At 62.8% G+C, this 222,679-nt stretch carries 196 protein-coding genes, 3 tRNA genes and 1 pseudogene (1 of these 200 only partly in view); 108 read left to right on the forward strand and 92 right to left on the reverse strand.

What is annotated here, in order from left to right; translation table 11 throughout:
• The 3 genes in view from EQG66_RS04690 to EQG66_RS04700 are tightly spaced (at most 13 nt apart) and all read right to left on the reverse strand, a layout consistent with a single transcriptional unit that may run on beyond the window.
• Positions 1–584, reverse strand: the 5' portion of a protein-coding gene (locus EQG66_RS04690) for a sulfotransferase (RefSeq protein WP_129403382.1). The gene continues 439 nt to the left of window position 1, outside the view; 584 of the gene's 1,023 nt are visible here — the first part of the coding sequence; it begins with the start codon at positions 582–584; the stop codon falls past the left edge of the window.
• Complete coding sequence (locus tag EQG66_RS04695; RefSeq protein WP_129403383.1) at positions 577–957, reverse strand: hypothetical protein; 381 nt, start codon at positions 955–957, stop codon at positions 577–579. The genes EQG66_RS04690 and EQG66_RS04695 overlap by 8 nt, the downstream gene beginning before the upstream one ends.
• Positions 958–970: 13 nt before the next feature.
• Positions 971–1,189 (reverse strand): hypothetical protein, encoded by a 219-nt coding sequence (locus tag EQG66_RS04700; protein WP_129403384.1) that lies wholly within the window; start codon positions 1,187–1,189, stop codon positions 971–973.
• A 215-nt stretch (positions 1,190–1,404) separates the two neighbouring features.
• Between EQG66_RS04700 and EQG66_RS04705 the strand changes: the two genes are divergently transcribed.
• Positions 1,405–3,441 (forward strand): putative bifunctional diguanylate cyclase/phosphodiesterase, encoded by a 2,037-nt coding sequence (locus EQG66_RS04705; RefSeq protein ID WP_245987867.1) that lies wholly within the window; start codon positions 1,405–1,407, stop codon positions 3,439–3,441.
• A gap of 17 nt (positions 3,442–3,458) precedes the next feature.
• Here the strand turns inward: EQG66_RS04705 and EQG66_RS04710 are convergent, their stop codons facing one another.
• On the reverse strand, positions 3,459–4,424 hold the full coding sequence (locus EQG66_RS04710; RefSeq protein WP_129403386.1) for a crotonase/enoyl-CoA hydratase family protein: 966 nt from the start codon (positions 4,422–4,424) through the stop codon (positions 3,459–3,461).
• 265 nt (positions 4,425–4,689) lie between these two features.
• Here EQG66_RS04710 and EQG66_RS04715 point away from each other — a divergent pair, with 265 nt between their 5' ends.
• Entirely contained in the window at positions 4,690–4,869 is a 180-nt protein-coding gene (locus tag EQG66_RS04715) for a hypothetical protein (RefSeq protein WP_129403387.1), read from the forward strand.
• 46 nt (positions 4,870–4,915) lie between these two features.
• Entirely contained in the window at positions 4,916–6,052 is a 1,137-nt protein-coding gene (gene tgt, locus EQG66_RS04720; RefSeq protein ID WP_129403388.1) for a tRNA guanosine(34) transglycosylase Tgt, read from the forward strand.
• Between the two features lie 10 nt (positions 6,053–6,062).
• Here tgt and EQG66_RS04725 read toward each other — a convergent pair whose 3' ends face one another.
• Together EQG66_RS04725 and EQG66_RS04730 are read right to left on the reverse strand one after the other, a co-directional pair.
• Positions 6,063–6,884, reverse strand: coding sequence for a sensor histidine kinase (locus EQG66_RS04725; protein WP_164975584.1), 822 nt, complete (start codon positions 6,882–6,884; stop codon positions 6,063–6,065).
• 59 nt (positions 6,885–6,943) lie between these two features.
• On the reverse strand, positions 6,944–7,162 hold the full coding sequence (locus EQG66_RS04730) for a NepR family anti-sigma factor (protein WP_129403390.1): 219 nt from the start codon (positions 7,160–7,162) through the stop codon (positions 6,944–6,946).
• A gap of 216 nt (positions 7,163–7,378) precedes the next feature.
• Between EQG66_RS04730 and EQG66_RS04735 the strand changes: the two genes are divergently transcribed.
• From EQG66_RS04735 to EQG66_RS04775, 9 genes are all read left to right on the forward strand, one after another.
• Positions 7,379–8,176 carry a response regulator gene (locus EQG66_RS04735; RefSeq protein ID WP_129403391.1) on the forward strand — a complete coding sequence of 266 codons (798 nt, stop codon included), beginning with the start codon at positions 7,379–7,381 and terminating at the stop codon, positions 8,174–8,176.
• A gap of 92 nt (positions 8,177–8,268) precedes the next feature.
• Positions 8,269–8,883 (forward strand): sigma-70 family RNA polymerase sigma factor, encoded by a 615-nt coding sequence (locus tag EQG66_RS04740; protein ID WP_129403392.1) that lies wholly within the window; start codon positions 8,269–8,271, stop codon positions 8,881–8,883.
• 418 nt (positions 8,884–9,301) lie between these two features.
• A complete protein-coding gene (locus EQG66_RS04745) occupies positions 9,302–12,010 on the forward strand; it encodes a bifunctional [glutamine synthetase] adenylyltransferase/[glutamine synthetase]-adenylyl-L-tyrosine phosphorylase (RefSeq protein ID WP_129403393.1) in 2,709 nt (902 codons plus the stop codon).
• Positions 12,011–12,012: 2 nt separating this feature from the next.
• Positions 12,013–12,477: a thioredoxin-dependent thiol peroxidase gene (gene bcp, locus EQG66_RS04750; protein ID WP_129403610.1), complete on the forward strand. Its 465-nt coding sequence runs from the start codon at positions 12,013–12,015 to the stop codon at positions 12,475–12,477.
• Positions 12,470–13,279 (forward strand): ferritin-like domain-containing protein, encoded by an 810-nt coding sequence (locus EQG66_RS04755; RefSeq protein WP_129403394.1) that lies wholly within the window; start codon positions 12,470–12,472, stop codon positions 13,277–13,279. The genes bcp and EQG66_RS04755 overlap by 8 nt, the downstream gene beginning before the upstream one ends.
• A gap of 163 nt (positions 13,280–13,442) precedes the next feature.
• The gene (locus EQG66_RS04760; protein WP_129403611.1) at positions 13,443–14,123 is read left to right on the forward strand and encodes a M23 family metallopeptidase; all 681 of its coding nucleotides are present in this window, start codon (positions 13,443–13,445) and stop codon (positions 14,121–14,123) included.
• Between the two features lie 64 nt (positions 14,124–14,187).
• A complete protein-coding gene (erpA, locus tag EQG66_RS04765) occupies positions 14,188–14,514 on the forward strand; it encodes an iron-sulfur cluster insertion protein ErpA (RefSeq protein ID WP_129403612.1) in 327 nt (108 codons plus the stop codon).
• 21 nt (positions 14,515–14,535) lie between these two features.
• Positions 14,536–15,309 (forward strand): exodeoxyribonuclease III, encoded by a 774-nt coding sequence (xth, locus tag EQG66_RS04770; protein ID WP_129403395.1) that lies wholly within the window; start codon positions 14,536–14,538, stop codon positions 15,307–15,309.
• A gap of 78 nt (positions 15,310–15,387) precedes the next feature.
• Positions 15,388–16,743: an arylsulfotransferase family protein gene (locus tag EQG66_RS04775; protein ID WP_129403396.1), complete on the forward strand. Its 1,356-nt coding sequence runs from the start codon at positions 15,388–15,390 to the stop codon at positions 16,741–16,743.
• Between the two features lie 7 nt (positions 16,744–16,750).
• Here EQG66_RS04775 and EQG66_RS04780 read toward each other — a convergent pair whose 3' ends face one another.
• The 13 genes from EQG66_RS04780 to flgB all read right to left on the reverse strand — a co-directional run bounded on the left by EQG66_RS04780 (position 16,751) and on the right by flgB (position 27,135).
• Positions 16,751–17,827, reverse strand: coding sequence for a flagellar motor protein MotB (locus EQG66_RS04780; protein WP_129403397.1), 1,077 nt, complete (start codon positions 17,825–17,827; stop codon positions 16,751–16,753).
• A 3-nt stretch (positions 17,828–17,830) separates the two neighbouring features.
• Positions 17,831–18,694, reverse strand: coding sequence for a flagellar motor stator protein MotA (gene motA / locus EQG66_RS04785; protein ID WP_129403398.1), 864 nt, complete (start codon positions 18,692–18,694; stop codon positions 17,831–17,833).
• Between the two features lie 186 nt (positions 18,695–18,880).
• On the reverse strand, positions 18,881–19,726 hold the full coding sequence (locus tag EQG66_RS04790; protein ID WP_129403399.1) for a flagellin N-terminal helical domain-containing protein: 846 nt from the start codon (positions 19,724–19,726) through the stop codon (positions 18,881–18,883).
• Positions 19,727–19,745: 19 nt separating this feature from the next.
• Positions 19,746–21,083, reverse strand: a complete 1,338-nt coding sequence (gene flgK, locus EQG66_RS04795) for a flagellar hook-associated protein FlgK (RefSeq protein ID WP_129403400.1) — start codon at positions 21,081–21,083, stop codon at positions 19,746–19,748.
• Positions 21,080–21,439 (reverse strand): rod-binding protein, encoded by a 360-nt coding sequence (locus tag EQG66_RS04800; RefSeq protein WP_129403613.1) that lies wholly within the window; start codon positions 21,437–21,439, stop codon positions 21,080–21,082. Before EQG66_RS04800 ends, flgK begins: the two co-directional genes overlap by 4 nt.
• Complete coding sequence (locus EQG66_RS04805) at positions 21,439–22,545, reverse strand: flagellar basal body P-ring protein FlgI (protein ID WP_245987869.1); 1,107 nt, start codon at positions 22,543–22,545, stop codon at positions 21,439–21,441. The genes EQG66_RS04800 and EQG66_RS04805 overlap by 1 nt, the downstream gene beginning before the upstream one ends.
• A 14-nt stretch (positions 22,546–22,559) precedes the next feature.
• Entirely contained in the window at positions 22,560–23,228 is a 669-nt protein-coding gene (locus EQG66_RS04810) for a flagellar basal body L-ring protein FlgH (protein ID WP_164975585.1), read from the reverse strand.
• Positions 23,229–23,242: 14 nt separating this feature from the next.
• Complete coding sequence (flgG, locus tag EQG66_RS04815) at positions 23,243–24,031, reverse strand: flagellar basal-body rod protein FlgG (protein WP_129403402.1); 789 nt, start codon at positions 24,029–24,031, stop codon at positions 23,243–23,245.
• Positions 24,032–24,058: 27 nt separating this feature from the next.
• On the reverse strand, positions 24,059–24,805 hold the full coding sequence (locus EQG66_RS04820; RefSeq protein ID WP_129403403.1) for a flagellar basal body rod protein FlgF: 747 nt from the start codon (positions 24,803–24,805) through the stop codon (positions 24,059–24,061).
• A gap of 31 nt (positions 24,806–24,836) precedes the next feature.
• On the reverse strand, positions 24,837–25,667 hold the full coding sequence (locus EQG66_RS04825) for a flagellar hook-basal body complex protein (RefSeq protein ID WP_129403404.1): 831 nt from the start codon (positions 25,665–25,667) through the stop codon (positions 24,837–24,839).
• Positions 25,668–25,700: 33 nt separating this feature from the next.
• Complete coding sequence (locus EQG66_RS04830; protein ID WP_129403405.1) at positions 25,701–26,372, reverse strand: flagellar hook assembly protein FlgD; 672 nt, start codon at positions 26,370–26,372, stop codon at positions 25,701–25,703.
• Positions 26,369–26,761, reverse strand: coding sequence for a flagellar basal body rod protein FlgC (flgC, locus tag EQG66_RS04835; RefSeq protein WP_129403615.1), 393 nt, complete (start codon positions 26,759–26,761; stop codon positions 26,369–26,371). Before flgC ends, EQG66_RS04830 begins: the two co-directional genes overlap by 4 nt.
• A 17-nt stretch (positions 26,762–26,778) precedes the next feature.
• Positions 26,779–27,135: a flagellar basal body rod protein FlgB gene (gene flgB, locus EQG66_RS04840; protein WP_129403406.1), complete on the reverse strand. Its 357-nt coding sequence runs from the start codon at positions 27,133–27,135 to the stop codon at positions 26,779–26,781.
• Positions 27,136–27,413: 278 nt separating this feature from the next.
• On the opposite strand from flgB, the gene EQG66_RS04845 reads away from it, so the two are divergent.
• The 10 genes from EQG66_RS04845 (at position 27,414) to EQG66_RS04890 (ending at position 34,657) form a co-directional block, all read left to right on the forward strand.
• Positions 27,414–28,082, forward strand: a complete 669-nt coding sequence (locus tag EQG66_RS04845; protein WP_129403407.1) for a motility protein A — start codon at positions 27,414–27,416, stop codon at positions 28,080–28,082.
• Complete coding sequence (locus EQG66_RS04850; RefSeq protein ID WP_129403408.1) at positions 28,079–28,555, forward strand: flagellar motor protein MotB; 477 nt, start codon at positions 28,079–28,081, stop codon at positions 28,553–28,555. The genes EQG66_RS04845 and EQG66_RS04850 overlap by 4 nt, the downstream gene beginning before the upstream one ends.
• Before the next feature lie 63 nt (positions 28,556–28,618).
• Positions 28,619–29,146, forward strand: coding sequence for a flagella basal body P-ring formation protein FlgA (locus EQG66_RS04855; RefSeq protein WP_425470218.1), 528 nt, complete (start codon positions 28,619–28,621; stop codon positions 29,144–29,146).
• Between the two features lie 72 nt (positions 29,147–29,218).
• Positions 29,219–29,497 carry a flagellar biosynthesis anti-sigma factor FlgM gene (gene flgM, locus EQG66_RS04860; RefSeq protein ID WP_129403409.1) on the forward strand — a complete coding sequence of 93 codons (279 nt, stop codon included), beginning with the start codon at positions 29,219–29,221 and terminating at the stop codon, positions 29,495–29,497.
• Complete coding sequence (locus EQG66_RS04865) at positions 29,497–29,805, forward strand: hypothetical protein (protein WP_129403410.1); 309 nt, start codon at positions 29,497–29,499, stop codon at positions 29,803–29,805. The genes flgM and EQG66_RS04865 overlap by 1 nt, the downstream gene beginning before the upstream one ends.
• A 123-nt stretch (positions 29,806–29,928) precedes the next feature.
• Entirely contained in the window at positions 29,929–30,798 is an 870-nt protein-coding gene (locus EQG66_RS04870; protein ID WP_129403411.1) for a lytic transglycosylase domain-containing protein, read from the forward strand.
• A 22-nt stretch (positions 30,799–30,820) separates the two neighbouring features.
• Complete coding sequence (flhA, locus tag EQG66_RS04875) at positions 30,821–32,950, forward strand: flagellar biosynthesis protein FlhA (RefSeq protein ID WP_129403412.1); 2,130 nt, start codon at positions 30,821–30,823, stop codon at positions 32,948–32,950.
• Between the two features lie 49 nt (positions 32,951–32,999).
• Positions 33,000–33,740: a sigma-70 family RNA polymerase sigma factor gene (locus tag EQG66_RS04880; RefSeq protein WP_129403413.1), complete on the forward strand. Its 741-nt coding sequence runs from the start codon at positions 33,000–33,002 to the stop codon at positions 33,738–33,740.
• 17 nt (positions 33,741–33,757) lie between these two features.
• On the forward strand, positions 33,758–34,447 hold the full coding sequence (locus tag EQG66_RS04885; protein ID WP_245987873.1) for a L,D-transpeptidase family protein: 690 nt from the start codon (positions 33,758–33,760) through the stop codon (positions 34,445–34,447).
• Between the two features lie 133 nt (positions 34,448–34,580).
• Positions 34,581–34,657, forward strand: a tRNA-Pro gene (locus EQG66_RS04890).
• A gap of 27 nt (positions 34,658–34,684) precedes the next feature.
• Here the strand turns inward: EQG66_RS04890 and EQG66_RS04895 are convergent.
• Complete coding sequence (locus EQG66_RS04895) at positions 34,685–35,779, reverse strand: glycosyltransferase (protein WP_129403414.1); 1,095 nt, start codon at positions 35,777–35,779, stop codon at positions 34,685–34,687.
• A 65-nt stretch (positions 35,780–35,844) separates the two neighbouring features.
• Between EQG66_RS04895 and EQG66_RS04900 the strand changes: the two genes are divergently transcribed.
• The 3 genes from EQG66_RS04900 (at position 35,845) to EQG66_RS04910 (ending at position 38,918) form a co-directional block, all read left to right on the forward strand.
• Positions 35,845–36,996, forward strand: coding sequence for a sugar-transfer associated ATP-grasp domain-containing protein (locus EQG66_RS04900; protein WP_129403415.1), 1,152 nt, complete (start codon positions 35,845–35,847; stop codon positions 36,994–36,996).
• 178 nt (positions 36,997–37,174) lie between these two features.
• On the forward strand, positions 37,175–38,140 hold the full coding sequence (locus tag EQG66_RS04905; protein WP_245987876.1) for a D-alanine--D-alanine ligase family protein: 966 nt from the start codon (positions 37,175–37,177) through the stop codon (positions 38,138–38,140).
• The gene (locus tag EQG66_RS04910; RefSeq protein WP_245987878.1) at positions 38,130–38,918 is read left to right on the forward strand and encodes an NTP transferase domain-containing protein; all 789 of its coding nucleotides are present in this window, start codon (positions 38,130–38,132) and stop codon (positions 38,916–38,918) included. Before EQG66_RS04905 ends, EQG66_RS04910 begins: the two co-directional genes overlap by 11 nt.
• Before the next feature lie 51 nt (positions 38,919–38,969).
• On the opposite strand, the gene EQG66_RS04915 is transcribed toward EQG66_RS04910, so the two are convergent.
• From EQG66_RS04915 to EQG66_RS04925, 3 genes are all read right to left on the reverse strand, one after another.
• Positions 38,970–39,605, reverse strand: a complete 636-nt coding sequence (locus tag EQG66_RS04915; RefSeq protein ID WP_129403418.1) for a hypothetical protein — start codon at positions 39,603–39,605, stop codon at positions 38,970–38,972.
• Between the two features lie 250 nt (positions 39,606–39,855).
• Complete coding sequence (locus EQG66_RS04920) at positions 39,856–41,634, reverse strand: methyl-accepting chemotaxis protein (protein ID WP_129403419.1); 1,779 nt, start codon at positions 41,632–41,634, stop codon at positions 39,856–39,858.
• Between the two features lie 187 nt (positions 41,635–41,821).
• Positions 41,822–42,688: a class I mannose-6-phosphate isomerase gene (locus EQG66_RS04925; RefSeq protein ID WP_129403420.1), complete on the reverse strand. Its 867-nt coding sequence runs from the start codon at positions 42,686–42,688 to the stop codon at positions 41,822–41,824.
• A gap of 362 nt (positions 42,689–43,050) precedes the next feature.
• Between EQG66_RS04925 and EQG66_RS15275 the strand changes: the two genes are divergently transcribed.
• Genes EQG66_RS15275 through EQG66_RS04935 form a run of 3 tightly spaced genes read left to right on the forward strand, consistent with a single transcriptional unit; the run spans position 43,051 to position 44,538 of the window.
• Positions 43,051–43,224, forward strand: a complete 174-nt coding sequence (locus EQG66_RS15275) for a hypothetical protein (RefSeq protein ID WP_164975586.1) — start codon at positions 43,051–43,053, stop codon at positions 43,222–43,224.
• Between the two features lie 59 nt (positions 43,225–43,283).
• On the forward strand, positions 43,284–43,628 hold the full coding sequence (locus EQG66_RS04930) for a PqqD family protein (RefSeq protein WP_220428636.1): 345 nt from the start codon (positions 43,284–43,286) through the stop codon (positions 43,626–43,628).
• Positions 43,618–44,538, forward strand: a complete 921-nt coding sequence (locus tag EQG66_RS04935) for a phosphoenolpyruvate carboxykinase (ATP) (RefSeq protein WP_129403422.1) — start codon at positions 43,618–43,620, stop codon at positions 44,536–44,538. Before EQG66_RS04930 ends, EQG66_RS04935 begins: the two co-directional genes overlap by 11 nt.
• Here EQG66_RS04935 and EQG66_RS04940 read toward each other — a convergent pair.
• Positions 44,529–45,206 (reverse strand): polysaccharide biosynthesis/export family protein, encoded by a 678-nt coding sequence (locus EQG66_RS04940; RefSeq protein WP_129403423.1) that lies wholly within the window; start codon positions 45,204–45,206, stop codon positions 44,529–44,531. The genes EQG66_RS04935 and EQG66_RS04940 overlap by 10 nt on opposite strands.
• 176 nt (positions 45,207–45,382) lie before the next feature.
• On the opposite strand from EQG66_RS04940, the gene EQG66_RS04945 reads away from it, so the two are divergent.
• On the forward strand, positions 45,383–46,045 hold the full coding sequence (locus EQG66_RS04945; RefSeq protein WP_129403424.1) for a cell wall hydrolase: 663 nt from the start codon (positions 45,383–45,385) through the stop codon (positions 46,043–46,045).
• A gap of 181 nt (positions 46,046–46,226) precedes the next feature.
• A complete protein-coding gene (locus EQG66_RS04950) occupies positions 46,227–48,218 on the forward strand; it encodes a calcium-binding protein (protein WP_129403425.1) in 1,992 nt (663 codons plus the stop codon).
• Between the two features lie 34 nt (positions 48,219–48,252).
• Here EQG66_RS04950 and EQG66_RS04955 read toward each other — a convergent pair whose 3' ends face one another.
• The 11 genes from EQG66_RS04955 to EQG66_RS05000 are packed head-to-tail and all read right to left on the reverse strand — an operon-like array spanning position 48,253 to position 58,223.
• Complete coding sequence (locus EQG66_RS04955; RefSeq protein ID WP_129403426.1) at positions 48,253–49,056, reverse strand: type II secretion system protein GspK; 804 nt, start codon at positions 49,054–49,056, stop codon at positions 48,253–48,255.
• Between the two features lie 47 nt (positions 49,057–49,103).
• A complete protein-coding gene (gene gspD / locus EQG66_RS04960) occupies positions 49,104–51,140 on the reverse strand; it encodes a type II secretion system secretin GspD (protein ID WP_164975587.1) in 2,037 nt (678 codons plus the stop codon).
• A gap of 7 nt (positions 51,141–51,147) precedes the next feature.
• Positions 51,148–51,684, reverse strand: a complete 537-nt coding sequence (locus tag EQG66_RS15280) for a hypothetical protein (protein ID WP_164975588.1) — start codon at positions 51,682–51,684, stop codon at positions 51,148–51,150.
• Complete coding sequence (gene gspM, locus EQG66_RS04965) at positions 51,647–52,195, reverse strand: type II secretion system protein GspM (protein WP_129403428.1); 549 nt, start codon at positions 52,193–52,195, stop codon at positions 51,647–51,649. The genes EQG66_RS15280 and gspM overlap by 38 nt, the downstream gene beginning before the upstream one ends.
• The gene (locus EQG66_RS04970; RefSeq protein WP_129403429.1) at positions 52,192–53,217 is read right to left on the reverse strand and encodes a hypothetical protein; all 1,026 of its coding nucleotides are present in this window, start codon (positions 53,215–53,217) and stop codon (positions 52,192–52,194) included. Before EQG66_RS04970 ends, gspM begins: the two co-directional genes overlap by 4 nt.
• A complete protein-coding gene (locus EQG66_RS04975) occupies positions 53,214–53,894 on the reverse strand; it encodes a prepilin-type N-terminal cleavage/methylation domain-containing protein (RefSeq protein ID WP_129403430.1) in 681 nt (226 codons plus the stop codon). Before EQG66_RS04975 ends, EQG66_RS04970 begins: the two co-directional genes overlap by 4 nt.
• Positions 53,891–54,283, reverse strand: a complete 393-nt coding sequence (locus EQG66_RS04980; protein WP_129403431.1) for a hypothetical protein — start codon at positions 54,281–54,283, stop codon at positions 53,891–53,893. The genes EQG66_RS04975 and EQG66_RS04980 overlap by 4 nt, the downstream gene beginning before the upstream one ends.
• Positions 54,280–54,849: a pilus assembly FimT family protein gene (locus tag EQG66_RS04985; protein ID WP_129403432.1), complete on the reverse strand. Its 570-nt coding sequence runs from the start codon at positions 54,847–54,849 to the stop codon at positions 54,280–54,282. Before EQG66_RS04985 ends, EQG66_RS04980 begins: the two co-directional genes overlap by 4 nt.
• Entirely contained in the window at positions 54,833–55,267 is a 435-nt protein-coding gene (gene gspG, locus EQG66_RS04990) for a type II secretion system major pseudopilin GspG (RefSeq protein WP_181951779.1), read from the reverse strand. The genes EQG66_RS04985 and gspG overlap by 17 nt, the downstream gene beginning before the upstream one ends.
• A complete protein-coding gene (locus EQG66_RS04995; protein ID WP_129403433.1) occupies positions 55,264–56,478 on the reverse strand; it encodes a type II secretion system F family protein in 1,215 nt (404 codons plus the stop codon). Before EQG66_RS04995 ends, gspG begins: the two co-directional genes overlap by 4 nt.
• Before the next feature lie 5 nt (positions 56,479–56,483).
• The gene (locus EQG66_RS05000; protein ID WP_129403434.1) at positions 56,484–58,223 is read right to left on the reverse strand and encodes a GspE/PulE family protein; all 1,740 of its coding nucleotides are present in this window, start codon (positions 58,221–58,223) and stop codon (positions 56,484–56,486) included.
• Between the two features lie 299 nt (positions 58,224–58,522).
• On the opposite strand from EQG66_RS05000, the gene EQG66_RS05005 reads away from it, so the two are divergent.
• Positions 58,523–60,382 carry a substrate-binding domain-containing protein gene (locus EQG66_RS05005; RefSeq protein WP_164975589.1) on the forward strand — a complete coding sequence of 620 codons (1,860 nt, stop codon included), beginning with the start codon at positions 58,523–58,525 and terminating at the stop codon, positions 60,380–60,382.
• A gap of 64 nt (positions 60,383–60,446) precedes the next feature.
• Here EQG66_RS05005 and EQG66_RS05010 read toward each other — a convergent pair whose 3' ends face one another.
• The 8 genes from EQG66_RS05010 to EQG66_RS05045 form a co-directional block, all read right to left on the reverse strand.
• Positions 60,447–60,995, reverse strand: a complete 549-nt coding sequence (locus EQG66_RS05010; RefSeq protein ID WP_245987880.1) for a retropepsin-like aspartic protease family protein — start codon at positions 60,993–60,995, stop codon at positions 60,447–60,449.
• A 107-nt stretch (positions 60,996–61,102) separates the two neighbouring features.
• Positions 61,103–74,194, reverse strand: a complete 13,092-nt coding sequence (locus EQG66_RS05015) for a filamentous haemagglutinin family protein (protein ID WP_129403437.1) — start codon at positions 74,192–74,194, stop codon at positions 61,103–61,105.
• Positions 74,195–74,375: 181 nt separating this feature from the next.
• Positions 74,376–76,259: a putative porin gene (locus tag EQG66_RS05020; RefSeq protein ID WP_164975590.1), complete on the reverse strand. Its 1,884-nt coding sequence runs from the start codon at positions 76,257–76,259 to the stop codon at positions 74,376–74,378.
• Positions 76,260–76,301: 42 nt separating this feature from the next.
• Entirely contained in the window at positions 76,302–76,994 is a 693-nt protein-coding gene (locus EQG66_RS05025) for a hypothetical protein (protein WP_129403439.1), read from the reverse strand.
• A 19-nt stretch (positions 76,995–77,013) separates the two neighbouring features.
• A complete protein-coding gene (locus EQG66_RS05030) occupies positions 77,014–77,421 on the reverse strand; it encodes an ExbD/TolR family protein (protein WP_129403440.1) in 408 nt (135 codons plus the stop codon).
• A gap of 12 nt (positions 77,422–77,433) precedes the next feature.
• Positions 77,434–79,209, reverse strand: coding sequence for a DUF2341 domain-containing protein (locus EQG66_RS05035; protein WP_164975591.1), 1,776 nt, complete (start codon positions 79,207–79,209; stop codon positions 77,434–77,436).
• Positions 79,210–79,244: 35 nt separating this feature from the next.
• A complete protein-coding gene (locus EQG66_RS05040) occupies positions 79,245–80,945 on the reverse strand; it encodes a ShlB/FhaC/HecB family hemolysin secretion/activation protein (protein ID WP_129403442.1) in 1,701 nt (566 codons plus the stop codon).
• Positions 80,946–81,074: 129 nt separating this feature from the next.
• Complete coding sequence (locus EQG66_RS05045; protein ID WP_164975592.1) at positions 81,075–82,229, reverse strand: IS66 family transposase; 1,155 nt, start codon at positions 82,227–82,229, stop codon at positions 81,075–81,077.
• A gap of 424 nt (positions 82,230–82,653) precedes the next feature.
• Here EQG66_RS05045 and EQG66_RS05050 point away from each other — a divergent pair, with 424 nt between their 5' ends.
• From EQG66_RS05050 to EQG66_RS05060, 3 genes are read left to right on the forward strand one after another with little or no spacing between them, the layout of a single operon-like run.
• Positions 82,654–83,733: an acyltransferase family protein gene (locus EQG66_RS05050; protein WP_129403444.1), complete on the forward strand. Its 1,080-nt coding sequence runs from the start codon at positions 82,654–82,656 to the stop codon at positions 83,731–83,733.
• Entirely contained in the window at positions 83,733–84,827 is a 1,095-nt protein-coding gene (locus EQG66_RS05055) for a glycosyltransferase family 4 protein (RefSeq protein ID WP_220428637.1), read from the forward strand. Before EQG66_RS05050 ends, EQG66_RS05055 begins: the two co-directional genes overlap by 1 nt.
• Entirely contained in the window at positions 84,820–85,791 is a 972-nt protein-coding gene (locus EQG66_RS05060) for a hypothetical protein (protein ID WP_129403446.1), read from the forward strand. The genes EQG66_RS05055 and EQG66_RS05060 overlap by 8 nt, the downstream gene beginning before the upstream one ends.
• Here the strand turns inward: EQG66_RS05060 and EQG66_RS05065 are convergent.
• Positions 85,689–86,510 carry a sulfotransferase family 2 domain-containing protein gene (locus tag EQG66_RS05065; RefSeq protein WP_164975593.1) on the reverse strand — a complete coding sequence of 274 codons (822 nt, stop codon included), beginning with the start codon at positions 86,508–86,510 and terminating at the stop codon, positions 85,689–85,691. The two genes, EQG66_RS05060 and EQG66_RS05065, sit on opposite strands and share 103 nt — an antisense overlap.
• Before the next feature lie 106 nt (positions 86,511–86,616).
• On the opposite strand from EQG66_RS05065, the gene EQG66_RS05070 reads away from it, so the two are divergent.
• Genes EQG66_RS05070 through EQG66_RS05080 form a run of 3 tightly spaced genes read left to right on the forward strand, consistent with a single transcriptional unit; the run spans position 86,617 to position 90,728 of the window.
• Entirely contained in the window at positions 86,617–87,852 is a 1,236-nt protein-coding gene (locus tag EQG66_RS05070) for an acyltransferase family protein (protein WP_164975594.1), read from the forward strand.
• Complete coding sequence (locus tag EQG66_RS05075; protein ID WP_129403449.1) at positions 87,849–89,054, forward strand: glycosyltransferase family 4 protein; 1,206 nt, start codon at positions 87,849–87,851, stop codon at positions 89,052–89,054. The genes EQG66_RS05070 and EQG66_RS05075 overlap by 4 nt, the downstream gene beginning before the upstream one ends.
• A 3-nt stretch (positions 89,055–89,057) precedes the next feature.
• The gene (locus tag EQG66_RS05080; RefSeq protein WP_129403450.1) at positions 89,058–90,728 is read left to right on the forward strand and encodes a glycoside hydrolase 5 family protein; all 1,671 of its coding nucleotides are present in this window, start codon (positions 89,058–89,060) and stop codon (positions 90,726–90,728) included.
• Here EQG66_RS05080 and EQG66_RS05085 read toward each other — a convergent pair.
• Positions 90,713–92,188, reverse strand: coding sequence for an oligosaccharide flippase family protein (locus tag EQG66_RS05085; RefSeq protein WP_129403451.1), 1,476 nt, complete (start codon positions 92,186–92,188; stop codon positions 90,713–90,715). The two genes, EQG66_RS05080 and EQG66_RS05085, sit on opposite strands and share 16 nt — an antisense overlap.
• Positions 92,185–92,880 (reverse strand): sulfotransferase family 2 domain-containing protein, encoded by a 696-nt coding sequence (locus tag EQG66_RS05090; RefSeq protein ID WP_129403452.1) that lies wholly within the window; start codon positions 92,878–92,880, stop codon positions 92,185–92,187. The genes EQG66_RS05085 and EQG66_RS05090 overlap by 4 nt, the downstream gene beginning before the upstream one ends.
• Before the next feature lie 92 nt (positions 92,881–92,972).
• Here EQG66_RS05090 and EQG66_RS05095 point away from each other — a divergent pair, with 92 nt between their 5' ends.
• The gene (locus tag EQG66_RS05095) at positions 92,973–93,854 is read left to right on the forward strand and encodes a DUF707 domain-containing protein (RefSeq protein ID WP_129403453.1); all 882 of its coding nucleotides are present in this window, start codon (positions 92,973–92,975) and stop codon (positions 93,852–93,854) included.
• Here EQG66_RS05095 and EQG66_RS05100 read toward each other — a convergent pair.
• The 6 genes from EQG66_RS05100 to EQG66_RS05125 are packed head-to-tail and all read right to left on the reverse strand — an operon-like array spanning position 93,849 to position 101,702.
• Positions 93,849–94,772 (reverse strand): glycosyltransferase family 2 protein, encoded by a 924-nt coding sequence (locus EQG66_RS05100; RefSeq protein ID WP_129403454.1) that lies wholly within the window; start codon positions 94,770–94,772, stop codon positions 93,849–93,851. The two genes, EQG66_RS05095 and EQG66_RS05100, sit on opposite strands and share 6 nt — an antisense overlap.
• Positions 94,750–95,526: a sulfotransferase family 2 domain-containing protein gene (locus EQG66_RS05105; RefSeq protein WP_129403455.1), complete on the reverse strand. Its 777-nt coding sequence runs from the start codon at positions 95,524–95,526 to the stop codon at positions 94,750–94,752. Before EQG66_RS05105 ends, EQG66_RS05100 begins: the two co-directional genes overlap by 23 nt.
• Entirely contained in the window at positions 95,523–96,968 is a 1,446-nt protein-coding gene (locus EQG66_RS05110) for a hypothetical protein (RefSeq protein ID WP_129403456.1), read from the reverse strand. The genes EQG66_RS05105 and EQG66_RS05110 overlap by 4 nt, the downstream gene beginning before the upstream one ends.
• Positions 96,969–96,991: 23 nt before the next feature.
• Positions 96,992–98,215 carry a glycosyltransferase gene (locus EQG66_RS05115; RefSeq protein ID WP_129403457.1) on the reverse strand — a complete coding sequence of 408 codons (1,224 nt, stop codon included), beginning with the start codon at positions 98,213–98,215 and terminating at the stop codon, positions 96,992–96,994.
• Entirely contained in the window at positions 98,208–100,445 is a 2,238-nt protein-coding gene (locus tag EQG66_RS05120) for a GumC family protein (protein WP_129403458.1), read from the reverse strand. Before EQG66_RS05120 ends, EQG66_RS05115 begins: the two co-directional genes overlap by 8 nt.
• 33 nt (positions 100,446–100,478) lie before the next feature.
• Positions 100,479–101,702, reverse strand: coding sequence for an outer membrane beta-barrel protein (locus EQG66_RS05125; RefSeq protein WP_220428638.1), 1,224 nt, complete (start codon positions 101,700–101,702; stop codon positions 100,479–100,481).
• 145 nt (positions 101,703–101,847) lie between these two features.
• Here EQG66_RS05125 and EQG66_RS05130 point away from each other — a divergent pair, with 145 nt between their 5' ends.
• The 5 genes from EQG66_RS05130 to EQG66_RS05150 all read left to right on the forward strand — a co-directional run bounded on the left by EQG66_RS05130 (position 101,848) and on the right by EQG66_RS05150 (position 107,671).
• Positions 101,848–103,041 (forward strand): nucleotidyltransferase domain-containing protein, encoded by a 1,194-nt coding sequence (locus tag EQG66_RS05130; RefSeq protein ID WP_129403460.1) that lies wholly within the window; start codon positions 101,848–101,850, stop codon positions 103,039–103,041.
• Complete coding sequence (locus tag EQG66_RS05135) at positions 103,034–103,795, forward strand: prepilin peptidase (protein WP_129403461.1); 762 nt, start codon at positions 103,034–103,036, stop codon at positions 103,793–103,795. Before EQG66_RS05130 ends, EQG66_RS05135 begins: the two co-directional genes overlap by 8 nt.
• Positions 103,796–103,860: 65 nt before the next feature.
• Positions 103,861–105,606 carry an alkaline phosphatase family protein gene (locus EQG66_RS05140; RefSeq protein WP_129403462.1) on the forward strand — a complete coding sequence of 582 codons (1,746 nt, stop codon included), beginning with the start codon at positions 103,861–103,863 and terminating at the stop codon, positions 105,604–105,606.
• 161 nt (positions 105,607–105,767) lie between these two features.
• The gene (locus EQG66_RS05145; protein WP_245987882.1) at positions 105,768–106,589 is read left to right on the forward strand and encodes a UDP-2,3-diacylglucosamine diphosphatase; all 822 of its coding nucleotides are present in this window, start codon (positions 105,768–105,770) and stop codon (positions 106,587–106,589) included.
• The gene (locus EQG66_RS05150) at positions 106,586–107,671 is read left to right on the forward strand and encodes a glycosyltransferase family 4 protein (protein ID WP_129403463.1); all 1,086 of its coding nucleotides are present in this window, start codon (positions 106,586–106,588) and stop codon (positions 107,669–107,671) included. The genes EQG66_RS05145 and EQG66_RS05150 overlap by 4 nt, the downstream gene beginning before the upstream one ends.
• Here the strand turns inward: EQG66_RS05150 and EQG66_RS05155 are convergent.
• The 3 genes from EQG66_RS05155 to EQG66_RS05165 all read right to left on the reverse strand — a co-directional run bounded on the left by EQG66_RS05155 (position 107,638) and on the right by EQG66_RS05165 (position 113,230).
• Positions 107,638–108,297 (reverse strand): class I SAM-dependent methyltransferase, encoded by a 660-nt coding sequence (locus EQG66_RS05155; RefSeq protein WP_129403464.1) that lies wholly within the window; start codon positions 108,295–108,297, stop codon positions 107,638–107,640. The two genes, EQG66_RS05150 and EQG66_RS05155, sit on opposite strands and share 34 nt — an antisense overlap.
• 1 nt (position 108,298) lies before the next feature.
• A complete protein-coding gene (locus EQG66_RS05160; RefSeq protein ID WP_129403465.1) occupies positions 108,299–109,510 on the reverse strand; it encodes a BtaA family protein in 1,212 nt (403 codons plus the stop codon).
• Positions 109,511–109,642: 132 nt separating this feature from the next.
• Positions 109,643–113,230 (reverse strand): SdiA-regulated domain-containing protein, encoded by a 3,588-nt coding sequence (locus EQG66_RS05165; protein ID WP_129403466.1) that lies wholly within the window; start codon positions 113,228–113,230, stop codon positions 109,643–109,645.
• A 414-nt stretch (positions 113,231–113,644) separates the two neighbouring features.
• Here EQG66_RS05165 and EQG66_RS05170 point away from each other — a divergent pair, with 414 nt between their 5' ends.
• The 3 genes and pseudogenes from EQG66_RS05170 (at position 113,645) to EQG66_RS15530 (ending at position 116,511) form a co-directional block, all read left to right on the forward strand.
• The gene (locus tag EQG66_RS05170) at positions 113,645–114,676 is read left to right on the forward strand and encodes a calcium-binding protein (protein ID WP_164975596.1); all 1,032 of its coding nucleotides are present in this window, start codon (positions 113,645–113,647) and stop codon (positions 114,674–114,676) included.
• A gap of 291 nt (positions 114,677–114,967) precedes the next feature.
• Positions 114,968–116,087, forward strand: a pseudogene (locus tag EQG66_RS05175) (IS3 family transposase).
• Positions 116,074–116,511, forward strand: a complete 438-nt coding sequence (locus EQG66_RS15530; RefSeq protein WP_342775116.1) for a tyrosine-type recombinase/integrase — start codon at positions 116,074–116,076, stop codon at positions 116,509–116,511. Before EQG66_RS05175 ends, EQG66_RS15530 begins: the two are co-directional and overlap by 14 nt.
• Before the next feature lie 18 nt (positions 116,512–116,529).
• On the opposite strand, the gene EQG66_RS05185 is transcribed toward EQG66_RS15530, so the two are convergent.
• Positions 116,530–116,605: transfer RNA gene (locus EQG66_RS05185), tRNA-Thr, on the reverse strand.
• A gap of 231 nt (positions 116,606–116,836) precedes the next feature.
• Between EQG66_RS05185 and ahpC the strand changes: the two genes are divergently transcribed.
• Positions 116,837–117,400, forward strand: a complete 564-nt coding sequence (gene ahpC / locus EQG66_RS05190) for an alkyl hydroperoxide reductase subunit C (RefSeq protein ID WP_129403469.1) — start codon at positions 116,837–116,839, stop codon at positions 117,398–117,400.
• A 135-nt stretch (positions 117,401–117,535) separates the two neighbouring features.
• Positions 117,536–119,140, forward strand: a complete 1,605-nt coding sequence (gene ahpF, locus EQG66_RS05195; protein WP_129403470.1) for an alkyl hydroperoxide reductase subunit F — start codon at positions 117,536–117,538, stop codon at positions 119,138–119,140.
• On the opposite strand, the gene EQG66_RS05200 is transcribed toward ahpF, so the two are convergent.
• Genes EQG66_RS05200 through EQG66_RS05210 form a run of 3 tightly spaced genes read right to left on the reverse strand, consistent with a single transcriptional unit; the run spans position 119,083 to position 123,108 of the window.
• Entirely contained in the window at positions 119,083–120,396 is a 1,314-nt protein-coding gene (locus EQG66_RS05200; protein ID WP_129403471.1) for a capsule biosynthesis protein, read from the reverse strand. The two genes, ahpF and EQG66_RS05200, sit on opposite strands and share 58 nt — an antisense overlap.
• A complete protein-coding gene (locus EQG66_RS05205) occupies positions 120,393–122,063 on the reverse strand; it encodes a capsular polysaccharide export protein, LipB/KpsS family (RefSeq protein WP_129403472.1) in 1,671 nt (556 codons plus the stop codon). Before EQG66_RS05205 ends, EQG66_RS05200 begins: the two co-directional genes overlap by 4 nt.
• Positions 122,056–123,108, reverse strand: coding sequence for a phytanoyl-CoA dioxygenase family protein (locus EQG66_RS05210; RefSeq protein ID WP_181951780.1), 1,053 nt, complete (start codon positions 123,106–123,108; stop codon positions 122,056–122,058). The genes EQG66_RS05205 and EQG66_RS05210 overlap by 8 nt, the downstream gene beginning before the upstream one ends.
• 67 nt (positions 123,109–123,175) lie before the next feature.
• Here EQG66_RS05210 and EQG66_RS05215 point away from each other — a divergent pair, with 67 nt between their 5' ends.
• From EQG66_RS05215 to rfbB, 11 genes are all read left to right on the forward strand, one after another.
• Positions 123,176–124,564 (forward strand): exopolysaccharide biosynthesis polyprenyl glycosylphosphotransferase, encoded by a 1,389-nt coding sequence (locus EQG66_RS05215; RefSeq protein ID WP_129403473.1) that lies wholly within the window; start codon positions 123,176–123,178, stop codon positions 124,562–124,564.
• A gap of 70 nt (positions 124,565–124,634) precedes the next feature.
• The gene (locus tag EQG66_RS05220) at positions 124,635–125,384 is read left to right on the forward strand and encodes a class I SAM-dependent methyltransferase (RefSeq protein ID WP_129403474.1); all 750 of its coding nucleotides are present in this window, start codon (positions 124,635–124,637) and stop codon (positions 125,382–125,384) included.
• A gap of 16 nt (positions 125,385–125,400) precedes the next feature.
• Positions 125,401–126,723, forward strand: a complete 1,323-nt coding sequence (locus tag EQG66_RS05225; protein ID WP_129403475.1) for a hypothetical protein — start codon at positions 125,401–125,403, stop codon at positions 126,721–126,723.
• A gap of 10 nt (positions 126,724–126,733) precedes the next feature.
• Positions 126,734–127,894 (forward strand): glycosyltransferase family 4 protein, encoded by a 1,161-nt coding sequence (locus tag EQG66_RS05230; protein WP_129403476.1) that lies wholly within the window; start codon positions 126,734–126,736, stop codon positions 127,892–127,894.
• A complete protein-coding gene (locus EQG66_RS05235) occupies positions 127,891–128,658 on the forward strand; it encodes an FkbM family methyltransferase (RefSeq protein ID WP_129403477.1) in 768 nt (255 codons plus the stop codon). The genes EQG66_RS05230 and EQG66_RS05235 overlap by 4 nt, the downstream gene beginning before the upstream one ends.
• Positions 128,655–130,340 (forward strand): MFS transporter, encoded by a 1,686-nt coding sequence (locus EQG66_RS05240; protein ID WP_129403478.1) that lies wholly within the window; start codon positions 128,655–128,657, stop codon positions 130,338–130,340. The genes EQG66_RS05235 and EQG66_RS05240 overlap by 4 nt, the downstream gene beginning before the upstream one ends.
• A gap of 95 nt (positions 130,341–130,435) precedes the next feature.
• A complete protein-coding gene (locus tag EQG66_RS05245) occupies positions 130,436–132,175 on the forward strand; it encodes a type I secretion system permease/ATPase (RefSeq protein WP_129403479.1) in 1,740 nt (579 codons plus the stop codon).
• Between the two features lie 110 nt (positions 132,176–132,285).
• The gene (gene rfbA, locus EQG66_RS05250) at positions 132,286–133,170 is read left to right on the forward strand and encodes a glucose-1-phosphate thymidylyltransferase RfbA (RefSeq protein WP_129403480.1); all 885 of its coding nucleotides are present in this window, start codon (positions 132,286–132,288) and stop codon (positions 133,168–133,170) included.
• The gene (gene rfbC, locus EQG66_RS05255) at positions 133,161–133,706 is read left to right on the forward strand and encodes a dTDP-4-dehydrorhamnose 3,5-epimerase (protein ID WP_129403481.1); all 546 of its coding nucleotides are present in this window, start codon (positions 133,161–133,163) and stop codon (positions 133,704–133,706) included. Before rfbA ends, rfbC begins: the two co-directional genes overlap by 10 nt.
• A 10-nt stretch (positions 133,707–133,716) precedes the next feature.
• On the forward strand, positions 133,717–134,574 hold the full coding sequence (rfbD, locus tag EQG66_RS05260; RefSeq protein ID WP_129403482.1) for a dTDP-4-dehydrorhamnose reductase: 858 nt from the start codon (positions 133,717–133,719) through the stop codon (positions 134,572–134,574).
• Positions 134,567–135,622: a dTDP-glucose 4,6-dehydratase gene (gene rfbB, locus EQG66_RS05265; RefSeq protein WP_129403483.1), complete on the forward strand. Its 1,056-nt coding sequence runs from the start codon at positions 134,567–134,569 to the stop codon at positions 135,620–135,622. The genes rfbD and rfbB overlap by 8 nt, the downstream gene beginning before the upstream one ends.
• A gap of 15 nt (positions 135,623–135,637) precedes the next feature.
• On the opposite strand, the gene EQG66_RS05270 is transcribed toward rfbB, so the two are convergent.
• Positions 135,638–136,954 (reverse strand): lipopolysaccharide biosynthesis protein, encoded by a 1,317-nt coding sequence (locus tag EQG66_RS05270; RefSeq protein WP_129403484.1) that lies wholly within the window; start codon positions 136,952–136,954, stop codon positions 135,638–135,640.
• Positions 136,955–137,147: 193 nt separating this feature from the next.
• On the opposite strand from EQG66_RS05270, the gene EQG66_RS05275 reads away from it, so the two are divergent.
• The 5 genes from EQG66_RS05275 to EQG66_RS05295 all read left to right on the forward strand — a co-directional run bounded on the left by EQG66_RS05275 (position 137,148) and on the right by EQG66_RS05295 (position 141,376).
• On the forward strand, positions 137,148–137,387 hold the full coding sequence (locus EQG66_RS05275; RefSeq protein ID WP_129403485.1) for an XrtV sorting system accessory protein: 240 nt from the start codon (positions 137,148–137,150) through the stop codon (positions 137,385–137,387).
• Positions 137,388–137,491: 104 nt separating this feature from the next.
• The gene (locus EQG66_RS05280; protein WP_129403486.1) at positions 137,492–138,898 is read left to right on the forward strand and encodes an ATP-binding protein; all 1,407 of its coding nucleotides are present in this window, start codon (positions 137,492–137,494) and stop codon (positions 138,896–138,898) included.
• Positions 138,899–138,918: 20 nt separating this feature from the next.
• Positions 138,919–139,560, forward strand: coding sequence for a CatB-related O-acetyltransferase (locus EQG66_RS15700; RefSeq protein ID WP_281273904.1), 642 nt, complete (start codon positions 138,919–138,921; stop codon positions 139,558–139,560).
• Positions 139,557–140,447, forward strand: a complete 891-nt coding sequence (locus tag EQG66_RS05290; RefSeq protein ID WP_129403488.1) for a glycosyltransferase family 2 protein — start codon at positions 139,557–139,559, stop codon at positions 140,445–140,447. Before EQG66_RS15700 ends, EQG66_RS05290 begins: the two co-directional genes overlap by 4 nt.
• Positions 140,444–141,376, forward strand: a complete 933-nt coding sequence (locus EQG66_RS05295; protein WP_129403490.1) for a glycosyltransferase family 2 protein — start codon at positions 140,444–140,446, stop codon at positions 141,374–141,376. The genes EQG66_RS05290 and EQG66_RS05295 overlap by 4 nt, the downstream gene beginning before the upstream one ends.
• A 157-nt stretch (positions 141,377–141,533) precedes the next feature.
• Here EQG66_RS05295 and epsI read toward each other — a convergent pair whose 3' ends face one another.
• The 7 genes from epsI to EQG66_RS05330 all read right to left on the reverse strand — a co-directional run bounded on the left by epsI (position 141,534) and on the right by EQG66_RS05330 (position 148,464).
• Positions 141,534–142,241 carry an exosortase-associated protein EpsI, V-type gene (gene epsI / locus EQG66_RS05300; protein ID WP_129403492.1) on the reverse strand — a complete coding sequence of 236 codons (708 nt, stop codon included), beginning with the start codon at positions 142,239–142,241 and terminating at the stop codon, positions 141,534–141,536.
• A complete protein-coding gene (gene xrtV, locus EQG66_RS05305; RefSeq protein ID WP_129403493.1) occupies positions 142,238–143,134 on the reverse strand; it encodes an exosortase V in 897 nt (298 codons plus the stop codon). The genes epsI and xrtV overlap by 4 nt, the downstream gene beginning before the upstream one ends.
• A 44-nt stretch (positions 143,135–143,178) precedes the next feature.
• Positions 143,179–143,985 carry a CpsD/CapB family tyrosine-protein kinase gene (locus tag EQG66_RS05310; protein WP_129403495.1) on the reverse strand — a complete coding sequence of 269 codons (807 nt, stop codon included), beginning with the start codon at positions 143,983–143,985 and terminating at the stop codon, positions 143,179–143,181.
• Positions 143,982–145,313 (reverse strand): Wzz/FepE/Etk N-terminal domain-containing protein, encoded by a 1,332-nt coding sequence (locus tag EQG66_RS05315; RefSeq protein ID WP_129403497.1) that lies wholly within the window; start codon positions 145,311–145,313, stop codon positions 143,982–143,984. The genes EQG66_RS05310 and EQG66_RS05315 overlap by 4 nt, the downstream gene beginning before the upstream one ends.
• A gap of 15 nt (positions 145,314–145,328) precedes the next feature.
• The gene (locus EQG66_RS05320) at positions 145,329–146,174 is read right to left on the reverse strand and encodes an SLBB domain-containing protein (RefSeq protein WP_129403498.1); all 846 of its coding nucleotides are present in this window, start codon (positions 146,172–146,174) and stop codon (positions 145,329–145,331) included.
• A gap of 70 nt (positions 146,175–146,244) precedes the next feature.
• Positions 146,245–147,483 carry an outer membrane beta-barrel protein gene (locus tag EQG66_RS05325; RefSeq protein ID WP_129403500.1) on the reverse strand — a complete coding sequence of 413 codons (1,239 nt, stop codon included), beginning with the start codon at positions 147,481–147,483 and terminating at the stop codon, positions 146,245–146,247.
• 138 nt (positions 147,484–147,621) lie between these two features.
• Positions 147,622–148,464: an EpsD family peptidyl-prolyl cis-trans isomerase gene (locus tag EQG66_RS05330; RefSeq protein WP_129403502.1), complete on the reverse strand. Its 843-nt coding sequence runs from the start codon at positions 148,462–148,464 to the stop codon at positions 147,622–147,624.
• A 143-nt stretch (positions 148,465–148,607) separates the two neighbouring features.
• On the opposite strand from EQG66_RS05330, the gene welK reads away from it, so the two are divergent.
• On the forward strand, positions 148,608–149,645 hold the full coding sequence (welK, locus tag EQG66_RS05335; RefSeq protein WP_129403504.1) for a beta-1,4-glucuronosyltransferase WelK: 1,038 nt from the start codon (positions 148,608–148,610) through the stop codon (positions 149,643–149,645).
• 99 nt (positions 149,646–149,744) lie between these two features.
• Here welK and EQG66_RS05340 read toward each other — a convergent pair whose 3' ends face one another.
• From EQG66_RS05340 to EQG66_RS05355, 4 genes are all read right to left on the reverse strand, one after another.
• Complete coding sequence (locus EQG66_RS05340) at positions 149,745–151,133, reverse strand: exopolysaccharide biosynthesis polyprenyl glycosylphosphotransferase (RefSeq protein WP_245987883.1); 1,389 nt, start codon at positions 151,131–151,133, stop codon at positions 149,745–149,747.
• A 368-nt stretch (positions 151,134–151,501) separates the two neighbouring features.
• Positions 151,502–151,780 (reverse strand): hypothetical protein, encoded by a 279-nt coding sequence (locus EQG66_RS05345; protein WP_129403505.1) that lies wholly within the window; start codon positions 151,778–151,780, stop codon positions 151,502–151,504.
• 273 nt (positions 151,781–152,053) lie between these two features.
• Positions 152,054–153,703, reverse strand: coding sequence for a hypothetical protein (locus EQG66_RS05350; RefSeq protein WP_129403506.1), 1,650 nt, complete (start codon positions 153,701–153,703; stop codon positions 152,054–152,056).
• Positions 153,703–153,972 (reverse strand): spike base protein, RCAP_Rcc01079 family, encoded by a 270-nt coding sequence (locus tag EQG66_RS05355; RefSeq protein ID WP_181951781.1) that lies wholly within the window; start codon positions 153,970–153,972, stop codon positions 153,703–153,705. The genes EQG66_RS05350 and EQG66_RS05355 overlap by 1 nt, the downstream gene beginning before the upstream one ends.
• 254 nt (positions 153,973–154,226) lie before the next feature.
• On the opposite strand from EQG66_RS05355, the gene EQG66_RS05360 reads away from it, so the two are divergent.
• A complete protein-coding gene (locus EQG66_RS05360) occupies positions 154,227–155,111 on the forward strand; it encodes a hypothetical protein (RefSeq protein ID WP_129403507.1) in 885 nt (294 codons plus the stop codon).
• Positions 155,112–155,209: 98 nt separating this feature from the next.
• Complete coding sequence (locus EQG66_RS05365; RefSeq protein WP_129403508.1) at positions 155,210–155,749, forward strand: retropepsin-like aspartic protease family protein; 540 nt, start codon at positions 155,210–155,212, stop codon at positions 155,747–155,749.
• On the opposite strand, the gene EQG66_RS15545 is transcribed toward EQG66_RS05365, so the two are convergent.
• Both EQG66_RS15545 and EQG66_RS05375 read right to left on the reverse strand, forming a co-directional pair.
• The gene (locus EQG66_RS15545) at positions 155,739–156,371 is read right to left on the reverse strand and encodes a PEPxxWA-CTERM sorting domain-containing protein (protein ID WP_245987884.1); all 633 of its coding nucleotides are present in this window, start codon (positions 156,369–156,371) and stop codon (positions 155,739–155,741) included. The two genes, EQG66_RS05365 and EQG66_RS15545, sit on opposite strands and share 11 nt — an antisense overlap.
• Positions 156,372–156,506: 135 nt before the next feature.
• On the reverse strand, positions 156,507–157,949 hold the full coding sequence (locus EQG66_RS05375) for a TolC family outer membrane protein (RefSeq protein ID WP_129403510.1): 1,443 nt from the start codon (positions 157,947–157,949) through the stop codon (positions 156,507–156,509).
• 225 nt (positions 157,950–158,174) lie between these two features.
• Between EQG66_RS05375 and efp the strand changes: the two genes are divergently transcribed.
• The 27 genes from efp to EQG66_RS05510 all read left to right on the forward strand — a co-directional run bounded on the left by efp (position 158,175) and on the right by EQG66_RS05510 (position 184,294).
• Positions 158,175–158,741, forward strand: coding sequence for an elongation factor P (gene efp / locus EQG66_RS05380; RefSeq protein WP_129403512.1), 567 nt, complete (start codon positions 158,175–158,177; stop codon positions 158,739–158,741).
• A 271-nt stretch (positions 158,742–159,012) separates the two neighbouring features.
• A complete protein-coding gene (locus EQG66_RS05385) occupies positions 159,013–159,825 on the forward strand; it encodes an inositol monophosphatase family protein (RefSeq protein WP_129403514.1) in 813 nt (270 codons plus the stop codon).
• Between the two features lie 136 nt (positions 159,826–159,961).
• Positions 159,962–160,918: a sulfate adenylyltransferase subunit CysD gene (cysD, locus tag EQG66_RS05390; protein ID WP_129403515.1), complete on the forward strand. Its 957-nt coding sequence runs from the start codon at positions 159,962–159,964 to the stop codon at positions 160,916–160,918.
• A 133-nt stretch (positions 160,919–161,051) separates the two neighbouring features.
• Positions 161,052–162,959 carry a sulfate adenylyltransferase subunit CysN gene (gene cysN / locus EQG66_RS05395; RefSeq protein WP_425470222.1) on the forward strand — a complete coding sequence of 636 codons (1,908 nt, stop codon included), beginning with the start codon at positions 161,052–161,054 and terminating at the stop codon, positions 162,957–162,959.
• Positions 162,956–163,690, forward strand: coding sequence for a 3'(2'),5'-bisphosphate nucleotidase CysQ (locus EQG66_RS05400; protein WP_425470223.1), 735 nt, complete (start codon positions 162,956–162,958; stop codon positions 163,688–163,690). The genes cysN and EQG66_RS05400 overlap by 4 nt, the downstream gene beginning before the upstream one ends.
• Positions 163,690–164,472 carry a sulfite exporter TauE/SafE family protein gene (locus tag EQG66_RS05405; protein WP_129403519.1) on the forward strand — a complete coding sequence of 261 codons (783 nt, stop codon included), beginning with the start codon at positions 163,690–163,692 and terminating at the stop codon, positions 164,470–164,472. Before EQG66_RS05400 ends, EQG66_RS05405 begins: the two co-directional genes overlap by 1 nt.
• Positions 164,473–164,593: 121 nt before the next feature.
• The gene (locus tag EQG66_RS05410) at positions 164,594–164,968 is read left to right on the forward strand and encodes an NADH-quinone oxidoreductase subunit A (RefSeq protein WP_129403521.1); all 375 of its coding nucleotides are present in this window, start codon (positions 164,594–164,596) and stop codon (positions 164,966–164,968) included.
• A complete protein-coding gene (locus EQG66_RS05415; RefSeq protein ID WP_129403523.1) occupies positions 164,959–165,513 on the forward strand; it encodes a NuoB/complex I 20 kDa subunit family protein in 555 nt (184 codons plus the stop codon). Before EQG66_RS05410 ends, EQG66_RS05415 begins: the two co-directional genes overlap by 10 nt.
• Positions 165,510–166,400 (forward strand): NADH-quinone oxidoreductase subunit C, encoded by an 891-nt coding sequence (locus tag EQG66_RS05420; RefSeq protein ID WP_129403525.1) that lies wholly within the window; start codon positions 165,510–165,512, stop codon positions 166,398–166,400. The genes EQG66_RS05415 and EQG66_RS05420 overlap by 4 nt, the downstream gene beginning before the upstream one ends.
• Positions 166,397–167,641, forward strand: coding sequence for an NADH-quinone oxidoreductase subunit D (locus EQG66_RS05425; RefSeq protein ID WP_245987885.1), 1,245 nt, complete (start codon positions 166,397–166,399; stop codon positions 167,639–167,641). Before EQG66_RS05420 ends, EQG66_RS05425 begins: the two co-directional genes overlap by 4 nt.
• 14 nt (positions 167,642–167,655) lie before the next feature.
• Entirely contained in the window at positions 167,656–168,027 is a 372-nt protein-coding gene (locus EQG66_RS05430) for a hypothetical protein (protein ID WP_129403526.1), read from the forward strand.
• A 49-nt stretch (positions 168,028–168,076) separates the two neighbouring features.
• Entirely contained in the window at positions 168,077–168,400 is a 324-nt protein-coding gene (locus EQG66_RS05435) for a nuclear transport factor 2 family protein (protein WP_129403625.1), read from the forward strand.
• 107 nt (positions 168,401–168,507) lie between these two features.
• Complete coding sequence (gene nuoE / locus EQG66_RS05440) at positions 168,508–169,173, forward strand: NADH-quinone oxidoreductase subunit NuoE (RefSeq protein ID WP_129403528.1); 666 nt, start codon at positions 168,508–168,510, stop codon at positions 169,171–169,173.
• A 106-nt stretch (positions 169,174–169,279) separates the two neighbouring features.
• Positions 169,280–170,626 (forward strand): NADH-quinone oxidoreductase subunit NuoF, encoded by a 1,347-nt coding sequence (gene nuoF / locus EQG66_RS05445; RefSeq protein WP_129403529.1) that lies wholly within the window; start codon positions 169,280–169,282, stop codon positions 170,624–170,626.
• The gene (gene nuoG, locus EQG66_RS05450; protein ID WP_129403531.1) at positions 170,626–172,632 is read left to right on the forward strand and encodes an NADH-quinone oxidoreductase subunit NuoG; all 2,007 of its coding nucleotides are present in this window, start codon (positions 170,626–170,628) and stop codon (positions 172,630–172,632) included. The genes nuoF and nuoG overlap by 1 nt, the downstream gene beginning before the upstream one ends.
• A gap of 130 nt (positions 172,633–172,762) precedes the next feature.
• A complete protein-coding gene (gene nuoH / locus EQG66_RS05455) occupies positions 172,763–173,806 on the forward strand; it encodes an NADH-quinone oxidoreductase subunit NuoH (RefSeq protein ID WP_129403532.1) in 1,044 nt (347 codons plus the stop codon).
• An 8-nt stretch (positions 173,807–173,814) separates the two neighbouring features.
• Entirely contained in the window at positions 173,815–174,291 is a 477-nt protein-coding gene (locus EQG66_RS05460) for a hypothetical protein (RefSeq protein WP_129403534.1), read from the forward strand.
• Positions 174,288–174,776, forward strand: a complete 489-nt coding sequence (gene nuoI, locus EQG66_RS05465; protein WP_129403535.1) for an NADH-quinone oxidoreductase subunit NuoI — start codon at positions 174,288–174,290, stop codon at positions 174,774–174,776. Before EQG66_RS05460 ends, nuoI begins: the two co-directional genes overlap by 4 nt.
• A gap of 27 nt (positions 174,777–174,803) precedes the next feature.
• Positions 174,804–175,415 carry an NADH-quinone oxidoreductase subunit J gene (locus tag EQG66_RS05470; protein ID WP_129403537.1) on the forward strand — a complete coding sequence of 204 codons (612 nt, stop codon included), beginning with the start codon at positions 174,804–174,806 and terminating at the stop codon, positions 175,413–175,415.
• Positions 175,412–175,717 (forward strand): NADH-quinone oxidoreductase subunit NuoK, encoded by a 306-nt coding sequence (nuoK, locus tag EQG66_RS05475; protein ID WP_129403539.1) that lies wholly within the window; start codon positions 175,412–175,414, stop codon positions 175,715–175,717. Before EQG66_RS05470 ends, nuoK begins: the two co-directional genes overlap by 4 nt.
• A gap of 4 nt (positions 175,718–175,721) precedes the next feature.
• Complete coding sequence (gene nuoL / locus EQG66_RS05480) at positions 175,722–177,779, forward strand: NADH-quinone oxidoreductase subunit L (RefSeq protein WP_181951782.1); 2,058 nt, start codon at positions 175,722–175,724, stop codon at positions 177,777–177,779.
• Positions 177,776–179,359 carry an NADH-quinone oxidoreductase subunit M gene (locus EQG66_RS05485; RefSeq protein ID WP_129403540.1) on the forward strand — a complete coding sequence of 528 codons (1,584 nt, stop codon included), beginning with the start codon at positions 177,776–177,778 and terminating at the stop codon, positions 179,357–179,359. The genes nuoL and EQG66_RS05485 overlap by 4 nt, the downstream gene beginning before the upstream one ends.
• Positions 179,359–180,810, forward strand: coding sequence for an NADH-quinone oxidoreductase subunit NuoN (nuoN, locus tag EQG66_RS05490; RefSeq protein ID WP_129403542.1), 1,452 nt, complete (start codon positions 179,359–179,361; stop codon positions 180,808–180,810). Before EQG66_RS05485 ends, nuoN begins: the two co-directional genes overlap by 1 nt.
• Before the next feature lie 5 nt (positions 180,811–180,815).
• A complete protein-coding gene (locus tag EQG66_RS05495; RefSeq protein ID WP_129403543.1) occupies positions 180,816–181,535 on the forward strand; it encodes a biotin--[acetyl-CoA-carboxylase] ligase in 720 nt (239 codons plus the stop codon).
• 23 nt (positions 181,536–181,558) lie between these two features.
• The gene (locus tag EQG66_RS05500; RefSeq protein ID WP_129403545.1) at positions 181,559–182,356 is read left to right on the forward strand and encodes a type III pantothenate kinase; all 798 of its coding nucleotides are present in this window, start codon (positions 181,559–181,561) and stop codon (positions 182,354–182,356) included.
• Positions 182,356–183,996, forward strand: a complete 1,641-nt coding sequence (locus EQG66_RS05505; protein ID WP_129403547.1) for a ribonuclease J — start codon at positions 182,356–182,358, stop codon at positions 183,994–183,996. The genes EQG66_RS05500 and EQG66_RS05505 overlap by 1 nt, the downstream gene beginning before the upstream one ends.
• Before the next feature lie 25 nt (positions 183,997–184,021).
• On the forward strand, positions 184,022–184,294 hold the full coding sequence (locus EQG66_RS05510) for a DUF1467 family protein (RefSeq protein ID WP_129403549.1): 273 nt from the start codon (positions 184,022–184,024) through the stop codon (positions 184,292–184,294).
• Positions 184,295–184,307: 13 nt separating this feature from the next.
• Here EQG66_RS05510 and EQG66_RS05515 read toward each other — a convergent pair whose 3' ends face one another.
• Positions 184,308–186,593 (reverse strand): coiled-coil domain-containing protein, encoded by a 2,286-nt coding sequence (locus EQG66_RS05515; RefSeq protein WP_129403551.1) that lies wholly within the window; start codon positions 186,591–186,593, stop codon positions 184,308–184,310.
• A gap of 127 nt (positions 186,594–186,720) precedes the next feature.
• On the opposite strand from EQG66_RS05515, the gene EQG66_RS05520 reads away from it, so the two are divergent.
• The 4 genes from EQG66_RS05520 to EQG66_RS05535 all read left to right on the forward strand — a co-directional run bounded on the left by EQG66_RS05520 (position 186,721) and on the right by EQG66_RS05535 (position 190,775).
• A complete protein-coding gene (locus EQG66_RS05520) occupies positions 186,721–186,996 on the forward strand; it encodes an Hpt domain-containing protein (protein ID WP_425470220.1) in 276 nt (91 codons plus the stop codon).
• A 113-nt stretch (positions 186,997–187,109) separates the two neighbouring features.
• A complete protein-coding gene (locus EQG66_RS05525; protein ID WP_129403554.1) occupies positions 187,110–188,288 on the forward strand; it encodes a hypothetical protein in 1,179 nt (392 codons plus the stop codon).
• Between the two features lie 47 nt (positions 188,289–188,335).
• Positions 188,336–189,400 (forward strand): hypothetical protein, encoded by a 1,065-nt coding sequence (locus tag EQG66_RS05530; protein WP_129403555.1) that lies wholly within the window; start codon positions 188,336–188,338, stop codon positions 189,398–189,400.
• A 1-nt stretch (position 189,401) separates the two neighbouring features.
• On the forward strand, positions 189,402–190,775 hold the full coding sequence (locus tag EQG66_RS05535; RefSeq protein ID WP_129403557.1) for a sensor histidine kinase: 1,374 nt from the start codon (positions 189,402–189,404) through the stop codon (positions 190,773–190,775).
• Positions 190,776–190,826: 51 nt separating this feature from the next.
• Here EQG66_RS05535 and EQG66_RS05540 read toward each other — a convergent pair whose 3' ends face one another.
• Together EQG66_RS05540 and gltX are read right to left on the reverse strand one after the other, a co-directional pair.
• Positions 190,827–192,113: a citrate synthase gene (locus tag EQG66_RS05540; RefSeq protein ID WP_129403559.1), complete on the reverse strand. Its 1,287-nt coding sequence runs from the start codon at positions 192,111–192,113 to the stop codon at positions 190,827–190,829.
• A gap of 17 nt (positions 192,114–192,130) precedes the next feature.
• A complete protein-coding gene (gene gltX, locus EQG66_RS05545) occupies positions 192,131–193,567 on the reverse strand; it encodes a glutamate--tRNA ligase (protein WP_129403561.1) in 1,437 nt (478 codons plus the stop codon).
• A gap of 89 nt (positions 193,568–193,656) precedes the next feature.
• On the opposite strand from gltX, the gene EQG66_RS05550 reads away from it, so the two are divergent.
• The gene (locus tag EQG66_RS05550) at positions 193,657–195,855 is read left to right on the forward strand and encodes a ComEC/Rec2 family competence protein (protein ID WP_129403563.1); all 2,199 of its coding nucleotides are present in this window, start codon (positions 193,657–193,659) and stop codon (positions 195,853–195,855) included.
• Positions 195,856–195,870: 15 nt separating this feature from the next.
• Here the strand turns inward: EQG66_RS05550 and lexA are convergent, their stop codons facing one another.
• The 9 genes from lexA to EQG66_RS05595 all read right to left on the reverse strand — a co-directional run bounded on the left by lexA (position 195,871) and on the right by EQG66_RS05595 (position 204,777).
• A complete protein-coding gene (lexA, locus tag EQG66_RS05555) occupies positions 195,871–196,551 on the reverse strand; it encodes a transcriptional repressor LexA (RefSeq protein ID WP_129403565.1) in 681 nt (226 codons plus the stop codon).
• A 66-nt stretch (positions 196,552–196,617) separates the two neighbouring features.
• Positions 196,618–197,799: a molybdopterin molybdotransferase MoeA gene (locus EQG66_RS05560; protein WP_129403566.1), complete on the reverse strand. Its 1,182-nt coding sequence runs from the start codon at positions 197,797–197,799 to the stop codon at positions 196,618–196,620.
• Positions 197,796–198,278 carry a cyclic pyranopterin monophosphate synthase MoaC gene (gene moaC, locus EQG66_RS05565; RefSeq protein ID WP_129403568.1) on the reverse strand — a complete coding sequence of 161 codons (483 nt, stop codon included), beginning with the start codon at positions 198,276–198,278 and terminating at the stop codon, positions 197,796–197,798. The genes EQG66_RS05560 and moaC overlap by 4 nt, the downstream gene beginning before the upstream one ends.
• Positions 198,275–199,069 carry an indole-3-glycerol phosphate synthase TrpC gene (trpC, locus tag EQG66_RS05570; RefSeq protein ID WP_129403569.1) on the reverse strand — a complete coding sequence of 265 codons (795 nt, stop codon included), beginning with the start codon at positions 199,067–199,069 and terminating at the stop codon, positions 198,275–198,277. Before trpC ends, moaC begins: the two co-directional genes overlap by 4 nt.
• Positions 199,066–200,061 (reverse strand): anthranilate phosphoribosyltransferase, encoded by a 996-nt coding sequence (gene trpD / locus EQG66_RS05575; RefSeq protein ID WP_181951786.1) that lies wholly within the window; start codon positions 200,059–200,061, stop codon positions 199,066–199,068. The genes trpC and trpD overlap by 4 nt, the downstream gene beginning before the upstream one ends.
• On the reverse strand, positions 200,058–200,642 hold the full coding sequence (locus tag EQG66_RS05580) for an anthranilate synthase component II (protein ID WP_129403571.1): 585 nt from the start codon (positions 200,640–200,642) through the stop codon (positions 200,058–200,060). Before EQG66_RS05580 ends, trpD begins: the two co-directional genes overlap by 4 nt.
• Positions 200,639–201,313, reverse strand: coding sequence for a hypothetical protein (locus tag EQG66_RS05585; protein ID WP_129403572.1), 675 nt, complete (start codon positions 201,311–201,313; stop codon positions 200,639–200,641). Before EQG66_RS05585 ends, EQG66_RS05580 begins: the two co-directional genes overlap by 4 nt.
• Positions 201,303–202,820, reverse strand: a complete 1,518-nt coding sequence (gene trpE, locus EQG66_RS05590) for an anthranilate synthase component I (RefSeq protein WP_129403628.1) — start codon at positions 202,818–202,820, stop codon at positions 201,303–201,305. The genes EQG66_RS05585 and trpE overlap by 11 nt, the downstream gene beginning before the upstream one ends.
• A gap of 7 nt (positions 202,821–202,827) precedes the next feature.
• A complete protein-coding gene (locus tag EQG66_RS05595; RefSeq protein ID WP_129403574.1) occupies positions 202,828–204,777 on the reverse strand; it encodes a peptidyl-prolyl cis-trans isomerase in 1,950 nt (649 codons plus the stop codon).
• A gap of 165 nt (positions 204,778–204,942) precedes the next feature.
• Here EQG66_RS05595 and tpiA point away from each other — a divergent pair, with 165 nt between their 5' ends.
• The 4 genes from tpiA (at position 204,943) to EQG66_RS05615 (ending at position 210,100) form a co-directional block, all read left to right on the forward strand.
• A complete protein-coding gene (gene tpiA, locus EQG66_RS05600) occupies positions 204,943–205,686 on the forward strand; it encodes a triose-phosphate isomerase (RefSeq protein ID WP_129403575.1) in 744 nt (247 codons plus the stop codon).
• 147 nt (positions 205,687–205,833) lie between these two features.
• Positions 205,834–207,906 (forward strand): TonB-dependent receptor, encoded by a 2,073-nt coding sequence (locus tag EQG66_RS05605; protein ID WP_245987886.1) that lies wholly within the window; start codon positions 205,834–205,836, stop codon positions 207,904–207,906.
• Positions 207,907–207,991: 85 nt separating this feature from the next.
• Positions 207,992–208,372: a preprotein translocase subunit SecG gene (secG, locus tag EQG66_RS05610; protein WP_129403577.1), complete on the forward strand. Its 381-nt coding sequence runs from the start codon at positions 207,992–207,994 to the stop codon at positions 208,370–208,372.
• A gap of 93 nt (positions 208,373–208,465) precedes the next feature.
• The gene (locus EQG66_RS05615) at positions 208,466–210,100 is read left to right on the forward strand and encodes a CTP synthase (protein WP_129403578.1); all 1,635 of its coding nucleotides are present in this window, start codon (positions 208,466–208,468) and stop codon (positions 210,098–210,100) included.
• Positions 210,101–210,204: 104 nt separating this feature from the next.
• Here the strand turns inward: EQG66_RS05615 and EQG66_RS05620 are convergent, their stop codons facing one another.
• The 4 genes from EQG66_RS05620 to EQG66_RS05635 all read right to left on the reverse strand — a co-directional run bounded on the left by EQG66_RS05620 (position 210,205) and on the right by EQG66_RS05635 (position 213,766).
• Entirely contained in the window at positions 210,205–210,669 is a 465-nt protein-coding gene (locus tag EQG66_RS05620) for an Hsp20 family protein (protein WP_129403580.1), read from the reverse strand.
• Positions 210,670–210,803: 134 nt separating this feature from the next.
• On the reverse strand, positions 210,804–212,033 hold the full coding sequence (locus EQG66_RS05625; protein WP_129403582.1) for an FAD-dependent monooxygenase: 1,230 nt from the start codon (positions 212,031–212,033) through the stop codon (positions 210,804–210,806).
• Positions 212,034–212,038: 5 nt separating this feature from the next.
• Positions 212,039–213,481: a metalloprotease TldD gene (gene tldD / locus EQG66_RS05630; RefSeq protein WP_129403584.1), complete on the reverse strand. Its 1,443-nt coding sequence runs from the start codon at positions 213,479–213,481 to the stop codon at positions 212,039–212,041.
• Positions 213,482–213,580: 99 nt separating this feature from the next.
• The gene (locus EQG66_RS05635) at positions 213,581–213,766 is read right to left on the reverse strand and encodes a zinc-finger domain-containing protein (protein ID WP_129403586.1); all 186 of its coding nucleotides are present in this window, start codon (positions 213,764–213,766) and stop codon (positions 213,581–213,583) included.
• A gap of 79 nt (positions 213,767–213,845) precedes the next feature.
• On the opposite strand from EQG66_RS05635, the gene EQG66_RS05640 reads away from it, so the two are divergent.
• Entirely contained in the window at positions 213,846–214,778 is a 933-nt protein-coding gene (locus EQG66_RS05640; RefSeq protein ID WP_129403630.1) for an ABC transporter ATP-binding protein, read from the forward strand.
• Positions 214,779–214,781: 3 nt separating this feature from the next.
• Entirely contained in the window at positions 214,782–216,386 is a 1,605-nt protein-coding gene (gene nadB, locus EQG66_RS05645; protein WP_129403587.1) for an L-aspartate oxidase, read from the forward strand.
• Positions 216,387–216,492: 106 nt separating this feature from the next.
• Here the strand turns inward: nadB and EQG66_RS05650 are convergent, their stop codons facing one another.
• Positions 216,493–218,673, reverse strand: coding sequence for a TonB-dependent receptor domain-containing protein (locus EQG66_RS05650; RefSeq protein WP_425470221.1), 2,181 nt, complete (start codon positions 218,671–218,673; stop codon positions 216,493–216,495).
• 137 nt (positions 218,674–218,810) lie between these two features.
• The gene (locus tag EQG66_RS05655; RefSeq protein WP_164975597.1) at positions 218,811–219,944 is read right to left on the reverse strand and encodes a LysR family transcriptional regulator; all 1,134 of its coding nucleotides are present in this window, start codon (positions 219,942–219,944) and stop codon (positions 218,811–218,813) included.
• A 151-nt stretch (positions 219,945–220,095) separates the two neighbouring features.
• Here EQG66_RS05655 and EQG66_RS05660 point away from each other — a divergent pair.
• Positions 220,096–220,169: transfer RNA gene (locus EQG66_RS05660), tRNA-Gly, on the forward strand.
• A gap of 221 nt (positions 220,170–220,390) precedes the next feature.
• Here the strand turns inward: EQG66_RS05660 and EQG66_RS05665 are convergent.
• Complete coding sequence (locus EQG66_RS05665) at positions 220,391–221,068, reverse strand: beta/alpha barrel domain-containing protein (RefSeq protein WP_245987887.1); 678 nt, start codon at positions 221,066–221,068, stop codon at positions 220,391–220,393.
• 58 nt (positions 221,069–221,126) lie between these two features.
• On the opposite strand from EQG66_RS05665, the gene EQG66_RS05670 reads away from it, so the two are divergent.
• Positions 221,127–221,480 carry a TonB-dependent receptor gene (locus tag EQG66_RS05670; protein ID WP_281273911.1) on the forward strand — a complete coding sequence of 118 codons (354 nt, stop codon included), beginning with the start codon at positions 221,127–221,129 and terminating at the stop codon, positions 221,478–221,480.
• Entirely contained in the window at positions 221,480–222,076 is a 597-nt protein-coding gene (locus tag EQG66_RS05675; protein ID WP_129403594.1) for an NADPH-dependent FMN reductase, read from the forward strand. Before EQG66_RS05670 ends, EQG66_RS05675 begins: the two co-directional genes overlap by 1 nt.
• Positions 222,077–222,679: the final 603 nt, after the last annotated feature.

A 222,679-nucleotide genomic window follows, 5' to 3' on the forward strand; every position in this document is an offset into this window, starting at 1 on the left:
GGATCGCGCACCGGCACGATGAAAGTCGAGTCCGGCATTGCTTTGGCCAGCGCGGGCAGGCGCAGGATCATGTTGTTGTTCTTTGAGAGATAGCGCGTCTTGCCGGTGCGCAGCAGCACAAGGCGGATGAGATCGCAATAGCCGGCGATCTGCTCCCTGTCGGGCTTGTGCGGCGTCAGCCGATCCTTGCGGATATAATCCTTGCCCGCGAACACGCGCCAATAGACCTCGTCCAGCGCCTCCGGGCTGTGCTGATCGACCGCGATGCCGTCGCCATGCGCGCGCTCTTTCTTCTCGCCAGCCTGCGCGCCGCGCGCCGAGACTTTCTTCCACAGATTGGGAGCCAGCACGAACGGCATGTCTGCATAGGTGAGCGAACCGAACGCGCCGGAGCCGTGGATCTCGCGCATCAGGATGGTCGTACCCGCCCGTGCGAGGCCGCAAACGAAGACATGGCGGCCCTCATCGGGCGGGGCAGCCTTGAGGAACATGCCTTTTTCTATGTCGTGGATCATCTCCCCGCGCATGGCGGAGCCGAGCGCCAGATGATGCAGCAGCTTTTCCAGCGCGCTGTAATCAGCCACGCAGCACCTTGATGCGCAGCACGATATAGGCAATCGACACCGCGCAGAGCAGGGCAATTGCGGCGGGCTGCATCAGCAGCTCCAGCCAGCGCGCCTCGCCACCGGGCGCGGCAAGGCCGATCAGCCCGACAGGCGCCATCGCGCAACACAGCAGCAGGAAAAACAGCACGGAACAGCGCGCCATGCGCACCGAGTAGACCGGGAGGATCCGTTCTTTCCAGTGATCCGAAATGCGTTTGCTGGCGATGGTGGCGGCGGATTTGCGCGCAACCTCACCCAGGCCGTGCGCCTGACGCAGCACCGGCAGCCGCAGCAGCAGCTCGCTGGCGAGGATGGCCGCCAGGCTGAGCAACAGGATTTCTGGCACGCTCATCGGGGAAATGGCCTTATTCGCCTGCCGCGCCGTCGTCGTTGCCCTTCTTGCGCCGCTTCATCATGCGCTTGATCGGATACCAGAGGATTGCGAACAGGCCGAGGAAGATCGAGCCGATCACGCCCAGCACCGCGCCGATTGCGCCCGCGCCCACGCCGGGGCCGATATAGGCCAATGCAGGATTGGGCAGCAGAAGCACAGCAAATGCCGCGCTGAGGGCTATTGCGGGCATTCGGTTCATCATGTCGTGACGCATCATATTTCCCCGGAAATCAGCTTCACCCTGCCTTATGCGGCATGGCGCGGCGGTTGTCACGGCTATCAACCATGAATTTGTTGCAGAAGCGAAGGCGATATGCGTCTGTCATGATTGTGCCATTGTGGGACGATTGCCGATATGCGGTTAACGATTTGTCAATTCCGCGGCGGCATAGCGAAGGCTGGGACGTGGAGAAGCCTTTGCGCAGACTGGGCACACAATTGCTGACTCTCCTCGCGCGGGCGAGGGCGAACGAGGCCGATATCAGGCGGCCGCTCGTGGAGAGCCTGTATGCCTCGCCGACATCGCTTGGCATCGGCGCGCTCTCTGGTTTCCTCCTCAGCATCGCGATAGCGCACATCTCGCATGATCCGGTGATGACCGGATGCGCCGTGATTATCTCCTTGATCGCGGTAGCGCGCAGTATTTCGGCCATTTTCTATTACCGCAAGCTCAAGAGCGGCGTGGCGCGGGCCTACCGGCGCTGGGAGCTGGCCTATGAACTGGGCGCCTGGAGCTATGCGGCTATGCTGGGTGTACTGGCGCTGGTGACTTTGGTGCGCACCGACGATTCGGCGATCCATATGCTCTCGGTGTCATTGGCGACCGGCTATGGCGCGGGGATCGCCGGGCGCAACGCCGGCCGGGTCAAGATTGCGCTGGGGCAGACGAGCCTCGCTCTGCTACCCACGGTCGTGGGGCTGTGGTTGAGCGGCGATTTCGGGTATCGTACGCTCGCGATTGTGCTGTTCGTCATGATATTCGCTATGCGCGACATTACGCGCACGACGCACCGCATCGTGGTGGAGGCACTGCGCGGCAAGCAGGAAAAATCCTTGCTCGCCGCCAAGTTTGAGCGGCTGGCGCGCTATGACAGCCTTACCGGCCTTGAAAACCGTATGGCGATGCAGATGCGCCTGCGCGACCTGTTTGCTCAGAATCGCCGCAGCCATGATGCACTCTCGATCCTGTGGATGGACCTCGACAAGTTCAAAGAGGTGAACGATTCGCTGGGTCATCAGGTGGGCGATGGCCTGTTGCGTGCCGTGGCGGAGCGGCTCACCCAGGCATTGGGCGAGCGTGGCCACATAGCGCGCTTTGGCGGCGATGAGTTCGTTATCCTCTGCCCCGGCGCCAATCGTACCGAGGCGCAGGAGCTGGCCGCCGACATGCTCGATGCACTGCACAAAGGCCTGCGCGTGGGCGAGCATTTCCTCGTCAATACCGCCTCTATCGGCATCGCGGTCGGCCCGCAGGACGGGCGAGACGCCGAGGAGCTGATGCAGCATGCAGATCTCGCGCTTTATGAGGCCAAGAACAAGGGCCGTAACCGTGTGGTCAGCTTTGCGTGGTCGATGAAGGAGCGGTTCCACCGCATCCACGAAATCGAGACAGGTCTGCGCCGTGCGGTCGCGAATGACGAACTGGTGCTGAAATTTCAGCCGATCTTCGAGGTGAAAAGCGGACGGATCGTGATCTGTGAGGCGCTCTTGCGCTGGAACCACCCGACACTGGGCCAGATTTCACCCGTCGAATTCATTCCACTGGCGGAGAGCACAGGGACAATCGAGGAAATCACCCACTGGACCATTGATCGTGCTTGTGAGGCAGCGGCCCATTGGCCGGAGGACGTGCGCCTCGCGATCAATATCTCGCTCGCTGTGCTGAATTCCGGCGCACTGCCAACCGCGGTGATCGAGGCGCTGGTCAAGACTGGCCTTTCCGCGCGCAGGCTGGAGCTGGAGATGACGGAGTCCGTCTTTCTTGATGACGACAGCCACACCCAGCATATGTTGAAGGCGCTGCAACAGATAGGCTTGCGCATGGTGCTCGATGATTTCGGCACCGGCTATTCGTCGCTGAGCTATCTGCGGTCCTATCGCTTCGACAGCATCAAGATCGATCGCAGTTTTATGACCGGCATCGCCACCAGCCGCGAGGATCAGGCGATCGTGCGCGCGGTGACGCTGATGGCAGAGGCGCTGGACATGGAGATTGTGGCCGAGGGGATCGAGACGCACGAGCAGCTCGATTATGCGCGCGATGCAGGCATCCACAATGTGCAGGGCTTCCTGATGAGCGAACCGCAATCGGTGGCCGTGATGACCGATATGGTGCTGCGCAATGTGACTATCCCGGCCGCCATCGCCGCCAAATCTGCGCGCAACGGCCGCGTCAGAGCAGCGGTGACGTCCTCCAAAGAACGCCGCCGCGCGAACGGATAAATATTCGTCTGGGTTCGTTAGCGCCGGTGCAGCCGTGTCTGTGCGTTTGCCAGCCGTCGCATCATCTTGAGGTCACGCTCGGTCAGTTTCATCGCGGTATCGACCCAGCCATCGACAATGTCTCGCAGCTCCGCCAGTTCCAGCGGCATCACGCGCCGCCCGGCGCGGAAGACCCCAAGCTGCCCGGCATGCCGATCCCGGTTGGTGGCGATATATTCGCGCGCGACCTCCTCGCCTTTGCCGGGGTCTGCCAACACCGAGATGATCCCCATCTCGTGCATTTCCTCTGCGGTATAGACCTTGCCAGAGAGGATCATACGTTCTGCCACGGCATGGCCAAGCCTGCGCGCGAGGATAGAATAGGCGCCCATGCCGGGAAACAGGCCAAACAGCACTTCGGGCAGGCCGAAGCGCGCCTGTCGCTCGGCAATGATGACATCGAAGCACATCAGCGCCTCGAACCCGCCGCCTAGTGCATCGCCCTGCGCCAGCCCGATGTTGATCACCGGCATGTCGTTGCAGTGCCATACGCGGTCAACGATATCGACGCACAGATGGCTATATTGCCTCAAAGTCTCCCGATCCTGATTTTCAATGCAGCGCGCGAACATCTCCAGATCGCCGCCGAGGTTGAAGACGCCGGGAAAGCGCGAACCGAGCACCATATAACGCAGCGCATCCGGCTCGGCGGCGAAGACCTTCTTCGCCTCCATCTGCCATGTCATCGTATCGCGCAGCAGGCCGAGATTATAGTTAGGCCGGTCAAGCGGGGTGATGAACGCCCAGAGCGTGTTCAGCTCCGGCTCCCATTGCACATCTATCTGGCCGAGGTCGAACAGCTTGGACTGGCCGGGGAGGTCAAAGGCGAGAGCCGTCGCCTCCGCTTGATCAACCGGACTAGCCGCGCTGTCAGGCGAGGCTAAAGCCGGTGCAAAAGCCACCTCAGTCGCTGAAACAGAATCATCGGCAACCGCGATGTCCATAGGGCCTATCCGTATTTCGTCCATGCTTCCCCTCGTGAACGGTGCGATCTGTCCTGCTGGGAACGGAACATGGGATCGATGACAGCGCAACGACGGGACTCGGTGAATCATGCCGCGTTAACCATTTCGGAGTATCGATGTGGCATAAATACTACGGCAAATTCCGGTGTTTGTTAACTTTTATGGTAAATTTATCACAGCATCGCGGATGCATACCGGGCTGCGGCTGAACTTTTTACTAACCATATATCCCTAGGCTGTGGGCATGATTCGCAGACAACGAGACAAGACCCGAATGACCCTGATCCTCCACACGCAGGAGGGGCTGGGATGGCCTTTACGCCTGTCCACGGACTGCGTTCAGTTTATCGGGCGCTATCGCCGGGTAGAGAATTTCGGCCCGGCTTCGGGGCTGCTGCATTTCCTGCCGGGGCATATCGCCTGACATAATCGATGCTGACATTAGGCGCGCCAGACCCTAAAGCGCGCGGATGAACCAGCCGCCCCGCTTCCAGTTTCAACTTCACGCCACCGATGGCAAAGCGCGCACCGGCGTGATCCACATGATGCGCGGAGAGATTAGGACGCCCGCGTTCATGCCGGTCGGCACTGCTGCCACCGTGAAGGCAATGCGCGCAGAGGAAGTCCGCTCGGCGGGCGCGGATATCATCCTCGGCAACACCTATCATCTGATGCTGCGCCCCGGCGCGGAGCGGGTAGCGCGGCTGGGCGGGCTGCACCGTTTCATGGGGTGGCACCGCCCGATCCTGACCGATAGCGGCGGCTATCAGGTGATGAGCCTGTCCGACCTGACCAAGATGAGCGAAGAAGGCGTCGCCTTCGCCAGCCATATCGACGGCTCTCGCCACATGCTCAGCCCGGAACGCTCGATGGAGATCCAGCGGCTGCTGGGGTCTGACATAGTGATGGCGTTCGATGAATGTACGAAGAACGGCGCGACGCGGGATGAGGCGGCGCTGTCTATGGAGCGATCGATGCGCTGGGCGAAGCGCTCTCGTGCCGGGTTCGATGCAGGCGCAGAGCATGCAGCGCGGGCGGCGCTGTTCGGCATTCAGCAGGGCTCGCTCGATCAAGACTTGCGCGCCATTTCCGCACAAAAGCTGATCGAGATCGGCTTTGATGGCTATGCCGTCGGCGGGCTGGCGGTGGGCGAGGGGCAGGAGGCGATGTTCGCCACGCTCGATTTCGCGCCCGATATGCTGCCTGCCGACAAGCCGCGCTATCTGATGGGCGTGGGCAAGCCGGACGACATTGTCGGCGCTGTGGAACGCGGCATAGATATGTTCGATTGCGTGCTGCCGACCCGCTCTGGCCGCAACGGGCAGGCGTTCACATGGGACGGGCCTCTCAACATCCGCAACGCCCGCTATGCCGAGGACGACGCGCCGCTAGACGCCGACTGCACCTGCCCTGTGTGCGCAACCGCCAGCCGCGCCTATCTCCATCATCTTATCAAATCCAAGGAGATTTTGGGCGCGATGCTGATGACTCAGCATAATATCCATTTTTACCAGCAGCTTATGGCGCAAATCCGAGAGGCTATATCAGAGGGACGCTTCGCTGCTTTCGCGAGCGCCTTCCGCACACGCTATGGCGCGCGGCGCTGAGCAAGCACGGTCAAACTATTACCGGTATGACCACGCCATAGCGCCCAGTTTCCGCATTGTGATTAAGCGAGGTGCGCAGCTGCCGCGCAAGGCCTTCCAGCACGCGGGCGCACAGCTCCGCGCTGCGCAGCGACGCAATACTGCTCGCGCGCAGCAACGGGGACTCCAGAATGAGGCAGGCTTTCCCAGGCTGATCGTCCATGAATTTCAGGCTGATATGCAGCATCCCCGCCATATCCTGCGAAATGGCGAGGTCTGCCAGTTCCGCCGTCATGAATGCCACCGGCGCCGCGACATCCAGATGAAGGCATATATCGTCGCACTCCACATTGATATCGAGCGCGCGCGCGTTCTGGATCTGCGCCGATGTTCTGAGGCTGGCGACGATTTCATTGATGACGGCGCGGGCGCTGACGCCTTTCTGCTCCTCCAACTCCGCATAATGGTTGCGCTGGACGACCGCGAGCGCATCGACCCGCCGCTGGATCGAAAGATAGGCCGAAGCCGTGCCGGGGTCTTCCGTCGCGCGCCAATGCAGGCTGATGAGGCTGGAGATGATTTGCAGGTTGTTCTTGACCCTGTGGTGCACCTCGCGCGTCAGCCGGGTCTGATCGGCGAGGGCGCGCTGCATTTCCTGTTCGTGCCGGGCGACATCGCGGCTGAGGGCGTGAAAGGCTTCGCTCAGTTCCGCGATTTCCTGCGCCGCGCTCATCGTTGTTGCAGGCGGACTCAGGATTTTTCCGGGCCGGTATGTTGCCACTTCGCGCCGCAGCGCCACCAACGGGCGCACAAGCAGCCTGCGCGCGATATGCCAGCCAATTATCGCTGCCAATGCCACAGCCGCTATCGAAAACAGGGGCATAAGCACGGTGTTATAGTCCAAGGTGGCCGTCAGCTAAGCCGTTTGAGAAGATCGAGCATTTCATCGGGCACACGCTCCTCCACCGTCTGCTGGTAGATGGTGCGCAGCGCATTGCCCAATGTCGCATTTTCGTCAGCAATAGGGGCCAGAGGCGATCCATCAATGCGATCCACTGCCGCTTTTCCGGGTTGGCCGGGGGCCGGGTAATTCAGCTGGCTCGCAATCCGATCCGGCTCAGTATTGGTCATCCGTGCATCCCTTTGCGCCCCTGGTGACGAAATATGCTTCATTATGCAATCACGGCGGTTATGGTTCATAAGCGATTGAAGCCGCCCCGCCAAGCTTGCTGCCATCAACAAATATGATGATCGTCAGGAAACTATTTTGCACTTGGTTGGTTCCATCGTTTTGGGGGCTGGAAAAAATTGTCTATGCCTCTGCGGCGAGAAGGGAGTGCATGCATTATGTCATTGGGCCAACAACTATACCCTCATCTTCCGTTTTTGCGCCGTTATGCGCGCGCATTGACGGGAAGCCAGATGCGGGGAGACGCCTATGTGCGTGCCACGCTGGAGGTGATAGTCGAGGCGCCGGACGAGTTCCCTGCCGATATGGATCCCAGATTGGGACTATATCTTATGTTCAACCGGATCTGGACCTCATCCGATCTGGAAAGCACTGATTTTGGCGGGGCGAACGAGAACGAGCGGCAGGCGCTGGCACGTGCGCGGCTGGCAAGGATGACGCCGTTGCCCAGGCAGGCCCTGTTGCTGACGGCTATGGAAGGTTTCAGTGTGGCCGAAGCCGCTCTGTTGATGGGAGTAACCGCTGCAGAGGCGGAGTCGTTCGTTGGAGAGGCAATGAGCGAAATCGATCGGCAGACCCGCGCAACCGTACTCATTATCGAGGACGAACCGATCATCGCCATGGATATAGAGACGATCGTACGGGATATGGGGCATGATGTGAGCGGTATCGCCGTTACGCGCGATGAAGCGGTGCAGATGGCCGTTGCACAACGGCCCGGCCTTGTGCTGGCCGACATTCAGCTTGCAGATGATTCCAGCGGCATAGATGCGGTGAAGGATATATTGGCCCAGTTTACGGTCCCGGTTATTTTCATCACGGCATTTCCTGAGCGGCTGCTGACGGGTGAACGCCCGGAACCCACATTTCTTATCACCAAGCCATTTCAGCGGCAGACCGTAAAGGCGGCTATCGCGCAGGCGCTGTTTTTTGACGAAGCGACCAGCCCCGCGTGAACAGTGCCGGACGAAGGCATGGTGTTACCGTCCGGCGGCTCCCCATATTATAACCATGCAGGCGGGGCAGTGCAGCGTTGCAAAGGATTGCCATGAGTGACGGTACGAGTCAGTGCGAACAGCCTGAGCAGGCGCTGAACGACGATGCGTTCAAGCGGGAGCTGGCTGGGGTTATCCCGCATCTCCGCGCTTTCGGCAGATCACTCTCCGGCTCGCGCGATCTGGCAGACGATCTTGTGCAGGAAACACTGATGAAGGCATGGGCTGCGCGCAGCCGCTTTCAGGCCGGCACCAATATGCGTGCCTGGACCTTCATCATATTGCGCAACCACTTCCTCTCGCAAAAGCGCCGCGCGCGCTTTACCGGCGAGTGGGACGATCTTGCTGCGGACCGGCTGCTTGCGGCTCCTGCCGGGCAGGACAAGCAGCTTGAGCTGGCGGATATGCAGCGCGCCTTGCTGCAATTGCCCGAAAGCCAGCGTGAAGCCTTGATTCTCGTTGGCGCAGGTGGATTCGCCTATGAGGAAGCAGCCGAAATCTGCGGCGTGGCGGTGGGTACGATCAAGAGCAGAGTGGCGAGGGCGCGCTCGGCAATAGAAAATATTCTGGAGACTGGCGCCCTGCCGCCCCGTGCCGATGGCGTACGCGATGGGGCTGGGCCGCTGGCGGAGATCATGGCGGATGTCGAAAGACTGAGCGGCGGGTAATCGGTGCTGACCCTAGGGCCGATCGACATTCCGATGATGACGTGACGAAAATGGTGGTTTTGCGTGACCCGGAGCGCAGCGTACTACAGGTACGTGAGCACCGGAAGCACGGAAAATCGCCATTTGCAAGCCGTCAGGGCTGAATGTCGATCGGCCCTAATGCTTGCGTCCCAGCTGATTGAGTAGGCTGATCATCTCGGCCGGCAAATCTCGCTCCATTCCCACTGGGTAGGCGCTGACCAATGCACGGCCAATCGCCTCGCGGGTGATCGGCGGATCGCGCCTCCGATGGCCGCTATTATTATTGGGTGGGTGGCGGATAGAATCATTCACACTAGGAAAGACGCTGCGGCTGCGGCATGGTTCCCCCGAAATCGACGAACCGTGAGCGACCGACCCCATGACGACAGCTTCGCCCATGCCATCCAGGCCGGATTGGGCCGCTGCTCTCCGCCGCGCCGGAGACCATTCTCCCTTTCTGGCGCAGCTTATCCGGCGGCATGAAAGCATTGCTTCCCTGTTGATGGATGGCGCGGACGAGCAGGCGCTGGCAGCGGCGTTCGAAGCAGATTCGGGGGCGGATGGCCCGGCGCAGGCGCTGCGATGGCGGCGGGGCGCGCTGGCGCTGGTGACGGGGGTGGCCGATCTTGCCGGGGCGTGGGATCTGGACCGTGTTACGCACACCCTGTCCGATTTCGCGGACAGCGCGGTGAAAGCCGCGCTTCAGGCGGCTTTTGCCGAGCGATATCCCGGCGAGGAGCCGCGCGGCTTTGCCGTCATTGCGCTGGGTAAGCATGGCAGCCGCGAGCTAAACTACAGCTCAGACATCGACCCGATTCTGATCTTTGACCCGGCCACGTTGCCATGCCGCCCCCGCGAGGAGCCGGTCGAATCGGCTGTGCGGCTTGCAAAACGGATGGTCGAGCTGCTCTCCGCGCGCGACGGCGACGGCTATGTCTTCCGCGTCGATCTGCGCCTCCGGCCTTCGCCCGAAGCAACGCCGATCGCACTGCCGGTCGAGGCAGCGATCAGCTATTACGAGAGCATGGCGCTGGGCTGGGAGCAGGCGGCGTTTATCCGTGCGCGGGTGTGCGCGGGTGATCGGGAGTTAGGAGAGTATTTTTTACAAGCAATTCGTCCATTTATCTGGCGACGTTCGCTTGATTTTGGAGCGATCGACGCGATCCTCGACATCAGTCGCCGCATCCGCGATCATTATGCCAGCGGGCAGGCTTTCGGCCCCGGCTATGACCTGAAGCGCGGGCGCGGGGGCATCCGCGAGGTCGAGTTTTTCGCGCAGGTGCATCAGCTTATCCATGGCGGCCGCCAGCCCGCCCTGCGCGCCGGGGCAACACGCGATGCGGTGCGGCTGCTGGGGCAGTGGCGCGTGATAGAGCCGGACGTCGCCACCAGGCTGGACGCTGCCTATGTGTTGCTACGCACGATCGAGCATCGCTTGCAGATGGTGGACGACCGCCAGACGCATGAAGTTCCGGTCCATATGGATGCGCTGAACAATGTGGCGCGGCTGCATGGTCTGAGTGATGGACAGGATTTGCTCGCGCTGTTGCGCCCGCATATCGAGTGGGTAGGGGCCAATTATGACAGGCTCAGTCCGTTTCAGGCCGAGGAACGCCTCTCTCACGATGAGCGCCGCCTGCCGGATCAGATACGCAGCATGGGCTTTGCCGATGTCGTGCCGGTGTTGGACCGGCTGGTGCGCTGGCGCAATGCTTCGGCGCGGGCGCTGCGCAGCGCGGCGGCGATGGAGGCGCTGGAAAAGCTGCTGCCTGATCTGCTGCGTGGCTTCGCCAAGGCGCCGGACCCTGTGCTGGCGCTCACCCGGTTTGAGCAACTTGTCGAGCGGCTGCCGACGGCGATCAACTTTTTCAAGCTGCTGGCCGCTAACAAGCCGATCGTGCAGATGCTCGTCGATGTGCTGAGCTATGCGCCGCCGCTGGCCGAGGCGCTGTCTTACCGGGTTGATCTGCTCGATGGTCTGATCGGTGCTTCGGCGCTGGAGCCGCTGCCCAAGCTGGCCGGGCTGGAAGCGATGCTTGGTTTTGGCGAGCAGGGAGACGATTATCAGATGCTGCTCGACAGGGTGCGGCAGAAGGTAAGCGAACGGCGCTTTGCTCTTGGTGTGCAGGTGATCTGCGGCAAAGGCTCGGTGCTGGAAATCGGCGCAGGCTATGGGCGGCTGGCGGAGGCGGCGGTGCGCGTGCTCACCCGTGCCACGGTGGAGGAGTTTGAGCGCGCCCATGGGCGTGTGCCGGGCGGAGAGCTGGCGATCGTCGCGTTGGGGCGGCTTGGCGGAGGCGTGCTCACCTATGCCTCTGACCTGGATCTGATCTTTCTGTTCACCGGCGAATTCTCTGCTGAATCGGATGGGCCAAGGCCACTGGGCGCGACGCAATATTTCAATCGGCTCGCTCAACGCATCGGTAATGCCCTCAGCGTGCCGACCGCATCCGGCCCGCTCTATGAGATCGACACCCGCTTGCGGCCCTTTGGTGCCCAAGGGCTGTTGGCGGCGAGTGTGGATAGCTTCTCCCGCTACCAGCGCGAGAATGCGTGGGTGTGGGAGCATCTGGCGCTGACACGGGCGCGGCCGATCTTCGGGTCTGATACTGCGACAGAGCAACTACAGAGCGCCATTCGCGATGTGCTGACGATGGAGCGCAAGGAGACGGCGCTGATCCGCGATGCGGTGAAGATGCGCGCGGAGATGGCCAAGCACAAGCCCGCCGCCGGGCCGCTCGATGTCAAGCTGGCGGATGGCGGTCTCGTCGATCTGGAGTTTCTGGTACAGGTGACGCAACTGCGCTACCATTTGGGGCTGTTGCCGGATTTGGGCGCATCGGTGCGGGCGCTGATAGCGGAGGGTGCGCTGCCGTCCACACTGGCCGATGCGCATGATCTGCTCACCCGCTATCTCATCGTCTCGCGTCTTGTTTCGCCAGCTTCCACCGAGCCCCCGGAAGCCGCGCGGGCGCTGGTGGCGCGGCGCTGCGGCGCGCGGAGCTGGGACGATCTGCTTGCGCGGCTGGAGAAGGCGCGGCAAGACGTGGCGCAAAGCTGGGGCGCGATTGTCGCCGCTGCCGCCACGCCCGATGAGGAGACATGACGATGTTGCAAGCTGGAGATATGCTGCCCGATGCCCCGCTGCTGGACGCCGACGGCGCTCCGCTTTCGTTCGCAGCCTTTAAGGGCAAACCGCTGGTGATGTATTTCTATCCCAAGGCGGATACGCCCGGCTGCACCAGTGAGGCGAAGGATTTCACGGCATTGGCTGCCGGGTTCGCTGAGGCAGGCGTGCCAGTCATCGGGATATCGAAAGACAAGCCAGCCAAGCTTGCGAAGTTCCGGGATAAATATGGGCTTTCCGTCACGCTGGCGTCGGATGAGGCTGGCGGCGTATGCGAGGCCTTCGGCACATGGGTCGAGAAATCGATGTATGGCCGCAGCTATATGGGCATCGCCCGCGCGACATTCCTTGTCGGCGCGGATGGCGTGATCCTGCGCGTCTGGCCCGCCGTAAAGGTGAAGAGACATGCCGAGGAGGTGTTGCAGGCGGTGAGGGCGCTTGGCTGAGGATATTGCGCCCCGTTCTGTTGGCGAGGCTTGCCGCGATGTACTGTTGAGCGCCGATCCGTTCGCCAAGCTGATGCGGGCGAGAGCGGTGGCGCGGGATTGGCGGCTGGGGCTGCTGGCGCATCGCTTTGACGCGGAGATGCCCTTACGCCCGGCACGGCCCGCTGCGCCGGAGCTGCTCCCGCCCAGCCAGATGCCCAAGCGCGGCAAGATGGGTTCCGAGCGGTCGCGCATCGCGATGCTCCATGCGCTGGCCCATATCGAGTTCGTGGCCATCGATCTGGCGTTCGATCTTGTCGGACGGTTTGGTAGAGACTTTCCGCCAGAATTCGTAGGCGACTGGCTGAAGGTGGGGGCAGAGGAGGCGATGCACTTCGCGTTGCTTGACCGACGCCTGAAGCAGATGGGCAGCCACTATGGCGCGCTGCCCGCGCATGACGGCCTGTGGGAGGCGGCGGAGGAGACCGCGCATGACGCGCTGGCCCGCCTCGCCATAGTGCCGATGGTGCTGGAGGCCCGTGCGCTCGATATTACGCCGACAACGATCGAGCGGTTCACGCAGGCTGGCGATGGCGTGTCGGCCCGCGCTTTGACGCGAATCATGGCGGACGAGATTCGGCATGTTTCGGCGGGGACGAAGTGGTTCAACCGGGCGACAAAACGACTGGGCGTTGATGCCCCAGAATATTACCAAATGCTTGTAAACCGCCATTTTCGGGGTGCGATCAAACCCCCGTTCAACGACTCAGCGCGTCGACAGGCCGGTTTAACGCGGGATTATTACATCCCTATTGCCTATTAACGCGTCTCTGGCAGACATCGTTCCGGGGGCGGAAACACAACCGCTGCAAAGTTGAAATAAGGCGCCAGGCCAGTAAGTCTGACGGATAAAGGGTCGCATGTCTGAACCAGTTTTGAAGACCATCGTAGAGAAGGCGCCGCCGCTTGGCCGCCTGGCACGATGGATGAAGGCGATGATGGCCCTCATGGCTTTCGGTATCTGCACTGCCGCCATGCCTGCACACGCCGATACCCTGACTGACGCCGACGACGACCCCTACAGCGATACCCTCTCCGCAGCGAACCAGAGCGCAGACGCCACGTTCGCCAATCTTTTCTCAAGCTGGAAGCAGATGGACGACGCCGGGTCGTTCACTCCGCGTTCGGCGGTTTATGTGCCCACGGGTCGCCCAGTTGATGATCTTGCGCTGACCAGCAATTATGGTGTGCGCTCTGATCCGTTCACTGGCCATGCGCGCATGCACAAGGGCATCGACATTCCCGGCCCGGTCGGCACCCCGATCTACGCTACGGCGGACGGCATTGTGAGCCGCTCTGAGTGGATGAACGGCTATGGCAACCTCGTCGAGATTTCGCACGGCAACGATACCGAGACCCGTTACGGCCACCTCTCCAAGTTGCTTGTGCAGCCGAATGAGCGCGTTCGCCGTGGTCAGCTTATCGGCTTGATGGGGTCTACTGGCCGTTCGACCGGCAGCCATCTGCACTATGAAATCCGCGTAGCGGGCGAGGCGATCAACCCGCTGCCGTTCGTGACCGGGTCTGAGCGCGCGCTCGCTGTCAACAGCCGCCCCAGCGTGGCTCTGGGTGGCCCGACACCGCGCGACGAGAAGGCGGTCAAGTAAACCCTTTGCCGCGATTGTGCGCGGCGCACTTGCCCTGCCCGTCACTGCGCCCTATCTTGATGGCATGACCGATATTATCCTGACCCCTTCGGCGGCAAAGCGCGTAGCCTTCATTGCCGAAAAGCAGGCCAAGCCCGCAATATTGCGGCTGGCGGTGGAAGGGGGCGGATGCTCCGGCTTTCAGTATCGCTTCGGTCTTGCGGATGTGGTCGACACCGATGATTGCGCAGTGGAGACAGACGGCGTCACGCTGGTGGTGGATCCGATGAGCCTTGATCTGGTGCGCGGCGCGGCGGTCGATTATGTCGAGGATCTGGGCGGGGCCGCCTTCAAGGTAACGAACCCCAATGCCACGGCAGGCTGCGGCTGCGGCTCAAGCTTTTCCGTTTAGCGCCTCTTTCCTCTAGCCCCTGTGCGCATCGCGACCTTCAACATCAACGGCATCAAGGCCCGGCTACCGCGGCTGATCGAGTGGCTGGAGGAGACGCAGCCTGATGTTGCCTGCCTTCAGGAAATAAAGACATCGGACGAGACCTTCCCCGTGAAGGACATGGAGGCTGCGGGCTATGGCGCAATCTGGCATGGGCAAAAGGGGTTCAACGGCGTGGCTATCCTCGCGCGGGGCGAAACACCGGTAGAGGTGCGGCGCGGGCTCGATGGCGAGGCAGAGGACGAGCACAGCCGCTATATCGAGGCCGATGTGCGGGGTGTGCGCGTCGCGTCGATCTATCTGCCCAACGGCAACCCGGTGCCGGGACCGAAATTTGATTACAAGCTGCGCTGGATGCAGCGTCTGCGCGCCCGCGCTGCAGAGATATGGGCAGAGGAAGTGCCGGCCGTCCTCGCCGGCGATTATAACGTGATTCCCTATGACCGCGATGTTTTCTCCGTGGCGGCAATGGCGGACGATGCACTGATGCAGCCTGAAAGCCGCACGGCCTATCGCGCGTTGACCGGCGATGGCTGGACAGATGCACTGGCCTCGCGTCATCCTGCGGGTGGAGTGTGGACATATTGGGATTATCAGGCCGCCGCATGGCCGCGCAATGCGGGCTTTCGTATCGATCATTTGCTGCTCTCGCCGGTGGCAGCGGACCGGCTTGTCGAAGCGCAAGTGGATAAAGAGACGCGAGGCCGGGAAAAGGCCAGCGATCATGCACCAGTGTGGATCGAACTTGTAAATTAGCGTCTAATAATGGTTATCGGGGATGCTTTGAGCGACGGTATTCGTTAGGGCCACGTGCATCGAGTTCTGGGCATACTGATGGAAAAATTTCTCTTCTCCAAAATCGAGACATGGCTTGTTATCGCGCTGATGCTGGTCGGGGCTGTGTTCAGCATCGGTTTTGGATATCTGGTCCTGGATTCGGGACGAGATCCGGCAAATCATCCCCTTGCCTCCTCAGTTGCGCGCACCATTGCCGAGGTGCCTGATACCCTGCGCAGATTGGTGGGCAAGGATACGGTGCTCCTTACTCAGCCAGACCCAATACTGGACAGCAAGCCAACAGGCTGGAGCTTCCCCGCCGGTCGTTCTTCCGGGCCATCGGGCTATCTGCTCCTCAGCCGCTATGATGGCACCGCGCGGCGCCACGCGATTGAGCTGGTGTCGCTGCCAGACATGAAGATGCAGCATCGCTGGATGCTCGATACCGATACATTGCTGCGCGATGTGCGCCACGTCTCGCGCTTTTCAGACAGCCAGAACTGGAACAGAGCCCATTTCCGCCAGATCCATCCCTGGATGGCCGCCAATGGCGACCTCGTCGTCAAGGATCATTATTCGCCGCTGGAACGGGTGGACGCTTGCGGCAAGCCAAGGTGGCTGATTGATTCGCACATCTTCCATCATTCCACAGAGCGGGATGCTGATGGCAACCTCTGGATCCCCTCGCTGGCGGAGAAACACACTATTGCCAGGGTCAAGGACAGCTTCCGGGAGGACACGATCGCCAAGGTCTCGCCGGAGGGCAAAATCCTCTACACACATTCCGTCCCGCAGATTCTGATGCGCAATGGCTATACCAACTGGTTGTTCGCAACAGAGATGTACAGCGACGATCCGACGCACCTGAACGACATCGAGCCTGTGCTGAGCGATGGGCCACACTGGAAGAAAGGCGATGTGTTTCTGAGCCTGCGCAATATTTCCACCATCATGCTTTATCGCCCGTCTACAGGCCAGATTGTCTGGATGAAGCGTGGGCCGTGGATGTCTCAGCACGATGTCGACATTCTCGACGATCACCGCATCAGCATTTATGACAATCAGGGGCAGGACCGGGGCAAGATGTATTTCGTCGATGGCCATTCCAGCATCAAGGTCTATGATTTCGCCAATGATACTGTGACGACCAGGCACGACGATGTGATGAAAGCGCAGGCGATCCGTACGACCACCGCCGGTCTCTACACCGCGCTGCCTGATGGCCATGCGCTGATCGAGGATGTAACTAACGCGCGCATGCTCCTCGTGCGACCAGATGGCCGGATTGGTGCGGAATATGTGAACCGTGCCGCAGACGGATCAATCTATCATCTGGGCTGGAGCCGGTTCATCTCCAAGGCGGATGGCGACCGTGCGCTTGGGGTATTAGCCAAGGCCAAATGCGCAGCCTGAGCGCGCTCTAATGCGCCTTCTTGGCGCCCTGTTTGCCGGATGAAACCCCGGATGGCGGCGCGTTTATGATGCTCGCGCCGGTCGGCAGGGCGGTGCTGCCCATGTCATATTGCGCGATGTTCTGAGCCGGCAACTTGGCGGGAGCATCGCGGCGCGCGATGGCGGCCTTGCCTTCCGGTGAGGGTTCCTCCGCCTCATCAATGTCCGGCATAACCGCTCCCGCGCTCCATGCGAGGATGACGGACATGCGCCGGTTGCGCGGATCGTAGAGATCGCCGGGGATAAACGGCTCACGGTCTGCCACGCCCTCGATCTTGGCAAAGCGCGCGTTGGGGATGCCAAGATCGGCAAAGGCCTTGCGTGTAGCCTCCGCGCGCGAGGACGATAGCATCCAGTTGTTCATGCTGCGTCCACTGGTATAGGGCAGGCCATCGGTGTGGCCCCGCACGATCACATCGTTGGGCACGCCCGAAATCACCTTGGCGACCTCAGCCACCAGCGCCCGCGCCTGCGGCAGCAGCCGGTCCGTCCCCATGCCGAACATGGCGAAATCCGCCTCGTCGATCAGGTCGATGCGCAAGCCTTCGCGCGTTTCGGTGAAGCGCACGTTCTTGAGCATCTTGCGCAGCGCGGGGTCATTCGCCAGCTTGGCCTCCAGCTTGGCCTTGACCGACTGGAACTGCGCCATGTCCTTGTCGCGCGCCTTCGCGCGATCCTTGGACTTGTCCTGCCCGCGAACCTCTTTGGGGATGGTGATGGAGAGATTGCCCTGCCCGCCGGAGGTGGGATAGTTTTCCTTGCCCTCCATGCTGTCACCGCCGAGCAGACCGTTGGAACCGGCGCTGCCTTCCTTCAGTTCCACCAAAGTGGGGGTGAAATAATCGGCCAGCCCCTTGCGCTGTTTCTCGGTGGTGGCGCCAAGCAGCCACATCAGCAGGAAGAACGCCATCATAGCCGTAACAAAGTCGGCATAGGCCACCTTCCACGCGCCGCCATGATGGCCGCCGTGCCCGTCCACGATGATTTTCTTGACGATGATCGGCCGTGGTTCCGGCTCGTTCACCTGGCGCTTGTTGCCTGCCATTGGTTACTTGCCCCGCATCCCGTCAAACACCTCGGCAAAGGCGGGCTGGTTGGCGTGGGTGAGGCTGGAGCGCGCCGCCTCGATCACCAGCGGCTGGGGATGGCCGTGGAGCGAGGCGACGATGATCTGCTTCACCACATGATAGATGGCGGCATCCGCCTCGATCACCTGGCGGCAGCGGTTGGCGAACGGGCCGACAAGGCCATAGGCCAGCAACACGCCGAGGAAGGTTCCGACCAGCGCCGAGCCGATCATCGCACCGAGGATGGCGGGCGGCTGGTCGATGGAGCCCATGGTCTTGACCACGCCCAACACCGCCGCGACGATGCCCAATGCGGGCAGTGCGTCGGCGAGGCCTTGCAGGTTGTCTGCGGGGCGCACAGCTTCATGGTGGTGGGTCTTGAGGCCGTTATCCATGACCTCCTCAACCGCATGCGGATCGAGCGTGCCCGATGACACGACGACGAGGCGCAGCGTATCGCAGATGAGGTTGGTGAGGCCATGATCCTTCGCCAGCCGCGGATATTCATTGAACACCGACGACGAGTGCGGATCCTCGATATGCGGTTCGAGCGCCACCGGCCCTTCCACGCGCAGCATCTTCATCAGCTTGGAAACGAGGAAGATGCAATCGAGAAAATCCTGCTTCTTGTATTTCGGCCCCTTGAACACAAGGCCAAGGCCGCCGCCCAGAGCCTTGAGATCCGCGCCGCTGTTGCCGATGATAAGCGCGCCGACAGCCGCGCCGCCGATGATCAGCATTTCGTGAGGAAGGGCGTGCAGCACAGGGCCGATATCGCCGCCGGTGATAATGAAGCCGCCGAAAACCATGACGAGCAGAACGACGATGCCGATGATGGCGAACATGCTTTACCCCGTGCAACAAAAAACTTGTGCTGTGTGCGCCCGATAGTGGCGCGTTACACCCTATAGAACGGCGCGTTTCAGATATGGTTTAGCGAGATGGTTATTCCGGCGTTTACCAGCCGGAAATGAAGCGGGCGCGACAGGCATTTCAAGCCCTCGCGCCCGATGCGTGATCGTGAATAGCTGTTAGCTGATGAGATCGAACAGCGACTGGCGGTTGATCCGCGCGAAGGCCGCCTGCGCCGCTTCCAGTGACAAAAGCTGCGCCTGGATGCGGGCAAGCGTGACCGTGAGATCGGTGTCTTCAAGGCCGGAGCGCCGCTCGCGAAGATCGAGCTGGATGCTGGTGTTCTGTTCCTTGGCCGTCTCAAGCCGGTCGCTGCGGATGCCCTGCACAGACTGCTGAAGGATGACATGGTTGAGGCCAGCTTCCAGCGAGACCAGCGAATTGTTGAGCGCGGTCTGGGTGCCAAGGTTCACGGCATCATAGGCTTCGACCAATATATCATCGAGTGTGCGCGCGACACTGTTCACTGTGATGCCGGATTCGATGCTCTGGCGCGTGCCCACTGCCTCCAGCGTCAGCCCGCGCGACACAGGAACCATCGTCGCCGTCGTGTCATCATACACCGGGACGCCCTGATAGTCCTTCTCGTTCAGCATGTCATGGACGCTGGTGCGAATGGCGGAAAGCTCTGCCAGCACAGCCGCCTTGCCCGCCGCATCGAGTGTCGAGGTGGAGGCGCGCACCAGCAGCTCGCGCGCTCGGCTGAACTGCGTGTTCATCTCGCGCAGGTTGGTCTCGGCTTTCTCCGAGCGCGCTTCGGCATAGGAGAGATTATCCGCCCAGGCTGAGTTTTGCGATTGCGCCCGGCCGATGTCCGAAATCTGGACCCATGCCTGCGGATCCTGCGACGGCTGGGTGATCTTCTTGCCGCTCGATACAGCGGCCTGATCTGCCGCTATGCTCTGCGCAAGGCGCTGTTGGCGGCGGATTTCATCGGCCATTGCCTGAGACGTGATCGCTACCATCGTTCAAACCCTTCTATGCTCAGGACAGACGCAAGATCGTGTCGGCTATTTCCTTGGCGACCTGAATGATCTTCGCTGCGGCCTGATAGGCCTGCTGCGTGCGCAGCAGATCGGCTGCCTCACGATCCAGATCGACGCCGCTCACCCGCTCACGCGCGGAGCGGGCATTTTCATCGCGCAGCTCTGCCGCGCCCTGTTCGGCCTGCGCGGTGTTGAGCATGGATGCGTGATTGGCGACCAGCGCGGTCCAGCCCTTTTCCACGCTGCTGTTGCCGCGTGTGGTGGTGATGTTGAGCAGATTGCCATTGAGGCGCCCGTCAGACGATTTCGCCGCGATCTGCGTGATGTTGCCGATAACGACAGCGAGGCTGGCGGCTGTGGTGCCGACCGATACGAGCGCGCCGCCCGCCGCGTTGGCGTCGGTCAGTCCCTGCGCGTGCCAGGCATTCATGTCGGTGGAAAACTGGACCGCAAGCGTATCGAGGCTGTCGAGCCGCTGGCGCGCCAGTGTCGCGCTCACGAAAGCCCCGCCCAATGTGCCGTCTGCCGGAGCCGCTGTGGCCGATCCGTTGACGCGGAAAGCCAGCGTGCCATTGGCGTTTTGCAGCGTATCGAAGCTGCCTGCCGTGTTGCCCTGCAGGATCGTGGTGCCGTTATAGCTCAGGATCGCGTCTTCATTGGGGCCAAACGTGATGCTCACATTCAGCCGCTGCGTTATTTTGGTCAGCTCCGCATCGCGATTATCCAGCAGCTGTGCATAGTTGGCGGTGCCGGGTTGCGAGCGCAGCAGGTCTTCGTTGATCTTCGTTAGCGCGGTGAGGCTGTCGTTGACGATGGTCGTGTCATTCTGCGCGGTGGCGAAGGTGCCCTGAAGCACGGTATTAAACCCGTCCGAGCTTCTGTGAAACGCATTCACCACCTGCTCCACCGAGTAGAGGAAGTTTGTGCGCAGCGCTGTATCGCTGGGGCTGGCGGCGAGCTTGTCGATCGCGGCATACATGGTGTTCAATGTGCCGCCCACGCCGAGCGCATCGTCGCCGATGGCGGTCTCCATGTCCGAAAGCCAGCGCACCCGCGAATTGGCATAGCCCAGTGCGGTGCCGGTCTGGCGCGCGGCGGCATCGAGATAGATGTCGTTGGCGCGCTCGACACTGACCACTTCGGATCCGCCGAAGCTGGCGCGCGGCACATAGAGCGGCTCGCTCGACGCGGCCACGGACGATTCCTGAAGGAGCACCGTGCGGCGGTTGTAGTTCTGGGTGTTCGCATTGGCGATATTGTCTGAAATCGCGCCCATCTGCGCGCGCATGCTGCGCAGGCCGGATGAGCCAATGGCGAAAAGGTCAGACGAACTCATGGCGTGCTATCCTTTTCGACCGGGGTTGCAGCGCCGAGGGCGATGGTCGGCTTTGCCGTGAGGGCGGGGTCGCTCACCCGCGCGCCGAACTGGCGGATCAGCATCTCGGCTATGCCGAACTTGCCGGTGTTCGCCATGTTTTCCGCCGTCTTGGCGTCGGCCATGTCGCGGAACTGTTCAGTCGCGCTGTTATCGAAGATGCCCTCGCTGATGCTGGACGCGCGCATCGCGCCGATCATCTGCCTGAGGAAGATCGACTCGAACGCCTTGGCCGCCTTCTCCAGCGCCGGGTCGCGCGCGGGGGCGGCCTTGGGCGCTGCGTTGAGCGCAATTCCTGTAGTCGTGCCGATATCCATCATATCACCACCAGTTCCGCCTTCATCGCGCCTGCCTGCTTCAGGGCTTCGAGAATGGCGACCATGTCTGCGGGCGAAGCGCCGATGGCGTTCAACCCTTTCACTATATCGGCAAGATTGGCTCCACCTTTAAAATCTATTACCGGGCGCTTCTCTTCCTCGACCTTGATCGAGCTGGATGGCTCCACCGCGGTCTCGCCCTTGGAGAAGGGCGCGGGCTGCACGATGCGCGGCGCTTCCTGCACGCTTACCGTCAGCTTGCCGTGCGCGATGGCAGCGGGCGCGATGCGGACCGCGCCGTTGATGACGACGGTGCCGGTGCGGGCGTTGACAATCACCTTGGCGGGGGCGTCGGCAGGCTTGACGACGATATTTTCGATGAGGCCCATCATCATGATGCGGCTCTCGGCGCCGGGATCGGCGTCGATCTCGATAGTTACGGCGTCCATCGCGCGGGCGCGCTTGTCGCCAAAGGCGAGGTTGACGGCGTCCGCCACGCGGAGCGCAGTGGTGAGGTCAGCCTCGGCGAGGTTGAAGTTGAGCTTGGGCGCGGTGTCAAACCCGGTTGCCACGGCCTGTTCCACGGTCGCACCGCCGGGGATGCGCCCGGCAGAGGGGATGTTGACCGAAAGCTGGCTGCCATCAGACCCGGAGACACCGAGCCCGCCGACTTCGAGGTTGCCCTGCGCCATCGCGTAGATCTGGCCGTCCGCGCCGCGCAGCGGCATCATGACAAGCGTGCCGCCGCGCAGCGATTTCGCCTTGCCGAGCGCCGAAACGGTGATGTCCAGCCGCTGGCCGGGCTTGGCGAAGGCGGGCAGTTCCGCCGTCACCATCACCGCCGCCGCGTTCTTGAGCGAGGGGTTGACGCCCGGAGGCAGGGTGAGGCCAAAGCGCGAGATCACGCCCTTCATGCCCTGCGAGGAATATTCCAGGCTGTCGTCACCCGTGCCAGCCAGGCCGACGACGATGCCATAGCCGGTGAGCTGGTTGGGGCGGATGCCGTGGAACGTGCCCAGATCCTTGATGCGCTCAGCCTGAGCGGGCGCGCTGAACAGCACCGCCATCATCAGAACCGGGAGCAGGGCGAGACGGAAAATCGTCATGAGTTTGGTGTCCATCAGAAGGGGCTAAGCATGCTGAAGAAGCGCTGGAGCCAGCCCTGCCGGCTGGCGCGGGCGATTTCGCCCTTGCCGGTGTAGGTGATCTTTGCGTCCGCCACGCGGGTGGAGAGTATCTTGTTGTCAGGCGTGATATCCGCCTGGCGCACCAGCCCGGCGATCTGGATGAACTCATCACCCCGGTTCAATGTCAGCGCCTTTTGCCCGCGCACCAGCATGGTGCCGTTGGGAAAGAGCTTTGCCACGGTCACCGTGATCTCGCCATTGAGGCTGTTAGACTGGCTGGCTGCGCCGGTGCCCTTGAAGGTCTGGGTGCCGCTCGATGCGATGTCTGTCGCGCTGATAATACCCGACAGCGGGCCGGTGCTGGGCGGCGTCAGGCCAATGCTGCCATCGCGCCCCATATTGGCGGCGTTGCTTTTGGAAGCCTGTGTGCTCTCGACCAGCTGAATGGTGATGATGTCGCCGACCATGGCCGCACGCGCGCCGCTGGTGAGCGGGGCATAGCCGTTCGCCGCCTGAAAGATGCCGCCATTGGGGGCAACGCCTTCTGGCGCGGGCTGTGAATAGGTGGGCGTATAGTCGACCGGTTCTTTCTTCTTGCCGGCGAGCGCGGGCGAGGAGATCAAAACGGCAGAGCTGAACAGCAATAGTGCGGAACGACGCATAATCCGGGTTATCCTCACAGCTGCTGGTTCACATATTGCAGCATTTCGTCGGTCGATTTGATCATCTTGCTGTTGACCTCATAGGCGCGCTGCGTTTCGATCATGTCGACCAGCTCCTCGACGATATTGACGTTGGAGCCTTCGAGGCTGCCCTGCTTGATCGTGCCACGGCCATCGAGGCCAGCCGCGCCGACCTGAGGCGCGCCACTTGCCGCCGTTTCCAGCAGCACATTGCCACCGACCGATTGCAGGCCGGCTGAGTTGGCGAAGCTCGCGAGTTCGATCTGGCCCAGTTCCGTCGGCGCGCTCTGGCCCGCGAGAACGGCTGAGACGGTGCCGTCGTTGCCGATGGAGATCGAAATCACGCCATCCGGCACCTGAATCTGGGGGATGAGCGGCAGGCCGTCAGAGCTGACCAGCGTGCCTTCAGCCGTGCGGTTGAAGCTGCCGTCGCGGGTATAGCCGATCGCGCCATCCGGGCGCTGAACCTGAAAATAGCCGCCGCCCTCAATCGCGAGATCAAGCGCACCGCCGGTATTTTGCAGCGTGCCCTGCGTATCGATCCGGCTCGTGCCCGCAAGCGAGACGCCGGTGCCAAGCGAGAGGCCGGTGGCAAACTTGTTCTGGCTGTCAGATGCTGAACCGGCGGCGATCAGCTGCTGATAGGCCAGCGCCTCAAAATTCGCGCGGTCTTTCTTGAAGCCGGTGGTGTTCACGTTCGCGAGGTTGTTCGCGATAACCTGCATCTTGGTGTTCTGCGCATCAAGCCCTGTGCGGGCGACGTGGAGAGCGGCGTTGGTCATGAGTTAAATGTCCCTAGAATAAATTGTTCAGGCGCCGGGCAACTTCATCAAGCTGGCGCCGCCGTCGTCGATCTGCCGGGCGGTGTCGATCAGCTTCACCTGGGTTTCCCAGGCGCGGCTGGCCTCGATCATCTGCACCAGCATTTCGGTGGCGTTGACATTCGATCCTTCGAGCGAGCCTCCGGTCACGCGGCCGAGCGGATCATCAGGCAGCACACCGCCGTTCACTTCGCGAAAGAGGCCATCCAGCCCCTTGGCGATCTGTGATCCCTTGGGGTTGGCGAGCTTCAGCCGGTCGATCTGCTGCGGCGATTTCGGGTCACCCCCCTGCGGAACGATCGAGATGCTGCCATCCTTGGCGATGACGATGCTGTCAAAAGGCGGCAGGGTGATGGGGCCGCTATTGCCGATCACGGGGAGTCCATCCCCCGTGGTCAGCAGGCCGCTGTCAGACAGGATCAGGTCGCCGCGCCGGGTGTAAGCCTCGCTGCCGTCGGTTGCCTGCACCGCGAGGAACGCCTCGCCGTTGATCGCGACGTCCATCGGATTGCCGGTCGAGACGACCGAGCCTTCCTTCATGTCTGCGCCCAACACCTGTTCGCCGGATTGCGCGCGGGTTCTGAAGGTTTGTCCATCGATCCAGACGGTGGAGGCATTGGCGATTTCCGCGCGAAAGCCGGTGGTGTTGGCATTGGCGAGGTTGTTCGCGATCGTGCTCTGGCGCGAGAGCGCCGCGCGCATCGCCGTCAATGCCGTGTTGACCATCCTGTCCATGGGCTAGACCCTCAGTTCCCTAAGCTATCGATTAGCTGCGCAGGTTGACGATGGCGTTCGAGATGGTCGACGCAGTTTCGATCGCCTTGGCGTTCGCCTGGAAGTTGCGCTGGGCCGCAATGAGCGCCACCAGCTCTTCCGTAAGGTCAACGTTGGAGCGTTCGAGCGCACCAGAGCGGATCGCGCCGTAAAGACCGGCGTTCGCGGTGCCATACACCGGAGCGCCGGATTGCAGCGTCGCTTCCCAGTGCGCGTCACCCTTCTGGCGCAGGCCTTCGTTCGAGGGGAAAGCGGCCATCGCGACCTGACCCAGAACCTGAGTGGTGGAATCAGCGAAGGTGGCTGTCACCGTGCCGTCCACCGTCACACCGACGGAGGAGAGCTGGATCGTCGGGAAACCGGGCTTGGTCAGCGGAATCTGAAGATCGGTCTGTGCCGCCGTGTTGATTGCAGGCGGGACAGCCGCAGCGTTCCACGGGAACACCTGCAACCGGCCGCCAACCGTATCGACCACATAGCGGTTGTCGTCGAGCTTGAACGCGCCGTTGCGGGTGTAGCTCACCTGCAGGGTCGGCGGAGGAGTCTTTACGGTGAAGAACGCTTCACCCGTGATCGCAAGGTCGAGCGTCTTGTCGGTCGTTTCGACAGTGCCCTGCGTAAACTGCTGCTGGATGCCGGTGATGCGCGTGCCTTGCCCTGCCACCTGCGTGGTCGTCTGCATCGGCGCGGCGGCGAAAATGTCACCGAAGTTGGTGCGGCTCTTCTTGAACGCGGTCGAGTTCACGTTGGCGACGTTGTTTGAAACGGTCGCGAGATCAGACTGCGCTGCCTTGAGGCCGGTGAGGGAGGTATAAAAGGACATGGACTAGGCTCCTTGGTTGAAACGGGTGAGAAATCAGGTGAGTTTGAGCGCTTCTGCAGGCGAGAAGCTGCCCAGAGGCGTGATGAGTTTGGCCTGGCTGCCATCGGCGGGCGATTGCACCGCCGCGATGCTGGCCCAGGTGGCGACCGCTGTCGGGCTGGCGCCGCGCACCTTCACCTGCAGCGGCTGACCCGCGACATAGTTGCCGGCGTCGTCGCGGCCATTCCAGTAGAAGCTCGTATCTCCCGCCGGGCGCGCGCCGAGATCAATGGTCTTTACCGTAGCGCCGGTGCCATCGATCAGATCGACGCTCAGCGCGTTCGCATCGGCATCGATGGTGAGCTGACCGGCATAATTGCCCTGCGCATCCGGCGCGGCGATGTTGCTCTTCACCAGCATCGAGCGACCGATCCAGCTGGCGGCATCATTGATGCGGCTGCCAGAGAGCGAGTCGGAAATGGCCTTCAGCGAATTGTTCATTTCCGCGATGCCGCTGGTGTTGCTGATCGTCGCCATCTGCGCGACGAGATCGGCATTATCCATCGGGTTGAACGGATCCTGAGACTTCAGCTGCGCGGTGAGCAGCGTGAGGAAATCGGTCTGCGCCATGCTCTTTTGCGTGACGCCGGTGGAGGCCTGATTCAGGCTTTCGGCGCTGCCCACATAGGTGGTGGTGCCGTTGATATTAGTGGCGGTTACGGTCATTTGCCCATCCTAACTGTGTCAAGCATGAGGGATTTTGCGGTCTGCAAGACCTGCACATTGTTCTGATACATGCGGGAGGCTTCGAGCATGTCGACCAGTTCGGTGCTGCTGTCGACGGCGGCTTCCCAGACATTGCCGTCCTTGTCCGCAAGCGGATGGTTGGGGTCATGCCGTCTTACCGGCTTGGCGTCGGTCGTCACCACGCTCTCGACCTTGACGGTGGAGATGCCGGGGCTTTCCGTGACCGTGCGGAAGATCGGGCGGATCGCGCGATAAGCCTGTTTCTCGCTGCCGGTGACGGCGCCAGCATTGGCCATGTTGGAAGCGGTGGCGTTTAGCCGCACCAGCTGGGCAGACATGGCGCGGCCGGCAATATCGAAGACGTTCATGGGCATGTCAGCCATGGTCATTCTCCTTTCAGGGCGCGGGTGATGGTGTTGAGGCGACCCTCCAGAAAGGAGAGGGTGGTCTGATATTTGACCGCATTTTCGGCGAAGAGCGTCTGCTCTGTGTTGAGTTCCACCGTGTTGCCATCGAGTGCGGGTTGCAGCGGGATGCGATATCCCATCGCGGCGGTCGCGGCTTGGGACGCGCTTTCGCCCTTGTCTGTGGCGTCGCGCAGCGCGGCCTCGAAATCAATGTCCCGCGCCTTGTATCCCGGCGTGGAAGCATTGGCGATGTTGGAGGCGAGCAGGCTCAGGCGTTGCGAGCGTAGCTCCAGCGCCTTGCCGTGCAGGCCAAACAGTGCATCTTCCAGTCCCATTTTTCCGATCAACCCTCTAAACTTCGCTCCGAACCCGCCGTTCTACCCCTATGGATTGCCGGGCAGGTTCATCCGTCATGATAAAAGCAAGGCCCGTGCCAATTTGTCGTAAATGGCGAATTTACGTGGGTTTTGGGGTTAGCCGGGTTTGCGGGGGCGGTTGCTCCGGCAAGCGCGGCATCATTTTGCCTCAGGGCGGCAAATTTTTGCCGCTCGTTAAGCATAACCCTACGCGCTTTGGTAAATTGTGCCCGGTATGATGCGCGCAAAGAGGCCGAATGATGCAACTGCTGACACATCTTCTCAATCCAATCACGCTGGGCATCATGCTGCTTGGCTGCGCACTCATCGCGCTGATGCAAAACGGGGCGAAGGCCTTTGCGCACAGCTTTATGGCGCTGCCCGCACTGTGGCGCGCAGACCCGGAGCGGGACATGCTGCTTGCCCGCGCTACGATGACGCGCGTGGATCATGTGGCGCAGCTGCGCGGCCTGCAGTGCACAGACCGTGTGCGCGCGGCCAACCCGTTCCTTGCCCTCGCCATTCGCAAGCTCGCCGATACCGAGACGGTGGACCGGTTCGAGATGTGGGCGGAGCAGGCATTGGCCGACCGGCGCTCACGCCACGAAGCCGTGCATAAATTCTGGCTTTCTGTGGCGGATGTCGCCCCCGCGCTTGGCATGGCGGGCACTGTCATCGGCCTCGTTGGCATGTTTGCCGGGATGGACGATCCTGCGAAGATCGGCCCGGCAATGGCGCTGGCGCTGCTCACGACGCTCTATGGTGTGGTGCTGGCGAACCTGGTTGCGGCACCGGTCGCGACCCGTCTCTCAGACCTCTCTGAGCGAGAGCTGGCGTGGCAGACCGAGCTGTGCCAGCGGATGCTGCGGGTAGCCCGGCGCGAGACGGCTCCCGTGCGCCGCGCCTCGATCCGCGAGGTTGCATGAAGGCGCGGGCTATCGCCGCTGGCCGCCGGAACCGCTGGGCGCTGAGCTTTGCCGATCTGGCGTTGCTGCTGCTCGGTTTTTTCGTGCTACTGCAGGCGAGCAATGGCCGCCAGCGCGAGGTGGTGAGCGGCGTGGCGCAGGAGTTTGGTGCCCCGGCGGCGCAGATGGACCGCCTTGCCGCGCGTAGCCTGTTTCAGCCCGGTGAGGCATTGCTTACCCCGGCGGGGGAGCAGGCGGTGGCGGCGCTGGCGGAGCGTTACCGGACCAACCACAGCATCATAGAAATCCGCTCTATCGGGCTGGATTCAGACACAAATAGGTTTGACAGCTGGGATCTGGCGGCGGCACGCCTCGGCGCGACAGCGCGTGCGCTGGCGGCGCATGGCATCGCGCGCGACCGCATCGTCATTCGCGGGCTGGATCAGCAGTCCGAAAGCCGCACCGGCCAGCAGATCCTCATCCGCGCCAAATAAAGACGCCAATCTGGCACGAAGCTTGCTTAAATCCAGACAGAGTTTCTGTCAGGAGAGTTCAGCGTGCGCAGCACCCATGCCAAAACGATTGCCATCCTTGCCGCCGGAGGCCTCGCCGCCGCCGCAGCCTATGCCCAGCCGTTCGAGAATCTCGACCGGCTGGACAGCATCGTGGCGATGACGGTCGGCGCGAACATCGGCGCGCCCGGTGGCGCGATCTCTCCGGTAGACCGCAGGCTGAAGCTCGCCGCCTGTCCGCAGGTGCCGGATGTTACCGGCCCGGTGTTTGGCGCGGCGATGGTGGAGTGCAAGCCGCTGGGCTGGCGCATCCGCGTGCCGCTCAATCAGGCACAGCCGCAAGCCGCGCAGGGGCGCCCCGCCGCCATGCAAAAGCAAGTCGTCGTTAAACGGGGCGACCCGGTGCAGCTTGTCGCCGGTGGCAGCGCCTTCATGGTAACGCGCATGATGATCGCGGATGAGGATGGCGCGGCGGGAGACATGATCCGTGTGCGCGAGGACAAAAAGTCTGATCCCGTGATGGCGCGGGTGCAGGAAACGGGCATCGTTCGCGCGCCGGATCGCTTTCAGTAAAAACGCCTTTGCGGATTTAAAGATTTCTGAAACTTGTCGTATCTAAGATCGCAAGTCGGAAAGGACAGTGAAGTGATCAAATCTGTTGGCCCCTCCTTTGGAACGCCTGTCGCTCTCGGCTCCGTGCGCGAGAACGGCAAGAGCAAGGCCGCCGAGAAGATCGGCCATGGCAATGCCGTGGCCGCTGTCGCGTCCAGCAACGCCACCCCGATCCGCAACATGGCCGCCGAAGGCGCGCCGGTTGATTTCGACAAGGTGCTGGCGATCAAGGAAGCCATTGCCGCGGGCAACTATCCTGTAAACGCTGCGAAAATCGCCGAGCGCATGATCGCTCTCGATCTGGGCGAATAATGGCGAGCGGCATAGCCTCTCTCGACAAGCTTTACGAAGCGTTCGGAGAGCTGCGCCGCGCGCTGGACACCTATGACGCCAGCACGATCAATGCCGCTGCCGCCGTGGTGAAGGCAGCGACAGATGAAGTGCGCGCGCAGGGTGCGTGGCAGATGGACCCGGCCCTAAAGGCAAAAATCGAGGCACTCAAGCCCCTGATCGAATCGGCGCGGGTGCGCGCCAATCTTGCGTCAGACACTGTGCGCCAGCGCATTTCGCTGCTCGCGCAGACTGGCGCAGAGAACGCTACACTCACCTACAATCGCTAACTAGCGGATAAGTGCATGCCCTGCGCACGTTTATCAACGCGCGTTAACCATATCTTTGGCATCTCGGCTGTTTAATGGCCCTGCTCGCGGTCGGGACCCCCGCGGGCACGGGGACTGTTATTCATGGCAAATTTTGCCAATATCGGAATCGACGGGGCAGGCTCTACCAGGAGCCGCGTCACCAATGCGATTGCCCTCGCGAGCCAGCGGACGGGCGTGGATTTCGGCTATCTGCTCGGCCAGGCGAAGATGGAGAGCAGCCTTAATCCCACGGCGAAGGCGGGCACGTCGTCCGCGACTGGCCTCTATCAGTTTATCGACCAGAGCTGGCTCGGCGTCATCAACCAGCACGGCCACCAATATGGCCTCGGCTGGGCGGCGAACGCCATCGGTCAAAGCTCAAGCGGCCAATATTATGTCGCCGATCCAGAGCTGCGTCAGCAAATCCTCGATCTGCGCAACCACCCCGAAACCGCATCGGTGATGGCCGCGCAACATGCGGCGGACAACAAGGCGGCGCTGGAGGCGAGGCTGGGGCGCGAGGCGCAGCCGGTGGACCTTTATCTGGCGCATTTCCTCGGCGTGGGCGGCGCGGGCAAGTTTCTTGAGGTGCATGATCGCAATCCTTCGGCATCGGGAGCGGCGCTGTTTCCATCTGCCGCGCGGGCGAACCGTGGCATTTTCTATGACAAGGCGGGCAATGCGCGCAGCCTGGCCGATATTCGCGCCAGCTTTGCCGCGCGCCTCAACCGGGGCGCGGATGGCGCGCTGGATGCGGGCAACACGGTCGCGCCGTCAGACTGGCTTGCCGTGCGCGCGCGCAATGCCGACCTAGCGGACGCTTCCGCCGCGCTGGAGGATGAAAACCCCTCTGACTTTGCGCGCGAACAGACCCAGCGCCTGCAAAATTCCATCTCGGCGGAAGATCTGATCCGCCCACAGCCGCAGACCGCGCGGCTCGCCTATCTCATGCTTGCCACCCTTGGCCGATAACGACAAAAGGTAATTTCTGCTCATGACACGCAGCGAAGTGAACGGCAAAGTGTGGATACAGGCGGCGCGGGGGGCGGTGTTACCCGTCGCTACGCTGCTGCTGGTGATGTTCATGGTGGTGCCGGTGCCGGCCTTCATTCTCGACATCGGTTTCATCGGCAACATCATGATCTCGCTGGCGGTGCTGATGGTGGCGCTCAATGCAGCCAAACCGCTCGATTTCTCCAGCTTCCCCACGGTGCTGCTGTTCGCCACCTTGATGCGGCTTGCCCTGAACGTTGCCTCAACCCGCGTGGTGCTGGTCGATGGGCATACGGGCGCGGACGCGGCGGGCCTCGTGATCGAGGCATTCGGCCACTTCCTCATCGGCGGCGATTATGTCGTCGGCCTGTTCGTCTTCTCGATCCTGATGATCATCAACCTCGTCGTCATCACCAAGGGCGCGGGCCGCGTGTCCGAGGTGTCTGCCCGCTTCACGCTGGATGCGTTGCCGGGCAAGCAGATGGCCATCGATGCGGATTTGAACGCCGGGCTGCTCACCCCCGATGAAGCCAAGGCCCGCCGGGTCGAGGTTTCCACCGAGGCGGACTTTTATGGCTCGATGGACGGTGCCAGCAAGTTCGTGAAGGGCGACGCGATTGCCGGTGTGCTGATCCTCGTCATCAACATCGTCGGCGGCATGATATTGGGCATGGTGAGCCATGGGCTGTCCCTCTCCGAAGCGGCGCAGACCTATATCATCCTCGCCATCGGCGACGCGCTGGTGGCGCAGATCCCGGCGCTGTTGCTCTCGATAGCGGCGGCGAGCATCGTCACCCGTGTCGCGAGCGAGCATGATCTTTCGGGCCAGATCGCCAGCCAGTTCGGCAGCGCGCGGGCATGGACTCCGGTCGCCGCGATCCTCGGCATCCTTGGCCTGTTGCCCGGCATGCCGCATATGATGATCCTCTCCGCTGCGGCGGGTGCGGGCTATGTCGCGTGGCGCCTCAGCAAAAAGGCGCAGGAAGTCGCCTCCGCTCCGCTTCCGCCCGCCGAGCCGGAAAACCCCGCCAATATAGAGTGGGATGATGTCTCCGAAGGCGCGGTGCTGGGTCTTGAGATCGGTTATGGCCTGATCGGGCTGGTTGACGACCGCAAGGGCGCCCCCTTGATGGGCCGCATCACCGGCATCCGCAAGCAGCTGTCGAAAGAGCTGGGCTTTGTGATCCCGATGGTGCGGGTGAAAGACAATCTGGCCTTGGAGCCTAACAGCTATCGCATCAGCATCGGCGGCGTGATCGTGGGCGAGGATGAAATCTGGCCCGAAGACCTGCTCGCGCTTGATAGCGGTGCACTCGAAGCGACCGTGCAGGGCAAGCCCGCGAAAGACCCGACCTTCGGCCTCGATGCCGTGTGGATCAGCCCGGAGCAGCGCAGCGAGGCGGTGGTGGCGGGCTATACCGTGGTCGACCCCTCGACCGTGGTGGCGACCCATATGAACCAGCTCATCGCGATGAACGCGGCAGAGATGTTCGGCATGGACGAGGCGCGCAAGCTTCTGGATGCGCTGAAGGAAAACGCGCCGCAACTGGTCGATGGCCTTACGCCCGCGCTGCTCAACCTCGCGCAGGTGGCGGCTCTGTGCCGCGCGCTGCTGGGCGAGGGCATCCCCTTGAAGGACTTCCGCCGCATCTGCGAGGCAATGGTCGCGGCCTACCGGCCCGATATGACCCACGAGCAACTGGTGGAGGCGGTGCGCCAGCGCATCGGCTCGCTCATCATCCAGACGCTGGTGCCGGTGAAGATGCCGCTGCCGGTCATCACGCTCGATGGCGAGCTGGAGGGCTTGCTGGCGCAGGCGATGCGGGTGGCGGGCGATGCCAAGCATCCGATCGAACCCGCCTTGAGCGAGCGAATCACCGATGCCGTGATCCACGCCGCGCGGCCTTTGATGGCCGAGGCGCGCAATTTCGCCATCGTCACCTCGCCGGTGGCGCGCGCGGCGCTGGCCCGGCTGTTCAAGCCGCATCTGCCGGAAACGCCCGTGCTGTCCTTCCTCGAAATCCCGGACGGCAAGCCGGTCGAGGTGTTTGCGGTGGTGGGCGGCGCAGAGCGGCCCCGGCATGATCCGGTGCCCGGCGCGCCAGGAATATTGCGTGAAAGGATTGCATAACCAATTGCGGTTACAAGGGATTACGGGAACGCGGGGGCAATAGCCACTTATGTATGTGAACAGGATCGGAGCGGATGGAGAGGCGCTGACCTATGGCCGAAAGGCCGGGGTCCAAAGCCCTGAGCGGCTGGCGCGCCAGTATATGCCGCTCGTCCGCAAGATCGCGTGGCATGTGCACGGCCGGGTTTCCAACGCTATCGAAATCGAGGATTTGCTCCAGATCGGCATGGTTGCGCTGGTAGAGGCGGCCAATGGATATGAGGATCGCGGCTTCGGCTTTGCGACCTATGCCCAGATGCGCATCCGTGGCGCGATGATCGATCATCTGCGCCGCCACGCCACGCTCTGCCGCTCTGGCATGGCGAAGCGCAAGGAGCTGGCCAGTGTGCGGGCGCGGCTGGAGCAAAAGCTGGGCCGGGTGCCGCTGGAGGCGGAGATGTCTGCCGAGATGGGGCTTGCGCCATCTGAATATCGCGAGCTGGCCGACGCCGCCGAGTTCGTTCAGGAACACAGCATTGACGAGGTCTATTCCGATCAGTCGATGTGGTTCGCGGATGTTGAAGACCGCGCCGACGATGTGATGGAGCGCGAATCGCTGAAAAAAGCGCTGGGCCTGTGCATCGGCAAGCTGCCAGAGCGCGAGGCGATGGTGCTGCAGCTCTATTTCGTCGAGGAAATGAACCTTGAGGAAATCGGCGCGACGCTGGACATCGGCGCGGCGCGGGTGTGCCAGATCAAGAAGGCAGCGCTGGACAAGCTGCGCGCCTTGCTGAAAGATTGGGTTTCCTGACCTGATCGGGAATACCTATGCCCAAACGCACCGTCTCGAAAACCACTGCGCGCAGGATATTCATCGGCACGATGGCCGGTGCGATGCTGCTTGTGGTTGTTGTTGCGGGCAAAGGGCTGTTTCGCGGAGGGGGAGGGGCCGAGCCTGCGCCTGCGCCTGTGGCCAAGCCTGCTGTGGCTGCTCCAGCGCCCAAAGCGCCAGCGCCCGAACCCGCAAAACCGGCCACCGCAAAGGCTCCTGCCGCCCCGCAGTCACCCTTCACCGTCAAGCGCGTGCTCGATATCAAAGGCCCGCTCGATCATGGCGACTGGGTGTGGGACGATGCCGGGGTGCCGCCCGGCCCGATCGTCGTCACGGTCGATATGGTGGCGCAGACGCTCTCCGTCTTTCGCGGCGGGTATGAGATCGGCGTTGCCGTCATCCTCTATGGCGCGACGGACAAGCCCACGCCTGTCGGCACCTATCCGATCATGGAGAAGGACATCGATCATGTCTCCAACCTCTATGACAACGCGCCAATGCCCTATGGCCTGCGCCTGACCAACGATGGCGTGTTCATTCACGCCAGCAACGTCAAATGGGGCAGCGCGACGCATGGCTGCATCGGCATACCCAAGCCCTTCGCCAAAAAGCTGTTCGCCGCCGTGAGGGTAGGCGATCCGGTCGTGATCACCAACGGCAAGAAGATGGATCTGAGCCACCTCTGAGCGGCAGGATGAGCGCCGGGCCTCCCGTCCGTCCCGGTTTTGTTTGACAGCGCAGGGTGTGTGGTGACATAGGCGCGCTCTCGGCGGCGCGCCCCGCGCATCGCCGACATTGCTGCGATTGACCACACGCAGACGGGGAGTAGCGCAGTCTGGTAGCGCATCTGCTTTGGGAGCAGAGGGTCGCAGGTTCGAATCCTGTCTCCCCGACCATATTTGCCGCCATCCTGTTCGGCTATCTCAGGGATCTACGCCCTCGATCAGAGTGCGGTAGCGATCCCATGGGGGCGGATAGTGCTCTGCGCGCGCGCCGGGCTTTACAGCATCACCGGAGAGCTGGAGTGCAATCGCGGCGGCCAGCGCGCTGGCGCTCTCTCCATCGAACACCAGCCCATAGCGCCCATGCTCCAGAACTTCCGCTGCGTCTCCTGCAAGGCGCGAGGCGATCACCGGCGTGCCGACTGCCATCGCCTCAAGCAAGGCGACCGACGATCCTTCCCAGCGCGAAGGCAGAGCAAAAGCAGCCGCGCGGGATAGCCAGCTGAACACATTATCCGTTTCACCGGCGAGCAGGAAGGAACCGGCGAGGCCGTTGTCTGTCGCGCGCTGTTGCAGGCTCGCCTGTTCCTCGGCCGATCCATTGCCGAGTATCACCAGCCGCAGATTTCTCTCCCGCCGCAGAAGGCCTGCCGCCTCAATGAGCAGGCCAAAATTCTTCTGCGGGCGCAGGCGGCCTATGCCGAGCACCACGGGAATGGTGTCCTCAAGCCAGGGGTGCGGGGCGGGAGCGCGCGCCATTTCCTGCGCTGATGCGCTATCCACGCCGCTCGCCATCTGGATGGCAACGCCGCGATGCAGCGCATCGGCAAAGAGCGGGTTGGCAGAAAGCGCAGCACCGACCAGCGGCATGCAGTCGGCATCGGCGATCAGGCGGCGCATCCATATCGTCCGCATTCGTCCGCGCAGCCCGTCCGCGCGCTTTATCTCGTTGCTGATGCGATAGACCTTGCGCACATGCGGCAGACCGCGGCTGGCCCAATAGGGCGTGGCATGGCCCATATTGCCCATGGAAACAATCACACACTTTCCCTGCGCCTTGAGCCAGCGCCTGAGCGCGGGGGCGGCGCGCAGCCGGCTAGGCGCGCGGGGCGTGCCTGTGTGCAAGACATGCACGGCATAGCCGCCGCTGCGCGCCTCCTCCTCCAGAAAGCCGCCGCCATAGCCCGCTACCAGCGTAACCTCGTGGCTTTGCGCGCAGTGCCCCGCCAGCATCAGGCTGTCCTTCACAACGCCGCTGGTGCGGAAATCATGCACATAGATGATGATCTTGGCCATGCAGGCGCTATGGGACGTTAAAATGTCATATTAGCGACAGAAATGTGGACCGCTAAAGGGGTGCCATGGCTGGATATGACAGACGCTATTACTGGAAAAAGGCATGGTCCCTTTTTCCGGGTATTATTTCGCCTGCGAGCGCCCCTTTCCTGCGCGCTCATTATGCGGCGCGGGCGCACAGGCGCGGAGTGGCGAGGGCAATTGCCGATGCCTTCATCGCGCTGGCGTTTCACGCATGGATACCCGTGAGGGCGGCGCAGGTCCGCAAACGGCATGGGCTGGACAGGGGCTGGAGCAAGCGCGCCCGCGCCATCGCCCATGCCCGATTTGTCGATCCCAATGATATTGCGCTCTTTCGGATCGAACGCGCGGAGGAGATGGATGGATATATCCGCCGCTTTGAAGATGCGGGGATCAACAAGCTGCTGAACCCTGCGGGCTGGCAGCCGGCATGTGTCCTTGCAGACAAGCTTCGCTTTGCGGAGCGGTGCGCAGAAACGGGGCTTCCCCATGCCGCAACGATTGCACAGATGGATGCGACCGGAGTGATGGTATGCGCCGCGCCCGGCGGCCGGGAGCTTGTCCTGAAGCCAGCAGACGGCGAGGGCGGCGACGGGGTGCGCATGCTGGGCGCAGTGGCGGACGAGGCATCGCTGAGGCGGATACTTTCGGCGGTACAGCCGGGCAAAGGGCAAAAGCTGGTGGTTCAGCCGCGCTTGTCCTGCCACAGCTCGCTTGACGGCCTTGCGCTGTCTGCCCTGCCGACGGCCCGCATCGTGACGATGATCAACGAGCAGGGCGTGGCTGAGCCGGTGAGTGCAACCTTTCGGTGTCCATCAGACCCTGCCGCCAGTGTCGACAATATGAAGGCAGGCGGATTGATCGCACCGATTGACCTCGGCACGGGCACGCTGGGCCTTGCCTCCAGGGGGTATGGCGGGGGCGATTATCTGGTCCATCCCGTCACGCAGGCGCCGATAGCCGGGCATGTTCTCGTCCATTGGGAAGAGGCGCTGGCGCTGGTTGGGCGCGCCCATCTGCTGGGGTTTGCGGAATACAGGCTTATCGGCTGGGATATGGCGCTGACACCAGACGGGCCCGTGTTGCTGGAAGGCAACGGCAAGCCGGGCGTGCTGATGCCACAGCGCGCGGCGCGGCGCGGCCTGGGCGAGGGGCGCTATGGAGAGCTGCTTGCCTGGCACCTCGCACGGCTGTGATCCAAAGCCCATATGTCACTTAGGTATAACCGATCCGTCACCTCTCTGTCACAGAGACTGACTAATTTCAGTCGAACAACCAGCGCCTATGGCAGGCGCGAAATGTTCGGGAAATTTTATGGTCAGCCATTGCGCGCCGCGCACTCTGCCGCACTCTGCAAAGCAGAATTTGAAGATCATGCTGGTTGCCAAGCATGTCTACTGGAAAGGCGGGTTGCACCCCGAAGACGGTACACACGCCACCTATCATCTGGAAATGCGCAGATGTCTGGAGCGGATGAACGTCAATCTCCGTCTGGCAGACAGCTATACCGCGTTGTTCGAAAATACGGATGCCGATTTCGTTTTCCCCCTGCTCAACCGGGGCGGATTCCTGAACTCTGAGATGCTCCTGCCGTTGCTGTGCGAGCGGATGGGCATTGCCTATCTTGGTGCCAGCCCCATTGTCAGGGGTCTGTCGGACGACAAGCATCTTTCCAAACTGGTGGCTGTTCACCACGGGTTGCCGACCGCGCGCTGGGCCATCTTCCGCAAGGGTGCGCCGATGGACCGCGCGATGCTGCCTGTCGCCGGGCGCTATGTCGTCAAGCCCAATGCGTCCTCGGCGAGTTGGGGGATCACTTCGGCATATGGTTGGGACGAGGTTCGGGACGCGGTTGTTGCGCTTCATGCCGAGGGGCATGACGCCATTGTGGAGCCGTTTATACCCGGCCATGATGTGGAAGTTCCGGTTGTCACGATAGACGGGAAGCCATTCATTCTGCCGGTGCAGATCGTCGAACAGGAAGACCCCGGTTATTTGCGCACATATGCGGAAAAGCGCAATCTTGTCTCCAATCAGGCCTATGAGATCAGGCCGCTGGCGGATGCACAGATTAACGCCGAGGCGTTGCGCCAGACCCGCCTCATCATGGCCGACTTCACGCCTTTTGACTATGGCCGGTTCGAGTTCCGGCTGGACGCAGCCACCGGCGAGCTGCGCTTCATGGAGGTGAACCTCAACTGCAATCTCTGGTCCCGCAAAACCATAGCCATCGCCGCCAGCCAGATCGGCTGGAGCCATGACCAGTTGATCGAGACCATCCTTGCCGAAAGCCTCTGCCGTCAGGGGCTGATGGAAGGAGCCTATACCCTTGCCGCTTGAGGTGGGTTTCTGCGCCGTAATCCTGGCGGCGCAAAGGGCGGGAACTGTAGATCCTCTGGCGCAGGGGGCTGGCCTCTCCCACAAATGCGTGGTGCCGATCGGCGGCGCGCCGATGATTGCGCATGTGGCGCGCGCTCTGGCCTCCACACCCGGCATTGCCCGGCTGCGCATCGTGGTGGAACCAGACATGCACGGCCCGCTTGCCGAGATATTGGCAGGCCTGTCTACCGCGGTTGAATATGTGACGGCTGCCGATAATCTGGCGGACAGCGTGTTTGCAGCCGCGCAGGGGGTTACAGGCCCGATCATCGTCACCACGGCGGACAATGTGCTGCTCAGCCCTGCGGCGGTTTTCCAGATGGTCGAGGCGGTTCAGCGCGGAGATGACGTGGCCATCGCGATGGCGACAGAACAGTCTGTGAAGGCCGCGCATCCCGATGGGCAGCGGCGCTTTTACCGGTTTCGGGATGATGCCTATTCCAACTGCAACCTTTATGCGTTTGCAGGCAGCGATGCGTTGCGCGCGGCAGAAAGTTTTCGTTCGGGCGGGCAGTTTGCCAAGAAAAAGAGCCGGCTTATCGGGGCTGTCGGGCTGGTGAATGTGGCGTTGATGGCGCTGGGGCGGCTCAGCCTTGCGGATGCGCTTGCCCGGCTGGGCAGGCGCTTTGGGCTGCGAATCGTTCCGGTCGTCCTTGCCGATGGACGCCACGCGATCGATGTGGATAACGAGCGCACCTATCGAGTGGCCGCAACTCTGATGGAAAAGCGGGCGGACTGATTCAGGTTTAACGCAGCCGCTCTGGTTCAGATCACGGCTGGGTGATGCCAGTCAGGCAGCGGCCCAAAATACCCGCCGAACCAGTTTGCTAAGTCTCTGGCGCTGATATTCTGCCCGATATAGCAGGTTGGACAGCCGTTTGGCGGGGCGCATATACGCCACCAGCTGCTCATGAACCTTGCGTTCTTCATCCGTCAATTGCGCAAGGAAATCGCGCATCTGCAAGCGGGATTCGGGCACGGAATAGCCACGGGAAATCCAGTGCCGCACCATCGCGCTTTCATCCGCAATGGCCACCAGACCGCTTGCATAGGCTGCGCAGACAAACATCCAGTCGATACCCAGGCCGAAAAGATTGCGGCTATACTCCGCCCGGCGCATGCGCGGCAGCAGCCTTGGCGAAAGAGCGAAGACCAGCCCGTCTGTCTGCGCCACGCGATGATAGGGGCCGCCCGGCAGGCGGCCCATGCCAGTCCGTTGCAGGCGCCAGGGTGTGCCGGTCGTGCGCGGGGTCCATACGCCGATATTGCCGACAGTCTCGAAAGCGGCGCGGCAGCGCATCACCAGCGCGCGCCAGTCAGCACATTCGCAATCTGCGTGGATCACGAGCATCAGCGAAGAGTCGTCGCACTCCTTGAGGCATGCCTGAAACTTGTCTGCCCAGAACAGGGTGTCACTCCGCCTCACAAGTGTGCCCCATTCGGCGTCAGGCTGATCATCTTCAGGGTCTGAATACACGATCGAGAGGCGTTCCACTGCGCCAGACAGGGCGCAGGCAATGGCGGAGGCTTTCCGATGCTTTCCCTTCCAGGATATGACAAAAGCGTGGATGTTCATAAACAGGGGCTGGTCTGGCCTTGGCAGTGCTGACGTCGGGTCGCTTGTTCACCCGCAATATGACACTGCCGTGACTTGGCCGGATGCCCCGATAACCGCCTTATGCTGCGTGCAAGGCACAGTCCGGCGTTGCATGATCGGGCGCGGCATCCTCGCTCTCTACTGGTCTCATTTCAAATCGCGCCACCATTTCGCGCAGCTTGTCCGCCTCGACCTTGAGGGCGCGGGCAGTGGCGGTACATTCTTCGCCCATGGATGCGTTTTGCTGCGTCATGCGGTCGATGGACCGGATCGCTTCGTCGACATGCCGGACCCCGCTTTCCTGATCCGCTGCCGCGCCCACAATGCCCTCGATCAGCCCTGATACATGGCCGACGCGCTCGACTATCGCCTGAAAGGCATCTCCGCACTGACGGACCAGCGCCACGCCGCCGCCGATATGCTCGCTGCTCTCGCCGATCAGCTCCTTGATTTCACGCGCAGCATCTGCGCAGCGTTGAGCCAGCGCGCGGACCTCAGTGGCAACCACAGCAAAGCCCTTGCCCGCATCCCCCGCACGCGCCGCCTCAATGCCGGCATTCAGAGCCAGCAGGTTGGTCTGATAGGCGATGCCATCAATCACATTCGTGATCCGGGTTATGGAGGCGGCGCTTCGCTCGATCTCGCCCATGGCGGTGATAGCCTCGCTCACCACATGTTCGTTGGTATCCGCCTGCTGCTGAACCTCGTCGACGATGCTGGATACATGGCGTGAGGATATCACCGCCTGCTGCGCCCGCTCTGCAAGTTGCCGGGTGGTGGCGGAAATGGTTTGCAGATTCTCTGCCTGCATCTCGGTGCGCTGGGTAAGGTCGTGGGTGGCGGTGCCGATTTCATTCGCGCTGGCGTTGAGTGCCTGTGTAGCGACATGAACATGACTTATGGCGCTTTCAACGGATTCCACAGCGCTGTGATAATCCTCTCTCAGCGCTTCATAGTCGTGCGGGAAATCATCCGGGATGCGGTATCCCAGTTTGCCCTGGCGAAGCCGGTCCAGCCCGGCGCCCAGCTCTGCGACCACTTTCTGCTGTATTTCCATGGCTGCGCGCGCCTCTGTTTCGGCCTTGGTGCGCACATAGCCGACAATACCACCCAGCGCGCGATTGATCGCGCCTATCTCGTCGCGCCGCCCGGCGGATATGTCATCGAACCGCATGTCACCGGTCGCCATCCTGTCCATCTGCTGTGAAAGATTGACGATAGGGCGCAACACGCGCCAGCGCACGATGCCACAAAAGGCCAGCACCAGCACAAAAAGGCTCACCACCAACATACCAAGCACCACCATCGTCGCGCGGAGGCGTTGCGCGGCATTCTCTCTCAACCGCTCCTGATAGTCTGTAGCGAGCGTCACGGTGTTGATTACGGCCTGGCGGTGCTCATCAAATGCGGTGGTCAGGTGCCAGAAGGCGCGGTCGGTGGCTTCGCGGTCGCCGGAGCGGACGGCCGGCAAAAACTTGGTGTCCAGCGCCTCCCAAAACTGCATCGCCGTGTCGTGGGTCGCATGGGTGATGCGCTCATGCAGGACCGGATCGAAAGAATGGGCCTTCCAATAGGCATGGCGGGCGTCATATTCGGCACGCAACTCCTTCAGCCGCTTCTCATGCATGGCCAGACTGGCAGGTTCCTGCACCAGCAGGGCAGCTTCAAGATACGGCTCGATGACGTAAGCGGAGGGTGGAATAATATCGGCAATCAGGTCCGATGCGCTCTGAATATTGGTCTGGATAGGCCCGCCCATCCGAATTTCGTTGATGCGGACCGTCCCCCAGACGATCCCCAGCGCCATCAGCACGATCATGATCAGCGCTGACACTGTAACCAGCTTACGAATTTCCACGCCCGCCCTCGCAATATGACAGTTTTGTTACAGATAATGCAGCATTTTCAGTGCATTACACGGCACATCTCTGCAAAGTCGCATGCGGCATTTGAGTAAAAATTGCCTTAAAGCGCGCAGATAAACGGTCGCGCGTGACTTGTCTGGTTTGATTCTGCGCGCTGCGATTGATCGGGCCTGACCCTGATCACATCACATGCGATGTATAGTCTTCGTTGCGGGGGGCAGGCTGGCCCATGCCGCCGCTGTGCTGAGCGATGAGCGCTATGCAGTCCTGCGGGAAATGAAGGTGCTTGATGTCTGATACAAAAGCACATTCGCCCGATGAGATGACGCCTCCACGCATGCCGAGCGCTTTTGAGACAGGCATCACATAAAATGGAGCGTGCGCAAAGGCTGTTGCAAGCTCACCGGAAGGTGGCCCTGCCAGCCGTGCCAGCGCGAAATGCGGGCCGTATACCAGCATCATTTCACCCGAAGTGCCCATGCGGGCATGGCGCGCGGCATCATAAGGCGTTCGTCTTGCCACTGCGAGTGCGGCATCGAGATGCAGTTCGCGCGGGCGGCCATAGTCATAAAGGCGGTAGGTGATGTCGCTGTTCTGCTGAACCTCGATCAGGCTGACGCCTGCGCCAATGGCGTGGACCGTGTTGGCGGGGATATAAAAGAAATCTCCGGGCTGTACCGTGTGCCACTGCAGCATATGCTCGATCCGCCCATCGAGCGCGGCAGCGCGCAGCATGTCTTCGCTATATTCCCGGTCGAATCCGATGCCAAGGCGCGCGCCCGGCTGTGCGGCAATGACCAGCCAACATTCTTCCTTGCCCTGCCGCCCGATCCCCATTGCTTCGGTCTGGGCGTCCGACGGGTGGACCTGGACCGAGAGCTTCTCGCTGGTGAAGATGTATTTGATCAGAAGGCGGTCCAGCTCTGGCGGCGGAGTGAACCATATCTCGCCGATGCGCTGGCCGCGCGGGGCGACGAAGGGCGCAGGCAGATCATCGCGCCCCCAGGGCTTTTCAACCATATGGATCGGCAAGCGCAGGTGCGTCATATCAGCGTCTTCCATCTCATCACGATCGCAGAACATTGGTCTGAGCTGCGCTGAGGTGATCGCTAACGAAGCATTGCTACAGCATGATTGCCACTATCTGACGGTTCTGGGTCAAGCGCATCTGGGGCGACTGTCGGTGAAATCGCTTCGTCGTGAATCAGGGGTAATGACGCAAAAGAGTCATATTCGATAGATACTGGGAATTCCGTTGAACCATTCTGATCGTCATGCATCAGCCATGCATCGGGATGTATAATCGGGTTGCGAGTTTGAATAGGGTATTGGTGCGCGCATGATGCCTTGAGGCCGAATGTGCATGGCAATACCGCGAAAATTGGCCCGCATTTCTGAAGAGACCGGACATGATCGACTTTAACGTTCAGGATCAGCTTGACTATGTGCCGCCCGCGCTGGTGCGCGTAGCCGCGATTGCAGACATTGTGGCGGAACTGGAAAAGCAGGGCGTGACCCTTGCTCCCAAGGCCTATGAACCGGGTGATCCTCAGGACTGGTCCAACAACCGTCTTGCGTCCTGAGCGCGGCCTCTACGCCAACGGATAGTGGCACCGTCAGGGTTATCCCCAAAGCTATGGAATTGCACGCAGACCCTCCTTACCCAGCCCAAGCCTGTAAGGACGAAAGCCTCTATCGCATCAGCCCGGATGCGGTCGATTGCCCGCTGGGCGATGGCCTTGCGTTGTTTGATCCGCGCGATGGCGCATCCTTCACGCTCAATCGCACGGGCGCTCTCATATGGAACAGTGCGCGTCAGCCCGTCACATTCTCCGCACTTCGGGCAATGTTGAATGTGGCCTGCAAGGGTGCGCCAGACGATATTGACGCAGACCTGCGCGCCATTGTCGATGCGCTGGTGAAAAGCGGGCTGTTCATAGCGGTTGCAGGCGCGGACGCGGAGGCCGACACGGCTCATGCCGCCTGAACAGGCGCTCTACCGCGCGTTCGATCTTGCGATTGCCTCGAAGATCGATCTGCCAGAACTGGATATTCTGTCCGGCGCGGCGGCGGGCGTTGCCCCGGATGTCGTCATCAGCCTGGGTGCTCTCGATAGCCCGATGCCGCCGCCAACCGAGTGGCGGTTGACCCGGTTTGCACCGAGCGAGGCCTATTTCGCGTGGCAGGGCATAGGCAAATTCTCTGTCAGAGGCGGAAACACGATCGCAATCGATCTGCTTCCCGGTGTCGATCACGCGGTACTTCGCCTGTTTCTGCTCGGCCCGGTGATGGCGGCGCTGTTGCATCAGCGGGGCGATCTGGTGCTGCATGGCAGTGCGGTGGAGATCGCGCCTGATCGGGCGGCGCTGTTTGTGGGGGATAATGGCGCGGGCAAGTCTACGCTGGCGGCGGCGTTTCTCAAGGCGGGCTACAGAGTGCTGAGCGATGATGTCATCGCGCTGGATGTTGTGGAGCCGATACGTGTGCGCGCGGCCTTTCCGGCGATGAAGCTCTCGCGTGCGGCGCTGGCTGCGCTGGAGCCGTTGCCGGGCGATGTGCTTGCGCCGGTTCATGCTGAAGCAGCCAAGCTGCGCTTCCGCTTTGCAGACGCAGGGGCCGGACACGCGACGCCTTTGTCACATATCTATGTGATACAGCGCGAGGCGGATGTCAGCATCAGCCCGCTTGATCCGGCAGAGCGGCTGGGGGCGCTGATGCGCTATTCCTATATGCCGAAATTCGGGGTGGAGCCGCTGTCCGGCCCCCGCTCAGCACCTTATTTCCGCCAGTGTGCTGCCGTCGCCAACAATATTCCTGTCAGTCTGCTTTTTGTGCCGCAAGGGTTCGGTGCGTTGTCTCAGGTGGTGGAAGCGGTGCGGGCAGACGTTCAGAAATAACGCTGGCGCACGATCACGGTGTCGCCCGGCTGCACGAGCGCATCATCGCTGATGTGACGGGGTTCGCTGTTCGGGGCGTTGTCAGGCCGCACGTCCATCTTCTTGCGATTGGCGCGATAGCTATAGCCCCCCGCCTGCGCGACAAGGCGGTAAACCGTCATCCCCTCGGCGTAGGGATATTGGCCGGGCTTCTGTACCTCACCCAAGATATAGACCGGGCGATATTCCGCCATATCGACCGTGACATTGGGGTTGAGGAAATATCCGTCAGCCAGGCGCCCTATGAGCAATGTGCTCACCTCGTCCAGCGTGAGGCCGCCCACGGCCACGCGGCCCAGCATGGGCAGGCCTATCTTGCCATCGCCGCCCACAGGATAGTCGCCGGAAAGCTTTTCGTTATTATAGATCGTGACCTTCAGCTTGTCGCCAGTGCCGATGCGATAGACCCGTTGCGCCGGGGCGGCGGGGGCAGGCGTTGCTCCTTCGGGCGCGGACGCTGCAAGCGTCTGGGCTTTTTCCTGCTTTACAGGCTTACTCTTGCCCGCAGGGCCGGGCGCGCGCCATTCGCTGGGGTCTTGCGCATAGGCCGCGTTCGTGCCGTGCCCCAGAGAAGGCACCAGCGACGCCATCATCAGCACAGAGGCAATGGGCAATGAGACGAATTTCATGAGGAGGGCCGCGCTCGCTAGCAGGTGTCCATTGAGCGCTCCCTTAGCAAGTGCAGCGTGAATGGGAAAGGGGCAAGGCGCAGTCCTGACCGATCCGTGCTCTTTTGGAGCATAAGAAAAAAGGCGAGTGAATCGTCAGATTACTGTCACAATAGGGAACGATAGCCCTCATATTTATGAGCGGGCCTGTTTCATCCTCTACGCGGTGTGTCGCCGCTATCGCGCTTGTCTCGTTCGCGTCATCCCATGCCCGCGCGCAAGACCTCTATGCGCCTTCGATACAGGAGGCCGCGCAGGCAGAGCATGAGCGGGAACTGGGCTGTATGGCGCAGGCTATCGTCTATGAAGCGGGGCTGGAGCCACTGGCCGGGCAGCAGGCAGTGGCGCAGGTTATCCTGAACCGGGCGCGTTCGGGCGTCTACCCCAAGACGGTGTGCGGTGTCGTCTATCAGGGATCGACCCGGCGGACCGGCTGCCAGTTCACCTTTACCTGCGATGGATCTCTGGCGAAACGGATGCCGGACCGGATCACCCTTGCCGCGCGCGCAGTGGCCGAAGATGCGTTGCAAGGCCGGCTACCGGACAGGGTGGGTGCGGCAACGCATTATCATGCCAGCTATGTCTCGCCGTATTGGGCGCCCAGCCTGACACGCGTCGGCCGGATCGGCGCACATATTTTCTATAGCTCAGGGGCGCTCAACCGTGCGCCTGGAGCCAGGGATGCCGCAAATGTCGATATGTCCGTGCGCATGACTCCCGCCCCTTCAGCGGATACCAGACCGTTCTCGCCGTGGGGATTGTCGCTATTGCCGAAGGTGGGCGAAAGCAGCCTGAATTAACCCTGTTATAAACGGGCTATGCTTTTCATCTGTGCGTTTTATTTGAAAATCGCGCCGTATTCGTGCTGATTTCATACGGATTACACTGGCGCGTAACAGCCCCGTCACATTGATTCACCATGTTGTGCCGCGTGAATTCTGACGCGCTGTATGGTGCGGCGCATAGCGGGGACTATCCATCATGCCGACTTATACCGGAACTTCGGGCGCAGACACATTTGCCGCCCCAGACAATCAGGATTGGATCATTGCGGGCCTTGGCGGCGCAGACGTGCTGTCCGGCGCGGGCGGCAATGACAGCATTTCCGGCGATGCGGGCAATGATACGCTCTCCGGCGGCGACGGCAACGACAGCTTCCTCATCGGCACGGGCCATGGCTTTGACAGCATTGACGGCGGCATCGGATACGACGCGATCAAGGCGCTGACCGACAATGTGACGATCGGCATCAAGATGCTGTCCGGCATCGAGGAAATTTCGGCCAACGGCTATGTCGGCGTCACTATTTCGGGCGATTCGAGCGACAATGTCTTCGATTTCACGAATGTCGTGCTGACCGGCATCGGGCAGATTCTCGGCGGCGGCGGCAACGACACCATCATCGGCAATGCGCTTGTCGCCAATGTCATCAACGGCGGCACTGGCAATGACATCATGGTCGGCGGCGCGGCGGACGATATCTTCTACGTCAGCAAAAATGCCGGGTTCGACAGCTTCGATGGCGGCCTTGGCAACGACATGATCGTCGCCGCAGAAGAAGGGGCCAGGATCAGCTTCGGCGCGATCACCAATGTCGAGACGATTTCGGGCGCGGCATTTTTCAACACCCAGATCATCGGGACTGCGGCCAATGATGTGATGGATTTCAGCACGATCACGCTTCAGAACATCGCCAATATCGATGGTGGAGACGGCAACGACACGATGATCGGCAGCGCCGGAGATAATATCCTGTCCGGTGGCGATGGTGACGATATCATCGATGGCGGCGCGGGCAATGACACGCTGGCCGGCGGCAAGGGCCGCGATGTCCTGAATGGCGGCGCAGGCGACGACAGCTTCATGATCAGCGGTGGCCCCGATATCTATAAGGGCGGCGCCGGTTATGATGCGCTCTACGCCGCGCAGAACGGCGCCAATCTTCAGCTCGATACGGGTTTGCTGAGCGGTATCGAAGAAATCTCGGCCAATGGCTTTGTCGGCATGACGATCAGCGCTGCCAACGCGGCTGGCAGCACGATCGACCTGCGCCGCATTTTCATCACCGATGACGATATTGCCTCGATCAATGGCGGCAACGGCGCCGACACCATTTTCGGTTCCAAGACCTACGATTATATCTTTGCCGGGCTGGGCGACGATACCGTCAACGGTTTTCTGGGCGATGACGAAATACACGGCGGTGGCGGTCATGACACGATCATGGGCGGCAATGGCTATGACGTGATCTTCGGCGATGCGGGCAACGACATACTGAACGGCGGCGCGCAGGATGACATTCTATGGGGTGGCTCTGGCGATGATATGTTCATTGCAGGCGCGAACAGCGGCTTTGATGAATATCATGGCGAGAACGGCATCGACACGCTGGTTGCCGAGGCCGGGCAGAAGCTCATCCGCGCGACCAAGATCGACGGCATCGAAACCATCTCGTGGGATGGCTCCAGGCTGGTCACGATCCAGGGTGGCTTTGGTGACGAGTTCTTCGATTTCGCTACGGTAACGCTGGTCGGCGTAAGCGCGATCAAAGGCGGCTTCGGCAACGACATCATTCATGGTTCGTCGCTGGGGGATGTCATCAACGGCGAAGTCGGCGTGGATACGCTCTCCGGCGGCCTGGGTGACGACACCATCACCGGCGACGCCGATTTCGATTTCCTGACCGGCGGGCTGGGCAACGATATCTTCCGCGATACCGCCGTCGGCCTCAACGGTGACACCATCACCGATTTCACGGCGGGCGATGCCATCCAGATCATCAACGCCAAGGATTTCACCAAGGTGGTGCTGAGCTATACCGACGATGGCAGCGGCCTTGCCGGTACGCTGCACGTCGATGGCGTGGGCGGCCTTGCTGGCGGCGGCATCGATATCCACCTCATCGGCGCGTATGCCAACGCCACCTTCCAGGTGACGAGCGATGGCGCCAACGGTGCGCTGATCCTGATCTGATTTGCTACCCGCACTGAGGGAGGCTTTGCTTCCCTCAGTAGCGCTCTTTCAGCGCATAAGGGCTGGCCGCACGGCCGGTCAGTATCACGATCTGGCGCAGCCTTGCGCGCGCCGTCTGCCCCAGCCGCGCCTCCACCTCTATCGTCAGCGGACGCCCGACCAGCGCGCCCTGCTGCCCGATCTCCAGCGCGGTGCGCTGCCCGGCCAGTTCGCGCTGGCGATTGAGCAGGTCAATCGCTCCGCCTTCCTCCCCCTCGATCACGCGGATCGCCATCAGCGAGGCGTGGGCAGGCTCGAAGCTGCCGACGCCATAATGCACGGTCGCCACGCTTTCCAGCCTGTCGGCCAGCGCCTTGCCGACCCCGCGGATCAGCGCGACTTCGGCGACCGAGCGCAGCCCGCCGTCGCGCGGGTGGATGCGCATGGGCGCGTAATAGGCCCGTTCCGCGCCATTGGGGCGGGGGTCTTCATCCTCGTCAATCCAGTCGAGGAACGAATCGGTCGCGACGTCGAGCCGTTCGCCCGTCAGGCCCAGTTCGGCGAACATGCGCTGCGCCTGTCGGCGCTCCAGCGCGTTGAGGGGGATTTTGCCGCGCTCGTCCTGGATCGCAATGGCGAGCGCCGCATCACCAAAGCGCAGCCGCCGCACTCGCCCGTCAATCGGCACCGCGCCGCCCGGCCCGCCATTCACCAGATCCCGCAGCGCGATCGCCAGACCGGCTTCGGCCGCCGCGCCTGCCCGCGCCCGGTCCGCTTCGGCCGAAGCAGCAACGATCGTGCCGCGGCTCCCCTCTATCACCATCAGCGCGATCAGCGCGAAGACGAGGATGCTTGCCACCGCCGCGACCAGCGCATAGCCCGCCTCGTCCGCTCGCGGCTGCCCGATCAGGGGATTATGCCTTTGCTGCGGAATGGCTCCAGCGTACGCAGCTTGGCGCGCAGTTCCTCGGTCACGGCGCGTCCGTCATCCAGAGTGCGCAGTACATGCGGCTTCAGGATGATGAGCAGTTCGGTGCGGTTGTCGATATTGTTATGGCTGCCGAACAACGCGCCAAGAACCGGGATGCGCGATACGACCGGCAAGCCATTTTTGCCGAGAGTCTTGGAGTTTCTGAACAGCCCGCCCAGCGCGATCACCTGCCCATCCTGCACGGCAATAGAGGTGGAGATACGCCGGGTGGAGATGGTGGGGGAGTCGATGCCCGAAGTCTGGTTGGTGGCGACATCGCTCACCTCCTGCGCGATATCGAGCAACACCAGCCCGCTGGCGTTGACGCGCGGCGTGACCTTCAGGATGACCCCGGTATCCCGATATTCCACCGAGTTGACGACCGAGCCGTTGTTGGAATTGAGATTGGTGGCGGACTGGGTGGAAATGGGCACCTGATCGCCCACCTGCAGCGCGGCCGTCTGGTTGTTGAGCACCAGCAGCTTGGGCGCAGAGATCACCTTGATGTTGGTGCGCTTTTCCAGTGCGTTCAATGTGGCGCTGATGTCGCTGTTGTTGGAATAGAAATAGGAAAAGCCGGGGAAGGTGCGGGTGAGGGCCGAGGTCGTGCCCTCGCTCAATATCGCCTCGCTATTGCCGGACTGAAAGTTCCACTGCACGCCATATTTGAGGTTGTCGGTCAGGCTCACTTCGGTAATCGCCGCCTCGATCATCACCTGAAACGGCAATATGTCGAGCTTGCGCAGCGCTTCCTCGACCACGGCATAATCGCGCGGGGTGCCATAAACGAGGATGGCGTTGTTGGTTTCGTCGGCGGAGATCGAAATAGCGAGGCCGTTTGCGCCGGATGCCTTTTGGGAGGCGGGCGTCTTGGCCAGAGTGCCTGCGGGTTGCGACGGGCCTGCCGCCGTCGCAGCCGGGTCTGCCGCAAAGGGATCGGCAGGCGGAGCGCTGTCTCCGCTGCCCGATCCGCTGCCAAAGGCGGTGTTCAGCGTCTTCGCCAGATCGCGCGCGCGGCCGTTCTGCACCGGATAGACGAACAGACGGCGCTCGTTGTTCTCGCCCTCGCGGTCGAGGATTTCCACCCACCGCTTCACGTCGTCCAGATATTGCGGCTGGGCACTGATGGCGAGGATGCCATTGAGCTTCTCCATGCCTATGATGCGGACGAGGCCGCGCGTCGGCGCGCTGGGATCGTTGATCAGCTTGTCCAGCTCCGGCGCGATCAGGCGGCTGTCGGTCCTCTGCGGCACATAGAGCGCGAAGCTCATGTTGCGCAGCCAGTTGACATCGAACTGCGCCAATATGTCTCGCACGGCGGTGCGCTGGCCCGTGGTCCCCGCGATCACCAGCATGTTGCGCCCCGGGTCTATCGAGGCAACAGTGCCGGGCAGCAGGGAGTCGAGCAGCCGCTTCAGTTCCTCGGCATTGACGAACTTCAGCGTGATGATTTCCGTGCCATAGCCGGTAGCGCCGGGCGCAATCGTGCCGACAGCGCCCGGCGATGTGGCAGCGGTGATCTGGAAGCCGCGCCCCTGCGGCACCAGCGCGAGGTTGGCGGCCCGCAGCGCGCGCTCGAACACCTCCAGCACCGAAGACCGAGCGACCGCCGACGCTGTAACGACCGAGACAGTCCCGGTGACGGAGGGATCGACCGCATATTCAAGGCGCAGCATGTCACCTAGGATCGCTTTCGCCGCGACGCGCACATCGGCATTGGGAAAGTTGAGCGTGATGTCGCCGCTGCGGGGCGCGATCTGGGCCGATCGCGGCACGACCGGGGCGGCCTGCTGGCCGGGCACGATCGTCGCGCTTGCGCTGGGGCCGTTGAGCAGGCCGTCGGCCTCGTCATGAGACAAGGGCCTGCTTTCAACCGGCGGCAGCGGCTCGATCCGCTTCTCCTGACAGGCGGAGAGCAGCAAGGGCGCACAGAGGCCCGCCAGCAAGAGGTTTTTATGGGTTACGGGATGCATGGCGACCTCATTCTTCTTCGGTTTCTTCGTCTTCATCGCCGCCGGAACTGACAGAGGCGGACGTGGCGCTTCCATAGTCGATGACGCGTTTCTCGCCGCCGCGCACGAAGGTGGCGCCCGTGGCCGAAAGTCCCGCCAGCCGCCAGCCCTGATAGCTTCCGCCCAGGCCCATCGTACGGACGGTCCCATCGGGCAGACGCAGGAACAGCCGTACCGAGCGCCCGCGCGCGATCATGCCGACCGGCACCGCCCCTTCGAGCGGGCCGATGTCGGTGGCGTCGCCTATGACTATAGGCCGAGCCTCCATTGAGCGGGTGGGCGAAAACAGCGGGCGAGCGAGAATGACGGGCGGCGCATCCCGGTGGCGGACAGCCGCTTCGGCCAGAGCGGGCGCGACGCGGCCCACGCCTTCCTCCGGCAGGCTGTCATCGCGCACCAGCACCAGTTGCAGCACAGCCGCCGCCACCAACAGCGCCAGCAGCGCCGCGGGCAGCAATGTGCCATCCTCAGCGCGCGGCGGGGAGAGTGGGAACCGAAGCTTCAAGGCGTATGTCCAAAATATCGAGCCGTCCCGTTTCCATCGCCTTGTCGGCAGAGACGCGGAGCGATTCGGTGATGAGATAGGGCGGGCTGTTGTCGAGTGTGCCAAGCATGGCCTGGAGCTGGGGCAGGGTCATCCGCCCCTGCACCCACGCTCGCGCCGAACCGGCAGGCGAGGGCACGTCCTGCACGGCGCTGACCGAGCCTCCGGCTTGCGCAAACTCCTTGCGCAGCCGCTCGCGCAGCCTGTCTCGCGCCAGATTGGCGTTGGGCGCGGCGAGGAAGAAGCTGTCCTTGAGCGCGCCTTGCGTCTCCGCTCGGCGGCGCTGGGCGGGAATGGCGTTGATGAGGCGGCTGTTGCGCTGATAGGCGGCGCTCAGCGTGTCCCGCTCGGCCGCGCGCTCGGTAAAGCCATTGAGCAACGGCGCGACGACGAGCAGCCAGACCAGCGCCACCGCCAACACGGCAAGAGCGATCGCGATGAGCCTGCGCTCGCGCAGAGACAGCGCCCTCATGGCTTGCCCGCCACAATATCTGCGCTGATGTCGAACGGCTGGCCGATGGGAATATCCGCCTGCACATCCGCCGCTGAGGGGCGCACATTCGTGAAACGCTCGTTCTTGCTCAGCGCCGCAACCACATCGGTCGGCGGGCGCAGATAGCCCGCGATGCGCAGCGCCCGGCCATCCCAGTCATAGCGCTGAACCCACGCGCTGTCCGGCAGGGCGGAGGTGGTTGCGGCGAGATCTCCGAGCGCGTTCTGCTGAGTGCGCCGGGCTATGGTAGTGCGCGCCGCCTGCTCGATGCTGGCGCTGCGCCCGGCTATGGCGCGATAGACCGCAACGGCGGGCGCCTGCGCATCCACCGCCGCTTGCAACCGCGCGACGCTCTGCTGATCCCGCCATACGAGCAGGCCGATGTTGAGCAGGAAGGCGAAGCCCACAAGGCTCCACCACAGCAGCGGCTGCTGGCTCTGCGGCGGCAATATGCCCTCGGCGCGGAGTTGCGGCGCGAAATCGAACGTCGTCTGTTCCGGCGATGGTGGATCGATAAGCGTGATGCGTGCCGGCTCCAGCCCGGCGGCGCGCGCGGCGGAAAGGGCGTGCAAAATCGTCTCGCGATGCAGCGCGGCCACGCGCATGGCGGTCACGCTCGCGCCCGCCTCGCGCCTGCCCGCCTCCGCATCGACGATCAGGCTGGCGTCAGAAAGGGGAAACAGCCGCCCGGCTTCCAGCGCCAGATACTGCCGCATGTCTGCCTTGCTCATTGCGGGCAGATTTACCTCCCGCATCAATGCGAGTGAGGCGGGCAGGGCAAGGTTGGTGGGGCATGGCTGGTCCGTGCTGCCCTGCTTGCCGCGCACGACCTCGATTGTTCCATCGGCCTGATAGCAGGCGAGCGGCCCATCCCCGCGCCGTGCGCGCCGCAACGAGGGCGGAACCATGGCCGAGAGTTCGTCCAGCCACCAGCGCCAGCCCTCGCGCAGCCAGCCCGCCAGCGTCGCCATATCGGCGTTGAGGATGGATGCGGGCTTCATGCGCGGTTGCCGCAGTTCCGGGTCTGGGTTTCCGGGTCGCATGCCAGATCGACCGAGACGGCGGGGCGGATGACAAGATCCGGCCACACGCGCGGATCGCCGGGCGCGAAGCCGACGCGGATGCGCACCAGCTCCGGCGCGGTGGCGTTGTCGTCCCAGAAGCTGCGCCAGCTGCGCAGCGGCCCGGCCTTGCCCGCGCCATAATAGCTGATGGAAAGCGAGGTCGCCCCGCCGATCAGGCGGCTGGCCTTCCACCCGGTCACGCCATAAGAGCGCAGGTCAAAGCTGTCAGTCAGCTCTGGCGCGCGGAACAGGATGAGATCGCCTGTCGCGCTCAGCACCAGCCGGTATTTCTGCACGCCGCTGGTCGGGTCTCCCGCAGGCGGCACGGCGAAGAAATCGAACCTGCCTTCGGTCCCGCCCACGTCCATCATCGGATCGCTGCTATCCAGGCGCCGTACGGGGCGCAGGCCTTCGATGCGGTGGCGCAGGATCGTTTGCGCGGCGCTGATCTCGCTGGCGGCGCCGTCTGCCTGCTCGGCGCGGCGGGCGAGCGTCCCCGCGCTCACCACGCCACCCAGCAACAGGGTAGCGACCATCGAGAGGATCGCCAGCGACACCAGCAGCTCTATGAGGGTGAAGCCCCGTTCATTGGGAAGTCGAGTGGCGGGCGTCATGACGTCAGCCTCAGCGTCTGGAGGGTGAAGCCGCCAGTGCCTTCATCCTTCGCGCCGACCGTCACCATCACCCGCATCAGGGCGGGATCGTCGTTCGGCCCTGCGCCGTCGCCGCGATAGCGCTCAACCTCGATCCGCCAGCGCAAGCCGCGCTCGCCGCCATCGGTCACGCCCGGCGCCAGTGCGATATCCGCGCCAACCCGCGCCAGCACAGACTGCGCGACGAGCACCGCCTCGCGCTGGCCCTCCAGCCGATTGGCAGCGCGCGCATGGGTCTGCATCGCCTGATAGGTGACGCCCAGCATCGCCATGACGATGGCACAGGCGATCAGCACCTCCAGCAGCGCGACCCCGCGTTCGCCAGCACAGGGCAGGGCGGGGCGGCTCATCGGATCAGCCCGATCAGTCCGGTATCGGTCGATACGCTGATGGTCGCGCGCCTTCCCGATCCCGCTTCGATAAGGATGCGCCCGCCGCTGGAGCTGCCATCGCCGAAGAAGAAGATCTGATCGCTGCCTTCACCAAACCGGACAGAGGGATGCAGCCTTCCCGCTGGGGCGCCGGGCCGGGCATAATCGCCGGTGTCACGCATCACGGCAAAGCGCGCGGGTGCGCCCGTGCGCAGCGCCTGCGCCCGCGCATCTTCCAGTGCGGCCTGCACCGCGACGGCGGAGGACTGCATCCGCCATGCGGACAGCGATTGCTCTATCCTGGGAAATCCGATCCCCGCGACCAGCGCCGACACAGCGACCACGACCAGTGCCTCGATTAGCGTGAAGCCGTGTTCGGCGGAACGCCTCGCAAACGTGAAGCCGTGTTCGGCGGAACGCCTCGCAAACGTGAAGCCGTGTTCGGCGGAACGCCTCGCAAACGTGAAGCCGTGTTCGGCGGAACGCCTCGCAAACGTGAAGCCCAGTTCTCTAAACGGACGCGGCCTATTACCAATTCCCGACATCCCTGGCCTCTCCGGTCCCGCCTTCCGCACCATCTGACCCCAGCGTAAACACATCCACTTCGCTGTGTTTGCCCGGCGTGAGGAAGCGATAGGGCTTGCCCCACGGATCGGTGATGGCGGTCGCATCGGGGAGATAAGGGCCGTTCCAGTTGGGCACGGTGGCCGGCTGCTTCACCAGCGCCTCCAGCCCTTCCTGCGCGGTCGGATAGCGCCCGGCATCGAGGCGGAAAAGCTGGAGCGACGCGGCAATGTTCTTGACCTGCACCTGCGCCGTCCCGCTGCGCGAGGAGCCGAGATATTTGATGACCTGCGGCCCGACGATGGCGGCGAGCAGGCCCATGATGGAGAGGACCACCAGAAGCTCCAGCAGCGTGAACCCGTTTTTCGCCCGTTTCTTGGTATTTTTCACTGTTTTCATTGCCCAACCGCCAAATCGTTAAAGCCCAGAATAGCCGTCATAATTGACGCAATTATTGCAGCGACTGCGCCGCCCAGCCCGATCGTGATCGCAGGGGTCAGGATGGCGACCAGCCGCTCGATCCTCCGCGTTACATCCCGCTCCAGCACATCCGCCAGCCGCTCCAGCATCATGCCGAGCTGCGAGGTTTCCTCGCCGGTGCGGAAGAAGCCGATGGCCATGCGCGGCAGCGCTCCGGTCGCGGCGATGAGCGGTGTGAGCGCGCCGCCCTCACGCACTTGCGCTGCGACATCGGCGATGGATGCGGATATGCTGTGGTTGGAGACAGAGCGACAGGCCATCGCCAGCGCATCGGGCAGCGGCACGCCACCCTCGATCAACCCTCCCAACGTGCGCGCGAGGCGTGACGCCTCGATAGCGCGGACCAGCGGGCCTATCTGCGGCAAGCGCAGCATGAGCCTGTCCCGCGCGATGCGCGCGGCAGGCTGGCGGAGCAACTGGCGAAGGCCGAGCAGGCTCGCTCCGCCCAGCGCCGCTATGATCAGCCCATGCGCGCGCAAGCCTTGGCTGGCGGCCATCAGCGCGCGCGATGACGCGGGCAGCCTCTCCTGCGCGGTGGCGAACAGGCTCTCGAACTGAGGCACGACATAGAGCAGCATGACGAGGATCACCGCGCCGGCCAACAGCATCAGCGCTGCGGGATAGATCATCGCGCCGCCAATCAGCCGTCGCATCTCCTCCTCCTGCGCGAAGATGCGCGCGATGCGGGCCAGCGCATCGCCGAGCTTGCCATTCGCCTCGCCCGCCTCGATCACCGCCTGCGCGCTGGGCGGGAACAGGGCGGGCTGTTCGGTCATGGCCTGAGACAAGGGTGTGCCCTCGCGCACCTGCGCCAGCAGGCGGCGGAAAGCGTCGAGCACGGCTGGCCGTTCGATCGTATCGAGGCCAAGTGCCAGCGCACGATCGAGCGGGATGCCCGCATTCAGCAGTACGCCCAGCTCGCCCAAGGATCGGGCGATGTCTGCCCGCGTGCGCGCATCGGCCTTCATTTTTGGCTTCTGCGCGGTGCTTGGCAGGCTCTCGGTGATCTCTACCGGCACGAGGCCGAGGCTGCGGACGCGCTGCACCGCTTCCGCCTTGTCGCGGGCCTGCACCTCGCCGGTGTTGGCCTGCCCCTGCCGCGTTACGCCCCGATAGGCAAAGCTCGCCATGCGCATCAGCCCTCGTTCGCCACGCGCAACACTTCGGCAAGGCTCGTCTGGCCCGCCGCAGCCTTGGCGATGCCATCGGCGAGCAGGCTGCGCATGCCGGATTGCATCGCCTCTGCGGCGATCTCGCGCCCGTCGGCATTGCGAAGGATCATCCGGCCGATCGTATCCGTCACCACCAGCAGCTCGTGCAGCGCCACACGCCCTTTATAGCCGCTGCCGCCGCAGGCGTCGCACCCGGCCCCACGATAGAGCATGGCTGGCGCAGCTATCCCTTGTTCGTTCGCAAGGTTGACCGCTGCCTCTGTGTCGATAACGGATGGTTCCTTGCATGTGCCGCACAGCCTTCGCACCAGCCGCTGCGCCAGCACGCCGTTCAGCACCGAGCTGAGCAGAAACGGCTCCACACCCATATCGAGCAGACGGCCAACCGCGCCCACCGCCGTGTTGGTGTGCAAGGTAGAGAGAATGACATGGCCGGTGAGCGCCGCCTGCACCGCGATCTGCGCCGTCTCGCCATCGCGGATTTCGCCTACCATCATCACGTCCGGGTCTTGGCGCAGGAACGAGCGCAAGGCGCTGCTGAAGCTGAAGCCGATGCCGGGGTTCACCTGCGTCTGGATCACGCCGGGCAGGCGATATTCGATCGGGTCTTCCACCGTAAGCAGCTTGCGCCCGCGCTCGTTCAACTCGGCCAGCGCGGCATAAAGCGTCGTCGTCTTGCCGCTGCCTGTCGGGCCGGTGACGAGCACGATGCCATGCGGGCGGTGCAGCGCGCGGCGGAATTCCTCGGTCAGCGCCGGGTCAAAGCCAAGCGTGCCAAAATCGAGCGCGAGGTTGGAGCGATCCAACACGCGCAGCACCACGCTCTCGCCATGAATCGAGGGTGCGGTAGCAACGCGCAGGTCTATCTCGTGCCCGCGCACGGCGAGGCGCAGGCGCCCATCCTGCGGCAACCGGCGCTCGGCGATGTTCAGCCCCGCCATCACCTTGATGCGCGAGACAAGCGGCGCGCGCATGGCTGCGGGCAGGGCGGGCCTGTCCTGCAATACGCCATCGAGCCGAAAGCGGATGGCGAGGCGGTCATCGGTCGGTTCGATATGGATGTCTGACGCGCGGGCATCGACGGCCTCGGCGATCAGGCGGTTGACGGCGCGGATAACCGGCGCGTCGCTCACCAGATCCTTCATCCGTTCGAGGTCATCCTCGTCTATGCCGCTTTCGTCGCTGCCAGCGTCGGGTGTAGACCGGCCATAAAGCCGCTCTGTGGCGGCGTCGATGTCGCTGGGCAGGGCGATGACCGCGCGGACAGGCTTGCCGAACACGAAGCGCATGGCTTCGCTTGCGAAGCTGTCGAGCGGGTTGGCGAGCGCGACGGTGAGTGCCTGATCATCCAGCGCGACCGGGACGACGCGCATATCATGCAGAAAATCAGGCGAGAGCGCCCGCCCTGCCACCGGTGTGTCCGGCAGATCGGCGGCGGAGAGCAGCGGCAGCCCGGTGGCGCGGGCAAACATCTGTGCCAGCGCGCTTTCGGATGCCAGGCCCAGGCGGGTGATGACTGCCTCAAGCCGTTCGCCGCTTTCCTGCCCTACCAGCCGGGCGCGGGACAGCGCCTCTTCGCTCAGCACATGCTCGGCGATCAGCAGGTCTTCAAGCGTGAGGTTTTCGAGCGCGCGCGCGCGCGAACCAAGTCCATCTGCGGACAGCGGCGAAACGGGCGCTGTTTCCTTGTTGAATAAGGCCATAACCCACTACCCGCAATGAACAGAGAATCATCGCCCCGCCCTCACCGGGAGCCATGAACGAAACTCGCTATTGACGGTTAGTGTGTCAGTTTTGTGAAATACTTGTTTCATCATTACGTCATAAATATTGAATGCACCATAATGATCCGTGACTGGGATTATTACATCAAACTTTCTTCATGGCATCATTAATCCGTCATGATTCGTGCCTAGTACTTCGCTCGCCAAAGGTTAACGGAACGGATTCGGCAAGGGGGCGGGACGCCAGATTTGCCGGTTTATTCGGTTGGCTATTTGGCATGACAGTCAAAAAATTACGGTATTTCTCAAAGGGCGCTGGTTCACAGGTTTGTTCAAATTCGGTTCGGTATGCCGATGCGGTGTGCCGAAGCGGCTTTGTGCGCCTGCTGATCCGGGTCCGCAACCGGAAGGAACGGGTTATCATGTTCAAGAATATTGCCATGCTCGCGGGTTCGACCGCGATCGCGCTGGTCGGATCGGCCAATGCTTTCGCCGCCGACAACATCATCCCTGCCACTGAAATTCGCGGTAACGGCGCTTCGGGCGTCGCCGTCGTCGTCGCCGAGTCGCTGAACTGCTTCGGCAACCTCACCAACAATCCGATCGGCTTCGGCAACGGCACCACCGGTGCGGTTGCGGATCACCTCTATCAGCCGGTTTCGCCGACCACGGGCAACCCGGTCTATGACTGCGCCGTCAAGTCGGTTCAGGACAATGTCGAGGGTTACTACATCTCGACCGGTTCTTCTGCAGGCAAGAACAACTGGAAGAACTACAACGCCGTAAGCGGTATCACTACCAACCCCTTCGGCACCTGGTCGAACATCCACTACGCCTGGTCGGAATCGCCGATCAACGCGGCTGACCTGACCACCTACAACACGTCTGCCGCCCCCACCACCGGTGCGCCGATCCAGCTTCCGCTGATGGTGTTCTCGGTCGGCTTCAGCTACATGCCGCTCTATGGCAAGGTGATGACCGCCACGGGCCTCAAGGATCTGACGCTCAACCTGAAGTATCCCCGCACCACCACCAACCTCGGTGGCCTGCGCATGAAGAAGACCACCTATTGCGGCATCGTCAACGGCACGATCACCAACTGGAACGACCCGGCGCTGAAGGCTGACAATGGCGGCCAGTCGCTGATGGATGCTGACGACGATCTGAACCGCTGGAACACCACCGGCGTTCCGATCAAGCTGGTTGGCCGTCAGGAAGGTTCGGGCACCACGAACGTGTTCACCCGCGCGATGACCGCACAGTGTGGCGGCAAGTTCACCGCTGGCGGTACGGACCTGCTTCCTGTCGCTGCTCAGGGCACGGCTGTCTATAACAAGACCACCGGTCTGCTCTCCAGCGGTACTGAAACTGCCGGTCTGTTTGGCCTTGCCAACGGCAATGACGGCGTAGCCAATGCCGTTTCGCAGTCGATCCCCGATCCGGTGAACGTCGGCGAATACACCTTTGCCGGCTATCTGGGCTATAACGGCGCTGACTGGCTTGCTCCTACGGTTCTCCCCAATGGCAAGCAGCTCCACTCGGCTCAGCTGCAGCAGGGCACGACGACCGCGTTCAAGTCGCCCGTCGCGACCGACGCAACTGCCGCGTTCAAGGGCATTCTGCCTCCGCAGTCTGACAGCAAGGGCAAGTATCTGCCCAGCGCCACCAGCCTCGGCATGCGTAACGATCCGCTCGCTTGGGTTGTCCCGGCGACGACCGTTTCGGCTGGCAGCCTTGCCAACCCGAACCTTGGTTATCCGATCGTCGGCACCGGCAACGTGCTGATCTACACCTGCTATGCCAACGCCAATGTGCGCAATGCGCTGCAGAACCACCTGTCCATGTATCTTGGCAAGGTCACCATCTCTGATGACCTGACCAAGGTTCCTGCGAAGCTGCTCACCAGCACCGCGAAGGACAGCGCCGGCAACCTGATCGGCCTTCTGCCGAACAACGGCTTTGCGCCGATGCCGGCTCAGTGGGCGACCGCGATCAACGAAACGTTCCTGACCAAGGTAATTACCGGCAACAACCCCGCTGGTCTGAACCTCTGGATCCAGGACAAGCTGCAGAAGAGCTCGAGCTCTTTGCCCGTGGCCAACACCGTTGCCTGCGCGGGCAAGGCCGGCGCGAACTAATAGCCATCACGCTTCAACAAAGCGACCAACTGCGGCCCCGGAGCAATCCGGGGCCGTTTTGTTTTTATTGGAAATGCAGCCTGTCGCCGGAGATGGTGATGCTGTTGAGCTGGGCGAGCCAGTTTTGCCCCAGAAGCGACACCGGCAGATTGCCCTGCACCACGGCGGCGTCGATCGCCTGGGTGTGTTTGGTGCCGACGATCATCTCGTTCAGCGTGACGCGCGCCATGGCCGTGCGGCCGTTCGCGGTTTCGGCACTGCTGCTGTAATGCGTCTCATCTGGCGCGACGCCCGCACGGCGCGCGTCTTCCGGGGTGAGCACCACAATCGTTGCGCCGGTATCGACCAGAAACTTGATTGGCGCGCCATTGACGATCGCCATCACATAGAACAGCCCGTCAGCCGCGCGGCGCACCTCGCTGCCCTGCGGCGTCAGCGGTGGGCCGAAGAGCACAAGTCGCTGTGGCGCGGATGCAGTGGATGCTTCGGCTGTCAATGCTGCGGCTGTGATGGCGCCCTGCTCTGCCGAGACAGGAGCGGGGACAGCGGCAGGCTGGGCGATGGCAGCAGGCTGGGCGATGGCAGCAATTTGTAGCAGGATCGGTAACAGCATCTGCCAAGTCTCCATACATCAATGGAGATTGGTCATGACGCAAGCCGATCACTGTTCGGTCAAGCGACATGGTGAAGCGCGCGTTCACCATGTCGCCCGCGATACAGCTATTGGGCTACTTGGCAGTTCTCGATCGGGTTGCCCTGATCGTCGATGCATGTGTCGTTAAAATTATAGACGCCCAGAACGTCGACCGTGATGCGCGAGCGCTGATCGGCATTGTCGTTCTGGTTGGCGCGGAAGACATTGGCGGTTGCAGATGCCGCGCTGGCGGGCGTGGCGGGCGCGGGGGTGGATGTGAGCGCCGGAACGCCGACCGACGAGCCGCCGACCTTGAAGTTATCCGCATTCGCCACCTTTGCCGCCGCGACGAAGATGTCGCCCGATGCCCGCACGCCTGCGTCACCCGCATCGATCGTGCCGACCGGCGCGACGAGAGTGATGGCGGGAGCGTCGCGTCTGTAGGTCTTGCCGTTCACGACAATCTGGGTTTCGGGCGGCAGTTCTTTGTTCTCTTCAAACAGGCGTTTCAGTTCCGCCTGCGCCGTCACAGCATCTGTGTCATTCAGCACATCGACCAGCACAAACTGCCCGGTTGCGGGGTCCAGCCTGCGGATGCCCGCAAAGCCGGCGATGCCCGCGCCGACCACGCCCGATGCGGTATCGACCTCGAACCCGCCATTCTGGCTGAACCGCAGGACGATCGGCGGCACGTTGGCGGCGTTCTTCGGGCCTTGCCCGGCGTTCAGGTCTCCGTTCGAGGACCAGAGCACGATGTCGCCGCTCTGCTGCGAGAACAGGCGGCTCTGGTTCAGGCGGAAATCGCCATCGGTAAAGCCGTGGATCGCGCCACCGCGCAAGCTCAATACACCCTCATAGCCGATCGGGATGGAAAGGACCGGCAGTGCGCCGCTATTTGACGGACGTCCCTCCGTCAAATCGTCGCCAAAAAGGAGCGGCTCGTAAGCGCGGCCCGCTGCCTGGGCAGAGGTGCGCACCACAGAACCCAGCACCGCATTGCCGCCAGGGCCGAGGATGGTGATGCTGCTGTCTCGCGTTGTCTCGATGGCGGCGAGGCGCAGGTCTAGGTTGCCGGTCGAGACCCTCGCCCCGCCGTTGCTGGCGCCGGAGAGGTCGTTGGCGGTATAGCCGAGCGAGGCCGGGAACAGAGTCTCTACCGCGCGATAGCCGCGTATATACTGCAGATAGCTGTTGCCATCCGGGCGAGAAGGCTCAGCCAGTTCGTTGAAATAGACCTTGTCGAGCAGGAAGCGCCGCTGGACGAGATCGGGCAGGGCGGCGAACGCTGTATAGGCCTGTGCCGCTGTTACGTTGGTGGTGCCGAAAGTGGCAATCAGGGCGTTGGCCTGATTGGCCTGCATCCACTCGATCAGGATCGGCGCATAGATTGGCCGGGTGCGGTCCGGCGTTTTGTTGCCGAACACATCGACATTCTGCTCGAACAGGTCGCCATCCAGCGCCGCCGTGTTGGCCGGGTTTACATAGGTTTCGCGCAGGCCAGCAAAGTTCATGCCCGGCCCTACGCCAAAGAAGGCATAGATATCTGCGCTCTTGGGCGCGAGCCACGGATTATACTCGTTGCCAAGCGCGATGATGCCGCCCGCGTAGCTGGAGGTGCTGGTTAAGTCTACTTTCCGGACGTTCCCGTTATAAGTGGTCGCGGAATTGAGAAAGGGTCCCATATTGCGCCCCGCCTCAAGGAAGAGCGCACCCGGCCCGCCCAGTGTAAAGATATTGCCCTGCACCAGGCTGCGGTCTGGCGCGTATGTCGCCGTGGCGATGGTCCGTGTGGTGGTGGCGGTAATATCGCGCCCGGCGGTAATGCGGGTGATATCTTCGCTGCCGACATTCTGCCCGGTAAAGACCATGTTGATGATGTCGCGGCCAGCGCTGATCCGCCCCTGCTTGGAAAGGAACAGGGTGAGATCGGTCAGGTCGCCACCAACGGCGATGCGCGCGGGTGTCTTGTCATTCGCGTGCGTGATCGCCTGATTATGATAGGCGCGACGATCGGCATCGCTGGTGTTTGGCAGCGTTACCGGGAGTCCGAATCGACGCCCGAATACGATGTCGCCTGCGGTGTCATAACGGTTGGCCGAGAAAATGCCCGGCAACAGCGAGGCGTCGCCGTCATCCAGATTGATCGCGCCCGAGCGCAGCGTGCCTGCTGCCAGCAGCGACAGATTACCGGTTACGCTGGGGTAGAGGAAATTATTGAGCTTGCCGAGGTCAATATCACCGGAGAAACTGGTCACGTCGAGCGTCGACGGTAGAACCTTCAGCAAGTTGGCCGGCGTTTGAGCGATGACTGGACCGCCCCTGATACTAAAATCGCCTGTGGATTGCGCGACGACCGCGCTGTTGCCGGTATAATAGCCCAGCGCGCTTTCTGTGACGCTGGCAGGGCTTCCGGTCGTGATCTCTTTTCTGTTAACCCCTAGCGCCGTGATTTTGCCCAGCGCAATATCTCCGCCCGCCTTCAGCGAAACGACCGCATCGGTCAGGCGGATTTCCGGCAGATTTGCTTCCTGCACATCGCTCAACTTGCCCTGACGGGGCAGCAGGGTCATCAGGCCCGACGAGCCGATGTCTCCGCCCGCCCGGATATTCGCCTCGCCAGTGGAAATATCGAAGCGTCCGCCCGCTACATCATGCCCGACGACGACATCGAGATTGCCGCCGCCAAAGACCATCGAGCCAAAACTGCTGCCGACATCGCCTGTCGCGACAGTGGTGTCGAGCGCGACCGTCAGTTCGCGCGCGTCGCCGCCTGCTTCGACGCCGATGTCGCCGCCGCCCAATGTGCCAAGGCCTGAGGAGAATTGCTGCGCGTTGACGCGGATCGTGGTGGCAAGGCCCGTGCTGCCTATGTCGCCCATGTTGCCGGTGCGCCAGCGCTGGTCGCCAGCGCCGACCATGTCAAGATCGGTGTAGTCGCGGTCGGTCCCGCCTATGCTCTTTTTACCGCCGGTCGCATTGAACGCCTCGCTCCACACATCGCGCCTGCCGAGAACATCGTTGAGCGCGCGCACACCGATAGAGCCGCCGCCACTGGCGAAGACCGGGTTGGTCTGAAGACGGCCAGTATTGTCTGGCACCCACAGGTTTGTGCGCAGGTCCGCCTGTGGCAGATAGGCGGTGGGGTCTATTGTGAGGAACTGGTTGGTGCCCGCCACGCGCGCCGATATGGCCGCAGGGTTCACCACATGCCCTGCCGTATAGATCGCGGTGCCGCCCACTTGCGCGACCAGTCCTGCGCTGGCCGCGCTCTTGCCGCCATTCTGGTTGCGGGTGACAGGGTTTGCGCCGTTGCGCAGGTCTACATCCGCCGCTGCGGCAACGTCTATGCTGCCGGTGCCAGTGCGCACCAGCGACCGGACATGCACGGTATTGGCCTGCGGGTTGAGGCCATTCCCGCGCGGTTGCGGTGACTTATAGCCAAAGCTGCCATCCGCAACGAGCGCGCCAAAGCGTTGCAGGATCGTCTGCCCGCTGCCATCGCTGACGGGTGATTGCAGGAACTGGGCAAACCGCTCGAAGGTGGCGGCAAAGCTGGTCGGCTGGCCACCCCTGCGGGGATAGATGAACTGCACATCGCTGGGGAAGGCGGCGAAGAAGCTGAGCGCCTCTTGCTGGAGGAACGAGACTGCCGACGAAGATGCCGCCCCAAACTGAACATTCACAACCCGGTTCTTGAGGGTTATAGGGTCCACGCCAGACAGGTCTGCAAAGGACTGATACAGATTGTCGCCGAGGAACTGGCCGTTGTTACCAAAGTCGAGTTTTACATCTCCGGTATAGGCCGCTGTGGCTTTGACGGCGCTGAGTGTATAGCTGCTCTCGCCCTCCAGGATCATGTTGCCGCCGGATGCCGCATCGACATGGAGCGGGTTGGCAGACGGGCTGTTGCCCGCGCCGCCGACCAGACGGATACCGAACGAGTCCGCCGCGCTGCCATCCGCCAGCAGCGGGAAGAGCTGCGCACTGCCCAATGGATCGCCCGCGCCCCCCGCTTGCAGGCCCGTGGGCGCCGCCGCGTTCGCCGCCGCGCTATAGGGCGCGTATGACACGGTGAAAACTTCCTCGCCGGGTGAAATCTGCGAGAGGGTGATGTTGATCGCGGTCGATCGGGGTGGCAATGACGGGTTGCGCGCCGTATCCGGCACGAAATCGGCCAGATTGTCACAGCCGCTGATGCCGCACGAAATGTTGATCGAGGGATAATAGCTGCGCTGGCCGCCGCCGAGCTGATAGCTGATGTAATCCGGGTCGGTCTGATCGCTGAAGGCGAAGAAGCCATCGGTGAGGCTGTGCTTGAGGTCAAGATCGCGGCCCGCGCGCAGCGTAAGCATGCCCGCCGCGCCATCCACCCGCCCGCCGACGCGATAGAGCATATCGACATGGTTCTGGAACAGATGCGCCTCGCGCCCTGCCACCACATCATAGCGCGGCTGACCATTGGCATAGGCGCCAAGCCCTGAAAGCTGCATATCGCCATCGGCCAGCGCAGCGGCGACATTGACGGTGCCCGCACCCAGGTTCCAGTTCGAGGCCAGCACTATATCGCCGCTGTAGCTCAGCTCGACGCCCGGCTTCTCATGATAGTTGGCGAGAGTTGTGAGCGATCCGAGATTGCCGCGTGACGCGGAAATATCGAAGGTGCGGATGAAATCGACCATCGTTCCCGCAGTGGTATCCGCGAAGAAGTTCGTTTTACCGGCAACATTCGCGCCGGCATCAATCGTGGCGACATTGTTCGCCACCGTGACGCCGGAAAAGCTGCTGTTGGCCGCTACGGTCGCGAGATCATAGCTGCGATAGCCTTCGACTGTGACAGCGCGGGCGCCGGTTACATTGCCCGCAAAGCCGATGTTGACCGTATCGCCGCCGCTCTGGCTGATAACGGGTGCGCGTAAGAGCAACGCGCCGCCCTTGTCCGCCTCGACATAGGTATAGGCTGTGATCCGGTTCTGGGTTCGCGGGTCGATCTGCTGATGGCCGACAAGGCGGTCATTCAGGCGGCGCGCGCCCATATCGAGCCGCGCGCCGCTCGCCACCGCAATCGCGCCCGTTCCGCTGACGCCCAATGTGATGTCGCCCGCGCTGGCCTGCCGCGTGTCGGTGTCGGCATAGCCGTCGGCATGGGTGTCGAGCACCGCAGTCTGGCCAATGACAACGCCGTCGCGCGCGAAAAGCGCGATGTCGCCGCCGTTGATGCCCGATGTGTCGATGGTGCCGTTGACTGAGGTAAAGCCACCGTCCGCCGTCAGGCTGAGGCTGGCGAGCTTGAGTGATTGGCCTGCGCCGAGGTTGAGGTCTCCCGCACCCGTGCGGATAGCGACATCGCCGGTGAACGCGCTGCCGGAATTGGCGGCGAAGCTCGCGAAGTCGAAGCTGCCAAGCCCATTGTCCAGCGTGAAGCTGGCTCCGGCATCGGGCGCGGTCGCGTCAATTGTGCCGCCGAGCGCGACATTGCCCTGCGCCGCGATCAGCTTGAGCGATCCCGCCTTGCCGGTCGTGCCGCCGATGCTGATGCGGGAGGCGGAACCGAGATCGATGCCGCCGGTCTTGCTGAGCAGCGCAACCGTGCCGCCGCCCGCGGACACCGTGACCTGATCCGCCACTTCGCCGAACTTCTGCGAATAGCCGGGCGTGGCGAGGGTTGTCGTGCCGGTGAGGCCGATGTCGCCTTGCGCCTTGATGTCGATCGTCCCGGCAGTTGCGCGCAGCAACACATTGTCGATAGAGACGGATTTTACCGCGCTCGCCAATGTGCCGAAGGCCAGCCGCGCGCCGGGCGCCAGCGGGGTGGAGGGCGCCGCCGGCGTCGAGCCGGCAGGGGCGCTGATCGTTAGCGTATTGGTCGTCAGCAGCGTCAGGTCGGCCTGAACGCTCTTTTCCGTCGGCATCGCGCCGGTGCCACGATCGACAAGGAACGGCGTGGTGAGGCTGAGCGCCGCGCCGCCGACATCGAGCGCGCCCTTGCCTTCATAATAGGCGCCGGAGCGGGCGGTGATCGAAACGGCGGCGTCATAGCCATAGGTGCGGAAGGTGCCGGAGCCGAAGCGCACCGTGTCTGCCGACATCGCGAGGCTGTTGCCGGAGCCGAGGCAGGCAAGCGGGCCGCTTTGGGTGCAGGAGCCGAGATCTGCGAAGCTGTTGCCGAGCTTCAGCTCGCCTGCGATATTGAGATCGACCGACAGCGGCTGGCTGGGCTGGCCTGCCACCGGGTTAAGCACGCGCAGGCCCGGCGCGTCGATCGCCATGTTGTTGAAGCTGTGCGCCCCCGGCGTAAAGCCGATGACCTTGGGCGAACGCAGCGTGATGCGGTCGATGCTGCTGAACGACTGCTCCAGCTCTGGCGTGATCACGAGGCCGCTGATGCCGAATGTGCGGGACGAAAAGACGATATTGTCGCCGCTGAGGCCCAGATTCTTGACCTGAATATTGGAGGCCGCATCAATGGTGAGGTTGCGGCTCGAATCGAGCGCCAGCGATGTGCCGGAGAGGGTTGCAGTGCCGATCGAGAAGTTCACCGGCTGGGATGTGGCAGACGCGGCCAGCGCGCCGGAGCGGTTGATGAGGCGTTCCGGCCCGTTGGCGAGGCGCAGCACCGCGCCTGCGCCGCTGTTGTCGGCAACGAAATTGCCGCCACCGTCAAGCGTGTAGCTGGCGACATTATAATCGGTCGTGCGTGTGTCGGTCAGCGTGCCGGTTGCGATCAGGCTGGCCCCGTCCGCCACAACGAGGTTGGAGCGCGCGCCATCGACCGCGAGCAATATTTCGGGCGCGGAGAGCGGGTTGGCCGCGTCGTTGGCAATGGTAATGCTCTTCGCCGTTATGCGGATGTCGGTCGATCCATTGGCCAGATCGGTGCGGGTGCCGCCGATCAGCAGGCTGTCGGCATTGAGCTTGGCCAGATCGGCCACGGTCAGTTCGGCTGTGCCTGGTGCCGGGTTGCCGCTCAGGCTGGAGACCACGCTCAGCACATCGCCCAGAATGTCGACCTGGCTGCCGCGTCCGCCGTTGCGTCCCGACGTATCGAACGCGCTGCCGATGCTGAGGGTGGTGAGCGGATCAAGGACGATCCGCGCCGCATCGCGCGCCATGCGGGCGAGCGGGTTGCTCGTGCCGATGCTTGCGTTGCCCGATGTCGTTTCGATACGGGAGTAGGACTTCACCACATCTGGCGTCTGCACGGTGAACGAGCGCCGCTGGGACTCGGCATAGCCGGTGCCGGAGACGCCATAGACACCGCTGACGATGACAGAGCCGTCAAGCAACTGGCCTGACGTTCCGGTATTTGAAGCCGCAGCGCCGACATTCTCGACCAGCCGCATCGCACCGGGCAGCAGCGCATATCGTGCGGGCAGAAGCACATAATCGCCCGCAGCAAGGCCGGGCGCGGCGTCCAGCTTCACCGTCTTGCCGACATCGGTGCCATAGAGCGCGCCATAGTCGCCGGAGTAGAGCGGGTCATAGAGCGCCACGGAGGCTGCGATACTTGCCGGAACGATGGCATAGACCTGCCTTCCATCGGCAAACTGGAAGCCATCGTTGCTGCTGAAGGCGTCGGTATTGAACCGGCTCAGAACGTCGCGGGAGCCGCCCGTGCCGGAGACAAACTCATAGGCATAGGTGTCCCCGCCGCCGCTTGCATCCACGGTCGCGCCGACACCCGTGACGATATTGGCGCCGGACAGCGAAAGCAGTGCCGCCGGTTGCCGGGTAATCGGAGAGAGAAAATTGGGCGAGAAATAATATTCGGTGAGGTCCGTCGTGCTGCCATAGGGGATAGACAAGCCATTGGCGGAGACGGAGGTGATGCTGCCATCCTCCAGCGTCAGATTGCTGGTCGTGACAGTAGCGAAGGCCCCCCCGGTATTGACCAGTGCGCCAGAACGCGAGCCGAGATCCAGCCTGCCAAGCGGCGCGCGCAACACGCCGGCCTGCTCGATATTGGGCGCGAGGATCGAGACATAGCTGCCCGCTGACAAGGGGGCATTGGGCGTGGGCGCGCCGTTGCTCTCGATGCGTATGGTCGCATTGGGCTTCCCGCGCACCGCGCCACCGAGGTTGAGGCCGCCTAGAGAGGCTATGGTGAAGGGCGTTGCCTTGGCAGCGGGATTTTCGATGATCTGCTGCAGGTTGCCGGTGCCGGTCGTCGCATAGACCTGCGCCGCGCGCAGCGTCAGGTCTCCCGCCACGACCAGCCCGCCGGTGAGGGAAGGCGCTACGGTCGAATCGGGGTTGAATGTGCGGTCAACCGGCTGGACACCGATGAGCCGGATGTCGCCCGCCGCATCCAGCGTGGCGTTGTCGAACGAAGCACCGAACGTCACGCCGCCCGCGATGTCTATGCTGTCGCCCTTTAGGAGCAATGTGTCTGAGCCTGCGCCGCTTGTTAGCAGCTCCGGCACGGCGCCAATATTGGAATCGCTGCTCAGCAGGCCGATATGCGGTGCGGTGATGGCCAGATCGCCATGAGAGGCGATTGAAATCGTGTAATTTTCGGTGCCGCTGATGCTCAGATAATCCGGGGACATCAACAGGAACGAGCGTCCGAGGGTGAGGGCGACGTCGCCAGCGGTGTCGAGATTGCCGCGTGCGATGAAGCTGGAGAAGCCCGCCGCCATGATCTGATCGGCGGACAGAGTGTCAGATGCGCCGGCAATATCAGCCTGCGTCAGCGTGGGGTTCAGCCATTCGATCGTGCCGCCCAGCGCCTGCGCTGCGCCGCCACGCGCGGTGATGCGCGCCCCGGTAATCGAGCCGCCGCCGAGCGCGGATATGGTGCCCGCCTTGCTCCATTGTGCGGTCGGCGCATAGGTGGTGGCGCCGACCCTGATATCATAGACATCGCTGGCGCCAGATAGATCAATCGTTGCTCCCGCCAAGGCATCCAGACGCAATGCGCGGCGGGTTCCGGATGGCACATAGATGCCAAGACCCTCGCCAGTTCTATAGGAAATTTCCCCAAAAGCCGGCGTTTCGAAGATTTTGGACTCGGTGGTCAGAGTTCCCAGCGCGCGGATACTGCCGCCATTGATCATGCGACCGGACGCGATCTGAGCGCCCCCAGGCCGCAAGGGCGTGCGCGGATTGCGGACGCTGGTGCCTGAAAGATTGGTGGTGCTGGCGCCAGTGAGCAGGATGCCCTGATCGGCCTCCAGCATGCCGAGATAATAGATCTGGCGGTCTGTCGCGATCCCCGCGACCAGCTCCCGGTTGCTCAGTACCGGGCCGTTGGTGCCGTTGGTAAGGCCGAGCGCGTTGTTGGCAAGCTCATCGAATTTGCCATTGGCATCAGCGGCGCCGAATACAACCGAGAGGCCTGCGCCACGGTCCACCCCGTCCGCATCGGCAACGGCATGCACGGCTATAGCAGGGCGGGTGCCATTATAGCTTGCGGGCAAGATCTGCCGCTGGGTGATGCTGCCGCCTGCAATACGGATGGTGCCATCATTATAGAGCTTTGGCGCGGTGATGCTTGCCTGTGGCGCGCCGATAATGCTGCCGCCGTTCAGCACCTGAAGCTCGGTCAGGCCGCCCAGCACCAGATGCGCGGCAAGATTGTCATAATCGCCCAGTGCGCTGGTCGGCGCGAGTGCGGCTACACGGCTGACATCGGTGCCATTCGCCAGACCGCGCACAATGTCTATCTGGCGCTGGCTGAGGATCGAGGGCAGGATTGCCTGAGTGAGGTTCAGCGTCTCGCCCGCGTTGATCTTGAGCAGTTCGGTAGAGGCGATGGCGGTTTTGCCGATGCGGCCATTGCTGAACACATTGTCGATTATCGTCGTGTTCCAAGCGCTGAGATCCAGCGTGGCAAAGCCGGTCTTTTGCAGGAAATCAAGCGGGATGGCGGTGCCGGTGCCGCCGCTGCTGCCGAAGTTGAGGTCTGGCGTCACCAGCTTGAAGGTGCCACCACCCTTGAAGCCGAAACCGCGGATCGTGCCATCGGCAATGTCCACGCGCGCATTGATGGCGTCCGGCGTTATGGCCGAGCCGAAGCCGTTCTGACTTGACACTGATGTTACATTGAAGGTGGCAATATCGCTAAGGAAGAGATTTCGGCCGGTCTGCTTGCCATCGTTGATGCTGGTTGAATTGAGCTGGAAATAAACCGTCTCGTCTATCAGGCTGACGTTGCCGCCCTTGCCGTTGAGTGCCAGCGTGCCCGTAGATGAGACATAGCCGCCGCCCGACACATCGAGCAGGCTGCCGGAATTAATCAATATGCTGCCGCTGAGATCGACCGCACGGCTCTGGCTGGCATCGGTAAAGGCGGTGACGTGTGGCGCGGCAACGAGCGTGATCGAGCCGCCAGACGTGTAGCCACCGCCCTGAAAATTGCCGTCCGTCGCCAGCAGATCGTTCACCCAGCGGCCACGGGTGGATAGCTCTGCCCCGCTATTGACGCTGATGTCGAACATGCCCGGCGCGTTGAAGGCGGTGATGACGCCGTTCAGCGAGAGATCGTCCTGCGTGTCGAACAGCGAACCGAGCTGGCTGCCGAAGGTGCGCGCGGTGATGGAGCCTCCCGCCGCTGTCAACCTGCCGTTGAAGGTTATGGCGCGTCCGGCGTCTATGTTGACCGCGCCGCCATCGGCCAGTTTCACCGCGCTGCCGCTTGCAAAATCGACCTTGCCGGTCGTCTGCAAACTGAGGCCGGATAGACCGGCGCTGTTGAGGGTGGTCTCGCTGAGATAGGTTGTGCCCACAGGGAGTGCGGTGTTCGCCCCGCCGACGACAATATCCGCGCCCAGCGTCGCAATGTCACCGCCCTGAACCGACTGGATACGCAGCAGTCCGCCCGATGCGAGCTGACGCCCGTTCGCCTGTAGCTTGCGCACATCGCCCTTGAGCTTCGATGCGGCGCTTGCGGCAACACCGTCGAGTATCTGGTGTGCGCCCGCTATCGCTTCGCCATGAATATCGCCATTCAGGCTGACTGTCGGCGCCTTGATCGTCAGCGATCCGGCATCGCGCCCTTCGGCATAGCCCGGCTCGAACCGGGAATCGTTGGAGAATGCGTTGGCAAAAACCCTGGGGTTGGAAAGCTGGGGCAGATTTTCCACGAAGCCGCCCGCCACCGCGACATAGCGATCATTCGGGTCTGCCTGCGCAATATCGACCACGCGCCCGTCCTGCGTCACGAGCTTGCTGGTGCGGATGACGCCATCCTGATAGCGGACCCAGCCGCCCGCGAAATCGATCACGGCGTTGCTGGCGACCGTAACGCCAGAAATCGCGCTTGGAGACGCCGGTTGCGTGCTATTGGAGAGGGTGGCGAGGGTGACATTGCCGCCCTTGGTCATCAGTTCAGAGGCGGTGCCGCCGATCTGCTCGGCGAGGCTGCCCGCCTCCAGCAGCGGAGACCCGATCCACGCCACGCCATCGTCGCGCACGCCGCTGACGCGCGGGTCGACATAGAGCGTCTGGCCGTTCAGCGTAAAGCTGCCGTCGGTCGTCGGCTCACGATAGGTGGGGGTATCGCGCAGCTCGTTGCGCTTGGCCGGTGCGATCTCAAGCTGGTTACGCTCGGCCTTCAGCACCACATCGCTCATGCCGCTCACGTCGATCACCGCTCCTGAAGCGATATCGACCTTCGACGCAGCCAAAAGCCCTTCCTCGACTCTATAGATGCGTCCATCGGCCGTTCCGCCGATATTCACATCGGCGCTGGGTGCCTGAATGGTGGCGTTCTGCCCGATGCTGATGAGCGCGGGCAGCAGGTCTGCCACGGCGCCGGTGCGGCTGATGATCCGCCCCTGATTGACCTGAAAATGATGGCTGCCGATGTCGATCTGGGATGTCTTGAAACTCTTTATCGACTCCGCGCTGAGCGGGATGGTGTCTGGCCCGCCGTCCGGCAGGATCGAGATGGCGGCATCGGCAGCGATGTTCACGGTTCCGCCGAACATGCCGACCTTGCCGTTGCGCGATACGCTGGTGGTGGAGGTGAGGATGCCGCTGAAATTGATCGTGCCGCTCTGGTCTGTGCCGAGCGAGATATAGCCGGTCGGTGCGTCGATCGAGCCGCTGACATCAACGCTGCCGCCGCCGACCGAGGTGAGCACAAGACCGCGCACATAGGGATCTGTACTGCCCGGTGCGCCGGTGGAGCTGTAGGCATCGACCTGATTGCCTGCTTCCAGGCTGATCTGCCCGCCGGGGGCCGTCTTCAGCTCGCCCGCACTCGTCACCTTGGGCGCGGCGAGGATGACGAAACCGCCGGTGGAATTGATCCGCCCTCCTGCCGCGACATCCACCGAGCCATGCGTCTCGCCCGCGATTCCCGCTACGATGCCGCTGACGGCGCCGGTCAGGATGCCATTTTGCAGATAGGCGTTGTTGCGTTCTGCGAGACTGAGCGCGCGTGTGGTGGTGGAGCTGGTCTGGATGGTGGCCGAGCCAAGCTCCAGCGAGCTGGCGACCAGCGCGTTGAGGTTGACCTGCGATGTCGCGCCGAAGAGTACGCCGGAGCGGTTGAGGATATAGACGGTGCCGTCCGCCTTGATCGAGCCGAGAATCTGGCTCGGCGCTGGGCCGCGTGTAGGGTCTAGTAGGCCTGTCGCCGGGTTGATGCCGCCGACAACGCGGTTCACCACCACCCAGTCCTTGTTGCCCTGCTGGTTGAAGGTCAGCGTCGTGTCGCGGCCTACATTGAACGTGTTCCATGAGAGGAGCGCGCGCGATTGCGTCTGGTTGATGGTGACATCGACCAGCGCGCCGTTGATCGTCTCCTTTGGCTGGCTCGCGCCCTCCCACACATTGAGGCCGCTGGCGTCGAGCGAGGAGGAGACGCCGTTCGCTACCGGATCGAGCCCGCCCGCGCCAAGGCCGTTGCGCACGGTCTGGGCGGCAGCGAGAGCAGCGGCGCGCGCGGCGGCATTGGCACTCGCGACGACATTTCCTTGGGCCGTGATGCGCGCGCGATAGGCGGCCTGCCGCTGCTGGATCTGCGCCATGGAGGGGGAGATGACGGGCGTTGTTGCTGTGCTGCGGACGCTGCGAACTACCGCATTACCAACTGACGCTGCCATACTGCGGAGCTGGGCATGGGCGGGAGCAAACGAGAGCATGGACGCCAGCGCCGCCCCGCTCGCGCCGCCAAGCAGCATGGAGCGAAGCAGTGGCCGTGCGCTGTTCCTGGTTCCGGTTGCAACCAGCATATTTCCTCCACTCACTCTTAAAAGAACCAAAAACTGCCAGCCCACCGATTCGGCGGGCGGTTAAGTCTTTATTGACCTTATGTTTCACTTTTACGCCGGGCTTCGCCCGAAAGAGGGTTAAAAAGCCCGGTTTTCTGCGGAATAAGGGTTAACAGCGGCTGCTATCAGCCGTTCAGGTTCGTCAAAACTCTGCGCTGAGATCAACTTGCAACACATCGATGGAGAGCGGCGAGCCGCTCACCTCGTTGGCGCTCATCCAGCGGGTGCCGAGCGCTACGCCTTCCATCACGCCAAAGGTCGCGCCGATGGTGTAGCCCTTGGTGTTGGTGCCGCCCAGATGAAAGTCGCTGTCCGGGAAGGCATCGGGCACGGCGTCTGTCTCCAGATAGCGATAGCCCGCCATCGCGCGCCACTCGCCCCATTTGCGCGGCTTGGCATGGCCGACCACCAGCGAGCCAAGCCAGCCGGTGTTGCCCGAATGAAGGGTTCCGCCACCAGCGCAGGGATTACCGAAATTGGCGGAAGCCGGATCTCCGCTCGCTTCCACATTGGTCAGTGCGCCCCGGAAGTTTATACCATCGCTGCGCAGCAGGCACTCGTCGCTGCGCTTGAAAGCGAGGTTATTGAGATAGTTACCTGATATGGTGGCGCTAATGCTATCGCTAATCGGAACCGTGACCGAGGCGTTGAGATCGAGCACACGATATTTGTATGTCATGCCAAGATACTGGCGCTCTGCCCTAATGCCTATGGTTTCAAGCGCGGATACGGTAAGATCCCTCAGATAAAAGAGGGTGTTGCCCTTGCGCGGGAACAGCGCTCGCGTGGCATCGGTAGAACATTCGGCCGGGTCCGCACCCGCTAAAGGCACAGTAATCCCGCTGAACTCACAGGCCGACGAAAGCCTGCCCTGCAGATTGTGGAAATCATGATAGCCGGCGGCACCTCTGATCTCCACGCCGTTGTTCATTGTATAGCCCGCTTCGATCTGGCCAGAGAACAACCATCTGGATGGTGATATACGCTTTTCGCCGGATAGGTTGAAAACCGGGCTATCCGTAAACTTGTCGAGCGTGGTGCTGGAGCTGGATTCGAGCGGGAACGCGCCGCCACGCACCGCAAGCGTAAGCCCTTTTGGCATGAACCTGTCGGCCTTGACCTCCGCGGCCACACCATCGAAGCGCAGATCATCGTCAAACAAGATTTCGGTAGAGCGGAATGGGTTCTGGAAGCGGCCAAAGCTCAGCTTGATCCAGTCCTTCGGCTTCAGCTCCAGATAGGCCTTGTCCAGCCACAGGTCGCGCTTGGCAAAGCCGCCCGCCAACTTCTGGTTGGTCGAGATCGGGCTATTGTCGTCGCCGGTCGCGATCTGAAAGCCGACCTTGACCGCCGGGCTGATCTCTGCCGTCAGGCCAATCCGCGCTCGCAGGCGCAGTCGGTTGATGCGGTCCCGCGTGGTGTCAAGCAGGGGCAGGTTGTTGAGATCGGTCACGTTGATCGGGCTGGAGGATGCGCCGAGCCGTGCAGCATCAATGACTGTCGTATCATTCAGCCTAGATTGCAGCTCAGACTGAGAGCGCACCCGGATGTCGCCCGAAAGGGTGATGCGGCGGGTCCAGTCCGGCGCGGCGTTGGAGGGCGCGGCCCAGCCTTCGGATTTGGCCTGGCCCATCACTTCCGCCTTCACCTGCTCCGCAATCTGGCGGCGCACGCTCTCAGGCACATAGGGCACGCGGACCACGCCCGGAGGGGCAGGTGGAGCCGGAGGGAGGGGGTTGTCCGCCGTTGCGGTCTGGGCGGTGAGCGGCGGGGGGTTGAGCGCAGCGGCGCGCGCGGCCTCGCTCTGCGCCTGCTCCAGCAGCGCCTGCCCGTTTTGCGGCGTGATCGTGCCCTGTTTCACCAGCAGGCGGATGAGGTTCTCCATCGCGTTGGTGGAGGGCTGGCTCGCGGCGGCTGGCGCTGCATCCTGCGCGAAGGCCGCATTGAAAGGAACGGCGCAGAGCAGCGCGATGGCAGACACGCCCTGAGCGCTCCGCTTTACCCGCCAGTTGAATTGCCGAACCATGATGTCCATTCCTTCCTGATAAATACAGAATTGTTGCATGCTTTATCTCCGTCCCTTGACGGAAATACGCTGTGGGAATTTGAAGCCCGCTGGAGGAGCCGCAGCCACACATTGACTGAGCACTGACGCTATTCGCCCGTCGCGGTCACTGCTGCCGCTGCTGCGGACCAACCTGACGCCGGTCACCTTGCCCGCTGGGTTGGCAGTGATCGCATAGTCGGCCGTGAAAAATTCGCGTGAAAGCCTTCTGTCGTTCTGCACACAGCGTTGCAGGCCGGTGCTGAGTGTGCGGTTGTAATAGGGGTCGGCAACGCTGGTGTTATTATTGGTGCCTTTGCAATTTGGTCCGATGCAAGTGCTGTCTCCACTGATCGGACTATTACTGCTAGGGCCGCTTTGCAGACCCGGTCCCGATGTTTGAGGCGGGCCATCAATTGTAGGTGTCGGGGCCGCCTGCGGCTTGGGCTCTGGCGTGGGCGTGGGCTTGTCCGTCGGTTCCGGCGGCTTTTCCTCTGGCTTGGGTGGCGGCGGTGGGGGAGGGGGCGGCGGAGGAAGCAAAGGCGAGATCACCGGCGTCTCGTTCTTCACCGTCACGCCGTGTACGCCCGTGAGCGCGGTATACAGATACCAGACGAGCCACAGCGCAAGCGCGGCGCCCACCACGATCAACCCGATCTGGACGATCCGGTTGCCGTGTGGCTCCTGAAACTCGCTCTGGTCCGCGATTGTGCTCATGGCTCGGCTTTGGCCCTGCTCAGCTTGCGGTCGGCTTGCCGGTGACGAGGCCAACCTTGTCGAGGTCCAGCCTGCGGCAGAGATCGAGCACTTCCGTAACCTTGCCATATTGCGCGGTGGCGTCGCCCTTCAGCACGATCGGCACATCGGGGTTGGATGCCTTGGCGTTACGAAGGCGGGTTTCCAGGTCCTGGATCGTCACCGGATAGGCATCCATGAAGATCTGGCCCTGATTGTTGACCGTGAGCGCGATCGTCTTGGGCTGGACCAGGCTTTCCGCGCTCGATGCCTTGGGCAGGTTGACCTTGATCCCCTGCACCGATGCCGTCGCCATCAGGATGAAGATGACGAGCAGCACATAGGCAAGATCGAGCATCGGCGTGATGTTGATGTCGTCATAGGCCTTGCGGCCGCCACCTACTTGCATGAGCCTGGCTCCTTATTCCGCAGCAATGGGAAGATGGGGGTGAGGGGGATTGGCCAGCTCGGCCTGCATTTCCGCCAGCCGGGTGATGAGGCGGTCCACAAACACGCGCATCTCGTCAGACAGGGCGGAGAGGCGCGAGTTGATATAGTTGTATCCGAACAGCGAGGGGATTGCCGCCGCCAGACCCGCAATGGTGGCGAGCAGCGCCGCCGCGATGCCGGGCGCGATCGCGTTGACGTTCACCTCGCCTGCCATCGCCACACCGCCAAAGGTGCTCATCACCCCGATGACCGTGCCGAGCAGCCCGATGAACGGCCCGCCCGAAATGGCGATGGTGAGCACCACCATCCACTTGTCGAGCTTCTGGTTTTCCATCACCACTTCGGCATCGACAGCGGCGCGCATGGCCTCCACCGCCTCGCCGGAAAGACCGCCATTGGGGTTTTTCAGACGGCGCACTTCCAGCTCGTCCATGCCGGTTTCATAGAGATGGCCGAGCGGCGATTTCTCGATATAGCTGACCTCCAGCTTGCTGATGCCGCGAATATCCGTAATCGCGACCAGCTCCTCATGCATTTCGCGGAAGCGGCGGAGGAACGCCTTGTTGCCGCGGTCGCAGGCGTTGAGATAGCGGATTTTCATGACCATCACGGCAATCGCGACCGCCAGCAGGATCATACAGATGCCGACGATGAACGCGTCAAGCGTATGAAGCTTGCTGATGATGAAGCCGATGACATTGGCTCCGCCTTCGGCTTTCTCCGCGCTTTCGGAGACGCTGACCGTCTTGTTGGATGGCCCCTCGGCATTTGCCATCGCCATCAGCATGGCGGCGGGCCGCGCGGTCTTGGAGACGCGCAGTTCGTCAATCTCGCCAGTGAAGGGTTGCCCCGCCGCGCCGCCGATCAGCAGCGGTCCGTCAAGCGCAGGCAGCGCGCCGGATGCCGCGCCAGCCTCAACGCCGTTGACATAGAGCTTGATCGTCTGCCCGTCAGCCACAAGGCCAAGATGCGCCCATTCTCCTTGCTTGACAGGTGCGGTTGCCTGCGCGCTCGCGCCGCCGACCGAGGCAAACGGCACGCCATTGTTGATGCCGAACACCAGCGCGCCGCGCGCGAACACTGCCTGCGCGCCGGCAAGCTGCTCTGGCTTTACCCATGCGGTAACGCTCATCGGTGCACCGGCGGGCATGGCGAGCGAGGGCGAGGCCGCAACCTGAATGGCGCCCTGGCCGGGGAAGCGGGCCGCACGGCCGATGATCGCGCCATCGTCAATCCCGGCAGGCGGGTTTTGCGCGATGTTGGCGTTGGCTGTCGAGTCTGCGCTGGGCTGGCCGGGGTTCTCGCCGAAATGATAGACAGCGAGATAATCCGGGTCGAACGTGCCCTTGGCGTCAGAGCCTACGGGTGCGTTTTCGTTGCCGAAATAGAGCCACAGCGCCTTCTTTTCGCCGCCGTTGAGTACGGGAACGGACACCCAGAGATACGCGATGCCGGTCGTCGCGTCATAGCGCTCGATATGGAAGGCCAGCGGCGTCTTGTCGTCCGCGTCGACAATGCGGATATCCGCGCCGTTCTGCATTGCCTCGGTAAAGGTGAAATTGCCGCTGGTGAGCTTGACGAGCAGGACCGTACGCCCGATCTGGCCCGATACGTTCAGCCCGCTGGGGCTGGTATCGACCGTGATCGCCTTGCGATATTTCCAGTCCTTGTTCCACCACGCATAGGCTGGCGTGGAAAGGCAGGCCATCGCGAGCAGCAAGGCCAGAACGGTGCGTAGCGTGCGCATGCTTTTTCTCCCAAGGCCGGAAAACAACTGGCTCATCAGAACTCACCCTTTGCGGTAAATGTGGTGCGGACATCGTTCTTGCGGGTGGCGGAGCCGTTCCACAGCGGCACGCCGACCGAGACTTCGCCCGATATGCGGTTGAACAGCCTGAGGCGCGCGCCGCCGCCCACAGAGAGCAGAGCCTCGTGGCGCGTCACGTCAGGCAGAGGATCGATCAGGCGGATTTGCCCGTTCTCGGCAAAGCCGAACAGGCGCAGTTCATCCACGAACTTGGGCAGATAGGGCGCGAGAGAAGGCGAGTTCAGCTCCAGCGAGAGGGCATAGCCGATATCGCCCACGCTTTCAGCCGAATAATAGCCGCGCACGCTCGACAGGCCGCCGATTGCAAACTGCTCGTTGGTGACAAGGTGCGAATCCGCGATCTGGCCATAGAATTTGAGCGCGGCGACGAAATCCTTCGGCAAGGTGCGCCGGTAATCGACCTCGATATTGCCGCGCACGAAATTCTCGCTGCTGTCGAAATCCTTGTTCTTGAACTGGTCGGTAGGGATGCAGGTGGTGGAGCCGCCCCCGACATCAAAGCAGCGAATGTTCTTGAACACACGGAAGCCCGCCGTCGCCGAGACCGTGACATCGAGCGTACTCTTGTCGCCACCGGATGACAGGCTGTAGGCGGCATAGAGCGGCAGATATTCGATTGGCGTCTTGGCCGCGATCTGGCCCGCCACCCGCGTATCCTGGTCGAAATGCTTGTAGTCGAAGCCCAGCGTCACGCTCTGGAACAATTTGTCGCCGGGCAGGCGATAGATGGCGCGCGTGCCGATCTGATAGCCGTTGCCCAGCACGCTGACGCCGCCCTGCGCCGCGACATTGCTGTTGGATTTGTAGCCATAGAGCAGCAGCGTCCAGCGCGAGCCGAGCAGCGGCGCCGTGTAGGAGCCGGAAAAGACCTCGGACTGTTTGCGGTCTTGCGGGGCGGTGATGTAGGAGCCGCTCACCGTGTGGCCCAGCCCCCACATGTTCGTATAGCGCAGGCTGGCGTTGAGGCGCAGCGGCCGGGTGGACGGGCTGTTGTCGTTGTTCAGCTCGATGCTGCCGTGGAGCGGAAGCGAATCCTCCACATCCAGATCAACGTCGATCGTGCCGGGCGTCGCGCCCGCCTTGAATGACGGGTTGATCGTGCGATCCGGGAACTGGTTTGCGCTCGCCAGCTCGGTCTGAAGCTGCTTGACATTAAGCGGCTTGCCCTCCGCCAGCGAAGGAATCTGCTTGCGCACCAGCGTCATCGAATGATGCTTGGCGCCTGTCACGGCAACCGTGCCGACCGGTGCTTCCGTAACCTGAATTGCGATGATGCCCTGCGCGAACTGTTCTTCGGGTTGCGGCAGCACATCGACCTGCACCGATTCGAAGCCGCGCTCGGCATAGGCATCCTGAAGCGCCTTGCGCGCGGCCTCGACATCGGCCGTGGTGCGATCCGGCCCCAGATGATCGTAGATCACCTGCTCGATAACGGACTGGTCAAGCGACTTGGCGCCCAGCACATCGAAGGCGGCGATGAAGAATGTATCCGGCGCGGCGCGCACCTGAGGCTGAGCCTGAGGCGCGGGCGTGGATTCCTGTGCCTGTACTTTTTGCGCAGCCGAGAAAGCCGCGCAGGCATACATCGCCGCACAGAAAATTTTGGCACGACCTGTAACCGCCGGTCTGCCAGCCTGAACCCGCCCGAAACCCATATGATATAACGACTCCCTGCAGGCGGAGCGCGAGTCACGTCTGCCGCAAAGCAGCAATCGTGAATTTTTGTTTAAGTTTTGCGACGGTGCCTGCGGGCAAATGGTACATTCATGAATAATGCTTTTAATTCATCGTGTTGCGGATGATTTATTGTTGGCGGCAAAGTGCCATGGCAACGCCCATTCCCCGATCTCGCCGCTGTTGCTGCTTTGCAACATCTCTAGCGCGGCCGCGAGATAGCTCCGGCCATCCGCCCCGTTTGCGGCGCAGGTTTCGAGAATCGTGAAAATCGTTGCCGACCAGAGGTGGGCGTTGGGGTGCCACGAGAAAATCCACCGGTCCCGCCACGAAAGCCGTTCCAGCAATTGCTCGACAAACCCGTTTTCCGGCTGGAGCGCGCCATTGTCTAAAAAGAGGGTCAGCATCGGCCATTTATCGAGCGTATCGGCCAAAAACCTGCCCAGAGCGGTGCGGGCCGCGACCGATTGCTGCGCATGGGCCAGGCTCGCTTGCAGGTGCTGGAGTATGGCAACAGACTGCGCCTGACGGACGCGGGCCCGTTCCTGATTGCTGGCCTTCGTCACGTCCCGCTCTATTGCGCGCAAGGCGTCAATGGAGCGCATGATCGTCTCGATTATGGGATGCGGAGCGATCAGCTCGATATCTCTTGCCTGCGCCGCGATCTGCCGCCAGCAGCCCGCACAGACACATGGCCCCGCGCGGCAAATCGTCTCATAACCGGTGCCCGGCGGCGCCATCAATATGCCGTGAAAGCCGGAGAGCTCCTTGCGCGCATATCCGCCCACCCGGTCGGGCGTTACCTGAAACCAGATGGCGCGCGGGGTGATGATTTTGCCGGCCAGCGGCATATCGTCGCCCGTTGCGGCGTATGCCCAGAGCCTCCGTCCGCCGCCGACCTTGGCGGTGATGGACATATTGGCCGCGGCAATGACAGAAAGGCCCAGGCCATAGGCGCGGATCATCTGCGCCAGTGGATACAGACATTCGGCGGCCTTTCGGATCTGCAGCGAGATTTCCTGCCGCCGTGCGCTCTGCCCTGAAGTGGAGGCACTGCGCGCCAGATCATGCAACGAGCGCCCCGCGCCATAGCGTGCGATGATCATGTCCGCGACGGCGGAGGGAGAAATACGGGCTTCGGTGCGGCGGGAAGACGCGGCGCGATCGGCGGCGCTTTGCGCGCCCTCGCTCCCCCCCGCTCCCGCAGAGGGGGGCACGGCGCCGAGAGGCTTCGCTCTGTTTCGATCATGTTCGATAGAATTCATGCGCCCGGATACTGCCGGAGAGAGAGGAGGGGTGTGGGTGCCCATCCGGCCCTCGCCGTGAGATTGCTGGTTGACGCTCTCCTGAATACCGGCGGCGGCAATGTGCCTCGCCAGATCATTGCGGAGTCCCCCGTCAGCGCCCCGTCAGCCGGCCCTCAGGAACGAGAGCGGAAAACGATTCGCCGTTGCACATAATTTTCATAATTTATGCGCTTTTATGACGGAGGCCATAAACAGGCCGATTTTATCGCCCGATATGCCGAAAAACAGACATCCTGCGCCTATGCGGACGGAATGATGCCGCTTTTGTGGCTGCTGCAATATTAGTGTAGCCAAAGGGTGCTGTGCAGGCGCGTCCATCGTGCCGCAGGAGGCCCCAATCATTTCGCTCTCGCACAGCCGGCCCTATCAGCCGAAAGGAGGGATGCCCGCGTCGCGCCCTGCCACGCATGCCGGGGCGGGCAATGCGCGCATCCTCTGGCTCGATGTGGCGAAGGGGCTGGGCATCCTTCTCGTCGTGCTCGGTCACGCGCTGGGCGGCATAATCGACATGCCGGGCCGGACCGTCCCTTCCGCCTTTCGTGACATATTCGTCGGTATATATGTGTTTCATATGCCGGTGTTTTTCATGCTGTCCGGCCTGCTCGTCCGCCCGCGCCTCGCCCGCAGCCGCAAGGGCTTTCTGATCGATCTCGTCATCACGGTCGCCTATCCCTATTTTCTCTGGTCGATCATCCAGTATAGCGCGATCTATGCCGCAGGCTCGCTCGTCAACCGGCCGGTAGAGCGGTTCTGGCCCGCGATCCTCAACCTGCCATGGGCGACGATCTCGCAGTTCTGGTATCTCTATGTGCTGTTTTTCATGCACTTTGTGGCGCTGGTGCTGGTGCCGCGCATTGGCGCGCGCAATTTCTTTCTGGCTGCGGTGGCGGCCAAGCTGCTGATAGCGGCGCTGGCTCAGCCTTATGTGCCGCCAGCGGCGATCAGGCTGCTGATGGTGCACGGGCTTTTCTATGCTGCCGGGGTCTGGGCCGGGGTGGAGGGGCTGGAGCGCATGCGCCAGTGGCTTGGCGCGCGGCGATTGCTTTTGGCGCTGGTGCTGTGTGTGGCGGTTGCGGCGGTGATGCTAGCGGTTTCCCATATCGTTGCGGTGCGAGGGGCGGAGTTTTACCAGCTCAAATCTTATGAAATCAGTGTATTGGCCTGGCGTCTGTCGCTGCTGCCGGCAGCCTGTGCGGCGACGCTCGCCTTCGTCGCGTGTTCGTTCCTTCCTACGGGCGGCATTGCGAACATGCTGGCCTATCTGGGACGCAGGACGATGGCGATCTTTGTGCTGCATGTGTTGTTCATCGCGGGCACACGCATCGTGCTCAGCCGTGTGTTGCCGGGCGCCGATCCACTGTTGCTGCTGGGCATGTGCAGCCTATCGGGGCTGCTCGCGCCGCTGGCGGTCTATGCGGTTGTGCGCCGGTTCAGCACCTCGCGCGCATTTGGGCTGGGATGATGCAAAACGCGCTTCCTCCGCTGGCGATCAACGGCAAGTTCCTCGCCGCACAGCCTACGGGCGTCCACCGTGTCGCGGCGGAGCTGACCCATGCCCTGAGCGCCATCGCGCGCGCGCAGCCCGGCGCGCTCGATCTGCAACTCTGGGTGCCGGCCGATGCGGCGGAGGCGGCGCGCGCGTTCGGTCTGCCGGTGCGGATCATCGCGCCGCTGCGGCATATCCCGTGGGAGCAGCTCTCGATTCCCTTGCGCGATCGCGATCGCCTGCTGCTCAACCTCTGCAATATCGGCCCGGTGTTGCGCGCCAACGCGATCACGATGATCCACGATGCGCAGGTTTATGCCACGCCGGAGTCCTACTCTCGGCCGTTCCGCATGTGGTATAAGGGTATTCAGCCCGTTCTGGGGCGGCATAACCGGGCTATTCTCACCGTTTCAGACCATTCACGCACTGAAATCGCGCATTATGGCGTTTGCGATGCTTCAAAGATCGAAGTGGTGCACAACGGGGTGGATCATATCCTGCGGGTGGAGTCAGAACCGGGCATCATCGCGCGGCTGGGGCTGGAGCCGGGGCGTTATGTGGTCGCGCTGGCTGCAACGCAGGCGCACAAGAATATCGCGCTGCTCGCCCGCGCCTTCGCACGGCAAAGGCTGGCGGGGCTGAAGCTGGTGCTGGTGGGCGGCACCAAGCGCGAGGCTTTTGCGGCGAGCGGCATCATGCTGCCCGCCAATGCGGTGCTGAGCGGGCGCATCAGCGATGGCGAGCTGCGCGCGCTCTATGAGGCGGCGCTGTGCATCGCCTTTCCCTCACGCACGGAGGGCTTTGGACTGCCGCCGCTGGAGGCGATGCTGCTGGGCTGCCCGGCGGTAGTCGCGCCCTGCGGTGCGCTGCCGGAAGTATGCGGCGCGGCGGCGCTTTATGCCGATGTAGATGACGAGGAGGCGTGGGTGACGCAGCTGCGCGCGCTGGCGGATGATCCCGCGCTCCGGGCGCGATATTCCGCGCTGGGGGTGGAGCAGGCGCATTATTTCACCTGGGAGCGGGCGGCACAGCGGCTGCTGGAGATCGTGGCGGAGCGGGCGCATGGCTGATCCCGCGACGCCCGTGCTGTTTGCGGACGCGATGTGGCGATCGGGCAGCACCTATCTTGCCAGCCGCTTTGCGCAGTCTGGGCGCTACCTGCTGTTCTACGAGCCATGCCACGAGGGCGTGGGCCGCAAGCCGACGGCGGCGCGGGACCGGGACCGGAGCCGGACGCGCGATCTGCGCCACCCGGAGCTGGAGGGCGGCTATTTCGGCACCTATGAGCGGCTGGACCCCCTGAGCGGCCAGCCGCTGCGCACCCTGCATGCGCCCGATATGGCGGTGCGCAACGTGTATGACGAAGGCTCTGACGCCGCGGTGGATTTCCTATCCGCCTTGGTCCGCGTGGCGCGGGCGGAGGGGAAGATCGCCTTTTTGGGTTTTTGCCGCTCAGGCACCCAGACCGCGCGGCTTCGCGCGTTACTGGGCGGGCAGGGTTTGCACCTGTGGCGCGATCCGCGCGCGCAGTTCGCGTCCTATGGCTGGCCGGGCAATGATTATTTCATGGCGGGAACCCTGCTCCAGCTCAGCTTTTCGGGGCGCTATGCGGCGCTGGCGGCGGCATTGGCGCCAGAGGCTGCGCGCGCGCTCCGCCTTCGCCTAGCGCGGCTGTTGCCGGATCGGCGTACGCGCGACCGCTATCGGCTGGTCCGCCCGGTCGCGGCGCAGATGACCGCCGAACAGAGCTATGCGCTATTTTATCTCAGCTGGCTGCTCAGCTATCGCTCTGGTGTTGCGGGCCATGCGCTGTCTTTCTCGCTCACCCAGCTCAGCGAGGATGCCGCGATGCGCCAGCGCGTGACGGATGCGTTCGGCATTTCCTTCCCGGACCTTCGACCCACGCCAGACCGCGTGACCGAGGGGATAGACTATGACGCGGTGGAGCAGGACGTTTCGCGCAGGCTCGATGCACTGAGTGGCACGCCTTCGAGTGCATCCGAATATCCACCCCGCGCCTTTAGCGCGGCATAAAGCAGGAAATCCTCGGCATAGAGGCGCTCCAGCCGTTCCCGCTGCCCGCCGGTCAGCGCGCGCCGCTCTCGCTGGGTGCGGTTGGCATGGGGCAGGCCGGGCGCGCCGTGGGCAGCGAGAAATGCGGGCAGGCGTTCGCCCGCTTCCTCCAGCAGCCAAAGATGCCGCACGCGGACGATGCCCGCGCGGTCCGCAACATACCAGCTCTGCGGGCGGGCGAAGGTATCCACCTTCAGCCAGTTGCCGTTCGCGGCTTCGAGGAAATCGAGGAAATCGTCGATGGTGCGCACCTGCCGCATCCGCCGCATCGGCCCCGGCTGTATCCGCACGTCGCGCCCGCCGCCGTTCCTCAGGAAATCATAGCCGGAGAGGAAACGCTCGGTCGGTTCGCGGACTATCGCAAATGTTTCGGCCTGCGCAAGGTGGCGGGGGAAGAACCGCCGGTAGTAGCGCAGGCTGGCATGGCCCGGATCGCTCTTGTAGAGCGCGCGTTTGACTGATGTGCCGCCATTTTTGGGCACATGGATAAACAATAGCGGCGCGGTGGCGATATCGTGCGCAAGGCGGCGGCGGGCCAGCAGCCGCCATAGCCACGCTGGTCCGGGTGCCAAGGCAAGCCGCTCGAAAATATCGGCATATTGATCGACGCCGAACAGGGCAGAGCCTACCCGTTCAATCAGCGGATTATACCGTGCCTTGAGTGCGCTGATTGTCCCCATGAGCAGCGCGCCTAAGCCGTTATTATTGCGTTTATGCGAAACGGGCGCGGGGAAAAAAGTCTGCTCTGCCATTAATCTGCAATCCGATGGTCATATCGCTGCTCGGATGGCACCGGCAACCGCGACTCTGGCACCGATCTGCGTCCATAATCCCAGCCGATCGGGCGAGGTGGATGCGCTGCGTTGTTTTGCGATGCTCGGCGTGATCGCGCAGCATTGCCACATCCTGCCGATGGGGTGGATCGGCGTCTGGCTGTTTTACGTGATTTCGGGCTATGTGGTGACGCTCTCTGTCTTGGGCAGCAGCACATCGGAGCAAAGCGGGCTGGCCGGCTTTGCCAGCTTCATGCGTCGCCGTGCGGTGCGTATCCTGCCGGTCTATTATGGCTATTGCCTCGTCGGCCTGATCGTCGCGGCGTTCGTGGGTGCGCGTCAGGACTGGTTCAGCCTCGCCAGCCTCGCACTGTTTTTCAACAATATCGCGTTGATCGGCGGAGATGGCCGCATAGCGGGCTGGCCGAGCGGGCATTTATGGACGCTCTCGGTCGAGATGCAGTTCTATCTGCTGTATGGGCTGGCGCTGTGCCTGTTGCCACGGCGAACGACACGCGCATTGCTGATCGCGCTGCTCGTGCTATGCCCAATCGGGCGCTTTATGATGGCAGAGACGCTTTCTGGCCACAACTGGCCGCCGCTTGATGCTGCCTTCGCCGTCTATGCCGCGCCGCTGCTGCATTTCGACAGCTTTGCCTTTGGCGGCCTGCTCGCCTTCACGCGGCTGGAGGGCAAGGGGCGGCTGGAGCGGATCGCGCGGCCACTGTTCCTGTGCGGCATGAGCGCGCTGGCGCTATATATGGCGGCCTATTTCGCCGTGAACCATGCCGTGCGCGGAGAACGCGGGCTGGACATCGCCCGCAACGTCATTTCCGGCATCCTGATCGGCGAGCATCGGGAAACCTTCCTCTACACCGCGGTGGCGCTGGCGATGGCCGGGGTGGTCGCGCTGGCGGCGAGCGGCGATAGGCTGGTGTCGCCGCTGCTGAGCCTTGCCCCGCTGCAATGGATCGGCCGGATCAGCTATGGCGGCTATGTCTATCACGCGCTGGCGCTGAAGGCCGTGGCAATGGTGCTGGCGGCGTTCGGTCTGGCCGTGCGCGACGGCAGCACCGCCACGCATATCCTCTTGTTTCTGTTGGGAAGCGCGTTGGCCATCTGTCTCGCCTGGCTCTCGTTCCGGTGGTTTGAAAGGCCGATTGCCCGGTTGTCCATGCGGCATCCAAACACAAATCCAAACACAAAGGCGCAAGGCCGCCTGCACAGGCAAGGTGTGGCGGCGTTATGAACGAAATCAACAAACTTGGCGATGGCGCGATCAGGGCCTTGAGCGACACCGAGACGCGACTGATCGCGATCCCGCCGGAGCTGGAGATGCCGCCTCTGCGCTCGGCGGCGCGGCAGGCGGTGGATGTCGATTTCTCGCTCGCGATCCACAACCGCACCGGCAAATATTTCATCGGCGAGGAGCTGCTCTCGTTCGCGGACCTTCCGCTGGGCAAGACCTATTACTGGTGGCAGGCGGCAGAGCGCCCACTGGAGGGCTTTTATGGCCGGGTGATGGGCCGCCTCCAGCACTGGCAGATCCTCGGCAAGACGGTGGGCGGCCCGCTGGGCTGGCTGCCGCGCAGGATGCCAAAGCGGCCCTTGCTGCATCTCGATCCATTCACGGTGCCGACGACGGTGCTGCGGCCCATTGACGCGGTGCTGATCCATGACCTTGGCCCGCTCACCCACCCTTCGTTGTTCCCGCAGGATGTCTGCGCGATCTATCGGCATATCTATGACGAGATCGCGCGGGTCGGCCCGCATCTCGTGTTTGTGAGCCACACCAGCCGCAAGGAGTTTGAGGCGCTGTATCCCGGCTCCAATCCGCACAGCAGCCGCATCATCCATCCGCCGATCCGCCCCGGCATCGGCGTGGGCGAGGCGACGGCGGTGGAAGGGGTTGAGCCGCCCTTCCTCCTGACTGTCGGCAGCGTGGGCAGCCGCAAGAATCAGGCGCGCTCCATCGCCGCCTATGCGCGCAGCGGCCTTGCTGAGCGGGGTGTGCGTTATGTCATCTGCGGCGGGCGGGAACCGGGCTATGAAGAGGTGGAAGAGATTGCGAAGCGCACGCCGGGTGTTCATCTGCTCTCCTATGTCTCGGACGCGGAACTGCGCTGGCTTTATACACAGGCGAGCGGTTTTGTGTTGATGAGCCTGCTGGAAGGCTTTGGCATGCCAGTGGGCGAGGCGGTGCGGCACAGGCTCATCCCGCTGGTCAGCCGTGGCGGGGTGCTGCGCGAGGTGGCGGGCGAGGGCGCGCTGGAGGCCGACCCGGATGACATTATGGAGATCGCCGCGCGCATGGCGGCGCTGGTCGATATGCAGGCCGATGAACGGCGCGAGCGGCTGGCCAAGCTGGAAGTGACGATAGAGCGGTTCGACATTGCCCATTTCCACAAGGGCTGGAAGGGGCTGTTCCTCGATATGCTGAGCGCGCGCTGAGAGATGAAGCGCCGCGTCGGTCTGCTTTTCTCCGTTCTGCTGCTCTGCCAGCCAGCGTCAGGCGCGATGCGGCTGGGCGTCAACACCCATTTCGATCAGGGCTGGCCGCTGGTATCCTTTGATGACGTGACGACGGCGCGGGCGCACGGCATCCGCGATACGATAAGCTGGGGCAAGGTGGAGCGCACGCCGGGCGTGTATGATTTCACAGGCGCGAACAGTGGCTATGTGGATCACGCCTGCGCAGCCGGTATGCCGGTGCTGCTTACGCTCACGCCGCGCAACAAGGCCTATGACAGAGGCGAGACGGTGTATTCTCCGGAAGCGCGGCGGGCGTTTGCCGCCTTTGCGGAGGCGGTGGCCGCGCGTTTCCCGTGCGTCACCGCGCTGGAGATCGGCAACGAGATCAACGGCCATGCCCTGAAAGGCCGGATGACGGCGCGGATGCCGCAGTCTTATATCGAGATTGTGCGGGCGGTGCATGATGCGGTGAAGCCGAGGCACCCGCGCATCCGCCTGCTCTCCGGCTCCAGCCTGTCGGTGGCGACCGGCTTTTTCGACCGCCTGTTCGGTGCGGGGCTGTTGCCGCTGGTCGATGGTGTAGTCGTGCATCCCTATCTGACAGTGCCTGAGCAACTTCCCGCCCAGCTCGCCCGGCTTCGGCTGGCTATGGCGCGGCATGGGGGCACCAAACCCCTCTGGGCGAGCGAGTTCGGCTATTATTACCCCACACCGGAAGCCGCGCCGCCCCATGCGCTCAAGCTCGTCACCCTGCTCTCCGCCGCCGGGGTGGAGGAAGCGCACTGGTATGCCCTGCGTGACGAACCTTATTACCCCAATATGGGCCTGTTCAAGGGGCGCACCCCCAAGCCCGCGCTCGATATGTTCCGCGCGGTTCAGATGCGGCTCCTGCCCGCCGGTGATGCGTCCCGCATCGATGTGGGTGATCCACTCAGCTTCGTCTATCGCTTTGGCAGCGGGCCTTATGTGGTCTGGGGCGCGGGGCGGGCGATTCGGTGGACCGGGGCAGCGCAGGCGTGGGACGCACAAGGGCAAGCCATTTCCCCGCCGACACAGCTTGGCGATGATCCGGTGATTGTCGACGCGCCCGGCGGATTCACACTCGGTACGGGGCATATCATTGCGGACACGCTCACCGATTTCGCCGGAGCTGGCTGGTCCTATCATGTGAAGCGCGGCAAGGCGATGACAGAGAAGCCGCTCAGTTGGGTGGACTGGAACTGGACATCCTATATCGGCGGGCGCGGCATACAGCATATCCGCGTAACCGGCGCGGTGGTGACGACATCCCGCCCCGCAAAAGGCAATGCCCCAGAGCTGATCGAGCGATATCAGGCGCCTGCCAACCAGCCGGTGTTCCTCTCCGCCTGTTTCGATGCCAAGCCCGCGCGTCAGCAATCGGTGCGCATAGTCGCGCAGGGCAAAGTGCTGTTCAGTGGGCAGATCAATGGGCAGACGAGCACGCCCCAGATTCCCTTGGGGGTTGCGGGAGGAGGAACGGTGGATATCATCTATACCACCGCGCAGGTCGGCGGAGGCGCGCAGCCGATACGACGCCGCATCCGGATCCTGAGTGCCGCGGATAATGCCCCTGCACAGTGCGCACCATCCGGGCTGGATGGCGGCGGAGGGGTGCCTCAGCCCGGCGCCTGATTGGCGGTTTTCGCCCTCAGGCGCATGATCTGTCTTAAGATCGGCGCATGATCCGGCCATAGCCCGATCCGCGCGATCAGCCCAAGCGCCCCGGCATAGCTCGCGCCGCCAACGCCGATCAGCACCAGCAGCCGCACCGGCCCGGCCAGAGCGTCAAGCGGCAACGCGGCGCGCGCCGCCATAATCCCCAGCGCCATCGCCGCCGTCGCCAGCCACGGCACCGCCATAGAGCGCATCAGCGTGCCCACGGCCAGGCCCATATGCCGCCGCATATCCAGCATGTTCAGCGCGCCGATGATCGTGCCGCGCGCCACATGCGCCCACGCAATCGCCACCAGCGAATAGTGCGCCGCCACCAGTGTCAGCCCCGCACCGAGCGCCAGTTGCACCGCGCCCTGCCGCATCACCATGCGGCTCTGGCCCAGCGCGATCATCGCGGGCGCGAAATAATAGTTGATCGGGGCGACGAGCGCGAGCAGGCCGATGATCTCGACAAAGGGCACCGCGCCCAGCCACTGTTTGCCGAAGATGAACGGGATCGCCTCCTCCGCCACCAGGGTCAGGCCGATCAGCGCCGGGCACATCAGCAGCGCGCTCGCCTGCGTGAGGCGCAGGTAGGACCGGCGCATCGCTGGCGGCTCTTGCGCGGTGGTGGATAGCTCCGCATTGGCGACGCTGACCAACGGCATCACCACCAGTTGCCCGATGAACTCGTTGACGCGAAAGGCGACGCGCATCAGGCCCAGCATCACCGGCCCCATGAAGAAGCCGACGAACAGGTCGATCGTGCGTGGCACCGCGATGGGCATCAGCGTGCCCGCCATCACGCTCGCGCCTTCCTTTGCCAGCGCGCCAGACCAGCCCATGCGGCGGCTAAGGCTCGGCCTCCAGTCCACCGCTGTCCAGATCCACAGGCCGGATACGCACGCCTGCACCAGCCTTTGCACCGCCAGCGTGAGCGCGCCATACCCCATATTCGCCATCGCAATCGCCACGCCCGCGCCGATCAGCGTCGCCACCGTGCTGCGATAGGCCAGCAGCTTGAACCGGAACTGGCTGCGCAGCACCGCTTCGGCGGTAGAGCCTGTGGCGGTAAAGAGGAACACCGGCGCGCAGAGATAGATCATCGTCTCCAGCTCTGGCGAAGCGAAATAGGCACCCGCAGGCCGCGCCACCGCCACAAACACCGCGCAGCACACCAGCGCGATAGCGAGCGAGAGCCGGAGCGACTGGTTGCGCGCGGCGTCGGTGCGGTATCGCTCTTGCTGAAGCAGCTCCACCTGCCCCCAGCGGGCGATGCGGGTGCCGAGATCCAGCCCGATGGAGACGGTCGCCATCAAGCCGAAATCGCGCGGGGAAAGGATATGCGCGAGATAGACCAGCAGGAAGAACACGACCACATATTGCCCGCTGTTGCCCGCTATGGCCCAGGCCGAGGAGGAGAGCAGGCGGCGGCTCACCGAAAGCGGTATCCCAGCCGGGCGATGTCGGCGCGATACAGCCTGCCGACGATGGCGACCATCTCCTCGTCATAGAGCGAGCGGAAGTCCGCCTTGTTGACCTTGCGCAGATGCGGCGTTTGCGCGGGCGGAGCGATGCCCAGCCGCGCGCACAGGGTGGCCATCGCCGCGCCTATCTCCTCGAAGCGATAGAGGTCATGGACCAGCTCCGCGCGCTCCTCGCCCAGCCAGAAGCTCTGCGGCCAGAAGAAGCGCTCCGCCATCACGCGGGCGCGGAACAGCGGATCACGCCCCACGCGGCGGGTGAAGGCCGCAAAGTCCTGATCGCCGATGTGCCGCTGCGCCCAATCCTGCTGCATCGGCCAGTCCGTGCCGCTCTTCATGAAATGAAACGAGGAGGCAAACCTGTCCCACGGGTTGCGCACAAAGGCGAAACGGCGGGCGCGCGCGAAAAATTCGGGATAGGCATCGCGATAGACCTGCGCGGGCGCGTGGGTGTCAAACACTGAATCCGCGCCCAGTGCCGCCAGCACGCTGGTGCCCGCCGTCTTGGGGATATGAACGAAAAGCGCATCATGCCGCTCGTTCCACGGCGTGAGGACAGAGCGCCTGCGCAAAGTCTGACGCCACCACGCCAGATGATAAGGGTGAGACAGGCCGAGCAGCTGGAGCGGGAGCTTGGGAACCGGCATCAGGGGGTGGGCCTCATTCTTGCGCGCACTGTCATCGAATTTTCGCCATAAGCGGGCAGGGGCTTGGTTTTGGCAAGGGGTGACAGGCGGGCATGACGCAACCACGCGCACTGCTGATTTCGCGGATCGGGCCGCGCAGCCTGCATACGCACTGGCTGGCGGAACCGCACGCGCCGCGCGGCTTTGATGTCCTGCTTTCGGCCTATGACCCGGCTGTAACAGTGCCGGCGGGAGAGGGGATATTCTTCGAGCATCGCTCCGGCTCCAAGGTCGCGGGCTATGGCGCGCTGTTGCGAGAGCATAGGGCGCTGCTCGCGCAATATGACTATGTCGCGCTGTTCGATGATGATCTGCTGATCGACAGCGCCGACCTTGCCCGCCTGTTCGCCATCGTGCGCGAGCACAAGCTCAAGATCGCGCAGCCCGCGCTCACGCCGCAGAGCTATTTCACCTATGCCGCGCTGTTGCGCCACCCCGGCTTTGTGCTGCGGCATATGAGCTATATCGAGATGATGTGCCCCATCTTCCGGGTGGATATTCTCGATAGCCTGATCCCTCTGTTCGAGCTGGGGCACGAGAGCGGGATAGACATCATCTGGAGCAATCTGGTGTGGGAGCATCCCCACGATCTGGCGGTGATAGACGCCGTGCCGGTGGTGCATACGCAGCGGGTGGGCGGGCGCAAGGCGGACAACGGCTTTGTCGATGGCAGGCGCTATGAGGATGACATCGCGGCGATTCTCGCCCGCTTCGGCGCACAGTGGCTGCCCTGCCTGCCTTATGGCGGTATCAGGGCGGATGGCCGGGCGGTGGAGGGGCGCAGCGCGATGATGCGCGCGGCGCTGGGGCTGGCCCGCGCCGTTCCGCTGCAACGCCCGATGAAGATGCGCGCGCGCAACCTTGCGGTGTACTGGAAGCATATGCTTACCGCCCGCGCCCGCAATATCGCGCTCGATTGGCCGGACGCGTCATAGCTGCACGATCCGCTCCGGCGTGATCCGCCCGCGCGCGAGATCGGCCAGCCCGATCCAGTTGCCGCGCACCCTTCCCCAACGGTCGACCCAGGGTTCGGGTCTGACGATGCGGCACAGATTTGCCGCCACGTTGCGCAGGATGATCCGCGTGGCGTATTTCTTGCGCATCGTGCCCTTGCGGCTGAGGTAGACCGGGTTCACCACCTGCGAATAGCCCACGCGCACGCCCGACGAGCGCCCCGCCTTCACGCCACGATGTACGCCCGCAAAGGCATGGGTGGAGACGATCCGTCCGTGGCGCGCGATCTGGGCGGAAAAGTCTATGTCCTCCTGCCAGCCATAGAGCGGCAGGCGCTCGTCAAAGCGGATCGGCCCGATCGCCTGCCTGCGGAAGGCCATGTTGCAGCCATAAAGGCCATAGCGGTCCTTGCGGGGGGCAAGCTCCGGCGCGGGGCCGCCATCATAGGCGCTGACGATACATTCCGCGAGGCTGGCGGAGATTCCGGGGCCGTGGATACCGTCGGCCAGCAGCCTGCCCGATGCGCCCGCCACATCTGCGTTGGCGGCAAAGAAGGCGCGCACCCGCTCAGCCATATAGCGGGAGGGGACATAGTCATCATCGCAGAACAGCACGATGTCGCAGTCCTCCGGCACATGCGCGATGCCGAGATTGCGCTGGGCGCACGATCCCTTGGGGCCGATGAGTATGGTTACGCCCTCGCCAATGGCTGAGCGGGGCGGCAGATCCGCCTCGCTGGTGACGGAGAGGATGATCTGCTCCGGCGGCTGGCTCTGTTGGCGCAGGGCATGCACCAGCTCGGCCAGCGTATCGGGCCGTCCAAGGCTCGCCACCACCACCGCGAGGCGGAGCGCGTGGGCGGGAGCGGCGGCGGGTTTAACGGGCGAGGCTGGCGGCATGGATCCTGCTATCCTCTGCATAATAGGTTTTCACAAAGCCTTCGACCCGCCCGCCGGGCCGCAGCATCGCGGGCCGCTTCGCGTCCGTATACAGGCCCGCGTTGGTCATTTTGGACCGCAGCCGGTTGCGTGCGGCATAGGGCACCAGCGCGGCATAGGGTTTGCGCAGTGCGCGGATCAGCGGCTTTACCGCGCCAAAGCGGAATTCGGTGGAGCGGTTCTTCTTTTCCTCGGCCACCTGCACGCCCGTCTCCTGCGCGATGTGCGCGACGATGGCGGGCATATGCTCGATCGGGAAGATGCGCTCGACGATCTGCGTGCCGTCCAGAAACAGATAGTCCGCCTGCCGGTTGAAATGAACCAGCTCCAGCCCCAGCCGATCCGGCGCGGCCTCCAGCGCGCGGATCACCTCCGTCGCTTCTTCCTCGATCAGCGCAGGAGTGATCGCCGATTGCGCCAAGCCCTTGAACTCGCGCAGCCGCTGAAACATGGCGGAGACGAACCGCTCTTCGGGCGAACGCACCACCGCGAACGAGCGATAGGCGCGCAGCTTGTCCCACTCGGTTGGAAAGTGCGCCGCCATGTCGCGCAGCACGATATGCGCATAATGGATGCGCCCCAGCGCCTCATGATCGCCGATGCGCGAGAAGGCGCCGCCCGTGCTGTCAATCGCGCGCAACGGCGCCTTTACCGATACGCCTGCGCATTTCGGGATGTGGATGAACACAAGGCGATGATCGTCTGAGATAATCATGACGCGTGGCGCGCTTTCAATTCGGAGAAGGTCAGCGGTCGTGGCCGTTGGGCTGTCCGGCGGGCAGGGGCTGACCCAAATGTGCGCAGCCCCACAGCGAGGCCGGAGAACACTGCCCACATCACCCCCGGATCGGGCGAGGGCGAAGACACGGCGGCGGGCATCAGCATCAACAGCGCGGTCCAGCTTGCCGCCGCGCCCACCGCGCCCCGTCCCTCCACGGATGCGGCATAGGTCGAGGCGCGCAGCGGCATGAACGCGCGCATCAGATGGCTTACGAAACAGACGATGCCGATCACGCCCATAGAGCCGATGATCGAGGTGATGAGGCTGGACGAGCGAAAGCTGCCCGCGCCTACGCCCATTCCCGCCGTCGCCATAAAGGCATCCAGCCCCTGCATCGCCCAATAGAGGCGCTGCATGCCGGAAAAGCTGTCTGTCTTCTCCACCGTCATGATCGACAGGATGCGGCCAAAGCGCTCCAGCGCCTCCGCGTTCAAAGTGATGGCGGTGAGGACTATCAGCACTCCGGCAAACACAACCGCAGCCAGCGCCAGCCCCTTGCGCAGGCTCACGCTGCCGGGCAACAGCGCCATCCGCAGCAGCAGGATGACGCTATATCCGCCCAGTGTGACATAGGCGGTTGAGGAGGTGGAGATCAGCAGCGCCAGCGCGAGCAGCAGCGCGGCAAAGCCGGTCCATCGGCGCTTGATATCGCGCAGCCACAGCTCGGTCATGAAGATCAGCCACGCGCCGCCATAGGCCGCAAAGCCCGATGCCTCCGGCCAGATGCCGTTCATGCGGTTGAGGCCGCCAATGCTCTGGTCAAGCTGGGCATAATTGCCGTTGCGGAAAAACTCGACGAGCGTGTCCAGCGCGGTTCCGGCGACCAGGATGCTGATGAAACCGAGCACGGCATGGGCGATCGCAATCGCGATGCCGGTGCGCACGATCACTGGCGCCGCGCCCGGCCTTGCCGCGCCGATGGTCGCGCCCAGCCCCGCGATCAGCGTGCCCATGAGATAGACCGCCGTGGTGATGTTTTGAGAACTGAAATGCAGCGGCGACGCTTCATACAGCTGCCGCACCGCGCCGGGGCGCAGCGGCGTCACCGCGATGGCGCCCGCAAACAGGCGCGGCATGATGAACGCGGAAATCACGCCATAGAGCGCGAAGACGATCAGAAAGGCATTGGCGCGCAGGGCAGGGCCAAGCCGCTCCATCTGTTGCGGGCCGGGCAGAACCGCGCGCAGGATCAGGAACAGCAGCGCCAGATTGGCGGGCGGGATGGTCGATCCTCCCAATGCTGGCAAGGCAATCGCCGCCGATCCGCCAAACAGCGTTGCGACCATCACGAACGCCAGCATCGCCGCCATGCCGGAGCGCACCAGCAGCAGGCCGCCGATCAGAACGATGATGATGCCAAAAAGCGTCAGACTCATGAGCCGAGCCTGCTCCTGCCGGTTCAGGCGTAGGACAAAGCGGGTTCGTCGACATGCTGCGCTCCGCCGGAAACCGGAAAAGGCAGTTCGTCGGGCATCACCGGCAGCCTGACAGGCAGGTCTGGCCGCAGCTCGGCAACCTTGCTCAGAAAGCCGTGATCGAACACTTCCGGGGCAAAGCGGCGGGCGTTGCGCACCGCGTCCATCGGGTCGAAATGCCGCGCCCAGCGCTGATAGCCCTGCACCGCCTCGATCAGCGATTCGGGCGTCTGCTCGGTGAAATAGAGGCCCGTTTCATCCGGCACCACGGTATCGAGCAGGCCGCCCTTGCCGAAGCCGATCACCGGGCGGCCAGAGGCATTGGCCTCCACCGGCACGATGCCGAAATCCTCCTCTGCGGTGAAGATCAGCGCCTGCGCCTGCGCATAGGCATTGCGCAGCGAGGTGTAATCCAGATGGCGCGCGAAGCGGATATTGGGCATGGCCCGGCGGCGCAATTCGGGCAGCATCTCGCCATCGCCCACCATCAGCAGCGGCAGGCCGAGCCGGTTGAAGGCATCGAGCGCGATGTCCGGGCGCTTGTAGGCGGTCATCTGCCCCACCCAGAGATATTCGCCGCTGACATTGTTCGTCGGGGCATAGCGGTCCACCGGCACCGGGGGATGCAGTACGCTCGATGCCCGGCCCCAGGCGCGCTTTACGCGGGACTGGATGAAGCGCGAATTGGCGAAGACATGGTCGAGCCGCTGGGCGGACGTCATGTCCCAGGTGCGCATGCCGGGGAAGATGGTGGACATGGTGGCGCGGCCAACCATGCCCGCCGTTTCGCGATATTGCTGATAATGATCCCACAGATAGCGCATCGGCGAGTGGCAATAGCAGATGTGGGTGGCGTCTGGCGGGGCCAGCACGCCCTTGGCCGGGCCGCTCTCGCTGCTGATGACGAGATCATAGCCGGAGAGGTCCAGCTCCTCCAGCGCAAACGGCATCAGGGGGAGGTAGGATTTATACCGCTGGATCGCGCGGGGCATCCGCTGGATGAAGGTGGTGCGCACATTGGCGGCGCGGATCACATCCGAAACCGCTTCAGGATCATAGACATGGGTATAGATGTCTGCCTGCGGGAAGAGCTTCAGCAGCCGCTCCAGAACCCGCTCTCCCCCGCGCATCGTGACGAGCCAGTAGTGAATGATCGCGACGCGCGGCTGTCTATCCTTGCGGCCCGGAAAATCTAGGATTCTAGGCATGATAATAATCCTTGTAGGAATGATAGAAAGCCCCGGCGTCCTCTCTGGTGAACTGGCTTTGTTGTTTCATGTTGATGCGGGACAATATGACTGAGGTGACGGCGCGCGCGGCGGGCGGCAGCAGGTCCAGCGCGGTGGCGAGCGCCTTTTCCGACGTGTGGCGCCAGCGCCCGGCGAGCATGACGGCATCGGCCAGCGCGGCGAGCTCCCGCCCTTCCGCCACCGGCAATATCGGCGCGGTATCGAGCAGGATAAGGCCGAAATGCTCGCGCAACTGAACCAGCAGCGCCTGCATCTTGGCGGGGTCGATCTGGGCCTCATCGTCGCCGAACGGCGTGGTGATCGGCAGGATGTGGAACCCGCCCTTATGCTCCTGAAGCGCGGCGGCGATGGTCACTTCGCCCGCCAGCACTTCCTTCAGGCCCGGCTTGTCGCTGCCCGTTTGGGCAAAACTGGTGCTGAACTGGCGGCGGGTGCTGTCACAGTCTATCACGATCACACGGCTGTCTGCGCCAACGGCGGACTGGGCGAGGCAGGCGGTCAGCGTCGTCTTGCCCTCGGCGGGCAGGGCAGAGCTGATCATCACCACCTGTCCCGTTTCATAGGTCTGGCGCAGCTTGGTGAGGATGCCGCGCACCGCTTGTGCCAGCGGAGAGCGCGGGCTGGTGCGCACGGTTTCGAGAGGATCGGTCACTGCCGGGGTGATAGTCGCGAAATCGGGCATGCCGCCAAGATAGGGCACGCCCAGCCGGCGCTTCACATCCTCGCCAGAGGTCAGGCCACTGAACGCCATCTCCGTCGCGATCGCCGCGACAAAGCCCGCGCCCACGCCCAGAAGCAGGCCGAGCGCTAGGAAGTAGGATTTCTTCGGAAAGCTTGGGACACCGGGGATGCGCGCATCCGACACGAGGCGGGACTCTGCGCGCTCTGCCCCGCTCGCCGCCAACGCTTCCTTATAACGGTTGAGATAGCTCTCATAGAGCGCCTGCGAAGTGTCCGCCTTGCGCTGGAGGTCATCGAGCGCCACCATCGCCCGGTTGTTCTGCTCCAGCGTGCCGCGCGCGCCGCCAAGGCTGCCTGAGAGCGAATCGAGCCGCTGGCGCGAGACATGAGCCCGCGCATCGAGGTTGGAGATGGTGCGGTTGATCTCCGACTGGATCTGGGCGTCCACATCCGCCAGCTCACGCAGGGCATCGAGGAAATCGGGATTTTTCGGACCCATGATGCCCGCATATTGCGCCACGCGCGCGCTCAGCTCGGCGCGCTTGACCCGCAGAGACTGGATCACCGGCGAAGACAGCGCCGCGCCGACATCATCACCTGCAGACCCGCCGCGAAGCTGGCTGCGCGCAGTGCTGAGGCTCGCGCTATCTGCCGCGGCTTCTGCGCGGGCGCTCGCCACCTGCTGGTTATAGGCGCTGATCTCCTGCTCGGTCAGGGTTGCGCCGGTGGTGCTGAGCAGGTTGTTATCGATGCGATAGCGCTGAAGCGCATCGAAATCGGCCTGCGCCTGCACCTTCAGCGCCTCGATGCGCTCGCCGAGCAGTTTGACCGCCTGCTGATTGCGCGTCTGCTTCTGGCGGATCTGCTCCTCGGTATAGACATGGGCGAAAGCGTTGGCGATGGCGGTAGCGCGAATGGGGTTGGTGTCGGTATAGCCGACGCTGAACGCATAGGCGCTCGATACCCGCTCTACAGTGAGGCTGGAAGCCAGACGGCTGATGAGGACGGCGCGCAGGCGGGCGCGGTCTTCGGCGCTCAGCGGCCCGACCGTAACTGGCCTGGCAAGCCCGATCGAACGCGCGATGCTGGCGGTGATGCCGCCGGGCGCGATCAGCGCGCGCATATCCGGGTCGTTCTCCAGATGCAGATAATCGACCACCTTGGCGGCAATATCGCGCGAGGTGAGGATCGCGATTTCCGTCTCTACGTCGGAATTGCTTTCCGGAACCTCGGATTTTTCCCTGGTGCTGCTGGGCGTTACGGGAGTGGTGACGCCATTGAGGATGACGACGGCGGTGGCGGTGTAGCGCGGTGGCAGCCAGACGGCGAGCAGCGCCATGATGTCGAAAATGATGATCGCCGTGTAGAAGAAGACGCGCAGCCGCCGCCGGAACATCAGCCACAGGCCTTGCAGATCCAGCCGGTCCGCCACGATATCGGCGCGCGCGCCATAGTGCGCCGCAGCTCTGGCCGCTTCCTCCGTCTGATATGTCTCGGCGTTCGCCACCTGATCCGAAGCCCCTCGTGTCGCCAGAACGGGTCAACGCCGAAAGGTCAGCGACGCCCCCGTCAAGATCGTGCAGAAGGACCGGACCCGGCTGGGGTCGGTCGAGTCCCTGCACTCGTGGCGAGCATAGGCACCGATTGCGACACTACGGTTAAACAGATATTCACCTTTTACTTCCTGCGCATGAATTGCCGAGCGCGTGCCGATTTCGCGGAAGTTCTGGCGCTTTTCGGAAACTTCAGCCTGAATCACGAAGTTGCGCAGCAGTTCATAGCTTGCCTCGGCGCGATAGTTTTGGCTCACGATCACGCCCACGCCCGGATTTCCGCTATTTTCCAGCGTTCTGCGCGCAGACACCGAAAAGGCGAGCAGGGAGGTGGGATACCAGCTTGCTGTGCCGGAATAGGACGGTCCGTTAAAATCCCTCAGTGCAGAGCGGGTATAGATGCGCTGCAGATAGCCCAGCTCGCCCTCGATGCGGATCATGCCCAGATCGATAGCGCCGCTACCCGCGATCGAAAAGCTGGTGCCTGCCCGGTCCGAAATGTGCGAGTCGGTGCGCTGAACCTGCGCGGTGACGCCCAGCGCCGCGACATCGGTCGGCGCATATATGGCGCTGCCCTGAAGCGCCCACCGGTTCGAGTCGCGAAATGCCTGAGTGATGCGCCGTCCATTGCTGTTGACGAGGTCGTTATAGCGCGTGCGCCCATGGCTGAGCGCTATGCCGAGGCGCACGGGCGAAAGATCCTCCGAGACGGCAATCTGATAGCTTGTATCATGATATTGCGAGGGCTTTCCGGTCGAAAGCGGCGCGCCGTTGGCGCCATTGCGCTCTGAATTGAGGCTGGTCGATGCATTGGCCGCAACTATGGTGGTACTGCCCAGTTCCAGACGCCCGCCCGCCCGCAGCACATATTCATCGCTGCGCTGGCGGGGGTGGCTATAGTATCGGGTCAACCCGCCTTTGGCCGAAAAATCGAGGCCGTGGCGTGCCCAGTCGCTCTCCACCGAGAGTGATGGGGAGACGATGACAAAGCCGTCTCCCTCTTTTTCGGTCGCCGTGCCGAACAGATTGTCGTCATAGCCATTGTCGATGCGCATGCTGGCCTTGGCCAGCCACGGGCCGAGGCGGATGCCCATCGGATCGAACTCTGGCTGTGCGCGGTTGCCGGCAACATCGTCCTTGGCAGGCAGCAGCCCGGCTTGCGCTTGTGCCGCCACCGGCCACAGCCCGAATACGAGCACGGCGCAGGTCATAATCCTCAACATCACACCAGACCTTCGCACCCGCAATGGCGCAGGAGCAAAGAGCAGCGCTGTTAAACAAATATGACGGTGCGCAGAAATATTGCCGCATGCGGGGTGATAGGCAGGCAGGCGCGGGGCGGCTATATAGCCTCGCATGAAAGCGACTGTGCCGCATGGGCGAAATAGGCCGAGTCTCCTTGCCCCGGAGGCATCGATCCCGGCCAGCCTCGCGGCGCTGGCGCGGCCCATAGCGCCATGTCTGGTGGGTGCAGAACCGGCAGCTCCTGTGCCTGAGCACGGAGCAGACTGGGGCGCGCTCGTGCGGCTGGCCGAGCGGCATCGTGTGGTCCCTGCGCTGGCGGCAGCGCTGGCCGGGAGCGCCAATGCCCTGCCGGAGCCGCTGGCCGCGCGCCTTTCCGCTCTTGCCCAACAGGCGGCGTTTGAAGAGCTGGCGCTGGCGGCGACCGTGCGCGAGATCGTGGCGCTGATGGAACAGCGCGGCATCGGCTGCATCGTGCTGAAGGGTGTGCCGCTCTCGCTGATGCTCCACGGGCGGCTGGGGATGCGCACCAGCCGTGACATAGACATTCTGGTTGCGCCGCGCGATGCCACGGCCGCGCTCGATATGCTTGAATCTATGGGGTTTTACCGCCGAGGCGGAGAGGGGGCGCTTCCCGCGCTGATGCGGCGGCGCAAGGATGTGGAGCTGTTGCACGATGGGCGTCGGCAGATAGTCGAGCTGCACTGGCGGCTGTTTGACAATGCCTGCCTGTTGCCGCTGCCCGCAAACATGGCGCCGGGGCGGGTCGCGCTGCCCTCTGGCGCGCAGTGCGCGGTGCTGCCAGAGCGGCTCAATCTGCTCTACCTCGCCAATCACGGCGCGCAGCATGGTTGGTCACGGCTCAAATGGCTGGTTGATCTGGCGGCGTTGCTCGCGCCTATGGGGCAGGATGGTATTGCCGCGCTGTATGACGGGATAGGCTGGGCCGAGGGGCGGCGCAGCATGGCGCAGGCGCTGTTGCTGTGCGGCGCGCTCTTCGGCTGGCCGGTGCCTGATGCCGTGTTGCGCGATGCGGGGCGGGACTGGCGCATACGCGCTTTGGTGCGCATCGCCCTGCGCGTATTGGCGGGTGGCGGAGAGCGCGAGATCGAGGATATTGCCTTTGCCACCACGCGCAAGAATATCAGCCATTATCTTATCTCTTCCGCGCCGCGCTATCTCTGGAACGAGCTGATTTTCGATCTGAATGATGTTTCTGGCCTGCCAAAGGGGTCGCGCTGGCGGAAATGGGGCGCGGCGGGGCGCTTGGCGGGGTGGATCGCCTGCGCGGGCAGGGCGCATGGCTGATCTTGCGGCGCGCGCTGCTGTTGGACTGGTGCTGGGCCTTGTGGCGGGCAGCTTCCTCGCCGCCCTCATCCTGCGCTGGCCTGTTGGACGCTCGATCCTACACGGGCGCTCCGCCTGCGATGGCTGTGGGCGGATCCTGCAGCCTTGGGAACTGGTGCCGGTCATCAGCGCAGCGTTTCAACGTGGAAAATGCCGTGGATGCGGCGCCTCCATCGACCCGCTTCACTGGCAGGTGGAACTGGCGTGCGGGGGCATTGCTGTGGCAGCAGCAATGCTCGTGCCGTTCCCGCACGCACTCGGCTGGATGTTCGCGGGCTGGATGTTGCTCGCCCTCGCGGTGCTGGATGCGCGGCATTACTGGCTGCCCGATGCGCTGACGCTGGCGCTTGCGTTTCTGGGGCTGACGATCGGCCCCTGGCTTACCGGCGTGTCATCAGCCGATAGCATCATCGGCGCTCTAGCCGGCTATGGTGCTCTGATGGTGGTGGCGCTGGTCTATCGCGCTCTGCGCGGGCGCGAGGGGCTGGGGCTGGGCGATGCCAAGCTGCTCGGTGCGCTGGGCGCATGGATGGGGTGGCAGGCGCTGCCTCTGTTGCTGTTCGCTGCATCTGCGCTGGCGCTGCTCTGGACGGCCTGGCAGGCTCTCATCCGCCGCCAAAAGCCTCATGCGGCAACAATGCTGCCGCTCGGCACCTTTCTGTGCATCGCCACGCCGCCTGTGATGATAATGCGGCTGGCGGGCTATATCAGCTGAGCGGACACAGGACCGTCATCAAAGGGTTTTAAGGGGCTGCGTCTGTCAGGAAAGAGGATGAAGCGATGATATACAGATCATGCCTTGCAGCGATATCGGTTGTGTGGGCTGGCCTCGCCCCTGCGGCGGCACAGACGGCGCCTGCACCCAAGCTCATCGTTGCGATTTCCGTGGATCAGTTTTCGGCCGATCTTTTTAGCCAGTATCGCGGGCGTTTCGGCGCGGGTCTGAAAAAGCTGATCGACGGCGGCGCGGTATTCCCCAATGGCTATCAAAGCCACGCCGCGACCGAGACCTGCCCCGGCCATGCGACAATCCTGAGCGGCCGCCGCCCCGGTGCGACCGGCATCATCGCCAATAGCTGGTATGGCGCGGACGGCAAGGAAGTCTATTGCGTCTATGATAAGGGCATGGTGGTGCCGGGCAGGCCAGATAAGCCACGTGGCCCGGCCAATCTTAAAACGACCATGCTGGGTGACTGGCTTAAGGTGCGCGATGCCGGTTCGCGCACCGTTTCCGTGTCCGGCAAGGATCGTGCGGCGATTGTGATGGCGGGTCAAAACCCGACAGCAACCTTCTGGTGGGACGATGATCTCGGTTTCAACACAGCTGTAAAGCCGGGCGGTGATGAAGTCGCTGCGTTGGCGCCCGTAGCCGGGTTTAACGCGGCACTGGATAGTGCGTGGACCAAGGCACTTCCTTCATGGAAGCCGCTCGATCCGCGCTGTACTGCGCTCGATGAAAGCCGCACTTATGCGCCGAGCCTGCGGATAGACCACCATGTGCCGCCCGTGCTGACCCGCGATTCCGCCAAGTCCTGGCGCGAGGATAAGGCGTTTCTCGGCTGGCTGCGCGCGTCTCCGTTGCTCGACAAGATCACGCTTGATCTGGCGGGCGATATGCTGGAGCGCTATAAGCTCGGCCAGCTTGAGACGACCGATGTGCTGGCCGTATCGCTGAGCGCAACGGATCATATCGGCCATCGCTATGGCAATCAGGGACCGGAAATGTGCGACCAGATGGCGCATCTGGATCGTGCCCTGGGGGCGTTTCTGGCGCGGATCGACCGGCTCAAAATTCCCTATGCGGTGGTGCTGACCGCCGATCATGGCGCGGTTGACGCGGCAGAGCGCGTTGCTGACAGGGGTGTGCCGACAGGCCGGGTAATGCTCAATCTGCCTGCCGCACTGAACGCCATGCTGCGCAGCCGCCTTAGCCTTGATTTCGATCCTATCCTCGGCGCGGATAAGGGTGCCTATGAAAATCAATCGCTCTATATCGACCGGCGCAAGGCTGACGCGGGGATGGTGCGCAAGATCGTTGCGGAAACCCTGACTCTCCTTGGCACAGAGGGGAACCCCGCACTGCCCTGGAACGGTATGATCGTGGGTGCCTTTCCGCGCGACGAGATTGTGCGGATTGCTGTGCCCGCAGGAAAGCCCGCCGATGAACTGTCCCTTGCGGAACGCTATGCAGAGAGTGTCGATGCAGAGCGCTCGCCAGATATATTCGTTGCGTTTGCGCCTGCCGTGTCGTTCGGTGGCGCGCGCGCGGGCGGGGCGATCGCTGGCCATGGCAGCCCATGGAATCACGACCGCCGCGTACCAATCCTGTTCTGGCGCAGTGGAGGCAAGCCCTTTGAGCAATCGCTGCCGATCCGCACAATCGACATCGCACCTACACTGGCCGCGATCGTGGGGATGAAGACACGCCATGCGGAGGAGCCTGCCACAGGCGCGGCGGACAACCGCCCGGTTGTGGATGGCCAGTGCAGAGATATTGATCCCGGCCCGGCCAATAGCTGCCGCTGAATCCCGTGCCAGCCCGATGTTGCGCTGCAACAAAAGTGTAAGGGCAGTGCCATCACCATGTCATCGGGTTCATCTATAGACGCCTCAAATTTGGGGAAATGATGAAACGATCGAAGGGGGTGGCAGTGGGTTCAGCGCAAGATTTGTCGACACAACTCGCTATGTCAGGGCTTCCAGGCTGGCTTAACATTCCGGAACCCAAGAGCTATCGCCCCAAGCAGCATTACAGGACCATATGGATATCCGATATCCATCTCGGTACCTCTGGTTGCAACGCGACGATGCTGCTCGATTTCCTGCGCTCTGTGGAGTGCAAGGAGCTGTATCTGGTTGGCGACATTGTTGACGGGTGGCGGCTGCGCAAGGGGTGGTATTGGCCCGATGCGCACAACGAGGTGGTGCGGCGCATCCTCAAAATGGCGCATCGTGGCACCAGAGTGATTTATATCACGGGCAATCATGACGAGATGCTGCGCGATTATGCGGGGATGCACTTTGGCGGCATAGATATCGTCAACGAGGCGATCCATGAGACGGCGGATGGCCGCCGCCTGCTCGTCACGCATGGGGATATGTTTGATGGCGTGGTGCTCTATGCCCGCTGGCTCGCTTTTCTGGGGGACCGGGCCTACGAGCTGCTGCTGAAAGCCAATGTCGCCTTCAACTGGGTGCGCAAGCGGATGGGCATGCCCTATTGGTCGCTGTCCGCCTATATGAAAAAGCGGGTCAAGAACGCGGTTCAATATGTCTGCAACTTTGAGGAAGCGGTGGCGCATCAGGCTGCTGCGCAAAATCTCGATGGTGTGGTATGCGGGCATATCCACAGCGCGGAAATCCGCCAGATTGGCGATGTCGTTTATTATAACGATGGCGACTGGGTCGAGAGCTGTACCGCGCTGGTAGAGGCGGCGGATGGCGCGATGTCGATTGTGGACTGGGCGGCATATCTGCGAAGCGAGAAGCGTCAGGCGGTTGCGGCGTGAAGATCGCCATCGCTACGGACGCATGGCACCCGCAGGTGAACGGGGTCGTCCGCACATTGGATATGACGATCCGCCTGCTGGAAGAACGTGGCCACCAGGCCGGGTGCATTACGCCCGATCAGTTTTTGACCCTGCCCATGCCCGGTTACAGCCAGATCAGGCTGGCGGTCGCGCCCCGCATTGGCGCACGGCGCAGGCTGGCGGCGATGGCGCCCGATGTCGTTCATATTGTCACGGAGGGGCCGATCGGCTGGAGCGCACGGAAATGGTGCATTGATCACGACGTGCCGTTCACAACCGCTTTTCACACGCGCTTCCCTGATTATGCGGCGGTGCGTACGGGTCTGTCGGCGGAGTATTTCTGGCCGGTGATGCGGCGCTTTCACAACCGATCCGCCGCTATATTCGTATCGACCGAGCGCCTTCGCAGCGAGCTGGACAGTCGCGCGATATATGGAGGGCGGATCTGGTCGAGGGGTATCGACACCCGGCTGTTCCGGCCGGATGGACCGCGCCATGCCGCCATGGAGCATCTGCCGAAACCAGTTTTGCTCTCCGTCGGGCGGATCGCGGCAGAGAAGAACCTGGAAGCGTTTCTGCGCCTCGATACGCCGGGCACCAAGGTGATCGTCGGTGACGGGCCGACGCTGGCCACTCTGCGCCAGCGATACCCGGATGCGGTCTTTCTTGGCGCGTTAGAAGGGGATGATCTTGCCAGCGCCTATCGCGCGGCGGATGTATTTGTCTTTCCCAGCCTTACCGATACATTCGGCATGGTGATGATCGAGGCGCTGGCCTGCGGAACTCCGGTCGCGGGCTTTCCGGTGGCGGGGCCGCTCGATATTGTCGGAGACGAGGGCAGGGGCGTGGATAACAGCCTCGGCGTTCCTGTCGGTGTGCTGGATGACGATCTGGCCTCTGCCATCAGGCGCGCGGCGTTGCTGCCGGGTCAGGCGGCAGCGGAATATGGCGCGAGCTACGACTGGAACCGATGCACCGATCAGTTTGTCGCCGGGTTAAGCCATGCCTGTATGCGTGCAAAGGCCGTTCAAGGGCGATGCAGGGTGATGAGCCAGGCATAATCCCTGTAGGGCCGCTCGATTTCGATCCGCCAACCGCTCTGATCCGCTATTTCCCGGCATGTGTCGATTAGCCAGACGCGCGGAGTGACGTGGAATTTCTCCAGCCAGCGGTGCAGCAGGTTGCGAAACCAGTGCGGCAAACCAGCCTGCTGGCCGAAATCGACGATATGGATAGACCCGCCGGGTGCGACCAGATTTATCGCCATCTCCAGCGCGCCGCGCCAGTCCGGTATCATGGAGAGGGTGTATGAAAACCAGATGTGGTCGAATTGCGGGTGTCCGAACAGTTTGGCCGGATCGAAGTGGGTCGCATCCCCTTGCGCCAGTCGCACCTGACCCTGCGCCACATAGGCTGCAAGCTTCGCCTCCGCCGAGCGTAGCATTTCGCGTGAGATATCGAGGCCATGCAGGCTTGCCTTTGGGTAGCGGCGGGCGGCGAGCGCCAGATTGCGTCCGGTGCCACAGCCAATCTCCAGCGCAGTTGCATCGGGCGCAAGGTCTAGGCGCTGGATGAGCCGATCTCGGCCCAGCAGATAATATTTGCGGGTGAGGTCATAGATATGCCGTTGCATGCCATAAATGCCATCCATGCGGGCGGCATGATCAGGCTCGGCGCGGCTCGCCATTTCAGCGCAGCGTGTAGAGGTGCACACCGCCATAAATGGCGGAGCGATCGCGCACTGTATACCCTGCCGACTCCTCTGCCCGATAGTCCCACCGATCGAGAAGCGCATCGGGCAGGCGGCCGGGCAGGAGGCTCGGCTCTGCGGCGGTGCGGAACAACACGCGCGCACCGGGGCGGGCGGTGCGGGTGATCTGCGTCCAAAGAGCGGTAAGCTGGGCGTCGGTCATCCAGTCCTGAGCATCGAGGAGCACGTAGCGATCCATGCTGGCGTCGGCCTGCTCAGCCAGCCAGTCGGTCATGTTGGCATGATGGATCGAGGCGCGATCCACTCTTTGCATGACCGTCTCATAATGGTGTTGCTGCAAATAAGGCGGAAGCGGCGCATCTGCCGCCTTGCCATAGCCACGGCCAAAGGCCTGCCATGCGAAATAATTATCCTTGAGATCGTGCCCGCAGGCGAGGTTTTCCAACCGCTTGCGCAACACGGTGGCCATCGTCTCATTGCCGGCAAGGGCATCATATTGGGCTGGCGGAATACCAAGGCCAAAGAGTGAGGCTGGTTGGCTCGTGAGCCAGCGCATGAAGGGCCGGTCGAACACAGGGGCGAGCTTTTCATCGAACAGCGCGCGCTGATGCGCCATGTCTCGCGCTGTCAGCATGGTCGAAAGGTCTACCCGATACATCCGGGCGATCAAATGTGCCGCCCCGATGAAGCCGCCAAGCAGACCCCTGCGATAGGCGCCCTTGCCAAACATCGCCACACGCGGGCGCAGGCTGAGGTCGCGCCCCTCCCAATAGCGGCGGCTGGTATCATCGAGATGAGGGCGGATATGCTGGCGATAGGCCTCGATGTTGGCCGGGCTGTCCGCATCGCCGAAGAAGCGGCGGAAATGCTCGTAATCGGGCAGGTGGCGCACCGCTGTGAACTTGAGCTTGTTGAGCGCCACATGAGCGGTGTTAAGGTCCACCGCGCTGATCTGTCGCGGGTTGGCGGTGAGGTAGCTCAACACATTGCAACCGCCGCTCGCGATTGTCACGACATGGCAATCGGGCGTGATCGCCAGCGCCTCCATGTCTACCACCGGGTCTTCCCATATCTGCGCATAGACGAGGCCACGAAAGGCAAAAGCGAAGGCCCGTTCGAGCAGCCCTTTTCTGCTGATGCCTTCGTGGGAGATTACTGCTGCGTCGATCGCCCGCGATGCTGAGGTCATGACCTTATCCCTTGCCCGTTTAACGGGCCATTAGACAGGGTTCATGACTGTGAGATGACATTTTGCGGGTTCGGGTGGTCAGACGAGATGCGGCCGGTTTTGGGTAAGGACCGGCCGCATGTCATCGTTTTTTTATACCAGTATGAAGTCGTCCGCAGTTATGGCGGCGTGGTTTTCCAGGAAGCCGATGGTAACAGCGCGAGTGCCACCTATGCCGTCCGCATCCCATAGCAGCCGCCCGGTCGCGGAGTTATAGATGAACTCTGCGTGGGTATCTGTCGCGCGGGTGCCATATACCAGCATGGAGCTGTCCAGCGCGCCTGCGGCAAGGCCGAAGTCTGCGGCGTTGAGCTGGATCTTGTCCACGCCTGATACGAAGTCCTGCACTGAGTCCGCGCCGGATAGGGCTGGCAGGCCTAGCAGGAAGCTGTCCGCACCGTCGCCACCGGTCAGATAATCCTTGCCCTGGCCGCCATCGAGAATGTCGTCGCCGAGGCCGCCGTAGAGATAGTCGATGCCGTTTTCGCCGAATAGGCTGTCCGCGCCGTCCCCTCCGGTCAGATTGTCATTGCCGGTGCCGCCGAAGATGAGATCGTCACCCGCGCCGCCATCCAGAGTATCTGACCCATTCTCGCCACTGAGCAGGTCCGTTCCCCGCCCGCCAGACACTATGTCATTGCCGTTGCCAGCGAGAATGGTGTCGTTGCCATCGTCGCCAGACACAGAGTCGTTGCCATTGCCGGCGTTGATGATGTCGTTGCCGGTTGTGCCGTTCAGCGTGTCCGCATTGCGGGTGCCATTAATGGTCAGGCCCGCTTCCGCGATATCCGATACGCTGATGGTGATTGACTGTACCGTAAAGTCACCCAGCGCGTCGGTTACGGTAACGTCAAGCGCATAGACATTGTTCTGATCCGCATCGGCCGGCGTTTCATAGTCTGGCGCGGAGACGAAACTGAGCGCGCCGGTGTTCTGATCGATTGTGAACAGGCTCTGGTCCGCACCGCCACTGATGCTGTATGTCAGTGCGTCATTCTCGGTATCGGTCGCCGCGATGCTGGCCGCCGCGACCGAATTTTCAGTGGCCGCGAATGATGATGGCGAGGTGAAGACCGGCGCGTCGTTGACAGACGTAACCGTGAAGCTCGCTGTGCCAACGTCGCTCAGGAAGGCGTTCCGGCCATAGCTGGTGCCGTTGTCCAGCACGCTGTAATCGAAACTGGCCGCACCGTTAAAGTCGGCATCCGGCGTGAAGATCACATCCGTGCCGACGATGCTTGCCGTGCCGCCCACAACGTTGCTGACGCCAGTGATGGTGAGAGTCTGCCCCGCTTCATTGGCGGGGCCGGCCACATCATTGGCGAGCAGGCTTGCGAAGCTGATCGCGAAGGCCGGGGCGTCTTCGGCAATGTCAGCCAGCACATCGTCCTGCGCGACCGGCGCGTCGTTCACCACAGCGATCTCGCCGGGCGAGCCAGTTTCGGTAGTGTGGTTGACAGCATTGAACGCCGCGTTGGTGCCTGCCACGCTGAGGGTTGAAAGCGTAGCGCCATTCAGGCCCGCCGCGTTGTCGAACGTTGCGAATGAGGGGCCGGCAGGCGAGGCTCCGAAGGCAACGCTGGCGCGCAGCACGTTGGCGCTGTCATAGAGGTTGACCGCGTCTCCGCCGGTGCCGAGGCCGACGCCGCCGCCTGTGTAAGTGCCGATTTGCAGGTTGGCTGGCGCATTGCCGCCGAACCATGTGCTGAGGAACGCTGCCTTGGTTGCGGCAGGATTGGCGGACTCGATGAAGATCACCGATTCACCCGCGCCGATGGTGGTGATGCCATTAAGCGCGACGGCGGCGGCAGGTGAGCCGGAGCTGTCGTCCATCTTCCAGCCGCTGATGTCGATAGCAAACGCGCTGGTGTTGGTCACTTCAAACCAGTCCGCCGCGATGGGGCTGCTGCCGCTGGACCATAGCGCGACTTCCGAGATGATGAGTCTGCCCACGCTGCCCGGTGAACCGATCTCGGCCGCATCGCCGGGTGCAACGAACGCGCCGTTCTGGCCAACGGCGCTCAGCGTCGTCAGAGTGGCGTTATTGAGGCCCGCCGCATTGTTGAACGTAGCGAAGGGCGCCGAAGCGGGTGATGCGCCGAAGCTGACGCTGGCCTTGTTGGTGCCTGTGCTGTCAAACAGGTTGACGCCATCGCCGCCGGTGCTGAGGCCGAGCCCGCTGCCGGAGTAGGAGCCGATCTGGACGTTGGAGGGCTGCACGCCGCCGAACCATGTGGTGATGAAGTTGGCGATCTGCGTTGCGCCACCCTCGATGAATATTGCCGATTGGCCTGCGGCGATGCTGGTGACGCCGTTCAACGCGGCGGAGCTGGCAAATGAGGCAGAGCCATCGTCAACCCGCCATCCGGTGATGTCGAGCGCGCTGGAGCCGCCGTTCGTTACCTCGAACCAGTCTGCGCCGACCGGGCTGTTGCCGCTGGACCACGGCGCGACTTCAGAGATGTAGACCAGCGGCGCGACATTCTCGACCGCGATGTCGTTCACCGACAGCACATAATTGGTGCTGGCGTCCGGCGTTGCGCCGAGGCTGGCGTCATCCACCTCTACGGTGACGGAATAGCTGGTCTTGCTTTCATAATCGAGCACAACGCCCGCCTTGATATAAAGGCCAGTGCTGTCTACCTCGAAAAACGCTGCATCGGCACCACTTACCCCTAGCGCGTTTGTGCCCAGCCCATCGTCGGTCACGAGGACATCGGCCACCTTGATACGCGCCACGGTGCTGGTGTTCTCATCGATCATCGAGAGCGCGTTGCCAAGCGTGATGGCGGTTGGTGCGGCGTTCGGCGTGATGGATGGCGCATAGACCCAGAGCTGCGGATGATCGAAGTCTCCACCGCCATTCTCGCTGACCACATAAAGATAGCCATCGGCATCCATCGTCAGCCCTTCGTGCTGCTGTGAGGCGATATCGAGCGGGTTGCCGGGGTCTGATACGAGAGTGAGCGTGCTGAGGATATTGCCGGCGCGATCCACTTCCAGAATCTGGGCGGATTCCTGGCTGAGAAGCAGGAGGTTGCCTTCCTCGTCCGTGCCCACGGCGGTCGCGATGTTGGACAGGGCATAGACATCGGCCAGATCGAGGACATTGAGGCCGCTGGAGCCAAACAGGTCGATATTGTTGACCGTGCTGGCCGAACCATTGCTGGCAGTACCATTAACGAAGTCGATCGTGGACTGGAACACCGAGATCGGCGTCTTTTCCTTGGCAAAGATATAGCCGCCGGTCAGCGGGTCAAAGCTCAGCCCCTCTATGCCGACGTTGCCTACGTTCGTGCCAAGAGCGACGGTCGGCGCGTTGGCGCGTGTGAGGGTCGTTCCGGCCTGATAGGTCACGAGCACGGCGGTGCGGTCCCGCTCCTCGGTCATCACGAACTGGCCGTTGCCGATATAGGTGAGACCCTCAGGGTCATAGAATTCTGTGCCTTGCGGGCTGCTGCCCTGCGCCAGCGTCATGGTGTCGATCAACTGGCCAGTCTTGCTGATCTGGGTGATCGAGGTGCCGCCATCGCCAACGACAAACAAGCTGTCGGTGTCCCAGTTATAGGTCACGGCGGAAACTTCCTGCGCCAGCAGATTGTTTGTGGGGGCGCTGGTGCGGGTCGGCTCCGGCAGGTCGTAACGGCCTATCCTGACATAGTTCGATAGATCGATATCCATAATAGAATGCTCCCCAAAAATGCCGGACCAGGCTTGTTTCAACTGCGGAAACGACAGGCCGGATCACGCACCGCGCGAATGACGCGCGCATGCGCTGCCCCGTGGCGCCCGCCGCCCCGTTAAGATTCGTTAACTAGGGGTGATTCGTGAAAGCGGGATGACAGCAGGCGCCCCACTGTTTCTGTCCATATTCCGAAGGCGCGGACAACCATTTCTCATGCACAGCCGCATCACGCATGACAGTTGACCTGAAAATAATATTAAGTATAGTTAACATAATAATGAAAAACTGCATCAAAAAATCCCGATTCTATGAATATTTGTTTGTAACATTAATGAAATAAAAATGTAAAATTTAATCGGGCCGTGTTTTTTCGTAACTTAATTCAACATTTTATATGCGGGGATATGATCATGGCAAACCAATATCTTTACGGAGGTTCCGGTTCTGATACGTTAACCACAGGATCGGGCGATGACACCATTTATGGCTATGGCGGTGATGACATCATCAGCACAGGCGGTGGCAACGATATCATCTACGCCGGTGACGGCGCGGATGTCATTAACGCCGGCAGCGGCGATGATGGTATCGAGGGCGGCAATGGCGATGATGTGATCTCTGGCGGCAGCGGCAACGACTATATCGAAGGCGGCGCGGGTAACGACAGCATCAGCGGCGGGACGGGCGTCGACACTATTTATGGCGGCGCCGGCGCGGACGATATCCACGGTGATTCCGGCTTCGACTATATCGAAGGCGGCGGCGGCGACGACACCATTCATGGTGACGAGGGCAACGACCAGATCCTCGGCGGCATCGGCAGCGACTCCCTTTATGGAGACATCGGCAACGACACCATCGAAGGTGGCGCGGGTGACGATTTCATCGACGGTGGCGAGGAAAACGACACGATCAACGGCGGCGACGGTTTTGATTTCATCATGGGTGGCACTGGCAACGATCTGATCCATGGCAATGGTGACGATGACGAGGTGCACGGCGGGACCGGTGACGATATCATATATGGCGATGCGGGTTTCGACATTATCTATGGCGGGTCAGGCTGGGATGTAATTTTCGGCGGCGCGGATGACGACGAGATTTATGGCGATGCAGGCAACGACACGGTCGATGGCGGCGAAGGCAGCAACGTTATCTTCCTTGGCGGTGACGAGGACACCCTGCTGTTCAACTATGCCCAGAATGCAACAGCCTACAACTCTGCTGATGGTGGCACCGGGATCGATACCGTGCGGCTGGAATTCAAGGCAAGCCAGTGGGCGGACAGCGCCATTCAGGCCGATGTCGCGGCGTTCAAGGCTTTCCTGGCTACGCCCGGCGCAGCGGCCGGAGAGACGTTCACCTTCTCGGTAATCGGGCTGGACGCCACGAACTTCGAAAATGTGCGTGTCTTCGTCGATGGCAATGAAGTAGTGATCTGATTGTTGGCGGGGCATGTCCACTGAGCAGAAAGATATCAGTCGACATGCCCGTCACTCCAATTGAGTGTGCCAGCCTATATGCTGGTGGGGTATTCATATAGTCGAAATATAGCTGACTGTGCGGCTCACCTATGGAGTGCGGGAGGGGCTGAACGAGGCCGGCGTGCCTTTGCGATAATGGGAGAATGGCCCGCATTATCTACATCTGCGGTGACCTGCACCCGGAATTTTGGACCGTTTTGGGCTGGAAAATTCCAGTTATGATCGGAGGGCCAGAATACGGAGTATGTGATGAAGAGATCGAATTTCAGCGAAGCGCAGATTGCCTTCGTGCTCAAGCAGGTGGACGATGGAACGTCGGTGGGCGAGGTGTGCCGCAAGGCAGGGATCAGCGAGGCGACGTTCTATAACTGGCGCAAGAAATACGCCGGCCTGATGCCGTCGGAGATGCGGCGGCTGCGGCAGCTTGAAGATGAGAACACGAAGCTCAAACGGCTGGTGGCAGACCTCAGCCTGGACAAGGCGATGTTGCAGGATGTCGTCTCGCGGAGCCGAAGGCGGCCAAGCGAAGTGCGGCCAACGCTCTAAGGCCTGATCGGCGGCGCCAACTGGTCGATGATGTCCGCAGCACATGGCAGGTCAGCATACGCAGGGCTTGCAGCGTGCTTCGGACGGAACGATCCAGCTACCATTATCGTGGCAAGGGCACCGATCAGGCCGACCTCAAGCAACGGATCAAGGAGATCGCGGAGACACGGGTTCGGTAGGGCTATCGCCGTATCCATGTTCTACTTCGACGCGAAGGCTGGGAGATCAACGGCAAGCGGGTTTACCGGCTTTACAAGGAGATGGGTCTGCAACTGCGCAAGAAAGCGCCCAAGCGGCGAGTGAAGGCGAAGTTGAGGGAAGGCCGCTGTGCGGCCTCCCGAGTCAATGATGTATGGGCCATGGACTTCGTCCATGACCAGTTGGCGACAGGGCCGAAGCTGCGTGTTCTTACGGTCGTGGACACGTTCAGTCGGTTCTCTCCGGCGGTCGTTCCCCGGTTCCGCTTCCGCGCCCCAGATGTGATCGAGGTGCTGGAACGAGTCTGCGCCGAGGTCGGCTATCCCGCGTCGATCAGGGCAGCGAATTTATCTCTCGCGAGCTCGATATGTGGGCATACATGAAAGGAGTGACACTCGACTTCTCGCGGCCTGGCAAGCCGACGGACAATGCGTTCATCGAGTCCTTCAACGGCAAGTTCCGTGCGGAATGCTTGAACCAGCACTGGTTCATGAGCTTGGAAGACGCGATCCGAAAATGCGAGGTTTGGCGTAAAGACTACAATGAAGTACGACCGCATAGCGCGATCGGCAACAAACCACCGATATCGCTCATGTTGGCATCAGCGGTACATGGCCCGCCCTGACGTCAGCACGCTGGAAAGTCACCAGCAGGGCGGTCCAAGATCGGGGTGCAGGTCAACCTATTGCTGGCGTCCGCTCGGATCGGCGAACACGAGCACTTGGCGCAAGGCGCTGGAGAAATGCGGTATCACCAATTTTCGCTGGCACGATTTGCGTCACACATGGGCGAGTTGGCTTCGGCAGAATGATGTGCCCACTTGGGTGCTTCAGGAGCTGGGCGGCTGGAAATCGGAAGCTATGGTGCGCCGCTACGCGCACATGTCGGTGAAGCATTTGCAGCCTTATGCTGACCAGCTGATTTTCACGTCACAAGGGGGTGAATCCGCTAAGACGTTGGAAACACTGGACGGCCATGACACAATATCACCCACATCGACGCCCGAACGGGCCTTGAGAGTGGTCGCCCGCGATGGAATAAGATGTTGAAAGTAAAGGGATAAATGATGGTGCCGGCTACAGGATTCGAACCCGTGGCCCCCTGATTACAAATCAGGTGCTCTACCAACTGAGCTAAGCCGGCTTGGGCGCTTCCATGCTTCAAGCGGCGCTCGGCGTCCAGTCAAAAAAGCAGCGTGCGGCAGGGAGGTGTGGTCGTGATTGATCGGATTTATCGATCTGTGATGCGTATAAAAGCAATTTCCCCACTGCCTCGCGGGCTGGTATCACGCTCATCACAAGTTTTGCGCGGAGTCGGTTCTGTTTCATGGCCCGGCGCGCGGGAAATCCAACACGTCAAACTATGGAGACCAAAATGGCCGTTATCGACACCCAGATCAAACCGTTCGCCGCGACTGCCTTCAAATCGGGCAAGTTTGTCGATGTGACGGATGCCGATGTTAAGGGCAAATATGCGATCTTCTTCTTCTATCCGGCCGATTTCACCTTTGTTTGCCCGACCGAGCTGGAGGACCTCGCGGATTTATATGGCGAGTTTCAGGCATTGGGCGCGGAAATCTATGCGGTGTCGACCGACACGCATTTCAGCCACAAGGCATGGCACGATACATCGCCCGCTATCGGCAAGATCGATTATTATATGCTGGGCGACCAGAACCACGTGCTCGCCAACAATTTCGATGTGCTGCGCCCCGGCGTCGGTCTTGCGGATCGTGGCACCTTCGTCGTCGATCCGCAGGGCGTGATCCAGCTCGTGGAGATCACGCCTGAGGGCGTCGGTCGCAACGCGGCAGAGCTGCTGCGCAAGCTGAAGGCGCTGAAATACTGGCAGACGCACCCCGGCGAGGTTTGCCCTGCCAAGTGGGAGGAAGGCGAAAAGACCCTCGCTCCCTCGCTGGATCTTGTTGGCAAGATCTGACGCCATAAAGATAGCGGCTCTGCATTGTTGCGGGGTCGCCACCCTGTCGCCTGCCGTTTCCAGGCTCGCCCCCCACATGAGCGTGGGGCGGCAGGCGATACCGCGCGCTCATGAGGAGCGCACATGGAGGACTTTATGCTCGAACCCGCACTGAAGGATCAGCTCAAGGCCTATCTCGCGAACATCCGCGAGCCGATAGAGCTGGTGGCGTCGCTTGATGACGGCGCGAAATCGCTGGAGCTGGCCGAGTTGCTTGATGAGATCGCCGCGCTTTCTGACAAGGTGAGCGTGAGCCGCGATGGCACGGAAGCGCGCAAGCCGTCCTTCCTCATCCGCCGCGTTGGCACAGACATCGACGTTACCTTCGCGGGCATTCCGCTCGGCCACGAATTTACCTCGCTGGTGCTGGCGCTGTTGCAGGTGGGGGGGCATCCCTCCAAGGCCGCGCCGGAGCTGCTGGATCAGGTGCGTGGGCTTAAGGGTGACTATGCCTTCGAGACCTATTTCTCGCTCTCCTGCCAGAACTGCCCGGATGTGGTGCAAGCGCTGAATCTGATGGCGGTGCTGAACCCGCGCATATCGCACACCGCGATCGATGGCGCGCTGTTTCAGGCCGAGGTCGATGCCCGCAAAGTGATGGCGGTGCCGACCGTGTATCTGAATGGCGAGGTGTTTGCCTCTGGGCGCATGGAGCTGGAGCAGATTGTTGCCAAGCTGGATACCGGCGCGATCGCCAAGGCCGCGGAGAAAATGGCGGCGAAGGAGCCGTTCGATGTCCTCGTGGTGGGCGGCGGGCCGGCGGGCGCGGCGGCGGCCATCTATGCCGCGCGCAAGGGCATCCGTGTCGGTGTCGCGGCAGAACGGTTCGGCGGGCAGGTGCTGGACACGATGGGGATCGAGAATTTCATCTCTGTCCAGCACACCGAAGGCCCGAAAATGGCGGCGGCGCTGGAGGCGCACGTCAAGGATTATGGTGTCGACATCATGAACCTTCAGAAAGCGGCAAAGCTGGTGCCAGCAGCGCAACCGGGCGGCTTGATCGGCGTTGAGCTGGAGAATGGTGCGCAATTGAAGGCCAAGGCCGTCATCCTCTCCACCGGCGCGCGCTGGCGGCAGATGGGCGTTCCGGGTGAAGACGAGTACCGCAATAAGGGCGTTGCCTATTGCCCGCACTGCGACGGCCCTTTGTTCAAGGGCAAGCGCGTTGCTGTGATCGGCGGCGGCAATTCCGGCGTGGAGGCGGCGATTGACCTTGCGGGCATCGTTTCCCATGTCACGCTGATCGAATTCGACGGCCAGTTGCGCGCCGATGCGGTGTTGCAAGCCAAGCTCAACAGCCTTCCAAATACGACGATCATCGTATCTGCGCTTTCGACCGAGGTGATGGGCGATGGCGAGAAGGTGACAGGGCTGCGCTACAAGGACCGCACGACGGAAGACGAGCATCTGATCGAGCTGGAGGGCATCTTCGTCCAGATCGGCCTTGTGCCCAACACCGAATGGCTGAAAGGCGACATTGCCCTGTCCCCGCGCGGCGAAATCGAGGTGGATGCGCGCGGCGCGACATCGCTTCCCGGCGTATTCGCGGCGGGAGACGCCACCACCGCGCCCTACAAGCAGATCGTCATCGCGATGGGCGATGGCGCGACCGCCGCGCTTACCGCGTTCGATTATCTGATACGTCAGGCGCCGGTAGAGGCGGAAACCGGCAGCGCAGTGGAGACTTCTGCGGCGGCCTGAGCGGTGGCAATGCTATGGCCCGGCTCTATCCTCACCGGGATATGGGCCGGGTCATCGAACAGCCGCTCCAGCGCAGACCGGATCAGCGTCGCCACCGCCGATTCGCTCGCAAAGCCGCCGGGGATAAGGCACCGGGCATGCAGCACCCGACGGAAGGCGTCATAAACATCCTGTTCCGGCGGCTGCGGGGCGGGCCAATAATCGTCCAGCTTGCCCTGATGGGTTATGCCGGGAATGTCGTATATCGCGTTGCCCAGCACGAACACCGGAACACCTTGAGACAGGCCCAGTGTGCCCGAAGTGCTGTTGACCGTAACAATCCCGATGCTGTCGCGCGCCATGGCGGTGAGGTCGCCCCCACTTGCGTGGAGCACCCGGTCTTCCATGCCCAGCCAGCGGGCGTGCCGATCGAGAAAGCGGCGCCAGCTTCGGAACTGGCAGTCGAACGGATGTTCCTTGATGACGAGCTTTGTCCCTTCTGGCGCGAAGCGGGCAAAACTCTCCATCACATAGAGAACCGCGTCATACATGCTGGAGAAGGGCGAGTGCGCCCTGATCTGGTAATCGGAATTGAGCTGGAGCGGGAACAGGAAATAGGGGGACTGGCCCACCTGCGCCAGCGCCGCCGCATCGCGCCGGGCATGAAGGCGTTGGCGCACATATTTGAGCGCCCAGCCCGCCGCCTCTGCTATCGGCCAGTCTGGCCGATGCGATCGGTAGAACGGGAACTGCCAGCGGTTGAGGCTTGTGGCCAGATAATAGCGCACGGCATCGCGCATGCGGCGGCGAAAGCTGGCGGTGATTTCTGTGGCAGGCGGAAGCGGCGCAAGCTGTGCCGCCATTTTCAATAAGATATCCGGGTCTCGCGGCAGCGAGGAATGGCCGTTGACGCCATCCGGCTCCATCGTCACCCAATGGGGGCGAATATAGCCTTCCTCGAACACATGGATGTTCACGCCGCGCAGCTTCGCCATACCGTGCGCCGCCATATGCAGCGGACGGCAATCGCCAAACAGCAATATGTCCGTGATGCGGTTGTCGCGCATAAATCCATCGAGATAGCGGTTCCAGCCCGATGGCCCGCCGCGATAGTTGGCGGCCTCGCCCGGCCAGTCGATCTGGTCTCCGCCGTTCATGTTGATGCGATAGACCGGATAGCCCATCTGCTGGATATGCTGCGCCAGTTGCCAGAAAAATGGTCCCTGCGGCCCTTGCAGGAACAGGAATCGGCGCTTGGCGATGCCCACATTCTTCATGAAGCCGCCCTTACCCCTGTAAACCAGCGCCGTAAATTGCCCTGTGCGCGGCGCAGCAGCACAAGGATTGTATTTTTCCGACGTGCGCTGCCTGATTTGAGCCGCTCAATCAGGATTTCCGGCGGGCAGGGCAGGCCGGTGACGGGATCGAGATAGCGCGGATAGAGCAGCAGCGTGGCCGCGACGAGTTCGTCGAGCGTGCGCATGTGCCCGCGCCGCCGCTCTGGCACAGCACCCAGATCGGTCGTCAGCCCCCAGCCTGCATAAAAGGGCACGCCGTGTGTCGTCACATCCTTGCCGCGCAACAGCCCCTCGAACCCGGCGAGCGAGGTGATGACATGCACGCCATCCACCATGTCGAGCAGAGCCGAAATCGGCTGGTCGGCAATGATCGCATCCGCATGGCGCAACGCATCGGCCTCCTTCACGTGGCCCTTGCGATGGCCGGAGAGCACATCGGGATGCGGCTTGTAGAGGATATACGCATCCGGCTCGGCGATGCGCGCGCGGGTGAGAAGATCGAGGTTGCCGCGCACATCTCCGCCTCCTGTCAGCACCGAGCGATCATCCTCTACCTGACCCGTCACCAATATATGCCGCCTTGCGCCGCCGGGCCGGGGCAGGGGAGCGGCCTTCCCCACCTCATATTTGCTGATCCGGCTTTCCACGATGAGAGTGCACATTTGCCGGGCGCGCGCCAGAAGATCGGGCGTGAATTTGCGGTCAATCAACAGATTTTCCAGCCCGCTGGGGCGTGATGGGTCATAATGCACGCCCACAGGATCGACGATGATCGAGAGGGGCGGCACACAGTCTGCCCCCAGGCCGACAGAGCGGATGAACCCGTCCTCGACTTCATGGAGCGGGCGGGAGGAGTGTTCGCAACTGGCGAGGAACGCTTCGGGCACCCGCGCCTTCCACACGGCGATAGCGGAACTGGCGGGCAAGGCTTCCAGCTGATCCTGCTGTGCGGCCAGGAAGGCCGTGTGCGCGCCGCCTCCACCCCAAAGCAACGCATCGACCGTATCCTGCTTCCAATGACCAAAGCCAAAGGCGGCAGCGAGAGGGCGATTGGCATCGATCAGGCGGCGCCATTCCGCGCAGTAGGCGATGATGCGCTCGGCGGGGCAGGGCGCGCGGGTGAAAGGGTCGATCCATGTTCGGTGCGCCAGTTCCCGCGCGGCCATGGCCTCCAGTGCGTGGTCCCCACCGCGCGCCAGCTCTGCAAAACGGCCAGCGGTGCGCGAAAGACCGATCGGCACCGCCATCAGGGCGGCGATGAAAGTGGTTTCGTCGTCGGCATCGGTCCACAGCATCCGCGCGCGCGACAGCATGTGCCATGGGTCGGCTTCGCCCCGAACGACAACAACGCCATCAGGCGGCGGGTTGGCTTCATGCGGATCATCTGTCCAGATAACGACCGGCCGTGCCGCCTGCCCGCGCGCCTCGGCCTGCATCGATCCGTCCCGCGTCCGCACCAGCAGATAGTCGCCTTGCGGAAGGTCAGGCTGCGAGGCCCAATAGGCTCCGCCCACCCGCGCCGCGCGCATCTGTGCAAGCAGGTCAGTCGCGGGCTTGACCTGATGCCCTGTCCGCGCCTCGGTGACGGCGAAGGCCGTTACCCGCGCGCCGGGAAAAGGCGGGATGCGCAACAGTGGCTCAGCCATGCGTTGGCCTGTCATGATCGGCCGTTATCAGCCCCGCAGGCGCCCACGGCTGGCCCACCCAGCGCTTCAAACGATCCCGTAATGCCCATAACGCTATGATGCGCCGCTCGGCCAGCCCCGGCAGGCTCAGTACATCCAGCCCGCACCACGGCAGGAAGGGATTGCGGCGGTTATAGGCCCAGATCTCGATCCGTATCGCCGGGCGGGATGAGCTGCCCCGTGCGTGAAAGCCGCAGGTATCGGCCACCACCAGCGTATTGGCGGGTACGGCAAAGCGGGTCGCGCCCGGCAGGCCCAGCGCGGGCAACTCTTCAGCTTCGATCCGCATAGAGCCGCGCGCTGAGAGAAAATCGACGCCTTCCGGGGCTTTCAAGGCCCGTTCGCGTTCCCATGCCAGCCGCTCTGGCGTCAAATGATGCGAGCCGGGAACATAGGTCAGTGGACCGTCCTCGTCCGCGACGTCAGACAGGAAAAACCATGCCTTCATCGTCGGGTGGAACGTATCAGCATGCAGGTGAAGCTGCGGGTCTGGCGGCGCATCAGCCCGGTGGGTGAGGATGGTCTGGATATAATAGAGCGGCTCAGAATCGAAACTTGCGACATAGCGCATCAGGCTGGCCCAGCGCGGCATGCGGATGAGGCGGGCAAGCACCGGAACATCGCGCAGCATCGCGGCGTCGATGGCGATGCGCCGGGTGATGGCATCGCCCTGCACCATCTCCCGCGCCGGAGAGACGCGCGCCAGCACTGCGTGCTTCAATGCCGCAAAGTCCTCCTCAGGCAGAAAATCGCGCACCAGCACATAGCCTTGCGCCGCGAATTGCGCCCTGTCTTCCGCACTCAGCCGCTTGCCCAGCTTCTCTCGCCTGCATGCCGCCAGCCTGTGTGCCGCGCGCACCCGCCATCCGTGCAGCCCCAGCCGATTGAGCCATTTCGAGCCGATCAGCGGATTGTCGCGAAACGACTTCGCCCCGGTCAGGAGCTGCGCCGCCCACCAGGGAAGCGCCAGCCAGCGCAAAACAGAGCGGCGCAAGGAAATGGACATAAGCTCTCTTTGAGCGGTAACATAGGCTGTGTAAAGACGCGCCATGCAACAGGATTCCGCCCGATCAATGACCAGTAAAGCGCGCTCCGATTCGGCAGCTCTTCCACCCGTCAGCAAGGAGCATGCGCGGCTGCGGCTCTATCTGCTGGGGCTGGTGCTCGATATGTGGGGGATGCTGGGCAGCTTCCTGCTGGCAAACTGGCTGGTGCTGGGGTCTGCAATGGGTGAGCCGGAAAAGCCGCATGGCATACTGATCTTCACGCTATTGGGGCCAATATATGCGCTCCTCGCGATCAACGGCGGCGCTTATGGCATCCGCATGCTTGGCGCGGCGCGGACCAGCGCGGCTCACGCGCTGCTGGCCTTCGTGCAGGCGGCGATGCTGACCCTGCTCATCATCTTCCTCGCCAAGATCGGCGAACAGATATCGCGCCTCACTTTTGTGGTGGGAGGCGGGCTATCGATCATCAGCCTCGTGGCATGCCGCTATGCGATGACGGCGCTGTCTCGGCGGATATTGGGGGCGGTGCCGCGGGTGGAGATGTTCATAGCGGATGGCGTCGAGCTGCCGCATGTGCCGGGGCATATGGCGCTGATCGACGCGCGCAAGCGGGGGCTGGACCCGACCCGTCATGACGCGAAAATGGCGGAAAAGCTGGCCCGCGCTGTTGGCGGCGCGGAGCATGTCGTGGTCGCCTGCCCCAGCGAACGGATCGAGGACTGGAGCATTGCCCTGAAGTCCCTCTCGGCGCGCGGCGAGATATTGGTGCCGGAGATGGCCCGCTTCGCGCCCGCGCGGGTGGGCAGCTTTCAGCATCTCCCCACGCTGATCGTCGCGGGCGGGCCGCTCGATTTCCGGGGGCGGATCATCAAGCGGATTTTCGATTTTGTGGTGTCGCTGGGGGCGATAATCGCCCTTTCGCCCGTGCTGATTGCCACGGCGATTGCGGTGAAACTCACCAGCCCCGGCCCGGTATTGTTCCGGCAGGCGCGATTGGGGCGTGATGCGCGACCGTTTCAGATATTGAAGTTCCGCTCGATGCGGGTGGAGATGTCAGACCATAACGCGAGCCAGCTCACACAGAAAGACGACCCGCGCGTCACCCGCGTGGGCGCCTTCATCCGCCGTACAAGCATCGACGAATTGCCACAGCTTTTCAATGTGTTGAAAGGCGACATGAGCATCGTTGGGCCACGCCCGCATGCGGCGGGGGCCAAGGCGGCGGATTCGCTCTATTGGGAGGTCGATCCGCGCTACTGGGCGCGGCACTGCATCAAGCCGGGTATCACCGGCCTGGCGCAGATCAGAGGGCATCGCGGCACCACAGATGCGCATGAAGACCTGCTGCTGCGCCTGCAATCCGACCTTGAATATGTGACCGACTGGTCTGTCGCGCGTGATATTCGCATCCTGCTGGCGACGGTGGCGGTGCTGGTCCACGACAGAGCATACTGAATTCCCGCACTTGCTATTCGCGCGATCGTCGGCATAGCAGTGTGCCGATGAACAGGCGGACGATTTCCCGATGATTACCGTTCAGCGCGCGATGAAAGCGCTGGTCAAGCATGGCTCTCGCGCATGGCTGGCGGCGCGCACGATGCTGGGCGCGCGCAAGGATCGGCACTGCCCGGCCTGCGGTGCGGATGTGGCGGGGTTCTTCCGCTATGGCGATGAGCGCGCATGGGGCTGCCCGGCGTGCGGCGCATCTCCGCGCGAGCGGCTGGTGCATCATCTTCTCGATACCAGTCGCATTGCCGCGCCCAAGGGCGGCGCGATCCTCCACATGGCGCCCAATGAGGCGAGCCTGGTTGCGCGGCTGCGTGCGAAGGCGGGCGATTATGTGCCCGCTGATCTGTTCCCGGAGATATACAAGGTTGCGGGCGTACAGCGGGTCGATCTGATGGCGATCGGCGAGGTGGGGCGCTTCGATCTGTTCTATGCCAGCCATGTGATGGAGCATGTGCCCGATGACGCGGCAGTCTTGCGCAACATCTTCGCCGCGCTGAAACCGGGTGGAGAGGCGTGGCTGATCGTGCCCCTGTGGGACAAGCCGACCGAGGATGGTTCCTACTCCATGCCTCCGCGTGAGCGGGAGCGGCGTTTTGGGCAGTGGGATCATGTCCGGCAATATGGCCCTGATTTCGCGGATCGCATCCGCGCCGCAGGGTTCGATATAGAGATAATCCGCGCGAGTGATTGTGCTGCGGGTGATGTGCACCGGTTGGCGCTGGGCGAAGTGCTCTATCGTGCGCGCCGACCGTCGGCTGGCGGCTAAGCGGGCGCGCGGGGGGATGGTTCGCACACTCGTCGCGGCGGGGGAGCGGTCCGCAGGGGTGCTGACTCTCGCCAAGCTCACCAGTGTCGCGCTGTCGATGGTCTGGGGCTTTGCCGTCACCTATGTCTTCGTGCGCGTGTTGCCGGGCGATGAGTTTCGCGCGTTCCTGTTGCTGATCGCCTTCAACAATTTCACCATCTCGGCGGAATTCGGCATCACCAATGTCATATATTCACGCCTGCGGCGTTATTGGCTGGGGCGTGGGGAGGATGAGGGCGAGCCAAGCGACTTCCGGCATGAGGAAATCGGCGTGCTGTTCCTGTTCCTTGCCAGTCTGATCGGTATCGGCGGCTGCGTGGTGGCGGGCGCAATGTTGCTGGGGGCGATCCGCACCGCCATGCCGGATGTATTCCTCATATTTTTCTTCGGTTCTGCGCTCAATATATTGTTATTACTTGCAAAACGGGCTCTTGCGGCGGTGGATCGCAATCTTGTCTGGGAGCTGGCCGATATTGCCCGGCGGCTGCTCGGCCTCGGCGCGCTGTTTGCGGTATTGGGCGGGGTGAGCCTCATGGTTTCGGTGTCTGCTTTACTCGCCATCAACGTCGCCGGCGCCGCGCTCGGCATCGCACTCATCCACCGGCGCGCAGGGATGCGGATGGCGGACTGGCTGGCGTGGCGGCGCGGCGGAGGCCATGTGCGGCGCACCTATCTGCGCGATATTGGCGCATCGGCGGCGCTCACGATCAGCGAGGTTGCGGCCTATAACAGCCCCTATTTCCTGATCGCGGCACTGACGCATGACACCCGGCTGCTGTTGCTGTTCGATTTCACCTTCAAGATCATCCGCGCGGTGGGCACAACGATCCGCGCGACGATCGAGGGCGTGCTGCCTGCGCTGACGCGAAGCTGGTTCGTGCATGATACCCAAAGCTTCGGCCGTCGTTTGCGCCGCGCCCTCTGGGTGGCGCTGGGGATAGCGTTGAGCGCCGGTGCGCTGCTGATGGTGGCGGGGCAAAGCGTTTTTGCGCATCTCTATGATGGCAAGGCGGCGCTGACGCTTGCCGAGCTGGCGCTGCTCTCTCTGCTGCTCGTGGCGCTCTCGCTCATGTGCGTTTCGGTCTATGTGCAGGGGGCGCTGGGGCGGTTTGGGCCATTGCTGCGGCAATCTTTGCCGTTTCTGGCCGCTTCGGTGGCGAGTGTGCCGCTGGCGTTGTGGCTGGGTGGAACGCCGCGAGCAGACGATGTGCCGTTTATGAGCCTGTACGCCCTGTGCTTCATCGGCGCGGCAGGTCTGCACATCGTGGCGATGCGGCGGCTGAAGCAGGCGACCCCATGAAAATCGCCTCATGAAAATCGCGATGCTCGATCCTTCGCTGTTCACTGGGCGCTATGACGATGGGCTGTGCGCGGCGCTGGGCGCGCAGGGGCATCGACTGAGCCTGCTCGGCCGCCCGATGCGCACCACCGATGCCATCGCGCCGGAAAACTACACCTATGTGGCGCGCTTCTTCCGCCAGTCCGAGCGGCTGCGTGGCGTTCTTGGTGAGGGCACGGCCTTCCGCGCGCTCAAGGCAGCGGAATATATGGCCTCCGCCACCCTGGGCAGGCTCGCCAATCTGCGTGGTGACGATGTGGTCCATGTACAATGGCTGCCCTTTCCGGCGGCGGACCGGCGGCTGATCGAACGGCTTCGGGCAGGGAAGGGGCGGCCTGCGCTGGTGCACACCGTCCATAACGCCTCGGCCTATCATGGCGATGCGGGTGCACAGGGCCGGGGGTATCGCGGGCTGCTCGATCTGTTTGATGCGCTGATCGTGCATGGCGAGACAACCTACAACGCCATGATCGCCCAAGGGGTCGCGCCAGTCCGTTTGCATATCGTCCCCCACCCGCCGATGGAACTGGCCCATGCCGGGGAGGCGGATCTTGCCGCCGTGCCGCACCCCAAAGCCCCGCGCATCCTGTTTTTCGGCACGATCCGTCCATACAAAGGGTTCGATCTGCTGATTGAGGCGTGTCTCCAGCTCTGGCGGGCGAGGCATGTGTTTGAGCTGGCGGTCGCGGGCAAGCCGTTCATGGATATCGCACCGCTGCTTGGGGCCGTGCGCGATGCCGGGTTTGCCGATCGGCTGGTCCTCGACCTCGGCTTCCTCACCGAGCAACGGCTCGACGCGCATCTGCAACGGGCGGACATCATCGCCTTTCCCTATCGTCATATCGACAGCAGCGGGGCGTTCCTCTCGGCGCTGCATTATGGCAAGGCGATGGTGGCGAGCAGGGTCGGGATGTTCGCCGAACTGGATGAGTCCGCAGTGACGCTGTGCGCGCCGAATGAGGTGGATGCGCTGGCGGAGGCTGTGGGCGCACTGGTGGCGGACGGCGAAGCGCGCGCTACGCTCACCAAGGGCGCGCTGGCTTTGCGGGCGGATATGGGCGACTGGGCGCAGGCGGCGCGGGCCACGCTCGCGGTCTATGAATGGGCAATCGAAACGGTGAGGCAGGGATGAGCGCGGGGCGGATACAGCGGGAACTGGAGCGGCGCTGGCTGGCGATGCGGCTCAGCTTTGCGGGGCGCGTTCATCAATATCCTGAAATCCTTGCCCTTCGCCGCTTTTTCGATGCGTTTGCGATTGACGCGCTGATCGATGTCGGCGCGAACGAGGGGCAATATGCGCTCTCGGCTCGGAAGGACGCGGGCTTTGGCGGGCATATCTTCTCGTTTGAGCCAAACCCCGATGTGTTCGCTATCCTCGCGCGCCACGCCGCCCGCGATCCAAAATGGCATGTGTTCAACATGGCTTTGTCGGATTTTGATGGCACCGCCGAGTTTCACATCATGGCCGCGCATCAGTTCAGTTCCATAGCCAAGCCGGCTGAGCGGCTCGACCCGATCTTCGAGAGTCGCAATCGCGTCGAAAAGACGGTGCCGATGCAGTGCCGCAGGCTCGACGGCATGCTGGACGAATTGCTCAAGCCCCACGGCCTCGTCCGCCCGTTCCTCAAGATGGATACGCAGGGCCATGACCGGGCGGTGTGCGAGGGGGCGGGGAAGCGGCTTGGCGACATGATCGGCCTGCAGAGCGAGCTTGCCGTGCGCCCGCAATATGAGGGCGCGGCGGATTATCGCGCGATGATCGGCTATCTGGAGGAGCGTGGCTTCGTCCCCAATGCCTTCTTCGCTAACAACAAGGGCCACTTCCCGCTGCTGGTTGAGATGGACGGCATTTTCCTGCGCGCCGATCTCGCGGGCGAGGGCGCGACCAGCGCATGACCCGGCCCCGCGTCTCCTGGCTGTTGCTGGTCAGCGCGGTCTGTTACGCGCTGTGGCTGCTCGCGGCATGGGGCGTGGAGGTGGAGTGGCTCAAGGGCCGCACCATCGGGCATGAATTTTTCGAGGCGCAGGATCTGCCCGCTCTCGCCATGGGCAGCGTGGCGTTGGTTCTCGTCGCACTGGCGTTTCGCTGGGTGCCGAAGGGCGGATGGCGCTGGGGAAATGACGGGCGGATCGTCGGAATTCTGATCGCGCTGTTTGCGCTCGCCGCGTGGGCGGGGCGGTATGCGCTATTCGGCAACTACAGCCTCTCGCGCGACGAGGAGGTGGCGGAGTTCGCCGCCAAGGCGATGCATGATGGCTGGCTTGCCCGCCCGATCCCGCCCGAATGGCTGGATTATCGCCGCGCGATCATGCCGGAGTTCTTCTCGCCCTTCGGCGCGGATGCATATTGGAATTCGGCCTATTTGCCTTTGAACTCCGCCTTCCGCGCGCTGTGCGGCTGGCTGGGAGACGCCAATCTTTCCGGACCGCTGTTCCTTGCCCTCGGCCTGTTCGCGCTGCGGCGCGCGGCGCTGCGCATCATGCCGAACCGGCCCGACGCGGCGGCGGTGACGATGCTGATGGCGCTCACCTCAACACAACTGCTCGTCACCGGCATGACGCCCTATGCGATGACCGGACATTTCGCATTGAACATGGTCTGGCTGGCGCTGGTGCTGCGCGGCGACCGGCTGGGGCATATCGGCGCAGGGATCACCGCGCTGTTGCTGGCGGGCCTGCATCAATATCACTACCCGCTCGTGTTCCTGACGCCGTTTCTGCTGTGGTTCGCGCTGTCTCGCCGCTGGGGCGCGCTGCTTTTTCATGGTGCCATCCTCGCGCTGGCAGTGTTCATCTGGGCCAGATTGTGGCCGAACCTGATGATCGATCTCTATGGTCCGGCGGCGGATGTGCGCCCCTCGGCAGGTGTGGCGGACAAGATGCAGAGCCTTGCCGAGCGGCTGGAGAAGTGGCGACCGCTGCTCTATATGAGCCGCTTCTTCGCGTGGAACAACCTGTTGCTGGTGCCGCTTGCGCTCATCGGCCTGTGGCGCATCGGCTGGCGCGCGGCGCTGAGGGGAGAGCGCGTGGCGCTGCCGCTGGGGTTGGGCGCGCTGGGCATGGCTGCGCTCGCGATCGATCCCGGCTATGGCTGGGGCTATCGTTATCTCCACGGTTTCATCGGCAGCTTCGCGTTGCTCGCCGGGCTGGGTTGGGCGAGTTTCAAACGACCGGACAGTCGCGTCCTCGGTGCCTCCGTCCTCGTAGCGCTGCTCGCCGGCAGCTTTCTGATGGCGCGCGCGGAGGATTATGTCGCGCCTTATGCCGAGGTGCACCGCCGCATCATGGAGAGCGGGGCGGACGTGGTGCTGGTCGATCCGCGCGGCGGGCGCTATGTGACGGATGTGGTGCGCGGGCCGGGCAGCGATCCGCTTGGGCATCCGGTGGTAATGCACATCGGCTGGCTGACGCCAAAGCGGCTGGAGGCGCTGTGCGCCCGCTATGATGATGTGGCTATCCTAGACATCTCTGCCTTCGGGCCGCTGGGCGTGGGGATAGTGCCGTGGGGCAGCCGATGGATCGCGGGCCTGCGCGAGCAGATGGAGCGCCAGGACTGTGGCCGTGTCATCGCCCCGTAACACGCTTGTCGTGAGGGGGTTTGCGCCCTAATGCGTGAGGATATGATCTTGCACCACAGTATTGCCCCGGTTTGGCCGCCACGGAGCGTGCGCGCATGAGCGTGGAAGGCTGGGTTCAGGGCGATGCCGCACGGCAGCGGCTCGCACTGGTTATGGCCCATGCCCGCCGCGCGATGATCGCGACAACGGTGCTGAGCGCGGTGCTGAACGTGCTGCTGCTCTCCGGCTCGCTCTATATGATGCTGGTTTACGACATGGTGCTGCCCAGCAACAGCATCCCGACTCTGGTGGGCCTCGCGGTGTTGGTGCTGGTCGCCTATGCGTTTCAGGGGGTGCTGGATTTCATCCGCAGCCGGGTGTTGCTGCATTTCTCGGCCGCGGTGGATGTGGACCTGAGCGAAGATGTCCACAAGCTGATGAGCCTGATGGCGCGCACGCAGACGAGCATGGACAGTCTTCAGCCGATGCGCGACCTCGATCAACTGCGCCAGTTTCTCGCCGGGCCGGGGCCGTCGGCGCTGGTGGATCTGCCGTGGATGCTGTTCTTCATCATCATCCTGTTCCTGCTCCACCCCTATCTCGGCATCACGGTGCTGATCGGCGGCGCTATTCTGGTATTCCTCACCTTTCTGACCGAGCGGCTGACGGCGGAGAAGAACCAGAAGCTGATGCAGCTTGCCGGCAACCGGCAGGTGGTGGCGGATATCACCCGCCGCCATGCCGAAGTGCTGAGCGCGATGGGCATGGAGGGGCGGATCGGCGAGCGCTGGCGCACCACCAGCGGCCAGTTCCTTGCAGCGCAAGAAAAACTGAATGCGATTGCCAATAGTCTCAGTAACCTAACCAAGATTCTTCGTATGGTGTTGCAATCGGGCGTGCTCACGGTGGGCGCGTTGCTGGTGATGAACCAGCAGGCGAGCGGCGGTGTGATCTTCGCCAGCTCTATCCTCGCCTCGCGCGCGTTGGCGCCTGTTGAGGCCGCAATCGCCAACTGGCGCGGGTTCGTCAGCGCGCGGCAGGGCTGGGCGCGTCTCAAGTCGCTGATCCTCGCGATGCCGGAGTTCCCGGCGACTGATATGCTGCCCGCGCCGGAAAAGCTGATGGTTGCCGAGGATGTGACGCTTGGCCCGCCAGGGACGGAGCGGCTGACGGTGCAGGGCGTGAAATTCGGGCTGCGCGCGGGCGAGGCGCTGGCAATATTGGGGCCGAGCGGCTGCGGCAAATCGACCCTCGTGCGCGGGCTGGCGGGAATTTGGCCGCTGGTTTCCGGCGCGGTCCGGCTCGACAATGCCGATATCAAGCAATGGCCACCGGAATCACTGGGGCGGCATATTGGCTATCTGCCGCAGAATGTAGAGCTGATCGGCGGCACCGTGGCGGAAAACATTGCCCGGTTCGATCCCGATGCCCAGTCGGAAGACGTAATAAAGGCGGCGCAGCTTGCCGGTGTGCATGACCTTATTCTGCACCTGCCCGATGGCTATAACACGTCCGTCGGCGCAGATGGGCGCGCGCTCTCTGGAGGCCAGCGGCAGCGCATCGGGCTTGCGCGGGCGCTCTATGGTAACCCGTTTCTTATCATTCTCGATGAACCAAATTCCAATCTCGACAGCCTAGGCGAAGATGCGCTGGCGAGCGCGATTGCCGATGTGCGGGCGCGCGGGGCCATCGTTATTGCGGTGGCGCACCGGCCATCGCTGTTGGCCTCGGTTGATATGGTGTTGTTGATGAAAGAAGGAAAGGCCGTTGCCTTTGGGCCTAGAGACAAGCTGGTCGGCCATCTGCTGCCGGATAAACGGGCGGAGGCTCCTGCGCCCGCGCCTAATGTAGCCTAGAACGCCTTCACCATATGGTAACAAGGCTTGTATGATACAGCAAAATCATTACGCACTCGCAGCACACATGCAATAACACAGGCAGCAAAGCGACGGAGTCCATCGGCATTATGCGCAAGGGAATAATATTGGCGGGCGGATCGGGCACGCGGCTCTATCCGCTGACCAAGGCGGTCTCCAAACAGTTGATGCCGGTCTATGACAAGCCGATGATCTATTATCCGCTATCGGTGCTGATACTGTCGGGCATCCGCGAGATCATGATCATCACCACCCCGCATGATCAGACCGCCTTTCAGGCGCTGCTGGGCGATGGTTCTGACATGGGCCTTGCGCTCACCTATGCGGTGCAGCCCGATCCCGGCGGGCTGGCGCAGGCCTATCATATCGGTGCTGACTTCGTAGGAACCAACCCTTCGACGCTGATATTGGGCGATAACATCTTCTATGGCCATGGCCTGACCGAGCTGCTCGACAATGCCTCGGTGCGAGAGAGCGGCGCGACGGTGTTCGGCTATTATGTCAACGATCCGACCGCCTATGGTGTCGTGTCGTTCGACGAAGCGGGCCGCGCCGAGACGATCGAGGAAAAACCGGCCCAGCCCAAATCCAACTACGCCGTCACCGGGCTTTATTTCTACGATGGCCGCGCCGTAGACTATGCCCACGCGATCAAGCCCTCACCGCGCGGCGAGCTGGAGATTACCGACCTCAACCGTATGTATCTTGAGGCAGGCGAGCTGAATGTCGAGATCATGGGCCGCGGCTATGCGTGGCTCGATACCGGCACGCATGGCTCGCTGATCGACGCCGCCAACTATGTCCGCATCACCGAGGACCGGCAGGGGCTGAAGATCTGCTGCCCCGAAGAGCTGGCGTGGCGCAAGGGCTTTATCGATGATGCCCAGCTGGAGCGCATTGCCGCGCCGCTCGTGAAATCAGGCTATGGCGCCTATCTGCTACACCTGCTCGAAGGGGGCGCGAAGTGGAGCTGATCGAGACGGCCATTCCCGGCGTCCTCATCATCGAGCCCAAGGTCTTCGGCGACGAGCGCGGTTTCTTTATGGAGAGCTGGAACGCTCACGCCTTCAAGGAGGCCGGGCTAAACCTCGATTTCGTGCAGGACAACCACAGCCGCTCGTCGCGCGGCGTGCTGCGCGGCATGCACTATCAGCAGCCGGGGCCGCAGGGCAAGCTGGTGCGGGTAACGGCAGGCGCGGTGTTCGATGCCGTGGTCGATCTGCGCGCATCTTCGCCCACCTTCGGCACATGGGTGGGGGTGGAACTTTCTGCCGCCAACAAGCGCATGCTCTGGGTGCCGCAGGGCATGGCGCATGGCTTCCTCTGCCTCGAAGACGGCACGGATTTCCTTTACAAATGCGTCGGTTATTATGATCCGGCGAACGAGCACAGCCTGCTCTGGAATGACCCTGCGGTCGGCATCGAATGGCCGCTCAATGGCATAGAACCACAGCTTTCCGCCAAGGATATGGCGGGCAAGCCGCTCAGCGCAGCGGTGACGTTTCCATGAGGGGCAGGCCATGAAGGCGCTGATCACCGGCGCGAACGGCCAGCTCGGCTGGTCGCTGCAACAGAGCGCTCCGCAAGGTGCGGAACTGATCTGCACCGATGTCGCGGAGCTGGATATCTGTGACGCTTCCGCCGTCGACGCCTTTGTCGCGCAGCACAAGCCCCACCTCATCCTCAACGCCGCCGCGCACACCGCCGTCGACAAGGCGGAGAGCGAGGAAGAGCTGGCGCTCGGCATCAATGCACAAGCTGTGGGCAACCTCGCTGATGCCGCCCGCGCCCACACTGCCCGTCTCGTCCATGTCTCGACCGACTTCGTGTTCGATGGCGTAAGCGGCGTGCCCTATAAGCCCTCAGACACGCCCGCGCCGGTCAGCGCCTATGGCCGCACCAAGCTGGCGGGCGAGCAGGCAGCGGGGGAGGGGGCACTCATCGTCCGCACCGCATGGGTCTATGCGCCCAAGGGCAACAACTTCGTGCGCACGATGCTCCGCCTGATGGCAGAGCGGGATGAGGTGCGCGTGGTGGCGGACCAGATCGGCACGCCCACCTACGCGCCCGATCTTGCCGCCGCGCTCTGGGCCTTGAGCGCCAAGGGCATCACCGGCATCCATCATTATACCGATAGCGGCGCGGCAAGCTGGTATGATTTTGCCGTGGCGATACAGGAGGAAGGGCTTGCTGCTGGCCTTCTCAGCCGAGCGGTGCCGATCATTCCCATCAACACAAGCGATTATCTCACGCCCGCCACGCGCCCGCATTATTCGGTGCTGGACAAGAGCAGCACCTTCGCGGCGCTGGGTGGCCCGGCCCCCCATTGGCGCGTCAATCTGCGCAAAATGCTACAGGAAATCAAAACACATGGCTGAACTGCTCGTAACCGGCGGCGCCGGGTTCATCGGCGCGAACTTCGTGCATTACTGGCGCGAGCATCACCCGGATGACACCATCACCGTACTCGATGCCCTCACTTATGCGGGCAACCCCGCCAATATCGCGGGCCTCGAAGGCGTGGAGCTGATCGAGGGTGACATCTGCGACACGGCTTTGGTGGAAAAGCTGCTCGCCGAGCGGAATATCCAGACCATCGTGCACTTCGCAGCCGAGAGCCATGTCGACCGCTCGATCACCGGGCCGGATGCGTTCGTCACCACCAACGTGATCGGCACGCACAGCTTGCTCAAGGCCGCGCGCAAGCTGTGGCTGGACAAGGGCACCGGCCAGCCGCACCGCTTCCACCATGTCTCGACGGACGAAGTCTATGGATCGCTCGGCCCCAACGATCCGGCCTTCAGCGAGACGACGCCCTACGCCCCCAACTCGCCCTATTCGGCGTCCAAGGCAGGGTCAGACCATCTCGTGCGCGCCTATCACCACACTTATGGCCTCAATGTGACGACGAGTAACTGCTCGAACAACTATGGCCCTTATCAATTCCCGGAAAAGCTGATCCCGCTGTTCCTTTTGAACTGCCTCTATGGCCGCAATCTGCCGATTTATGGCGATGGCATGAACGTGCGCGACTGGCTGCATGTCGAGGATCACTGCAACGGCATCGAGAAGGTGATCCTCAACGGCAAGCCGGGCGAGACATACAATATCGGCGGTGGGCAGGAGCTGCCCAATCTGCGCGTGATCGAGGAGATTTGCGCCACGGTGGACCGCGCATTCGCTGCCGATCCGTCTCTGGCCGCCCGCTTTCCGCAAGCGCCAGCCGCCCAAGGCAGGCCGTCTGACAGTCTCAAGACGTTTGTAACCGACCGCGCCGGGCATGACCGCCGCTATGCGATAGACGAGACCAAGGCGCGCGGCGAACTGGGTTATGCCCCGCGCCGTACCTTTGCCGAAGGGTTCGCGCAGACTCTGGCGTGGTATCTTGGCAATGAAAGCTGGTGGCGGCCGCTGCTCAAACCCTGAATGGGTGCCGCCGGGTCAGGCTTCGGCTCGTGCCGTCGTCTTGATGCTTCCTGTAAAGACATTGATGCCGGTCAGCCGCCGGACAGACCAGATGCTCACCAGATTGCGCGCGATCACCACCGCCGCGAGGCAGGTCGCGATGCCCAGTAACCCGCCATAGCGCGCGGCGAAGGGGGCGCTCACCAGCAACAGCGCGCTACTGCCGATGGTCTGGATCAGGTTGGTGCGCTCATGCCCTGTCATCGCCAGAATGAGGCCAGACGGGCCGGTCATCGTATAGATCGCCTGGCCGACCACCGCGACGCGCAGCACCGTCTCTGCCGGATGAAACTCAGGCCCGAACAGGCTGAGCACCGGCCCTGCAAACACGAAGATCAGCACTGCTACAGGCAGGCAGAAAAAGGCTGAAAGCCGGGTGGCAGAGCTGGCAAGGCGCGCGAGCTTGGGCATGTCTCCCGCTGCGTGCGCTTCGGCAAACTGGGGCGAGAAGACGCTGAACAGCCCCATGGTGATGATGCTCAACACACCCGCAACCTGTGCCGCCACGCGATACAGCCCGGCCTCATAGACGCCGAGCACGGCGGAGGCGGTGGCAAGGCCATACCAGTCCGCGATATTGAGGAAAATCGCGACGCCCCACAGCGGCATCGCCACTTTGAGAATATCGCGCATCGGCACATGCAGCGTGTTTTTGTCATTGGAGCTAAGCGGCAGACTGGTGAAGAAGGCTGCTATCCCCACCAACATTCCGGTCAGCGCCGTCATCCACAACACCTGTTCCACGCCGGGCGCCATGCCGAGCGCGATATAGAGCAGCACGATCGTCGGGATGATCAGCACCTCGATGCACTGACCCCAGATATAGGCCTTTTGCGAGCGAAGCACCGCGCCCAGCATGCGGGTGAGAGTGCGGGAAATCATGATGACGATCAGCACGATGATGGCGTCCTGCGGCACCTCGCCCTTGAACATCATTTTCATCATCGGCGTGCCGCCCGCCTTCAGCAGCACGACAAGTATGCCGGTGAACATCAGCGACCAGGCGATCACCTTCATCAGGCTACGCCGCTCGATCTTCACATTCTGCGCCACCGCTGCCGAGAATTTGCGCGTTACCGCGAGGTCTATGCCACCCACCGCGACGACCGACATGAACATCGCCGTCTGGGTGATGAGCGCGTAATGGCCGTTTGCCTCCGGGCCGAACAGGCGGCCGATCAGCACCGTCACCAGAAAGCCGGACGCCACGGAGCCGCCCCGAATCGCCAGTGACATGAAGGACTGGAAATGACGTTTCAACAGCGTGCGCGGATCAACAGAGGGGAAAGCCATCTCGTTTCCGTCAATTTCCCTGTCGCACTGCGCCCTGATCGCCAGATTGGCATTTTATTATGAGTTTTTCACCACTACGGTATATTATGGCGAAAGCACAAGTTCATCGGGCAGGTTTCCGACAGGTCACCGTGTTTTTTTTGCGACGAACCGATGCTGGTGGCACTATTTTACATATTGAGGCGATGCGCTGATGGAAACCATTTACGACTGGATGGCGCTGATCGCGTTTGCAGGGCTGATCGTGCTGTTTCTGCAACGCTCCTCGATGGACGAGCCGCCCGATACCGTCTGGCACTATATGCCGCCCGCAATCGGCTGTGCGCTCTCCAACTATCTGGGCAACGAGGGCATGGGCGTTTTAGCGGTGCTGACGCTGGGCGCCGTGGCTGCCTATGTGTGGTTTGTGCTGAAGCCGCGCCTGCCCAGCTAGTTCGCGAAAGTTTACGCTCTTTTTATTGCGCATGCGAAGAGAATATCGGATACACTCCGTAAAGACATTCGTTGTATTTGGCATACACCAAGTCGTCCGATGTCATGAAAGGGTATAGAATGGGCTGGCAGAACTGGTTTTCATTGCGCAAAAAACGCTTTGATGCGCTGGATCAGGACCATGAAGATGTGGTGCCGCGCCTGTCTATCGGCCGCAACCGTGATCGTCAGGATGACAAGCTGCCCAAGTTTCAGGGTACGGCCGGAGACCAGATTCGCAGCACCGGCAAACGCACCGCGCTGGATCGGGTGCGTTTCCACATGCGCAATGCCTTCACGCCGTCGCAGCCGGTGCTCTCGCACCGCATGTTTGCCGGGCGCACAGAGGTATTGAAGACGCTGATCCGCTCGATCGAGGACCAGCGCCTGCATGTGGTACTCTATGGCGACCGTGGCATCGGCAAGACTTCGTTGTTGCACATATTGGCGCAGCTCGCGCGGGATGCGCGCTATATCGTGCGCTATGCCTCCTGCGGCGAGGAAACGCATTTCAGTGATCTGATGCGCTCGATCGCGCGGGATATTCCGCTGCTCTATCATGCGGACTATGCGCCAACCTCGTCCGAGATCGAGAACGGGCGTTCGCTCGGCGATCTGCTGCCTGAGGGAACACTGACGGTGCCGCAGATCAGCGATCTGTTTTCCAAGGTATCCAACACGCGTGTGCTGGTGATCCTCGATGAGTTCGACCGCGCACATTCCATGGCCTTTCGTCGCTCGATAGCAGAGCTGATCAAGAACCTGTCGGATCGGTCCAGCCGCCTTCAGCTCGTTATCGCGGGCGTGGGCGCCAACCTCACGGAGCTGATCGAGCATATTCCCTCGATCCGGCGCAACATTCTGGGCTATCAGGTGCCCAACATGTCGAACGGTGAGATCGAGGAGCTGATCCACAACGGCGAAAAGATCTGCGGCCTTACCTTTGACCGTGAGGCGATCGCGTTCATCAGCGCGGTGGCCTATGGCTCGCCCTATATCGCCAGCCTGCTGAGCCAGCATGCGGGCCTGGCGGCGGTGGACCGCGAGGCGAGCATGGTCGAAAAGCGCGACGTGGCCGATGCCATCAACCACTCTGTCGATGAAATCCGCCATCGCGTCTCCAGCCTCAGCCTGTTTCAGACGGGCCGCGCCAAAGCCGATGGCCATGGCACCAACCTTGGCTTGCTCGCGCGCCTTGCGCTGCATTATGGCGGCCGCCTGATGCCGCACCAGGCCGATGAGGTGATCCGCAAGCCGGGGCAGGGGCTGGCCTATATGCAAAAGATGCAGCAGGACTATGGCTTGCTGGAGCCGTTGGCGGATGACCCGGCGGGTGCCTATCACTTCAAGGAAGAGGGCGTGCCGGTTTATCTCTGGATCGAGCTGGCGCAATCGCACTTCGCAGGCGAAAAGAGCAACACCAAGCTGCTCGATGCGCTGCTCGATAAATATGCGGTGGCACAGAACGCCTGACATAGCGGGGAAATAGGGCCGTGCTGGCTTCGCTTGTCGAAAAGATCAGGATCAAGCTGTGGTCGCGCCGCCAGCATGATAATGTGCCGCTGCGCGCCTATTTCCGCGATCGTTTCCGCATCGATGTCGGGCTATACAGCTATGGCTGTTTCGACCGCTGGCGCATGCCGGGGCCGATCCGTATCGGGCGCTATTGCTCGCTTGCCAACACTGTCCGTTCCGCGCCGATCAACCACCCGTTCGATGCGATGACGACCCACCCGGCGCTGTATGAACGCAAGTTTGGCGTGGTGGACGAGGATATTTTCTACGACGACGTGCTGGTGATCGAGGATGATGTCTGGATCGGCCATAATGTGATGATCCTGCCCGGCTGCAAGCATGTGGGGCGGGGGGCGATCATCGGCGCGGGCGCGGTGGTGACGAAGGATGTGCCTGCCTACGCCATTGTCGCGGGCAACCCCGCCAAGAAGCTGCGGGATCGCTTTACGCCGGACCTCATCGCCGCGCTGGAGGCCAGCCGCTGGTGGGAGCTTGACCCGCCCGCGCTGCGCCAGCTCGTGCGCGCCAATCCCGAACTGGTGTTTCATCCTACTGCCGCGTCGGTGGAGGCATGGGCCAAGGCGGGCAGGCGGCCGGACTGGACGGGCGCGGGGCAATGACATCCGTTCCGCGCATCAGCGTCGTCGTCCCGCATTATAACGATCTTGAGAGGCTGGATCGCTGCCTCGGCGCGCTTTGCGCACAGACGATGCCGCGCGACGCCTATGAGATCATCGTGGCGGACAACAACTCTCCCTGCGGCATCGCGGCAGTGGAGCAGGTGGTGGCAGGGCGTGCGCGGATCGTTACTGCGATGACGCCGGGCGCTGGTCCGGCGCGCAATGCCGGGGCCGAAGCGGCAGGGGGAGAAATCCTCGCCTTTACGGATAGCGACTGCGTGCCTGACGCCGCATGGCTGGAGCGCGGCGTTGCAGCGCTGGGGCGGGGTGGCGATTTCATCGGCGGCGGCATGAAGGTGTTGGTGCCCGGTGGGCGGCCAATGAGCGGCGCGGAGGCCTTTGAAACCGTATTCGCCTTTGACAATGAACGCTATGTCAAGCGGCTGCACTTTACCGTAACCGCCAATCTCTTTTGCCCGCGCGCCCTGTTTTTGAAGGTCGGCCCATTCCGAACAGCGGTGTCCGAAGACAATGAATGGTGCTGGCGCGCACGCGCGATGGGCTTTTCCATCGGCTATGCGGCGGACGCGATCGTCGGCCATCCGGCGCGGGCGGACTGGGCGCAACTGAAGGGCAAATGGCGGCGCATCTGCGCGGAACGCTATGCCTTGAGCCGCGATGGCGGGGCGTCTGCGCTCAAGTGGATCGGCAAAACATGGCTGGAGCTGCCCGCTATCCCGGTTCACGCGCTGCGCATCCTCACAGATCGTCGCGTGCCGAGCGTGGGTGAGCGCTTATCCGCGCTGGGCACGCTCGCGGCTATTCGCCTGTGGCGCTTTGTCGAGGGGCATCGCATCGTGCTGCGCGGGGGCGGCCACGCCGCATGAGCGCCGCGCCGTTTCCGGTCAGCATCTGCATCGTCGCGTTTCACAATGCCGAGGAAATCGCCGGGTGCCTCGCCGCGCTGGGGCAATCGACCTATACCGATTTCGATGTCGTCATCTGCGAAAATGGCGGCGAGCGATCTTTCGCCAGGCTGAAAGCTGCCGTGCCAGAGCGCCTGCCAGGCGGGCAGGCGGTGGAATGTCTGCTCGCGCCCGGTAATCTGGGCTATGCGGGCGGCGTCAACCTCGCGATGCGCGCCCGGCCAGACGCCGCTGCGTGGTGGATCGTCAACCCCGATACCGCGCCGGACGCGGGCGCGCTTGCTGCACTGGTGGAACGGCTGCGGCGCGGCGATTGCCATATGGTGGGCGGCGTGCTGCATGATGCTGATGGCCGGGTGCAGGCTTATGGCGGGCATTGGCGTTATTGGTTCGCACGCGCGGTGTCGATCGGCATGGGCGCGCGGTTGAGCGACCCGGTAGATCCCGCCGCCATCGAGGCGCGAATGAACTATGTGCTGGGCGCATCGATGCTGGTGGACCGGCTCTTCGTTGAGCGCGTCGGCCTGATGCGCGATGAATATTTCCTCTATTGCGAGGAGGTGGAGTGGGGGCTGCGCGCGCGCAAGCTGGGGCTGAAGCTCGGCTTCGCCCCCGATGCGCGGGTGCGCCACGATCAGGGCAGCACCACCGGCTCCGCGGGCGCGATCAAAAGCCGGAAGCGGCTGCCCATCTATATGGACGAGCGCAACAAGCTGCATGTGGTGCGGGATATTTCCGGCTGGCGCCTTCCGGTCGCGGCGATGGCGACGCTTGCTCTGCTGTCTTTGCGCTATGGCGCGCGGGGCGCATGGCGGCAGTGGGGCTATGCGTTGTCCGGCTGGTGGGCGGGCATCAGGGGCGAGCGCGGTGTGCCGCCGATGCTGGGGTAAAAGATCAGCCTAGTGTGGTGGATTTGAAATTCGCTACATGTGTCGGCATGGTTCGGAGCGAATTTCAAATCCATAAACCACACTGGAATCATAAAGTTGCTAGTGATCCTGTTGAATCTGAAGTCCGCTCTGCGCCATCCCGATAATGGGGCGGACTTCAGATTCGGGTCACTAGCGCCTTCGCGCGTTCTGTACCGATGAAGCCGGGGCGGCTATTGGCGGGAACCGCACGAACCAGCGCCGCGAGGAAGGCATTGAGCCGATCATAAGCCGGCGAGGCCTCTGGCCCCATGCGCAAGGTCGAGGCACGAACGAGCACGCCATCACTGATGATGCCATCCATGGCCGTTTCCAGCCGGTTGCGCCTTTGCTCGCCCGCTGTACGGGGCAGGAACTCGCCCAGCCGCGTCCAGTAGACGATATCCTCCATGCGGATGCCCTCGCCAGCGGTGAGGGCCACAGCAGGGATGGATGCGCCCCCGCCCAGCGCAATATCGTCATTGCGGCGAGATCCGATTGCGAGGCCGATGGCAGGATAGCAGCTTTCCGGCCGGTGAAGCTGGAGAATGTCGCTCTGCGCCTGTCCATAAGCGACGAGCAGCATGATCTGTTCGCCGGTCTTGGTGTTGATATAGAGCCGGGTCAGCGTATCGGCATAAAGCTTGTCGGTGAGGCTGCCGGGTATCTCTGGCACCACGATGTCGCCGCCTTCGCCCAGCGTCCACGGCCCGATTGTCTTGGGCACGAGGTTTGTCAGCGGCTGCTGCGGCATCAGGGTGATCTGCGTGCGCGGGCGCAGCGCCTCCGCCACGCCCAGCGCCGCTACGCAGGCGCCACCGATCAGGAAATCCCGCCGCGTGATCATGCGTTGGCCCCCAGCCTTTTGCCCAGCAGACGCTGCAACAGCCAGTCGAGGCCAAACATCGCTGCCAGCGCCACCGTGAACAGCATGATGCCCGTCGTTACATGCAAAAAGCCTTGGGCCACGCCGTCGCCATAATAATGCGTGAGCAATATGAGTGCGATCACCCTCAGGATGTTGACGATAATCGCCACCGGTATGATGAGAGAGACCAGCAACAGCGCATAGCGCCACGAAGCCCTATGCAGCAGATAGATATAGAACAAAGTGATCGCCGTGAGGCCGACGATGCTGTTCATCCCCGCGCAGGCGTCCTCCACCAGCAACTGATAGCTGCCGACGAACAGCGTCACCCCCTCGCGCAGGATCGGGTAGCCCAGCGGCTCCAGCAGGCCGGTTGCCACGGTGGAAACGAGCGTGCGCAGCGGCGCTGTCGCCTGATCGATCAGCCAGCCGGGCGGCGGCACCAGAAAGCCGAGGTAGAAGAACGGGAAGACATTGTGCCTGAGGGCCGGCCAGCCCGCCAGCCGATATGCCAGCCCCAGCACCGCGCCATAGACGCCCAGCGCCTCAAGGCTGATGAAATCATAGGCACGGCCAAAGGCGTATATCGGCAGGGCAAGCGCCAGTATCAGCGCAACGACAGGCCCGCTGGCCGGGGCAAGGCGTGCGCGCATATCGGGCAGGCACTGGGTAATGAGCCACAGGCCGGTCGCGAGCACAATCGGCCCGTGCGCGCCGATTTCCATCGACCACACCTCGCGCCCCAGCCCGCCGAGCGTAGGCACCAGCAGGATAAGGAAGCCCGCCCACAATGGCCAGTGGCGCAGCAGCGCCGCTCGCCACCAGAGGGGTTGGCTGGCTGGCTCCGGTGCGGGGGCTGAAGAGGCGGTCATGGGTTCCCTGCCAGAAATAGCTGCACGACCGCGCTATCGGCTCGTCAGAAGTCGTTGAGGAAGGTGCCGATCACCGTCGCACGATCGGATGTCAGCTCGTCGGCGAGCTGCTTCACATCGCTGACGTAGCTGCTGTCCTTCTTGGCGACCAGCATCGCATAGCGCACGGCCATGGCGATGCGGCGTGCGTCGGCAGAGGTGTGGCCCGGCGGGGTATCGACGATCGTTACATCATAATCGCGCAGGCAGGTGTCGAGCAGCTCGCTCATCGCGCGGCTGGCAAGCAGCTCTTGCGGGTTGGGCGCGATGCCGCCCGAATAGATGAGCGAGAGATTGGGGAAGACATCCGCCTGAATCACGTCGCCAAACTCTACCTCGTTGTCGCCAAGGCACTGGCGCAGGCCCGCAGGCGCCTTGTCTGGCGCGATATAGTCTTCAAGGCCGGGCGAGCGCATGTTGGCATCGATCAGCATCGTGTTGAGACCGGCCATCGCAAACGACATGGCAAGGTTCACGGCCACATAGCTGGTGCCCACGCCCGGCGTTGCGGCACAGATTGCGAGCGAGCGGCGGCCATCGCCGATATGCTTGGCCTTGAGGTGGGTCTGGAGCGAGCCGAAACTTTCCGCCTGAACCGAATTGGGGGCAGAGAGCGCTACAATCTTGCGCGAAAAGCGAAAGCCGCTGCGCCCGATGACGGTCTGGCCGGTCTCATCGATAATCAGCGGACCAGCTTCCGCTGTCTCTGGCGTGGCATCTGTCACGTCAGCGACGGTTTCGGCCTGCTCGCTGAGCTGCTGTTCGACCATGGCTTCACTTTCTTCCCTCTGGGGCATATCCATCTGCGTCATGACGCGGCGCGCCCCAATTGCGGCATGCGTATGCCCAATATCCTCCACAACAGGCCTTCCGGGTCTGCATCTGCCGAATGGCCCATGATGCCGACAACCGGCAGGCCGCTGTTGACCAAATCCTCTGCGCTACGCACACGGCGGTTGAGCAGCTCGATGATGAGCGCGGCCAGCGTGCCGAAAGCAAAGCTGATCGTCAGCGCGCCGCCAAGGATAAGCGGGATGTTCGGGAAATCTGGCGAGCGCGGCACCACGGCGTTGGCAAGCACCTTCACGCCGGATTCGGTGGTTTGCGCCTGCTGCTCAAAGTCTGCCGCCTTCTGAAGCGCCTTGTCATATTGCGAGCGCAGCACCTGCACGTCGGTCGCCATGCGCTTGGCCTCGCTCACCTTGCCGCGCTGGGCGAGCACTTTCTGCGTCTGGGCAGAGAGCATGCTGGAGGCCGAGGGACCACCAGGCGCGCTGCCGGAGCGCGCCATTGCGATTTCGCGGGCAACCGCGGTCTGCGCGGTGGCAAGCTGGCTCCGCAAGGTCTGGAGATCGGGGTGGTTCGGACCCAGAATCTTGGATTGCGAGGCGATCTGGGATTCCAGCGCCGCAACCTGAACAGTGGACGGGGCAATGAAGGCTCCGGCTGCGGCCTGCGCGGCGGGAGCCGCCTGCGCGAGCATCTTGAGCTTCGCCATTTCCGGGTCGCTGGCGTCATCGGCAAGGATGATGCCATTCGCTTTTTCAAATGCCGTCAGGCGCTCGACCGCTTTTTTCAGCTTGGTATATGTGTCGTCCGCCTGCTTGTAATACCAGTTGGCGTTTTTCATCGCATAGTCGCGCTTGGTTGCCAGCACCTGATCGATATAGGCGTCGCGCACCGTATCCGCCATCTTGGCGGCGGTTTCCGGGTTGGATGACGTATAGGAAATAGCGATGAGGCTGGTGCCAGACATCCAGACCACGTTGGTATTGTCCATCACCGGCTGAGCGAGCCAGCGATGGAAATCCCGCTTGTCTCCGGGTTGGCGCCGGGCATAGTTGGCCGCCATGCGGGGCGAGTTCTGCCAGCCCAGCATGTCTACCGCGCGCCCGGCGACCTTATAGTCCTGCATGAGCTGAACCTGCGTTTTCACATAATCGGGTAGCGAGCGCCCCCCGATCGACTGGCCCGTCACCGGATCGGGCTTGAGGAGATCAAGCTCAATCCGGGTTGTAGCCTCGTAACGCGGCCGGGCCAGCATCACCACGATGCTCGCGGCAGCAACGGCTCCCAGCACGCTGAGCAGGATGAGCGCCCGCCTTGCCCATAGGATACGAAAAAACTGCAAGAAGCTCATGTTATGCCCCGGTTTCTAAAAGAAGCGTTCGCCCACGTTAATCACATCGCCATTCTTGATAGGCTCTGATAGCGGGAATTTCTTAATTTCCTTACCATCACGGATGACCTTCACCTTTTTCTCAGACCCCATGGTCGTCAGGCCGCCAGCAGCGGCAATGGCGCGGCGCAAATCCATGCCGGTGTCGATCTTCAGTGTGCCGGGGCGGGCGATCTGCCCATAGATGTAGAAAGTCTCCGCCTTGGGCACAAACAGCTTGTCACCCGGCTTGACGAAGGGGTCCTGATCCAGCGTGCCGGTCGCCAGCTTGCGGATATCCAGCTGGATTTCCTCGCCGGTGGTGCGGCGGAGCATGATGAAGTCCGAGCCGCTGTCGCGCGGGCCGCCCACTAAAGCCAGAATCTCCGACACACGATAGTTGCGGTCCACCGGCACCATGCCGGGCCGCCCCACGTCGCCCAGCACGATCACATAGCGACTGGCATAGTTGACGACAGTGACGTTGACGATCGGGTCCGCATAATAGCCGCCCTTCTTGAGCGAGTTCTTGATGGTTTCGCGGAACTGGAGCACGCTCATGTCCGCCGCCTTCACCGTGCCGAGGAACGGAAGCTGCAGGGTGCCATCCGCCTGAATCTGCACCTGGGTCTTGAACTCGGCACGGCCCAGCACCTCGGCGGTAATCACATCTCCCGTGCCCAGCACATAGGCGTCGTCTGTCGGAACGCTGCTGAACGCCTGCGGTGCGGATGCAACGGGCATCGGCTGTGGGGCGGCAGGCGCGGCCTGCGCGTGGGCGACCATTGTGCTGCCGAACATCATGACCACCAAAAGCGACGCGGCCTTGATGGCATCGTTCATCTTTGACATCATCGAGCGGGTAAGTGACATGGTTCGTTCACCTTCATTCTGTTGGGCAACCTGCCGCATCCTAGAGCGTCAACTCCGCACGCAACGCGACACGGTTGTTCTTATAGTCATAGAATGCCGCATTGGCACTCCGTGCATCATGTCCACCATCCAATATGAACTTAAGCTTAGGAGAGAACATATAGTCGACAGACGCATAGACGCTGTTCTTCTTGTCGTTGGTCAGTACATTGACAGGAGCCAGGCCGGGCGTGAACACGCCGAGCGCACCCTCAAACCGCCGCTTGGTGTGCGAATAGCCGGTGTTGAAGTTGATGCGCGGGCTGACGGCATAGCTGGCGCCAATGCTGTAATCGGTGCTGACATTATAGTTTGAGTCGATCGCCAGCGACGAGGTGATCGATTTGCCCAGTCCTGCCTGAATCTGCATCCGGGGCGTAGCCTTCAACGAGAGGTTCGCGGACCAGTTGACGCCGCTGAACCCGCGCACACCCGGCTGGCGAGACTCCACATCGCTCCAGTTCACCGAGGCGCTGCCCTGAAGCCGCGCGCCGATATTGCGGCTGAAGCTGACGCCGTAAGACCGCTGCCGGTTGCCGTTCTGCTCGCCCGTGGGCAGGAACTGGTTCTTGAAGCGCAGCTCGCGCTGCTGGGCAAAGAGCTGAATGTCGCCGATTGAGGGATGCAGATAGCCCAGCCCCACCTGATAGGTGGTGATGCGCTTGTTGGTCCCCTGGCGCTGGGTGCTGCTGTTGCTGTTGTCCTGATAGGTGATGCCCGCCGTGGGGCGCAGGCCAAAGCTCTTGCCGCATGCAATCGTGCCGCCGACGCTCCATTGGGTTTCGGCGTTGCTTACGGTCTGCAGGTTGCCAAACGCATCGGCGACTTCGCCCAGCTCGCTCTGACGACGGCTGATGGAGCTGTTGAAGCTTGGTGCGCAGGGCGACATGCTGAGCGCGACCGACGCACCAGCCTGAATCCGCTCGCGGTCGAGGCGGGTGTTGTGGCGGTGAAAGTCATAGCCAAGGCTGCTGGAAAGCGAGACGCTGTGGGCGCCGATGGAGCGGCCAAGGCTGAGGTTGAGGTTCGGCGAAAACTTCTGGTCGCTCCTCGACAAGCCGCGCAGAGCTGCCGTCGCCGCTGAGGTGCGGGCGATGTTCGAATCGTGGCGCACTTCGGCCGATGCATTGATGCTCAGGCCGCTGCTGCTGCCGCCTGCTGCGGGAGCCTGTGCATAGGCCATGGCGGGAAGGGCGCTGACAAGGCTCGCTCCCGATAGAATGATGAGTTTGTTACGCACCCTTTTCTCCCCAATTTTCGGGCTGATCGCCTCTCGTTAGACTATTCATCCTGTCGCGCATAGGGCGCACTGTGCAGAAATGGGACAGGGCGCCGTCATGCCTCGCCAGGCAGCAGGGCCGCTTCGGTTCGGTTCCGGTCATTGCGCGGGCGGAGCCTTGGCGCCTATTTTGGCTGCGGGGTCAAAGGTGGCGTTATACTTCACCTTTTGCTTTCCGGCATCCAATATGGCCTGAATCTTGTTGGCAACGATGGCCTCTGACCGCTGGCGCGCAATCTGGTTCATGGCGACGGTCATCGCCGCTTCACCACTGATCGGCTGGATCACCGTCTCGCGCACCCGGTTGATGCGGATGACGCCATTTTCAGGCGAGGCGAACACGGCGTTTTCCGGCAACTTGGCAATCTCCTCAGCCACATCGGCGTTGATGCTGAGCGCGTCTATGCTGCCGACTGCGCGCTGAAACTGCACATTGCGCCGGGCAAGAAGCTGTTCGATCTGCGCCATCGTATCCAGCGGCTCGATCGCCTTGACCAGATCGGGCGTGCTGGTCGGGATGATAATCTGGTCGACGAGGAAAATGCGGCGCTGTTCAAAGCTCGCCGGGTGGTTGGCGATGAACTGCTGCGCTTCCTCGCGCGATGGCTTGGGCGAGGAAGCACGGATCTGGTTGGTCAGCGCATCGACCAGCACCATCTGCCGCGCTTTTTCCTGCATGATCGCAGTCGATGGCAGCTGGTCCACCTTCTCCTCAACCGCTTCATCGGCCAGCAGCTGGCGCACGATGAGCGAGCGCAGCGCCGCCTGCTCCAATTCCTTGCTGGGCGAGGCAGTGCCGGCTTCATGGCGGATGTCGATGATCGTGATCTCCTTGCCGTTGACGGTGGCGGCGACCTGGCCGGTCGGCGCCGCAGCGTCCTTGCCGCCACAGGCGGCCAGCAGGGCAAGGGAGGGAAGAAGGATGACACCCAGGGTTTTCATGATTGCCTCTTTGTTTCTGTCGCGGCAAATAACACTGCCACATTTCCGGCACGAATCGGTGCTGCTATAAATCGTCTCGCTTTTGCGGCAAAGCTCGTAAACCATTGCTTTACGCAGTTCGGGATGAACAAAAAGAGTAAATCATGTCAAACAGCACGGAAATGACTGGAACCGGGCCTCGTTTGTGTCTGGCGGCTTCGGGCGGCGGTCATGTGCGGCAGATACTTGATCTTGAGCCTTTGTGGCGGGACTATCCCCATATATTCGTGACGGAGGATACGGCGCTGGGGCGCTCGATTGCGCAAAATCACCCCGGAGCGTTCGTCTCGCATGTGGCGCTGGGGCAGGCGCGGCTGGGCGCGCCCTTCGCAATGCTGTGGAATGCGGCGCGTAACTGCTTGCAATCGCTGCGGATTGTTGCGACGCACAAGCCCGATGTGGTGATCACCACCGGCGCAGGCTCTATGGTGTTCACGGTGGCGTGGGCGCGGCTGCGCGGCGCCAGGATCGTGCTCATCGACAGCTTCGCCCGGTTCGATCACCCTTCCGCCTTCGCCCGCATCGCGGGGCCGCTGGCGCATGTGCGGATCGCGCAGGCGGAAGCCTCGGCGCGGCACTGGCCGGGCGCGGTGGTGTTCGATCCGTTCCGCATCCTCGATACGCCGCGCCCGCCGAAGAAAAAACTTCTGTTCGCCACCGTCGGCGCGACGCTGAAGTTCCCCCGCCTGGTCGATCTGGTCATCAAGGCGCGCGAAAACGGGCTGCTGGAGGGGTATGAGGTGATCGTGCAGACGGGCGAGGGGGGCATCCCTGCCATTCCGCCGCCGGGCATCCGCTTTCATGAGACTTTGCCGTTCGATAGCGTGAAGCAGATTCTGCGCGATGCGGACTATGTCGTCTGCCACGGCGGCACCGGCTCGCTCATCACCGCGCTGCGCGAGGGATGCCGCCTGATCGCGGTGCCGCGCCGCTTCGCCCTCGCCGAGCATTATGACGATCATCAGGCCGAGATTACCGGCGCCTTCCGGGATCGCGGCTTGCTCGAAACGGCCGATACGGATGCAGAGTTCGCGGCGGCGTTTGCCGCTCTTGCCGCGCGGGAGCCGCGCTGCGCGACGACAAACCCTTCCGCGCTTATCGGCTATCTACGGGAATATCTTGCCGGAGTTGCACCGCGCTAGAGCATCGTGCCAAAAAGTGGGAACCGGTTTTTGGCAAAAAACGATGCGATAACAAAAATTTAGAGCGCGCATCTTGCGTCAGATTTAACGCAGCGCGCTCTAGAACGCGTTGCGGTGGATCATCACCTTCGCCGTATAGAACAAGATCGAAATATCGCGCCACAGCCGCCAGCCATGGACATATTCCAGATCGGCGCTGAGGCGGTTCTCCAGATCCTCGCGCTGCATCGTCGCGCCGCGATAGCCGCGGATCTGCGCGAGGCCGGTGATGCCGGGCTTGAGCGCATGGCGCACCCAATATTGCTCGTCTATCTCCCAGAACAGTTTGTCGCCTGCCAGCGAACCCAGCGCATGCGGGCGCGGGCCGACAAGGCTCATGTCGCCGCGCAGCACGTTGATAAGTTGCGGCAGTTCATCGATGCTGGTGCGGCGAATGAACGCGCCGACGCGGGTGATGCGGTCGTCATCGCGCGCGGCGGAGCGGTTGCCCTCGGCATCGCACATTTCCTCGCGCATGCTGCGGAACTTCAATATGTTGAACAACTGGTTCGAGCGGCCAATGCGCTGCTGGCGGAAGAAGACCGGCCCCTTGCTCTCCAGCTTGATCGCGATGGCGACCACCAGAAACAGCGGCGAGAGCAGGATCAGCGCGGGCACCGTAACGATGAGGTCAAGGATGCGCTTTTTCGCCCGGTTCGCCATGCTCAGCGGCCCGCGAGAAACCACCAGCGTATCATTGCCATGATAAGCGGAGAGGCCGATCGCGCCCAGCGTATTCGATTCGGGCAGCATGATCTCGCCGCGGATATTCGCGCCCTTCAACAGCAGCGACCACGCATATTGCCGGTCTGGCGCGCAGGCGACAACCACCCGGTCAAAGCCATGCAGATAGCTGGCGAGGCGGGAGAGCATGCGCGGGTTTTGCAGATCCGGCTCAATCTGTTCGGCTGCGGCGTTGATGACGTTGCCATTATAAAGGCCGGTATAGGGCAATCCGTCGAGGATCAGCAGATCGTCGGTCAGGCGCTCGCCCGTGCGATTGCGTGTGTAGTAATAAAACGCGATCCGCGCGACGGAGAGGAACAGCCCGCTCACGCATATGCCCGCGGCAAAGGATGCGCGCGAGACGGCATCCTGCGCATGAAAGAAAAAGCCGAACATCAGGATGATGAGCATCGTCATGAACAAAGCGGTGAGCGATCGGCGCAGGCTTTCCGCCAACGATCCGAGCGCGTCTATCGTATAGGCATTGCGGTTGATGGCGAGCAGGCCATAAAGCGGGACCAGCAGATAGCCGATGTTCACGCCTGCGGGAGAAATCCATTGTTCGCCGCGGATCATGCCGATGAGCGAAAAGCCGGTGATCACGGTCGCGCAGTCCAGCAACACCAGCTGAACATAGAGAATAAGTCTGACAGCTTGCTTGGACAGCGCCCTGCGGACATGCGTTCGGGGCATTCTGCCGTTTACGGCCCGGATGTCCGTCACTGATCGCTCCCTGTAACCCCGTTGCATCGGCCGGGTGCCATCCCGGCCTTATAGCCCACCTCCGCTAAGGCGTCTGCTGCAATCGCATCATCGCCCAGCCATGGTTTACAAAAAGTTAATATGCCACGAATAACGCGGCGCAACAAACATTGTTCCAGCCGGGTTGAGAGCGCGACGAGCCGAAAACGCTTCAAAATGGGACTCGCTGGCCCATCTGGGCGCCCGCGACCCGCCTGTCGTGGCGGATGACCCAAAGCACCGCTGCGGCCAAGCTGGCCCGCGCGGATGAATCACCCCTTCAGGATATGCAGCATATTGAGAGGGCGCCAGTCAGCGCCATTCGGGGCAGAGCCTTTCTGCCGTCTCGATCAGAAGATCAGAAAAGCGATCGCCGCAAGCGCCAGGCCCATGGCCGCATAGCCACTCAGCCTCGAAAGGGACGATATGGCGGATTCGAGCATGCTGCCTGCATCCCTGGGGGATTCTTCGGCATTCTGCTGTACCAAACGTGATGCAATCAGGCTTTGCATGGCGGCGACCTCACCTTGTACCGATTCTATCGGACGGGCAGGCTCTAGCGGCGAGGATGTGGGAATTTTTTCCCTTATTTCCCTACCGTGCAACATCTTTGGTTGCGGCAGTCCCATACCATTTCTCCATCCTATGCGTCGTGCCACACGTAGCTGCATTCGATGGAGAACTGTCTAATGGCATAGCTTGAACATAGAGTAAATACGCAGGGTTAACAAAATACTGCAAAGTTATGACTATCCCATGTTGTGGCGCAACAGAATAACTATGGTCTTGAGCGATCTTTCCTATTTTGCCCTCTTTTAATGCCCTTTGTTCATCTGTTGCGCCGCACCAAAGACAGCATCGGCAACTATAGCCGTTTTCGAGTAAAATTTGTAAACGCCACTTTAGGCATAAGGGTCTGCGCCCAGCACCCTGTCTGCTAGGCACTGTGCGATATAGGGGTGACAGGCGCTGGTTTCGTGCGCCTGATCGCTGAAATACAGGCCGCCATTGGTTGTAATGCGTGGGTCGCTCACCGCCAGCGTGGTATCGAGCACCTGGCTTCCCCATGCCCCGCTGATCGGCATGCACAGCGGCACCTCGGCCCGGCGCACCTTGCCCGCATAGGTGTCTCCCGCCGCGCCGAGAAAGTCGTGAAAGAAATTCGCAGACCGGAATCGCGCCCGCATCTGGTCCAGCGAGGCCTGCTTGGTGCCGCTCGATGGCAGCGATATGCTCGCCAGATACTCATAGCCCAGCTTGAGATAGCCACGCGCATCATTGAGCACGAGGTTCTGCAAATTGCTGTAGATCTCGTCCGCGCGCGCGGCGGTGAAGGTGGGTTGCACATAGACCGGGCTGGTCGTCTGCCCGTCGTCATTATACCATGTCTCGATCGCCACCACATTGCGGCCCGGCAGCTCCCAATTGCCGCTGAACAAGGAGCGGTTGAGGAAATCGCGCCGGTCGCGCAGTCCCTTGTCGATGTTGGAGCCAGTCGCGCCCACATCCTTGTCGATCTGCGACCCGCCGATCGCGCTGCGGATCACGCGCCAGCTTGAGGGCAGGCGGCTCGCCAGCTCGACTTGCAAATAGCCATAGGGGCTTTCGCCAAGGCTCACCGCACCCGCATTGGCAAAGCGGCTGTCGCCTTCAAGGATGAACGAGTGTGTGATGCTGGCGATGCCATAGGCCGTCATGATCGCGGCGATATTGGCCTGAATCTCTGCCGCCGTCTGGGCCGATCGCTTGATATGCAACGCATAGAGCAGGAAGCTGCCATAGTTGGTGCCGCCCGGCGCAAAGGCATGGCGGCCGATCTCGCCGCCGCTGGTCACGGTCGCGCCGCCGTTGATCGTGGTGATGCCGGTGCAATATTCATCGTTCATGTGAATTTGCGCGCTGTTGCTCGCGCCGCCACGTATCGCGACCACCTGCAGCCCGGCATGACAGATCATCTTGCGCCTTGACTGCCCGGCCACCCGCTCGGTGCCATAGACGCCCGCATTATCGCACAGATATTTGCCGCCATGCGCGGGGAAGGGCGGATGCGCGTTCGTCGCAATGCCGTTGGCGCTGCCTGCCAGCGTGTTCATGAAGGCGCGCAGCGTATTGGGCGCGGATGCATTGGCGTTGCGGCCCACGGCAAAGACGGACTGCGCATTGGTCGTGTTCGCATCGAAATAGCGGATCACGGCATAGGCGGTGCAGCCGTTCGCGGTGTAGCTTGCCAGCGTATCGGCGATTTCCAGCGCGTTATTGCCCTCAAACAACAGCGCTTTGCGTCCTTGCGCGTCCGTCACCAGCTTGGGCGCGCCGCCTGCGGGGATCGCGCCTGCGGTGATCGGGGTCGCGTTGGCGAGGCCGTTGATGTCGGTCAACAGCGTGACGCGGTTGTTGCCGTCTACGGATGGGGCGAGGATCGATGGCTCATAGCGCACATCGACCGCATTCGGCAGGCTATAGCTGGCGAAGCCGCCTCCGCCCCCACCGCCTGAACCGGACCCGCGCTTGCGTCGCGCGGCCCGGCCAGATCCAAAGCCGACACCCGCCATCAGGCCAGCGCCACGATATCAGCCGCGGTGGTGCCGGTGGCGCGGACATATTGTGCGCGCACGTCGATCACCTGTCCGTTCGCCACATTCTTGAACGTCACGTCCGCCGCGCCGCCGACGCCGCGCAGGATCACGGTGCCGCCGGTGCCGACATAGAGCGCCTTGGGGATCGTGGTCAGCTCGTTGGTGTCGTGCGGCGTTACCGCGAACGGCGCGCGGGAGGGGGCGGCGAGCATGTCGCTGGATGTCTGAAAGCTGTCGATGGCCATAAACGCTCCTTGGAAGGCGAGGGGGGGTGATGGGAGCGGTGGCTAACCGATATGATTGGCTGTAGGACAGAACAATTTTCCAAATAGGTTAAATAGGAGAGTTTACAATGGGCCTTAAGGGCGGAAAAGGGCAGGATTTCCGCTGTACACCGCCATTTCCGATTGCCAAGGGCGGCGGCTTCTGCATCATGGGCGCCAGGGGGGAGATGCATGCGCCGCGCACTCCGTGTCTCCGTGGAAAAAGGGATGGAATGATGTCTGAGTCGCACGAGGAACTGAACCGTCAGAAACGGACGGCGAGCATCGTCTCCGCGCTGTGGCTGACTTTGCTCGGCGGGCTGTTCGTCTGGCAGGCCACGCAATATCGCGGCGTGGTAGAGCTGCTGGCCGAATGGCAGTACCGGGTGCTCGATCAGTATTATCCCGGCATCACGATCGCGCTGCTCTGCCTGTTCTTCAGCTTCCCGCTGCTGGTGATGCTGTTGATCCTCTGGCGCCGCTGGCGCAGGAAAAACGAGGCGGTGGGGGATCCTGTCGCGGTGATGATCGGAGCTTCCCGGCGGCTGCAACGGCTCTGCACCTTCCTGGCGCTGACGGCGGGCGGCGTCGCCGTGGTGGTCTTTCTGCTGGCGCGGATGCTGCCGTCGGAAGGCATGCCGGTCCACCTCATCGATGTGCGCAGTGCGCAGGCCGCCGTCATCCCGGAGGGCAGCGCCAGCGTTGTCGGCCCCGTCGACATGAGCGCACTCGTCCGCTTCGAGGAAAAAGTGCTGCTGTTCCACCGCCGCCTCTATTTTGCGCCGGTGCGCTATCGCCTGCACGGCAAGGCCCTTCCCGCGCGTATATTTGTGCAGGTGGAAGAGCGCGCGGATCTGCCGAAACATTTTCTGCCGGTGATGAGCGGCGTCATCGCACGCGGCGTGCTTCCCGGCGATGTCGATCAGCTCTATCGTAATATCCGCTATCCTGTCGTGGAGCGCCCCTATCTGCTTTATAAGGACAGCGACACACTGCGCTGGCGCTATCATATGCTGTGCGCGCAGATGGGCGTCATTGCCCTGCTGTTCGCGCTTGGCGGATGGCGTGAAGCGCGGCGGCGCAGGCGGGTTGAAAAGCGGGTGGCGGAGATGGCGGGTTAACGCCGCGCCACTCTGCCCCTTCGTATAGTAACGGTTAATTCGGCTTTCAGCCTGTTTTGCAACGCGGCGTTGTCAGGCGCGGTGGCAAGGCATGGGCCATGATAAAGCCGGGATATACTATCATGATGGCGTCGGCCTGCGCGTTCGCGGCCACATTCGGCCTTGGGCTTGGGATGCCCTTGTTTGCCGAGCCTTCCGCCCCGGCGCAGGCAACTGTGATGGCGTCTTACGTAGAGCAGCAACAGGCGCAGCAGAATGGCGATATTGGCCCGGCCGGCAACCCGATCCTCCCCGCCCCGGATGGCCTCTATTATCTCGATGCGCAGTTCGCCGATGGTGGGCGTGCGCGCTTCCTGATCGATACAGGCGCGAGTGTAACGGTGTTGACGGGCGCGGATGCGCGGCGATTGGGTGTTCAGCCGACCGAAGGCGCGGGGGGTGCAAAGCTGCGTACGGCAGGGGGCATGACGACCGCTCGCTCCGCAACCATCGCGCGGATGGATATCGCTGGCCGTCAGCTCCGCAATATCCGGGTGGCGATTATTGACAATGGCCTGCCGGTGTCTCTGCTGGGGCAAAATGCGTTGGCGGAACTGGGGACGATAACCCTCGGCAATGGCCGGATGACTATCGACTGAAATTATGCAGGCTGACTGCGCTTCTGCGGATGCGCAGCGCGGCGCCGACGGCCATGAACCCTACCAAGAGCATTGCCCATGTGGCCGGCTCCGGCACAGGAGTGGCGACAGGGGGCGGAGTGACAATGGGAATAGTGTCATCCTGCGTATTGGGAAGGTTTCTGCCCTGAGGTTGACGGAAGAACGGACTATCCCCTGGCTGCGACGGAGGTGACGCGTCAGGGTTGTAAGCCAGTTGCGGGTCTTGTGTATCCCCCAGAGGCTGAATCTCTATGGGGCCGGGCGCAGGTAATTCTGCGTCAGGGCCGATGAACAGCAACGCCCGTTCCAGAGGCGCAATCCCGCCATCTTCCTCCGGCTCCGGCGCTGGGTCGTCCACTCCGGGATCGAGCCGGGCAAAGAAAGCGGAAGGATCGCGGTCCCGCAGCGAGATGCGCGGATTTTCTGTCAGATCCGTGCCGATGGTCGCGAACACGCCGGGCATCGATATGCCGCTTTGGAACATGGCCCGTTCACTCCGCGAGGAAACGGCAACCAGAGCGACGCCGAGCGCCACAGCGCCAAACATCAACCGCCTGCGCCGCTTTTCCCTGACCAGTAACTGCGCAATACTCTGTTCCATAATGGCACTACCATAGCATTAAAAACACATCTCATGCTACGAGCCAGACAGTTAAAATTGTATAAACGACGCTTTCCTGAGTCTCCTCAGAGGGTTAGCGGAATCGCTGGTTTTGCCGGGCCGGGTTTTCGTTAACTATTTGGCTCCAAACCCGCCCGGAATGATGGTGGAGTCCTGCGTCTTTGTTCCTGCGGTCGATGTCGAAACCTGTGCCGCGGGCTTGCCGAAATCAAAGTCGAACAGCTTGTTGCGCACTGTTTTATAGTAGGCTGTGGCGTCATAGAGCGCGCCGCCATCGAGCGCGAGATCCCGCGCCTCGGCATGGCCCATCGCGGCGATCAGGCTGAACCCCGCCACATAGGCGTTGCGCTGGGCCGAGACATATTGAACCTGCGCGTTCAGCAGGTCGCGCTGGGAGTCCAGAATATCGAGGATGGTGCGGGTGCCCGCCTTGTTCTCGGCCTGCACACCTTCGAGCGAGAGTGAGCCGGAATCCACGGCCTTGCGGGTGGATTCAATCGTCTGGAGCGAGGCCTGCCAGTTGGCATAGGCGGAGCGGGTCTGCGCGATCACGCTGCGTTCTGTCGCCACGGTTTGCTCGATTGCCTGACTCTCGCGTGCCACTGCCTGCCGGGTGGCCGCGCCGGGCCGCCCGCCCTGATAGATCGGGACTGTGAGCTGTACACCGGCTGCGGCGGATTTGCTTACAGGGGTGGGGGCGCCAAAGGTGCGAGAATCCAGAAAATCCGTGTAGCTTCCGCGCACAAAACCGGAGAGGCGCGGCGCGATCTGGCCCTTGGCGGCATTGACCTGATAACGGGCGGCGTTGCGCGTGCTCTTGGCGGCGAGAATATCCGGATTGTCCTTCAGCGCGACTTCAACTGCGGCTTCGGGCGAGGCGGGCAGGCCGGGCAGTTGCGGCGGGGGCTGAAGGTCAACCGGCTCGCTGCCGACCAGCGATATATACCGCTCTTTGGAAGAAATAAGCTGCGCCTGCGCCGACTCAAGGTTGGCGCGGGCCAGCGCGAGGCGCGTGTCAGACTGGGCAACGTCGGTGCGAGTGAGGTCGCCTACTTTGAAGCGGTCGGTGCTCGCCTGCAGGTTTACCTCCAGCGAGCGCACATTCTGGAGGTTGAAGGTTACGACAGCACTGTCTGAAATCACATCGAGATAGGCGGCGACCACTTGAGCGAACACTGACGATTCAGTGGCGCGCAGTTGTTCCTCGCCCGCTTCGACGCCTTCCTTGGCCGCATTGATAGAGTTGCGCACGATCCCGCCCTGATAAACCGGCACGGAAAGCGTGGCCTGACCGCTGGCGCTTTGAATCGGTGTGGAAAGTGGGAAGTCCCGGTGCAACTGCCGTTCATAGGTGCCGTTCACCCCGATATTGGGCCGCCCATCGGCCTTGGCGAGCGGAACGCCTTCGTTGGTCGCGCGGAGCTGGGCGCGGGCGGCGTTCAGCGTCGGATTTGTGCGATAGGCCTGGGCCAGCGCCTCTTGCAACGTGGTTGCCGTGGCGGGCTGGGCCGCGGCTGCCAGGGCCAGGGTGGAAACGGTGGCAGCGGCTCGGCGCATCAACATATGCATGGTCGATCGGTTCCCTTGTGCATCGAATAGAGTGTTGAAGGGGGGATTAGCATTGCATCGGCCATAATCAAACAGCTTTAACAGCGCATAATATCATCAGCGTTATTTGCAGGTTTAGGCTAATCCGCCGTGCCTCTTGCCCTTGGGCTTCCCAGAGGCTACAGCGCCGCCCGGCTCTTTCCCTTTCTCAACACTATACAGGCAGAACACGCTATGGCGAAGATCAGCGGCGTCGAAATCCGTCCCGGCAACAATATCGAGTATGAAGGCGGCCTGTGGCGCGCCGTCAAGATCCAGCACACTCAGCCCGGCAAGGGCGGCGCCTATATGCAGGTGGAGCTGAAAAACCTGATCGACGGGCGCAAGAACAATGTGCGCTTCCGTTCTGCCGAGACGGTGGAGCGTATCCGCCTCGATACCAAGGATTTCCAGTATCTCTACTCCGAGGGCGACATGCTCGTCTTCATGGATACCGAGACCTATGAGCAGATCAACCTGCCGAACGATCTCGTCGGCGATGCCGCCGCCTTCCTTCAGGATGGCATGATGGTTCAGCTTGAGCTGTATGAAGAACGCCCGATCTCGGTCGCGCTGCCGGAAACGGTGGAGGCCGTGGTGGTTGAGGCCGATGCTGTGGTGAAGGGGCAGACAGCGTCCGCATCCTATAAACCAGCGATCCTCGACAATGGCGTGCGCGTCATGGTGCCGCCGCATATTGTCACCGGTACGCGCATCGTCGTTGATGTGTATGAGCGCGAATATGTGAAGCGGGCGGAATAAATATGCGGATGGGCCGCTCTCGGCGCCTTCAAAGTAGGCTGACTAGGTTTGCGGGAATACCGCTTCGAAAGGCGAGTAAACAGAATTTTTTTACAAAGTCAGATATGCGTGAAAAATGGTATCAAGTAGTGCGATACCACCATCTTCGTGGAACAACTGTAAAGTCTCGTTATCAGGGCAATTTGCCTAATTGGCTTCGCGAAGAAATCAATACGCTGGAGCTGGAAACCTGGTTATCGAAATTTCGAAAGTTCTCAAAGGTAACATAGACATGGTATCCCACTCAGGCCTGCTCACCGTAATGGAACGTGCTGCCAGAAAGGCGGCGCCGCGTCTGCGTCGTGATTTTGGCGAGGTCGAGCACTTGCAGGTGTCCCGCAAGGGGCCGGCGGATTTCGTCTCCATGGCGGACAAGCGCTGTGAGCAGACTTTGGTAGAGGAGCTGCAAAAGGCGCGGCCAGACTGGGGCTTCCTGCTGGAAGAAGGCGGCGTGATCGAGGGCGATCCGGGCAAGCCGCGCTGGATCATTGATCCGCTCGATGGCACCACCAACTTCCTCCACGGCATCCCTCATTTCGCGATCTCCATCGCGGTGGAGGAGCCGATGGCCGGGGGCAGGCGTGAAGTGACGACGGGTCTCGTCTATCAGCCAATCACAGACGAGAGCTATTGGTCAGAGAAGAATCGCGGCGCGTGGCGGCATGACCAGCGGCTGCGCGTCTCCGCCCGGCGGGATATGGCCGATGCGGTGATCGCCACCGGTATCCCCTTTTTCGGGCATGGCGATGTGGCGCAGTGGACGCGCATTTTCGGCGCGGTGGCGCCTTCGGTTGCGGGCATCCGGCGCTTCGGCTCGGCCGCGCTCGATCTCGCCCATGTCGCCTCCGGGCGCTATGACGGCTTCTGGGAAAGCGGCCTGCAACCCTGGGATGTGGCGGCGGGGATATTGCTGGTGCGCGAGGCAGGGGGCTTCGTCACCGATTATCGCGGAGGTGATCAAGCGATCGAGCGCAAGGAACTGATCGCCGGCAACGACGCGATCCACTCCAAGCTGCACAAGCTTGTTGCAAGTGCGCTGCGGTAAATCTTTTTGTAATATCGCTCCCCTAGAGGCGATTGGGCAGCTTTGATTTTTCCGGGTTAACAGCCTTGTGTCTGGCCGCAGGGCATATATTTTCTGCATGTCGCAGTGCAAAATCTATGTTGATCCTGAGAACGGAATGGAAAAGGAACAGGCTGCACACACAGCGCAACGGGGCTATCCGGTGATCGACACAAAAACATTGACCCATCTTGAGCGGCTTGAGGCCGAGAGTATCCACATCATGCGCGAGGTGGTGGCCGAGGCTGAGAAGCCTGTCATGCTCTATAGCGTGGGCAAGGACAGCGCGGTGATGCTGCATCTGGCGCGCAAGGCATTTTACCCCAGCCCGCCGCCGTTCCCGCTGCTTCATGTCGATACGACATGGAAGTTCAAGGCGATGTACGAGCTGCGCAACCGCATGGCGCAGGAAAGCGGCATGGAGCTGCTGGTCTATCAGAACCCGGAAGCGGCCGAGCGGGGCATCAACCCGTTCGATCATGGCCCGCTCCACACCGATATGTGGAAGACCGAAGGCCTCAAGCAGGCGCTTGATCTGTATGGCTTCGATGTTGCTTTTGGCGGCGCGCGGCGCGACGAGGAAAAGAGCCGCGCCAAGGAGCGCATCTTCTCCTTCCGCACCGCGACCCATGGCTGGGACCCGAAGAACCAGCGGCCTGAGCTGTGGAACCTCTATAACGCCCGCAAGAAGAAGGGCGAGAGCATCCGTGTCTTCCCGATCTCGAACTGGACCGAGCTGGACATCTGGCAATATATCCATCTGAACGACATCCCCATCGTACCGCTCTATTTCAGCGCCAAGCGCCCGACGGTGGAGCGCGATGGCATGCTGATCATGGTCGATGATGAGCGCTTCCCGCTGAAGCCCGGCGAAACGCCGGTCGAGCGCTCGATCCGCTTCCGCACCCTGGGCTGCTATCCCTTGACCGGTGCGGTCGAGAGCGAGGCGAAGACTTTGCCGGAAGTCATTCAGGAAATGCTCCTCACCACAACGTCAGAGCGGCAAGGCCGAGTCATCGACAAGGATGGCGGCGACGCCAGTATGGAAAAAAAGAAGCAGGAGGGGTACTTCTGATGTGCCGGTCCCGTCTCCCTCATCGTCACCCTGAACTTGTTTCAGGGTCCATCTTTCCCCATGCCCCCGCATCGCCGAAGGCGCGATGGATGCTGAAACAAGTTCAGCATGACGGAGTGAACTGATGTCCGACATGGCAGACCCCATTTACAAGACCGACGCGCTGATCTCTGAGGACATCGACGCTTACCTCAAGACGCACCAGCACAAGAGCCTGCTGCGCTTTATTACCTGCGGCAGCGTGGACGACGGCAAATCGACGCTGATCGGGCGGCTGCTCTATGACAGCAAGATGATCTTCGAGGATCAGCTTGCAGCGCTGGAGGCAGACAGCAAGCGGGTGGGCACGCAGGGGCAGGAGATCGACTTTGCGCTCCTCGTTGATGGCCTCGCCGCCGAGCGTGAGCAGGGCATCACCATCGATGTCGCCTATCGCTTCTTCACCACCGAAAAGCGCAAATTCATCGTCGCGGACACGCCGGGGCATGAGCAATATACGCGCAACATGGTGACAGGCGCGTCGACAGCGGACCTTGCCGTGATCCTGATCGACGCGCGCAAGGGTGTGCTCACGCAGACCCGCCGCCACAGCTTTCTCGCCCACCTTATCGGCATCCGCAACATCGTGCTGGCGGTGAACAAGATGGATCTGGTGGACTATAGCCAGACGGTGTTTGACGATATTGTTGAGGATTATACCGCGTTCGCCACCTCTATTGGCATTGAGAGCTTCACGCCGATGCCGATTTCCGGCTTCAAGGGCGACAATATCACCGCCAACTCGCCTAACACACCGTGGTACACCGGCAAGCCGCTGATCGAGCATCTCGAAACGGTCGAGCTGGATGTTACGGCGGATCAGGGCAAGCCGTTCCGCATGGCTGTGCAGTGGGTCAACCGACCGAACCTCGATTTCCGGGGCTTTTCCGGCCAGATCGCGACCGGCCGCGTTGTGCCGGGCGATGCGATCCGGGTTCTGCCTTCGGGCAAGACGAGCACGGTCTCGCGTATTGTGACATTGGATGGCGATCTGGATCAGGCCGTCGCTGGCCAATCGGTCACGCTCTGTTTTGCGGACGAGATCGATTGCTCGCGCGGCGATGTGATCGCCATTGCCGATACCCCTCCCGAAGCTGCCGACCAGTTTGAGGCAACCTTGGTGTGGATGTCTGACGATGCGCTGCATGTCGGGCGGTCTTATTGGATGAAGCTTGGCACCCAGATGGTCTCCGTCACGGTGCAGGCGCCCAAATATGTCGTCAATGTCAACACGATGGAGCATCTCGCGGCCAAGACGCTGGATCTGAACGCCATTGGCGTCGTGGAGCTGGCCACCGACAAGCCGGTTGTGTTCGAGGCCTATGCGCAGAACCGGACACTGGGCGGGTTCATCCTTGTGGACAAGCTCACCAACAACACGGTTGCGGCGGGCATGCTGCACTTCTCGCTACGGCGGGCGCAGAATGTCCACTGGCAGGCGCTCGACATCAGCCGCGATGCGCATGCCAGCCTCAAGAACCAGAAGCCCGCCGTATTGTGGTTCACCGGCCTTTCGGGCTCCGGCAAATCCACCATCGCCAATCTGGTCGAAAAGAAGCTGCACCGGATGAACCGGCACACCTTCCTTTTGGACGGCGACAATGTGCGCCACGGCCTCAACAAGGATCTGGGCTTTACCGAAGCGGACCGGATCGAGAATATCCGACGTGTCGGCGAGGTGGCGAAGCTGATGGCGGATGCCGGCCTCATCGTCATCACCGCGTTCATCTCCCCCTTCCGCGCGGAGCGGGAGATGGTGCGCGCGATGATCCCGGAAGGCGAGTTCTTCGAGGTCTTCATCGACACGCCGCTCGCCGAGGCCGAGAAGCGCGACGTGAAGGGCCTCTATAAGAAGGCGCGTTCGGGCGATCTCAAGAACTTCACCGGCATAGACAGCCCCTATGAGGCACCGGAAAGCCCCGAAGTGCGGATCGACACCACGGCAATGGACCCCGAAGCCGCCGCTGATGCGATCATCGAGAGGCTGCTGGGGTGGCACTGAGCGACGCGGAACTCGCAGCCCGGCTTGCCGATCATGCAGGCCGCATCCTTCTCGCTGTGCGGGATAGCGGGCTGATCGCGGCAAAGGCGCTGGGCAAGGCAGGCGATCAGACGGCGAACCAGTTCCTTATCGCGGCCATTGCGGAACACCGCCCGGATGACGGCCTGCTTTCGGAAGAGAGCAAGGATACGCCGGAGCGTCTTGGCAAATCCCGTGTCTGGATCATCGATCCGGTCGATGGTACGCGCGAATATGGCGAAGAACGCACCGACTGGGCGGTGCATGTGGCGCTCAGCATAGACGGCAAGCCTGAAATCGGCGCTGTGGCGCTGCCGGGCCTCAATGAAGTGCTGCGCTCCGATCAACCGCGCGCCCTGCCTGCGGCGGGAACGCCTTTGCGCATGGTCGTTTCGCGCACTCGTCCCGCCGCCGAGGCGCTGAGCGTGGCTGAAAAGCTGGGTGCGGAGCTGGTGCCTATGGGCAGTGCGGGCGCGAAAGCGATGGCCGTCATTCGTGGCGAGGCTGACATCTATCTCCATTCCGGCGGTCAGCATGAGTGGGACAGCTGCGCACCTGCCGCCGTCGCACTTGCCCACGGCCTCCATGTCAGCCGTATCGACGGCAGCCCGCTTGTCTATAACCAGCGGGACGTCTACATGCCGGATCTGCTGATCTGCCGCAGGGAACACGCCCGCCCGGTACTTGATCTGCTGATGGATGCGGCTGCCTGATGGATTTTCTGCACCCCCTGTCGGGTTTTCTGGTTGGTACGATGGTTGGCCTCACCGGGGTGGGTGGCGGTTCACTGATGGCGCCGATCATGATCCTGCTGCTTGGCGTGGCACCGACGACTGCGGTGGGGACAGACCTGTGGTTCGCCGCGCTGACCAAGATGGTGGGTGGCGGTGTGCATCACAGCCAGGGCCATGCGGACTGGCAGGTGGTGCGCCGTCTTGCCTATGGCAGCCTTCCGGCTGCGGCGCTGACTCTGTGGTTCCTCTCCGCCAATGGCGGCCATCAGATGAAAAGCGGCCTTGTGGTGCAGATGCTGGGCGCAGTTCTGATCGCCACGGCGGTCGTTACCCTGTTTCAGCGCAAGATTTATACGTCGGCGGTCACGATTGCGCCTGAGCGGATCACTGTCTATCGCAAGTTTTTACCGGTGCTTACGATCCTGTGTGGCGTGATACTGGGCACGATTGTGACGCTCACTTCGGTGGGTGCGGGCGCGCTGGGCGCGACAATGCTGGTAATGCTCTACCCCATCCGCCTGACGATGCAGAAGATCGTGGGCACAGACATCGTCCATGCGGTGCCGCTGACGATGCTGGCGGGTTTGGGCTATTTCTGGATGGGGCTGGTCGATCTGTCCCTGCTCGGATCACTGCTGATGGGTTCGATTCCCGGAATAGTGATCGGATCGCGACTGACGAGCAGGGTGAACCCGGCCTTTCTGCGGATCGCGCTGGCCATTATGCTCGTATTCTCCGGCGCCAAGCTGCTGACGACCTGACATCTTCGATCAGCAAGCATTTTTTGATCCAATTTCATCGCCTGCCCCCCTTGCTTCGCTGTTGCAGCAGGCCTAAAGCCGCGCGATAAGTCTTAGGTTAATTGTGTCGCAGGGGGCGAACTTGGTCGATCTCAGCCAGTATCTGCCGATTCTGATATTTCTTGGTATCGCGCTGCTCCTGTCCAGCGCCTTCGTTTTCCTGCCGATGCTTGTTGGCCGCCTTACCGGGGCGCACAAGCCCAGCGCGGAGAAGCTCTCTGAATATGAGTGCGGGTTCCCGGCGTTCGAGGATCCCCGCAACCAGTTCGATGTGCGCTTTTACCTCGTGGCAATCCTGTTCATCATCTTCGACCTTGAGGCGGCGTTCCTGTTCCCCTGGGCGGTCAGCCTCGATCAGATCGGCTGGACCGGCTGGGCGACGATGATGATCTTCATCTTCGAGCTGGTGCTCGGCCTTGTCTATGCGTGGAAAAAGGGAGCACTCGATTGGGAGTAGAGCTAGAGCGGCCGCATACCGGGCATGCCCCAGCGCCCGGAACGCAGCCTGACCCGCACTTTTTCAATGCGCTCTCCACGGAAGTGCAGGACAAGGGCTTCCTTGTCACCTCGACGGAAGACCTGTTCCAGTGGGCGCGCACCGGCTCGCTATGGTGGATGACCTTTGGTCTTGCCTGCTGCGCGGTCGAGATGATCCACGTCAACATGCCGCGCTATGATCTGGAGCGGTTCGGCGCCGCCCCGCGCGCGTCTCCGCGTCAGTCGGACGTGATGATTGTCGCGGGTACGCTGTGCAACAAGATGGCTCCGGCGCTGCGCAAGGTCTATGACCAGATGTCGGAGCCGAAATACGTCATCTCGATGGGCAGCTGCGCCAATGGCGGTGGCTATTACCACTATAGCTATTCTGTCGTGCGCGGGTGCGACCGCATCGTGCCGGTCGACATCTATGTCCCCGGCTGCCCGCCTACGGCCGAGGCGCTGCTCTACGGCATCATGCAGCTCCAGCGCAAAATCCGCCGCGTAGGGACGATTGAGAGATGAGCAGCGTTCATTCCGCCCCCCGCATTGTGAACGCAGAGACTGCTGCGGGCGAATTGCGCGCGCTGGTGGGCGCCGATCTGCTGGATCTGGTTGAGGCGCATTTCGAGATCACACTGGTGGTCGCGCGGGACAGTATTGTGCGCGTGATGGAAAAGCTGCGCGATAGCGCGCAGTACCAGCAGCTCATGGAAATTGCGGGCGTTGACTATCCGGAGCGGCCAGAGCGGTTCGAGGTGGTGTATCACCTCCTTTCGGTCACGAAGAATCATCGCGTCCGGGTGAAGCTCAGCACCGATGAGGCGACGCCGGTTCCCTCGGTAACGGGCCTGTGGCCGGTTGCGGGCTGGCTGGAGCGCGAAGTGTTCGACATGTATGGCGTCATCTTCTCCGGCAACACGGATCTGCGCCGCATCCTCACCGACTATGGCTTTGCCGGCCATCCGCAGCGCAAGGACTTTCCGCTCACCGGCTTTGTCGAGCTGCGCTATTCCGAGGAAGACAAGCGCGTCGTCTATGAGCCGGTCAAGCTGGCGCAGGATTTCCGCAATTTCGATTTCATGAGCCCGTGGGAAGGCGCGCCATATGTGCTGCCGGGCGATGAGAAGGCACATGCGCAGGCTCCCGGCGCGCCGACGCCGGTGCCCGCCGCTGCGCCGCCCGCGCCCGCCGCAAAGCCCTCTCCGGTGGTCGAGACGAAGAAGACCACGGACAAGCCGGAGGACACCGGCGCTGGCAAGGCGGCCAACGCTGCCGCCACAGAGCAGTCCGCCGCCGTTAAGAAGCCGCGCGCCCCGCGCAAGACCGCCGCGCAAAAGCTAGCCGAGGCCGGTGCCAAGCCCGCACCCAAACCGCGCGCGACACGTAAAAAGAGCGAGGATAAGGCATGAGCGCCGAAACACTCGAACAAGCCGCTTCCGCTTCGGAAAAGCGTCAGGTCGTCGTCGGCGTCGATGAAGACGGCATCCAGAACTATACGATCAACTTCGGGCCTCAGCACCCGGCTGCACACGGCGTGTTGCGCCTAGTCATGGAGCTGGACGGCGAGATCGTCGAACGGTGCGATCCGCATGTCGGCCTGCTCCATCGCGGCACTGAAAAGCTGATCGAATACAAGACCTATATGCAGGCGCTGCCCTATTTCGACCGGCTGGATTACTGCTCGCCGCTCGGCATGGAGCACTCTTACGTGCTGGCGATCGAGAAGCTGCTGAACCTCGAAGTGCCGCTCCGCGCCCAATATCTGCGTGTTTTCTTCGCGGAGCTGACGCGCATCTGCAATCATATGCTGAACCTCGGCAGTCATGTGATGGACGTAGGCGCGATGACGCCCAACCTTTGGCTGTTCGAAATCCGCGAGGATTGCCTTAACTTCTTCGAGCGAGCGTCCGGCGCGCGGATGCACAGCGCCTATTTCCGCCCCGGCGGCGTGCATCAGGATGTGCCGCTGAAGCTCCTCACCGACATCGGCGACTGGCTCGACACGCGCCTGCCACGCCTGTTCGAGGACGCTATCTCATTGGTGGTGGACAACCGCATCTTCAAGCAGCGCAATGTCGACATCGCCGTCGTTAGCAAGGAAGACGCGCTCAAATGGGGTTTCTCAGGCCCGATGATCCGCGGCTCAGGCATTGCGTGGGATATCCGCAAGAGCCAGCCCTACGATGTCTATGACCGGATGGAGTTCGACGTGCCCGTAGGCACCAATTACGACTGCTATGACCGCTTCATGGTTCGCGTCGAGGAGGTCCGCCAGTCCGCGCGTATCATGAAGCAGTGCCTGCAACAAATGCCCGAAGGCCCGATTGCCTCGCTCGACCGCAAGGTCGTACCGCCCAAGCGCGGCGAGATGAAATCGAGCATGGAAGCGCTGATCCACCACTTCAAGCTCTATACCGAGGGCTTCCATGTGCCCGCCGGCGAGGTCTATGTCGCCACCGAAAGCCCCAAGGGCGAGTTCGGCGTCTATCTGGTCAGCGACGGCAGCAACAAGCCCTATCGCTGCAAGATCCGCCCGACGGCCTTCAGCCATTTGCAGGCGATGGACTTCATGATGAAGGGCCACATGCTCGCCGACACCACCGCCGTCTTAGGCGCGATGGACATCGTGTTCGGGGAGTGTGACCGGTGAGGGGTGGGGCATCCATGGTGCTCGCCGCGAGTCTAGGAGCCTGTGGTCAGGCTTCCGTGGGGGGCAACGATAGCAGCACAGAACTGCCAAATACAGCGCTGGCAGTGAATTCTGCCACAAAAAATGTTATTTTGAGTTTTGCCCCGCGCAGTTTTGGTGAGCTTAAGCGCGAAGACTTTGTGCCAAGCGAGCGCCGAGTCATTGGTATGACATCGCCAACTAACCTGCCCAACGGAGCGATCGCAGAAGGCACGCCAATTATGGGCGTTTTAATGAGTAAAGGCGCCGAGCAGTACGAATGTCGTGAGCCAAGTGCGCAATGGCCGCACGGGAATGTATCGGAGGCAGATATGACAAACTGGATGTGTAGTAAGATCCGTGGCTGACATCTCCCTCCTCATCTCATCCTCCGAGCGTCTCGCCATCGCCGAGGCGATGATCACCGCTTATAACGCGCAGGATGTGGACACCTATGTGTCCTACATGACCGACGATGCCTGCGAGGCGAATTATCGCGGCGCTGTGGTGCGCGAGGGCAAGGAAGGCACGCGCTCCGGCCTCGCCGCCGCCTTCGCCAAATGGCCGCAGAACCGCGCGGAAATCCGCGAGCGTCAGGCCATCGGCGATTATGTCCTGTTCCGCGAATATGTGACGCGCGGCCCCGCGACCGATGGCTCCGAGCTGGTCGAGCCGTTCGAGGTCATCGCAATCTATTCCTTTGAAGGTGACAAGGTGGCTAGAGTGGAGTTTTTGCGGTGATGCGCCGGGTCATCCTCCGCGCCGTCATCCCAGCGCAGGCTGGGATCTCAGGCGGCATCGTGCAAACTCATGAGACCCCAGCTTTCGCTGGGGTGACGGGGAAGTAAATGGCTGACGCACCCCAAATTCCTGATGAAGCCGAAGTCCGCGCCCGCTGGGGCGGGTTCGCGTGGACGCCCGAAAACGCGGCACAGGCCGAAAAGGTGATCGAGCGCTACCCCGCCGGGCGGCAGCATTCTGCCATCATGCCGCTGCTCGATCTTGCCCAGCGTCAGGTCGGCGCGGAGACGAATACGCAGGGCTGGCTCCCCGTGCCGGTGATCGAATATGTCGCGGCGCAGCTCGATATGCCCTATATGCGCGCCTACGAGGTCGCGACCTTCTACACCATGTATAACCTCGCGCCGGTCGGCCGCTATCATGTGCAGGTCTGCGGCACGACGCCGTGCATGCTGCGCGGGTCGGACGACGTGTTCGCCGCGTGCAAGGCGAAGGGGCTGCACAAGGGCGGCACCACGGCGGACGGGCTGTTCACATTGAATGAGGTCGAGTGCCTCGGTGCCTGCGCCAATGCGCCGATGGTTCAGATCAACGACGACAATTACGAAGACCTGACCTTCGAAACGATGACCGCGATCCTCGATGACCTTGCGGCGGGCAAGCAGCCGAAGATCGGCCCGCAGATCGACCGGCAGACGAGCTGCCCCGAAGGCGGCCCGACGACGCTGAAGGAAATGGTCAGCGAAAACCATGATTATCGGGGGGCTTGGTGATGGCTTTCTACACTCCCGTCACCCCAGCGAAGGCTGGGGTCTCAGGCGAATGTGCGCAGAGGCATGCGATGCCAGCCTTCGCTGGCATGACGTGTGGAGGCCGCGCATGACTGACGCCACCGCACCCGCCGCGCCGCCCGCCTTCACCGGCCCGCTGGCCGACAAGGACCGCATCTTCACCAACGTCCACGGCTTTCAGGACTGGGGCATAGACGCGGCGATGAAACGCGGCGACTGGGACAATACGAAGGCGCTCCTCGCGCTGGGCCAAGACGCGATCATCGAGATCATGAAGGCATCCGGCCTGCGCGGGCGCGGCGGCGCGGGCTTCCCCACCGGCATGAAGTGGAGCTTCATGCCCAAGGAATCGAAGGACGGCCGCCCCAGCTTCCTCGTCATCAACGCCGACGAGTCTGAGCCGGGCAGCTGCAAGGACCGCGAAATTGTCCGCCATGATCCGCACAAGCTGATCGAGGGCGCTCTGGTCGCTGGCTTCGCGATGCGCGCGCGCGCCGCCTATATCTATATTCGCGGCGAGTTCATCTACGAGGCTAAGGTGCTCTTCGCCGCTGTCGAGCAGGCTTATGCCAAGGGATTCCTCGGCAAGAATGCCTGCGGATCGGGCTATGATTTCGACGTGTTCGTCCATCGCGGGGCGGGGGCGTATATCTGCGGCGAGGAAACCGCGCAGATCGAGAGCATCGAGGGCAAAAAGGGCCAGCCGCGCCTCAAGCCCCCATTCCCGGCGGGCGCGGGGCTTTATGGCTGCCCCACCACGGTCAACAATGTCGAGAGCATCGCGGTCAGCCCCACGATCCTGCGGCGCGGCGCGGCGTGGTTCAGCTCCTTCGGGCGCGAGAATAATCGCGGCACCAAGCTGTTCCAGATTTCCGGCCATGTGAACAAGCCCTGCGTGGTCGAGGAAAGCATGAGCATCCCGTTCCGCGAGCTGATTGACCGGCATTGCGGCGGCATCCGCGGCGGGTGGGACAATCTGCTTGCCGTCATCCCCGGTGGCTCATCAGTGCCGCTGGTCCCCGCCAAAGAGATCATGGAAGCGCCGATGGATTTCGATGGCTTGCGGGCGCTTGGCTCCGGCCTCGGCACGGCGGCGGTGATCGTGATGGACAAGAGCACGGACATCGTGCGCGCGATTTCCCGGCTTTCCTATTTCTACAAGCATGAGAGCTGCGGCCAGTGCACCCCGTGCCGCGAGGGCACCGGCTGGATGTGGCGCGTGATGGAGCGCCTGCGCACTGGCGAGGCGGACATTAGCGAGATCGACATGCTGCAACAGGTCACGAAGCAGGTCGAAGGCCACACGATCTGCGCGCTCGGCGATGCTGCCGCCTGGCCGATCCAGGGCCTCATCCGCCACTTCCGCCCGGAGATCGAGCGGCGGATTGTTGAGCGCGGCGGCAGCGCAGGCCCGATGATGGAGGCAGCGGAATAATGCCTAAACTCACCGTAGATGGCGTAGAGATCGAGGTTCCGCAGGGCGCGACTGTGCTGCAGGCGTGCGAGCTGGCGGGCAAGGAAATCCCGCGTTTCTGCTATCATGAGCGCCTGTCGATCGCCGGCAATTGCCGCATGTGCCTGGTCGAGGTCGCGCCCGGCCCGCCTAAGCCGCAGGCGTCGTGTGCGCTTCCCGCCGCCGAGGGCCAGACCATCCGCACCGACAGCGAGATGGTGAAGAAGGCGCGCGAGGGCGTGATGGAGTTCCTGCTCATCAACCACCCGCTCGATTGCCCGATCTGCGATCAGGGCGGCGAGTGCGACCTGCAGGACCAGTCCGTCGCCTATGGCAAGGGCGCGAGCCGCTTTGCCGAAAACAAGCGCGCCGTGACCGAGAAATATATGGGCCCGCTGGTCAAGACGGCGATGACGCGCTGCATCCAGTGTACGCGCTGCGTCCGCTTTGCCGAGGAAGTCGCGGGTGTGCCGCAAATCGGCGCGATCTATCGCGGCGAGAACATGCAGATCACCACCTATCTTGAGCATGCGGTCAAGAGTGAGCTTTCGGGCAATGTGGTCGATCTCTGCCCGGTCGGCGCGCTCACCGCCAAGCCCTATGCGTTCGAGGCGCGTCCGTGGGAGCTGAAAAAGACCTTCGCGATAGACGTGATGGACGCGCTCGGCACCAATATTCGCCTCGACAGTCGCGGGCGGCAGGTGCTGCGCGTGCTGCCGCGCGTCAACGATGACGTGAACGAGGAATGGGCGTCGGACAAGACGCGGCATCATGTCGATGCGCTGGTGCGCAAGCGCCTGGACAAGCCCTATGTCCGCAAGGGTGGCAAACTCGTCGCGGCCAGCTGGGACGAGGCGTTCGCGGCCATTGCGGCGGTGAAGCATGGTGGCTCGGTCGCCGCAGTTGCGGGCGACATGCTCGATTGCGAGACGATGTATGCGGGCCGTGAACTGGTCCGCGCATTGGGCGGCACGATGCTCGAAGGGCGGCAGACCGGCCTAGCCTATGATGTGTCGAGCCTCTCCGCCGTCAATTTCAACAGCACCATTGCTGGGGTCGAGACGGCGGACGCGATCCTGCTCGTCGGCACCAACCTGCGCTGGGAAGCACCGCTCATCAACACGCGGGTGCGCAAGGCGATCAAGCGCGGGGCGAAGGTCTATGTCATCGGGCCGCAGCACGATCTCACCTATAAAGTTGAGTGGCTGGGCAACGATGCCTCGCTACTGGCAAAGCTGCCCAAGGCGGTGATCGGCACGTTCCTGAACGCGAAGCGGCCGATGCTGATCGCGGGCGGCGGTATCCTCGCCAAGGACGGCGCGCATGGCGACACGCTCGCGCTGGTCGAAACGCTCGGCCTGATCAAGGATGGCTGGAACGGCTACAACATATTGCACTTTGCGGCTGCGCGCATGGGCGGGCTGATGCTCGGCTTCGCCAGCCAAGGCGGCATCAAGGCCATCGCCGCCGCTAAGCCCAAGCTGCTGTTCTCGCTGGGCGCGGACGAGGTGGACTACGGCCAGTTCGCGGATAGCTTCAAGGTCTATATCGGCCATCATGGCGATGCGGGCGCGCACGCGGCGGATGTGATCCTCCCCGGCGCCGCCTACGCCGAGAAGGCAGGCACCTATGTGAACCTTGAAGGCCGCGTTCAGCGCGGTGACAAGGCAGTCTTTGCCCCCGGCGACGCACGCGAAGACTGGGCGATCATGCGCGCGCTATCACAGGTGATGGGCAAGACCCTGCCGTTCGACTCATTCTCCGAACTGCGCGCCAGGATGTTTGCCGATGTGCCTGCCCTCAGCACGGAAGGGCTGGTGGACTACGGATGGTCCGCTCCGAAGCTCCCCACCGGCGCGAGCGGCGAATTTGGCTCGCCAATCAAGGATTATTACCTCACCAACGCCATCTGCCGCGCCTCGCCCACGATGCAGCGCTGCTCGGCGGAACTGCTGCACGGTGAAACATTCGCGGAGGCTGCGGAATGAGGGTTGTTCGCACCTACGCCGTCACCCTGAACTTGTTTCAGGGTCCATCATGCCTCCGGGCGCAGTGCTTCAAGGAAGAATGGATGCTGAAACAAGTTCAGCATGACGATTTGGGAGAGGGACAAGCCGCATGACCGCCTTTTTCCAATCCTATGGCATCCCCTTCGAGGCCGCGTGGCTGCTCTCGACCGTGATCGGCATATTGCTGATCGCGCTGCCGCTGATGCTCGCCGTGGCGATGATCATCTATGCGGACCGCAAGATCTGGGCGGCGATGGCGCTGCGGCGCGGGCCGAACGTGGTCGGCCCCTTCGGCCTGCTGCAAAGCTTTGCGGACGGCCTCAAGGTCTTCCTGCAGGAAACGATCATCCCCAGCGCGGCGAACAAGGGGCTTTTTCTTATTGCCCCGATCATCACCTTCACCGTCGCGTTGCTGGCGTGGGCGGTGGTGCCGTTCGATGTCGGTGTGGTGCTGGCGGACATCAACGTTGGCCTGCTCTATATCCTCGCGATCTCCTCGCTCGGCGTTTACGGCATCGTGATCGCGGGATGGGCGTCAAACTCGAAATATCCGTTTTTCAGTGCGATGCGCGCATCGGCTCAGATGATTTCTTATGAAGTCTCGATCGGCTTCATCCTCATCTGCGTGGTGCTATGGGCAGGCAGCTTTAACCTAACCACCATCGTCGAGAGCCAGAAGGGCTATTACGGCTTCCTCAACGGCAACGGCTTCAACCCGCTGCTGTTCCCGATGGCGGTGATGTTCCTGATCAGCGCGATGGCGGAAACCGCGCGCGCACCGTTTGACCTGACCGAGGCGGAGAGCGAGCTGGTCGCGGGCTACCAGACCGAATATAGCTCAATGGCGTTCGCGCTCTACTGGCTCGGCGAATATGCCAACGTCATCCTGATGTGCGCGCTGAACGCGATCCTGTTCTGGGGCGGCTACCTGCCCCCGGTAGATTGGGCGCCGCTCTATATCGTGCCGGGCATACTCTGGCTGTTCGCGAAGATCCTGTTCTTCTTCTTCGTCTTTTCCTGGGTCAAGGCGACCGTGCCGCGCTATCGCTATGATCAGCTGATGCGGCTGGGCTGGAAGATTTTCCTGCCCGTCTCGCTGTTCTTCGTGTTTCTGGTAAGCGGCTTCCTCATGCTGACGAGGTATGGGGGATGATTGAGTTAATGGCCCTAATTGCCAGCCTTCCTTCGTTGGGAGGGCTTGGATTTGACGATGGCATAGTTTTTAGAGCCAGAATCGACTGTGACGTAAAGGCGGAAGATGGGAAGAGCCGTTTGAGCTTTCTATTTCCTGAGCCAGATGTGCCGCTGGCAGTTGATCTCGAGTCCGATATTTCGACAGAGGCAAAATTCGCCGTATTGGTGTTGAGTACCGCGTCTGACGGCAAAAGTTTTGCATCATGGACTACGGCAAGCGATGTTGTGCCAAGGCCGATCATTCAACCAAAGGACAGCAAACTTCCTGCTCCGCCGATTTTCAGACCTTTGATCCAATTCGGCAACGGATCGTTTGAAAATTTAACTCCGAAGGACGGTCGGGGAATGCGTTGGTCTTACTATCACAATTCGATTTCATCCCATGGCATTTCGTTTAAATCCCGAGGGCAATGCAAGCTAACCAATTACATGGAGGGTCTATGACCGCCATAGCCCACTACATCAAATCCTTCACCCTCTGGGAGTTCGTCAAAGCCCATTGGCTGACCTTGAAATATTTCTTCAAGCCCAAGGCGACGATCAACTATCCTTATGAGAAAAACCCGATCTCGCCCCGCTTCCGCGGCGAGCATGCGCTGCGGCGCTATCCCAATGGCGAGGAGCGCTGCATCGCGTGCAAGCTGTGCGAGGCGATCTGCCCGGCGCAGGCGATCACGATCGAGGCGCAGCCGCGTGATGATGGCTCCCGCCGCACCACCCGCTACGACATCGACATGACCAAGTGCATCTATTGCGGTTTCTGCCAGGAAGCGTGCCCGGTCGACGCGATCGTCGAGGGGCCGAATTTCGAGTTCGCGACCGAAACGCGCGAGGAATTGCTCTACGACAAGGCAAAGCTGCTTGAAAATGGCGACAAATGGGAGCGGGCAATCGCGGCAAACCTTGCCGCCGATGCGCCCTATCGTTAAGGCCGCACGCAGGGGGATGAACATCCAGTGATACAGGTCTTTGCCTTTTATCTTTTCGCGGTGCTGATGATCGCGGCGGGCGCGCTGACGATCTTCGCGCGCAATCCCGTCCACAGCGTGCTGTGGCTGATCGTCGCCTTCTTCAACGCGGCCGGGCTGATGGTGCTCGTCGGCGCGGAGTTCATCGCGATGCTGCTCGTCATCGTCTATGTCGGCGCGGTTGCGGTGCTGTTCCTGTTCGTCGTCATGATGCTCAACATCGACTTTGCCGAGTTGCGCGCCGGGTTCGTCAGCTATCTGCCCTTTGGCGTGCTGATCGCGCTGGGGCTGCTGGCGGAAATATTGCTGGGGTTGGGCGTCTGGAAGGCCGGGCCGTTGCAGCTCGCCCAGCGCGCCGCGCCGACGCCCGCCGATGTGCCGAACATCAAGGCGATCGGGCAGGTGCTCTATACCGATTATATTTTCCTGTTCGAGGCCGCGGGCATCATCCTGCTGGTCGCGATGATCGGCGCGATCGTGCTGACCCACCGCGCGCGCACCGGCGTTAAGGCGCAGAATATCGACAAGCAGAACCGCCGCCGGCCGCAAGACGCCGTGGTGAACGTCAATCAGCCCGTGGGGCAGGGGGTGGAGCTGTGATTGGCTTGTCGCATTATCTGGTCGTGTCCGCCATCCTGTTCGTGATGGGCGTGCTCGGCATCTTCATCAACCGCAAGAACATCATCATCATCCTGATGGCGATTGAGCTGATCCTGCTCTCCGTAAACCTCAACCTCGTCGCGTTTTCCGCCTATCTGGGAGATCTCGTCGGCCAGATCTTCAGCATGTTCGTGCTGACCGTGGCGGCGGGCGAGGCGGCAATCGGCCTTGCCATTCTCGTGATCTATTTCCGCTCGCGCGGCACCATCGCCGTAGACGACGCCAACCGGATGAAGGGGTAAGCCGGTGCATCCTATCCTGCTTATCGTTTTCCTCCCGCTGCTCGCCGCGATCATCGCGGGGCTGGGCAACAAGGCACTGGGCAAGCTGCCCGCGAAACTTATCACCACGGGCGCGCTGTTCGTCTCGTGCGCGCTCTCCTGGCCGATTTTCCTGAGCTATGTAGCGGGTGACGCCGGGCCGACGGTCGTGCCGGTGCTGCACTGGCTGTCATCGGGCAGCTTCGAGGCGGCGTGGGAGCTGCGCGTTGACGCGCTCACCGCCGTGATGCTGGTGGTGGTGACGAGCGTGTCCGCCCTCGTCCACCTCTACAGCTGGGGCTATATGGACGAGGAGCCGGATCAGCCGCGCTTCTTCGCCTATCTCTCGCTCTTCACCTTCGCGATGCTGATGCTGGTGACGGCGAACAACCTGCTGCAGATGTTCTTCGGCTGGGAAGGGGTGGGCCTCGCGTCCTACCTCCTCATCGGTTTCTGGTTCCGCAAGCCCTCGGCCTCGGCCGCCGCGATCAAGGCATTCGTGGTGAACCGAGTGGGCGACCTCGGCTTCATGCTCGGCATCTTCGGCACCTATTTGGTGTTCGATACGATTTCGATCCCAGATATCCTAGCCGCCGCGCCGGGCATGGCGGGCAGCACCATAGGTTTTCTGGGCTATCGCTTTGATACGATGACGGTGCTGTGCCTGCTGCTGTTCGTCGGTGCCTGCGGCAAGTCGGCGCAGCTTGGCCTGCACACCTGGTTGCCGGACGCGATGGAAGGTCCGACGCCGGTTTCCGCGCTGATCCATGCGGCGACGATGGTGACGGCGGGCGTATTCATGGTCTGCCGCCTCTCGCCGATGTTCGAGACGAGCGAGACGGCGCTGGCCGTGGTGACTTATGTCGGCGCGGCGACCTGCCTGTTCGCAGCGACGGTCGGCACCACGCAGAACGACATCAAGCGCGTGATCGCTTATTCCACTTGTTCGCAGCTCGGCTATATGTTCTTCGCGGCGGGGGTGGGCGCTTATGGCGCGGCGATGTTCCACCTGTTCACCCACGCCTTCTTCAAGGCGCTGCTGTTCCTCGGCGCGGGCAGCGTGATCCACGCGATGCACCACGAGCAGGACATGCGCTATTATGGCGCACTGCGTAAGGAAATCCCGATCACCTTCTGGGCGATGACGGCGGGCACGCTGGCGATCACCGGCGTCGGCATCCCTGGCACGCTCTTTGGCTTTGCGGGCTTCTTCTCGAAGGACTCGATCATCGAGAGCGCCTATGCCGCAGGCGGCCCCGGCACGACCGCGTTCCTCATCGGCATTACGGCGGCGCTGCTGACGAGCTTCTACAGCTGGCGTCTGGTGTTCCTCACCTTCTTCGGCAAGGCGCGCTGGGCGGGCAGCGAGCATATCCAGCACGCGGTTCATGACGCGCACGGACATGACTCCCATGGTCATGACGACCACGCGCATGACGATCACCACGGGCACGATGCCCATGCCATCGGCACGGCGGGCTATCATCCGCATGAAAGCCCGCTGGTCATGCTGATCCCGCTGATCGTCCTCTCCATTGGTGCGGTGGCGGCAGGTTTTGTTTTCCATCATGCCTTCATCGATGCCGAGGGCGGTGCGCAGTTCTGGGCGCCCTCGACCCTCGCGTTCGATGCGCATCTGATGCATGCGAGCCACGAGGTGCCGCTGTGGGTCAAGTGGTCGCCGTTCGCGGTGATGGCGACCGGCCTGATGATCGCCTACATGGCCTATATCCGCCATACCGATTGGCCGGCGAAGTTCACCGCGCAGTTCCATGTGCTGTATGACTTCCTGCTCAACAAATGGTACTTCGACGAGCTGTACGACATGCTGTTCGTGAAACCCGCCTTCGCCATCGGCCGCTTTTTCTGGAAGCGGGGCGACGAAGGGACCATTGACCGCTTCGGCCCCAATGGCATGGCGGCGCTGGTCGTCGCGGGCGGGCGCCTCACGCGCAGGCTCCAGTCCGGCTATCTCTACACTTATGCGCTGGTGATGCTGCTAGGCCTCGCCGCTGCGGTAACCTGGGCGATCACAGTATCATGAACGAGCTCGGCTTTCCCATATTGTCCCTGATGATGGCAGTGCCGATGGCGGGCGCGATTGCCTGCCTCTATGCGGGCGCGTCTGGCGCGCGATTGATCGCGCTGGTCGCCACGCTGGTGAACCTCGCGCTGGGCATCCTGCTGTGGCTTAACTTCGATCAGGGCGCGGGCCATGCGCAGTGGCAGTTTCAGGAATATGCGCCGATCTTCGGCCGCTTCGCATGGGCGATGGGGATAGACGGCATCGCGCTAACCCTGATCGCGCTCACCGTGTTCCTGATGCCGATCTGCATCCTCGCCAGCTGGGACAGCATAGAAGAGCGCGTCGGCGAATATATGGCCGCGTTCCTGTTCATGGAAACCCTGATGATCGGCGTGTTCGCGGCGCAGGATCTGTTCCTGTTCTACATCTTCTTCGAGGCAGGCCTGATCCCGATGTATCTCATCATCGGCATCTGGGGCGGCGTGAACCGCATCTACGCCAGCTACAAGTTCTTCCTCTACACGTTGCTCGGCTCGGTGCTGATGCTGATCGCGATGCTTTGGATGGCGCGCGAGGCGGGCAGCACCGACATCCCGACGCTGATGGCCTATAACTTTGATCCGCATGCGCAGACCTGGCTGTGGCTCGCCTTCTTCGCCAGCTTTGCCGTCAAGATGCCGATGTGGCCGGTACACACCTGGTTGCCCGATGCCCACGTGCAGGCGCCGACCGCAGGCTCGGTGATATTGGCGGGCGTGCTTCTGAAAATGGGCGGCTATGGCTTCATCCGCTTCTCGCTGCCGATGTTCCCGGAAGCGTCCGCGCAGTTCGCGTGGCTCGTGTTCGCGCTGTCGATGGTCGCGGTGGTCTACACCTCGCTCGTTGCGCTCGTGCAGAGCGACATGAAGAAGCTGATCGCCTACAGCTCGGTCGCGCACATGGCGATCGTCACCGTCGGCCTGTTCGCCTTCAATCAGGCGGGCATCGAGGGCGCGATGATGGTGATGCTGGGCCACGGCCTTGTGTCTGGCGCGCTGTTCCTCTGCGTCGGCGTGATCTATGATCGGCTGCACACCCGCGAGATAGACCGCTATGGCGGCCTTTCGATCAACATGCCGAAATATGCGCTGCTGTTCATGCTGTTCACGATGGCGGCGGTCGGCCTGCCCGGCACCTCAAACTTTGTAGGCGAGTTTCTGGCGCTGATGGGTGTCTATGAGGCGTCGAGCTGGGTCGCTTTGGTCTGCACCACCGGCATCATCCTCGGCGCGGCCTATATGCTCTATCTTTATCGCCGCATCTGCTTTGGCGACCAGAAAAATGCCGATGCCGCAGCCATGCCGGATCTGACGGCGCGGGAACTGGCGATGCTGGTGCCCATCGGCCTTTCGGTGCTGTGGATGGGCGTCTATCCTGAAAGCTTCCTCAGCCCCATGCGCGCCGATGTGCAGGCTTTGGTGGCGCGCATTGCGCCCGCCAAGCCGGAAGGTGACGCAAAGCTGACGGCGGGCAAGCCGCAGCCTGTGGCGGCTCATGGCGCGCACGAAGGTGGCCATAAGGCCGAAGAAGTACATGCAACCGCTGGGGAGGCGCACTGATGTTGGATACCGCTTCCCTGATACTGGCGCTGCCTGAGCTGGTGCTGACCGCCGCCGGGCTGATCCTGCTGATGATCGCCGCCTATGCGGGTGACACCAGCGCGAAGATGATTGGTTGGCTTGGCGTTGTGGCGCTGGGCGTGGCCGCTTGGGCGCTGTGCCCGGCGTGGACGCAGGGTGGCGATGCGTTCGGCGGGCTTTACCGCGGAGATGCGTTCGGCGCCTTCGCCAAGGGGCTGATCTATCTGGCGGCCGCTGTCTGCATCCTCATTGCGCCGCGCTTTTTCGAGGCGGGCGGTGCGAATGGCGCGCGCGCGATCCGTGCCGAATATCCGATCCTGATCCTGTTCGCCTGCGTCGGCATGGGCATGATGGTGTCTGCCGGAGACATGCTGACCCTCTATGTTGGGTTGGAGCTGAACAGTCTCGCTGCCTATGTGCTCGCAAGCTTCATGCGGCAGGACGGGCGCAGCGCGGAAGCGGGCCTCAAATATTTCGTGCTCGGCGCACTGGCGAGCGGCATCCTGCTCTACGGCATTTCGCTGCTTTATGGCTTTACTGGCTCGACCAGCTATGCCGGCATCGCCGCCGCCATGGCAGACGGGCTGTCGCACGGCGAAACCTTCGGTCTGGTGTTTGTGCTGGCGGGCCTCGCGTTCAAGATCAGCGCCGTGCCGTTCCACATGTGGACGCCGGACGTCTATGAAGGCGCGCCGACCCCCGTCACCGCGTTCTTCGCCAGCGCGCCCAAGGTGGCGGCGATGGGCCTCACCGTCCGCGTCGCGATGGAGGCTATGGGCAGCGCGGCATCAAGCTGGCAGCAGATCGTCGTGTTCGTCGCGCTTGCTTCCATCCTGTTCGGCGCTGTCGCGGCGATCGGCCAGACCAACATCAAGCGGCTTTTGGCCTACAGCTCGATCAACAATGTCGGCTTCGCGCTGATCGGCCTTGCGGCTGGCACGGCGGAAGGCGTTGCTGCCGTGATGAGCTATCTCGCCATCTATGTGGTGATGACGATTGGCAGTTTCTTGTGCGTCCTCCAGATGCGCGACAGCCAGGGCAATCCGGTCGAAGACATTGCCAGCCTTGCCGGCCTGTCGCAGAGCCGCAAGGGGCTGGCCGCCGCCTTCGCGATCTTCATGTTCAGTCTTGCGGGCATCCCGCCGCTGATGGGCTTCTGGGCCAAGTTCCTGGTGTTCGATGCCGCTGTCGCTGCCGGGATGACCGGGCTTGCCGCCTTCGGCATCGCGATGTCGGTCGTCGGTGCGTTCTACTATTTGAAGATCATCAAGACGGTCTATTTCGACGAACCCGCCGCCGAATATGCGCCCGCTGGAAGCCGTATGGAAAGCGCGCTGATAGCGGTGAGCGCCGCGCTGATCGTGCTGGGTTATCTCTTCAACCCGCTGCTCGACACGATGAGCGCAGCGGCGGCGGCGGCGCTCCACTGACCGACATGACGCAGCCCGTCCGGCTTGTCGGCGAGACCGGATCGACCAACGAAGATATGAAGGCGCTTGCCGCTGCCGGGGAACCGGAGGGCGCATGGCTGCGCGCCGAAGTGCAGACCTCTGGCAAGGGACGTATGGGCCGCGCATGGCAGGGCGATGTCGGCAATCTCTATGCGTCCACTCTGGTGCGGCTCGGCCCGCTCGATCAGCCCGCGCATAGCCTCGCGCTGGTGATAGCGGTGGCGGTGCATGAGGCGCTGTCCGAGTTTGTTGGCGCAGGCGTACTCAGCCTGAAATGGCCGAATGACGTTTTTGCCGGTAACGCCAAGCTGTGCGGCATGCTGCTGGAGCGGGTGGGGGATGCGATTATCCTCGGCATTGGCATTAACATCGTCAGCGCGCCCGTGTTACCAGACCGCGAAACGACCTGCCTGCGCGATCTGGGTGCCGCATCCTGCGATGCCGCGCATGTGCTGGAGCGGGTTGCTGAGCATTTTGCCAATAGCCTGGCACAGTGGCGCACCTATGGGCTGGAACCGCTGATCCGCGCGTGGCAGGCGCGTGCGCACCCCCCCGGCACCGCGCTGGCGGCACAACTTCCCGATGGCGAGCGTATATCGGGAGCTTTTGAGGGGCTGGATGCGCACGGTGCGCTCATCCTTCGCTTGGCGGATGGCTCCAGACGTGTCATTCATGCTGGTGATGTGTTCCTGCTGAACCCCTGACCGACTGCGGAGAGATTTGAGCCATGCTTCTGGCGATTGATGCTGGTAATACCAATATCGTGTTCGCGCTGGTGGAGCCGGGGCAGGGGGATGCCCCGCCCACCATCCGCACCCGCTGGCGTATCGCCACCGATGCGCGGCGCACGGGCGATGAATATGCGGTCTGGCTCAACCAGCTGTTGATGCTCGAAGGCTTCACCATGGCAGATGTGAACGCAGTGATCATCGCCACCGTGGTGCCACGCGCGCTTCATAATCTGCGCACGCTCGCCAGCAAATATTTCAAGGTAGAGCCTCTGGTCGCGGGGGAGGCTGGCGCGGAATGGGGCATAGAGCTGGATGTCGCGGAGCCTGAGTCTGTGGGCGCGGACAGGGTGATCAATGCCATCGCCGCACATGCGCGTGAGCCGGGCGACCTCATCGTCATCGACTTTGGCACCGCGACCACGTTCGACGTTGTGGATTATACCGGCGCCTATAAAGGTGGGATCATCGCGCCCGGCATCAACCTCTCGCTTGATGCGCTGGTGAGCGCGGCGGCCAAGCTGCCCCGTATCGCTATCGAGGCGCCCGCATCCAGCTCGGTCATCGGCCGCACCACCGAGGAACAGATGCACATCGGCGTCTTCTGGGGCTATGTTGCGATGATGGAAGGGCTCGTTGCCCGGATGCGTGCCCAGATCGGCCGTCCCGCCAAGATAATCGCGACCGGCGGCCTCGCGGTATTGTTCAATGATCACACCAGCTTGTTTGACCGGATTGTCTCTGATTTGACCATCGAAGGCCTGGCAATGTTGTATAGCAGGAGCCAGCACGGCTGATGACCCCCGGTAATGAGTTATTGTTCCTGGCCCTTGGTGGGTCGGGCGAAATCGGCATGAACGCCAATCTCTATGGCTGTCGCGGCAAGTGGATTTTGGTCGATCTCGGCGTGACGTTTGCCGATCCCTTTTATCCGGGCATAGACCTTGTGATGCCGGACCTCGCCTTTATCGAGGAACGGCGCGAGGATCTGCTCGGCATCGTGCTGACCCACGGGCATGAGGATCATATCGGCGCGCTGCCCTATCTCGCGGCGGACCTTGGTGTGCCGCTTTATGCCACGCCTTTCACCGCTGGCCTGATTGCGGGCAAGCTGGAGGAAGAAGGGCTGCTCGGCCAGGTGGAGCTGCGCACGGTAGAGCTGGGCGGAGCCATCAAACTGGGTGAGTTCGCCATCCGCTATGTTGCGTTGGCGCACAGCATCGCCGAGGGCAACGCGTTGCTGATCGATACACCATTTGGCCGCATCTTCCACACCGGCGACTGGAAGCTGGATGAGGAACCACTGATTGGTGAGCCTGCAACCGAAGCGCAATTGCGCACCATTGGTGACGAAGGCGTGCTGGCTCTGGTGTGTGACAGCACCAACGTGTTCAACCCGGAGGCCAGCGGCTCTGAGGGCGGGGTGCGTGACGGGCTGCTGGAAGTCGTCAGCCAAGCAAAGGGCAGGGTGATCGTCACTACCTTCGCCTCCAACGTCGCGCGGCTGAAGACGCTGGGCGATGTCGCCCGTGCCACCGGGCGGCAGTTGTGCCTCGCGGGGCGCTCGCTTGACAGGATCACCTCTGTCGCGAAGGCGAATGGCTATCTGCGTGATCTGCCGCCGCTGATCGACTGGGACAGGGCGATGGATCTGCCCGCGCGGGAGGTGATGATCATCGCGACCGGCGGGCAGGGCGAGGCGCGGGCCGCGCTGGCCCGCATGGCCGAGGGTACGCACCCGATCAAGCCAGTGACGGGTGATCTGATCGTGTTCTCCTCCAAACAGATACCCGGCAACGAGATTGCGATCGGCCGCATCCAAAACGCCTTCGCCGCGCAGGGCGTCGAGATGGTGACGGAGAAACAGGCGCATATTCACGTCTCCGGCCATCCCGGCCAGCCGGAACTGCGCGCGATGTATGAATGGTTGAAGCCGGAGATCCTGCTGCCCGTGCATGGCGAGATGCGGCATATGCAGGCGCAGGCGCGGCTGGGGCTGGCTCATGGCATCCCCCATGCGCTGGTTCAGAAAAATGGTGACATGGTCCGTCTTGCACCCGGCAAGGCAGCGGTGATCGGCCATGAGCAGACCGGCCGGCTGGTGCTGGATGGCGATGTCATCCTGCCCGCCGATGGCGGCACGCTGAACGAGCGGCGCAAGCTCTCGGTCAATGGCCAGATCAGCGTCGCGGTGGCGCGAGACGGCAAGGGGCGGCTGGCGGGTGCCCCACAGTTGCGCCTGCAGGGCGTGCCGCTGGAGGAAGACCGCGAGGCGTTCCTCTCCGAAGCTGCCGAGGAAGCCACCGCTGCGGTAAGCGCGCGTGGCTCGGAAGAGCTGGAAGCAGTGCGCGAGCGGGTGCGCCTTGCCGTCCGCCGTGTCGCGACGCGCTGGACCGGCAAAAAGCCTATCGTTGACGTGCTCATCATCGACATCTAGCGCGCGCGCCGCTACAAGCGCGGGCATGAAAATAACCTCGATCCTCGCCATCTACTTGCTGTTCTGGGTGATGAGCGCGTTCATGCTCCTGCCGGTCGGCGTCAAAACGCCGCACGAAACCGGTGAGGCGCTGGTGCCCGGCCAGGCGGATAGTGCGCCCGGTAACTTCCGGCCCAAGCGCATTGCGATCCGCGCGACCGTTCTCTCCGCGGTACTGTTCGGGCTTTATTATGCCAATTATGTCAACGGCTGGATTGGGGTAGACAGCCTCGACATCACCCGCTGGATCGCCCACTGAGGGGGCGAGCGGTTCAGTCCTTCAGCCTGTCGATCGCCTGTGCCAGCGCGACATAGAGCTTGCCGATGTCTGATGACAGCAAGGTGACGGCGATGGAGCTGCCATCGCGCGTCGGCAAAATTGCGCGCAGCATCGCTTCGAAGTCATGGATATAGCGATTGACGCCGTCATGGAAACCCGCGTCGCGCTGATAGAGTGCCCAGATCTGTTGTGCCTGCGCAGTGTCGATCAGCCGCACCGCGCGGCGCGAGAATACGCCACGGTCGCCTTTGAGATAGGCCGCCCACAGGGTGTCGCTCACCTCGCCGGAGAGGATTTTCGTCACGTCGATGGCGATGCTATTCAGCGAGTCGATGAGTGTGGCGGACTGGTGAGAGAAGCTGTCCTGCTCGCGCTTTTGCGCCGCTTCGTCGGCCTCGGCGATCCGCTGCTCTATCGCGGCGGTGGTGTCGGCAATGGTGATGAGCTGGCGCATCAGCCTGTCAGACGCCGCATGGGCGGCTTGCACCGCGCGCTCCGCCACGTTGCTCACTTCCTCTATGCGTGCGCGGAAGACATCGCCCAGCCGCTCGTTCATCGCCTGCTCGCTGGCGTCGCCGATCTGGCTGCCCGCCTCGGCAATGGCATTGAACAGCGCTTCCTTGGCGCGCTCGCCCGCCTGCTCTGCTGTATCCTTGATGCGCAGCAATGTGGCGACCATCTGCGGCCCGGCGCTGTCTGACAGACGCCGCGCGCCCGTATCCGCCGATTCGATCGCGAGGTTGAGCGCATCGACCTGCTCCCGACACCCGGCGAGTGTGTTTTCGCCGCTGTGGAGCAGCTCGCGCAGCTTGCGCTGCTGGCCGCTCAGCAGCTCCTCGGATTCGCGCGCATGGCCGAGCACAGAGGCGGACATCGATTCCAGATGCTCGATCTCCGGCATGATGACGCTGAGCAGGCGCTGGCTGCTGTCGATCTTGTCGTTGAGGCGAGCCAGCGCAGCGGGGTGGCCTTCATCCATCTCGCGCACGCTGGCATCGAGCGCCGTCAGCAGCCCTTCGGTGCGGGCGATCATACCCTCGGCGGCCCTGTTGCCAGACTCCAGCGCCTCATCAAGCTTCTGTGTGCGGTTTGTGAGGCTCTCCATCGCCTCTGCCATCCGCTCAGAGCTGGTAACGCCGACCGACTGGAGCTGTGCAAACTCGTCGCTTAGCGTTTCGATGCGCAGCGACATGGTGCGGGTGATATCGCCGATAACTTCTGCGCGATCCTGCACCAGCGTGTCCAGCTCGCGCAGTCGCGTCTCGATCTGGGCGATGCTCTCGCCATAGGCCAGCACCGCCTGCCCGCCAATCGCGCCCAGGGACGAGCGCGATTGCTCGACCAGCATGTTAAGCTCGGTCGAGCGCATATCGAGCGCGACTCCGGCCTCGTCTATCGCCCTGCGCGCTATGTCTATCGCGGCATCGATGCGGTTGGCGCTGATGTCGGCCATGCCCGTCACCTCTTCGGAGGCGGAGCGGGTGGCATCCTGTATCCGCATCAATTGTGCGGTGAGGCTCTGGGTGGTGGTGGTGGTGCGGGTGCGGGCTTCGTCCAGCATGCGGCCAAGCGAATCGAGCCGCGCTTCCAGCCGGTCGACCTTCTCCTCCAGCGTATCGCTACCCAAAGACAGCGCGGATGCGACACGGTTCGTGCGTGTCTCTACATCGGGCATGGCATCGACCAGCCGGCCAAACTGGGTGGCAAGGCTGAGGCCTGCGCGCTCGATGATCTCTGCTTGCTGTGCCGATGTGCTGGCATGCTGGGTCAGCGTACGCGCTGCGGCCTCCAGGTTCTGGCTGGCCGCGCCGCCATATTCCTCCAGCAGGCTGGCCTGATCGCGCAGGGTTTGCCGTGCGGTATCAAGCTGCTGGTTGACGATGGCGAGGCGCATGTCGAGCGCGTCGGCCTCCGTGCGGAGTTGTGTCGAAATGCGGGCAAAGCGATCCGCCTCACCCATGCTCCCGCGCACTAGGATGAGATAGAGAATACCCAGCAGGATGAGCGGGGTGGATATGCCAGCCGCCGCAAGCGGTATCTGCTCCAGCCCTGGCATCCGAAAGCCGCGCTGCACGAGCAGATAGGCCGCAAAGCCGATCCAGCCCAGCGCAAGGGCAATAATCGCGAACCGTCCCGCCTTGACCCAGCTCGAAATGGCCGAAGGTTCGGGGGCATATTCCGGCTCGATCAGCGTATCATCGGCATAAGACGCGAAGCCCGCGCCTTCGCCAGCCTGATCCAGATCTTCGCCGAATTGTTCTTCGCGCCTCAGGCCCACGATATCATCCCCGTTTCAGCCCCGGACTGTAGCAGCTTTTTTCGCGCAGCAAATGCCTATTTGCAACTGCTTGTTAACCGCGAACCATTAGGATCGTCCAATGGCTTTTGAAGGCGGAAACCTCAATATGGCACTGGCCGCGGCGGTGGGCGATGACGCCAGCCTTGTCCGCGACCTGCGCCGTGCGTTCCTCGAAAGCGCCGATCGGCAGATCGATCTGCTGTCCCGCGCGGGCGATGAATCGGCATGGCATCTGGCGCTGTGGCGGCTGAAGGGCCTGAGTGGCAGCTTCGGCGTGGTTCATATGATCGCTCTGATCGATGAGGCGCAAGGCTCTGCTCCGGGCGACGCGAAGATCGTGCGCCGCCTGCGCTCCGCACTCGATATGCTCTCGGCGGACTGACTTTACTCAATAGTGCCGGGTGAGGTAGGCGCGATGCGAAGCGCCTCTTGCATATCGCGCGCCATGTTGCGAAGGTTGCCTTTCACGAAAAGCAACCGGGTTCCGCACAATCTATGCCTCTCGCCGCGATCCTCTCCGCCATGGCGCCATCGACTGACCGGCCCGGCGTGCCGCGTGCCCAGATTGTGTTCGCGGCGCAGACGCTGATCGAATATCAGGCGCGGCAGGCGATGCAGGCGGGCGCGAGCCAGATCTTTGTGATGGTGGAGGCGGTGACGCCATCGCTCTCGCGCATGGTCGATCAGTTCGCCGCCACTGGCGTGCAGGTTCATCTCATCCGCGATATGCCGAGCCTTGTGCGCCAGCTCCCGCGCGAGAGCGACGTGCTGTTGTTTGCCGATGGCGCCGTGATCGATCAGGCCTATGTGGCGCAGGTCGGCAAGGCGGAGGGGAACGCGCTGCTGGTGGCGCAGGATGACACCGGCACCGCGCATCTTGAGCGGGTGGATGCACAGCACCGCTGGGCCGGGCTTGCGCGGGTGTCTCCGCGCACCCTGTTCAATACGCTGGATCTGATTGGCGACTGGGACGTGGTCCTCACCCTGATGCGCGCGGTGGTGCAGAGCGTGCCGCAGCGCGTTGTGGTGGAGCCTGCCGATATAGCGGAGGGCCGCGTCGCGCTGGTCGAGCGGCAGGATACAGCCGATCTCATAGGCCGCGCACTCGTTGCGGTGCCAGTCGGCGGTAGCGCCGGGGCCGAGCATTATCTGCTGCAACGCCCGGCGCGCATGGCGGCGACGCATCTGCTGCGCATGCAGATTTCCGCCGCACATATAGGCATTGGCGCGCTGGCTATCGCGGCGCTGGGGCTGCTTGCCATCGTTCCGGGGTGGACGATATTGGCGCTGCTGCTGATGCTGATCGCGCTGGCGGTGGATATGGTGGCGCGCCAGGTGGCGGCGATGGGGCAGCACGGCGTGAATAGTGCTTTAACGGCGCTGGCGCTGCCGATCATGCTCTCGCTCGGCATGGTGTGGCTGGGCGCGCGTCAGGGTGAGTGGTCCAGCGGCCTGCACCTCGCGATTCTGAGCCTTGCGGCGGTGATGTTGATGCGGCGTGGGCGGATTTCGGGCCTGCCGCTCTGGGCGTGGATGACGCCGGGCTCGGCATTGCTGCTGCTGCTGGGCGGCGTGATTGTCGGCCAGTTCGGCGCGGCGCTCGCTCTTGCGGCGCTGCTGGGGCTGCTTTCGCTGGTGGCGATGCTGCTGAGGGACAGTCGGCAGAGCGGATAGCATCACAGTTTAGCCTATATTTACTGCGTTGCGTTACATGCTGGATCATGAGCGCACCATTGCCGGAGGAAAACCGGCTCAACCCCCTCTGGCACAGCGCCTTGCCACCCGGCACCCTGGGTGGCGAGGGCGATGCCATGCGCCATGCGCTGTTTCTGCACCGCTGTTTCGATGGGCGGGCAATGCGCTGGAGCGAGGCCATGGTGGCGCGGACGCGGCGGCACATTGGCGGCTGCCTCTCTGCCGTTGAACTGGCGCTGAGGCTGGAACTGGGCGCAGAGATCGAGGCGCGTCTGCCTGATGCGGTGTGCTGGGCGCGGGTGCAGGAAGACCCTGCGCTGCTCAGCCCGGCGCTGCTGGCGGATATGCGCGATCGCGCGGCCATCGGCCTGATGGCGCAGGATAGCATGCTGGCCGATCAGGCTGATGAGACAGACAATATCTCCTTATCCGCCGAGCAGGCCGATCTGCTCGCCGCACTCACGCTGGCGCAGTCCGGCTGGGCTGATATCGGGCCGGATGACCGCCCGATGCGCGCCGATTTGCCTGCCGAGGCGATGCCGGAGCTGGTATGGACCGCGGGCGCGCTCCTCGCCGGTGCACTGATTGGCGGGGATATGGCCGCATCGGCAGCGAAGGCGATAGACCGGGCGTGCGCCGCGCTGCTCACCCGGCATGACGAGCAGCATATGCCGTTTGCGCAGGCGGCGCTGCTGGCGCACCGGCTGCGTGGGGCGGGCGACAGTGCGGAAGCGCTGCTCTACCTCGCGCGCCGCCGCCATGTTCTCGCGCTGCTTGCCCTGGCGGCGGATCGGCTTGCCGTCGATCTGCCCTGCCTTGCCCGCCATGTGATCGAGGGCGAGGAGCGGGCGCTGTTCACACTATGCCGTGCGGCTCAATTCCCGCGTGAGGTTGCCGTCCGCCTCGTGCTAGGGCGCAGGAGCGTGGCGCGGGGAGTGGATGATTCGGTGCTGGTCGAATATGCCGACGACTATGACGGGATGACGGTGGACGCAGCGCGCGCGGCGACGAGCGTGCTGGGCCTTTCCGCGCCGCTGCGGGCAATGCTGGCGGCGGTTTCGGCGCGGCGGTCGCTGCGCCATGGCGCCTGATATGCCCAGGAGCGGCGCCCTCCTGCTGCGCCTTGGCCCCGCAGACCATATTCTCAGCGCCGATGACGCGATCCTGATGCTCCAGGCTCAGGCGGGCGGCGCGTCTGATGGCCGCATCGCCGTGCCGCAGATCGCGGCCGTGGCGCGGCTGGCCCGGCGGCTGAACATCCTGATTGCGCGGCCGTTGCTGATCGGCGGGGATCATAGCGATATCCGCCTGTGGGTGCGCGCCAGGCCGGTCGAGGGCGGGGTAGAGCTGGGTTTTTCCGAATGGCAGGAGGTGCCGCACCTTCCGTTGAGCGAAAACGCGGCGTTACGCGCGGCGGAGATCGCGCTGGCGGCGGATGGCGCCGAGTGGCGCACCGATGCGCAGATGCGTTTCCTCCATGCGGGGGATACGCTGGAGTTTGTCGCTGCCGGAGACGAGTTTGCAGCAACTTTTCCTGAAAGCGCGGGCGGGGAGCACCCGCTCGCCGCTGCCATTGCCGCGCATCGTCCCTTCTTCGGGCTGGAGGCGCGCGGCGGGCCGGACGCGCGGCTTATCGCGCTTTCCGGCCATCCGTTGTTCGATGCGGACGGCTCGTTTCTGGGCTATCGCGGCAAGGCGAGCAGCGTTGAGGAAACGCAGCGCACCGTGCTGCCCGATACCTCGGCCCACACGTCGGCTGCACAGCCACTGCCAGCAGGCCCCACGATCCCCGATTTCGGCAAGCGGCTGGACCTCGCGCTGCGCCAGCCGCTCACGCGCATCATCGCCAATGCGGAGACGATCAAGAGCCGGGTCGAAGGGCCGATCCGGGGCGATTACGCCGCCTATGCCGCCGATATTGCCGATGCCGGGCGGCATCTGATGGAGCTGGTCGATGACTTGGCCGATCTGCAGGCGATAGACCGGCCCAATTTCACGGTCGCGCAGGAGGATATAGACCTCGCCGACATCGCACGGCGCGCCGCTGGCCTGCTTGGCGTCAAGGCGGCGGACAGGGGGCTGCGCATCGAAGCGCCCAAGGCCGATGAACACGCGCCCGCCATTGGCGAGTTTCGCCGCGCGCTCCAGATCGCGGTCAACCTGCTCGGCAATGCCGTGCGCTATTCGCCGGAGCAGTCGATCATATGGCTGCGCGCGGAAACAGACGGCGGCGTGGCATCGCTGGTTGTCGCCGATCAGGGGCGCGGCATCGCGCTGGAGGATCAGCAGCGCGTGTTCGAAAAGTTCGAGCGGCTGGGGCGCGAAGATGTCTCCGGCACCGGCCTTGGCCTCTATATCTCGCGCCGCCTTGCCCGCGCGATGGCCGGAGACATTACGATAGACAGCGCACCGGGGCAGGGCGCGCGTTTTGTCCTCACTTTGCCTGCTGCTGGCACCCCCGAATAAGAAAAGGCGGACCATCCGGCCCGCCTTCCCAAAACATCGCTATGTTCGCAATTACCGCTTGTCGACCGGCACATAATCGCGCTGGGTCGGCCCGGTGTAAAGCTGGCGCGGGCGGCCGATCTTCTGCGCGGGGTCCGAGATCATTTCATTCCACTGCGCCACCCAGCCCACGGTGCGGGCAAGCGCGAAGAGCACGGTGAACATGTCGGTCGGGAAACCGATGGCCGAGAGGATCACGCCCGAATAGAAGTCCACATTGGGATAAAGCTTCTTCTCGATGAAATAGGGGTCGTGCAGCGCGATCTGCTCCAGCTCCTTCGCCACGTCGAAGATCGGATCTTTGACGCCCAGCTTCTCCAGCACGTCCTTTGCGGTCTTCTGCATCACGGTGGCGCGAGGATCGTAATTTTTATAGACGCGGTGGCCGAAGCCCATCAGGCGGAAGGGATCGTTCTTGTCTTTGGCGCGGGCGATATATTCGGGGATCTTGTCCACGGTGCCGATCTCGCGCAGCATGTTCAGCGCGGCCTCGTTTGCGCCGCCATGCGCCGGGCCCCACAGGCAGGCGATGCCCGCCGCGATGCAGGCAAACGGGTTCGCGCCCGAAGACCCTGCAAGGCGCACGGTCGAGGTCGAGGCGTTCTGCTCATGGTCGGCATGGAGGATGAAGATCTTGTCCATCGCATCCTCGATAACCGGATCGACGACATATTCCTCGGCGGGGACAGAGAAGGTCATGCGCAGGAAATTGCCGGTGTAGGACAGGTCGTTGCGCGGATAGACGAACGGCTGACCGCTCGAATATTTATACGCCATGGCGGCGAGCGTCGGCATCTTCGCGATCAGGCGATGGCTGGCAATGCGCCGCTGCACCGGATCGTTGATGTCGGTCGAGTCGTGATAGAAGGCCGAGAGCGCGCCCACAACGCCGCACATGATCGCCATTGGGTGCGCATCGCGCCGGAAGCCGCGATAGAAAGTGCTCAGCTGCTCATGCACCATAGTGTGGCGGGTGATCGTGGTCTTGAACGTGTCCAGCGTTTCCCGATCCGGCAGCTCGCCGTTCAGCAGCAGATACGCGACCTCCATAAAGCTCGATTGCTCGGCGAGCTGGTCGATTGGATAGCCGCGATGAAGCAATATGCCTTCGTCGCCATCGATATAGGTGAGGCCTGAGTCGCAGCTCGCTGTCGAGGTGAAACCGGGATCATAGGTGAACATGCCAGTATCGGCATAGAGCTTGCGAATGTCGATGACCTGAGGGCCGACCGATCCGTCCAGCACCGCATAGTCATGCGCGCCGCCGCCTACCTCGATTTTTGCTGAATTGCCCGCCATAATATGTCTCCCTGTCTTTACCCCTGAACGCCCAGTGCAGCGGCGTCTTCAAGCCTTGCCAAAACCTCTTCCTTGCCGAGCAGGAACAGGACATCGAATATTCCGGGGGAGGTTGTGCGCCCCGTGAGGGCCGCACGCAGAGGCTGCGCTACCTTCCCTAACCCGATTTCCGCCGTTTCCGCAACCCCGCGTATGCGTTCTTCAATCGACGATACAGTCCAATCGTCAATATTTTCCAACGCTCTCGCACATGTGATTACCAGATCGGTTCCTGCCGCGTCCAGCAGGGCCATGGCCTTGTCGTCTGGCACCAGGGGCCGTTGGGCGAATAGGAACAGCGCGCCGTCAGCAATTTCATCGAGTGTCTTGGCGCGCGGCTTGAGGCCTTCCATCGCCGTGGTGAGCAGCGCCGTGTCCGCTTCGCTCAAGGCGCGGCCCGTCAGAGCGGCAATGCGCGGGGCGACCAAGGCGGCAAGGCGGGCGTTATCTGCCTCGCGGATATAGTGGCCGTTGAGGTTTTCCAGCTTCTTGATGTCAAAACGCGAGGGCGAGCGGCCAACGCCTGCCAGATCGAACAGCTCGATCGCCCGTTCAACTGTGATGATCTCCTCGTCGCCATGGCCCCAACCGAGGCGCAAGAGGTAGTTGCACACCGCTTCGGGCAGCATGCCCAGCGCGTCGCGATAGGCATCGACCCCCATCGCGCCGTGGCGCTTGGAGAGTTTTGCCCCGTCTGCGCCGTGGATCAGCGGGATGTGGGCATAGACCGGCTCTTCCCAGTTCATCGCCCGGATAATGCAGAGCTGGCGGAAGGCATTGTTCAAATGGTCGTCGCCACGGATCACATGGGTGACGCCCATGTCCCGGTCATCCACCACCACGGCAAGCATATAGGTCGGCGTGCCATCGGAACGCAGCAGGATCATGTCGTCCAGCTCGGCGTTACGCACAACGACGCGGCCCTGCACTGCATCCTCGATCACGGTTTCGCCCTCGCGCGGAGCCTTGATGCGGATGACGAACGGCTTGTCGCCGCCCTCCGCAGGGTCACGATCGCGCCAGCGCCCGTCATAGCGCATCGGCTGCTTGGCCGCGCGCTGCTGCTCTCTCAGCTCCGCCAGCTCTTCAGGCGTGGCGAAGCATTTATAGGCGTGACCGGCAGCGAGCATCTGATGCGCCACCTCGGCATGGCGCGCCGCGCGGGAGAATTGATAGACCGGCGGCGCATCGCTCGAAAGGCCCAGCCAGCTCAGCCCGTCAAGGATCGCGTCAATCGCCGCATCGGTGGAGCGGGCGCGGTCTGTGTCCTCGATCCGCAGGAGGTAGGTGCCGCCATGATGGCGCGCAAACAGCCAGTTGAACAGCGCGGTGCGGGCGCCACCGATGTGGAGATAGCCGGTCGGCGAGGGCGCGAACCGCGTAACGACAGGCTTTTTTTCTCCGGTTGCGTTCACTCAGCTTTTCTCCGACAATCCTCATTCCGGCTTGGTGCCGGTTTTCTGCGACAGTGCGACCCTGCCCCAAGGATTCTGGCGCCCCTAGCATGGCTTCCTCTTTACTACAAACTGATGTTGCACTGCACCCTATTTTAACGGGCCGTGCTCTCGTCACAAAGCTGGAGAGCTGGCTGGAGGCAGAGCGCGAGCGGATCGGCCTGTGGTTGCCCGTGGCGTTGGCTGCGGGAATAGCCTGCTGGTTCGCGCTGCCATCGCCGCCTTACTGGCTGGGGTGGATCATGCTGTGTTGCGGCATGGCGCTGGCGGCGCAGTTGCTGATGCCGGGCGGCAGAGCGCGGGCGGCTCTGGTGGGGCTGGGGCTGGTGATGGCGGTGGGCTGCGTGCTGATCTGGGCGAAGGCGTTGACGCTCGGCCAGCCGCCGCTGGAACGCGCTGTCTTTGCCGCCTTTCGCGCGCGCGTGATCGCGGTGGAGCCGCAGCCGGCGCGGGGGCGCACGCGCCTCTTGCTCGCGCCGGAATCCGGGGCCAGCGGCCTGCCGGAGCGGGTGCGCATCAATGTGGCCGACACAGACATGCCCGCGCGCGACCAGATCGGGCCGGGCGCGGTGATAAAGGTGCGCGCGCGGCTGATGCCGCCAGCCCCGGCTGCGGTGCCGGGCGCCTATGATTTCGCGGTGCAGGCCTATTTCTCCGGCATCGGCGCGACCGGGCGGGCGCTGCCGCCGGTCCGCGTCATCGAACCTGCGCGGCCAAATGGCATCGCCGCGTGGCGCGACAGCCTGTCGCGCCATATCCGCGCGCGCCTGCCCGGCAGCGAGGGGGGCATCGCCGCCGCCCTGGCGACAGGAGATCGCGGCGCGATCAGCGAGGCGGACGAAGAGGCAATGCGGCGCAGTGGTCTATCTCACCTGCTCTCGATCAGTGGGCTACATGTGTCGGCGCTGATCGCCGCGGTGATCCTGATCACATACCGCCTGCTGGCGCTCAGCCCGTATCTGGCGTTGCGGTTGCATCTGCTGCTGATCGCGGCGGGGGCGGGCGCGCTGGCGGGCATCGGCTACACGCTGTTCACCGGCGCGCAGGTGCCTACGGTGCGCTCATGCATCGCCGCGTTGCTGGTGCTTGGTGGGCTGGCGCTCGGGCGTGAGGCGATCAGCCTGCGGCTGGTGGCGGTGGGTGCACTCGTGGTTCTCGTCTTCTGGCCGGAGGCCGTGATTGGTCCCAGCTTCCAGATGAGCTTCGCGGCGGTGACGGTGATCATCGCGCTCGCTGAATCGGGCTGGTTCCGCGCAAATTTTCAGGCGCGGGAGGAGGGGTGGCCCTCGCGGGCATGGCGGCATGTGGCGGCGGTCCTCGTTATCGGGCTGGCGGTGGAGGCCGCGCTGATCCCAATCGCGCTCTATCATTTCCATCAGGCGGGCGCGCTCGGCGCCTTTGCCAATATGATCGCGATCCCGCTCACCACCTTCGTCATCATGCCGGCCGAGGCGGCGGCGCTGGCGCTGGACAGTATCGGGCTCGGCGCGCCGTTGTGGTGGGTTGCGGGACAGGCATTGGGCGCCTTGCTGGCGCTGGCGCATGGGGTGGCGCGTTCACCCGCCGCGCAATGGGCCTTGCCGCATTTTGGCGCGGTTCCGTTCGCCATGGTTATACTCGGCGGCCTGTGGTGCATCCTGTGGCAGACGCGCGCGCGGCTGCTGGGGCTGGCGGTGCTGGCTGCGGGTGGCGCGATGATGGCTCTGGCTTCCGCGCCCGATCTCCTGATCACCGGTGACGGGCGGCATATGGCGGTGCGGCAAGCGGATGGCACGCTGGCGCTGCTGCGCGGCCGCGCGGGCGACTATGTGCGCGATATGCTGGCCCAATCGGCGGGAGAGGGAGACACACGGCCAAACAACGGCGCTGAAGATAAGGCGTTTCCTGCAATCGCCGAAGCGTCCAACGCCCGGTGCAGCCGCGATCTCTGCTCGGTGCTGATGCGCGGGGAGGGGCGAGACTGGCTGATTGTCGCTACCCACAGCAAGGTGCGGCTACCTTGGGCAGCACTGATCGCGCTGTGCGCGCGGGCGGACATCGTGGTGAGCGACCGCCGCCTGCCTGCCGCCTGCACGCCGCGCTGGCTGAAGCTCGACCGCGCGCGGCTCAGCAAAACGGGCGGGGTGGCGGTGTATCTCGACAGTGGGCGTCGGGTTTCCGTTCGCGCCACAGGAGATCGCCACCCTTGGGTCGTCCGTCCATCGACGCCAGTCCATCGCGCCGCCTATAGGCAGGCGCCTGCCCCCTGATCGGGCGGCGTGCGCTCAATTATACCGGCGCAGCAACCCCGCGAGCTTGCCCTGAATACGCACCTGATGCGGGTCGTAGATTTGCGGTTCGTAGGCCGCATTGGCGGGGTCGAGCCGCACCCGTGGGCCTTCCCTCCGGAAATATTTGAGCGTTGCTTCCTCGTTGTTCACCAGCGCGACGACGATCTGGCCTTCGCGCGCCACCTCGGTGCGCTGGATCAGCGCATAATCGCCATCGAGTATCCCGGCATCGACCATCGAATCACCCGATACCTCCAGCGCATAATGCTCGCCCGAACCCAGCAGCGCGGCGGGCACCGGCAGCATCCGGTCGCTCTCCATCGCCTCGATCGGCACACCGGCAGCGATGCGGCCATGCAGCGGGATCTCGATCACATCGTTGGCGGCGATGGGGATCTGGCGCGCCGGCGCGGCGGGTGCGGTAACGGCAGGCGCAGGCTTCGGTGCGGCCTTCACTACGCCATCGGGCAGTTTCAACACCTCCAGCGCGCGGGCGCGATTGGGCAGGCGGCGGATGAAGCCGCGCTCCTCCAATGCGCTGATCAGCCGATGAATACCGGACTTGGACCGCAGATCGAGCGCGTCCTTCATCTCGTCAAACGAGGGGGATACGCCGCCTTCCTCCAGCCTGCGCTGAATGAAAATCAGAAGTTCCTGTTGCTTTGCCGTCAGCATCTTAAGCGCCTCATTCTGGAACGAATAAGGAACGTATAGGAACCAAGCATGAACATGTCAAGCCCGCTAAAGCGTTATGATCTCCGCGTCCTCGCCCGCTCGCGCCGCCCCGCTGCCCGCCGCGCGCCGGATCAGGCAGTTGGCCTGTGCGAGCGCGAACGTGGCCGCGCTATCCTGCGAAACGACGGGTGTGGCAACGCCATCCGTTAGCTCCGCGCGCACATAGTCATCCCGCCCGCCCACGGGTGGCATAGCGGCTCCCAATCTCGCGCCAGCCATCTGCGGCAGCGGGGTGGGGCACCCCGCCATATGCCGCACAATCGGTAACAGAAACAGGTGGGCGGTGACATAGGCGGATACCGGATTGCCCGGCAGACCGAGGAACAGCGCATCGCCCAACCTCCCGGCAATCAGCGGCTTGCCGGGGCGCATCCTGATCTTCCAGAAGTCTATGCTTCCGCCCGCCGCCTCCAGCGCGGGCTTGACGAGGTCATGATCCCCCACCGATGCGCCGCCGGTGCTGACAATGATATCATGATCGCGCACCGAGCGCATCGCCTGCGTCAGTGCGCCCAACTCATCGGTAATGATACCGAGGTCTTCGACAACGCAGGGAAGGCCGACCAGCATCGTCGAGAGCATCACGCTGTTGGAGGCGGGAATCTGGTCTGGCCCGCATGCGGCGCCCGGCGGCACCAGCTCCGCGCCGGAGGAGAGGATCGCGATGCGCGGCAACCGGGGCAGGGCGAGAGCGCCCCATCCCGCCAGCGCCGCCAGCGCGATATGCCGGGGGGTTAGAGCTGTGCCAGCTGGAATGAGCGTCTGGCCCTCACGAAAGTCTGACCCCGCGCGGCGGATATGCTTGCCCAGAGCGCCCGGCCCATCGCCCGTGAGGGTGATGCGCCCATCCGCGCTGGTGATATCCTCCTGCACGATCACTGTATCGGCGCCATCGGGCATCACCGCGCCAGTATAAATGCGCACCGCTTCCCCCGGCTTTACCTCGCCACCAAAGGCCGCGCCTGCCGCGCTTTCACCTATGACGCGCCACGGGCCGGGCATGTCGGCATAACGGATCGCATAGCCATCCATGGCGGAAAGGTCGCTTGCGGGCTGGGTGCGGCGGGCGGCAATATCAGAGGTGGTCCAGCGTCCCGCAGCCTGCGCGATGGCCACGGATTCATCAGGCAGCGGCTGCGCCATCGCCAGCAGTCGCCCCTGCGCCTCTGCCACCGGCAGCAGGCTCATGGCGCTTCGGCCCGCCAGTCGCCAGACTTGCCGCCCGTTTTTTCGATCAGGGCAATCGGTCCTATTATCATGCCTTTATCGATTGCTTTTGCCATATCATATATGGTGAGCAGCGCGACGGATACGGCAGTGAGCGCCTCCATCTCCACCCCGGTCTGGCCCGTGGTGCGCACAGTGGCGGTGCCTGTGACGCCTTGCTCGTCCGCCGTGAGATCGAGCGTGACCTTGGCCAGCATCAGCGGATGGCAGAGCGGGATCAGCTCGGATGTCTTCTTCGCCGCCATGATCCCCGCAACCCGCGCAACGGCGAGGACATCACCCTTCTTTGCGCTGCCCTCGATGATCGCGCGCGCGGCGTCGGCGCTCATGCTGATCCGCCCGCGCGCCACCGCGTGCCGCGTGGTCTCGGCCTTGGCCGACACATCGATCATGTGCGCCGCGCCCGCCTCATCGACATGGGTGAGGCGCCCGCCCGTCATGCCGCTGTGCCCAGCAGCGCGCGCGTCGCGCCTTCCACATCCTGCTGTCGCATCAGCGCCTCGCCAACAAGGAAACAGCGAACGCCATGCGCGGCCATTTCCGCAAGATCCGCGTGGCCGGTCAGGCCGCTTTCCGCCACGAACGTGCAGCCTTCCGGCGCGTGGGCGATCAGCTCATAGGTGCGGGCAAAATCCACCGTGAAATCGCGCAGGTCGCGGTTGTTGACGCCGATAAGGCGCGAGCGCAGGCGTGATGCGCGCTCCATCTCATCCCGGTCATGCACCTCGATCAGCACATCCATGCCCAGCCCCAGCGCAGCGTCCTCGATCTCCGCCATCTGCGCGTCGCCCAAGGCAGCGACGATGATGAGGATCGCGTCCGCGCCAATCGCGCGGGCCTCCAGCACCTGCCACGGATCGACCATGAAATCCTTGCGCAAAACGGGAAGCGAACAGGCCGCCCGTGCCGCAATCAGATAGTCTTCATGACCCTGAAAATAGGGTGCGTCTGTTAATACCGAAAGGCAGGCCGCGCCGCCGCGCTCATAGGCAGCGGCATGGGAAGGTGGATCAAAATCCTCTCGTATCAAACCCTTGGAGGGTGAAGCTTTCTTCACTTCTGCGATCAGGCCGAAGCCCGTCTGCGCCGCCGCATCCAGCGCGCGCCGGAATCCGCGCGGCGGGGTTTGCCCAAGCGCGCGCGCCTCCAGATCAGCCAAAGACGCAGCCGCCTTTCGGGCCTTAACCTCACCGCGCTTGGTGTTGCAAATCTCGATGAGCTTGTTGGTCATTTCCACGCTATCCAGCAGTTGAGCAGCGCATTGGCAAGCCCCTTGTCAATCGCCTCAGCCGCTTCCTCGACAGCCTCTTCGCCGTCCTCCGCTTCGCCCGCCACGATCAGCGCCGCCGCCGCATTGAGCAGCACCGCGTCACGATAGGCGCCCTGTTCCCCCTCCAGCAAGCGGCGCAAAGCAGCGGCGTTGAAGGTGGCATCCCCGCCCCGGATGTCTGACAGCGGATGCCGGGGCAGGCCCACGCCTTCGGGCGCGATGATGTCATGCCCCAGGTCGAACCCGATTGATGCAAACCGGCTGACCCCGCTGATCGACAGCTCATCCAACCCTTCCTCGCCAGAGACGATCATCGCGCGCTCCACACCCAGCCGGTCGAGCGCCTCCGTATAAATCGGCACATAGTCGGGCCGCGCGATGCCGATCAGCTGCCGTTTGACCCGCGCAGGGTTGGCGAGCGGGCCGAGCAGGTTGAAAATCGTGCGCTTGCCGATGCTCTTGCGGATCGGCGCCATGCGTTTGAGCGCCGGGTGATGTGCCTGTGCAAACAGGAAGCATATGCCGAGGTCCGCGAGTTGCGCCTCGGCCACCTCTGGCGCGATATCGAGCTTCACGCCCAGCGCTTCCAGCGTATCCGCGCCGCCCGCCTTGGAGGACGCCGCACGGTTGCCATGCTTTGCCACCGGAACGCCGCATGCTGCCACCACCAGCGCCACGGCGGTGGAGACGTTCAGCGTATGCTGCCCATCGCCGCCCGTGCCGCATACGTCGATGGCATGGGGCGGAGCGTCGATGGCGATCATCCGTTCGCGCATGGCCATCGCCGCGCCTGCGATCTCGTCTGCCGTCTCGTCCCGCTCGGTCAGCGCGGTCAGGAAGGTGGAGATTTCCTCGTCCGTACCCGCGCCATCCAGCATCGCGCCAAAGACGGCATGCGCCTCGTCAAGCGCCATCGGGCGGGCAGGATCGGGAAACGCGCTCACTTGGCTCAGGCCCGCTCTTTGACCGGAAGTCCGGCAATCCTCATGAAATTGGCCAGCATGTCGTGCCCATGCTCGGTGGCGATGCTCTCCGGGTGAAACTGCACACTGTGGATCGGCAGGCTGGCATGGCGAAAGCCCATGACAGAGCCGTCCTCCGCCGTGGCGTTCACCAGCAGGCAGTCCGGTATGTCCTCCACGATCAGCGAGTGATAGCGCGTCGCCGTGAACGGCGAGGGCAGGCCCGCGAACAGCCCGGTGCCGTCATGGCTGACCGGAGATGTCTTGCCGTGCATCAGGCCGCCGCGCACCACCTTGCCGCCGAAATATTGCCCGATCGACTGGTGGCCAAGACACACGCCGAGCAACGGCTTGCCCGCATCCGCGCACGCACCCACCAGATCGAGGCTGATCCCCGCCTCATTGGGCGTGCAGGGGCCGGGCGAGAGCAGAAACGCCTCCGCGCCGGAGCTGATCGCCTGCCCCGCGCTCATCGCGTCATTGCGGACAACCTCCACTTGCGCCCCCAGTTCCATCAGATAATGGACGAGGTTCCAGGTGAAGCTGTCATAATTGTCAATCACGAGGATCATGGTTTGCTTTCATAGGAAGCAGAGAGGTGGTCGGCAACAGCGTCGACGATACGACCCGCATCATTGAGATGCGCCCTGTCAAAATAGACATCCGCGCCGAGATCATACACCTTGATGGACATCTTGCATATTGTCAGTAGCTGGCAGTCGCCTATATAGCGCACGTGTTGGGGTGATACGCCAAAGATGGTGTACAGTGCCTGCAATTGTTGACGAGGCTTTCCTTGCATGTCCTCAGCCTCATATATGTGCATCTCTCCAGGCTTCAGTTCTGAGGGAGGATGAAGTTTGCTTGTGGGCAGGGCATCCCATGCTCGCCCGCCATTCGGTGAACCAGTGTGTATCGTGATATTGTTGCCACTGGCATGGGGCGGATCGCAAGGCTCGTCACGAAGTTCAAGCTTTGGGTATGTCAATTCCGCAGAATAGGATTTGTGATCTCGGCCATAGGCGCATCGACCAGCATAAACCTGAAAGCGAAACCGGCCTTGAGGCGTGTTAAGTTCGACATAACCGCCGCGCCGCGCGATTTGGGCTTTGTAACGCTCAAACTCCTCTTTAGCCTTTTGTTCGCGATCTGCACTAGTTTGGCATGACGGCAGAATGGATGTAGCTAAGGCAATTCCCGCCCATGCTCTAAAACCACGATAGGGCATTTCTTTACTGCCCATATCCGGCTTGTCGGCTGAGCGCCACCGCCTCTTTCGCCGCCGCCATCAGCGCGCCGGCCTTGGCCTCGCACTCGCGCTGTTCATATTCGGGCGTCGAGTCCGCTACGATCCCCGCGCCTGCCTGCGCATGCATCACGCCATCCTTCAGCACGGCGGTGCGCAGCACGATGCAGCTGTCCATATTGCCATCGGGCGCGAAATAGCCGACGCCGCCCGCATAGGCGCCGCGCGTTTCCGGCTCCAGCTCGGCGATGATCTCGCAGGCGCGGACCTTGGGCGCGCCCGAAACCGTGCCTGCCGGGAAACCCGCAAACAGCGCATCCAGCGCGTCCTTGCCGTCACCCAACCGCCCCACAACGTTGGAGACGATGTGCATCACATGGCTGTAGAACTCGACCGTGTAGCTGTCCGTCACGCTGACCGTGCCCGCAGCCGCTACGCGCCCCACGTCATTGCGGCCAAGATCGAGCAGCATCAGATGCTCGGCGCGCTCCTTGGGGTCGGCGAGCAGGCTGGCCTTGTTGGCGGCGTCTTCGCTTGCGGTCTTGCCGCGGGGGCGCGTACCCGCAATCGGGCGGATCGTCACCTCGCCATCACGCACCCGCACCAGGATTTCAGGGCTGGAGCCGATCAGCGCAAAGCCCGGCATGTCGAGGCAATAGAGGAAGGGGGACGGGTTGATCCGCCGCAGCGCGCGATAGAGTGCGAGCGGCGGCAGCGGAAACGGCGCGGTGAAGCGCTGCGCCAGCACCACCTGAAAGATATCGCCCGCGACGATATAATCCTGCGCGCGCAGCACCATGTCGCGATACTGGCCGGGCTTCAGAACTGGCGCGAAGGTCACGTCATCCGGCGTTGCGATCTGTGGCGCGGATGGCACCGGCCCGGCAAGCCGCGCTGCGGTGGCATCGAGCCGCTCTTGCGCCGCCTCGATTGCGCGTGCCGCGTCGGTAAACGACCCAGCCCAGATCGGCGCGACGAGGAACAGCGCGTCCTCCAGCCGGTCGAACACCAGGATCACCGACGGGCGCACAAATAGCATATCCGGTATGGCGAGCGGATTGGGCGCGGGGCGCGGCAGTTTCTCGACCAAGCCGATGGTTTCATAACCGAAATGACCCACAAGACAGGCGAGCGCCGGGGGCAGAGCGGGGTCCATCTCCGCCCGGCACTCGCGCACCAGCGCGCGCAGGGCGCTGAGTGCGCCGCCCTCCACCGGCGCAAACGCCTCCCGGTCAGTCATCCACGCCCGGTTGATCTGCGCGCTGTCTCCTTGCGCGCGAAACACCAGATCTGGGTCGATCCCCAGAAGGCTATAGCGCCCACGCACCGCGCCGCCCTCAACCGATTCGAGCAGGAAGTCCCCACGCTCCGGCTGCATCAGCTTCAGCGCGGCGGAGATGGGCGTTTCCGTATCGGCGATCAGCTTGCGCCACAGCAGCGCCGACCGCCCGGCATCGAGCGCGGTGCGGATGGCGTCTGGCGTGGCTGCGGCGGCGGTTCCCATCATTGGCTCAGGGCTGCGCGGGCGCACTGCCATTGGCATCGCGCAGCGCCTTGGTGACGTTCACGACCGTCGCTGCATTGCGCTTCACGCCCAGCTCCCGCTCTGCCGCGCGGGCGAATTGTTCGGTATATTCGTTGCCGACAAGCCCTGACAGCTCGGTGCGTACCGTATCGACCAGCCCCGGCACCTTGGCGGCATCGCCCTGTTTGATGGCATTGAGCTGGATCACAAAGCTGCCCTGATCGTTGGGGATAGGCATCATCTTCACGCTGCTCGGCGCCATTGCGAACAGGATCGAGATATGCGCGGGCACCCGCTGATCCTGCCGGAGCAGGTCGGCGCGGCGGCCCTCGATGGTCTGCACCGGCGGCAGCGGGACACCAGCCTGCGCCAGCGCCTTGTCAAGCGGCATACCCTTCGCGACATCGGCCTGTATCTTCTGCGCCAGCACCTGCGCCTTTGCCGCGCCCTGGTTCAACAGATACTGCTGCGCCACGATCGGCCTTACCTGCGCCAGCGGCGGCGGCGCGGCGGCAACGATATCGCCCACCCGCACCAGCGCATAGCGCTCGGCCTGCGCAATCGGCACCATTTGCGGGTCGTCATCCGCCTCCATGCCAAATGCCGCCTTCAGCATCGGCGCGATTTCGGCAGAGGGCTGATAGGCGGGATCGTTGATGTTCTGACCCGTGGCGAGCAGCGCGGGGGTGGTTGCGGTGGCGAGGCCATTGTCCTTCACCACCTCGTCGAACGTGGCGCCGTTGGCGATGCTGTCTTCTGCCTTGGCTACGAAATCGCTGAGCAGCGCGGCGCGCTTTTGCGCTTTCAGCATCGCGATGATCTGCGGCTTGACCGAGGCCAGCGGCTTTTCCGCGATTGTCTGGATCGCGCCGGTCTGGATCAGCGCCCAGCCCAGCGCCAGCTTCACCGGGCCCACGATCTTGCCCTGTGGCGCGGCGAAAGCGGCGTCCGCGGCGGCGGCGGAAGCCGATTTGGCATAGTCTGCCTTCGATACGGCCTTGAGGGTCAGCGCCTCCAGCCCGTTCGCCTTTGCGGCAGCAGCAAGCGATACGGACCCTGCCGCAGCCTTGGCCGCGCTTTCGGTGGGCAGGATCAGTTGCTGAATGTCGCGGGTTTCGCGCGCGGCAAACTCCGCCTTGCGGCTGGCATAATAGCTGGCAATCTCGGATTCGGTCGGGGTCGCCGCCGTATCAAACCGGCTGGCGTCGACAATCGCATAGCGCAGAGAGCGCCGCTCCGGGATGGTATAGCGCCCCGCGTTGCGCTTGTAGAAATCCGCAAGCTGCGCATCGGTCGGCGCGGCGGCGGGCGGAAACGCTGTCGATGGGATCGCCGCGATCCGCCCCTCGCGCGCTTCGAGCAGCAGCGAGGCATAGGGCAGCACCAGGCTGTCCGTCATCCGTGCGCCAAAGCTTGCGGGCGTCGCGACGATGCGACCGCTGATCTGCTGCGCGATGTCCTTGCGCAGCGCATCCTCGCTCACGCCCTGACTGGTCAGCATCTGGTGGAAAGTGGATTGGCTGAACTTGCCGGTGGCGTCCTGAAAGGCGGGGATATTGGCAATCTCCGCATCGATCATCCGCTTGCTGATATGGATGCCCTGCTTGCGGGCAAATTCCTCCAGCGACAGCGCCGTGACGAGCTGGCCATAGACGCCCTCAACCGCGCCCAGCTTGAGAAAATCGTCGATCTTCATGCCCGGATTTTCGCGCCGCTGTTGCTCGAACGCGCGCTGGACGCGCGACTGCACTTCGGTGTCGGGCAGGCTCTCGCTGCCAATTTTCGTGGATGTCCCGCCGCCTATGAGGTTGAACGAGCCATAATTGCCGCTGGTCACATCCCCCGCGATGAAGGCGAACGCCACGGTCGCCAGAAACAGCAGGGCAAAGACCGCACCAAATTTCGATCCGATGATGCGCCGAATAAAACCGATCATGTGTCCGTCCTGCCCAAAACCGCCCTCATGCGGGCGGCGTGCGTAATTAGAAATTCTGTGCCGCTTTAGGGGGAGAGGCCGTTCGCTTCAAGCGGGGACTGGACTTTGCAGACTTAGACGCTAATCGCGGCTCCATATCGGGAATAGCTGGAAAACGGAGGACCTATGAGCCGCAGGATGCTTGTTGTCGGCAACTGGAAGATGAACGGTCTGCGCACGCAGCTTGGTGATGTCGAGGCGATTGGCGCGTTCGCGGCTGATCACCCCACAGTAGAAGTCGGCCTGTGCCTGCCCGCCACGCTGATCGGCGCGGCGGCGGACAAGGCGGGCGGGGCGTTTATCGGCGCGCAGGATTGCCACGCTAAAACCAGCGGCGCGCATACTGGCTGCCTCTCCGCCGCGATGCTGAAGGAGGCGGGCGCATCGTGCGTCATCGTCGGCCATAGCGAACGCCGCACCGATCAGCACGAGAGCAGTGCGGACGTAGCGGCCAAGGCGCTGGCGGCGAAGGCGGAAGGCTTGCAGGTCATCCTGTGCCTCGGCGAGAGCCTGGAAACACGCGACGCGGGCGAGGCGCTGCCGTTCGTGCTCGGCCAGCTTGCCGATTCGCTCCCCGCAGGCGCAGGGGCCGACTGGCTCTCCATCGCCTACGAACCCATCTGGGCGATCGGCACCGGCCGCATCCCGACGATGGAGCAGATCGCCGAGATGCACGGCGGCATCCGCGGCAAGCTGGCAGAGCTGGCTGGGCCGGAGGTCGCCGCCGGCATGCGCGTCCTCTATGGCGGCTCGGTCAACGCCGACAACGCGGCCGAAATCTTCGCGCTGGAGGATGTCGACGGCGGATTGGTAGGCGGCGCGAGCCTGACGGCTGCGAAATTCGGCCCGGTGATCGCGGCAGCGGGATAGACCTTGCACGATTTTTGACCGAGATCAAAATTGCAAATCGTTCGCAATAAGTATTGCAAACGATTTGCAGTATCGGCATAGCGACCCCTAATTATTCGAATCGGGGGTTATATCGTGACTGCGCGTGTAATGTTGGCTGGAGCTTTGGTGGCAGTTTCATCGGTAGCGATGGCCGCAGAAGCGCCCGATAATTCCGAGAGCGACATCATCGTCATCGGCCATTCGGATGGCTATGTTACCCGCAATTCCATCACGGCGACCAAGACGGACACGCCGCTGCTCGATGTGCCCCAGAGCATTTCGGTCATCACGCGCGAGCAGCTCGATGATCAGGCCCAGCACAGCATGGCCGATGTGCTGCGCTATATGCCCGGCACCACCGTGGGGCAGGGCGAGGGCAACCGCGACCAGATCACCCTGCGCGGGCAAAACACCACGGCGGACTTCTTCCTCGATGGCGTGCGCGACGATGTGCAATATTATCGCAGCCTTTACAATATCGAGCGGGTCGAGGTGCTGAAAGGCCCCTATGCCATGATCTTTGGTCGCGGTGGTGGTGGTGGCATCATCAACCGCGTGCAGAAAACGCCGCAGCGGGACCGCACCCTGGTTGCGGGCGGGATGAGCATCAACAGCTTCGGCGCGTGGGATGTTTCGGCCGATGTCAATGTGCCGCTCAGCGTCGGATCGGCTCTACGGGTCAACGGCTTCTACGAGGAGCTGGGCAACCACCGCGACTATTATGATGGCGAGCGCTATGCCGTAAATCCCTATGTCGCGCTGGAGCTGGGCGCGGGCTGGCAGGCGGGCTTGTCCTATGAATATGTGAAGGATGACCGCGTAACCGATCGCGGCATCCCCTCGCTCAATTGCGCCGCGCCCTGTGTACGCGGGCCGCTGCCGGGCCACAGGGACAGCTTCTTCGGCGTGCCGGGCGTCAACCGCGCGGGGCTGGAGGCTCATATCGTCAAGACGCGGCTCGATGGCGAGCTGGCCGATTGGCTCGATTGGTCGACAACCCTGCTCTATGGCGATTTCGACAAATATTACACCAATGTCTATGCCAACGGCCCCGCGACCGGCGTCAACGGCACAGTGGCGCTGGCGGGCTATATCGACCCCACACAGCGGGAAAACTTCATTGCCCAGAGCAATCTCGTCGCCGATGTCGCGCTGGGCGGCCTGGACAATAAGATCCTCATCGGGCTGGAATATGGCAACCAGCAGTCGGCAAACCAGCGCTATAACGCGGTGCTGTCGTCCTCGACGTTGAACCTCGCGACCTTCGCTTATCCAACGGTGACTTTCCCTGCCGTCAGCCGCAGCACCCGTTCGGACGTCACCTTCCTCTCTGCCTATGTGCAGAACCAGATCAGCATAGGCGCGCATCTCGATATCATCGTCGGCGCGCGCTATGACCGGTTCGAGATCAAGGGCGTGGACATAGCCGGCAACAACCGCCGCTTTGCCCGCACGGATGAGAAAATATCCCCGCGCTTCGGCCTGATCCTGAAGCCGAAGGAAAATATCTCGCTCTACAGCAGTTACAGCCAGTCGTTCCTGCCGCGATCGGGCGATCAGTTCCTCACCCTTGCGCCCGCCTCCGGCTCGACCCCCGCGCAGCAGGATCTCGCGCCCGAAAAGTTCACCAACTATGAGGTGGGAGCGAAGTGGGACATCCGGCCCAACCTCAATGCCACAGCCGCGCTGTTTCAGCTCGATCGCAGCAACGCGACCACGCCCAACCCAAATGCTCCGGCCCAGACCATTGTCGCCGGCACCACCCGCACGCGCGGGCTGGAGCTGGCGCTTAGCGGCAAGATCACCAAGGCGTGGCAGATCAGCGGCGGCTACACCTGGCAGGACGCCTACATCAAGGGCAATGACAGCATCCGCGTCGCACAGGTGCCTAAGCACCAGTTTGCACTGTGGAACCGCTATGATTTCAATGCCATAGTCGGCGCGGGGCTGGGCGTTGTGCATCAGGCGAGCCAATATGCCGCGCTGCATAATCCGGCTGGCAACAGCTTCGCGACGCGCCTGCCCGGTTTCACCCGCGTGGATGCCGCGCTGTTTTTCAGCCCGTCAGACAAGGTGCAACTTCAGGTCAATATCGAGAACCTGCTCGATGAGACTTATTATTCCGACGCGCATAACAACAATAACATCTCCACCGGCGCGCCGATCAACGCCCGCTTCACCGCGCGGGTGAAGTTCTAAAGTCTCAAGCGGCTCCGACGGGTTGAACGCGCGGCCTATCCCGGCTAAGGGCGGGCAAGCAATGTTTCAGGATAACGCATAACCGATGTTCACATTCCTTCTCGTGGTGCAGGCGATTGTCGCCACATGCCTCGTCACCGTTGTTCTGATGCAGCGCTCGGAAGGCGGCGGCCTTGGCATGGGTGGCAGCCCAGGCGGCTTCATGTCTGCCCGCGGCGCTGCGGATTTCCTCACCCGCTCCACCACGGTGCTGGCGACGATCTTCGTTTCCTTAAGCATCGCGCTGGCGGTGATGGCCTCGGTCAAGCGCGCGCCGTCGCAGATCGATACCTCGCTTGCGAAGCAGGCCGCGCCGCTTGCCCAGCCGGGCGCGGCGGCTCCGGGCGCGGGCGATCCGCTGGCGAATGCCGCGCAAAGCGTGGGCGAACAGGGCGCTGCCAACGGCGCGGTGCCGCTCGCGCAATAATCACGCGATTCCTTCGTCAAGCCTAATTATTTTCAGGCGTGCATCATCGCGCGCTTGCCCTTTCTCATGAAACAGGATTAAGCCTTCACTCCCATGGCGCGGTATATTTTCATAACCGGCGGCGTGGTCTCCTCGCTCGGCAAAGGCCTGATGGCCGCCTCGCTTGCAGCACTGCTTCAGGCGCGTGGATATCGCGTGCGTATTCGCAAGTTCGATCCCTATCTCAATGTCGATCCGGGCACGATGTCGCCCTATCAGCATGGCGAGGTCTATGTGACCGACGACGGGGCCGAGACCGACCTTGATCTCGGCCATTATGAGCGCTTTACCGGCGTTTCTGCCCGTCAGTCGGACAATGTGACTCAGGGCCGCATCTATCAGACGATCATCACCAAGGAGCGGCGGGGCGACTATCTCGGCGCGACGGTGCAGGTGATCCCGCATGTGACGGACGAGATCAAGGCGTTCGCGCTGGCCGATACCGAGGGGCTGGATTTCGTGCTGTGCGAGATCGGCGGCACCGTGGGCGATATCGAGAGCCTGCCTTTCATGGAGGCGATTCGCCAGCTCCACAATGATCTGGGGCGCGGCCAGTCGATCTTCGTGCATGTGACGCTGGTGCCCTATATCGCGGCGGCGGGAGAGCTGAAGACCAAGCCGACCCAGCACAGCGTGCGCGAGCTGACCAGCTTGGGCATCCAGCCCGATATATTGCTCTGCCGCTGCGAACAGCCTTTGCCTGAGAGCGAGCGCGCCAAGATCGCGCTGTTCTGCAATGTGCGGCCTCAGGCGGTTATCCCCGCGCTCGATGCGCCGAGCATCTATTCTGTCCCCACGCAATATCATGCCGAGGGGCTGGACGAAGAGGTGCTGCGCGCCTTCGGCATCGAAGGATCGCCGGAGCCGGAGCTCAGCCGCTGGCTCGACATCATGGATCGCCACGCCAACCCTGAGGGCGAGGTGACGATCGGCGTTGTCGGCAAATATGTCGGCCTTCAGGATGCGTACAAATCGCTGCACGAGGCGCTGGTGCATGGCGGGCTCGCCAACCGGGTCAAGGTCAACATCCGCTGGATCGACGCCGAACTGTTCGAGCAGCCGGATAGCGACATCGCCGCGCGGCTGGAACCGATGCACGGCATCCTTGTACCCGGCGGCTTTGGCGTGCGCGGGTCCGAGGGCAAGATCGCGGCGGTGCGGTTCGCGCGCGAACGCGGCGTGCCGTTCTTCGGCATATGCCTGGGCATGCAGATGGCCTGCATAGAGGGCGCGCGGAACACGGCCGGGATAGCGGCGGCCTCCACCACCGAATTTGGGGAAACATCGGAGCCTGTCGTCGGCCTCATCACCGAATGGATGAGCGCGGAGGGCCTGCAAAAGCGCAGCGCCGAGGGCGACCTTGGCGGCACGATGCGGCTGGGCGCCTATCCTGCCAGCCTCTCTGGCAACAGCGTCGTCTCCGGCATCTATGGCGCCACCGAGATCAGCGAGCGCCACCGCCACCGCTACGAGGTCAACGCCGCCTATCGCGAGCCGCTGGAAAAGGGCGGTCTGCTGTTTTCCGGCATGTCACCCGATGGCACCTTGCCCGAAATCGTCGAGCGGCCGGATCATCCCTGGTTCATCGGGGTGCAATTCCACCCTGAGCTGAAATCCAAGCCGTTCGATCCGCATCCCCTGTTCGCCGGGTTCATCGAGGCGGCGGTGAAGCAGAGCCGGTTGGTCTAAAAACGCCAGTTGGTTTGACGCAAACAAAAGCCCCTCCCCTTGGGGGGAGGGGTTTGGGGTGGGGGCGAGCCTTATAAACCCGCCCCCTATCCAAAAAGCTCGGTTTACGCCGCGTCGCTCTGCTTGCCGATCTCGACGATCTGCCCGCCATTGATTGCGATCTTCTTCGGCTTCATCGCTTCGGGCACCTCGCGCACCAGCTCGATCACCAGCAGGCCATCGGCCAGCGCAGCACTCTCTACCCGCACGAAATCGGCCAGCTCGAAGCGGCGCTCAAAGCTGCGGTTGGCGATGCCGACATGCACGAACTTGGCGCGCTCGTCATTGCCCAGCTCTGCCTTGCGGCCTGATACCTGAAGCAGGTTCTGCTGGGCCACGATATCCAGCTCGTCCTCGCGGAAGCCCGCGACCGCAAGCGTCACGCGATACTTGTCGTCAGACAGGCGCTCGATGTTAAACGGGGGGTAATTATCGCCCTGAATGGCCCGCGCGTTGTTCTCGATCAGGTCGAAAAGGCGGTCAAAGCCCACGGTGGACCGGCGATAGGGGGTAAGGTCAAAACCACGCATAATCATATCTCCTCTATTGAGCGAGTTATCCAATCGCCGGACCCGTCATGGCATCCGGCTGAAAATGTCCGCCGCTACTGCGCCCGGACACAAGAGATTTAGGGAGAGGGAAAGCGGATTCAAGGGGGGTGAGTTTACACCATCTCCCCGGCCAGCAGCCGCGGCAGCGCGCCGCTTGTCCCGCGCGCTTCGTTCATAAAGCGGGATTTGAGCGGTCCGGCCTTCTGCACCGCCGCCAGCCCCGCGCGGCGGACCAGCGAGGGAAGCCGCCCCGGCACATCGAACAGGCGCACCAGCCCGCCCATCGCCATCGTGACCGAAAGCGTATCGAGGCTGCGCCAGCGCTGATAGCGGGTGAGAAGCTGCGCGTCGCCCGGCTCCAGCCCCAGCCGCATGCCATCCACGATCACCTCAATCAGCGCCGCGACATCGCGAAAGCCGAGGTTCACGCCTTGCCCCGCAATCGGGTGGATGCCGTGCGCGGCGTCTCCCGCCAGCGCGAGGCGCGTGTCGGTGATCCGTGCCGCGCGGTGATAACCCAAGGGATAGCTGGAGCGTGGCCCGGCCAGGCTGATCTCGCCCAGAAAGCCGCCGATCCGCTTTTGCGCCTCGGCCAGGAACCCGCGCTCGCCCAGCTTCAGCATGGCCGGCGCCTGAGCAGAGGGCACGGTCCACACCACAGCGCTGCGGTATTTACCCGGCACGGCGGGCTGCATCGGCAGCAGCGCGAACGGCCCGCCGGGGTAGAATATCTCATAGGCCGTGCCTGCGTGATCGACCTCATGATGAAACGCCGTGACGATGGCGACATGATCATAGGCCCATTTCGCGACCGTGATCCCCGCCGCCTCGCGCGTCGGGCTGGCGCGGCCCTCGGCGCCGACGAGCAGCGAGCCTGAGAGCTTCGCCCCGCTCGCCAGCGTCACGGAAACGCCCTCAAGGCTGCGATGCACCTCCACCGCGCTATCGGGTTGATAGAGCGTCAGATGCTCCGCCGCTTCGGCGCACTCGCGCAGGGCGCGGCGCGTCTCGCGGTTTTCGAACATGATGCCCATCGGCGTGTCGTCGTCTTCCGGTGGCGCAAAATCGAGCGTGCCCGGCTGCAACCCGTCGGAAACCCATATACGCTCGATCGCGCAGCCCTTACCCTCCAGCCGCTCCGCGATGCCGATCGCCTGAAACAGCTTCCAGCTCGCGCTGGAAATGGAGGACACGCGTCCATCGAAATTGGGCGCTAGCGTTGCCTCAGGCTGCGCAGGGTCAATCACCGCGCAAGAGACACCGTGGGCGGACAGGCCGATGCCCAGCGTCAGGCCCACCAGCCCGCCGCCCATGATGATGACATCGAAACTGCGCGCGTCCATCGCCGTCAGTTCCCCGTGCCGCCGACAGTCAATCGGTCGATCAGCAGCGTCGGCTGGCCCACGCCAGCGGGCACGCTCTGGCCCGCCTTGCCGCACATGCCGATGCCCTCATCCAGCGCCATGTCGTTGCCGATGCCGCTGATGCGGCTCATCGCCTCCGGCCCGTCGCCGATCAGCGTCGCGCCCTTGATCGGGTCGAGGATCTTGCCGTTCTTCACGCGATAGGCCTCGGTGCAGGAAAACACGAACTTGCCCGATACGATGTCGACCTGCCCGCCGCCAAAGCTCTTGGCATAGATGCCGTCCTTCACGCGGCTGAGCAGCTCGGCGGGGTCATCCTCGCCGCCCTTCATGAAGGTGTTGGTCATGCGCGGCATTGGTGCGTGGGCATAATCCTCGCGTCGCCCGTTGCCCGTGGGCGCAACGCCCATCAGGCGCGCGTTCAATCGATCCTGCATATAGCCCTTGAGAATGCCATCCTCGATCAGCACCGTCTCCTGCGTCGGCGTGCCCTCGTCATCGATGGAGAGCGAGCCGCGCCGCTCGAAGATAGAGCCATCGTCCACTACCGTGACCCCCTTGGCCGCTACCTGCTCGCCGATGCGCCCCGAAAAGGCCGAGGTGCCCTTGCGGTTGAAATCGCCCTCCAGCCCATGGCCGACCGCCTCGTGCAGCAGCACGCCGCACCAGCCGGAGCCGAGAAGCACCTGCATCTCCCCCGCCGGTGCATCGACCGAGCGGAGGTTTGTCTGCGCCTGTTTGATCGCCTCGTCGATCGCCCGGCGCCATGTCGTTTCCTCCATCACGCCGTCATAGAGATAGCGCCCGCCAACACCGAACACGCCGGTCTCGCGCCGCCCATTCTCTTCCATGATGACCGAGACGTTGAGGCGCACCAGCGGGCGGATGTCGCTGGCGGTAAAGCCATCGGCGCGCACGATGTCGATCACCGACCAGCTTCCCGCGAGGCTGACCGACACCTGACTGACGCGCGGATCGGCGGCGCGCGCCACCGCGTCGATCTTGGCGCACAGCGCAACCTTCTCGGCAAAGGGGACGAGTTCGAGCGGGTTGGCCTCGGTGTATAAATGCCGGTTGGTGCGCGCAGGCGGCGGGGCGGGGGCCTGGCTCGCCGGATCGAGCAGGCTCAGCGTCTGCGCCGCGCGGTTGATAGCAGCCTCGCTGATCTCGTTCGCATGGGCAAAGCCCGTCATCTCGCCGGAAACGCCGCGCAGGCCAAAACCCTTGTCGGTCGAATAATCTGCGGTTTTCAGCCGCCCGTCGTCAAAGCCGAAGCTCTCGGTCGCGCGATATTGCAGATAGAGCTCGCCATCGTCGCAGTTTTTGAGGGCGGCGGCGGTGAGGCGTTTCGCGCCATCGGGGTCAAGCATCCCGTCGCGATAGAGCAGGCCACGGGCATCGGTATATTGGGAGGTCATATCGGTCATGAAACCGATATAAGGGCAGCGCCGCGCTATGCCAGAGCTGATTTCAATGTCGCATCGCTGTTTGCGAAAAACCGGTTCCCACTTTTTCGCGCGACGCTCTTAATGCGCGTCGGCTGGCCCGCCGATCAACACAAACCGCCGGTCGCAATAGCCACATTCCACCGCGCCGCTTTCGTTGATCTCCAGCCACACGCGCGGATGGCCCAGCGCGGCAGGAATGTCGCCGGTTCCGTCGCAGCATACTCGGCGCTTGTCGGTGCGGATGGTTTCGGGCTGTGTGCTCATGCGCCAGCGCCTTAGCATCGGTGCGGGCCGCTATCAATATGGCGTTTGCTTGCCGCCTGTTCGCCGCTATGACGCAGCTATGACCGAGAGTATATCCAGCCAGAACGCCATCGAGATCGCGCACCTTTCCAAGGTCTATGCAGGCGGGAAAAAGGCGCTCGACGACGTGAGCCTCAACATCCCGCGCGGGCAGATATTCGGCCTGCTCGGCCCCAATGGCGCGGGCAAATCGACACTGATCAACATTCTTGCCGGGCTGGTGAACAAAACATCGGGCAGCGCGCGGATCTGGGGCTTCGACATCGATGTGAACCCGCGCAACGCCAAGAACAGCATCGGCATCGTCAATCAGGAGATCATGTTCGATCCCTTCTTCACGCCGTTTGAGACGCTGGAGAATCAGGCGGGCTTCTATGGCGTGCCCAAATCCGAGCGCCTCTCGATGGAGCTGCTGCGCGCGGTGCATCTGGAGGACAAGGCCAATGCCTATGCCCGCACCCTTTCCGGCGGCATGAAGCGGCGGCTGATGGTGGCCAAGGCGATGGTCCATTCCCCGCCGATACTGGTGCTGGATGAACCAACGGCTGGGGTCGACATCATGCTGCGCCAGCAATTGTGGGACTATGTGAGGGAGCTGAACGCGCAGGGCGTGACGATCGTGCTGACCACCCATTATCTGGAGGAGGCCGAGGAGCTGTGCGATCGCATCGCCATCATCAACCACGGCCGCCTGATTGCCAACAAGCCGACGCGCGAACTGGTCGATATGGCGCAGGAAAAGATCGTGATCGTCACCGTGGATCGCGATGGCGCGGGTCTTCCCTCTCACCCCTGTTTCGACAAGGTCGAGCAGACGGGAGAGCGCGTCTTCAGCATCACCTTCAACAAGGACCGCGCCAATGCGGGCGATGTGCTGGGCGCGGTGCAGGCGCTGGGCTTCGGCATCGTCGATGTCGCCACGCGCGAGCCGGATCTGGAGGACGTGTTCCTCAACCTGACGGCGGCTGCGTAATCGATGACCATTCGACCCTACGACGTCATCATCATCGGCTCCGGCGCGGCCGGGCTGACGGCGGCGCTCACCCTCGCGCAGGACAAGCGCGTGCTGGTACTCGCAAAGGGGCCGCTCGATGGCGGATCGACCAACTGGGCGCAGGGCGGCATCGCGGCGGTGCTGGATGCGGGCGACAGCTTCGAGAGCCATATCGAGGACACGATGATCGCGGGCGCAGGCCTCAATGATCGCGCCACGGTCGAGTTCGTGGTGTCCGAAGCGCCAGCGGCGATAGAGCGGCTGGCCGGGCTGGGCGTTCCCTTCAACGAGGGCGCGGCATTCGGGCGGCGCTGGGATTTGACCAAGGAAGGCGGCCACTCGCACCGCCGTATCGTGCATGTGGACGACGCGACCGGCGCCGCCGTGCAGCAGGCGCTGGTCAAGGCCGCCACCGCCAACCCCAACATCACCCTGATGCCCGATATGGTGGCGATTGATCTTATCACCTCCCGCAATGCGGAGCGCTATTCGGGCGATGGGCATGTCTGGGGCGTCTACGCCTTCAACCGCAAGACCCGCCGCGTCGACGCCTTCATCGGCCGCGCCACCATCCTCGCCACGGGCGGGGCAGGGCGGGCCTATCTCTTCTCCACCGCCCCGCGCGGCGCGACCGGCGATGGAATCGCGATGGCCTGGCGCGCGGGCTGCCGCGTCTCCAACATGGAGATGAACCAGTTCCACCCCACCTGCCTCTATAACCTTGAGGTCAAGAACTTCCTCATAACCGAGGCGGTGCGGGGCGAGGGCGGGCTGCTGAAGCTCCCCCCCGGCGCGCCCAATGGCGGCAAGCGCTTCATGGATCGGCACGACAAGCGCGGCGAGCTCGCCCCGCGCGATGTGGTGGCCCGCGCCATCGACCACGAGATCAAGCGCCTCGGCCTCGATTATGTCCACCTCGACATCAGCCACAAGGGCGAAGCCTTCGTGAAGGAGCATTTCCCCACGATCTACGCCCGCCTGCTCGATCTTGACATCGACATCACGAAAGAGCCGATCCCGGTCGTCCCCGCCCAGCACTATACCTGCGGCGGCGTGATCATCGACCTCGACGGGCGCACGGACCTGCCCGGCCTCTATGCGGCGGGAGAGGTGAGCGAAAGCGGCCTGCACGGCGCCAACCGCCTCGCATCCAACAGCTTGCTCGAATGTTTCGTGTTCGGCGAGGCGGCGGCCAAACATATCCGCGCGCACTGGGACGAACTGCCCGCGCCCCCCGCGATCAAACCGTGGGACGAAAGCCGCGTGACCGACAGCGACGAGGAAGTGATCGTCCAGCACAACTGGAAGGAAATCCGCCGCTTCATGTGGGACTATGTCGGCATCGTGCGCACCACCAAGCGGCTGGAGCGCGCCAAGCACCGCATAGACCTGCTCGCGTCAGAGGTGGACGAATATTACGGCAATTTCCGCGTCACGCCGGACCTCATCGAGCTGCGCAACCTCGTCGACGTCGCCCGCCTCGTCATCCGCTCGGCGCTGAAACGGCACGAGAGCCGGGGCCTGCACTATACGCTGGATTATCCGGAGATGCTGCCTAAGGCAGAAGACACCGTGCTGGCGCCTTGAGGATGGCGGATGCAGCCCTTTTTACCCACCCCGCTGCGACTAGCCGCGCCTGCGTCTTGGCAAGTCTCGCTCCCCTCCCGCTTGCGGGAGGGGTTGGGGGTGGGTCCTAAAACCCCACCCTGGCCGTCACCCGCACATCGCGCCCGCCAAGCGGCGCGTAGTCTTTCAAATAGCTCGCGTGCCGCCGTGCGGTCACGTCGAAGATATTGTTGGCCGATAGCGTGACACTGGTCGCGCGATTATTTGGTACAGGCCGCCAGGTTACCGAGGCATTGACCAGCGTGAACGCGCCCGTCTCGGTCTCGCGCGCGTTGACCCGCTTCTGCGCGAAACTGTGTTCCGCCTCGGCGCGCACCGTCCACACGTCATTGCCCAGCTCTGCGCCGCCCATCACGCGCAGCGGGGGGATGCGCGGGGCAGGGCCAGCGCCCTTTATCGTCGCGCGCACATAATCTGCCGAGGCGTCTAGGTTGAGCGCCGTCTCGCCCCAGCGCGCCGCCGTCACGCTCGCTTCCGCCTCAAAGCCATAGGTCCGGGCATTGGCCTGGCTGTAAGCGAAGCAGGGAAATTCTATCTCGGACAGGCCAGTCTCGGCGAGGCAGACACTTTCGTCCACCTCTGCGTCATAGATATAGCCGTCAAACCAGTTGTGATAGGCATTGAGCGCCACAGCATAGCCCGCGCCCGCGCCCTTGACGCTGCCTTCCACGCCCCAGCTCTTTTCCTTGCCGAAGGCGGGATTGCCCAGCTCAAACGCCTGCGTGCCCGCATGCGGCCCGCGCGCGAACAGCTCCTCTGCCGCCGGGGCGCGCTCGCTGCGCACGGCGTTCACCCCCAGTCGCCAGCCCGGCGCGGCCTCAAGGCTCGCCCCGGCTGAGAAAGACAGCGCATCAAAGCTGCGCTGCTGCGCCAGCACGCCAAGGTCCGCATCCTCCGCCGCGCTCACCCGCGCATGTTCAAAGCGCGCGCCACCCTCGATGCGCAGCTTGCCCATATCGAGGGATTGCAGAGTGAACAGGCCAAACTGCGTCGTGCTGTTTTTCGGCAGGAATTTCTCTTCGCCCACCACATAGAAATCGCGGGTGAAAATCTGGACGCCGCTCACGCCATCCCAGCCATCCCGCTTGGTCTGCACCAGCTCCGCGCGCCCTTCCATGCCCTTGGCGAAGAAGCGCGTACCGACAGTCCCGTCTTCCTCGATCTCGGCATGGGTATAATCCGCATAGCCTGCGCGCAGGCGGATGCGGTCCACAAAGGCGCCATCGGCGTGCAGTTCGGCGCGCAGGTCGGCGCGCGTTTGGCGTATGGCGAGGGTGATGTTCTCATGGCCGTGGCCATGTTCCTCCTCGCCCTCGCCCTCGCCCTCTTCTTCGCCTTCGTGATGTTCTTCTTCTTCAACCTCCAGACGAGCGGGCACGCCATATTTGTTGTCGATATGGTTGACCGAAAAGCCGATGTCGCCGCCGGTGCCGATATAGGCGAGGGCACCCGCCACTTCCCAGCTTTCCGCCGCGCTGTTGGGGAGCTTGCCCTTGAGCGTGGCCAGCTCGGCAATGTCCGGGTCGCCGCTCGCAAGGGCTTTGGCGCGCAAGGCGGGAGTGAGGATAAAGCCACCGGTGCGCAGATTGTTGCTCTTGCTCCAGCTGCCGTCAACATGCGCGACAAAGCCGCCGCCCAGCGGTGCTTCGGCCTTGCCGGAAAGGGTGCGTTCGTCTGCTGCGCTGCCATAAGTGGCGATGCCTTCGACATGCACGGCTTCGTCGGGGATTTTGTGCGGGATACGCGCATCGACCACGTTCACCACGCCGCCGATCGCGCTGGAACCATAAAGCAGGGCGGCGGGGCCGCGCACCACCTCGATGCGTTCTGCGGTTAGCGGATTGATCGCGACGGCATGGTCCACGGAAGTGTTGGAAACGTCGAAGCTGCCGATACCATCGGTCAACACGCGCACGCGCTCGCCCTGAAGGCCGCGCAGCACGGGGCGGGATGCGTTGGGGCCAAAGCTGGTGGCCGAAACGCCCGGCTGGCGGGACAGCGTCTCGCCGATGGTGCCGCGCAGCTCACGGGCGAGCTGATCGCCAGCAACGACCGAGACGCCGCCCAGCGCGTCCTCAAGGCTGCGGTTGACGAGGGCGGTGACAATGATGTCAGACGCCGGGCGGTCATGATAAGCGGGGGTGGGTTGCGGGGCCGGTGCCTGAGCCAGCGCGGCCGCGGGCGCGACGAGGATCGCGGCAGCCGAAGCGAGGAGAACGGGGGAGGGGCGGCGGGCGGCTATGGTCACGGGGCAGGCTCCGGCAAAAGGTGGGTGCGGGGTGTGCGTTCACTGCCTGCGGGCTCTACCGTGAATGATATAACATATCAATTGCAAAATGCAGAACCGCTTTCACCGTGGAAAAAGCCCTCTACTTCTATGCCGGATCAGCGGAACAGGAACTCCGCCAGCGCCTGCACCGCCGGGTCCTGCGCCAGCGCGGGGCGGATCGCCTGACGCACCTGCACCTGCGGCAAACCGGAGGCATAAGCCAGTCGCTCGATCCCCCGCATCTTCCCGAAATCCCGCGCCATCGGCCCGAAGGCCGGGAAGCACGCCGTGCCCTCCTTGAGGTGCTTCATGATGGCGTAGAGGTCGTCCGTCTCCAGCTCCGGCGCGGGCAGGGCAAGGCCGCTCTCGCTCAGCGCCTGCTCGGCCAGCAGGCGGGAGAGGTTCCCCGGCTTCAGCGCCGCATAGGGCAGCGCCGCTATCTCCCGCGCGCCCAGCGCCTCCTCGGCCGCCAGCGGATGATCGGCGCTGACGAACAGCGAGATCCGCTCGCTCCAGGCATAACGGCTGGGAAAGCTGCGCCCTTCGGCCAGCGCGTAATAATAAGCGATGTCGGCCTTGCGTTCGTAAAACAGCCGGGTGGCCTGTTCCTCGTCGATGCTCTCCAGCATCAGCGTGATGCCGATATCCGGGCTGGCATCCTCGAACGCCAGCAGCGCCTCCTGAAAATGACTGAAGATCGCGGGGTGCGAGGCGAGCGTGATCGTCTGCACCGGCGTGCGGGAGGGGGGAAGGCCGGCGGAGCGAAGCGCTTCCGCCTCAGGTTCCTGTGTCGGCGTCTCAGCGGCCGGGACGTCTGCTGGCAAAGGCGGTATGGCCAGTGGCCTGTGCGGACGGAAATGCTTGGGGCTGACGGGTGCATCCTCGTCCAGCGGCTCATAAGCGACTGTCTCTATCTCAAGCGCGTGCGGCCTTGGCTCATCAGGATATGGTTTGCCTGACATCGCCGGGCGGTTTTCCTCATCGGAAACGATCAGCGCTTCGGTCCAGTCACTCGCGCCATCGGGCGGCATTTCGCCCAGCGCGGCGACGATCCTGCGCCCAGCTTCCGTCAGTTCCACACTGCCATCCTCAATGCGGAATATCTGCACGCCGACCTTGTCTTCAAAGTCGTTCATCGTCTCTATCACGGTTGCGGGTGAAAGACGCAGCGCTTCCGAGCAGGCTGCAATATTTCCAGTCGCCACCAGGCGCGCAAACACATCGAACTGCTGTGCTATCTGTCCGCTCATCAGGCGAGGATAGGCCAAGCGGAGAAGGAGCGTAAGGGGCAATCGGCAGTGCCGCGTTTCAAAACGCATATTTTGACCGTGGACTGTGTAGAAAGCGGTATGCCGTGTTGACGAATGTGCCTTGGCCGTGGCAAGGGCTGCCCAGCGATAAGCGGGTATAGCATAGTGGTAATGCACTAGCCTTCCAAGCTAGCTAGGCGGGTTCGATTCCCGCTACCCGCTCCAATTTCCTGTCCATCGCTGTCCGTATCTGTCTGGACAGACTTCCTAAAAATCTAGTCTTCTGCCATTCACGTTCAGTGGCAACCGGACCTTTGTGGGGGGGGCATGATGGGGACCAAATTGAGCGTGGCCCAATGCGCTGGCTCCCAGGCGGGGCTATGGAGAAAGTAGAAAGGCGCCGGAATATGGCCCTTCCTGCCTCGAAAGCCTAAGCGCCGGCTTGCTCATGCGTGTTCGTTCGCCCGTGCCATCAGGGCGTGGCGTACTCGTCCGCCGGTCTGCGCGCCCGGTATCTCCTCTATCCGCTTGCCGATCTCCACCAGAGCCGCGAGGGTGATCCCGGTTTGCGCGGCCATCCCCTCGAACATCCAGACGGCATCTTCGGTGGCGACATTGCCTGTCGCGCCCGGCGCGAAGGGGCAACCGCCTAGCCCGGCGACGGAGGCGTCGAAGATTCGTACGCCTGTGTCCCATGCGGCAAGCATATTGGCTGTGCCAAGGCCATAGGTGTCATGGCCATGAAACGCCCACCGCACCGAGGCAGGGTAGCGGGTCATTGCTTCCGCAAAAAGGGTGCGGACCTGAAGCGGCGTGGCGCGTCCGGTTGTGTCGCACAGCGCGACCTCGACTTCAGGGGCCATCGGTATCAATAGATCAAGTAGAGCGAACACCTGCTGGCGATCGACGATGCCATCATAGGAGCAATCGAAAGCAGTCGCGACATTGAGGCGCATTTTCGTGTCCACCCCTACGAGAGTGAGGACACCGGCATATTCCCCGGCGCTCTCCGTAGGTCTGCGGCGTACATTGCCCCAGTTATGCCGCTCGCTCACCGACAGCACGAACACGAGATGCCGAGCCTCGGCGCCCAACGCGAGTTCGGCCTGACGCGCGGTCGGCACCAGCTTCCCGCGCGCCGAGATCTATATCCCGCGTTTAACCGGAGGCAACCAGCTCACCATTGGCGATGCGTCGGGTGATCCGCTGCCCCGTACCCCGGAGTTCAGCGGTAATGTCGGCCTCTCCTATGACCATAAGATGGGTGACGAGAGCCGCCTCTTCGCCAGTACCAATCTCTATGGCACGGATGCCGTCTTCTGGGCGCCGGGCGCGCGGGTGAAGACTGGCGGCTATGGTGTGCTTAATGCCACGTTGGGCTACGCCTTTCCACGCGATGTCTTTTCGATCGAGGCATTCGGCCGCAACCTCACCGACACGCGCTATGCCAATTATGTCGTGCCTTCCGCCAACGCGGATCGCACATCCTATGCCCAGCCGCTAACATATGGCGTGCGTTTCTCAGTCCATTATTGATGAAGGTCGAGGTGGCAGAAGGGCGGGGAAGGGACGAGCTGGTGCTGCGTTTTGCAGGGCTACCGGGTAGCTTGCGTCGCGCGTCATTCAACAGTGCGCTGCTGCGCGAGGCGGCGGTGCTGGCTCCTCCCCAAGCGCAGCTCGCCCTCTATGACGATTTGGCCCAACTGCCCCATTATAACAAGGATCTGCGCGAGGAAGGTGATCCTGCCCCGGTAGCGGATATGCGCGCCTTCTTTGCAGAGGCCGACGCAGCGGTGATCGCCTGCCCGGAGTATAATCGCGGCATGCCGGGAGTGCTGAAAAACGCGCTCGATTGGCTTTCGCGCCCGCCCGATCCGCCGCTTTATGGCAAATCTGTGCTGCTGATCGGCACGGCGACGGGCGGCATGGGCGGCGCCCTCGCGCACTATCAGGCGCGGCAGGTGCTGTCCGCCATGGGGGCAATCGTCCTGCCGGGCCGCGAGGTGGTGCTTCCCTTTGCGGCGGATCGCTTTACACCGGAACTCAGATTGCGGCAGGAAAGTGATCGAATCTTATTGCGCGAGGCAATGGAGCGCTTCTGTGCTCTAAAAGTGTTTAGTCTGGGGAATTGATGGTGCATTATTCATGCGGGAAAGGAAGGATGCACTATGGGGCAGGATCTATGCGGGAGGGCTGGGACGACTGAGGCAGTTGCTTGAGCGATACAGCATAGTCAAGAGAGCCTGAGTTGCCCGGAGGCGATCGACTGGACCAGCAAGCTCGTCTTTGTCGAACTGCACGCGCAACCTGAAGACGCTGCGCGGCCTCCCGTCATACGAATACATCCGCAAAGGCTCTACAAACCAACCTCAACGCTTCACCCTAAGCCCGAACTATTAAATGACCGGACTATACAAATAGGTTCAGGGCTCATTGATTGATCCAGAAGATGACGGTTGCGGCGATACAGATGGCTGACATGAAGATGCGCGCGTTTATAGTGTCGGGTATGGATGCGACGCCAGTCATTGAGCCTGCCTAACATGATCTCGATTTTGTGGCGCTGATGGTAGAGCGTTGGTTCGTGCGGGATCTGCACATAGCGGTTGGGACTGTCAGGATTTCCGTGTGTGGGCGGGTATAATGGGGAAGAAGGAGACCCACTATGTCCCGACGCAAGGAGCCGTTGATTCCGGCTGATTTACTCGACCAACTGCTCGCTGGCGGCGATGCCG

Source organism: Sphingobium fluviale, assembly GCF_004122115.1.
Classification (GTDB): domain Bacteria; phylum Pseudomonadota; class Alphaproteobacteria; order Sphingomonadales; family Sphingomonadaceae; genus Sphingobium; species Sphingobium fluviale.

Coding starts and splice junctions, on each gene's coding strand:
- EQG66_RS04695 (WP_129403383.1), bottom strand. CDS start 957: ATGAGCGTGCCAGAAATCCTGTTGCTCAGCCTGGCGGCCATCCTCGCC.
- EQG66_RS04700 (WP_129403384.1), bottom strand. CDS start 1,189: ATGCCCGCAATAGCCCTCAGCGCGGCATTTGCTGTGCTTCTGCTGCCC.
- EQG66_RS04710 (WP_129403386.1), bottom strand. CDS start 4,424: ATGGACATCGCGGTTGCCGATGATTCTGTTTCAGCGACTGAGGTGGCT.
- EQG66_RS04715 (WP_129403387.1), top strand. CDS start 4,690: ATGATTCGCAGACAACGAGACAAGACCCGAATGACCCTGATCCTCCAC.
- tgt (WP_129403388.1), top strand. CDS start 4,916: ATGAACCAGCCGCCCCGCTTCCAGTTTCAACTTCACGCCACCGATGGC.
- EQG66_RS04730 (WP_129403390.1), bottom strand. CDS start 7,162: ATGACCAATACTGAGCCGGATCGGATTGCGAGCCAGCTGAATTACCCG.
- EQG66_RS04735 (WP_129403391.1), top strand. CDS start 7,379: ATGTCATTGGGCCAACAACTATACCCTCATCTTCCGTTTTTGCGCCGT.
- EQG66_RS04740 (WP_129403392.1), top strand. CDS start 8,269: ATGAGTGACGGTACGAGTCAGTGCGAACAGCCTGAGCAGGCGCTGAAC.
- EQG66_RS04745 (WP_129403393.1), top strand. CDS start 9,302: ATGCCATCCAGGCCGGATTGGGCCGCTGCTCTCCGCCGCGCCGGAGAC.
- bcp (WP_129403610.1), top strand. CDS start 12,013: ATGTTGCAAGCTGGAGATATGCTGCCCGATGCCCCGCTGCTGGACGCC.
- EQG66_RS04760 (WP_129403611.1), top strand. CDS start 13,443: ATGAAGGCGATGATGGCCCTCATGGCTTTCGGTATCTGCACTGCCGCC.
- erpA (WP_129403612.1), top strand. CDS start 14,188: ATGACCGATATTATCCTGACCCCTTCGGCGGCAAAGCGCGTAGCCTTC.
- EQG66_RS04775 (WP_129403396.1), top strand. CDS start 15,388: ATGGAAAAATTTCTCTTCTCCAAAATCGAGACATGGCTTGTTATCGCG.
- EQG66_RS04780 (WP_129403397.1), bottom strand. CDS start 17,827: ATGGCAGGCAACAAGCGCCAGGTGAACGAGCCGGAACCACGGCCGATC.
- motA (WP_129403398.1), bottom strand. CDS start 18,694: ATGTTCGCCATCATCGGCATCGTCGTTCTGCTCGTCATGGTTTTCGGC.
- EQG66_RS04790 (WP_129403399.1), bottom strand. CDS start 19,726: ATGGTAGCGATCACGTCTCAGGCAATGGCCGATGAAATCCGCCGCCAA.
- flgK (WP_129403400.1), bottom strand. CDS start 21,083: ATGAGTTCGTCTGACCTTTTCGCCATTGGCTCATCCGGCCTGCGCAGC.
- EQG66_RS04800 (WP_129403613.1), bottom strand. CDS start 21,439: ATGGATATCGGCACGACTACAGGAATTGCGCTCAACGCAGCGCCCAAG.
- EQG66_RS04805 (WP_245987869.1), bottom strand. CDS start 22,545: ATGACGATTTTCCGTCTCGCCCTGCTCCCGGTTCTGATGATGGCGGTG.
- EQG66_RS04810 (WP_164975585.1), bottom strand. CDS start 23,228: ATGCGTCGTTCCGCACTATTGCTGTTCAGCTCTGCCGTTTTGATCTCC.
- flgG (WP_129403402.1), bottom strand. CDS start 24,031: ATGACCAACGCCGCTCTCCACGTCGCCCGCACAGGGCTTGATGCGCAG.
- EQG66_RS04820 (WP_129403403.1), bottom strand. CDS start 24,805: ATGGACAGGATGGTCAACACGGCATTGACGGCGATGCGCGCGGCGCTC.
- EQG66_RS04825 (WP_129403404.1), bottom strand. CDS start 25,667: ATGTCCTTTTATACCTCCCTCACCGGCCTCAAGGCAGCGCAGTCTGAT.
- EQG66_RS04830 (WP_129403405.1), bottom strand. CDS start 26,372: ATGACCGTAACCGCCACTAATATCAACGGCACCACCACCTATGTGGGC.
- flgC (WP_129403615.1), bottom strand. CDS start 26,761: ATGAACGTCTTCGATATTGCCGGCCGCGCCATGTCTGCCCAGCTGGTG.
- flgB (WP_129403406.1), bottom strand. CDS start 27,135: ATGGGACTGGAAGATGCACTGTTTGGCCTGCACGGCAAGGCGCTGGAG.
- EQG66_RS04845 (WP_129403407.1), top strand. CDS start 27,414: ATGATGCAACTGCTGACACATCTTCTCAATCCAATCACGCTGGGCATC.
- EQG66_RS04850 (WP_129403408.1), top strand. CDS start 28,079: ATGAAGGCGCGGGCTATCGCCGCTGGCCGCCGGAACCGCTGGGCGCTG.
- EQG66_RS04865 (WP_129403410.1), top strand. CDS start 29,497: ATGGCGAGCGGCATAGCCTCTCTCGACAAGCTTTACGAAGCGTTCGGA.
- EQG66_RS04870 (WP_129403411.1), top strand. CDS start 29,929: ATGGCAAATTTTGCCAATATCGGAATCGACGGGGCAGGCTCTACCAGG.
- flhA (WP_129403412.1), top strand. CDS start 30,821: ATGACACGCAGCGAAGTGAACGGCAAAGTGTGGATACAGGCGGCGCGG.
- EQG66_RS04880 (WP_129403413.1), top strand. CDS start 33,000: ATGTATGTGAACAGGATCGGAGCGGATGGAGAGGCGCTGACCTATGGC.
- EQG66_RS04885 (WP_245987873.1), top strand. CDS start 33,758: ATGCCCAAACGCACCGTCTCGAAAACCACTGCGCGCAGGATATTCATC.
- EQG66_RS04895 (WP_129403414.1), bottom strand. CDS start 35,779: ATGGCCAAGATCATCATCTATGTGCATGATTTCCGCACCAGCGGCGTT.
- EQG66_RS04900 (WP_129403415.1), top strand. CDS start 35,845: ATGGCTGGATATGACAGACGCTATTACTGGAAAAAGGCATGGTCCCTT.
- EQG66_RS04905 (WP_245987876.1), top strand. CDS start 37,175: ATGCTGGTTGCCAAGCATGTCTACTGGAAAGGCGGGTTGCACCCCGAA.
- EQG66_RS04925 (WP_129403420.1), bottom strand. CDS start 42,688: ATGACGCACCTGCGCTTGCCGATCCATATGGTTGAAAAGCCCTGGGGG.
- EQG66_RS15275 (WP_164975586.1), top strand. CDS start 43,051: ATGATCGACTTTAACGTTCAGGATCAGCTTGACTATGTGCCGCCCGCG.
- EQG66_RS04935 (WP_129403422.1), top strand. CDS start 43,618: ATGCCGCCTGAACAGGCGCTCTACCGCGCGTTCGATCTTGCGATTGCC.
- EQG66_RS04940 (WP_129403423.1), bottom strand. CDS start 45,206: ATGAAATTCGTCTCATTGCCCATTGCCTCTGTGCTGATGATGGCGTCG.
- EQG66_RS04945 (WP_129403424.1), top strand. CDS start 45,383: ATGAGCGGGCCTGTTTCATCCTCTACGCGGTGTGTCGCCGCTATCGCG.
- EQG66_RS04950 (WP_129403425.1), top strand. CDS start 46,227: ATGCCGACTTATACCGGAACTTCGGGCGCAGACACATTTGCCGCCCCA.
- gspD (WP_164975587.1), bottom strand. CDS start 51,140: ATGCATCCCGTAACCCATAAAAACCTCTTGCTGGCGGGCCTCTGTGCG.
- gspM (WP_129403428.1), bottom strand. CDS start 52,195: ATGAGGGCGCTGTCTCTGCGCGAGCGCAGGCTCATCGCGATCGCTCTT.
- EQG66_RS04970 (WP_129403429.1), bottom strand. CDS start 53,217: ATGAAGCCCGCATCCATCCTCAACGCCGATATGGCGACGCTGGCGGGC.
- EQG66_RS04975 (WP_129403430.1), bottom strand. CDS start 53,894: ATGACGCCCGCCACTCGACTTCCCAATGAACGGGGCTTCACCCTCATA.
- EQG66_RS04980 (WP_129403431.1), bottom strand. CDS start 54,283: ATGAGCCGCCCCGCCCTGCCCTGTGCTGGCGAACGCGGGGTCGCGCTG.
- EQG66_RS04985 (WP_129403432.1), bottom strand. CDS start 54,849: ATGTCGGGAATTGGTAATAGGCCGCGTCCGTTTAGAGAACTGGGCTTC.
- gspG (WP_181951779.1), bottom strand. CDS start 55,267: ATGAAAACAGTGAAAAATACCAAGAAACGGGCGAAAAACGGGTTCACG.
- EQG66_RS04995 (WP_129403433.1), bottom strand. CDS start 56,478: ATGGCGAGCTTTGCCTATCGGGGCGTAACGCGGCAGGGGCAGGCCAAC.
- EQG66_RS05000 (WP_129403434.1), bottom strand. CDS start 58,223: ATGGCCTTATTCAACAAGGAAACAGCGCCCGTTTCGCCGCTGTCCGCA.
- EQG66_RS05005 (WP_164975589.1), top strand. CDS start 58,523: ATGACAGTCAAAAAATTACGGTATTTCTCAAAGGGCGCTGGTTCACAG.
- EQG66_RS05010 (WP_245987880.1), bottom strand. CDS start 60,995: ATGCTGTTACCGATCCTGCTACAAATTGCTGCCATCGCCCAGCCTGCT.
- EQG66_RS05015 (WP_129403437.1), bottom strand. CDS start 74,194: ATGCTGGTTGCAACCGGAACCAGGAACAGCGCACGGCCACTGCTTCGC.
- EQG66_RS05020 (WP_164975590.1), bottom strand. CDS start 76,259: ATGGTTCGGCAATTCAACTGGCGGGTAAAGCGGAGCGCTCAGGGCGTG.
- EQG66_RS05025 (WP_129403439.1), bottom strand. CDS start 76,994: ATGAGCACAATCGCGGACCAGAGCGAGTTTCAGGAGCCACACGGCAAC.
- EQG66_RS05030 (WP_129403440.1), bottom strand. CDS start 77,421: ATGCAAGTAGGTGGCGGCCGCAAGGCCTATGACGACATCAACATCACG.
- EQG66_RS05035 (WP_164975591.1), bottom strand. CDS start 79,209: ATGCGCACGCTACGCACCGTTCTGGCCTTGCTGCTCGCGATGGCCTGC.
- EQG66_RS05040 (WP_129403442.1), bottom strand. CDS start 80,945: ATGGGTTTCGGGCGGGTTCAGGCTGGCAGACCGGCGGTTACAGGTCGT.
- EQG66_RS05045 (WP_164975592.1), bottom strand. CDS start 82,229: ATGAATTCTATCGAACATGATCGAAACAGAGCGAAGCCTCTCGGCGCC.
- EQG66_RS05050 (WP_129403444.1), top strand. CDS start 82,654: ATGCCCGCGTCGCGCCCTGCCACGCATGCCGGGGCGGGCAATGCGCGC.
- EQG66_RS05055 (WP_220428637.1), top strand. CDS start 83,733: ATGCAAAACGCGCTTCCTCCGCTGGCGATCAACGGCAAGTTCCTCGCC.
- EQG66_RS05060 (WP_129403446.1), top strand. CDS start 84,820: ATGGCTGATCCCGCGACGCCCGTGCTGTTTGCGGACGCGATGTGGCGA.
- EQG66_RS05065 (WP_164975593.1), bottom strand. CDS start 86,510: ATGGGGACAATCAGCGCACTCAAGGCACGGTATAATCCGCTGATTGAA.
- EQG66_RS05070 (WP_164975594.1), top strand. CDS start 86,617: ATGGCACCGGCAACCGCGACTCTGGCACCGATCTGCGTCCATAATCCC.
- EQG66_RS05075 (WP_129403449.1), top strand. CDS start 87,849: ATGAACGAAATCAACAAACTTGGCGATGGCGCGATCAGGGCCTTGAGC.
- EQG66_RS05080 (WP_129403450.1), top strand. CDS start 89,058: ATGAAGCGCCGCGTCGGTCTGCTTTTCTCCGTTCTGCTGCTCTGCCAG.
- EQG66_RS05090 (WP_129403452.1), bottom strand. CDS start 92,880: ATGCCGGTTCCCAAGCTCCCGCTCCAGCTGCTCGGCCTGTCTCACCCT.
- EQG66_RS05095 (WP_129403453.1), top strand. CDS start 92,973: ATGACGCAACCACGCGCACTGCTGATTTCGCGGATCGGGCCGCGCAGC.
- EQG66_RS05100 (WP_129403454.1), bottom strand. CDS start 94,772: ATGCCGCCAGCCTCGCCCGTTAAACCCGCCGCCGCTCCCGCCCACGCG.
- EQG66_RS05105 (WP_129403455.1), bottom strand. CDS start 95,526: ATGATTATCTCAGACGATCATCGCCTTGTGTTCATCCACATCCCGAAA.
- EQG66_RS05110 (WP_129403456.1), bottom strand. CDS start 96,968: ATGAGTCTGACGCTTTTTGGCATCATCATCGTTCTGATCGGCGGCCTG.
- EQG66_RS05115 (WP_129403457.1), bottom strand. CDS start 98,215: ATGCCTAGAATCCTAGATTTTCCGGGCCGCAAGGATAGACAGCCGCGC.
- EQG66_RS05125 (WP_220428638.1), bottom strand. CDS start 101,702: ATGACCTGCGCCGTGCTCGTATTCGGGCTGTGGCCGGTGGCGGCACAA.
- EQG66_RS05130 (WP_129403460.1), top strand. CDS start 101,848: ATGAAAGCGACTGTGCCGCATGGGCGAAATAGGCCGAGTCTCCTTGCC.
- EQG66_RS05135 (WP_129403461.1), top strand. CDS start 103,034: ATGGCTGATCTTGCGGCGCGCGCTGCTGTTGGACTGGTGCTGGGCCTT.
- EQG66_RS05140 (WP_129403462.1), top strand. CDS start 103,861: ATGATATACAGATCATGCCTTGCAGCGATATCGGTTGTGTGGGCTGGC.
- EQG66_RS05145 (WP_245987882.1), top strand. CDS start 105,768: ATGTCAGGGCTTCCAGGCTGGCTTAACATTCCGGAACCCAAGAGCTAT.
- EQG66_RS05155 (WP_129403464.1), bottom strand. CDS start 108,297: ATGGCGAGCCGCGCCGAGCCTGATCATGCCGCCCGCATGGATGGCATT.
- EQG66_RS05160 (WP_129403465.1), bottom strand. CDS start 109,510: ATGACCTCAGCATCGCGGGCGATCGACGCAGCAGTAATCTCCCACGAA.
- EQG66_RS05165 (WP_129403466.1), bottom strand. CDS start 113,230: ATGGATATCGATCTATCGAACTATGTCAGGATAGGCCGTTACGACCTG.
- EQG66_RS05170 (WP_164975596.1), top strand. CDS start 113,645: ATGGCAAACCAATATCTTTACGGAGGTTCCGGTTCTGATACGTTAACC.
- EQG66_RS15530 (WP_342775116.1), top strand. CDS start 116,074: ATGGCCCGCCCTGACGTCAGCACGCTGGAAAGTCACCAGCAGGGCGGT.
- ahpC (WP_129403469.1), top strand. CDS start 116,837: ATGGCCGTTATCGACACCCAGATCAAACCGTTCGCCGCGACTGCCTTC.
- ahpF (WP_129403470.1), top strand. CDS start 117,536: ATGCTCGAACCCGCACTGAAGGATCAGCTCAAGGCCTATCTCGCGAAC.
- EQG66_RS05200 (WP_129403471.1), bottom strand. CDS start 120,396: ATGAAGAATGTGGGCATCGCCAAGCGCCGATTCCTGTTCCTGCAAGGG.
- EQG66_RS05205 (WP_129403472.1), bottom strand. CDS start 122,063: ATGGCTGAGCCACTGTTGCGCATCCCGCCTTTTCCCGGCGCGCGGGTA.
- EQG66_RS05210 (WP_181951780.1), bottom strand. CDS start 123,108: ATGTCCATTTCCTTGCGCCGCTCTGTTTTGCGCTGGCTGGCGCTTCCC.
- EQG66_RS05215 (WP_129403473.1), top strand. CDS start 123,176: ATGACCAGTAAAGCGCGCTCCGATTCGGCAGCTCTTCCACCCGTCAGC.
- EQG66_RS05220 (WP_129403474.1), top strand. CDS start 124,635: ATGATTACCGTTCAGCGCGCGATGAAAGCGCTGGTCAAGCATGGCTCT.
- EQG66_RS05225 (WP_129403475.1), top strand. CDS start 125,401: ATGGTTCGCACACTCGTCGCGGCGGGGGAGCGGTCCGCAGGGGTGCTG.
- EQG66_RS05230 (WP_129403476.1), top strand. CDS start 126,734: ATGAAAATCGCGATGCTCGATCCTTCGCTGTTCACTGGGCGCTATGAC.
- EQG66_RS05235 (WP_129403477.1), top strand. CDS start 127,891: ATGAGCGCGGGGCGGATACAGCGGGAACTGGAGCGGCGCTGGCTGGCG.
- EQG66_RS05240 (WP_129403478.1), top strand. CDS start 128,655: ATGACCCGGCCCCGCGTCTCCTGGCTGTTGCTGGTCAGCGCGGTCTGT.
- EQG66_RS05245 (WP_129403479.1), top strand. CDS start 130,436: ATGAGCGTGGAAGGCTGGGTTCAGGGCGATGCCGCACGGCAGCGGCTC.
- rfbA (WP_129403480.1), top strand. CDS start 132,286: ATGCGCAAGGGAATAATATTGGCGGGCGGATCGGGCACGCGGCTCTAT.
- rfbD (WP_129403482.1), top strand. CDS start 133,717: ATGAAGGCGCTGATCACCGGCGCGAACGGCCAGCTCGGCTGGTCGCTG.
- rfbB (WP_129403483.1), top strand. CDS start 134,567: ATGGCTGAACTGCTCGTAACCGGCGGCGCCGGGTTCATCGGCGCGAAC.
- EQG66_RS05270 (WP_129403484.1), bottom strand. CDS start 136,954: ATGGCTTTCCCCTCTGTTGATCCGCGCACGCTGTTGAAACGTCATTTC.
- EQG66_RS05275 (WP_129403485.1), top strand. CDS start 137,148: ATGGAAACCATTTACGACTGGATGGCGCTGATCGCGTTTGCAGGGCTG.
- EQG66_RS05280 (WP_129403486.1), top strand. CDS start 137,492: ATGAAAGGGTATAGAATGGGCTGGCAGAACTGGTTTTCATTGCGCAAA.
- EQG66_RS05290 (WP_129403488.1), top strand. CDS start 139,557: ATGACATCCGTTCCGCGCATCAGCGTCGTCGTCCCGCATTATAACGAT.
- EQG66_RS05295 (WP_129403490.1), top strand. CDS start 140,444: ATGAGCGCCGCGCCGTTTCCGGTCAGCATCTGCATCGTCGCGTTTCAC.
- epsI (WP_129403492.1), bottom strand. CDS start 142,241: ATGATCACGCGGCGGGATTTCCTGATCGGTGGCGCCTGCGTAGCGGCG.
- xrtV (WP_129403493.1), bottom strand. CDS start 143,134: ATGACCGCCTCTTCAGCCCCCGCACCGGAGCCAGCCAGCCAACCCCTC.
- EQG66_RS05310 (WP_129403495.1), bottom strand. CDS start 143,985: ATGACGCAGATGGATATGCCCCAGAGGGAAGAAAGTGAAGCCATGGTC.
- EQG66_RS05315 (WP_129403497.1), bottom strand. CDS start 145,313: ATGAGCTTCTTGCAGTTTTTTCGTATCCTATGGGCAAGGCGGGCGCTC.
- EQG66_RS05320 (WP_129403498.1), bottom strand. CDS start 146,174: ATGAACGATGCCATCAAGGCCGCGTCGCTTTTGGTGGTCATGATGTTC.
- EQG66_RS05330 (WP_129403502.1), bottom strand. CDS start 148,464: ATGAAAACCCTGGGTGTCATCCTTCTTCCCTCCCTTGCCCTGCTGGCC.
- welK (WP_129403504.1), top strand. CDS start 148,608: ATGTCAAACAGCACGGAAATGACTGGAACCGGGCCTCGTTTGTGTCTG.
- EQG66_RS05345 (WP_129403505.1), bottom strand. CDS start 151,780: ATGGGACTGCCGCAACCAAAGATGTTGCACGGTAGGGAAATAAGGGAA.
- EQG66_RS05350 (WP_129403506.1), bottom strand. CDS start 153,703: ATGGCGGGTGTCGGCTTTGGATCTGGCCGGGCCGCGCGACGCAAGCGC.
- EQG66_RS05355 (WP_181951781.1), bottom strand. CDS start 153,972: ATGGCCATCGACAGCTTTCAGACATCCAGCGACATGCTCGCCGCCCCC.
- EQG66_RS05360 (WP_129403507.1), top strand. CDS start 154,227: ATGTCTGAGTCGCACGAGGAACTGAACCGTCAGAAACGGACGGCGAGC.
- EQG66_RS05365 (WP_129403508.1), top strand. CDS start 155,210: ATGATAAAGCCGGGATATACTATCATGATGGCGTCGGCCTGCGCGTTC.
- EQG66_RS15545 (WP_245987884.1), bottom strand. CDS start 156,371: ATGGAACAGAGTATTGCGCAGTTACTGGTCAGGGAAAAGCGGCGCAGG.
- EQG66_RS05375 (WP_129403510.1), bottom strand. CDS start 157,949: ATGCGCCGAGCCGCTGCCACCGTTTCCACCCTGGCCCTGGCAGCCGCG.
- efp (WP_129403512.1), top strand. CDS start 158,175: ATGGCGAAGATCAGCGGCGTCGAAATCCGTCCCGGCAACAATATCGAG.
- EQG66_RS05385 (WP_129403514.1), top strand. CDS start 159,013: ATGGTATCCCACTCAGGCCTGCTCACCGTAATGGAACGTGCTGCCAGA.
- cysD (WP_129403515.1), top strand. CDS start 159,962: ATGGAAAAGGAACAGGCTGCACACACAGCGCAACGGGGCTATCCGGTG.
- cysN (WP_425470222.1), top strand. CDS start 161,052: ATGGCAGACCCCATTTACAAGACCGACGCGCTGATCTCTGAGGACATC.
- EQG66_RS05405 (WP_129403519.1), top strand. CDS start 163,690: ATGGATTTTCTGCACCCCCTGTCGGGTTTTCTGGTTGGTACGATGGTT.
- EQG66_RS05420 (WP_129403525.1), top strand. CDS start 165,510: ATGAGCAGCGTTCATTCCGCCCCCCGCATTGTGAACGCAGAGACTGCT.
- EQG66_RS05425 (WP_245987885.1), top strand. CDS start 166,397: ATGAGCGCCGAAACACTCGAACAAGCCGCTTCCGCTTCGGAAAAGCGT.
- EQG66_RS05430 (WP_129403526.1), top strand. CDS start 167,656: ATGGTGCTCGCCGCGAGTCTAGGAGCCTGTGGTCAGGCTTCCGTGGGG.
- EQG66_RS05435 (WP_129403625.1), top strand. CDS start 168,077: ATGATCACCGCTTATAACGCGCAGGATGTGGACACCTATGTGTCCTAC.
- nuoE (WP_129403528.1), top strand. CDS start 168,508: ATGGCTGACGCACCCCAAATTCCTGATGAAGCCGAAGTCCGCGCCCGC.
- nuoF (WP_129403529.1), top strand. CDS start 169,280: ATGACTGACGCCACCGCACCCGCCGCGCCGCCCGCCTTCACCGGCCCG.
- nuoG (WP_129403531.1), top strand. CDS start 170,626: ATGCCTAAACTCACCGTAGATGGCGTAGAGATCGAGGTTCCGCAGGGC.
- nuoH (WP_129403532.1), top strand. CDS start 172,763: ATGACCGCCTTTTTCCAATCCTATGGCATCCCCTTCGAGGCCGCGTGG.
- EQG66_RS05460 (WP_129403534.1), top strand. CDS start 173,815: ATGGCCCTAATTGCCAGCCTTCCTTCGTTGGGAGGGCTTGGATTTGAC.
- nuoI (WP_129403535.1), top strand. CDS start 174,288: ATGACCGCCATAGCCCACTACATCAAATCCTTCACCCTCTGGGAGTTC.
- EQG66_RS05485 (WP_129403540.1), top strand. CDS start 177,776: ATGAACGAGCTCGGCTTTCCCATATTGTCCCTGATGATGGCAGTGCCG.
- nuoN (WP_129403542.1), top strand. CDS start 179,359: ATGTTGGATACCGCTTCCCTGATACTGGCGCTGCCTGAGCTGGTGCTG.
- EQG66_RS05495 (WP_129403543.1), top strand. CDS start 180,816: ATGACGCAGCCCGTCCGGCTTGTCGGCGAGACCGGATCGACCAACGAA.
- EQG66_RS05500 (WP_129403545.1), top strand. CDS start 181,559: ATGCTTCTGGCGATTGATGCTGGTAATACCAATATCGTGTTCGCGCTG.
- EQG66_RS05505 (WP_129403547.1), top strand. CDS start 182,356: ATGACCCCCGGTAATGAGTTATTGTTCCTGGCCCTTGGTGGGTCGGGC.
- EQG66_RS05510 (WP_129403549.1), top strand. CDS start 184,022: ATGAAAATAACCTCGATCCTCGCCATCTACTTGCTGTTCTGGGTGATG.
- EQG66_RS05520 (WP_425470220.1), top strand. CDS start 186,721: ATGGCACTGGCCGCGGCGGTGGGCGATGACGCCAGCCTTGTCCGCGAC.
- EQG66_RS05525 (WP_129403554.1), top strand. CDS start 187,110: ATGCCTCTCGCCGCGATCCTCTCCGCCATGGCGCCATCGACTGACCGG.
- EQG66_RS05530 (WP_129403555.1), top strand. CDS start 188,336: ATGAGCGCACCATTGCCGGAGGAAAACCGGCTCAACCCCCTCTGGCAC.
- EQG66_RS05535 (WP_129403557.1), top strand. CDS start 189,402: ATGCCCAGGAGCGGCGCCCTCCTGCTGCGCCTTGGCCCCGCAGACCAT.
- EQG66_RS05540 (WP_129403559.1), bottom strand. CDS start 192,113: ATGGCGGGCAATTCAGCAAAAATCGAGGTAGGCGGCGGCGCGCATGAC.
- EQG66_RS05550 (WP_129403563.1), top strand. CDS start 193,657: ATGGCTTCCTCTTTACTACAAACTGATGTTGCACTGCACCCTATTTTA.
- lexA (WP_129403565.1), bottom strand. CDS start 196,551: ATGCTGACGGCAAAGCAACAGGAACTTCTGATTTTCATTCAGCGCAGG.
- EQG66_RS05560 (WP_129403566.1), bottom strand. CDS start 197,799: ATGAGCCTGCTGCCGGTGGCAGAGGCGCAGGGGCGACTGCTGGCGATG.
- moaC (WP_129403568.1), bottom strand. CDS start 198,278: ATGACGGGCGGGCGCCTCACCCATGTCGATGAGGCGGGCGCGGCGCAC.
- trpC (WP_129403569.1), bottom strand. CDS start 199,069: ATGACCAACAAGCTCATCGAGATTTGCAACACCAAGCGCGGTGAGGTT.
- EQG66_RS05580 (WP_129403571.1), bottom strand. CDS start 200,642: ATGATCCTCGTGATTGACAATTATGACAGCTTCACCTGGAACCTCGTC.
- EQG66_RS05585 (WP_129403572.1), bottom strand. CDS start 201,313: ATGGGCAGTAAAGAAATGCCCTATCGTGGTTTTAGAGCATGGGCGGGA.
- trpE (WP_129403628.1), bottom strand. CDS start 202,820: ATGGGAACCGCCGCCGCAGCCACGCCAGACGCCATCCGCACCGCGCTC.
- EQG66_RS05595 (WP_129403574.1), bottom strand. CDS start 204,777: ATGATCGGTTTTATTCGGCGCATCATCGGATCGAAATTTGGTGCGGTC.
- tpiA (WP_129403575.1), top strand. CDS start 204,943: ATGAGCCGCAGGATGCTTGTTGTCGGCAACTGGAAGATGAACGGTCTG.
- secG (WP_129403577.1), top strand. CDS start 207,992: ATGTTCACATTCCTTCTCGTGGTGCAGGCGATTGTCGCCACATGCCTC.
- EQG66_RS05615 (WP_129403578.1), top strand. CDS start 208,466: ATGGCGCGGTATATTTTCATAACCGGCGGCGTGGTCTCCTCGCTCGGC.
- EQG66_RS05620 (WP_129403580.1), bottom strand. CDS start 210,669: ATGCGTGGTTTTGACCTTACCCCCTATCGCCGGTCCACCGTGGGCTTT.
- EQG66_RS05625 (WP_129403582.1), bottom strand. CDS start 212,033: ATGGACGCGCGCAGTTTCGATGTCATCATCATGGGCGGCGGGCTGGTG.
- tldD (WP_129403584.1), bottom strand. CDS start 213,481: ATGACCGATATGACCTCCCAATATACCGATGCCCGTGGCCTGCTCTAT.
- EQG66_RS05635 (WP_129403586.1), bottom strand. CDS start 213,766: ATGAGCACACAGCCCGAAACCATCCGCACCGACAAGCGCCGAGTATGC.
- EQG66_RS05640 (WP_129403630.1), top strand. CDS start 213,846: ATGACCGAGAGTATATCCAGCCAGAACGCCATCGAGATCGCGCACCTT.
- nadB (WP_129403587.1), top strand. CDS start 214,782: ATGACCATTCGACCCTACGACGTCATCATCATCGGCTCCGGCGCGGCC.
- EQG66_RS05655 (WP_164975597.1), bottom strand. CDS start 219,944: ATGAGCGGACAGATAGCACAGCAGTTCGATGTGTTTGCGCGCCTGGTG.
- EQG66_RS05675 (WP_129403594.1), top strand. CDS start 221,480: ATGAAGGTCGAGGTGGCAGAAGGGCGGGGAAGGGACGAGCTGGTGCTG.